This is a genomic window from Stenotrophomonas sp. 05L413 (genome assembly GCF_056397945.1).
The window spans coordinates 170,933-389,134 of record NZ_JBFTOL010000003.1 but is presented as its reverse complement, the minus strand read 5'-3'; the positions used below and the strand labels follow the sequence as shown (position 1 = coordinate 389,134).

226 protein-coding genes, 5 tRNA genes and 1 other RNA gene (2 of these 232 only partly in view) are annotated in these 218,202 nt (G+C 66.2%); 158 read left to right on the top strand and 74 right to left on the bottom strand.

From position 1 onward, the window contains the following. The 36 genes from AC1DIQ_RS08540 to AC1DIQ_RS08365 all read left to right on the top strand — a co-directional run. A protein-coding gene (locus tag AC1DIQ_RS08540) for a hypothetical protein (RefSeq protein ID WP_478049835.1) crosses the window boundary here: on the top strand, window positions 1–111 show its end. Its footprint begins 501 nt before the window's first position; the window shows 111 of its 612 coding nt (coding positions 502–612); its start codon lies beyond the left edge, outside the window; it ends in the stop codon at window positions 109–111. Window positions 112–208: 97 nt separating this feature from the next. After that, on the top strand, window positions 209–427 hold the full coding sequence (locus AC1DIQ_RS08535; RefSeq protein ID WP_478049834.1) for a hypothetical protein: 219 nt from the start codon (window positions 209–211) through the stop codon (window positions 425–427). 155 nt (window positions 428–582) lie between these two features. Then, window positions 583–1,062, top strand: coding sequence for an HNH endonuclease (locus tag AC1DIQ_RS08530; protein ID WP_478049833.1), 480 nt, complete (start codon window positions 583–585; stop codon window positions 1,060–1,062). Next, complete coding sequence (locus tag AC1DIQ_RS08525; protein WP_478049832.1) at window positions 1,059–1,805, top strand: ribonuclease H-like domain-containing protein; 747 nt, start codon at window positions 1,059–1,061, stop codon at window positions 1,803–1,805. The genes AC1DIQ_RS08530 and AC1DIQ_RS08525 overlap by 4 nt, the downstream gene beginning before the upstream one ends. A gap of 9 nt (window positions 1,806–1,814) precedes the next feature. Beyond that, complete coding sequence (locus tag AC1DIQ_RS08520) at window positions 1,815–2,225, top strand: hypothetical protein (protein ID WP_478049831.1); 411 nt, start codon at window positions 1,815–1,817, stop codon at window positions 2,223–2,225. After that, entirely contained in the window at window positions 2,222–2,653 is a 432-nt protein-coding gene (locus AC1DIQ_RS08515) for a hypothetical protein (RefSeq protein ID WP_478049830.1), read from the top strand. The genes AC1DIQ_RS08520 and AC1DIQ_RS08515 overlap by 4 nt, the downstream gene beginning before the upstream one ends. Window positions 2,654–2,772: 119 nt before the next feature. Further along, window positions 2,773–3,210 (top strand): lysozyme, encoded by a 438-nt coding sequence (locus tag AC1DIQ_RS08510; RefSeq protein ID WP_478049829.1) that lies wholly within the window; start codon window positions 2,773–2,775, stop codon window positions 3,208–3,210. Beyond that, entirely contained in the window at window positions 3,210–3,503 is a 294-nt protein-coding gene (locus AC1DIQ_RS08505; protein WP_478049828.1) for a hypothetical protein, read from the top strand. Before AC1DIQ_RS08510 ends, AC1DIQ_RS08505 begins: the two co-directional genes overlap by 1 nt. 154 nt (window positions 3,504–3,657) lie before the next feature. Beyond that, a complete protein-coding gene (locus AC1DIQ_RS08500) occupies window positions 3,658–4,212 on the top strand; it encodes a trypsin-like serine peptidase (RefSeq protein WP_478049827.1) in 555 nt (184 codons plus the stop codon). Beyond that, window positions 4,205–4,732 carry an HNH endonuclease signature motif containing protein gene (locus tag AC1DIQ_RS08495; RefSeq protein ID WP_478049826.1) on the top strand — a complete coding sequence of 176 codons (528 nt, stop codon included), beginning with the start codon at window positions 4,205–4,207 and terminating at the stop codon, window positions 4,730–4,732. Before AC1DIQ_RS08500 ends, AC1DIQ_RS08495 begins: the two co-directional genes overlap by 8 nt. After that, window positions 4,729–5,103 carry a hypothetical protein gene (locus tag AC1DIQ_RS08490; protein ID WP_478049825.1) on the top strand — a complete coding sequence of 125 codons (375 nt, stop codon included), beginning with the start codon at window positions 4,729–4,731 and terminating at the stop codon, window positions 5,101–5,103. The genes AC1DIQ_RS08495 and AC1DIQ_RS08490 overlap by 4 nt, the downstream gene beginning before the upstream one ends. A 157-nt stretch (window positions 5,104–5,260) precedes the next feature. Further along, window positions 5,261–5,515 carry a hypothetical protein gene (locus AC1DIQ_RS08485; RefSeq protein ID WP_478049824.1) on the top strand — a complete coding sequence of 85 codons (255 nt, stop codon included), beginning with the start codon at window positions 5,261–5,263 and terminating at the stop codon, window positions 5,513–5,515. Between the two features lie 52 nt (window positions 5,516–5,567). Beyond that, window positions 5,568–5,768, top strand: a complete 201-nt coding sequence (locus AC1DIQ_RS08480; RefSeq protein ID WP_478049823.1) for a hypothetical protein — start codon at window positions 5,568–5,570, stop codon at window positions 5,766–5,768. A gap of 9 nt (window positions 5,769–5,777) precedes the next feature. Beyond that, complete coding sequence (locus AC1DIQ_RS08475) at window positions 5,778–6,473, top strand: hypothetical protein (protein ID WP_478049822.1); 696 nt, start codon at window positions 5,778–5,780, stop codon at window positions 6,471–6,473. Window positions 6,474–6,496: 23 nt separating this feature from the next. Beyond that, window positions 6,497–6,661 carry a hypothetical protein gene (locus tag AC1DIQ_RS08470; protein ID WP_478049821.1) on the top strand — a complete coding sequence of 55 codons (165 nt, stop codon included), beginning with the start codon at window positions 6,497–6,499 and terminating at the stop codon, window positions 6,659–6,661. Between the two features lie 144 nt (window positions 6,662–6,805). After that, window positions 6,806–7,027, top strand: a complete 222-nt coding sequence (locus AC1DIQ_RS08465; protein WP_478049820.1) for a hypothetical protein — start codon at window positions 6,806–6,808, stop codon at window positions 7,025–7,027. After that, window positions 6,999–8,270, top strand: coding sequence for a PBSX family phage terminase large subunit (locus AC1DIQ_RS08460; protein WP_478049819.1), 1,272 nt, complete (start codon window positions 6,999–7,001; stop codon window positions 8,268–8,270). Before AC1DIQ_RS08465 ends, AC1DIQ_RS08460 begins: the two co-directional genes overlap by 29 nt. Further along, window positions 8,270–10,498 carry a portal protein gene (locus tag AC1DIQ_RS08455; RefSeq protein WP_478049818.1) on the top strand — a complete coding sequence of 743 codons (2,229 nt, stop codon included), beginning with the start codon at window positions 8,270–8,272 and terminating at the stop codon, window positions 10,496–10,498. The genes AC1DIQ_RS08460 and AC1DIQ_RS08455 overlap by 1 nt, the downstream gene beginning before the upstream one ends. After that, the gene (locus AC1DIQ_RS08450; RefSeq protein ID WP_478049817.1) at window positions 10,495–10,779 is read left to right on the top strand and encodes a hypothetical protein; all 285 of its coding nucleotides are present in this window, start codon (window positions 10,495–10,497) and stop codon (window positions 10,777–10,779) included. Before AC1DIQ_RS08455 ends, AC1DIQ_RS08450 begins: the two co-directional genes overlap by 4 nt. Window positions 10,780–10,949: 170 nt before the next feature. After that, a complete protein-coding gene (locus AC1DIQ_RS08445; protein WP_478049816.1) occupies window positions 10,950–11,909 on the top strand; it encodes a hypothetical protein in 960 nt (319 codons plus the stop codon). 15 nt (window positions 11,910–11,924) lie between these two features. Beyond that, entirely contained in the window at window positions 11,925–12,914 is a 990-nt protein-coding gene (locus AC1DIQ_RS08440) for an SU10 major capsid protein (protein WP_478049815.1), read from the top strand. Between the two features lie 61 nt (window positions 12,915–12,975). Next, the gene (locus AC1DIQ_RS08435) at window positions 12,976–13,287 is read left to right on the top strand and encodes a hypothetical protein (protein WP_478049814.1); all 312 of its coding nucleotides are present in this window, start codon (window positions 12,976–12,978) and stop codon (window positions 13,285–13,287) included. Window positions 13,288–13,296: 9 nt separating this feature from the next. Beyond that, on the top strand, window positions 13,297–13,917 hold the full coding sequence (locus AC1DIQ_RS08430) for a phage adaptor protein (protein WP_478049813.1): 621 nt from the start codon (window positions 13,297–13,299) through the stop codon (window positions 13,915–13,917). Next, the gene (locus tag AC1DIQ_RS08425) at window positions 13,917–15,383 is read left to right on the top strand and encodes a hypothetical protein (RefSeq protein ID WP_478049812.1); all 1,467 of its coding nucleotides are present in this window, start codon (window positions 13,917–13,919) and stop codon (window positions 15,381–15,383) included. The genes AC1DIQ_RS08430 and AC1DIQ_RS08425 overlap by 1 nt, the downstream gene beginning before the upstream one ends. A gap of 20 nt (window positions 15,384–15,403) precedes the next feature. After that, window positions 15,404–15,691 (top strand): hypothetical protein, encoded by a 288-nt coding sequence (locus tag AC1DIQ_RS08420; protein ID WP_478049811.1) that lies wholly within the window; start codon window positions 15,404–15,406, stop codon window positions 15,689–15,691. Further along, a complete protein-coding gene (locus AC1DIQ_RS08415) occupies window positions 15,691–16,098 on the top strand; it encodes a hypothetical protein (protein ID WP_478049810.1) in 408 nt (135 codons plus the stop codon). Before AC1DIQ_RS08420 ends, AC1DIQ_RS08415 begins: the two co-directional genes overlap by 1 nt. Then, window positions 16,095–16,988 carry a hypothetical protein gene (locus AC1DIQ_RS08410; RefSeq protein WP_478049809.1) on the top strand — a complete coding sequence of 298 codons (894 nt, stop codon included), beginning with the start codon at window positions 16,095–16,097 and terminating at the stop codon, window positions 16,986–16,988. Before AC1DIQ_RS08415 ends, AC1DIQ_RS08410 begins: the two co-directional genes overlap by 4 nt. Further along, window positions 16,988–18,421, top strand: coding sequence for a D-Ala-D-Ala carboxypeptidase family metallohydrolase (locus AC1DIQ_RS08405; protein WP_478049808.1), 1,434 nt, complete (start codon window positions 16,988–16,990; stop codon window positions 18,419–18,421). Before AC1DIQ_RS08410 ends, AC1DIQ_RS08405 begins: the two co-directional genes overlap by 1 nt. Then, the gene (locus AC1DIQ_RS08400) at window positions 18,421–20,172 is read left to right on the top strand and encodes a hypothetical protein (RefSeq protein WP_478049807.1); all 1,752 of its coding nucleotides are present in this window, start codon (window positions 18,421–18,423) and stop codon (window positions 20,170–20,172) included. The genes AC1DIQ_RS08405 and AC1DIQ_RS08400 overlap by 1 nt, the downstream gene beginning before the upstream one ends. A 205-nt stretch (window positions 20,173–20,377) precedes the next feature. Next, window positions 20,378–21,526, top strand: coding sequence for a tail fiber domain-containing protein (locus tag AC1DIQ_RS08395; protein ID WP_478049806.1), 1,149 nt, complete (start codon window positions 20,378–20,380; stop codon window positions 21,524–21,526). After that, window positions 21,526–22,047 (top strand): hypothetical protein, encoded by a 522-nt coding sequence (locus AC1DIQ_RS08390; RefSeq protein WP_478049805.1) that lies wholly within the window; start codon window positions 21,526–21,528, stop codon window positions 22,045–22,047. Before AC1DIQ_RS08395 ends, AC1DIQ_RS08390 begins: the two co-directional genes overlap by 1 nt. 525 nt (window positions 22,048–22,572) lie before the next feature. Continuing rightward, complete coding sequence (locus tag AC1DIQ_RS08385) at window positions 22,573–23,616, top strand: TraB/GumN family protein (protein WP_478049804.1); 1,044 nt, start codon at window positions 22,573–22,575, stop codon at window positions 23,614–23,616. 107 nt (window positions 23,617–23,723) lie between these two features. Then, window positions 23,724–24,179: a BLUF domain-containing protein gene (locus AC1DIQ_RS08380; protein ID WP_152151492.1), complete on the top strand. Its 456-nt coding sequence runs from the start codon at window positions 23,724–23,726 to the stop codon at window positions 24,177–24,179. 303 nt (window positions 24,180–24,482) lie between these two features. After that, window positions 24,483–25,769, top strand: coding sequence for a nucleotide sugar dehydrogenase (locus AC1DIQ_RS08375; RefSeq protein WP_478049803.1), 1,287 nt, complete (start codon window positions 24,483–24,485; stop codon window positions 25,767–25,769). 31 nt (window positions 25,770–25,800) lie between these two features. Continuing rightward, on the top strand, window positions 25,801–27,423 hold the full coding sequence (locus AC1DIQ_RS08370; protein WP_121041723.1) for an FMN-binding glutamate synthase family protein: 1,623 nt from the start codon (window positions 25,801–25,803) through the stop codon (window positions 27,421–27,423). Continuing rightward, entirely contained in the window at window positions 27,420–27,899 is a 480-nt protein-coding gene (locus tag AC1DIQ_RS08365) for a GNAT family N-acetyltransferase (protein WP_121041725.1), read from the top strand. Before AC1DIQ_RS08370 ends, AC1DIQ_RS08365 begins: the two co-directional genes overlap by 4 nt. Window positions 27,900–28,006: 107 nt before the next feature. On the opposite strand, the gene AC1DIQ_RS08360 is transcribed toward AC1DIQ_RS08365, so the two are convergent. Together AC1DIQ_RS08360 and AC1DIQ_RS08355 are read right to left on the bottom strand one after the other, a co-directional pair. Further along, the gene (locus AC1DIQ_RS08360; protein WP_121041727.1) at window positions 28,007–29,254 is read right to left on the bottom strand and encodes a TIGR03862 family flavoprotein; all 1,248 of its coding nucleotides are present in this window, start codon (window positions 29,252–29,254) and stop codon (window positions 28,007–28,009) included. Between the two features lie 10 nt (window positions 29,255–29,264). Then, window positions 29,265–29,705 (bottom strand): FKBP-type peptidyl-prolyl cis-trans isomerase, encoded by a 441-nt coding sequence (locus AC1DIQ_RS08355; protein WP_121041729.1) that lies wholly within the window; start codon window positions 29,703–29,705, stop codon window positions 29,265–29,267. A gap of 67 nt (window positions 29,706–29,772) precedes the next feature. Between AC1DIQ_RS08355 and AC1DIQ_RS08350 the strand changes: the two genes are divergently transcribed. From AC1DIQ_RS08350 to AC1DIQ_RS08335, 4 genes are all read left to right on the top strand, one after another. Further along, complete coding sequence (locus tag AC1DIQ_RS08350) at window positions 29,773–30,138, top strand: DUF6164 family protein (protein ID WP_121041731.1); 366 nt, start codon at window positions 29,773–29,775, stop codon at window positions 30,136–30,138. 49 nt (window positions 30,139–30,187) lie between these two features. Then, entirely contained in the window at window positions 30,188–30,940 is a 753-nt protein-coding gene (locus AC1DIQ_RS08345; protein WP_478049802.1) for a sulfurtransferase, read from the top strand. Window positions 30,941–31,078: 138 nt separating this feature from the next. Continuing rightward, window positions 31,079–32,071 carry an LLM class flavin-dependent oxidoreductase gene (locus tag AC1DIQ_RS08340; protein ID WP_121041735.1) on the top strand — a complete coding sequence of 331 codons (993 nt, stop codon included), beginning with the start codon at window positions 31,079–31,081 and terminating at the stop codon, window positions 32,069–32,071. A 97-nt stretch (window positions 32,072–32,168) separates the two neighbouring features. Further along, the gene (locus AC1DIQ_RS08335; RefSeq protein ID WP_121041737.1) at window positions 32,169–32,678 is read left to right on the top strand and encodes a pyridoxamine 5'-phosphate oxidase family protein; all 510 of its coding nucleotides are present in this window, start codon (window positions 32,169–32,171) and stop codon (window positions 32,676–32,678) included. 101 nt (window positions 32,679–32,779) lie between these two features. Here the strand turns inward: AC1DIQ_RS08335 and AC1DIQ_RS08330 are convergent, their stop codons facing one another. Both AC1DIQ_RS08330 and AC1DIQ_RS08325 read right to left on the bottom strand, forming a co-directional pair. After that, complete coding sequence (locus AC1DIQ_RS08330; RefSeq protein ID WP_121041739.1) at window positions 32,780–33,439, bottom strand: exopolysaccharide biosynthesis protein; 660 nt, start codon at window positions 33,437–33,439, stop codon at window positions 32,780–32,782. Continuing rightward, complete coding sequence (locus tag AC1DIQ_RS08325; protein ID WP_121041741.1) at window positions 33,423–34,733, bottom strand: hemolysin family protein; 1,311 nt, start codon at window positions 34,731–34,733, stop codon at window positions 33,423–33,425. The genes AC1DIQ_RS08330 and AC1DIQ_RS08325 overlap by 17 nt, the downstream gene beginning before the upstream one ends. 279 nt (window positions 34,734–35,012) lie before the next feature. Between AC1DIQ_RS08325 and AC1DIQ_RS08320 the strand changes: the two genes are divergently transcribed. Together AC1DIQ_RS08320 and AC1DIQ_RS08315 are read left to right on the top strand one after the other, a co-directional pair. Then, a complete protein-coding gene (locus AC1DIQ_RS08320) occupies window positions 35,013–35,639 on the top strand; it encodes a DUF47 domain-containing protein (RefSeq protein WP_121041743.1) in 627 nt (208 codons plus the stop codon). Between the two features lie 13 nt (window positions 35,640–35,652). Continuing rightward, the gene (locus AC1DIQ_RS08315; RefSeq protein ID WP_121041745.1) at window positions 35,653–36,774 is read left to right on the top strand and encodes an inorganic phosphate transporter; all 1,122 of its coding nucleotides are present in this window, start codon (window positions 35,653–35,655) and stop codon (window positions 36,772–36,774) included. A gap of 105 nt (window positions 36,775–36,879) precedes the next feature. On the opposite strand, the gene AC1DIQ_RS08310 is transcribed toward AC1DIQ_RS08315, so the two are convergent. Together AC1DIQ_RS08310 and parE are read right to left on the bottom strand one after the other, a co-directional pair. Then, window positions 36,880–37,452: a GNAT family N-acetyltransferase gene (locus AC1DIQ_RS08310; protein ID WP_478049801.1), complete on the bottom strand. Its 573-nt coding sequence runs from the start codon at window positions 37,450–37,452 to the stop codon at window positions 36,880–36,882. A gap of 124 nt (window positions 37,453–37,576) precedes the next feature. Further along, a complete protein-coding gene (gene parE / locus AC1DIQ_RS08305; RefSeq protein WP_121041749.1) occupies window positions 37,577–39,466 on the bottom strand; it encodes a DNA topoisomerase IV subunit B in 1,890 nt (629 codons plus the stop codon). A gap of 163 nt (window positions 39,467–39,629) precedes the next feature. Between parE and AC1DIQ_RS08300 the strand changes: the two genes are divergently transcribed. The 10 genes from AC1DIQ_RS08300 to truD all read left to right on the top strand — a co-directional run bounded on the left by AC1DIQ_RS08300 (window position 39,630) and on the right by truD (window position 47,383). Then, on the top strand, window positions 39,630–39,869 hold the full coding sequence (locus AC1DIQ_RS08300) for a hypothetical protein (protein WP_088433184.1): 240 nt from the start codon (window positions 39,630–39,632) through the stop codon (window positions 39,867–39,869). Window positions 39,870–40,130: 261 nt separating this feature from the next. Beyond that, window positions 40,131–40,391, top strand: a complete 261-nt coding sequence (locus AC1DIQ_RS08295; protein ID WP_121041751.1) for a hypothetical protein — start codon at window positions 40,131–40,133, stop codon at window positions 40,389–40,391. Continuing rightward, on the top strand, window positions 40,388–42,052 hold the full coding sequence (locus tag AC1DIQ_RS08290; protein WP_478049800.1) for a CTP synthase: 1,665 nt from the start codon (window positions 40,388–40,390) through the stop codon (window positions 42,050–42,052). Before AC1DIQ_RS08295 ends, AC1DIQ_RS08290 begins: the two co-directional genes overlap by 4 nt. A 105-nt stretch (window positions 42,053–42,157) precedes the next feature. Then, a complete protein-coding gene (gene kdsA, locus AC1DIQ_RS08285; protein ID WP_088433181.1) occupies window positions 42,158–42,988 on the top strand; it encodes a 3-deoxy-8-phosphooctulonate synthase in 831 nt (276 codons plus the stop codon). Beyond that, a complete protein-coding gene (locus AC1DIQ_RS08280) occupies window positions 42,985–43,401 on the top strand; it encodes a hypothetical protein (RefSeq protein ID WP_282260786.1) in 417 nt (138 codons plus the stop codon). The genes kdsA and AC1DIQ_RS08280 overlap by 4 nt, the downstream gene beginning before the upstream one ends. A 70-nt stretch (window positions 43,402–43,471) precedes the next feature. Continuing rightward, entirely contained in the window at window positions 43,472–44,758 is a 1,287-nt protein-coding gene (eno, locus tag AC1DIQ_RS08275) for a phosphopyruvate hydratase (RefSeq protein WP_121041757.1), read from the top strand. A gap of 4 nt (window positions 44,759–44,762) precedes the next feature. After that, window positions 44,763–45,113 carry a cell division protein FtsB gene (ftsB, locus tag AC1DIQ_RS08270; protein ID WP_121041759.1) on the top strand — a complete coding sequence of 117 codons (351 nt, stop codon included), beginning with the start codon at window positions 44,763–44,765 and terminating at the stop codon, window positions 45,111–45,113. Beyond that, window positions 45,110–45,808, top strand: coding sequence for a 2-C-methyl-D-erythritol 4-phosphate cytidylyltransferase (gene ispD, locus AC1DIQ_RS08265; RefSeq protein ID WP_121041761.1), 699 nt, complete (start codon window positions 45,110–45,112; stop codon window positions 45,806–45,808). The genes ftsB and ispD overlap by 4 nt, the downstream gene beginning before the upstream one ends. 37 nt (window positions 45,809–45,845) lie before the next feature. Continuing rightward, window positions 45,846–46,343 carry a 2-C-methyl-D-erythritol 2,4-cyclodiphosphate synthase gene (gene ispF / locus AC1DIQ_RS08260; protein ID WP_121041764.1) on the top strand — a complete coding sequence of 166 codons (498 nt, stop codon included), beginning with the start codon at window positions 45,846–45,848 and terminating at the stop codon, window positions 46,341–46,343. After that, a complete protein-coding gene (gene truD, locus AC1DIQ_RS08255) occupies window positions 46,340–47,383 on the top strand; it encodes a tRNA pseudouridine(13) synthase TruD (protein WP_121041766.1) in 1,044 nt (347 codons plus the stop codon). The genes ispF and truD overlap by 4 nt, the downstream gene beginning before the upstream one ends. Window positions 47,384–47,410: 27 nt before the next feature. Here the strand turns inward: truD and AC1DIQ_RS08250 are convergent, their stop codons facing one another. Beyond that, window positions 47,411–47,950, bottom strand: coding sequence for a Smr/MutS family protein (locus AC1DIQ_RS08250; protein ID WP_121041768.1), 540 nt, complete (start codon window positions 47,948–47,950; stop codon window positions 47,411–47,413). Between the two features lie 186 nt (window positions 47,951–48,136). On the opposite strand from AC1DIQ_RS08250, the gene surE reads away from it, so the two are divergent. From surE to AC1DIQ_RS08230, 4 genes are read left to right on the top strand one after another with little or no spacing between them, the layout of a single operon-like run. After that, on the top strand, window positions 48,137–48,916 hold the full coding sequence (gene surE / locus AC1DIQ_RS08245; protein WP_121041770.1) for a 5'/3'-nucleotidase SurE: 780 nt from the start codon (window positions 48,137–48,139) through the stop codon (window positions 48,914–48,916). Beyond that, on the top strand, window positions 48,913–49,590 hold the full coding sequence (locus AC1DIQ_RS08240) for a protein-L-isoaspartate(D-aspartate) O-methyltransferase (protein ID WP_121041772.1): 678 nt from the start codon (window positions 48,913–48,915) through the stop codon (window positions 49,588–49,590). Before surE ends, AC1DIQ_RS08240 begins: the two co-directional genes overlap by 4 nt. Window positions 49,591–49,609: 19 nt before the next feature. After that, complete coding sequence (locus AC1DIQ_RS08235) at window positions 49,610–50,224, top strand: YqaA family protein (RefSeq protein WP_121041774.1); 615 nt, start codon at window positions 49,610–49,612, stop codon at window positions 50,222–50,224. Further along, window positions 50,221–51,000 carry a peptidoglycan DD-metalloendopeptidase family protein gene (locus AC1DIQ_RS08230; RefSeq protein WP_121041776.1) on the top strand — a complete coding sequence of 260 codons (780 nt, stop codon included), beginning with the start codon at window positions 50,221–50,223 and terminating at the stop codon, window positions 50,998–51,000. Before AC1DIQ_RS08235 ends, AC1DIQ_RS08230 begins: the two co-directional genes overlap by 4 nt. A 52-nt stretch (window positions 51,001–51,052) precedes the next feature. Here AC1DIQ_RS08230 and AC1DIQ_RS08225 read toward each other — a convergent pair whose 3' ends face one another. Then, the gene (locus tag AC1DIQ_RS08225; protein ID WP_461770915.1) at window positions 51,053–51,427 is read right to left on the bottom strand and encodes an Mth938-like domain-containing protein; all 375 of its coding nucleotides are present in this window, start codon (window positions 51,425–51,427) and stop codon (window positions 51,053–51,055) included. 13 nt (window positions 51,428–51,440) lie between these two features. Then, window positions 51,441–51,746, bottom strand: coding sequence for a ribosome assembly RNA-binding protein YhbY (gene yhbY / locus AC1DIQ_RS08220; protein WP_019183325.1), 306 nt, complete (start codon window positions 51,744–51,746; stop codon window positions 51,441–51,443). Between the two features lie 65 nt (window positions 51,747–51,811). On the opposite strand from yhbY, the gene rlmE reads away from it, so the two are divergent. From rlmE to AC1DIQ_RS08140, 16 genes are all read left to right on the top strand, one after another. Continuing rightward, window positions 51,812–52,444, top strand: coding sequence for a 23S rRNA (uridine(2552)-2'-O)-methyltransferase RlmE (gene rlmE, locus AC1DIQ_RS08215; protein WP_121041780.1), 633 nt, complete (start codon window positions 51,812–51,814; stop codon window positions 52,442–52,444). A 53-nt stretch (window positions 52,445–52,497) separates the two neighbouring features. Then, window positions 52,498–54,444: an ATP-dependent zinc metalloprotease FtsH gene (gene ftsH / locus AC1DIQ_RS08210; protein WP_183073776.1), complete on the top strand. Its 1,947-nt coding sequence runs from the start codon at window positions 52,498–52,500 to the stop codon at window positions 54,442–54,444. Between the two features lie 100 nt (window positions 54,445–54,544). Continuing rightward, window positions 54,545–54,730, top strand: a complete 186-nt coding sequence (locus tag AC1DIQ_RS08205; RefSeq protein WP_019183322.1) for a hypothetical protein — start codon at window positions 54,545–54,547, stop codon at window positions 54,728–54,730. A gap of 107 nt (window positions 54,731–54,837) precedes the next feature. After that, a complete protein-coding gene (locus tag AC1DIQ_RS08200; RefSeq protein ID WP_478049799.1) occupies window positions 54,838–55,341 on the top strand; it encodes a hypothetical protein in 504 nt (167 codons plus the stop codon). Between the two features lie 57 nt (window positions 55,342–55,398). Then, window positions 55,399–56,298: a dihydropteroate synthase gene (gene folP, locus AC1DIQ_RS08195; RefSeq protein ID WP_282260815.1), complete on the top strand. Its 900-nt coding sequence runs from the start codon at window positions 55,399–55,401 to the stop codon at window positions 56,296–56,298. Then, a complete protein-coding gene (gene miaA / locus AC1DIQ_RS08190) occupies window positions 56,298–57,251 on the top strand; it encodes a tRNA (adenosine(37)-N6)-dimethylallyltransferase MiaA (protein WP_478049798.1) in 954 nt (317 codons plus the stop codon). Before folP ends, miaA begins: the two co-directional genes overlap by 1 nt. 107 nt (window positions 57,252–57,358) lie before the next feature. Further along, entirely contained in the window at window positions 57,359–57,640 is a 282-nt protein-coding gene (gene hfq, locus AC1DIQ_RS08185; protein ID WP_019183319.1) for an RNA chaperone Hfq, read from the top strand. Window positions 57,641–57,666: 26 nt separating this feature from the next. After that, a complete protein-coding gene (gene hflX / locus AC1DIQ_RS08180) occupies window positions 57,667–58,977 on the top strand; it encodes a ribosome rescue GTPase HflX (RefSeq protein ID WP_461770916.1) in 1,311 nt (436 codons plus the stop codon). An 85-nt stretch (window positions 58,978–59,062) separates the two neighbouring features. Next, window positions 59,063–59,557 (top strand): CinA family protein, encoded by a 495-nt coding sequence (locus AC1DIQ_RS08175; RefSeq protein WP_019183317.1) that lies wholly within the window; start codon window positions 59,063–59,065, stop codon window positions 59,555–59,557. 36 nt (window positions 59,558–59,593) lie between these two features. Next, window positions 59,594–61,273, top strand: coding sequence for a 2-polyprenylphenol 6-hydroxylase (gene ubiB / locus AC1DIQ_RS08170; RefSeq protein ID WP_121041793.1), 1,680 nt, complete (start codon window positions 59,594–59,596; stop codon window positions 61,271–61,273). 237 nt (window positions 61,274–61,510) lie between these two features. Next, complete coding sequence (lexA, locus tag AC1DIQ_RS08165) at window positions 61,511–62,161, top strand: transcriptional repressor LexA (protein WP_478049797.1); 651 nt, start codon at window positions 61,511–61,513, stop codon at window positions 62,159–62,161. A gap of 204 nt (window positions 62,162–62,365) precedes the next feature. Further along, window positions 62,366–63,406 carry a recombinase RecA gene (gene recA / locus AC1DIQ_RS08160; RefSeq protein ID WP_123728917.1) on the top strand — a complete coding sequence of 347 codons (1,041 nt, stop codon included), beginning with the start codon at window positions 62,366–62,368 and terminating at the stop codon, window positions 63,404–63,406. A gap of 110 nt (window positions 63,407–63,516) precedes the next feature. Beyond that, window positions 63,517–64,008: a recombination regulator RecX gene (gene recX, locus AC1DIQ_RS08155; protein WP_123728918.1), complete on the top strand. Its 492-nt coding sequence runs from the start codon at window positions 63,517–63,519 to the stop codon at window positions 64,006–64,008. A gap of 107 nt (window positions 64,009–64,115) precedes the next feature. After that, window positions 64,116–66,764 (top strand): alanine--tRNA ligase, encoded by a 2,649-nt coding sequence (gene alaS / locus AC1DIQ_RS08150; RefSeq protein ID WP_478049796.1) that lies wholly within the window; start codon window positions 64,116–64,118, stop codon window positions 66,762–66,764. 145 nt (window positions 66,765–66,909) lie between these two features. Then, window positions 66,910–67,113: a carbon storage regulator CsrA gene (gene csrA / locus AC1DIQ_RS08145; protein ID WP_019183311.1), complete on the top strand. Its 204-nt coding sequence runs from the start codon at window positions 66,910–66,912 to the stop codon at window positions 67,111–67,113. Window positions 67,114–67,194: 81 nt separating this feature from the next. After that, a tRNA-Ser gene (locus AC1DIQ_RS08140) sits at window positions 67,195–67,287 on the top strand. A 71-nt stretch (window positions 67,288–67,358) separates the two neighbouring features. Here AC1DIQ_RS08140 and AC1DIQ_RS08135 read toward each other — a convergent pair. Beyond that, entirely contained in the window at window positions 67,359–67,736 is a 378-nt protein-coding gene (locus AC1DIQ_RS08135) for a VOC family protein (RefSeq protein WP_478049795.1), read from the bottom strand. A gap of 187 nt (window positions 67,737–67,923) precedes the next feature. Here AC1DIQ_RS08135 and AC1DIQ_RS08130 point away from each other — a divergent pair, with 187 nt between their 5' ends. From AC1DIQ_RS08130 to AC1DIQ_RS08120, 3 genes are all read left to right on the top strand, one after another. After that, entirely contained in the window at window positions 67,924–68,604 is a 681-nt protein-coding gene (locus AC1DIQ_RS08130; RefSeq protein WP_478049794.1) for an ankyrin repeat domain-containing protein, read from the top strand. A gap of 115 nt (window positions 68,605–68,719) precedes the next feature. Continuing rightward, window positions 68,720–69,868, top strand: coding sequence for an aldo/keto reductase (locus AC1DIQ_RS08125; protein ID WP_478049793.1), 1,149 nt, complete (start codon window positions 68,720–68,722; stop codon window positions 69,866–69,868). A 295-nt stretch (window positions 69,869–70,163) separates the two neighbouring features. Next, window positions 70,164–72,302 carry a TonB-dependent siderophore receptor gene (locus AC1DIQ_RS08120; RefSeq protein WP_478049907.1) on the top strand — a complete coding sequence of 713 codons (2,139 nt, stop codon included), beginning with the start codon at window positions 70,164–70,166 and terminating at the stop codon, window positions 72,300–72,302. Between the two features lie 55 nt (window positions 72,303–72,357). On the opposite strand, the gene AC1DIQ_RS08115 is transcribed toward AC1DIQ_RS08120, so the two are convergent. Next, window positions 72,358–73,059, bottom strand: coding sequence for a pirin family protein (locus tag AC1DIQ_RS08115; protein WP_478049792.1), 702 nt, complete (start codon window positions 73,057–73,059; stop codon window positions 72,358–72,360). Between the two features lie 140 nt (window positions 73,060–73,199). On the opposite strand from AC1DIQ_RS08115, the gene AC1DIQ_RS08110 reads away from it, so the two are divergent. Together AC1DIQ_RS08110 and AC1DIQ_RS08105 are read left to right on the top strand one after the other, a co-directional pair. Beyond that, window positions 73,200–74,126, top strand: coding sequence for a LysR family transcriptional regulator (locus AC1DIQ_RS08110; RefSeq protein ID WP_152151528.1), 927 nt, complete (start codon window positions 73,200–73,202; stop codon window positions 74,124–74,126). A gap of 123 nt (window positions 74,127–74,249) precedes the next feature. Beyond that, entirely contained in the window at window positions 74,250–75,398 is a 1,149-nt protein-coding gene (locus tag AC1DIQ_RS08105; RefSeq protein ID WP_152151530.1) for an alpha/beta fold hydrolase, read from the top strand. A 145-nt stretch (window positions 75,399–75,543) separates the two neighbouring features. Here AC1DIQ_RS08105 and AC1DIQ_RS08100 read toward each other — a convergent pair. The 10 genes from AC1DIQ_RS08100 to AC1DIQ_RS08055 form a co-directional block, all read right to left on the bottom strand. Beyond that, window positions 75,544–75,620 (bottom strand) — tRNA-Arg (locus tag AC1DIQ_RS08100). 82 nt (window positions 75,621–75,702) lie between these two features. Then, window positions 75,703–75,779 (bottom strand) — tRNA-Arg (locus AC1DIQ_RS08095). Between the two features lie 54 nt (window positions 75,780–75,833). After that, window positions 75,834–75,910, bottom strand: a tRNA-Arg gene (locus AC1DIQ_RS08090). A 62-nt stretch (window positions 75,911–75,972) separates the two neighbouring features. Next, window positions 75,973–76,812 (bottom strand): alpha/beta hydrolase family protein, encoded by an 840-nt coding sequence (locus AC1DIQ_RS08085; protein WP_152151532.1) that lies wholly within the window; start codon window positions 76,810–76,812, stop codon window positions 75,973–75,975. After that, entirely contained in the window at window positions 76,809–77,618 is an 810-nt protein-coding gene (gene thiD / locus AC1DIQ_RS08080; protein WP_478049791.1) for a bifunctional hydroxymethylpyrimidine kinase/phosphomethylpyrimidine kinase, read from the bottom strand. Before thiD ends, AC1DIQ_RS08085 begins: the two co-directional genes overlap by 4 nt. Window positions 77,619–77,661: 43 nt before the next feature. Further along, a complete protein-coding gene (locus tag AC1DIQ_RS08075; RefSeq protein ID WP_478049790.1) occupies window positions 77,662–78,333 on the bottom strand; it encodes a YoaK family protein in 672 nt (223 codons plus the stop codon). A 30-nt stretch (window positions 78,334–78,363) separates the two neighbouring features. After that, window positions 78,364–78,870 (bottom strand): hypothetical protein, encoded by a 507-nt coding sequence (locus AC1DIQ_RS08070; protein WP_461770349.1) that lies wholly within the window; start codon window positions 78,868–78,870, stop codon window positions 78,364–78,366. Continuing rightward, complete coding sequence (locus AC1DIQ_RS08065) at window positions 78,867–80,264, bottom strand: PhoH family protein (RefSeq protein ID WP_152151538.1); 1,398 nt, start codon at window positions 80,262–80,264, stop codon at window positions 78,867–78,869. Before AC1DIQ_RS08065 ends, AC1DIQ_RS08070 begins: the two co-directional genes overlap by 4 nt. Window positions 80,265–80,345: 81 nt before the next feature. Beyond that, window positions 80,346–80,825: a peroxiredoxin gene (locus AC1DIQ_RS08060; protein WP_176989669.1), complete on the bottom strand. Its 480-nt coding sequence runs from the start codon at window positions 80,823–80,825 to the stop codon at window positions 80,346–80,348. Window positions 80,826–80,903: 78 nt separating this feature from the next. After that, complete coding sequence (locus tag AC1DIQ_RS08055; protein ID WP_019183297.1) at window positions 80,904–81,464, bottom strand: glycine cleavage system transcriptional repressor; 561 nt, start codon at window positions 81,462–81,464, stop codon at window positions 80,904–80,906. 163 nt (window positions 81,465–81,627) lie between these two features. Here AC1DIQ_RS08055 and dapA point away from each other — a divergent pair, with 163 nt between their 5' ends. Then, window positions 81,628–82,521 carry a 4-hydroxy-tetrahydrodipicolinate synthase gene (gene dapA, locus AC1DIQ_RS08050; protein WP_282262771.1) on the top strand — a complete coding sequence of 298 codons (894 nt, stop codon included), beginning with the start codon at window positions 81,628–81,630 and terminating at the stop codon, window positions 82,519–82,521. 26 nt (window positions 82,522–82,547) lie between these two features. After that, window positions 82,548–83,072: a hypothetical protein gene (locus AC1DIQ_RS08045; RefSeq protein WP_152151542.1), complete on the top strand. Its 525-nt coding sequence runs from the start codon at window positions 82,548–82,550 to the stop codon at window positions 83,070–83,072. A gap of 70 nt (window positions 83,073–83,142) precedes the next feature. On the opposite strand, the gene fdxA is transcribed toward AC1DIQ_RS08045, so the two are convergent. Together fdxA and AC1DIQ_RS08035 are read right to left on the bottom strand one after the other, a co-directional pair. After that, window positions 83,143–83,466, bottom strand: coding sequence for a ferredoxin FdxA (gene fdxA / locus AC1DIQ_RS08040; RefSeq protein WP_121041829.1), 324 nt, complete (start codon window positions 83,464–83,466; stop codon window positions 83,143–83,145). A 105-nt stretch (window positions 83,467–83,571) separates the two neighbouring features. Next, window positions 83,572–84,501 carry an SMP-30/gluconolactonase/LRE family protein gene (locus tag AC1DIQ_RS08035; protein WP_478049789.1) on the bottom strand — a complete coding sequence of 310 codons (930 nt, stop codon included), beginning with the start codon at window positions 84,499–84,501 and terminating at the stop codon, window positions 83,572–83,574. 247 nt (window positions 84,502–84,748) lie between these two features. Here AC1DIQ_RS08035 and AC1DIQ_RS08030 point away from each other — a divergent pair, with 247 nt between their 5' ends. After that, window positions 84,749–86,179 (top strand): sugar porter family MFS transporter, encoded by a 1,431-nt coding sequence (locus tag AC1DIQ_RS08030; RefSeq protein ID WP_478049788.1) that lies wholly within the window; start codon window positions 84,749–84,751, stop codon window positions 86,177–86,179. Between the two features lie 150 nt (window positions 86,180–86,329). On the opposite strand, the gene AC1DIQ_RS08025 is transcribed toward AC1DIQ_RS08030, so the two are convergent. Next, window positions 86,330–86,404, bottom strand: a tRNA-Glu gene (locus AC1DIQ_RS08025). A 50-nt stretch (window positions 86,405–86,454) separates the two neighbouring features. On the opposite strand from AC1DIQ_RS08025, the gene pcnB reads away from it, so the two are divergent. The 6 genes from pcnB to pgi all read left to right on the top strand — a co-directional run bounded on the left by pcnB (window position 86,455) and on the right by pgi (window position 92,075). Beyond that, complete coding sequence (pcnB, locus tag AC1DIQ_RS08020) at window positions 86,455–87,822, top strand: polynucleotide adenylyltransferase PcnB (RefSeq protein ID WP_152151658.1); 1,368 nt, start codon at window positions 86,455–86,457, stop codon at window positions 87,820–87,822. Window positions 87,823–87,825: 3 nt separating this feature from the next. Then, window positions 87,826–88,314 (top strand): 2-amino-4-hydroxy-6-hydroxymethyldihydropteridine diphosphokinase, encoded by a 489-nt coding sequence (gene folK / locus AC1DIQ_RS08015; RefSeq protein WP_478049787.1) that lies wholly within the window; start codon window positions 87,826–87,828, stop codon window positions 88,312–88,314. 31 nt (window positions 88,315–88,345) lie between these two features. Then, window positions 88,346–89,161: a 3-methyl-2-oxobutanoate hydroxymethyltransferase gene (panB, locus tag AC1DIQ_RS08010; RefSeq protein ID WP_121041839.1), complete on the top strand. Its 816-nt coding sequence runs from the start codon at window positions 88,346–88,348 to the stop codon at window positions 89,159–89,161. Continuing rightward, window positions 89,158–90,000 carry a pantoate--beta-alanine ligase gene (panC, locus tag AC1DIQ_RS08005; protein ID WP_478049786.1) on the top strand — a complete coding sequence of 281 codons (843 nt, stop codon included), beginning with the start codon at window positions 89,158–89,160 and terminating at the stop codon, window positions 89,998–90,000. The genes panB and panC overlap by 4 nt, the downstream gene beginning before the upstream one ends. Before the next feature lie 183 nt (window positions 90,001–90,183). Further along, window positions 90,184–90,564 carry an aspartate 1-decarboxylase gene (gene panD, locus AC1DIQ_RS08000; RefSeq protein ID WP_019183273.1) on the top strand — a complete coding sequence of 127 codons (381 nt, stop codon included), beginning with the start codon at window positions 90,184–90,186 and terminating at the stop codon, window positions 90,562–90,564. After that, window positions 90,561–92,075 (top strand): glucose-6-phosphate isomerase, encoded by a 1,515-nt coding sequence (gene pgi / locus AC1DIQ_RS07995; protein ID WP_152151547.1) that lies wholly within the window; start codon window positions 90,561–90,563, stop codon window positions 92,073–92,075. Before panD ends, pgi begins: the two co-directional genes overlap by 4 nt. A 65-nt stretch (window positions 92,076–92,140) precedes the next feature. Here pgi and AC1DIQ_RS07990 read toward each other — a convergent pair whose 3' ends face one another. Continuing rightward, on the bottom strand, window positions 92,141–92,725 hold the full coding sequence (locus tag AC1DIQ_RS07990) for a response regulator transcription factor (RefSeq protein ID WP_121041845.1): 585 nt from the start codon (window positions 92,723–92,725) through the stop codon (window positions 92,141–92,143). Then, the gene (locus tag AC1DIQ_RS07985) at window positions 92,722–93,948 is read right to left on the bottom strand and encodes an ATP-binding protein (RefSeq protein WP_478049785.1); all 1,227 of its coding nucleotides are present in this window, start codon (window positions 93,946–93,948) and stop codon (window positions 92,722–92,724) included. Before AC1DIQ_RS07985 ends, AC1DIQ_RS07990 begins: the two co-directional genes overlap by 4 nt. 144 nt (window positions 93,949–94,092) lie before the next feature. Here AC1DIQ_RS07985 and ispG point away from each other — a divergent pair, with 144 nt between their 5' ends. From ispG to AC1DIQ_RS07970, 3 genes are all read left to right on the top strand, one after another. Next, on the top strand, window positions 94,093–95,358 hold the full coding sequence (ispG, locus tag AC1DIQ_RS07980) for a flavodoxin-dependent (E)-4-hydroxy-3-methylbut-2-enyl-diphosphate synthase (RefSeq protein ID WP_478049784.1): 1,266 nt from the start codon (window positions 94,093–94,095) through the stop codon (window positions 95,356–95,358). Next, a complete protein-coding gene (locus AC1DIQ_RS07975; protein WP_478049783.1) occupies window positions 95,339–96,046 on the top strand; it encodes a phosphatase PAP2 family protein in 708 nt (235 codons plus the stop codon). The genes ispG and AC1DIQ_RS07975 overlap by 20 nt, the downstream gene beginning before the upstream one ends. Before the next feature lie 222 nt (window positions 96,047–96,268). After that, a complete protein-coding gene (locus AC1DIQ_RS07970; protein ID WP_019183265.1) occupies window positions 96,269–96,916 on the top strand; it encodes a response regulator in 648 nt (215 codons plus the stop codon). A 54-nt stretch (window positions 96,917–96,970) separates the two neighbouring features. On the opposite strand, the gene AC1DIQ_RS07965 is transcribed toward AC1DIQ_RS07970, so the two are convergent. The 5 genes from AC1DIQ_RS07965 to zwf form a co-directional block, all read right to left on the bottom strand. Beyond that, entirely contained in the window at window positions 96,971–97,630 is a 660-nt protein-coding gene (locus AC1DIQ_RS07965) for a bifunctional 4-hydroxy-2-oxoglutarate aldolase/2-dehydro-3-deoxy-phosphogluconate aldolase (RefSeq protein WP_121041854.1), read from the bottom strand. Window positions 97,631–97,836: 206 nt separating this feature from the next. Then, window positions 97,837–99,753, bottom strand: coding sequence for a phosphogluconate dehydratase (edd, locus tag AC1DIQ_RS07960; RefSeq protein WP_152151556.1), 1,917 nt, complete (start codon window positions 99,751–99,753; stop codon window positions 97,837–97,839). Between the two features lie 45 nt (window positions 99,754–99,798). Beyond that, on the bottom strand, window positions 99,799–100,521 hold the full coding sequence (pgl, locus tag AC1DIQ_RS07955) for a 6-phosphogluconolactonase (RefSeq protein ID WP_123728961.1): 723 nt from the start codon (window positions 100,519–100,521) through the stop codon (window positions 99,799–99,801). After that, window positions 100,518–101,525 (bottom strand): glucokinase, encoded by a 1,008-nt coding sequence (gene glk / locus AC1DIQ_RS07950; RefSeq protein WP_121041860.1) that lies wholly within the window; start codon window positions 101,523–101,525, stop codon window positions 100,518–100,520. Before glk ends, pgl begins: the two co-directional genes overlap by 4 nt. Further along, the gene (zwf, locus tag AC1DIQ_RS07945; protein ID WP_121041862.1) at window positions 101,522–102,961 is read right to left on the bottom strand and encodes a glucose-6-phosphate dehydrogenase; all 1,440 of its coding nucleotides are present in this window, start codon (window positions 102,959–102,961) and stop codon (window positions 101,522–101,524) included. The genes glk and zwf overlap by 4 nt, the downstream gene beginning before the upstream one ends. Before the next feature lie 354 nt (window positions 102,962–103,315). Here zwf and AC1DIQ_RS07940 point away from each other — a divergent pair, with 354 nt between their 5' ends. Next, window positions 103,316–104,407 (top strand): ABC transporter ATP-binding protein, encoded by a 1,092-nt coding sequence (locus AC1DIQ_RS07940; RefSeq protein ID WP_121041864.1) that lies wholly within the window; start codon window positions 103,316–103,318, stop codon window positions 104,405–104,407. Between the two features lie 129 nt (window positions 104,408–104,536). On the opposite strand, the gene ygfZ is transcribed toward AC1DIQ_RS07940, so the two are convergent. Further along, the gene (gene ygfZ, locus AC1DIQ_RS07935; protein ID WP_282262916.1) at window positions 104,537–105,406 is read right to left on the bottom strand and encodes a CAF17-like 4Fe-4S cluster assembly/insertion protein YgfZ; all 870 of its coding nucleotides are present in this window, start codon (window positions 105,404–105,406) and stop codon (window positions 104,537–104,539) included. Between the two features lie 39 nt (window positions 105,407–105,445). Between ygfZ and AC1DIQ_RS07930 the strand changes: the two genes are divergently transcribed. The 10 genes from AC1DIQ_RS07930 to AC1DIQ_RS07885 all read left to right on the top strand — a co-directional run bounded on the left by AC1DIQ_RS07930 (window position 105,446) and on the right by AC1DIQ_RS07885 (window position 112,517). Then, a complete protein-coding gene (locus AC1DIQ_RS07930; protein WP_102788321.1) occupies window positions 105,446–105,619 on the top strand; it encodes a DUF1674 domain-containing protein in 174 nt (57 codons plus the stop codon). Between the two features lie 56 nt (window positions 105,620–105,675). After that, complete coding sequence (gene sdhC, locus AC1DIQ_RS07925; RefSeq protein ID WP_282262913.1) at window positions 105,676–106,068, top strand: succinate dehydrogenase, cytochrome b556 subunit; 393 nt, start codon at window positions 105,676–105,678, stop codon at window positions 106,066–106,068. After that, window positions 106,065–106,451, top strand: a complete 387-nt coding sequence (gene sdhD, locus AC1DIQ_RS07920) for a succinate dehydrogenase, hydrophobic membrane anchor protein (protein WP_121041868.1) — start codon at window positions 106,065–106,067, stop codon at window positions 106,449–106,451. Before sdhC ends, sdhD begins: the two co-directional genes overlap by 4 nt. A gap of 31 nt (window positions 106,452–106,482) precedes the next feature. Beyond that, entirely contained in the window at window positions 106,483–108,273 is a 1,791-nt protein-coding gene (sdhA, locus tag AC1DIQ_RS07915) for a succinate dehydrogenase flavoprotein subunit (protein WP_478049782.1), read from the top strand. A gap of 163 nt (window positions 108,274–108,436) precedes the next feature. After that, window positions 108,437–109,222: a succinate dehydrogenase iron-sulfur subunit gene (locus AC1DIQ_RS07910; RefSeq protein ID WP_088432210.1), complete on the top strand. Its 786-nt coding sequence runs from the start codon at window positions 108,437–108,439 to the stop codon at window positions 109,220–109,222. A gap of 105 nt (window positions 109,223–109,327) precedes the next feature. After that, entirely contained in the window at window positions 109,328–109,576 is a 249-nt protein-coding gene (locus AC1DIQ_RS07905) for an FAD assembly factor SdhE (RefSeq protein ID WP_019183252.1), read from the top strand. Then, a complete protein-coding gene (locus AC1DIQ_RS07900) occupies window positions 109,527–109,976 on the top strand; it encodes a hypothetical protein (RefSeq protein ID WP_282262906.1) in 450 nt (149 codons plus the stop codon). The genes AC1DIQ_RS07905 and AC1DIQ_RS07900 overlap by 50 nt, the downstream gene beginning before the upstream one ends. A 23-nt stretch (window positions 109,977–109,999) precedes the next feature. Further along, a complete protein-coding gene (locus AC1DIQ_RS07895) occupies window positions 110,000–111,241 on the top strand; it encodes a lipoprotein-releasing ABC transporter permease subunit (RefSeq protein ID WP_088432207.1) in 1,242 nt (413 codons plus the stop codon). Next, complete coding sequence (gene lolD / locus AC1DIQ_RS07890) at window positions 111,234–111,947, top strand: lipoprotein-releasing ABC transporter ATP-binding protein LolD (RefSeq protein WP_121041874.1); 714 nt, start codon at window positions 111,234–111,236, stop codon at window positions 111,945–111,947. Before AC1DIQ_RS07895 ends, lolD begins: the two co-directional genes overlap by 8 nt. A 105-nt stretch (window positions 111,948–112,052) precedes the next feature. Next, complete coding sequence (locus tag AC1DIQ_RS07885) at window positions 112,053–112,517, top strand: DUF6491 family protein (protein WP_282262903.1); 465 nt, start codon at window positions 112,053–112,055, stop codon at window positions 112,515–112,517. A gap of 63 nt (window positions 112,518–112,580) precedes the next feature. On the opposite strand, the gene AC1DIQ_RS07880 is transcribed toward AC1DIQ_RS07885, so the two are convergent. From AC1DIQ_RS07880 to ftsY, 3 genes are read right to left on the bottom strand one after another with little or no spacing between them, the layout of a single operon-like run. After that, window positions 112,581–112,850 (bottom strand): oxidative damage protection protein, encoded by a 270-nt coding sequence (locus AC1DIQ_RS07880; protein ID WP_478049781.1) that lies wholly within the window; start codon window positions 112,848–112,850, stop codon window positions 112,581–112,583. Between the two features lie 4 nt (window positions 112,851–112,854). After that, window positions 112,855–113,994 (bottom strand): A/G-specific adenine glycosylase, encoded by a 1,140-nt coding sequence (mutY, locus tag AC1DIQ_RS07875; RefSeq protein ID WP_478049780.1) that lies wholly within the window; start codon window positions 113,992–113,994, stop codon window positions 112,855–112,857. A 55-nt stretch (window positions 113,995–114,049) separates the two neighbouring features. After that, window positions 114,050–115,486 carry a signal recognition particle-docking protein FtsY gene (gene ftsY, locus AC1DIQ_RS07870; RefSeq protein ID WP_478049779.1) on the bottom strand — a complete coding sequence of 479 codons (1,437 nt, stop codon included), beginning with the start codon at window positions 115,484–115,486 and terminating at the stop codon, window positions 114,050–114,052. A gap of 165 nt (window positions 115,487–115,651) precedes the next feature. On the opposite strand from ftsY, the gene AC1DIQ_RS07865 reads away from it, so the two are divergent. Next, on the top strand, window positions 115,652–115,948 hold the full coding sequence (locus AC1DIQ_RS07865) for a hypothetical protein (RefSeq protein WP_121041882.1): 297 nt from the start codon (window positions 115,652–115,654) through the stop codon (window positions 115,946–115,948). A gap of 87 nt (window positions 115,949–116,035) precedes the next feature. Here the strand turns inward: AC1DIQ_RS07865 and htpG are convergent, their stop codons facing one another. Further along, entirely contained in the window at window positions 116,036–117,934 is a 1,899-nt protein-coding gene (gene htpG, locus AC1DIQ_RS07860) for a molecular chaperone HtpG (protein WP_478049778.1), read from the bottom strand. Window positions 117,935–118,363: 429 nt separating this feature from the next. Here htpG and rsmD point away from each other — a divergent pair, with 429 nt between their 5' ends. From rsmD to AC1DIQ_RS07830, 6 genes are all read left to right on the top strand, one after another. Next, entirely contained in the window at window positions 118,364–118,966 is a 603-nt protein-coding gene (rsmD, locus tag AC1DIQ_RS07855) for a 16S rRNA (guanine(966)-N(2))-methyltransferase RsmD (RefSeq protein WP_121041886.1), read from the top strand. Window positions 118,967–118,973: 7 nt separating this feature from the next. Further along, a complete protein-coding gene (gene coaD, locus AC1DIQ_RS07850) occupies window positions 118,974–119,483 on the top strand; it encodes a pantetheine-phosphate adenylyltransferase (protein ID WP_121041888.1) in 510 nt (169 codons plus the stop codon). A gap of 47 nt (window positions 119,484–119,530) precedes the next feature. After that, entirely contained in the window at window positions 119,531–120,022 is a 492-nt protein-coding gene (locus AC1DIQ_RS07845; RefSeq protein WP_019183240.1) for a hypothetical protein, read from the top strand. 125 nt (window positions 120,023–120,147) lie between these two features. Continuing rightward, on the top strand, window positions 120,148–120,432 hold the full coding sequence (locus AC1DIQ_RS07840) for a YfhL family 4Fe-4S dicluster ferredoxin (RefSeq protein ID WP_070427136.1): 285 nt from the start codon (window positions 120,148–120,150) through the stop codon (window positions 120,430–120,432). Next, window positions 120,429–122,165, top strand: a complete 1,737-nt coding sequence (gene ggt / locus AC1DIQ_RS07835) for a gamma-glutamyltransferase (RefSeq protein ID WP_121041890.1) — start codon at window positions 120,429–120,431, stop codon at window positions 122,163–122,165. Before AC1DIQ_RS07840 ends, ggt begins: the two co-directional genes overlap by 4 nt. Before the next feature lie 96 nt (window positions 122,166–122,261). After that, a complete protein-coding gene (locus AC1DIQ_RS07830; protein ID WP_121041892.1) occupies window positions 122,262–123,149 on the top strand; it encodes an MBL fold metallo-hydrolase in 888 nt (295 codons plus the stop codon). A gap of 142 nt (window positions 123,150–123,291) precedes the next feature. Here AC1DIQ_RS07830 and AC1DIQ_RS07825 read toward each other — a convergent pair whose 3' ends face one another. Both AC1DIQ_RS07825 and upp read right to left on the bottom strand, forming a co-directional pair. Further along, window positions 123,292–123,576, bottom strand: coding sequence for a PsiF family protein (locus AC1DIQ_RS07825; protein WP_121041894.1), 285 nt, complete (start codon window positions 123,574–123,576; stop codon window positions 123,292–123,294). Between the two features lie 108 nt (window positions 123,577–123,684). Beyond that, on the bottom strand, window positions 123,685–124,320 hold the full coding sequence (gene upp / locus AC1DIQ_RS07820; protein ID WP_121041896.1) for a uracil phosphoribosyltransferase: 636 nt from the start codon (window positions 124,318–124,320) through the stop codon (window positions 123,685–123,687). A gap of 162 nt (window positions 124,321–124,482) precedes the next feature. Here upp and AC1DIQ_RS07815 point away from each other — a divergent pair, with 162 nt between their 5' ends. Genes AC1DIQ_RS07815 through AC1DIQ_RS07800 form a run of 4 tightly spaced genes read left to right on the top strand, consistent with a single transcriptional unit; the run spans window position 124,483 to window position 130,235 of the window. Continuing rightward, complete coding sequence (locus AC1DIQ_RS07815) at window positions 124,483–127,053, top strand: TonB-dependent receptor (RefSeq protein WP_478049777.1); 2,571 nt, start codon at window positions 124,483–124,485, stop codon at window positions 127,051–127,053. Next, window positions 127,053–128,168 (top strand): NHL repeat-containing protein, encoded by a 1,116-nt coding sequence (locus AC1DIQ_RS07810; RefSeq protein ID WP_152151580.1) that lies wholly within the window; start codon window positions 127,053–127,055, stop codon window positions 128,166–128,168. The genes AC1DIQ_RS07815 and AC1DIQ_RS07810 overlap by 1 nt, the downstream gene beginning before the upstream one ends. Before the next feature lie 32 nt (window positions 128,169–128,200). Continuing rightward, window positions 128,201–129,550, top strand: coding sequence for a purple acid phosphatase family protein (locus AC1DIQ_RS07805; protein ID WP_183073789.1), 1,350 nt, complete (start codon window positions 128,201–128,203; stop codon window positions 129,548–129,550). A 49-nt stretch (window positions 129,551–129,599) separates the two neighbouring features. Then, window positions 129,600–130,235: an inorganic diphosphatase gene (locus AC1DIQ_RS07800; protein WP_478049776.1), complete on the top strand. Its 636-nt coding sequence runs from the start codon at window positions 129,600–129,602 to the stop codon at window positions 130,233–130,235. Between the two features lie 24 nt (window positions 130,236–130,259). Here the strand turns inward: AC1DIQ_RS07800 and AC1DIQ_RS07795 are convergent, their stop codons facing one another. Both AC1DIQ_RS07795 and AC1DIQ_RS07790 read right to left on the bottom strand, forming a co-directional pair. Then, window positions 130,260–130,586, bottom strand: coding sequence for a tetratricopeptide repeat protein (locus AC1DIQ_RS07795; protein WP_478049775.1), 327 nt, complete (start codon window positions 130,584–130,586; stop codon window positions 130,260–130,262). A 31-nt stretch (window positions 130,587–130,617) separates the two neighbouring features. Then, on the bottom strand, window positions 130,618–131,247 hold the full coding sequence (locus tag AC1DIQ_RS07790; RefSeq protein ID WP_152151586.1) for a superoxide dismutase: 630 nt from the start codon (window positions 131,245–131,247) through the stop codon (window positions 130,618–130,620). Window positions 131,248–131,434: 187 nt separating this feature from the next. Here AC1DIQ_RS07790 and AC1DIQ_RS07785 point away from each other — a divergent pair, with 187 nt between their 5' ends. Together AC1DIQ_RS07785 and AC1DIQ_RS07780 are read left to right on the top strand one after the other, a co-directional pair. Next, window positions 131,435–132,850, top strand: a complete 1,416-nt coding sequence (locus AC1DIQ_RS07785; protein WP_478049774.1) for a cryptochrome/photolyase family protein — start codon at window positions 131,435–131,437, stop codon at window positions 132,848–132,850. A gap of 151 nt (window positions 132,851–133,001) precedes the next feature. After that, complete coding sequence (locus AC1DIQ_RS07780; RefSeq protein WP_088432184.1) at window positions 133,002–133,697, top strand: YiaD family glycine zipper/OmpA-like lipoprotein; 696 nt, start codon at window positions 133,002–133,004, stop codon at window positions 133,695–133,697. Between the two features lie 224 nt (window positions 133,698–133,921). Here AC1DIQ_RS07780 and AC1DIQ_RS07775 read toward each other — a convergent pair whose 3' ends face one another. After that, the gene (locus AC1DIQ_RS07775; RefSeq protein WP_121041912.1) at window positions 133,922–134,944 is read right to left on the bottom strand and encodes a LysR family transcriptional regulator; all 1,023 of its coding nucleotides are present in this window, start codon (window positions 134,942–134,944) and stop codon (window positions 133,922–133,924) included. A 366-nt stretch (window positions 134,945–135,310) separates the two neighbouring features. Here AC1DIQ_RS07775 and AC1DIQ_RS07770 point away from each other — a divergent pair, with 366 nt between their 5' ends. The 5 genes from AC1DIQ_RS07770 (at window position 135,311) to AC1DIQ_RS07750 (ending at window position 142,904) form a co-directional block, all read left to right on the top strand. Then, a complete protein-coding gene (locus AC1DIQ_RS07770; RefSeq protein WP_121041916.1) occupies window positions 135,311–136,084 on the top strand; it encodes an SDR family NAD(P)-dependent oxidoreductase in 774 nt (257 codons plus the stop codon). Between the two features lie 90 nt (window positions 136,085–136,174). Further along, window positions 136,175–137,386 carry an efflux RND transporter periplasmic adaptor subunit gene (locus tag AC1DIQ_RS07765; RefSeq protein ID WP_121041918.1) on the top strand — a complete coding sequence of 404 codons (1,212 nt, stop codon included), beginning with the start codon at window positions 136,175–136,177 and terminating at the stop codon, window positions 137,384–137,386. Window positions 137,387–137,546: 160 nt separating this feature from the next. Continuing rightward, complete coding sequence (locus AC1DIQ_RS07760) at window positions 137,547–140,717, top strand: efflux RND transporter permease subunit (protein ID WP_019183223.1); 3,171 nt, start codon at window positions 137,547–137,549, stop codon at window positions 140,715–140,717. 25 nt (window positions 140,718–140,742) lie between these two features. Next, window positions 140,743–141,480, top strand: a complete 738-nt coding sequence (locus tag AC1DIQ_RS07755; RefSeq protein ID WP_121041922.1) for an SDR family oxidoreductase — start codon at window positions 140,743–140,745, stop codon at window positions 141,478–141,480. Further along, window positions 141,474–142,904, top strand: coding sequence for an efflux transporter outer membrane subunit (locus AC1DIQ_RS07750; protein WP_282259571.1), 1,431 nt, complete (start codon window positions 141,474–141,476; stop codon window positions 142,902–142,904). Before AC1DIQ_RS07755 ends, AC1DIQ_RS07750 begins: the two co-directional genes overlap by 7 nt. A 141-nt stretch (window positions 142,905–143,045) precedes the next feature. Here the strand turns inward: AC1DIQ_RS07750 and AC1DIQ_RS07745 are convergent, their stop codons facing one another. The 3 genes from AC1DIQ_RS07745 to AC1DIQ_RS07735 form a co-directional block, all read right to left on the bottom strand. Next, window positions 143,046–143,918, bottom strand: coding sequence for an endonuclease/exonuclease/phosphatase family protein (locus AC1DIQ_RS07745; protein ID WP_121041926.1), 873 nt, complete (start codon window positions 143,916–143,918; stop codon window positions 143,046–143,048). A 97-nt stretch (window positions 143,919–144,015) separates the two neighbouring features. After that, a complete protein-coding gene (locus AC1DIQ_RS07740; RefSeq protein WP_152151596.1) occupies window positions 144,016–144,684 on the bottom strand; it encodes a hypothetical protein in 669 nt (222 codons plus the stop codon). A gap of 55 nt (window positions 144,685–144,739) precedes the next feature. Next, window positions 144,740–145,150 (bottom strand): g-type lysozyme inhibitor, encoded by a 411-nt coding sequence (locus tag AC1DIQ_RS07735; protein WP_121041930.1) that lies wholly within the window; start codon window positions 145,148–145,150, stop codon window positions 144,740–144,742. 270 nt (window positions 145,151–145,420) lie between these two features. On the opposite strand from AC1DIQ_RS07735, the gene AC1DIQ_RS07730 reads away from it, so the two are divergent. Both AC1DIQ_RS07730 and AC1DIQ_RS07725 read left to right on the top strand, forming a co-directional pair. After that, window positions 145,421–145,597: a hypothetical protein gene (locus tag AC1DIQ_RS07730; RefSeq protein WP_193222755.1), complete on the top strand. Its 177-nt coding sequence runs from the start codon at window positions 145,421–145,423 to the stop codon at window positions 145,595–145,597. Window positions 145,598–145,724: 127 nt separating this feature from the next. Then, a complete protein-coding gene (locus AC1DIQ_RS07725) occupies window positions 145,725–146,060 on the top strand; it encodes a hypothetical protein (RefSeq protein ID WP_226956590.1) in 336 nt (111 codons plus the stop codon). A 4-nt stretch (window positions 146,061–146,064) separates the two neighbouring features. Here the strand turns inward: AC1DIQ_RS07725 and AC1DIQ_RS07720 are convergent, their stop codons facing one another. Beyond that, complete coding sequence (locus AC1DIQ_RS07720) at window positions 146,065–146,334, bottom strand: hypothetical protein (RefSeq protein ID WP_478049773.1); 270 nt, start codon at window positions 146,332–146,334, stop codon at window positions 146,065–146,067. A 211-nt stretch (window positions 146,335–146,545) separates the two neighbouring features. Here AC1DIQ_RS07720 and AC1DIQ_RS07715 point away from each other — a divergent pair, with 211 nt between their 5' ends. From AC1DIQ_RS07715 to AC1DIQ_RS07705, 3 genes are read left to right on the top strand one after another with little or no spacing between them, the layout of a single operon-like run. Then, on the top strand, window positions 146,546–148,051 hold the full coding sequence (locus AC1DIQ_RS07715) for an MFS transporter (protein ID WP_478049772.1): 1,506 nt from the start codon (window positions 146,546–146,548) through the stop codon (window positions 148,049–148,051). Between the two features lie 4 nt (window positions 148,052–148,055). Further along, a complete protein-coding gene (locus tag AC1DIQ_RS07710; protein WP_478049771.1) occupies window positions 148,056–148,607 on the top strand; it encodes a TetR/AcrR family transcriptional regulator in 552 nt (183 codons plus the stop codon). Window positions 148,608–148,662: 55 nt separating this feature from the next. Beyond that, window positions 148,663–148,974: a hypothetical protein gene (locus tag AC1DIQ_RS07705; RefSeq protein WP_152151603.1), complete on the top strand. Its 312-nt coding sequence runs from the start codon at window positions 148,663–148,665 to the stop codon at window positions 148,972–148,974. Between the two features lie 139 nt (window positions 148,975–149,113). On the opposite strand, the gene AC1DIQ_RS07700 is transcribed toward AC1DIQ_RS07705, so the two are convergent. Next, window positions 149,114–149,359: a helix-turn-helix transcriptional regulator gene (locus AC1DIQ_RS07700; protein ID WP_461770374.1), complete on the bottom strand. Its 246-nt coding sequence runs from the start codon at window positions 149,357–149,359 to the stop codon at window positions 149,114–149,116. 1,068 nt (window positions 149,360–150,427) lie between these two features. On the opposite strand from AC1DIQ_RS07700, the gene AC1DIQ_RS07695 reads away from it, so the two are divergent. Next, complete coding sequence (locus AC1DIQ_RS07695) at window positions 150,428–150,640, top strand: hypothetical protein (RefSeq protein WP_152151607.1); 213 nt, start codon at window positions 150,428–150,430, stop codon at window positions 150,638–150,640. On the opposite strand, the gene AC1DIQ_RS07690 is transcribed toward AC1DIQ_RS07695, so the two are convergent. The 4 genes from AC1DIQ_RS07690 to AC1DIQ_RS07675 all read right to left on the bottom strand — a co-directional run bounded on the left by AC1DIQ_RS07690 (window position 150,628) and on the right by AC1DIQ_RS07675 (window position 152,868). Continuing rightward, on the bottom strand, window positions 150,628–151,503 hold the full coding sequence (locus AC1DIQ_RS07690; protein WP_478049770.1) for a tyrosine-type recombinase/integrase: 876 nt from the start codon (window positions 151,501–151,503) through the stop codon (window positions 150,628–150,630). The genes AC1DIQ_RS07695 and AC1DIQ_RS07690 overlap by 13 nt on opposite strands. Next, window positions 151,504–151,842 carry an Arm DNA-binding domain-containing protein gene (locus AC1DIQ_RS07685; protein ID WP_478049769.1) on the bottom strand — a complete coding sequence of 113 codons (339 nt, stop codon included), beginning with the start codon at window positions 151,840–151,842 and terminating at the stop codon, window positions 151,504–151,506. It abuts the gene before it with no gap. A 162-nt stretch (window positions 151,843–152,004) separates the two neighbouring features. After that, window positions 152,005–152,407: a transfer-messenger RNA gene (gene ssrA / locus AC1DIQ_RS07680) on the bottom strand. Between the two features lie 107 nt (window positions 152,408–152,514). After that, window positions 152,515–152,868 carry a hypothetical protein gene (locus AC1DIQ_RS07675; RefSeq protein ID WP_121042052.1) on the bottom strand — a complete coding sequence of 118 codons (354 nt, stop codon included), beginning with the start codon at window positions 152,866–152,868 and terminating at the stop codon, window positions 152,515–152,517. Window positions 152,869–153,059: 191 nt separating this feature from the next. On the opposite strand from AC1DIQ_RS07675, the gene AC1DIQ_RS07670 reads away from it, so the two are divergent. Then, window positions 153,060–153,785: a hypothetical protein gene (locus AC1DIQ_RS07670; protein ID WP_478049768.1), complete on the top strand. Its 726-nt coding sequence runs from the start codon at window positions 153,060–153,062 to the stop codon at window positions 153,783–153,785. 57 nt (window positions 153,786–153,842) lie between these two features. Here AC1DIQ_RS07670 and smpB read toward each other — a convergent pair whose 3' ends face one another. Beyond that, entirely contained in the window at window positions 153,843–154,346 is a 504-nt protein-coding gene (smpB, locus tag AC1DIQ_RS07665) for an SsrA-binding protein SmpB (protein ID WP_088433158.1), read from the bottom strand. Between the two features lie 57 nt (window positions 154,347–154,403). Here smpB and AC1DIQ_RS07660 point away from each other — a divergent pair, with 57 nt between their 5' ends. After that, window positions 154,404–154,832 carry a type II toxin-antitoxin system RatA family toxin gene (locus AC1DIQ_RS07660; RefSeq protein ID WP_026069778.1) on the top strand — a complete coding sequence of 143 codons (429 nt, stop codon included), beginning with the start codon at window positions 154,404–154,406 and terminating at the stop codon, window positions 154,830–154,832. A 3-nt stretch (window positions 154,833–154,835) separates the two neighbouring features. After that, window positions 154,836–155,096 carry an RnfH family protein gene (locus AC1DIQ_RS07655; RefSeq protein ID WP_121042054.1) on the top strand — a complete coding sequence of 87 codons (261 nt, stop codon included), beginning with the start codon at window positions 154,836–154,838 and terminating at the stop codon, window positions 155,094–155,096. A 16-nt stretch (window positions 155,097–155,112) separates the two neighbouring features. On the opposite strand, the gene AC1DIQ_RS07650 is transcribed toward AC1DIQ_RS07655, so the two are convergent. Next, the gene (locus AC1DIQ_RS07650; protein ID WP_121042056.1) at window positions 155,113–155,505 is read right to left on the bottom strand and encodes an outer membrane protein assembly factor BamE; all 393 of its coding nucleotides are present in this window, start codon (window positions 155,503–155,505) and stop codon (window positions 155,113–155,115) included. 104 nt (window positions 155,506–155,609) lie between these two features. On the opposite strand from AC1DIQ_RS07650, the gene fur reads away from it, so the two are divergent. Continuing rightward, complete coding sequence (fur, locus tag AC1DIQ_RS07645; RefSeq protein WP_070470227.1) at window positions 155,610–156,017, top strand: ferric iron uptake transcriptional regulator; 408 nt, start codon at window positions 155,610–155,612, stop codon at window positions 156,015–156,017. A 126-nt stretch (window positions 156,018–156,143) separates the two neighbouring features. On the opposite strand, the gene recN is transcribed toward fur, so the two are convergent. Beyond that, a complete protein-coding gene (gene recN / locus AC1DIQ_RS07640; RefSeq protein ID WP_478049767.1) occupies window positions 156,144–157,805 on the bottom strand; it encodes a DNA repair protein RecN in 1,662 nt (553 codons plus the stop codon). Between the two features lie 125 nt (window positions 157,806–157,930). Here recN and hrcA point away from each other — a divergent pair, with 125 nt between their 5' ends. The 6 genes from hrcA to AC1DIQ_RS07610 all read left to right on the top strand — a co-directional run bounded on the left by hrcA (window position 157,931) and on the right by AC1DIQ_RS07610 (window position 165,207). Further along, window positions 157,931–158,998, top strand: a complete 1,068-nt coding sequence (gene hrcA, locus AC1DIQ_RS07635; protein WP_088433152.1) for a heat-inducible transcriptional repressor HrcA — start codon at window positions 157,931–157,933, stop codon at window positions 158,996–158,998. Between the two features lie 82 nt (window positions 158,999–159,080). Beyond that, window positions 159,081–159,596, top strand: a complete 516-nt coding sequence (gene grpE / locus AC1DIQ_RS07630; protein ID WP_121042061.1) for a nucleotide exchange factor GrpE — start codon at window positions 159,081–159,083, stop codon at window positions 159,594–159,596. Window positions 159,597–159,771: 175 nt separating this feature from the next. Then, a complete protein-coding gene (gene dnaK / locus AC1DIQ_RS07625; protein WP_121042063.1) occupies window positions 159,772–161,700 on the top strand; it encodes a molecular chaperone DnaK in 1,929 nt (642 codons plus the stop codon). A 164-nt stretch (window positions 161,701–161,864) separates the two neighbouring features. Next, window positions 161,865–163,001, top strand: coding sequence for a molecular chaperone DnaJ (dnaJ, locus tag AC1DIQ_RS07620; protein ID WP_121042065.1), 1,137 nt, complete (start codon window positions 161,865–161,867; stop codon window positions 162,999–163,001). A gap of 188 nt (window positions 163,002–163,189) precedes the next feature. Then, window positions 163,190–164,098: a pyridoxal kinase gene (gene pdxY / locus AC1DIQ_RS07615; RefSeq protein ID WP_282259327.1), complete on the top strand. Its 909-nt coding sequence runs from the start codon at window positions 163,190–163,192 to the stop codon at window positions 164,096–164,098. Continuing rightward, entirely contained in the window at window positions 164,095–165,207 is a 1,113-nt protein-coding gene (locus AC1DIQ_RS07610) for a prephenate dehydrogenase (RefSeq protein ID WP_478049766.1), read from the top strand. The genes pdxY and AC1DIQ_RS07610 overlap by 4 nt, the downstream gene beginning before the upstream one ends. A 147-nt stretch (window positions 165,208–165,354) precedes the next feature. Here AC1DIQ_RS07610 and AC1DIQ_RS07605 read toward each other — a convergent pair whose 3' ends face one another. The 5 genes from AC1DIQ_RS07605 to AC1DIQ_RS07585 all read right to left on the bottom strand — a co-directional run bounded on the left by AC1DIQ_RS07605 (window position 165,355) and on the right by AC1DIQ_RS07585 (window position 169,560). After that, the gene (locus tag AC1DIQ_RS07605) at window positions 165,355–165,549 is read right to left on the bottom strand and encodes a hypothetical protein (RefSeq protein WP_121042071.1); all 195 of its coding nucleotides are present in this window, start codon (window positions 165,547–165,549) and stop codon (window positions 165,355–165,357) included. A 67-nt stretch (window positions 165,550–165,616) separates the two neighbouring features. Then, entirely contained in the window at window positions 165,617–167,383 is a 1,767-nt protein-coding gene (locus AC1DIQ_RS07600) for an ABC transporter transmembrane domain-containing protein (RefSeq protein WP_282259322.1), read from the bottom strand. Next, window positions 167,376–167,984, bottom strand: a complete 609-nt coding sequence (locus tag AC1DIQ_RS07595) for an IMPACT family protein (protein WP_478049765.1) — start codon at window positions 167,982–167,984, stop codon at window positions 167,376–167,378. The genes AC1DIQ_RS07600 and AC1DIQ_RS07595 overlap by 8 nt, the downstream gene beginning before the upstream one ends. 44 nt (window positions 167,985–168,028) lie before the next feature. Then, window positions 168,029–169,009 carry a hypothetical protein gene (locus AC1DIQ_RS07590; protein WP_461770380.1) on the bottom strand — a complete coding sequence of 327 codons (981 nt, stop codon included), beginning with the start codon at window positions 169,007–169,009 and terminating at the stop codon, window positions 168,029–168,031. After that, window positions 169,006–169,560: an RNA polymerase sigma factor gene (locus AC1DIQ_RS07585; protein WP_121042227.1), complete on the bottom strand. Its 555-nt coding sequence runs from the start codon at window positions 169,558–169,560 to the stop codon at window positions 169,006–169,008. Before AC1DIQ_RS07585 ends, AC1DIQ_RS07590 begins: the two co-directional genes overlap by 4 nt. Before the next feature lie 224 nt (window positions 169,561–169,784). On the opposite strand from AC1DIQ_RS07585, the gene AC1DIQ_RS07580 reads away from it, so the two are divergent. Further along, on the top strand, window positions 169,785–172,646 hold the full coding sequence (locus tag AC1DIQ_RS07580) for a bifunctional diguanylate cyclase/phosphodiesterase (protein WP_121042079.1): 2,862 nt from the start codon (window positions 169,785–169,787) through the stop codon (window positions 172,644–172,646). Between the two features lie 21 nt (window positions 172,647–172,667). Here AC1DIQ_RS07580 and AC1DIQ_RS07575 read toward each other — a convergent pair whose 3' ends face one another. Beyond that, window positions 172,668–173,261 (bottom strand): LOG family protein, encoded by a 594-nt coding sequence (locus AC1DIQ_RS07575; RefSeq protein ID WP_019183145.1) that lies wholly within the window; start codon window positions 173,259–173,261, stop codon window positions 172,668–172,670. 283 nt (window positions 173,262–173,544) lie between these two features. Then, window positions 173,545–175,041, bottom strand: a complete 1,497-nt coding sequence (locus AC1DIQ_RS07570) for an aminotransferase class III-fold pyridoxal phosphate-dependent enzyme (protein ID WP_478049764.1) — start codon at window positions 175,039–175,041, stop codon at window positions 173,545–173,547. Between the two features lie 247 nt (window positions 175,042–175,288). On the opposite strand from AC1DIQ_RS07570, the gene queA reads away from it, so the two are divergent. The 6 genes from queA (at window position 175,289) to fabV (ending at window position 182,848) form a co-directional block, all read left to right on the top strand. Beyond that, the gene (gene queA, locus AC1DIQ_RS07565) at window positions 175,289–176,320 is read left to right on the top strand and encodes a tRNA preQ1(34) S-adenosylmethionine ribosyltransferase-isomerase QueA (protein ID WP_478049763.1); all 1,032 of its coding nucleotides are present in this window, start codon (window positions 175,289–175,291) and stop codon (window positions 176,318–176,320) included. A 66-nt stretch (window positions 176,321–176,386) separates the two neighbouring features. After that, entirely contained in the window at window positions 176,387–177,517 is a 1,131-nt protein-coding gene (gene tgt, locus AC1DIQ_RS07560; RefSeq protein ID WP_121042085.1) for a tRNA guanosine(34) transglycosylase Tgt, read from the top strand. Window positions 177,518–177,671: 154 nt separating this feature from the next. Further along, window positions 177,672–178,016: a preprotein translocase subunit YajC gene (yajC, locus tag AC1DIQ_RS07555; RefSeq protein ID WP_121042087.1), complete on the top strand. Its 345-nt coding sequence runs from the start codon at window positions 177,672–177,674 to the stop codon at window positions 178,014–178,016. Window positions 178,017–178,074: 58 nt separating this feature from the next. Further along, entirely contained in the window at window positions 178,075–179,928 is a 1,854-nt protein-coding gene (gene secD, locus AC1DIQ_RS07550; protein WP_152151625.1) for a protein translocase subunit SecD, read from the top strand. A 19-nt stretch (window positions 179,929–179,947) separates the two neighbouring features. After that, complete coding sequence (gene secF, locus AC1DIQ_RS07545; protein WP_121042091.1) at window positions 179,948–180,922, top strand: protein translocase subunit SecF; 975 nt, start codon at window positions 179,948–179,950, stop codon at window positions 180,920–180,922. A gap of 666 nt (window positions 180,923–181,588) precedes the next feature. Next, window positions 181,589–182,848 (top strand): enoyl-ACP reductase FabV, encoded by a 1,260-nt coding sequence (fabV, locus tag AC1DIQ_RS07540; RefSeq protein WP_478049762.1) that lies wholly within the window; start codon window positions 181,589–181,591, stop codon window positions 182,846–182,848. A gap of 149 nt (window positions 182,849–182,997) precedes the next feature. Here fabV and AC1DIQ_RS07535 read toward each other — a convergent pair whose 3' ends face one another. The 3 genes from AC1DIQ_RS07535 to AC1DIQ_RS07525 form a co-directional block, all read right to left on the bottom strand. Continuing rightward, complete coding sequence (locus AC1DIQ_RS07535; RefSeq protein WP_152151631.1) at window positions 182,998–185,067, bottom strand: GGDEF/EAL domain-containing response regulator; 2,070 nt, start codon at window positions 185,065–185,067, stop codon at window positions 182,998–183,000. A gap of 92 nt (window positions 185,068–185,159) precedes the next feature. Further along, window positions 185,160–186,344, bottom strand: coding sequence for a BaiN/RdsA family NAD(P)/FAD-dependent oxidoreductase (locus tag AC1DIQ_RS07530; RefSeq protein ID WP_121042098.1), 1,185 nt, complete (start codon window positions 186,342–186,344; stop codon window positions 185,160–185,162). Beyond that, complete coding sequence (locus tag AC1DIQ_RS07525) at window positions 186,341–186,892, bottom strand: YaeQ family protein (RefSeq protein ID WP_121042100.1); 552 nt, start codon at window positions 186,890–186,892, stop codon at window positions 186,341–186,343. Before AC1DIQ_RS07525 ends, AC1DIQ_RS07530 begins: the two co-directional genes overlap by 4 nt. 41 nt (window positions 186,893–186,933) lie before the next feature. Here AC1DIQ_RS07525 and AC1DIQ_RS07520 point away from each other — a divergent pair, with 41 nt between their 5' ends. Beyond that, window positions 186,934–187,818 carry a pseudouridine synthase gene (locus AC1DIQ_RS07520; protein ID WP_121042102.1) on the top strand — a complete coding sequence of 295 codons (885 nt, stop codon included), beginning with the start codon at window positions 186,934–186,936 and terminating at the stop codon, window positions 187,816–187,818. Window positions 187,819–187,986: 168 nt separating this feature from the next. Here the strand turns inward: AC1DIQ_RS07520 and AC1DIQ_RS07515 are convergent, their stop codons facing one another. Further along, complete coding sequence (locus tag AC1DIQ_RS07515; RefSeq protein WP_121042104.1) at window positions 187,987–188,454, bottom strand: YaiI/YqxD family protein; 468 nt, start codon at window positions 188,452–188,454, stop codon at window positions 187,987–187,989. A gap of 301 nt (window positions 188,455–188,755) precedes the next feature. On the opposite strand from AC1DIQ_RS07515, the gene AC1DIQ_RS07510 reads away from it, so the two are divergent. From AC1DIQ_RS07510 to AC1DIQ_RS07495, 4 genes are all read left to right on the top strand, one after another. Further along, the gene (locus tag AC1DIQ_RS07510; protein ID WP_017356920.1) at window positions 188,756–188,965 is read left to right on the top strand and encodes a cold-shock protein; all 210 of its coding nucleotides are present in this window, start codon (window positions 188,756–188,758) and stop codon (window positions 188,963–188,965) included. A gap of 161 nt (window positions 188,966–189,126) precedes the next feature. Next, entirely contained in the window at window positions 189,127–189,819 is a 693-nt protein-coding gene (locus tag AC1DIQ_RS07505; protein ID WP_478049761.1) for a glutathione S-transferase family protein, read from the top strand. A gap of 37 nt (window positions 189,820–189,856) precedes the next feature. Continuing rightward, window positions 189,857–191,422, top strand: coding sequence for a protein adenylyltransferase SelO (locus tag AC1DIQ_RS07500; protein WP_478049760.1), 1,566 nt, complete (start codon window positions 189,857–189,859; stop codon window positions 191,420–191,422). A gap of 42 nt (window positions 191,423–191,464) precedes the next feature. Next, window positions 191,465–192,001 carry an adenine phosphoribosyltransferase gene (locus AC1DIQ_RS07495; RefSeq protein ID WP_121042110.1) on the top strand — a complete coding sequence of 179 codons (537 nt, stop codon included), beginning with the start codon at window positions 191,465–191,467 and terminating at the stop codon, window positions 191,999–192,001. 104 nt (window positions 192,002–192,105) lie between these two features. On the opposite strand, the gene dbpA is transcribed toward AC1DIQ_RS07495, so the two are convergent. Together dbpA and AC1DIQ_RS07485 are read right to left on the bottom strand one after the other, a co-directional pair. Continuing rightward, the gene (gene dbpA, locus AC1DIQ_RS07490) at window positions 192,106–193,488 is read right to left on the bottom strand and encodes an ATP-dependent RNA helicase DbpA (protein WP_121042113.1); all 1,383 of its coding nucleotides are present in this window, start codon (window positions 193,486–193,488) and stop codon (window positions 192,106–192,108) included. Between the two features lie 33 nt (window positions 193,489–193,521). Further along, window positions 193,522–194,598: a YeiH family protein gene (locus tag AC1DIQ_RS07485; protein WP_121042115.1), complete on the bottom strand. Its 1,077-nt coding sequence runs from the start codon at window positions 194,596–194,598 to the stop codon at window positions 193,522–193,524. A gap of 104 nt (window positions 194,599–194,702) precedes the next feature. Between AC1DIQ_RS07485 and AC1DIQ_RS07480 the strand changes: the two genes are divergently transcribed. Together AC1DIQ_RS07480 and AC1DIQ_RS07475 are read left to right on the top strand one after the other, a co-directional pair. Continuing rightward, window positions 194,703–195,599 carry a LysR family transcriptional regulator gene (locus tag AC1DIQ_RS07480; protein WP_121042116.1) on the top strand — a complete coding sequence of 299 codons (897 nt, stop codon included), beginning with the start codon at window positions 194,703–194,705 and terminating at the stop codon, window positions 195,597–195,599. Between the two features lie 35 nt (window positions 195,600–195,634). Beyond that, window positions 195,635–197,518, top strand: coding sequence for an ATP-binding cassette domain-containing protein (locus AC1DIQ_RS07475; RefSeq protein ID WP_121042118.1), 1,884 nt, complete (start codon window positions 195,635–195,637; stop codon window positions 197,516–197,518). A 45-nt stretch (window positions 197,519–197,563) separates the two neighbouring features. Here AC1DIQ_RS07475 and AC1DIQ_RS07470 read toward each other — a convergent pair whose 3' ends face one another. Both AC1DIQ_RS07470 and AC1DIQ_RS07465 read right to left on the bottom strand, forming a co-directional pair. Continuing rightward, window positions 197,564–198,025 (bottom strand): c-type cytochrome, encoded by a 462-nt coding sequence (locus AC1DIQ_RS07470; protein ID WP_019183110.1) that lies wholly within the window; start codon window positions 198,023–198,025, stop codon window positions 197,564–197,566. 8 nt (window positions 198,026–198,033) lie between these two features. Next, window positions 198,034–198,426 (bottom strand): c-type cytochrome, encoded by a 393-nt coding sequence (locus AC1DIQ_RS07465; RefSeq protein WP_461770389.1) that lies wholly within the window; start codon window positions 198,424–198,426, stop codon window positions 198,034–198,036. Window positions 198,427–198,630: 204 nt separating this feature from the next. Here AC1DIQ_RS07465 and AC1DIQ_RS07460 point away from each other — a divergent pair, with 204 nt between their 5' ends. Genes AC1DIQ_RS07460 through AC1DIQ_RS07450 form a run of 3 tightly spaced genes read left to right on the top strand, consistent with a single transcriptional unit; the run spans window position 198,631 to window position 206,377 of the window. Then, complete coding sequence (locus tag AC1DIQ_RS07460) at window positions 198,631–199,776, top strand: efflux RND transporter periplasmic adaptor subunit (RefSeq protein WP_461770390.1); 1,146 nt, start codon at window positions 198,631–198,633, stop codon at window positions 199,774–199,776. After that, entirely contained in the window at window positions 199,773–203,282 is a 3,510-nt protein-coding gene (locus tag AC1DIQ_RS07455; RefSeq protein WP_152151645.1) for an efflux RND transporter permease subunit, read from the top strand. Before AC1DIQ_RS07460 ends, AC1DIQ_RS07455 begins: the two co-directional genes overlap by 4 nt. Continuing rightward, a complete protein-coding gene (locus AC1DIQ_RS07450; protein ID WP_152151647.1) occupies window positions 203,279–206,377 on the top strand; it encodes an efflux RND transporter permease subunit in 3,099 nt (1,032 codons plus the stop codon). The genes AC1DIQ_RS07455 and AC1DIQ_RS07450 overlap by 4 nt, the downstream gene beginning before the upstream one ends. A gap of 138 nt (window positions 206,378–206,515) precedes the next feature. Here AC1DIQ_RS07450 and AC1DIQ_RS07445 read toward each other — a convergent pair whose 3' ends face one another. From AC1DIQ_RS07445 to ykgO, 6 genes are all read right to left on the bottom strand, one after another. After that, window positions 206,516–207,748, bottom strand: coding sequence for a TraB/GumN family protein (locus AC1DIQ_RS07445; protein ID WP_428999458.1), 1,233 nt, complete (start codon window positions 207,746–207,748; stop codon window positions 206,516–206,518). Beyond that, entirely contained in the window at window positions 207,741–208,271 is a 531-nt protein-coding gene (locus AC1DIQ_RS07440) for a GNAT family N-acetyltransferase (protein WP_121042128.1), read from the bottom strand. Before AC1DIQ_RS07440 ends, AC1DIQ_RS07445 begins: the two co-directional genes overlap by 8 nt. Before the next feature lie 19 nt (window positions 208,272–208,290). After that, window positions 208,291–209,178, bottom strand: a complete 888-nt coding sequence (locus AC1DIQ_RS07435) for a carbon-nitrogen hydrolase (protein ID WP_121042130.1) — start codon at window positions 209,176–209,178, stop codon at window positions 208,291–208,293. A 274-nt stretch (window positions 209,179–209,452) separates the two neighbouring features. Further along, the gene (locus tag AC1DIQ_RS07430) at window positions 209,453–210,487 is read right to left on the bottom strand and encodes an agmatine deiminase family protein (protein WP_152150559.1); all 1,035 of its coding nucleotides are present in this window, start codon (window positions 210,485–210,487) and stop codon (window positions 209,453–209,455) included. A gap of 46 nt (window positions 210,488–210,533) precedes the next feature. Further along, entirely contained in the window at window positions 210,534–210,860 is a 327-nt protein-coding gene (locus AC1DIQ_RS07425) for a hypothetical protein (protein ID WP_121042134.1), read from the bottom strand. 166 nt (window positions 210,861–211,026) lie between these two features. Further along, complete coding sequence (gene ykgO / locus AC1DIQ_RS07420; protein ID WP_057628212.1) at window positions 211,027–211,152, bottom strand: type B 50S ribosomal protein L36; 126 nt, start codon at window positions 211,150–211,152, stop codon at window positions 211,027–211,029. Window positions 211,153–211,346: 194 nt separating this feature from the next. On the opposite strand from ykgO, the gene cmk reads away from it, so the two are divergent. From cmk to AC1DIQ_RS07385, 7 genes are all read left to right on the top strand, one after another. Beyond that, complete coding sequence (gene cmk, locus AC1DIQ_RS07415; RefSeq protein WP_046273768.1) at window positions 211,347–212,027, top strand: (d)CMP kinase; 681 nt, start codon at window positions 211,347–211,349, stop codon at window positions 212,025–212,027. Window positions 212,028–212,221: 194 nt separating this feature from the next. Beyond that, complete coding sequence (rpsA, locus tag AC1DIQ_RS07410; RefSeq protein WP_121042136.1) at window positions 212,222–213,907, top strand: 30S ribosomal protein S1; 1,686 nt, start codon at window positions 212,222–212,224, stop codon at window positions 213,905–213,907. A gap of 87 nt (window positions 213,908–213,994) precedes the next feature. Then, entirely contained in the window at window positions 213,995–214,300 is a 306-nt protein-coding gene (locus tag AC1DIQ_RS07405; RefSeq protein ID WP_019183098.1) for an integration host factor subunit beta, read from the top strand. A gap of 102 nt (window positions 214,301–214,402) precedes the next feature. Further along, the gene (locus AC1DIQ_RS07400; protein WP_121042138.1) at window positions 214,403–214,687 is read left to right on the top strand and encodes a LapA family protein; all 285 of its coding nucleotides are present in this window, start codon (window positions 214,403–214,405) and stop codon (window positions 214,685–214,687) included. 6 nt (window positions 214,688–214,693) lie between these two features. After that, window positions 214,694–215,872, top strand: a complete 1,179-nt coding sequence (gene lapB / locus AC1DIQ_RS07395) for a lipopolysaccharide assembly protein LapB (RefSeq protein WP_121042140.1) — start codon at window positions 214,694–214,696, stop codon at window positions 215,870–215,872. 3 nt (window positions 215,873–215,875) lie between these two features. After that, on the top strand, window positions 215,876–216,850 hold the full coding sequence (locus tag AC1DIQ_RS07390) for an MraY family glycosyltransferase (RefSeq protein ID WP_282264199.1): 975 nt from the start codon (window positions 215,876–215,878) through the stop codon (window positions 216,848–216,850). Between the two features lie 16 nt (window positions 216,851–216,866). Further along, window positions 216,867–218,202: the 5' portion of a polysaccharide biosynthesis protein gene (locus AC1DIQ_RS07385; protein ID WP_183073785.1), read on the top strand. The gene runs 572 nt beyond the window's last position; 1,336 of the gene's 1,908 nt are visible here — the first part of the coding sequence; it begins with the start codon at window positions 216,867–216,869; its stop codon lies beyond the right edge, outside the window.

The following is a 218,202-nucleotide window of genomic DNA, read 5'->3' as shown; positions in this document are numbered from 1 at the left end:
TACCGCCAGACATGGGCGCCGGTCTACGAATGGATGCTCAGCCGGATGATCGATGAGGAGCAGGCGGCGGCTAGGGCGATGGAGCAGGCGCTGAGGATTGAGGCGGCATAAACGTGGTTGCCAGCCACGACGGAACTGTGGATTATTCGTATCATGACGCGAACCCCACGCCCCGGCACATGCTGGGGCGTTTTCATTGGAGCAACCCATGACCGCCTCCCTGCCGGATGACGCTGAGTCCCGGAATGGGATTCCGATGGCGGATGGGCTGCTGTACTACTTCCCGAATGCCTTGGCCGAGGTGGCGAAGGTCAGTCGGATCGGGAACGAGCAGCACAACCCCGGCGAGCCGATGCACTGGAACCGGGGTAAGTCCACGGACCACGAGAACAAGATTCTGCGCCACCTGGTTGATGCCGGGCGGTGAGACGGGTCCGGTGTTCGCCATAGCGCCTATCTGGCTTGGCGGGCGTTGGCCCTGCTGCAGGAAGAGATCGAGCGGGACGAGGGTGTGCCCCTTTCCCGCAATGCACGTGCGGCCAAATGCCAGTTAAACCGCCCACGAACCGATACGGGTGACTAATGCATCCTCTCGAAACCAGGGAGTTGGCTGGATTCCCCGGCTACTTTGCCACCCAGTGCGGCGTGGTTTACGGAAAGCGTGGCAATCCCCTGTCCCAGTGGCTGACCCCTTGCGGCTATCGCGATGTGAAGGTTGGCGCCAAGCACATGGGCGTCCACCGAGCCGTCGCCTTGGCATGGATTGGTAACCCGGATGGGCTCTCGGACGTAAATCACATGGACGGCAACAAGCTGAACAACAGCGCGGCCAACCTTGAGTGGTGCAGCCGGACGCAGAACATCCGTCATTCGCTAGATACCGGCCTGCACGCCATGCCCGAGACACCCGTCTACGGGTTCAGCGACGCGACTGGAGTTGCGGTTTGGGCTCGGTCACAGGCAGAGGTCAGGCACTTCGGATTTCTGCAGTCCTTGGTTAACAAGTGCTTGAGGGGCGAACGCAACCACCACCGCGGCTATAGCTGGAGCTATGCAGCATGAAGCTCTTAACCATCGATGTGGAAACGCGTCCAAACGAGGTCTACACGTGGGGGCTCTGGGACCAGAACATCGGCATCAACCAGATCAAGGTTCCCGGCACGCTGCTCTGTTTCGCGGCCAAGTTCCACGGCGAGCGCAAAACCCACTTCTATTCTGAATGGGAGCATGGCCGGAAGGGCATGGCGAAGGCGCTGCACCGGCTGTTTGACGAGGCTGACGCGGTGGTGGGCTGGAACAGCGACAAGTTCGACATCCGCTGGATTCAGACCCAGTTCCTCGAACACGGTATGGCAAAGCCCTCGCCGTTCGCCAAGGTTGACCTGCTGAAGTCGGTTCGCCGACAGGTGATGCTGCCCAGTTACAAACTGGACTACGTGGGCCAGTGGCTCGGCCTCGGCAAGAAGGTCAGTACCGGTGGCTTCGACCTCTGGCGCGACGTGATGAGTGGCTGTCCCAAGGCCCAGGGCCTGATGCGGCGCTACAACATCGGCGACGTCAAGCTGACGGAACAGGTGTTTGACCGCCTGAGCGAGAAGGGCTGGGTGCTTGGCCTGCCGAACGCCTCGGTTGAGGGTGGCATGTGCTGCACCAACCCGATGTGCCAGAGCGAGCGCCTGATCTGCCGGGGCTTCAACCAGAGCAAGACGCGGCGCTACCAGCGCTACCAATGTCGTGATTGCGGAACTTTCTGCTCCGACACACGGAGCCAACCCGGTGGCGCGCGGCTGAAGCCCGCCGCCTGAGGTAACCCAATGGCTGACCTTAACGAATTGCAGCGAGAGTATCGCCGCAGGACGGGCAACGCCTGCACGTTGCGCTATGAGCGCACCAAGGGCGGGAAGCTGATGCGGATTTACCGGAACATGCTTTCCCGCATTACGGGAGTTCAGGCCGCAAAGTTCCACCTGTATCGCGGAAAGTCGCTGCTGCCCAAGGCGCAGTTCATGGAGTGGGCGATGGCGTCCCCTCAGTTTCACGCGCTGTTTGAAGTGTGGGAGGCGTCCGGATACGACCGGAAGCTGGCCCCATCGGTTGACCGGATCAATTCTTCGTTCGGCTACGAGATCGAGAACATGGAGTGGGTTACCCATTCCGAGAATTCACGCCGAGGCTCTCTGAGCAAGGCCCGTGTTAACGCGGCGATGTTTGAGGAGGCGGCATGACCACAATCGCAGTTCGCGACGGGGTGATGGCCGCCGATACCCAGCTTTCGAGCGGGACGATTCATCGGGCACAGAAGATTTTCGAGCTTCCTGGTGGTGGCTGCGTTGGCGGCTGCGGCACATGGGCCAAGGCCTATGCGGCGATCAGCTGGCTCCTCGGTGGCCGACAGGGTGATGCACCGGAGTTTGAGGACGCCGAGCTGGTGATCCTCAAGCCAGACGGATCGGTATGGATCGCGTGTGAACGGTTCCCTGAGTTTCCGCTACTGGACGATGTGGCGGCGATTGGCTGCGGCGGTCCGGCTGCGATGGCGCTGATGCACGCGGGGTTCTCCGCGAAAGAAGCGGTCAAGGCTACGTGCAAGACCGACCCCGGATCCAGCTCTCCGATCCAGTGCTTCTCGCTTCCGAAGAAGCGAAAGAAGTAGAACCTTCAAATTCAACTCCGCGACTTGAAGTTTAGCGGAACAGCTTTCACGCCCAGCCGCAGCCTCCGCGCTGACGTTGCCTGCTTCGCGCAGCGCTGGGCACCTATCGAGGATGTGGCGTGACTGCACTCGCGCAAGCAATGGCGCTGATCAAGCGCTTCGAGGGCTGCAGGCTCGACGCCTATCTCTGCCCCGCAGGAGTCTGGACCATCGGCTGGGGCTCCACTGGCCCCGGTATTCGCAACGGTACGCGTTGGACCCAGGGTCAGGCCGACGAACGACTGGCTCAGGATGTGGACAAGTTCATGTCCGGCGTTCGCAGCCGGATCAAACGGCCGGTGACCGAGTCCGAGTTGGGGGCGATGACTTCGCTGGCTTACAACATCGGTCTGGACGCTTTCGGGAAGTCCACCCTTCTGCGCCTCTTCAACGAGGGTAAGAAGGAGCTGGCAGCCAAGCAGTTCGACGTGTGGCGTCGAGCTGGCGGCAGGGTGCTGCAGGGGCTGGTTGATCGCAGGGCCGTGGAACGCAGTGTCTTTGAAGGGAGGGGGTCCTAATGGACGATCCGACCGTTTGGGGCGTAGGTAGCGGCGTCGGCTTGCTGCTGCTGTTGGGGAAGCTGGCGTGGGACAAGTTCCTGTCGCCCGAGGCCAAGGCCAACGATGCCCTGGTGGAGCAGCTCTCAGAGCGCATCGCCGCACAAGAAAACCGACTGGTCCTGCTCGAGCAGGGGCTGGATGAGGAACGCAAGGCCCGCCGAGCCGCAGAGACAAAGGTCTACGAACTGACCATGCGGGTCATGCGGCTGGAGTTTGAGCTGAAGAAACACAACATCGAGGTTCCGCAATGAATCCGTACCTGCATCAAACAATCTTTGACTTCTGGATCGCGGTGTATCGCGAGAGATTCAGTGAAACACGGTCGCCCGACGACGCCGCCAAATGTGCAAATGCCGCTGTCGAGTCCCTCAGGAAGTTCACTTCCACCCTTTAATAGGTGCCGTCATGCGCTGCCTGTTCGTATTCCTGATGCTTTCGCTATCGGGGTGCGTACAAGCGCGCCCGTCTGTTGAGCAGTACACCTACCGGATTGGCACGCAGGATGGCGGCTTGTGCAGCGCCACGGCAGTAGGGCGAGACACCCTATTAACTGCCAAGCACTGCATCAAGGAATCCGACAGCTACCTGTATATCGGAGCTGAGCGGGTGGAAATCTCCCATATCGACGTCGATTCTCGGGACCATGCCCTGCTGCGGGTACAGAAGCGTTTCCCAGTGTGGGCTCAATTCGGCCCTTCTCCGAAAGTGGGGGATGAAATTGAGTTCTATGGGAACTCTGAGGGCTTGAACCAGGTGTATCGACGCGGCTACGTGGCCGCCTATCTGGGGCAATACATGTACTCAGATGCCATGGTTGGCCGTGGTGATTCTGGGGCAGGGATTTTCAATTCATCTGGTCAGCTGGTTGGCGTGGTGTCCGCAGTTCATATCGGCGAGATCGTCAGGTATGCCGTGTCATTCCCGCTTACCACTAAGATCAAGAGCATGCGCCATGAGTGAGTTGCCGACAGCTGAGCGTGTGAAACACCTGCTTGATTACAACCCCGAATCCGGGGTTTTTATTTGGGTGAAGCCTCAGAGCAACAGGGCTAAGGCCGGTGAAGTCGCAGGTAGCATCTATGGAAATGGGTATCGATACATTGGCATAGATGGGAAGTCATACAAGTGCAGCCGGCTGGCTTGGCTTGTAACCCACGGCAGTTGGCCGGACGACAAGATTGATCATGCTGATGGCAACCCAGCCAACGATAGGATTTGCAATCTTCGCCCCTGTAATCATGCGGAGAACATGCAGAACGTTAGAAAGGGCAAGACTAGGGCCGTGATCGCATCAAGGCACGTCGGTGTCTATTGGAATCAACAGGCTAGGCGCTGGTCCGCAGACATCATGTCAAACAGGCAGCGGCTAAGGCTGGGGCTCTTCGAGCGTGAGGACGATGCAGCCGCCGCATATGCATCCGCCAAGGCGCATATCCACAAATTTCAGCCGATCCTAAGGCCTGAAAGTGAGGCCGCATGATTCCGATCCCCTGGTATCTGAACTGGCGAGTCTGGCTGCTTGCGGCCCTTGTGGCCATTGCCGGGGTCTTGTACTGGCGGGGTGGCTCCAAGCCCCGAGAGGAAGTGCGGGAGCTGAAGACCGAAGCCAAGGCGACGGCCAAATCCAACGAGATCAGCCGTTCCACGCAGCAGCGAGTAGAGAGTGAAGGCTATGAGACTCAACGACGCGCCAAAGCGGATGACGAGGCTCTGCGCACTGGCGCTGATCCTGACGGTGACGGCGGGATGTCAGTGGTTAACAAGGCCTACGACGAAGCAGTACGTGCCTCCTGCCGGGTGCGCCGAGCGAGCCCCTGCACTGGAGCCGCCGCCGCCAGAGAACACGACTGACTGGCGCATCTGGCGCGCACTGTATGTGGGGGCGTTGTGGGCTTTCACCGATAGCCAGAACAAGCGCGCCGCCACGGCTGATTGCCTGGATGCGCATAGGAAATAACGCGGCCACGGCGCTCAGTGGCAAGTGATCCTGCGGGATCTGGAGATAGTAATGAAGACTGAGTACAACGAGACTAATGTTCCGCCTGCTGAGTATCGCGTTCGCACTGTCGTGCGCTATGTGGTGACGCGCTACTGCTACCCATACACGCATAGAGCCCCGCCTGTTGGCGATGTTTATCACACCGAAATCCCGGTTAGCGGTGGGAGCAAGGTGGTGTGTGAGGTTCCGGATGAGGAGCAGGCATGGGCAATCGCCAATGCCCTATCCGAATCTGATGGATCTAACGTCCAGCGCGACCTCTGACCATGGCGACCCCGCTGGCTCAGGGGGTCGCAAACTCCAAGCGGAGCAGCAAATGAACCACATGGACGAGCTGGCCGAGGCGTTCGTTGAGGAATGCCACGACGCATCGACCTTCGCGGTCGCCATTCGCGTGCTGGACGACAACAACGTTCGGATCATCTATCGGAAGGTGCCTATGGGTGCCCTGGCATCGCTGCTGCGTGAGGCGGCTGACATTTGCGACAAGCAGGCCGACACAGAGCGGCTCAACTGAGGGATTGAGATGGCTGAGCCGAGCAAAACCCGCAACTTCTTTGGGAAGTTTTGGGATCGAGCTACTCCAGGCGTGAGTAACTACAACCCAAGCACCGGACAGTTCTCGCACACCGGAAGTGGCATTGCGCAGGTTGGTGCACGGGTGCTGGGGCTGATTACCGGGAATCCGCTGATCGGAACCTTGGCCTCTCGTGGCATCGGTGCCTACGTGAACCATGGCGATAGGGCCCCGAGCGCCGTGCGGCCCGAAGGCATCCAAGCACAGTCCCCCGGTTACACCACTGGCTACCAAGGCTCAGTAATTACCCCGTCAATCAGCAACCTTGGCCTAGGCGCTCAGTCGCCGGGCAGCGGCTGGCAGGGATACATGCAGGGCCAGGGATCGGTTAACAACTTCGGCAACCAGCAGTTCGGCAGCGGCATGGCAACGCAGGCCGGGGGCTTCAGCCCTTACAGCCAGTGGGGCCAGCAGGTTGCAGCTGCGCCGGCATCTCAAGGCTCACTCGGTGGCTTCGGCAACAACGTCGGTGGATTCCTCGGTGGTGGTCGAGCTACAGGCGGCCAGATGGGCGGCACTGCAGGCCTGACCCGCAGCGGTGGCTCTGCATCTGGCTGGAAGTCAGCCGACATCGGGAGCGTCTACGGGGCATTCACTGACCCCAACGGCGGCGACTGGACGGCTAAGTACGAGCGCGCCATCTAATTTCCACCAGAAGAGAGCAAGACATGCCCACATGGCTGAGTCAGAAAGAGATCGCAATCATCAAGACGTTCAACGGCTGGGCTGTGGGTGCCGACAAGGGCGCTGACGCCCGAGACTGCGTGTCCTTCGAGACATGGGCTGCGCTGGTGTACTGGCTGGACACGAACTGGGCCAATCCGGCTCCGTGATTACGTAACGCTAAACCGGGCCAAATCCTTACAGGGCAATGGCCCGGTTGTTTGGATACGTCACTTAACTTTGAATCTGAACTAGAGGCAACAAGAATGGCTCGTCCAAAGGGGCTGCCTAAGACTGGTGGTCGCCAGAAGGGTGTGCCCAACAAGATCAATCGAGACCTCAAGGAGATGATCCTCGGGGCGCTCGCCAAGGCTGGCGGTGTTGACTACCTGGTCACACAGGCCGCAGAGAAGCCCGCAGCATTCCTCGCACTGGTTGGGCGCGTCCTGCCCATGACGGTTGCGGGTGATCCAGAAAACCCCCTCCTGACCGGCATCACGGTGACCCTTGTCCAGCCTGAGCATCCAGATACCTGAGAAGCTCGGGTTCTTGTTCGCGCCTGCGCGTTACAAGGTGGTCCATGGCGGTCGAGGGTCGGGTAAGAGTTGGGGTATTGCCAGGGCGCTGATCATCCTGGCCGCGAAGACCAAGATGCGCATCCTTTGCACCCGAGAGGTGCAGAAGTCGCTGAAGGACTCGGTCCACAAGCTGCTGTCTGATCAGATCGAAGGCATGGGCATGTCGGCCCTGTTCGATGTGCAAGCCAATGCGATCAAGGGTGTTAACGGCTCGGAGTTCATCTTCGCGGGCCTTAGCGACCAGACCGCTGAGTCGATCAAGTCCTACGAGGGCATCGACGTCGTGTGGGTGGAGGAGGCGGCCAACGTCTCCGACCGCAGCTGGACGATCCTGACGCCCACGATCCGCAAGCCCGGTTCCGAGATTTGGGTCAGCTTCAACCCCGGCTTGGACACGGACCCGACCTACCTGCGCTTCGTGGTGGAGCCGCCGTCTAGCGCGGTGGTCGTCCAGATGAACTACGCGGACAACCCGTGGTTCAAGGACACCGAGCTGGTTTCCGAGCGCGAGGACGACGCACTCAAGCTGCCCGAAGCCGACTACAACAACAAGTGGCTGGGCAAGTGCGTCCCGGCGGTGTCTGGCGCGATCTACGCCGATCAGGTGGCGTCCGCAGTCGAGGCCAACCGGATTGCACAGGTGCCCTACGACCCGCGCCTCAAGGTGCATGTGGTGTTCGACCTTGGCTGGAACGACGCCATGGTGCTGGGCTTCGTGCAGAAGCACATCAGTCAGGTGCGCCTGATCAAGTCGCTGGAGTACCGGGGCAAGACCCTGGAGTACATCTCCGCCGAGCTGAAGCTGCTCGGCTACAACTGGGGAACGATCTTCCTGCCCCATGACGGTGACCACGGCGACTACAAGACCGGCCTGACCGCTAAACAGCTGATGCAGGGCCTTGGCTGGTCCGTAGAGGTCATCCCGACCTATCCCGGTGCAGTAGAGGCCGGTATCCGCAAGGCCCGCTCCATGTTCCCCCGCGCCGTCTTCGACAAGGACGAGTGCAAGGGGCTGGTCGAGAACCTGCGCCGCTATCGCCGGGCCATCCCGCAATCCACGGGTGAGCCGGGCAAGCCAGTACACGACGAGCACTCACACGGCGCGGACATGTTCCGTTACGTCGCCGAGGCCGAGCAACAGATGACCAACGACACGTGGGGCGAAACCCCATCGCACCGCCCCAACATGAGGTTCGTTTGATGGCTGACGACTACGACGCAATCGCCGAGGCTGATGAGGAGTCTTTGGCTTCCCGGTCCGGCATGAGCGAGGACGAGCTGGCGGCCCTTATCGACCGCGAGAGTGCGATTGCGATTGGTGTTAACGACCAGTTCGCCTCCGACCGCGAGGAGATGCGCTACTTCTACATGGGCGAGGCGCGCGGCAAGCTGTCGCCGCCTGACGCTGACGGTCACTCGCAGATCGTGTCCAAGACGTTGATGGACACGGTGGAGTGGATCATGCCCACCCTGATGAAGATGTTCAATCAGGAGGGTGTGGTTGTCTTCGAGCCGGATGGCCGCCGCGAAGAGAAGGGGGCGGAGCAGGCATCGACCTACTGCGACTACCTGTTCTGGAAGGAGAACGAGGACGGCTTCACGACCCTCCACGACGCCATCAAGTCGTGCCTGATCTTCCGCATGGGCGTTACCAAGACGTGGTGCGAGAAGGCGTGGGACGAGCGCCAGGAGGTCTACCGTGGCCTGTCCATGGCTGAGGTCGAGGTTCTCTCGCAGGACGAGGGTGTCGAGATCGCCTCCATTGAGGAGGTGGGCCACCTGTCACCCGAGCTGATCCCGGAGGGTGCACCGCCTGAAGCGGCCGCCATCTACGACGCGACGCTCAAGATTCGCGAGCAGAAGAACAGGATCAAGGTCGAGGGCGTGCCGCCGGAGGAAATCCGGATTGCCCGCGATACCCGCAGCCTTGGCAACGTCCGTTACATCGCCCATGTGGTCGAGCGCACCCGCTCCGACCTGATCTCCGAGGGCTGGCCTGAGGACGAGGTTGACACCTACTGCGGCGACCAAGAGGCCGGGCAATGGGAGAAGAACGAGCGCCACGAGTACGACGGGTCCGAGGACTACGACGACAACGAGGGCGACGAGAGTCAGCGCAAGATTACGGTCACCGAGGCCTACATCAAGGTCGACTTCGATGGTGACGGCATCGCTGAGTACCGCCGGGTGGTCAAGGCTGGCCGCTACATCCATTCCAATGAGGTGACGGACGACCATCCGTTCTCGGTGTTCACGCCGATCCTCATGCCGTACAAGCTGATCGGGCTGAGCTTCTACGATCTGGTCGAAGACCTGCAGCGTATCCACACGGTGCTTACGCGCCAGATGATGGACAACGCCTATCTGGTCAACATGCCTCAGACCACGGTGGTTAACGGCCAGGTCAATCTGGACGACCTGCTCAATCCCCGTCCGGGTGGCTACCGTCGCGTTAACAGCCTCGAAGCACTGCGGGTGGATGTCACCCCGTTCATCGGCCCCCAGGTGCTGACCCTGCTGGACCACTTCGGTCAGGTGCGGGATACACGTACCGGTGTCACCGAGATGAACTCGGCGATCAATGCCGACAGTCTGGCAAAGGGAAACATCGGCTCCGAGGGTATCTCCGAGCTGATCACGCAGGGCGCTCAGCGGGTTGAGCTGGTGGCCCGTGTGCTGGCTGAGACGGGCATGCGTCGCCAGTGGCGGCTGCTGCTCAAGATGGCTACGCAGTACACGGACCGCGAGCGAGAGGTCAAGGTCAACGGTGAGTGGCTACAGATCGACCCGCGCCAGTGGAAGAACCAGTACCGCATGTCGGTATCGGTTGGCGTGGGCAATCAGGGCGAGGCCAAGAAGATGATGGGCCTGCAGATGATCGCCCAAACGCAGCAGAAGGCCTTTGAGCTTGGCATCGTGACGCCTGAGAACGCCATGAACCTGGCGATGGACATTGCCCGTGCTGCCGGTGAGAAGCAGCCTGAGCGCTACTTCAGCCCGGCACCGCTGCCGAACCCGAATCAGGGTCCGCCGCCGGAGGTATTGGCGGAGCAGGCCAAGCAACAGGGTCAGATGGCGGCTGTCCAGATGAAGGGGCAGGTTGCCATCCAGGTTGAGCAGATTCGCCAAGAGGCTCAAGCCCGGCAGTCCGCGCTCGAGACCAGAATGCAGGCTGAGAGAAACGAGCTGGATAGGCAGAATCAGGCGGCCATCCAGCGGCTTCAGGTTGAGAACAAGGCTCAACTCGAACATCTAAGCATGCAGTACGAGGAGGCCGAGCGCATCCGAGAACAGTCGTTCCAGCGCTGGAAGGCTGAGCTGGACGCCTCGGTGAGGATCGAGACGGCCAACATCAGTTCCAAGTCCAAGTTGGATAACGCGGCCACTGACACGGCCACCGCCGAGATCGCTCAGGAGGTGCAGCAGTGACGCCCGAAGAAGAAGTGCAACGCGGTCTAGACGCAGAACGGCTCCTTCGGGAGCCGTTGCTCGTTGAGGCCTTCGAAATCCTTGAAACGGAGTACACCCGAGCATGGCAGACCAGCCCGGTAAGAGACGTGGACGGCCGCGAAAAGTTGTTCCTGACCCAGTTGATGTTGACCAGAGTCAAGGATCACCTCCGGATCGCGATGCAGGACGGCCAGCTGGCACAGAAAAGGTCGCTGGCAGATCGAGCCCGACAGGTTGGGCGGAAGTTGTTGCGCGATTAAGCGCCATTGATGGCGTCGTAACCGGGATCACGGTGCCTTTTGCGCCATTCCCGGCGCTTTACGAAACCCCGCACTACGGCGCGCCCGTGTGCCGAGGCGAAACCTTCGAAATTCGACTGGCCGACGGAACCCGACTGGGTTAACCAAGCGCCGCAACCAAGGAATTAGATATGACGAGTCAACCCTCCGGGGAACTCGGCCCGAGCGAGCCGAGCCTGATGGATATTGCCGCTGACATGGACGATCAGCCGGGCGAGGTGGTCGATACCGACGAATCGGATGAGCTGGAAGAGTCTGCCGAGACTGAGGAAGAGGCTGAAGAAGAGGTTGCGGACGAGGAGTCCGAGGAAGAGGAGGAGGGCGAGCCGGAAGACCCGGAATTCGAGGTCGAGGGTGCCAAGGTCAAGTTGTCCGAGCTTCGTGCCGGATACATGAAGGATGCAGATTACCGACGCAAGACGAGCGAGGTAGCCGAAACCAAGCGCGCCGTGGAAGGACAGCGGCAGGAGGTGCAGCAGCAGCGGGAATATCTCGCCAAGCAGACTGCGCCCTTGCTGGGCCTTCTTCGCGAGCAGTTGATCGGTAGCCAACAGCGGCTTGCACAGCTGGCGAACGAAGACCCCGCAGCCTGGGTGTCGGAGAACCAGCAGTTCCAGCAGCGGGCGCAGATGTTGGATGCCCTGCTGGCTGAGAACGACCGGCTTGCCGGTCAGCGTAAGGCGGATCAGGAGCGAGCGGAGGCCGAGCACGCCGAGAGTGAGCGGGCGGTTCTCCACGAGAAGCTGAAGGAATGGAGCGACCCCAAGGTCGCCGCCGCCGAACAGCAGCAGATCGCGCAGTACCTGATTGACCTGGGCTACTCCCAAGAGGAGTTGCAGATGCTCACCGACCACCGGGCTTTGCTCGCGGTCCGTGACGCTGCCAAGTGGCGTGACCACCAGAGGAAGGTTGCAGGGGCCAAGGCCAAACAAGGTCAGCCCACGCCGCCTGAGCGTGTCGTCAAGCCCGGCGCAGCCCGTGTCCCGCCGACTCAACAGCAGCGACGTATCGCTGAGGCAAGTAAGCGCCTCAACAACAACCCCAATGATCTCCGTTCACTCGCAGCCCTGGCGCGCGAGGGCGGATTCTAATCCCAAGGACAAGAAATGCCCGCAAATACCCTGATCACCAACAACGTCGTACGCATCGCCGAAGACGTCGAGGACAAGGTCTACAACTTCCGCCCGAGTGACACCCCGCTGGTGTCCTCGATCAGCCGTGTCAGCGTGGACAACCGTTTCCACGAGTGGACCGCCGACACCTACCGCGCCCCGAACCCGGCCAATGCCGCGATTGAAGGCGCTGACGCCTCCTACGCGGCTATCACCCAGCCGGGCCAGTACAACAACCGCACGCAGATCATTCAGGACACCCTGTCGATCTCCGGCACCACCGAGGCGGTCAAGAAGTACGGTCGCAGCTCGGAAGTGTCCTATCAGCGCACCAAGAAGATGGTTGAGCTGAAGAAGGACATTGAGGCGGCTGCGATCTCCAACGGCACCGCTGTCACCGGCACCTCCGGTGTTGCGGGTCAGATGCGCGGCCTGTACGGCTTCGTGGCGACCAACAACAGCCTTGGCGTCGGCGGTGTGGCTCCGAACCCGCAGACCAATACCGCCCCGACTGCAGGCACCCTGCGCGCCTTCATCGAGCCCTTCCTGAAGGCCGTGATCGTCGGTGCCTACACCAACGGCGGCAACTGCGATGCGCTGCTGGTTTCCCCGTCGCACAAGCAGCTGGTGTCGGCCTTCACCGGCAACGTCACCCGCATGAACGAAGTGGCGGGCCAGACCGGCGTCAACACCAAGTCGGCTCCGAACCCGGTGATCCTGCAGACCTCCTTCACCTTCTACGGCCACGACTTCGGCGTCACCAAGGTGATCCCGAACCGCGTGATGTCCGGCTCGGGTGCTGGCCTGGTCAACACCGCCTATCTGGTGGACTTCGACAAGCTGAGCCTCGGCCAGCTGCGTCCGTTCCAGTCGAAGGAACTGGCGCAGGTCGGCGATGCGGTGAACTACCAGATTCTGACGGAAGTCACCTTGGTGGTCCCGCAGGAAGGTGTGCTGGGCGCTGTGCGCGATCTGTCCCCGTAACGGGGCGATGTGGAATTGAACTGGGGCGGCCTTCGGGTCGCCCCTTTTCTTTGGAGGATCGATGCAGGACGGAATCAAGCGGGTCATGACCCGAGATGGCGATAGCGCCATTGATCTGGTTTACGCGGATATGGATCAACTCAAGGGTCTGGAGCACCACTGTGCAGCCCTGAGCAAGGATCAGTCCCACACCTCCGGCGACGTTGTGATGCTCGCTGAGGTTCCAGCCGAGGTGCTGGAGAAATATTGCAATGAGCGTGGCGTGGCATGGACTGAGTTCATGCGGTCGCGCGATATGCAGACCGAATTCATCAACAGCGAGTACGCCCGCCCGTTTAGGGTGTGGGGCCGTACTGGCAACAAGAAATTCTGAGGAGGCGGCATGGCGGTTATCGTTGACTACTCGACACTGAAAGCTGCCGTCGCCGACGAGCTTGCACGCGCCGACCTGACCAATGCCATTCCTGGGTTCATCCAGCTGGCCGAGGCGGATCTGAACCGCCAACTTCGCGTCCGGCAGATGATGACCACCTCTACCGGCACCAGCGCGGGCAACACGATCCCACTGCCTGCCGACTATCGCGAGATGCAGGGCGTCTACGTGAGCTTCGGCGGACTGCGCCTGAGCCTCACCGCCATGACGCCCGATGCGCTGGCCACCAATGCCAACTATTTCGGCGGTCCACCCATCGGCTATGTGGAGCAGGGCAACGCCCTGACCCTTGTGGGTGGTCCGGGCAACATGGCCTACACGCTCACCTACTTCGCCACCATCCCCTCGCTGTCCGATGCCAGTCAGCAGAACTGGCTGATCACTCGCGAGCCGGGCTTGTACCTATACGCAGCCCTGACACACTCCGCCCCGTACATTCAGGATGACGAACGCATCCAAGTGTGGGCGGCCATCGCCAAAGCGACCCGTGACGGGATGAAGACCGAGGACGACGGTGCCCGTTACGGCTCCGGGGCCATGATTCGGCCCGCAAACCGGAACTTCCCCTGATGCGCGCCCAACTTGTGGGCTTCGCGCCCGATTTGGACCCTGAAACCCCGGGCGTCCTGACCGACTGCGACGCCATCATTCCGACTACTCAGGGACTGTCAGCGGCCAATTCGCTGGTCAGCACCAACTTCCCAGCCCTCGGCTCGGCAGCAAATAGCGCATTTGTTGCGCAGTTGCTGGACGGCACCCGCCGCGTGCTGGTCGCAGATGGGCCGCGCATCGACGAGGCGGTGTCTTCGGCATGGGTGGACCGCTCCCGCTCAGGCGGGTATTCGGGCACAAATCGCATGCGCTGGTCCGTCTTTGGCAACTACGTGCTGGCGACCAATCGTACCGAGATCATCGGCCAGGCACTGCCGGGCGCAGGCTTCATCGACATCGCGGGCGCGCCTACTGCAGCCATCATTGTGACCGCTGCCGGTTTCGTGATGGCACTGAACGTCAGCCACGCGCAGTACGGGGATGCCCCGGACGGCTGGCACTGCTCGGGTATCCGCAATCAGGCTACATGGACGGCATCTGCTGCCACCCAGTGCGCCTATGGACGCCTTCTGGACTCGCCCGGCGCCATCAAGGCTGGTGCGGCACTGGGCAGCAACGTGGTCGCCTACAAAGACACATCGATGTACCTCGGAATCTACGAGGGCGGCCAAGTGATTTGGCGCTGGGAACGGATCCCTGGCGATATTGGGTGTTCAGGGAATGAGTCTGTTGTGGTGGTGGGCACTCAGCAGTTTTTCGTCGGCCCTTCGGACTTCTATGTGTACGATGGAACGGTGCCTCGCCCCATTGGTGGCGCGACCTTCAACAGCACTGCTACGCCTGTCCGGGAATGGTTTTTCGCCAACCTCAACCAGCAGTACCGCGAGCGTATTTTTGGCGTGGCCGACATCCCGCGTGACTTGGTGTACTGGTACTACCCCAGCACTGCCAGTTCGGGCGAGCTGGACGCCTGCTTGGTCTACAACTTCCGCACCAACCAATGGGGCAAACAGGCCATCGGGGTGCAGGCCGCTCTGCTGTATTCCAGTAGTCAGATCACCTACGACAGCCTGGGAACGCTGTACTCGACTTACGACAGCCTCCCGGATATCGCCTATGACTCCAGCTTCTGGCTCGCCAGTGCACAGGCGCCTGCAGTGATTCAGGGTGGGGTACTGAAGACCATCACGGGTGAACCCGGGCCTTCCTGGCTTGTGACGGGTGACGTGGGCGACATGGACAACTACCTGTTCGCGGACAGGTTCAAGCCGCGATTCCGCCAAGCCCCGGCAACGGCAACGCTGACGAACTTCTACCGGGAGGACTTGGGCGATCCTCGGATTCAGGACGCGACAGTTCCGATGCAGCGTCGAAGGTTCGATTTCCGTCGCTCCTCGCATTGGCACAGCTTCCGGCTGAGCTTCCTGGGTCGAATGGCCATCAACGGGTTCTCGCTGGCAATTGATGGGGAGACGGCTGAATGAGGGTAAATCCTGAACTGCGGTTGCCCACGCAACTGGAGCAGTTGATCCGCCAACTTACCGGCGAATGGCGAAAGTCGGCGACTCAACTCAACCAGATCAGTGAGGGGCAGGTCGTTGCGGTGACAAATGCCGCAACGGCCGCCCCAACGGGCAGCGCCGTGAACTACAACCTGGGCGACTTCATCCTCAACAGCACTCCCGCAGAGCTGGGCACAGCGGGCAGCAAATACATCATCCACGGCTGGCGCTGCGTTGCTGCAGGCGCACCGGGCACGTGGGTTCAGGCACGATTCCTTACGGGGGCATGATGGACTTGGTTCTTGTTCGACCGGCTGAGCTGCGCGCTCATTGGCCGGTGATTTCTGTTGCCTTGGATTCGGTGATTGAGGCCACATCGCCGGACTGGATCAAGGAGGACGTGTATGCGCGCATCCTCTCCGGCAACGCAGGGGCGCACCTGATCTACAAGCTTGGGGTGTACCAGGCCATGTTCATTCTGACGCCGGAACGCGAGGAGTTCAGTGGCAAGCCCAGCCTGCACATCTGGATTGCCCACAACGGCGGGGATGGCGAGTCATTCGACTTTGGCATCGATTCCATCCGCCAGATTGCTAGGACCGGTGGCGCCACCCGCCTGACCCTTGAATCTCCCCGCCTTGGCTGGTCCAAGCGGTTCCCCTTGGTTTCAGCGACCTATGAGGTGCCGCTGGCATGAGTACCGGAAAGAAGAAGACCACAAATACCACTGTTAACAGCACCGATCCGCCCGCATGGTCGGTTCCTTACTTCCAGCAGAACCTTGCCGCTGCCAACCAGCTCTCCCAGCGCCCATACATGGGCTACGGCGGGCCGACCGTTGCCGGGTTCAGCGGGGATCAGGAAAACTCCTTCACGATGGCGCGTGCGCAGGCCGAGCAGAACGGTCAGCTCCAGGCCAATGCTGGCGACTACATCAACCGCACCATCGCCGGGCAATACGACAACCCGTACCGCGATCAGGCTAACGCCTACGCGGGCGAAAACCCGTACTTGGGCAACATGATCGACTCGGCAAGCCGGGATATTACCCAGCGCTACACCGATTCGACGCTACCCAATCAGCTTGCGCAGTTCAATGCCGGGGGCGCCTACGGTGGCTCGGCAATGCAGCAGGCGCTAAGCCAAGGACAGCAGAATCTTGCCCAGCAGCTGAGTGACACCAACTATCAGTACCGCAACGCGGATTACGACCGCCAGTCTGGCCTTGCCGAATCTGCCCTGAACCGCAACTCCTCGATCTGGAATCAGAACCAGCAGAACCGCCAGAGCGCCATGTCCTTCCTGCCGTCGCTGCAGCAGATGGGCCAGAGCGATGCGAACCAGTTGCTTCGTAACGGCTCGCTTCAGCAGTCGCTCCAGCAGCAGGCGATTAACGACGACCGCGACCAGTTCAATGAGTGGCGGGACTGGGAGCCCAATCAGCTTGGCCTGCTCAACAATGCACTGGGCACCATTCGCGGCGGAACATCTTCGGGTGCGGTTACCGGCGACAACCCGAACTACAAGAGTGCCGCCGAGAACGGGGCAGGGTATGCCGCGCTCATCGCTTCCATGTGGGGTAGCTAATGGCCAACACCTATAGCGGCTTGCTCGGCAAGCTGATTCCCGAGTCCTACGGGCTCACGGATCAGGACAAGAGCGCACTGGCGCGCCAAGGCCTGCTCTCGCTGGGGCTGGGGATTCTCGGCTCCAAGAGCGGTGGCAGCTTCGGCACATCGCTCAGTGACGGCATCCAGTCCGGCCTGCTGGCAATCAACAAGGGCGCAGACAACATCGGTGACCAGCGCGTCAAGCGTCAGCAGATGGCGGCCATGAACGGCGCACCGGCCCAGCAGCGTTACCTGGAGTGGCTGGCCGGAAAGCTGCCGGAGGGTGAGCAGCAGGAGGCCTACCGTGTCGCGGCGGGTACGCAGGGCCGGGCATCGTCCAGTGGCTACGGCTTCGGCGAATTCACCGATGCTGCAGGGCGTCCGCGCCCCCAGCGCAACAATCCGCGTACCGGCGAGTCAGAGATCTACGTGGACGAGCAGGGCGGCTGGATTCCGCTTGGCGGTGGACAGCCAGCCCCTCAGCGCCAGCAACTCCCGCCGCAGGCTCAGGCAGCACAGCTCGGCCAGCAGGCGGCACCGTTGCAGGGCGTTACGGCTGATCCGGGTGCGTTCAGTTCGCTGGCGATGGAGTTCCCCGGCATCAGCATGACCAGCGGCGTCCGCACTGCCCAGCGCAATGCGGAAGTTGGCGGCCAGCCGAACAGCCAGCATCTGCGAGGCACCGCGGCTGATTACGCCGTCCCGCCGCAGCTCAAGCCCGCCTTCGTGTCGCGTGCCAAGCAGCTCGGCTATCAGGCCATCGATGAGGGCGACCATATCCACCTGCAGCTCCCGCGCGGACAGTCGGTGGCGGGGCTGGGAATCGGTGTCGGCCGCTCGAAGGAACAGGAAGCGGCAGCGGTCAAGGCCGCAGAGCGCAACGTGGAACTGGGCACACTGGCTCCCGAGTTGGGGATGCGCACCCAGGCTGCACTCAATCAGGCGCAGGGCATCAAACAGATCGACACGGCAGCCGATTTCAGCAAGACGGCGGCCACCCGTCAGCGTGATGCTGGGAATGCTCTCGACCTGTTGTCTGAGGCTGAAAAGCTCCTGCAGCGGGCCACCGGTAGCCGTGGCGGGGCACTTGTCGACAGTGCGGCGGCCATGTTCGGCACGTCTACGCCGGGCGCTCAGGCCACCGCAGCCCTGCAGACCATCGCGGGCCAGCTCACCTCGAAGATGCCCCGCATGGAAGGCCCGCAGTCCGACAGGGACGTCCAGCTCTACAAGGAAATGGCGGGCGATCTGGCTAATCCAGCGATCCCGGTGGCCACGCGTCAGGCTGCGTTGCGGCAGATTCGCGCGCTTAACCAGAAATACGCGGGCCAGCAGTCGTCTACGGCCGCTCCCGCTGCCCCAACTGTCCGCCGCCTGAAGTTCAACCCCGCAACCGGGAAGATCGAATAATGCCCATCGAAGTCGAACTGCCGGACGGCAATATTGTCGAGTTCCCAGACGGTACGTCGTCGGGAACCATGGAGATGGCACTGGCAAAATACCGTCAGCGCACTCCCGTGGACTTCTCCGGCGTCACCTCGTCCGTCGATTCGACCGCGCAGGCCGCTCCGCAGCAGATGTTGCAGCGTGGCACCACGCATGGCGGGCAGGCGCTGCCGAACTTTGGCGAGCCGGAAGCCCCGAGCCTTGCCGAGTTGAACCATAGCCGTCAGGCGATGTTCGATCCGCGCGAGGCTGCGGCGGCGGACCTGTCCAACCGACAGCGGGCGTTCCAGGATGCCCCGCTGCTGGCTCAGGCGGCCGCTGGTGCCGGTTCCCGTGTGGCACTTAGTGGCATGGGCCTCGGCCAGCTTGTCGGCGCTACCGATCAGCAGGATGCGGCGCGTCAGCGTGAGCAGATGCAGTTCATGGATGGCAGCGGCGCGGCTACGGCCGGTGGCATCGCGGGCGATGTGGGCCTGCTGGCGGCTCCGGGTGGCGCAGTTGCTCGACTCCCGACCCTAGGGGCTCGGATCGGCGGCAATGCGCTGCTTGGCGGGGCATATGGGGCGCTTGCCCCGACCGTCGAGGGCGAAAGCCGGGCTGAGAATGCGGCCATTGGCGGCGCTGCCGGTGGGCTTGGTGGCGCGGCGCAGGGATTGCTGGGCGGAGCTGTTAACCGAGCCACTGCGGCCATCGATCCGATCAAGCAGGCGGCCATGCAGACGCTGCGTAACAGCGGCGTCCCGCTGCATCTGTCCCAAGTGTCCGATTCCATCCCTGCTAAGGCGATGGCGAGCATGGCGCGGTATCTGCCGTTCTCCGGCGCTGGCAGGGCTGCACGGAACCAGCAGCAGGCGTTCAATCAGGCTGTGGGCAAGACCTTCGGTGCTGAGGTGCCCAAGTTCACCGATGAGGCCATGACTGGCGCTCGCCGGGGCATGAGCAGCAAGTTCCAGGAAATCTACGACCGCAACACCATCCCGGTTGACGAAGCCGCCACGGCACGCCTCACCGCTCGCCAGACGGAGGTTTCCGAACCGCTGCTGCGGGAAGAGGCTAATGTCGTAGAGCGGTACGCTCAGAAAATCCGCGATGAGGTCGTGGACGGCAAGATCAGCGGCCCGATCTACCAGCGACTGCGTACCAACCTGCAGTCTGCCGAGCAAAAGGCCAATCCGGGCGTTGCCTCAGCGATCAAGGGTCTGCGCAACGAGCTGGACGACATCGCGGCTGAATCGGTGGGGGAGGGTGATGCAGCCGCGCTGAAGGCATTGCGGAGCCAGTGGGCCAACTTCCGGACGACCGAGGGTGTGCTGAAGCAGGTTGCCGGTGCCGGTGGAGACGTTCGTCCGGGTGCACTTTGGCCTGCGATCCGCAAGGGCAGCACCAAGGAGATGCGTGATCTGGCTCGCGCCGGTCAGGTAGTCCTGAAAGACCCGATCCCCGATAGCGGCACGGCTGGGCGAGGTATTGCCACGGGCCTGTTGGGCGGTGGCGGTATTGCGGGTGGCGTCAGCGCCCTGCCGATGCTGGGCGGCCTATTGGCCGGTGGCGCGACTGTTGGGCGGGTGCTGAATAGCGGACTGCTGGGCGACGCGGTTTCCCGCCTGCCTCCGGCCCTACTGCTGCGAGCCCTGTCCCGTGGCGCCCCTGGCGCTGCAATCCTCGCTGCTCCCCCGGTCACAGCCAAGGCGAAGCGGCGCAGAAACGACGACTGAGCGGGAATGGTAGTCCGCTAGCGCGGCTTCCTTCCTGTCTCGCCGACGCTCTAGGTATTCGACCAGCAGCTGCCAGAGCCCTACCGCGATGGGCATCAGGAAGATCGCAATTACTCGCTCTTTGTCCATATGCCGCTCGGTCTAGTCAGGCCCTTCCGATATTACCACTCCAAGGCCCCTCGGGGCCTTTTTTGCTGGAGAAGTTATGCCCGTCCCCAACAACATGGCCGACCTCTCGTCCATCGCCAGCTCCAACTCCCCATCTGGAACGGAGGCAATCGGCAACGGCCTAGACAACTACCTCCGCGCGGCTTTCGCGATCATAAAGAGCACCAATTCTGTAGCTTCTTCGACCATCGCGTCGGCCTCGACCACTGACATTTCCAGCGCAGACGGTCAATTCGTGCAGGTAACCGGCACGGCGAACATTAATAGTTTTGGCACCGGCTTCCCAGGCTGCATTCGGGAGGTGCGATTCACCGGAGCCTGCACGTTGACAAATTCAGGGTCCATTATCCTCCCTGATGCGGCCAATGTGACCACAGTCGCAGGGCAGGTAATCGCCTTCCGCTGTCTGTCTTCTGGTGTCTGGCAAGCAGTTTACGGGAGCAGGGACACGGGGGCGGTACGTAAAGCTGGCGATCTCATGAGCGGCCAGCTGTCCATTGCTACCGCATCAGATCAGATCGCACTATTCAGCGGGTCGTTCAGCCGAAACATCGGCGTCAATGCGTCAGGTGTTACCTCGATTGTAGACAATCAAAACGCTTCCTACGCATGGCAATATAGCCCTGGCGCGGGTGGAGTCCATCTGTTCCGTGGTTCTATTGCCGCAACAGGCAATGTGGCATCCGTTGGCTTCGACGCACGCGATGGTGGGGCATCGTGGATTTGGTACGCCACGGGCAACGCGACGCGCCTATTCCAGATCGGAAGCGGCGAGAAAATGTCAGTAGATGGGGCGGGCAGCATCATCCACCCAGGCAACCTGACCACGGGGGGCAGTTTCGCCCTCACCGGGAACATGACTGCGGGCGGAAACATCACCGCAACGGGCAACGTTACGGGCGGCTCTGACGAGCGCGTTAAGACCAACTGGCGCCCGCTGCCCAGTGATTTCCTGGAGCGTCTGGTCAGGGTCAAGCACGGCATCTACGACCGCACCGACATCCATCAGACGCAGGCGGGTGTCGGTGCCCAGTCGCTGCGCGGCGTGCTGGGCGAGTTGGTCGAGGAAGCCGAGGATGGCTTCCTGTCGGTCGTGTACGGCAATGCCGGACTGCTCGGGGCCATTGTTGCCGGTGAGCGTCTGCTCGCGCTGGAGTCGCGCGTGAAAGAGCTGGAGGGCGGCTAATGGCCCTTCCTGCCAGTGGTCCGATTACCCTTGAAATGCTCCGCCAGCAGTATGGCGGAGCAGCGCCTGACTCCATTTTCGAGTACTACAAGGGTGGCGCCTACGTCCCCAACACTGCCGCTAATGCGGGGGTGCCAACCTCCGGGCCAATCTCCCTGTTCAACTTCTACGGCCAGGGTGGAACGGGCGGTGGCGGCGGCCCGACCCTGACGGCTAGCAACTCCGGGGCCTATGGTAGCCAGTATCAGAACGAACCCGCCCCTGCGACTCGTAGCGTCTCGGCAAGTGGCACCGTATTTGCCACGGGCGGCACCGGCTCCTACACCTGCACATGGGCGCACGTCGGCGGCAGTACGGCAATCCCAACCCCTGCCTCGAACGTGTTCAGCCCATCGTTCACTGCGTCCGTTGCAAAGAACAGCATCCTGACCGCCGTGAAGCGCTGCACGGTCAGCGATGGTGTGAACACGCCCGTATCCACGGACATGTCAGTGGACCTGGAGTACTCCACCAACCTGTGAGGCAGGCGACCTATCAGGTTGCTGTAAAGTCGTTGAAGACTTGATAGGTCCGTCTCACCCTGTGAGCCGATTGGGGCGTATCTTTCGGCTCATGGACCGCCCCGACAAGCCCGAATCTGACCGCCCGGACCCCACAAAGCTGGCGCCGGGCTATGCTCACCTGCTGCTACACGACACCCGGACCCCGGAGGAAAAGCTTGCCGCCTCGTTGAAGGAGTCGGCGAGGCGAAAGGGCAGGCGGTCGAAGTGGTGGGAGAAGGGCGGGGAGTGACGCAAATTTCCTGTGCAGTTTTTGTGCAGTCGTTGCGTCAGAAGTGGTGATTTTGGTCCACCTGCGACCTATAAGAATCAATCAGTTGCGATGTTACATGTGACTTAAAATCCGCCGGGGGCAACCCCATGCCGGTTCGATTCCGGCCCCGGGCACCAACGGTCAGTTTCACGTGTTGCCCGCGCAACGCAAACTTTACGCAGCCGGCCGCGTGCCGCCGTACGCTGCGCAGCAACTCACCTCGGACACGCCACATGGCAATCGCAGTACGTGCAGGGAAAGCACTGGTGTGGGGCGTTGCGCTGCTGTTGGGCGGCGTGGCCCATGCGCAGGCCCAGACGCAGGTGCCGGCGCAGGTGCCGGCGCAGCCCGCAGGCGAGGTGATCGATCTCGCCCCGGTGGTGGTCTCGGGTGAGCAGCCCGGGCCAGGCATGTGGCAGGTCCGCAACGGCCAGGGCCACACACTGTGGATTCTCGGGACGGTTTCGCCGCTGCCGGCCAAGCTGGAGTGGCGCGCCGACGAGGTGCAGGCGGTGATCGCCAGTGCGCAGGAAGTGCTCGGCTCGCCGGGCTGGGCATTGGATGCCGACGTGGGCTTCTTCCGCGGCCTGACCTTGCTGCCCTCGGCGATGAAGGCTGCCCGTGATCCCGACGGACGCACCTTGCGCGAGGTGTTGCCGCCCGATCTCTACGCGCGCTGGGAAGTGCTCAAACAGCGGCACATCGGCCGCGACAAAGGCATCGAGAAAGACCGGCCGCTGGTGGCTGCGACGCAGTTGTATGCTGCCGCACTGAAGGATGTCGGCCTCGGCCGTTCCTCACCGGTGTCCAGGATCGTGCAGAAGGCCAGCAAGGCGCACGGTCTCACGCCGGTCTCGACCCAGGTCGCGATCAAGATCGTCGACCCGCGGCAGGCGTTGAAGGAAGTGCGCGGCACTGCCTTGCAGGATGTCGAGTGCTTCCGCCGCACCCTGGATGTGGTCGAACACGGCTTGCCGCTGCTGGCCGAGCGCGCCAATGCCTGGTCGGTCGGTGATATCGAGGCGCTGGAGCGGCTGGCGGTGAAAGGGCAGTACCTGGCCTGCGTGGATGCCGTGGCCAACAGCGATTTTGGGCAGCGGCGTGGCTTGACCGATGTCGATGCGCAGGCGCACCGCAAATGGATGACCATGGCCGGCGAGGCGTTGGCGCGCAATGCGGTCACCTTCGCGACTGTCCCGGTCACCTCGCTGCTGACGCCCGGAGGCTACGCCGATCAGCTGCGTGCCCGGGGCTATGAGGTCCAGGCGCCGGAATGAGGTGTGAGTCACCGGCGCTTCGTAACGCGACAGCGCGCACATTCGATGTCTACCCAGTGCGAAAACTTCATGGCATAGTCAGCTTCAGTTCATTCCGGAAATCCTTCATGCCGCTGCATGCGGTCGCTTATATCAGCGACGCTATCGATGGAATCGAAACGTCTGATATCGATCAGATCCTGCGAGCAGCGATGGGGTTCAACAAAGTGGCAGGCGTGACCGGCGTGCTGATGTTCGACGGCCGGTGTTTCCTGCAGTACTTCGAGGGCCCGGAGGACGGTGTCGATTCGGTGTTCCAGCGCGTGTTCAACGCGCGCATCCATACGAATCTGCGCGAACTCGCGCGCGGATCAGTGGAGACCCGCCATTTCCCCCAATGGACGATGGCGTCGGCAGCGGTCGAACCGGATGCGCTTGCGCGTATCGTCGAGGCGCCCTGGCAGGGGTTCCAACAGCGGTGTTCCGAGCAAGGCGACATGCCCGCCGGGTTTGGTCGTCTGCTGGAGGCATGGACAGGTGTTTCCGGCGAGTTGGAACCGGCGGCAGTGACATTGGGTTCGTAACGCAAAACAACGCTGGCCGTAACACAATGATCACGGTTGCACGCCTATCCTCTTTCTACCAGCTGTGACCAGTCTTGCGGGGTTTACCCTTGGAGGCTGTCTGAAAGGGTAGTAACCGCAGCTGGACCATTATTCCTTTGGCCGTCGTCCGTACTCTCCGCGGGCGGCGGCTTTGTTCTTTGTGGGGCAGGGTCGGGCGCGTTAGTCTTGCACCACCTGTCTCCCGGCTCCGTATCGCATGACGTATTCCCTGATGATGCCCCGCCTGATGGCTGGCCCGGTTCCGCGGTGCGGAGCCGCTCGATGACGTACGCCATTTCCGCCGCGGTGTCCGCGCGCATCGGGGTCATCGGCCTCGGCTACGTTGGGCTGCCGTTGACGGTGACCTTCGGCCGGCAGCAGGCCACGGTGGGCTACGACATCGATAACGCGCGGGTGGCCGAACTGCAGCGCGGCGTGGATCACACCCTGGAGCTGGAAGCCGACGAGCTCGCTGCCGCGGTGCATGCCCGCTACACCGCCGATCCTTCGCAGCTGGCCGGGTGCAATGTCTACATCGTGACCGTGCCCACCCCGATCGATGCGCACGAGCAGCCCGATCTGGGGCCGCTGCGCAGTGCCAGCACCCTGATCGCCGGTCTGCTCACGCCGGGTGACATCGTGATCTACGAATCCACCGTCTACCCGGGCACGACAGAAGAAGTCTGCGTGCCGCTGCTGGAGGCGGGATCCGGGCTGCGCTTCAACGTCGATTTCTATTGCGGCTACAGCCCGGAACGGATCAATCCGGGCGACCGCGAACGACGGTTGCCGGACATCCGCAAGATCACCTCCGGCTCGACGCCGGAAGTCGCCGCCGTGGTCGATGCCTTGTACAAGGGCATCATCACGGCTGGCACCTGGCCGGCGCCCTCGATCCGCGTGGCCGAAGCGGCCAAGGTGATCGAGAACATCCAGCGCGACGTCAACATCGCGCTGGTCAACGAGCTGGCGTTGATCTTCGATCGGCTCGGCATCGATACCCAGGACGTGCTGGATGCGGCCGGCAGCAAGTGGAACTTCCTCCCGTTCCGCCCCGGCCTGGTCGGCGGCCACTGCATCGGCGTGGACCCGTACTACCTGCTGCACAAGTCCGAGAGCATGGGGTATCACCCGGACCTGATCCACACCGCGCGCCAGGTCAACAACCGGGTCGGCGAGCATGTCGCACAACGCGTGCTGGCACTGCTGGCATCGCGCAGCATCGATGTCGCGCAGGCACGCGTGCTGGTGCTGGGGGTGACCTTCAAGGAGAACTGCCCGGACCTGCGCAACAGCCGCGCGTTGGAACTGGCGCAGCGCCTGCAGGCCTGTGGCGCCCGGGTGGACGTGCAGGACCCGTGGGTCGGGCCGGCCGCATTGGCCGATGCGGGCGTGCGCTGGGTCGACGCCCCGGATGCGGCCGGCTATGACGCCGTCGTGCTGGCGGTGGCGCATGATCGTTTCCGTGCCTTCGACGCCGCGCAGGTGCGCGCGCTGCTCACGCCGGGCGGTGTGGTGTACGACGTCAAATCCGTGTGGCCCCGGGAAGTGGTGGACGACCGCCTGTAGACTCGGGGGCAGCTATTGATTGAGGAAAGCCATGCATCGCTATCTCGCGTATCTGCTCGCCATCCTGTTGTTCCCGGTCTGCGTGTGGTTGGCCACGATCTGGCCCGCCTGGTACTGGGGCGTCGGCGTGACGGCGTTGCTGGTGCTGCTGGGCACCTGGGATCTGCTGCAGAAGCGCAGCACGCTGCGGCGCAACTATCCGGTGATGGCCCACTTCCGCTACGGGCTGGAATCGATCGGGCCGGAGATCCGCCAGTACTTCGTGCAGAGCGATCTGGAGGATGTGCCGTTCTCGCGCCAGCAGCGCGCGCTGATCTACCAGCGCTCCAAGAATGAAATGGACGTGGTGCCGTTCGGCACGCTGCGCAGCACCTATGCGGTGGACTACGAGTGGATCAACCATTCGCTGGCGCCGACCGAGATCGGCCACCACGATTTCCGCATCCAGATCGGCCCGAACTGCGCCAAGCCGTATTCGGCCAGTGTGTTCAACATCTCCGCGATGAGCTTCGGCTCGTTGTCGGCGAACGCGATCCGCGCCCTCAACGAAGGCGCGCGCCGTGGCAGCTTCTATCACGACACCGGCGAAGGCTCGATTTCGCCGTATCACCGCGAAATGGGCGGCGACCTGGTCTGGGAAATCGGCTCGGGTTACTTCGGGTGCCGTGACGATGCCGGTGGTTTCAGCGAAGAGAAGTTCGTCGCCAACGCCACCCATGATCAGGTCAAGATGATCGAGATCAAGCTCTCGCAGGGCGCCAAGCCCGGCCATGGCGGCGTGCTGCCGGCGGCGAAAGTGAGCGAAGAGATTTCGATCACCCGCGGCGTGCCGATGGGCGTGGATTGCGTATCGCCGTCCAAGCACAGCGCGTTCAATACGCCGGTGGAACTGCTGCAGTTCGTTGCGCGGCTGCGGGAGTTGTCCGGCGGCAAGCCGGTCGGGTTCAAGCTGGCCATCGGTCACCCCTGGGAGTGGTTCGGTATCGCCAAGGCGATGCAGGAAACCGGGCTGCTGCCGGATTTCATCGTGGTCGATGGCGCCGAGGGCGGTACCGGTGCGGCGCCGGCCGAGTTCATCGATCACGTGGGGGTGCCGATGCACGAAGCGCTGTTGCTGGTGCACAACACGCTGGTCGGGCTGGACCTGCGCGATCGCATCCGTGTGGGTGCGGCCGGCAAGGTCACCAGTGCCTTCGAGATCGCACGCACCATCGCGTTGGGCGCGGACTGGTGCAATGCCGGGCGTGGCTTCATGTTCGCGCTGGGCTGCATTCAGTCGCTGAGCTGCCACAGCGATAAATGCCCGACCGGCATCGCCACGCAGAACCCGCATCGCTGGCGTCACCTGGACGCGGCCGACAAGGCCACGCGCGTGCACAACTACCATGAGAACACCCTGCGCGCGCTGCGCGACCTGCTGTGCGCGGCCGGCTTGAACGATCCTTCCGAGCTGGGCCCGGAGCACATCCTGCGCCGCGTCTCGCCGGTGGAAATCCGCTCACTGGCCTCGCTGTACCGCTATCTGGCCCCGGGCGAGCTGCTGCGCAAAGTGCCCGACCATGCGGTCTTCCACGATTACTGGGCCGATGCGCGCAGCGATTCGTTCCAGCCGCCGGCGCGCATCCAGGCGCTGCGGACGAGCAAATCGCGATGACCGATGCGCGCGACGTGCGTTTGCGCGTTGGCCGTGCCGAGGAGGCGGACAGACTGTGGCTGCTGCGCACGCGCTGCGTACGTGAACTGTGCAGCGCGGCCTATCCGCCGGAGGTGATCGGGCCGTGGTCGGCCTCACCGCCGCCGGAACACTACCGCGCGCTGCTCGCCGCCGGCGGCGGCGTGATTGCCGAAGATGCCGATGGCGCACTGTTGGGCTACGGCGTGATCGATCTGGCCGGCAACGAGATCGATGCATTGTTCGTCGATCCCGACTGTGGCGGCCGTGGCATCGGCCTGACCTTGATGCAGGCCATGCAGGCGCTTGCGGATCCGGCGCGGCCGTTGGTGCTCTCGGCCTCGCTCAATGCGGTCCCGTTCTATCGTCGCTGTGGTTTTGAAGTGCTGCGCGAGGAGGACTACCCGCACCCCAGCGGCGTGTCGCTCGCCTCGGTGCGGATGCAGCGCGGGCGCTGATGCCGGCCAGCGGCCGGCACTACCGATTGCATGTCCTGACAGGCGGTCCGGCACGCCACGGTGCGCACTACCTCGGTAGTGCCGGCCGCTGGCCGGCACCTCTCGATTCACGCCTGCGCCAACCACGCCACCACGCCACGCCCGGCGCGCAGCCCGCTGGCAAAGCAGGCGGTCAGCAGATAGCCGCCGGTCGGCGCTTCCCAGTCCAGCATCTCGCCGGCACAGAAGGTGCCCGGGCGCCCGCGCAGCATCAGCTGCGTATCCAGCGCTTCCAGGCGCACGCCGCCGGCGGTGCTGATCACTTCATCGATCGGGCGCGGGTGCTGCAGGGCCAGCGGCAGGCGCTTGAGCGCATGCGCGATCTGGTCCAGCGGCAATTGCCCGGCCTCGCGACCCAGTACCTCGAACAGCAGCGCGGATTTGACCCCGCCCAGGCCCAGCTGGCGGCGCAGGACCTCGCCGAAACTTCGGCCCTGGCGTGGCTTGCCCAGTTTCTCCGCTACCTGCGCTTCGGTCTGGCCCGGCAGCAGGTCCAGCTGCAGGGTCACCTGGCCGTCGCGGGCCAGGCCGTCGCGCAGATCGGCCGACAGCGCGTAGATCAGGCTGCCTTCGATGCCGGTCGCGGTGATCACGCATTCGCCCTGCAGCGAGCGCGCTTCACCCTGCAGGTCGGTCCAGTGCGCCACCACCGGCTTGAGCGGGGCACCCGCCTGGCGCTCGCTGAAGTAGGGCGTCCAGCCGATGTCGAAGCCACAGTTGGCCGGCTTCAGCGGGGCGATGTCGATGCCGCTGGCGGTCATCGGCGCTACCCACGCACCATCCGAGCCGAGCTCCGGCCAACTGCCACCGCCGAGCGCGAACACCACCGCATCGGCCGTGATCGTGGTCGTGCCCTCGGGGGTCTCAAAGCGCGGTGCGCCCGCGTCATCCCAGCCAGTCCAGCGGTGCTGCACGTGGAAGCGCACCCCCTGTTCCTTCAGCCGGCGCACCCAGCCGCGCAACAGCGGGGCGGCCTTGCGGTCGACCGGGAACACACGTCCCGAACTACCCACATAGGTGTCCACGCCGAACGCCAGCGCCCAGGCACGCAGCGCCTCGCCATCGAAATCGGCCAACCAGCCGCCCACTGCCTCCGCGCGCTCGCGGTAGCGCGAGACGAACACCTCACGCGCATCGGAGTGGGTCAGGTTGAGGCCGCCTTTGCCGGCGATCAGGAACTTGCGGCCGGGCGACCCCTTGGCTTCGTACAGATCGACCATGTGGCCGGCAGCGCGCACGGTTTCCGCCGCCATCAGGCCGGCGGGGCCGCCGCCGATGATCGCGACCCGGCGTGGGGTGTTCACGGCAATGCTCATGCAGGCAGGATCAATGCGGCTTGACGTCGAGCAGTTCGACATCGAACACCAGCGAGGCGTTCGGCGCGATCGGGCCGGCACCCCGTGCGCCGTAGCCATACTCGGCCGGAATCATCAGGGTGCGCTTGCCGCCGACCTTCATGCCGGCAAAGCCTTCGTCCCAGCCCTTGATGACCTGGCCCTGGCCGAGGTTGAAGGTGAAGGGCTCGCCGCGGTCGACCGAGCTGTCGAACTTGTCGCCATGCTTGTCGGCGGTGCGCTCGTCGTAGATCCACCCGGTGTAATGCACGGTGACCTTGCTGCCGGGCGTAGCCTCGGCGCCGGTGCCCGGCTGGGTATCGATCTTCTCGAACTGCGCGATGCTGCCACCGGGCGGCGGGCCGGGCGGGGTGCAGGCAGCCAGCAGCGACAACATCAGGGGGGCGAGCAGGTAACGCGGCAGACGGCGCATGGGCGGGCTCCGGATCCAAAAAACGGGGACGCAAGGGTAGCGCATCGCCGGGCGCTATCATGGGCGCATGTCGAAACTGCTGCTCAACCTGCGCAATGTCGCGGACGATGAAATCCAGGATGTCACCGCCCTGCTGGACAAGGCGGGCATCGCCCACTACCGCACCGAGCCCAGCCCCTGGGGAATCTCCTTTGGCGGGATCTGGGTCCGCGATGACGCCGATCACCCCCGGGCCAAGGCGCTGATGGCCGAGTACCAGCAGGCACGCGGCGAGCGCGTCCGCGGTGAGCGTGAGGCCGCGCTGCGCGAAGGCACGGCCGAAACCTTCGGCAGCCTGATCCGGCGGCGCCCGGTGTTCGTGGTGGCGGTGCTGCTCGGCATGGCCGTCGCGACCGCGCTGGTGCTGCTGCCGTTCGTGCTGCTGCGCGGCTGATTCCCGGGCGGGTCAGGCGTAGCGCCTGCCCAGCGGCTAAAATGACGGGATGATCGCCAATACCGCCGCCTACCACTTCACCCCCGTCGCCGACCCGGACGCGCTGTGCGCGACCCTGCTGGAACGGGCGACCGCCGCGCAGCTGCGCGGCACGATCCTGGTGGCGGGCGAGGGCATCAACCTGTTCCTGGCCGGCGCCGAGCCGCAGATCGACGGCTTCTACGCCGCCCTGCGCGCCGATGCGCGGTTTGCCGGGCTGCGGGTGAAGACCAGCTACAGCCAGATGCAGCCGTTCGCCCTGCTCAAGGCCAAGGTCAAGCCGGAGATCATCAGTTTCCGCATCGACGACGGCCAGCCGCTGGCCTACCCGCGCGCGCCCTCGATCGATCCGGCCACGGTGCAGCGCTGGCTGCGCCAGGGGCACGACGACGCCGGCAAGCCGGTGGTGATGCTGGACACCCGCAATACCCAGGAAATCGAGTACGGCACCTTTCAGCACGCACTGGTGCTGCCGATCACCAAGTTCACCGATCTGCCCGAGGCCCTGGCCCCGCACCGCGAAGCGCTCAAGGACAGCACCGTGGTCAGCTTCTGCACCGGCGGCATCCGCTGCGAGAAGGCGGCGCTGTGGATGCGCAACGATGGCATGGACAACGTCCTGCAGCTGGACGGCGGCATCCTGGGCTATTTCGAGGCCGTAGGCGGTGAGGGGTATGACGGCCGCTGCTTCGTCTTCGACGAGCGCGTGGCGCTGGATGCGGCCCTGCAGCCCCTGGTCGACCAGGACGCCGGCGCCGCCTGAGCCCTCTTCACGGCGTTGATTGTCCTGAATCGTCGCGAGACGGAAATCAGCGTCTTGCCACCTGCGCCTTGTGGGCGGTGGCAAACCGGCCGGACAGCCCCATCTCAGTGGGATATCTCCTGGTTGGAACGAGCATTCATGATGCAGCTGTCGATTCTTGATCTGGCGCCGGTCTGCGAAGGCAGCGACACCACGCAGGCCTTCGCCAACATGCTGGACCTGGCCCAGCACGCCGAAGGTTGGGGCTTCCACCGCTATTGGCTGGCCGAGCACCACAACATGCCCGGCATCGCCAGCGCCGCCACCGCAGTGCTGATCGGTCATGTGGCCGGGGGCACCAAGCGCATCCGCGTCGGTGCCGGCGGCATCATGCTGCCCAATCACTCGCCGCTGCAGGTGGCCGAGCAGTTCGGCACGCTGGCCTCGCTGTACCCGGACCGCATCGACCTCGGCCTGGGCCGCGCGCCCGGCACCGACCAGCCGACCGCCCGCGCACTGCGCCGTTACTTCGACAGCGCCGACCAGTTCCCGCAGGACGTGCGTGAGCTGCTGCATTACTTCGAGCCGGCCCAGAAGGGCCAGGCCGTGCGCGCCGTGCCCGGTGCGGGCATCCCGGTGCCGGTGTGGCTGCTGGGCTCCAGTCTGTTCAGTGCGCGGCTGTCGGCGGCGATGGGCCTGCCGTTCGCGTTCGCCTCGCACTTCGCGCCGGACGCGATGGATGAAGCGCTGGCGGTCTACCGCCGCGAATTCCGTGCTTCGCAGTATCTGCAGGCGCCATACGCGGTGCTGGGCTTGAACGTGGTCGCCAGCGATTCCGAAGCCGAGGCCAAGCGCTTGTTCACCACCCAGCAGCAGAGCTTCGTCAATCTTCGCCGTGGCCTGCCCGGCTTGATCCCGCCGCCGATCGACGACATCGAAGCGTTCTGGCAGCCGCACGAAAAAGCCGGGGTGCAGAGCGCGTTGGCCTGTGCGGTGGTCGGTGACGTGCAGCAGGTGCAGGAAGGCCTCGCCGCGTTCGTGGCGCGACACAAGCCGGATGAAGTGCTGGTCACCGCCAATATCTACGACCACGCCGCGCGCAAGCGCTCGTTCGGGCTGGCGATGCAGGCATGGCGCGCACTGCAGATCTGAGGCTGGCGCGGCGTGCGAAGAAGGCGTGACCGCGCGGTTCACGTCGTCGTAGCTGCCGATCGGCTGTGATGGTGGCTCCCCTTACAGGAGCCACCCCATGGCCGAGCACGATCGTCAGCAACACATCAAACAACTGGCCGAGCTGATCCGCGGTGTGGACATCGCGATGTTCACCACGGTCGGTGCGGACGGACGCTTGTTCAGTCGTCCGCTGGGCACGCAGGAAGTCGAATTCGATGGCGACCTGTGGTTCGCCACCGGGGCCGACAGCCCGAAGATCGCGGAAATCACCGCCAACCCGCGCGTCAACGTGGCCTACGCGTCGCCGTCGGGCAATACCTATGTCTCGGTCTCGGGTACCGCGCGGGTGGTCAATGACCGCGCCAAGATCGACGAACTCTGGTCGCCGGCAATGAAGATCTTCTTCCCCGGCGGCAAGGACGACCCGAACCTGCGCCTGATCCATGTCAGCGCCGAATCGGCCGAGTACTGGGATGGCCCGGGCGGCCTGCTGGGCAAGGCGCTGTATTTCGTGCTGTCGGCGGTGACCGATGATCCGGGCGCGATGTCCGACACCGGCACGGTGGATCTCAAGCCCGGCGCGTAACCGGGTTCACAGGGCCGGCCTTGCGCCGGCCATTGTTGTGCTGAAGCCGGCCGCGGGGTCGGCTGTTTTCATGGCGCGTCGCGTGCCGGGGTGTGCCGGCGTCAGCCGAACCAGCGCTGGAACAGATCCACCGTATAGCCCACCAGCTGCCCCGAACTGACGCCGAAGAACAGCACGGCGGCGACCGCGCCGATCCAGTTGAGCAGCATCAGCACGCCATCGCGTTCCAGCAGTGCCAACGCGAACAGCAGCAGCTGGAAGCCGAACAGATAATTGGTGAGCGGGATCGGCAGCGACAGCAGCACGCCGATCAGGATCAGCAGCAGCCCGGTGAACGCATGCGCAGGCAGCGGTACCAGCAGGCCGGGCATCCGCGGCTTGAGCAGGCGGTCCAGCCGCCGCAGCGGACGGTCGATCCGCTCCAGGAACCGATGCATGGTGCCGCGCTTGGGTCCGCGGTTGCGGATGAAGCCGGGCAGCCAGGGGCGGCGCATGCCGCACAGCATCTGCGCGCCGATCAGCACCACCAGCGGTCCACTGACTGCACCGCCCAGCCCGGGGATCGGGATGAAGGCCGGCAGGATCGCCACGAACAGGAACACACCAAACGCGCTCTGCTGCAGATCCTGCAGGATCTGGCCGAGCAGCAGCCGTTGCTCCGGGTCACCGTGGTCGAACATCGCCAGCAGGGTACGGATACCCTCGTTGCGGTACTGCGGCCGCGTCGGGTCCGGCGGCGTCGGCTCAGCCGGTGATGTCATCGGTTTCGTCTTCGCTCAGGGTGCGCAGCAGCAGCTTGTCGACACGGGCACCGTCGAGATCGACGATCTCGATGCGCCAGCCGGCCCAATCGAAGTACTCGCCCGCATGCGGGATGCGGCCGAAATAGTGGATGCACATGCCGGCCAGCGTGTAGTAGTCGCCATCATCGGCATCGGGCAGCTCGGCGTTGCCCATCAGTTCGCGCAGGTCTTCGATGGAGAGCGAGCCATCGACCAGGAACGAGCCGTCCTCACGGGTCACGACCAACGCGTCCTCGTCCACGTTCTCCACCGACTGCAGGCGGCCGACCACCGCGCCCATCAGGTCGCTGATGGTGACCAGGCCCTGGATTTCGCCGTATTCGTCCACCACCAGCGCCATCGACTGCTGTTCCTCGCGGAAGATCTCCAGCAGCTTCATCGCATGGGTGGATTCGGAGACGTACAGTGGCTCGCGCAGGTTCTGGAACAGCGAATGGTCATCGCGCACCAGGCGCGTCACCAGGCTCTTGACCTCCAGCACACCGACGATGTCCTGATCGTTGCCGCGGAACACCGGGTAACGCGAGAATTCGTTCTCGCGCATGGTCCCGATGTTCTTCTCCGGCTCGGCCAGTGTGTCCAGCCAGGCGATCCGGTTGCGCGGGGTCATCAGGCTGTCGGCGGTGCGGTCGCCCAGGCGCATGACGCGGTTCATCATGTCGCGCTCATGGGCGTCGATCACGCCGGCCTCGTGGCTCTCGGCCACCAGCATGCGGATCTCCTCTTCCGTCACCGAAGCCGATTCGTCCTTGCCCAGGCCCAGCACGCGCAGCACCAGGCGGGTGGAGTGGGACAGCAGCCAGACGCCGGGCGCGGCAATCCTCGCCAGCCAGCTCATGGGCAGCGCCACCAGGCCCGCGATGTCCTCCGAACGGGTCAACGCCAGCCGCTTGGGCACCAGTTCGCCGAAGATCAGCGTCAGGAAGGTGATCAGGGCCACGGCCAGGGTCTTGCCGACCACGCCGGAATAGGCGAACGCCGGGAACATGCCCTGCAGCCACTCGGCGATGGTCAGGCCGATCGCCTCGCCACCGAACAGGCCGGTCAGGATGCCGATCAGGGTGATCCCGATCTGGACCGTGGACAGGAAGTTCTCGGGCTTCTCGGAGAGCGCCAGGGCACGCTCGGCGCGCTTGCTGGAACCAGCCATCTGCTTCAGCCGGCTCTTGCGCGAGGTCATGACCGACATCTCGGACATGGCGAAGAAACCGTTCAGCAGGATCAGGGCGAGGACAATAATCAGTTCAAACACGGGCGGCTTCCCCGGTTGGTGGCAGGGAGGGCGTGTTCAAGCGATGTCGGCTACCGGAGGGCGCGTAAGCGCGGCGGTGCGGCGGGTAAGGGTCGTCGTCCATAGAGTGCACCCGAAGGTGCCCGCGCATCTTAACAAAAGGCCGGGGCAGGGGTGCAAACAGAGTCGTTCAGACGGGGCCGTCCCGGCGTGAAGAAGGGGGGGAGTACCCGGAACAGACATCAAACCGTCATAATTCCGCCCGGTGCCGTCCTTCCTCGACGGCGAATAGGTTTCTCAATGTTCTCTCTGCAGACCATTTTTGGCTCCGGCAAACAGTTCTATACCCTGCTGGACGAGGCTGCCCAGGCCGCCCAGGACAGTTCCAAGGCGCTGCACTCCATGCTGCGCGAAGCGGACCGCCAGCCGGCGCTGGACGCCTTCAAGCTGGCCCGCCTGCGCGAGCGCGCGGCCTCGGACAAGATCAGCCAGGCGCTGGTCGACAGCTTCATGACCCCGATCGAGCGCGAAGACATCGAAGCGCTGGGCTCGGCGCTGTACAAGATTCCCAAGCAGATCGAGAAGTTCGCCGATCGCTACTCGCTGGCCACCCAGCATCTGGAACACATCGATTTCGCGCCGCGCGCGGCGATGCTGGAACAGGCTGCCAGCGTGGTGGTGGAGATGGTCAATGACCTGCGCCACATGAACCTGGACCGGATGACCGCGCTCAACGAGAAGCTGCGTTCGCTGGAAAACGAAGCCGACCGTCTGATGCTCGAGCTGTACCGCGACATCTACTCCGGCCGCCTGGACAGCCTGCAGATGTTCCTGCTCAAGGAATTCTTCGAGATCCTGGAAAAGGCCATCGATCGTTGCCGCGAGGCCGGCGTGGTGGCGTACCAGATCGTCTTGAAGAACAGCTGACGGACGCCACAGCATGCTGACCCTTGTCCTGGTGGTGATCCTGGCCGCGCTCGTTTTCGAGTTCATCAACGGCTTCCACGACACCGCCAACTCCATCGCCACCGTGGTGGCGACCAAAGTGCTCTCGCCCGGCTGGGCGGTGATGCTCGCCGCGTTCATGAACTTGATCGGCGCGCTGACCGGCACCGCCGTCGCGCTGACCATCGCTTCGGGCCTGCTCAACACCAACGTGGTCGATGTGACCCCGCAGGTGATCCTGTGTGCGCTGCTGGGCGGCATCATCTGGAACCTGATCACGTGGTGGAAGGGGCTGCCATCCTCGTCCTCGCACGCCCTGATCGGCGGCCTGTGCGGCGCCGGCCTGGCCGCTGCCCACAACAACTGGGATGCCCTGATCTGGTCCGAGCGGATCGGCACCTGGGCCCAGAACAAGGGCCTGCTGTGGAAGGTGTTCCTGCCGATGATCACCTCACCGATCGCCGGCTTCCTGCTCGGCATCGCGGTGATGCTGCTGCTGTGGGGCATGATCGCGGGCATGGCGAAGATCGGTGGCTTCCTGGGCCGTCTGGCCCGCCCGCGCATCGTCAACGCGTTCTTCGGCAAGGCCCAGATCGTGTCGGCGGCCTACATGGGCTTTGCCCACGGCCACAACGATGCGCAGAAGACCATGGGCATCATCGCCATGACCCTGATCGGTGCCGAGGCAACCGGTGCGCTGAACGACCTGCCGTCCTGGCTGGCCTTCATGCACCCGGACGCGACCGCCGGTGACGGCATCGCGATGTGGATCGTGCTGACCTGCGCCGTGGTGATGGCCGCCGGTACCGCATCGGGTGGCTGGAAGATCATCAAGACGCTGGGCCACAAGATGGTCAAGCTGCACCCGATCCACGGCTTCGCCGCGGAAACGAGCTCGGCCACGATCCTGACCGTGGCGGCGCACTTCGGCATGCCGGTCTCGACCACCCACAGCATCTCCACCGCGATCATGGGCGTGGGCTTCGCCAAGAACCCGCGTTCGCTGCGCTTCGGCGTGATCGAGCGCATCGTGTGGGCCTGGATCCTGACGATCCCGGCCGCCGGCGGCTGTGCGTACCTGATCCTGCGTCTGTTCGAACTGTTCGGCTGGGCCTGATCGGTCCACGCGGTTGAACATCGAAAAGCCCGCCGGAAGGCGGGCTTTTTCGTGGAGCAAGGCGGATGCCAGGGCCGGAATGGCCGGCGGTGTTTCCGGGCACGCTCACCCCGCCGCTGCGCTGCCTGGCCCCTGCCACTCCCGTGCCAGCAGCCCATACACGGCCGAATCGGATACCTCGCCGGCGACCCGCCAGCGCTCCCGCAGCAGCCCCTCGCGCTGGAAGCCGAGCCGCGCCAGCACCGTTGCCGAGGGGGCGTTGCGCGGGTCGATCTCCGCTTCCAGACGCCGCAGGCGCAGCACGTCGAACAGGTACGCCACGAACCGTGACAACGCCTCGTGCATGTAGCCCTTGCCCTGTGCCGACGGGGCAAGGTGATAGCCGATCTCCGCGCGCCTGGCGGTTTCGTCGATCGCGAACACCACTACGATGCCCAGCAGCGGCCCGTCCGCACGTTCACGGATCGCCAGTTTGAGCTGCGTGCCGGCATCGATCGCGGCCAGATCGTCGAGGATCTGCACGTAGGCCTGTTTGAGGTCGGTCCACGCCGGATGGTTCCAGTAGCGCATCACCGCACGGTCGGCCTGGATCGCGAACAGCGCCTGGGCGTCTGTCGCGCGGATCGGCGTCAGCACCAGGCGCGCGGTTTCCAGCGTCAGGGTCGGGTCGAACGGCATGCGGGTTCCTGCGGTGGCGGCACGCGCCACGGTAGCCGCTCCCGTGACGCATCGCCATGCCAAGTCGGTCAGGCAAGAAAAAACCCGCCGGGAGGCGGGTTTTTCCAGGATCACAAGCGGCCGATCAGACCTCCAGTGAAGCCAGGTCGCCCTTCTTTTCCAGCCAGCCCTTGCGGTCGCTGGCGCGCTTCTTGGCCAGCAGCATGTCCATCAGCGAATGGGTCTGCTCGCCGTCATCGATGGTCAGCTGCACCAGGCGGCGCGTGTCGGGATGGATGGTGGACTCACGCAGCTGCTGCGGGTTCATTTCACCCAGGCCCTTGAAGCGGGTCACGCTGATCTGGCCCTTGATCTTCTCGCGCTCGATCTTGTCCAGCATCGTGCGCTTCTCTTCCTCGTCCAGGGCGTAGAACACCTGCTTGCCCACGTCGACACGGAACAGCGGCGGCATCGCCACGAACACGTGGCCGGCATCCACCAGCGCCGGGAAATGCTTGAGGAACAGCGCGGTCAGCAGGGTCGCGATGTGCAGGCCGTCCGAGTCGGCGTCGGCCAGGATGACGACCTTGCCGTAACGCAGCCCGGCGATGTCGTCCTTGCCCGGGTCGCAGCCGATCGCGATGGCCAGGTTGTGGACTTCTTCGGAGGCCAGCACGCTGCCCGAGGACACTTCCCAGGTGTTGAGGATCTTGCCGCGCAGCGGCAGGATCGCCTGGAAGTCCTTGTCACGGGCCTGCTTGGCGCTGCCACCGGCGGAGTCGCCTTCGACCAGGAACAGCTCGGTGCGCGACAGGTCCTGGCTGATGCAGTCGGCCAGCTTGCCGGGCAGGGCAGGGCCCTGGGTGACCTTCTTGCGGGTCACCAGCTTCTCGGTCTTCAAACGCGCACTGGCGCGCTCGATCGCCAGCTGCGCGATCTGCTCGCCCAATGCGACGTTCTGGTTGAGCAGCAGGCTGAAGGCATCGTGCGCGGCGCCTTCGACGAACCCGGCGGCCTGGCGCGAGGACAGGCGTTCCTTGGTCTGGCCGCTGAACTGCGGGTCGGTCATCTTCAGCGACAGCACGAACGACACGCGGTCCCAGACATCTTCCGGGGCCAGCTTGACGCCGCGCGGCAGCAGGTTGCGGAAGTCGCAGAACTCGCGCAGCGCCTCGGTCAGGCCGGTGCGCAGGCCGTTGGCGTGGGTGCCGTGCTGGGCGGTCGGGATCAGGTTGACGTAGCTTTCCTGGACCAGCTCGCCTTCGGGAATCCAGGCCAGGGCCCAGTCCACGATCTCGTTTTCTTTCTTGAGGTGACCCACGAACAGGTCGGCCGGCAGCATCTCGCGCTCGCCGAGTTCGGCCTTGAGGTAATCGCTCAGGCCATCTTCGTAGTACCAGGTGTCCTGCTCGCCGGTGGCTTCATCGAGAAGCTTCACGGTCAGGCCCGGGCACAGCACGGCCTTGGCGCGCAGCAGGTGACGCAGCGCACGCAGGTTGTACTTGGGCGTATCGAAGTACTTCGGGTCGGCCCAGAAGCGCACGCGGGTACCGGTGTTCTTCTTGCCGACGCTGCCGACCACTTCCAGCGGGGTGGCGCGGTCGCCGTTGCGGAAGGTGATGCGGTGTTCGCTCCCCTCGCGCTTGATGTGCACTTCCACCAGGGTGGACAACGCGTTGACCACGCTGACGCCAACGCCATGCAGGCCGCCGGAGAAGGTGTAGTTCTTGTTGTTGAACTTGCCGCCCGCGTGCAGGCGGGTCAGGATCAGTTCGACGCCGGGGATCTTCTCCTCGGGGTGGATGTCCACGGGCATGCCGCGGCCGTCATCGCTGACTTCGCAGCTGCCGTCCTTGAACAGCGTGACTTCGACCGTGTGGGCGTGTCCGGCCAAGGCTTCGTCGACGGCATTGTCGATGACTTCCTGCGCCAGATGGTTCGGGCGCGCGGTGTCGGTGTACATGCCGGGGCGGCGCTTGACCGGGTCCAGGCCGGACAGGACTTCAATATCGGCGGCGTTATAGCGGGCGTTCATCTGTCTTCATAAAGCGCAATGCGACGGCGAAGTTTGCGGTCTGGACGGGTTTTTTGCACGCCACACGTTCAGGGGGCGGCCGACCGGGGCGCGATAGACTGTGCTGGATGGGAAACCGGAGCCTCCGGCGCCCCATTCCATGCCATACCGCGAGGAGCACCCCATGAAGAAGTTGCTGACCATCGTTGCCATCGCCGCCGCCGTGGTGGCCGTGCCCATGGCACTGGCCCAGAACGCCGGACAGGGCCAGCCCACGCCGCAGCAGGGCGAACAGGCCGACAAGGCCCAGGCGGAAGCGGACGCCAAGGCCAAGCGCCGCGCCGCCGCGACGGCCGAAATGAAGGCCAAGGGCGAGCAGGCCCCGCAGAAGGAAGAAGAGGAAGAGGCGCGGAAGAAGCGATAAGCGCTTCGCGCTGACGCTTCCCCACGGTTTGCGCGGCAAACCATGGGCCCCGCTCACCCTCTCCTCCACATCCCCGCGCCTGTCGGCGCGCCCCCTTGAACTCCAAGGGGGCTCTCCACCAGAGAGACCTGGGGAGCTGAAAAAGTATCCAACATGAGCCCCGGTATCGCGCCGGGGCTCTTCTTTTTATGTGAAGACCGTCATCCGCCCCTTGGGCTGGAGGCCGTCAATCTGTAAACTATGGCTTTCCGGGAGTAGTGCGTGTCATCCATCAGCGAATGGACTGGCCTGATCGTGCGCGATCGCCAGCAGGGTAGGCAGGAGGTGACGGTCCAGACAGTGGCCGGCACGGCTGACCCGACGTCGCTGACCCACTCCCGCACCGTATCCCCCCTGATCCCGGTCCTGGCGCGTGAAGACGCCGCCGCCAGCCGGATCGTTCCGATTTTCCCCTTTACGTCGTCCGTCGCCCCGCGCGCCGGCGCCGTTTCCCCCTTCCTGACAGGACACCCCCAGCCATGACTCCCTTGATCTTCGTAACCGGCGGCGTAGTGTCCTCGCTCGGCAAAGGCATTGCCGCCGCGTCGCTTGCCGCCATCCTCGAGGCCCGCGGCCTGCGGGTGACGATGATGAAGCTCGATCCGTACATCAACGTCGACCCGGGCACCATGAGCCCGTTCCAGCACGGTGAGGTCTACGTCACCGATGACGGCGCCGAGACCGATCTGGACCTGGGCCATTACGAGCGCTTCGTGCGTACCCGCCTGAGCCGCAAGAACTCGGTCACCACCGGCCGCATCTACGAGAACGTGATCCGCAAGGAGCGCCGCGGCGATTACCTGGGTGCCACCGTGCAGGTCATCCCGCACATCACCGATGAAATCCGCCGTTGCATGGACGAGGCCACCGAAGGCTTCGACGTGGCGCTGGTGGAGATCGGCGGCACCGTGGGCGATATCGAGTCGCTGCCGTTCCTGGAGGCGATCCGCCAGGTGCGCACCGAGCGCGGCCCGGAGAAGGCGCTGTTCATGCACCTGACCCTGGTGCCGTACATCGCCGCTGCCGGCGAGCTGAAGACCAAGCCGACCCAGCACTCGGTCAAGGAACTGCGCTCGATCGGCATCCAGCCGGACGTGCTGCTGTGCCGTTCCGAGCAGGTGGTGCCGGATTCGGAGCGCCGCAAGATCGCCCAGTTCACCAACGTCTCCGAGCGCGCCGTGATCAGCGTGCCGGACGTGGACGTGCTGTACCGCATTCCGATGGGCCTGCACGCGCAGGGCCTGGACGACATCGTCGTCAACCAGCTCAAGCTCGGCGACAAGGCCGGCCCGGTCGATCTGGCCGAGTGGGAAGCGGCGGTGGATGCCACGCTGCACCCGCTGGATGAGGTCACCATCGCGGTGGTCGGCAAGTATGTCGATCATCAGGACGCCTACAAGTCGGTTGGCGAGGCGCTCAAGCACGGTGGCCTGCGCCAGCGCACCAAGGTCAACCTGAAGTGGCTCGAAGCACAGGAGCTGGAAGACAGCGACCTGGCCGCACTCAAGGATGTCGACGGCATCCTGGTGCCGGGCGGCTTCGGCGACCGTGGCTTCGAAGGCAAGGTGTTGAGCTCGCAGTTCGCCCGCGAGCACAACGTGCCGTACTTCGGCATCTGCTACGGCATGCAGGCCGCGGTGGTCGATTTCGCCCGCCATGTGGCCGGCCTGGAAGGTGCCAACAGCACCGAGAACGACCGCCAGTCGCCGAACCCGGTGATCGGCCTGATCACCGAATGGCGCACCGCCACCGGCGATGTGGAAAAGCGCGACGACAAGAGCGATCTGGGCGGCACCATGCGCCTGGGCCTGCAGGAACAGCGCCTGAAGCCGGGCACGCTGGCCCGCGAGCTGTACGGCAAGGATGTGGTTTCCGAGCGTCATCGCCACCGTTACGAGTTCAACAACCGCTACCGCACCCAGCTGGAAGATGCGGGCCTGGTGATCGCCGGCAAGTCGATGGACGACACCCTGGTGGAAGTCATCGAGCTGCCGCGCGACCAGCACCCGTGGTTCCTGGCCTGCCAGGCGCACCCGGAGTTCCTGTCCACCCCGCGCGAAGGCCACCCGCTGTTCATCGGCTTCATCCGTGCCGCGCGCGAGCGCAAGGCCGGTGCCAAGCTGGCGCAGGACGCAGCCGCCTGATCGACACGCCGCACTTGCAGTGGGGGCCGCGTGCCCCCATTGCAGAGCGCTAATCACCCACGGCGGCTGGCCTGGCCAGTGTTCGCCGGACAACAAGGAAACGCCATGAAACTGTGTGGATTCGACGTCGGGCTCGACCAGCCCCTGTTCCTGATCGCCGGCCCGTGTGTGATCGAGTCGATGCAGCTGCAGCTGGACGTGGCTGGCAAGTTGAAGGAAATCACCGATCGCCTCGGCATCAACTTCATCTTCAAGTCGAGCTTCGACAAGGCCAACCGCACCTCGGGCACCGCCTTCCGCGGCCCGGGCATGGAAGAGGGCCTGAAGGTCCTGGCCGAAGTGAAGAAGCAGATCGGCGTGCCGGTGCTGACCGACGTGCACGAATACACCCCGATGGACGAAGTGGCCTCGGTGGTGGACGTGCTGCAGACCCCGGCCTTCCTGGTCCGCCAGACCGATTTCATCACCAAGGTGTGCGCGACCGGCAAGCCGGTCAACATCAAGAAGGGTCAGTTCCTGTCCCCGTGGGACATGAAACCTGTCGTGGAGAAGGCCAAGGCCACCGGCAACCAGGACATCATGGTCTGCGAGCGCGGTGCCAGCTTCGGCTACAACAACCTGGTCAGCGACATGCGTTCGCTGTCGGTGATGCGCGATACCGGGTGCCCGGTCGTGTTCGACGCCACCCATTCGGTGCAGCTGCCGGGCGGGCAGGGCAACAGCTCCGGTGGCCAGCGCGAGTTCGTGCCGGTGCTGGCGCGTGCGGCGGTCGCTGTCGGTGTGTCCGGCCTGTTCGCCGAGACCCACCCGGATCCGTCCAAGGCGCTGTCCGATGGCCCCAACGCGTGGCCGCTGGACCGCATGGAGGAGCTGCTTGAAACCCTGATGGAACTCGACGCGGTCACCAAGAAGCACGGGTTCTCGCGCTTCGCATGACAGGCGACGTTCCGGCGTCACCTGCGGTGCGCCGCGGCTGGCGTGGCTGGGCCTGGGGCTGGGTCGCGCTGGGTGCGGCGATCATGGCCTGGGGCGGTGTGTTCGTGCTGGTGCTGTTGGTGTTCGCCAGCGTCGGCTCGCCCGGTGACGGTGACAACGCGCTGCGCTCGGTGCGGCCGTTGCTGCTGGTCACGCTGTCACTGACCGGCACCGTTGCGCTGGCCTGCGTGACCGCCAGCGTGCTGGCGTTCCGGCTGCGCCGGCAACCGGCCGGCGGCGGCGTGGCGCTGGCCCTGTTGGCTTTGTTGCTGCTGGTGTTGTTGATCCCGTCGCTGACCTCGCGCCACACCAGCGTGGCCGGGGTGCTGCCTGCCGCTACGCCGATTTGGCAAGTGGCGGGTGTGCAGGGATAATCACGCGGCATGTTTTTTTTGGCGCTGCGTTGGCGGCGCCTCCCCCTCTCTGACTGGTAACCGGCCCGCTATGACCACGATCCGCAGCATCCACGCCCGTGAAATCCTCGACAGCCGTGGCAACCCCACGCTGGAAGCCGAAGTCATCCTCGAGGACGGCTCGTTCGGTCGTGCCGCGGTGCCGTCGGGCGCCTCGACCGGCACCAAGGAAGCCGTGGAACTGCGTGACGGCGACAAGACCCGTTACCTGGGCAAGGGCGTGCGCAACGCCGTGTCCAACGTCAACACCACGATTGCCACGGCGCTGAAGGGCTTCGATGCCGCCGACCAGGAAGGCCTCGACCGCCGCCTGATCGATCTGGACGGCACCGAGAACAAGGGCCGCCTGGGCGCGAACGCGCTGCTGGGGGTTTCGCTGGCCAACGCCCACGCCGTGGCCGCCTCGAAGAAGCAGGCGCTGTGGCAGCACCTGGCCAACGGCCGCGACGTCACCCTGCCGGTGCCGATGATGAACATCATCAACGGCGGCGCGCATGCCGACAACAACGTCGATTTCCAGGAATTCATGGTGCTGCCGGTCGGCTTCACCTCGTTCTCCGAGTCGCTGCGTGCCGGTACCGAAATCTTCCACTCGCTCAAGTCGGTGCTCAAGGGCCACGGCCTGAGCACGGCGGTGGGCGACGAAGGCGGCTTCGCACCGGACTTCCGCAGCAACGTCGAAGCGCTGGACACCATCCTGGAAGCCATCGGCAAGGCCGGCTACACCGCCGGTGAAGACGTGCTGCTGGGCCTGGACGTGGCCTCCAGCGAGTTCTACGAGAACGGCAAGTACAACCTGGTCGGCGAGAACAAGCGCCTGACCTCCGAGCAGTTCGTCGACTTCCTGGCCGACTGGGCCGCGCAGTACCCGATCGTGACCATCGAAGACGGCCTGGCCGAGAACGACTGGGCCGGCTGGAAGCTGCTGACCGACCGCATCGGCAACAAGGTGCAGCTGGTGGGCGACGATCTGTTCGTCACCAACCCGAAGATCTTCAAGGAAGGCATCGAGTCCGGCACCGCCAACGCGATCCTGATCAAGGTCAACCAGATCGGCACCCTGACCGAGACCCTGGAAGCGATCGCCATGGCGCACGCGGCCAACTACGCCTCGATCGTCTCGCACCGTTCGGGCGAAACCGAAGACACCACCATCGCCGACATCGCCGTGGCCACCACCGCCACCCAGATCAAGACCGGCTCGCTGTGCCGCAGTGATCGCGTGGCCAAGTACAACCAGCTGCTGCGTATCGAGGAAGCCCTCGGTGCCGGCGCGCGTTACGCCGGTCGTGACGCGTTCGTGTCGCTGAAGCGCTGATCCCATGCGCGACTGGCGCTGGCTGCTGCTGGTGCTCGCGCTGCTGCTCGGATGGCTGCAGTACCGCTTCTGGTTTGGGCCGGGCAACTCGGGCGAAGTGATGATGCTTGAGGCCCAGGTCGAGAACCAGAAGCGGGACAACGCCGGCCTGCAGCAGCGCAATGATGCGCTCGCTGCCGAGGTCAAGGACCTCAAGGAAGGCGAGGCCGCCATCGAAGAACGCGCGCGCAGCGAGCTGGGCATGATCAAGCCCGGCGAGAAGTTCTACCGCGTGGTCGAAGACGCGCCGGTGCCGCCACCGCGCGCGCCAACGGCCGTCACCGATCCGGATGCGCCGCACCAGGATGTGCCCTGATGGCGGGCATCTGGGCGGTGGTTCCCGCTGCTGGCCGTGGCACCCGCTTCGGCGGGCCCACGCCCAAGCAGTATCTGCTGGCCGGCGACCGCGTGTTGCTGGCCCACACCCTCGAGGCGCTGCTCTCGCACCCGGTCGTGGCCGGAGTGATGGTGGTGGTCGCCGAGAACGACGCCGACTGGCCGGGCTGGCAGTCGCTGGCGGACAAACCCATTCTGACCTGCATCGGCGGCGCCACCCGCGCCGGCTCGGTGCTGGCCGGCCTGCATGCGTTGCCCGATGACGTGCGCGCGGACGATTTCGTGCTGGTGCACGACGCCGCACGCCCGAACCTGGCCGCTGCCGATCTCGGTCGCCTGCTGGAAGTCGGCCGTGCCGACCCGGTCGGCGCGATCCTGGCCGCGCCCGTGCGCGATACGCTCAAGCGTGCCGGCGATGACGGTGGTATCGATGCCACCGAGCCGCGTGAACGCCTGTGGCGTGCGCTGACCCCGCAGCTGTTCCGCCGCTACCAGTTGGCGCGCGCGCTGCAGGACGCGGCCGATGCCGGCGTGGCCGTCACTGACGAAGCCATGGCCATGGAGCGCCAGGGGCTGCGCCCGCTGCTGGTGGAAGGCAGCGAAGACAACTTCAAGGTCACCACGCCGGCTGACCTGTCCCGTTTCGAATTCGTGTTGTCGCGTCGCGAACCCTGACGTCCGCGCGCGCCACACCCAACCGCAGGTTCTTGCAATGACCACGCCCCAGTTTCCTCCCTTCCGCATCGGACAGGGCTACGACGTCCATGCCTTTGGCGAGGGCGATCACATCATGCTCGGCGGCATCCGCGTCGCGCACAGCTGCGGCGTGCTCGCGCACAGCGATGGCGACGTGATCCTGCACGCCCTGTGCGATGCCATGCTCGGTGCGCTGGCACTGGGCGACATCGGCGTGCATTTCCCGCCGACCGACATGCGCTGGAAAGGCGCGGACAGCGCGCACCTGCTGGATCATTGCAACGGGCTGCTGCGCGGGCGCGGCTGGCAGGTCGGCAACACCGATATCACCGTGATCTGCGAGCGGCCCAAGGTCGGTCCGCATGCGCTGGCCATGCGCGAGCGCATCGCCACGGTGCTGGGCATCGCGCTGGACTGCGTGAGCGTGAAGGCCACCACGTCGGAGAAGCTGGGCTTCACCGGCCGCAGCGAGGGCATCGCCGCCCAGGCCAGCGTGCTGTTGGTGGCGCTGTGATCCCGTTGCCGCTGGCGTTCGGCGCGCCGCTGCTCAGCGCGAAGATCCGCACCACGCCCGAGGATTTCCAGGTGGACGAACTGCCGGCGTTCGAGCCGAGCGGTGAGGGCGAGCACCTGTTGCTGACGATCCGCAAGCGCGGGGCGAACACCGTGCACGTGGCCAAGGTGCTGGCCAGGTGGGCTGGCCTGCCGGACATGGCGGTCAGCTACGCGGGCATGAAGGATCGCCACGCGGTCACCACGCAGCGCTTCAGCGTGCACCTGCCCAAGCGCGTGGCGCCGGATCCGGCGCTGCTGGCTTCGGACGAGATCGAGGTGGTCGAGTCGACCTGGCACAACCGCAAGCTGCAGCGCGGTGCGCTGGCTGGCAACCGCTTCAAGCTGGTGCTGCGCGATGTGCGCGGCGATGCCGCGGCCATTGAAGAGCGCCTGTCCCATATTGCCTCGCGCGGTCTGCCGAACTGGTTCGGTGAGCAGCGCTTCGGCCGCGACGGCGGCAACGTGCCGGCCGCGCTGGCCATGTTCGGCGGCCGCCGCATGCGGCCCGATCAGCGCTCGCTGCTGCTCTCGGCCGCGCGCTCGGCACTGTTCAACCAGGTGCTGGCGGCGCGCGTGGAGCAGGGCAACTGGGACACGCCGCTGGAGGGCGAAGTCTGGATGCTCGATGGCAGCCGCAGTGTGTTCGGCCCGGAGCCGTGGACGGATCTGCTGGCCGATCGCCTTGGCCGCTTCGACATCCACCCCAGCGGCCCGTTGTGGGGCGAAGGTGAGCTGCGCAGCACCGGCGCCGCCGCCGAACTGGAACTGGGCGCGGTCGCGGATGAGCAATCGCTCGCGCTGCGCGCCGGCCTGGAAAGCGCTCGCCTGAAGCAGGAGCGCCGTGCGCTGCGCCTGCGCCCGGCCATGCTGCAACACCAGTGGCTGGCCGCGGATGTGCTGGAACTGAGCTTCGCGCTGCCACCGGGCTGCTATGCCACCGCGGTGCTGCATGAGCTGGGACCGGTGGAAGATGCCAGCCAGGCCACACCGGAGGCGTAGAGCCACGCCATGCAGGTGTGCGGGTGGCTACCGGTTTGCCAGCAGCACCAGTACCGCGCCCGTCCCACCTTGGCCGGCGGGCGCGGAATGAAACGCCAGCACGTCGTTGCGCAGCCGCAGCAGGCGATCGACCAGATTCTTCAACACCGGCGCGCCGCCATCGGATTGCAGCCCCTTGCCGTGGATGATGCGCACGCAGCCGTACTCATGGGCATGCGCTTCCACCAGGAACTGCCGGACCAGCGCCTCGGCCTGGGCCACGGTTGCACCATGCAGGTCCAGTTCGTCCTGCACGGAGTACTGGCCGCGCTTGAGTCGCTGGAACATCCGCGGCGGCAGGTTCTCGCGCCGGTAGCTGGCCGTATCCCCAGCCTCCAGGGGGCTGCTGTCGCGCAGCAGCCGGGCGAATTCACCGCGGGCGTCCTGTTCATCCTGCTCGGCCATCCGCGCGCGCGGCTTCGGCCGTGGCGTGGCCGGCGGCGGCGTGACCACCTTGCGCAGCGGTTTGACCTCGCCGATGGCGGCGCGGAACAACGCGGCAGGATCTTCGTCTTCAGGATGTGACATGCGTACAGCCTAATGGGCGGGGAGGGCGATGCCTACCGTTATCGGGGTAGGACGATCTGTCCGCTTGCGGCACAATAGCGGACGCACTTGCGCGGTCGTCATGCTCCGGAAGGGGCACGGCCACCGCCGCCAACAGTGGGAAGTGATGGAATCGAAGTCTTGAAAAATCAAGCGGTTAAATCGCAGATGCGGATTCTGGTCAGCAACGACGACGGTGTCGATGCACCGGGCATCAAGATGCTCGCCACGGGTTTACGTGACGCCGGTCATGAAGTGACCGTGGTCGCCCCCGATCGTGATCGCTCCGGCGCCAGCAATTCGCTGACCCTGGACCTGCCGATCCGCATGAAGCGCATCGACCACTACACCTGCTCGGTGGCCGGCACCCCGACCGACTGCGTGCATCTGGCCTTGACCGGCATGCTCGAGTACGAACCGGACATGGTGGTATCGGGCATCAACAACGCCGCCAATCTCGGCGACGACGTCATCTACTCCGGTACCGTCTCGGCGGCGATGGAAGGGCGCTTCCTCGGCCTGCCCGCAGTGGCGATGTCGCTGGTCACGCACAACCACGAGCCGCGCAACTTCGATACCGCCGCCCGCGCCGCGGTCGAGATCGTGACCCGGCTCAAGGCCGACCCGCTGCCCGCCGACACCATCCTCAACGTCAACGTGCCGGATCTGCCGTGGAGCGAGGTCCGTGGGTTCGAAGTGACCCGCCTGGGCAACCGCCACCGCGCCGAAGGCTGCATTGCCCAGCGCGATCCGCGCGGCAATGAGGTGTTCTGGATCGGCCCGGCCGGGCGCGAGCAGGATTCCGGCCCCGGCACCGATTTCCACGCGGTCCGCAACGGCTACATCTCGATCACCCCGATCCAGGTCGATCTCACCCGTTACCAGGCATTGGAGAAAGTGGCCAGCTGGGTTGCCGGGTTGACCGACGCGCTGGACCGGCCGGCATGACCCCGCGCCTGCGCCTGCAGCCCGAAGCCGTCGGCATCGGCATGACCTCGCAGCGGGTCCGCGATCGCCTGGTGGATCGCCTGCGCGATGCCGGCATCGCCGACGAAGCCACCCTCAATGCCATCCGTGTGGTGCCGCGCCATCTGTTCATCGATGAGGCGCTGGCGTCGCGTGCCTACGAAGACACCGCGCTGCCGATCGGGCACGGGCAGACCATTTCCCAGCCCTGGGTGGTCGCGCGCATGACCGAAGCGGTGCTGCAGTCAGCGCCGAAGAAAGTGCTGGAAGTCGGCACCGGCTCGGGCTACCAGGCCGCCGTGCTGGGCGCGATCGGGCTGGAGGTGTACACGGTCGAGCGTATCGGCGATCTGCTGCGCCAGGCGCGCAAGCGCTTCCGTGCGCTGGGCATGAACATCCGCAGCAAACATGATGATGGCCGCATCGGCTGGGCCGAACACGGTCCTTACGATGCGATCGTGGTGACCGCGGCCGCACCGGCGCTGGTGGACGCACTGGTCGAACAGCTTGCCGTGGGTGGCCGCCTGGTCGCGCCGGTCGGCGGCCCGGGCGCGCAGTCGCTGATCCAGTTGACCCGTCGCGATGACGGCAGTGTTGAACAGCAGGTACTGGCACCGGTCACGTTCGTACCGCTGCTGTCTGGCATGCTGGACTGATTCCAAGGAGCGTTGCGTCATGAAGATTTTTGGTCCGCTGTACGAGCGGGCAATGAAGTGGGCCGCGCATGAGCGCGCCCCGACCTATCTGACGGTGTTGAGCTTCATCGAGGCGATCATCTTCCCGGTGATGCCCGAGGTGATGCTCGCCCCGATGTGCGTGGCCCAGCCCAAGCGCGGCTGGTGGTTCGCCACGCTCAGCCTGGCCGGTTCGATGGCCGGTGCGCTGGTCGGCTATGCGCTGGGCCACTTCGCCTTCGAAGCGCTCAAGCCGGTGTTCGCCGCGCTGGGCATGTTGACCAGCATCGAAGGTGGCATCGCCATCGTGCAGGCCAAGATGGCCGAGTCGCCCTGGGCGGTGTTCACCTTCCTGGTGCTGGGCGGCTTCATGCCGATCCCGATGAAGGTCTTCACATGGGCATCGGGTATCGTCGGCGTGCCGTTGCCGCAGTATTTCCTGAGCATGTTGATCGGCCGTGGCAAGCGCGTGTACGTGCTGGCGGCGGTCATTCGTATTGGCGGGCCGCGCGCGGAAGCTGCGCTGCGCCGTTGGATTGAACCGCTGGGCTGGATCGCGACCGCGTTGGTGGTCGTGCTGGTGGCCTGGCTTGTATGGAGAGCGAAGTTCGCATGAGTGCTGATCGTTTGAGCAAGGGAGTGCGCAGCGGCGCGCTGCTGCTGGTGGTGTCGGCGCTGAGCGCCTGTGGCACCGCCACCGTGGTGCGGCCCTCGGGCTCGGGCGGTGTGGCCCACAGCACGCCGCAGAGCTCGGTGGCCAAACCCGGCCAGACCGCCGTCGTCCGCCGTGGCGACACGCTGTATGCGCTGGCCCGCATCCACAACATCACCCCGCGCGATCTGGCCGCCTGGAACGGGTTGGCCGAGCCGTACACGATCTATCCGGGGCAGTCGCTGCGCCTGTACCCGGGCGGCAGCGGCGGCAGCCCGGGCCGCGCCCCGACCACCGTGGTGACCGCGCCGCGCCCGGGTGGCACAGCGCCGGCCGCTACGCCGGCGCCGACCACGGCGATCAAGAGCAACATCAGCTGGCGCTGGCCGGCCGATGGCGCGATCGTCGGGCGCTTCGTCGCCGGTGAAGCGACCAAGCAGGGCGTGGACATTGCCGGCACCAGTGGCCAGCCGGTCCGGGCGACGGCCGCCGGCGTGGTGGTGTACTCCGGTGCCGGCCTGGTCGGTTTCGGTGAGTTGATCATCATCAAGCACAGCGACCAGTGGTTGTCGGCGTATGGTCACAACCGCAAGCGCCTGGTCAATGAAGGCCAGAGCGTGAAGGCCGGCGAGCAGATCGCGGAGATGGGCCGCACCGGCGCTGCACGCGACATGCTGCACTTCGAGATCCGCTACAACGGCAAGCCGGTCGACCCGCTGCTGTACCTGCCGCCGAAGTAAGCACGAAAAAGGCCGCCTCAAGGGCGGCCTTTTCTGAACGGAAATCCCGGTCTCACCCCTTCAGGATGAACGCCGCGGCCACCTTGCGCCCCTCGCTGGCGAGGATGTTGAAGGTTCGCGCCGCCGCCGGGTTGTTCATCACTTCCAGGCCGATCCCACGGGTCAGGCAGGCGGCCATGACTGCCGCCGGCGGGAACACCTGGGTATCGCCCGTACCCAGTACCACCAGCGCGGGGTTCAGCGCCAGCACCGGCTGCAGGTCTTCCGGGGTCAGCAAGGCAATATCGGCTACCGGCCACGCTTCGATCAGCGTGTCCGGAGCCAGGATGAAACTGGCGGCCAGGGTCCGGTCATTCACTTTCGCACTGCGGCCATTGGCGGCGCGCAGGGCGTAGGCGTAGTCAGGGATTTCGTGGCTCAGCTGCATAAGCGTTCCGGGATCAGCCGCGCGGCAGGACGATCTGGCGCTGTTCCTTGCTCGGGCGGTACAGCACGGCCACGTGGCCGATACGCTGCACCAGCGCGCTTTCGCTGGCACTGACCAGCTCGGCGATGAGGGCGTCACGGGCCTCGCGGTCTTCGGCGGCAACCTTGACCTTGATCAGCTCGTGGCGCTCCAGCACCTCTTCCAGTTCAGCCAGGAAGGCCGGTGTCACCCCCTTGCCGCCGATCTGGAGCAGGGCTTTCAGATCATGCGCGTGGCCGCGGAGGAAACGGGTTTGGGAAGAAGTCAGGGCGATAGCCATTCAGGAACAAGCGGTTAACTGGGGCGATCAGGGTATCATGACCTCCCCATCCGACCCGCATCTCAATGGCAACCCGTAGCAAAAGCAGTCAACGCTGGTTGAAAGAGCACTTCGCCGACCCCTTCGTGAAGAAGGCCCAGGCCGAGGGCATGCGCTCGCGCGCGGCCTACAAGCTGGAGGAGTTGCTGCAGCGCGATCGGCTGCTGAAGCCGCACATGGTCGTGGTCGATCTGGGCGCCGCCCCGGGTGGCTGGTCCCAGCAGGTCCGCCGCCAGATCGGCGATACCGGCCGGGTGCTGGCCCTGGACATCCTGGAGATGCCGCCGCTGGCCGGCGTGGAGTTCCTTCACGGTGACTTCAGGGAACAAGCCGTCCTATCGGAGTTCGAAGCCATGCTGGGGGATCAGCCGGTAGACCTTGTGCTCTCGGATATGGCCCCCAATAAGAGTGGAATGGATGCGGTGGACCAACCGCGGATGATGCACCTGGCGGAGTTGGCGTTGGATTTTGCCGACAACCATCTCAAGCCCGGTGGCGCGTTCCTGATCAAGCTGTTCCAGGGCGTGGGCTTTGACGACTACGTGCGCGAAATGCGCCGCCGGTACGACAAAGTAGTGATCCGCAAGCCTGAAGCCTCCCGGAAGCGCTCGCCCGAGGTGTACGCCTTGGGGCAGGGAAAACGCGCGCAGATCAAGTAAGCTCAACCATACGAATCGCGTCAGGAATTAGAGGAACACCGGAGCCAATGAGGATGAACGACTTGACCAAGAACCTCCTGCTATGGGTGGTCGTCGCCGTCGTGCTGATGGTGGTCTTCCAGAGCTTCTCGCCGAAGAGCAGCGGAGCCGGCGCACAGGGCGCGACGTACTCGCAGTTCCTGGACCAGGTGGACAGCGGCAATGTCCAGAAGGTGACCTTCAGCGGGGACATGCGTGGCGGCACCAATCAGATTTCCTACACCACCCGTGGCGGCCAGTCGGCCACCATCACCGCCCCGTTCGATCGCGACCTGATCAACGTGCTGCGCGGCAAGAACGTGGAAATCGTCCAGGAGGAGCCCTCCAGCGGCATCTCGCTGGGCGCGATCCTGATGAACTTCCTCCCGGTGATCCTGATCATCGGCTTCTGGATCTTCATCATGCGCCAGATGCAGGGCGGTGGCGGCGGGGCCAAGGGCGCGATGTCCTTCGGCAAGTCGCGCGCCAAGCTGCAGGGCGAAGACCAGATCAAGGTCACCTTCGCCGACGTTGCCGGGTGCGACGAGGCCAAGGAAGAAGTCGGCGAACTGGTCGACTTCCTGCGCGACCCCACCAAGTTCACCAAGCTGGGCGGCAAGATTCCGCGCGGCGTGCTGATGGTGGGTCCGCCGGGTACCGGCAAGACGCTGCTGGCCCGCGCCATTGCTGGCGAGGCCAAGGTGCCGTTCTTCTCGATCTCCGGTTCGGATTTCGTGGAAATGTTCGTCGGCGTCGGCGCCAGCCGCGTGCGCGACATGTTCGAGCAGGCCAAGAAGCAGGCACCGTGCATCATCTTCATCGATGAAATCGACGCTGTCGGTCGTCACCGTGGTGCCGGTCTGGGCGGCGGTCACGACGAGCGCGAGCAGACCCTGAACCAGCTGCTGGTCGAAATGGACGGCTTCGAGGGAGGCGAGGGCGTGATCGTCATCGCCGCCACCAACCGTCCCGACGTGCTGGATCCGGCGCTGCTGCGCCCGGGCCGTTTCGACCGCCAGGTCGTGGTCGGCCTGCCGGACGTCAAGGGCCGCGAGCAGATCCTCAAGGTGCATATGCGCAAGCTGCCGCTGGCCGACGATGTCGAGCCGATGGTGATCGCGCGCGGCACCCCGGGCTTCTCCGGTGCGGACCTGGCCAACCTGGCCAACGAAGCAGCACTGTTCGCCGCGCGCGGCGGTGAGAAGGAAGTCCGCATGGACCACTTCGACCGTGCCCGCGACAAGATCCTGATGGGTGCCGAACGCCGTTCGATGGCGATGAGCGAAGAAGAAAAGACGCTCACCGCCTACCACGAAGCCGGCCACGCCATCGTCGGTCGCCTGGTGCCCGAGCACGATCCGGTCTACAAGGTCACCATCATTCCCCGCGGTCGCGCGCTGGGTGTGACGATGTACCTGCCCGAAGGCGACAAGTACTCGATGAACCGGGTGGCGATCGAATCGCAGCTGTGTTCGCTGTACGGCGGCCGCGTTGCCGAAGAACTGATCTTCGGCACCGACAAGGTCACCACCGGCGCCTCCAACGATATCGAGCGCGCCACCAAGATGGCCCGCAACATGGTCACCAAGTGGGGCCTGTCCGACGAACTCGGCCCGATCGCCTACGGTGAAGAGGACGATGAAGTGTTCCTCGGCCGTTCGGTGACGCAGCACAAGAGCGTGTCGGATGACACCGCGCGCCGCATCGACGAAGTCGTCCGCAGCATCCTGGACAAGGCGTACGCCCGTACCACCGAACTGCTGACCGCCAACCTCGACAAGCTGCACACGATGTCCCAACTGCTGCTGCAGTACGAGACCATCGATGCGCCGCAGATCAATGCCGTGATGGAAGGCCGTGATCCGCCGCCGCCGATGGGCTGGGACAAGTCTCCCAGCAACAAGGATGGCGGCAACAACAACGACAAGGGCGGCGATGCCCGTCCGGTCGCGCCGATCGCCGGTCCTGCCGAGCAGATCTGAGTGTTGCCCACGTAAGTGACGAAGGCCGGGGAAACCCGGCCTTCGTCGTTTCGGGCAGGTCATAATGACGGTCCGTTTTCGTTCCCGTTCTGGAGTCGCCATGTCCGCACCCCCGCCGCAGCCGATCTCGCACACCACTGAAATGGTGATCGCCACGATCATTGGCGTGGCCATCGGCCTGACCCGCGACAACTTCCTGCTCGGCGCTGGCATCGGCATCGCGGTCGGTGTGCTGATGAGCATCGCCAAGACCGTGTACGTGGAGCGCAAGCGCCGCCAGCGCTGAGTGCTTGCGCGCGCCGCCGGCAGTGGGCACGATGCGCGTGCCCGCGCCGCATGACGCGGTCGGGCATGGCCGGGGGATCGGCCGACACACTTTCCAGGGGGACTTTCATGCGTCATTCGATGCGCGCAGCCGTTGCTGCGCTGCTGTGCTGTGCCACGCCGCTCATGGCCGCCGAGATCCACGTGCAGGATCCGGTGCCGTTCAACGACGCGGCGATCATCGCCGAGAACATCAAGGCCGAGTGCCGGATGGGCGCGCAGCTGGCGACCGCGCTGGGCAAGAATGCGCCGGCGCATGGCAACACCATCGTCTTCGGCAGTGATCCGGTGAACACCGGCAGCGGACACGCGTTGAAGCTGGAACTGGTGGAGGCGCAGAGCGCCGGCAATGCGTTCACCGGCCACTTCAAGTCCGCTGCCGTGCGCGGCGTGCTGTTCGAGAACGGCCAGCAGGTGGCCACGGTCACCGCACGCCGCGTGTCGCGCGGTGGCGCGTTTGCCGGCTTCAAGGGCTCGTGCGATGTGCTCGAGCGCACGGTCAATGCGATCGGCAACGATCTGGCGATCTGGCTGGCCAAGCCGGTCGATGGGGCCCGCCTCGGCGACCTCTGACGGCCGGTCCGGTGCGCCAGCGTAAACTACGCGCTGGCGTACTTCGTGGATCTGCCCATGTTCGATATCTCCCCCCAGCTCGATTGCGGCGGCCGCCTGCTGCGGCTGGATCGCCCGCGGGTCATGGGCATCGTCAACGTCACCCCGGATTCGTTCTCCGACGGCGGTGACCACGACAGCGTGGAGGCCGCGGTCGCGCACGGCCTGCAGCTGGTGGCCGAGGGCGCCGACCTGCTCGACATCGGCGGCGAGTCGACCCGGCCCGGCAGTGCGCCGGTACCGCTGGATGAAGAACTGCGCCGGGTCATCCCGGTGATCGAGCGGCTGGCACGCGAAACCACCGTGCCGATCAGCATCGACACCTTCAAGCCCGAGGTGATGCGCGCCGCGGTCGCCGCCGGTGCCGGCCTGATCAATGACATCCATGCGTTGCGCCAGCCCGGTGCGCTGGACGCCGCCGCCGAACTCGGCGTGCCGGTGGTGCTGATGCACATGCAGGGCGAGCCCGGCAGCATGCAGGACACCCCGCACTACGATGACGTGGTCGCCGAGGTGCATCGCTTCCTGACCGAGCGCATGTTCCAGGCCGAGATGGCCGGCGTCGCCAAGAAGCACCTGATCATCGATCTGGGCTTCGGTTTCGGCAAGACCACCGAACACAACATGATCCTGCTCGCACGCTCGGGCCGTTTCCTCGAGCTGGGCGTGCCGATGCTGGCCGGCCTGTCGCGCAAGCGCAGCATCGGTGAACTGACCGGTCGTGAGCAGCCGCGTGACCGCGTGGCCGGTTCCGTCGCCGCGCACCTGATCGCGGCCCAGCGGGGTGCGATGCTGCTGCGCGTGCACGATGTCGCGGCCACCGTGGATGCGTTGAAGGTCTGGGCGGCGGTCGATGCCGTGCCGATGCCGCGGGTGTCGGCCGCACCGGCGATGCCGCGCTGGCCGGACGAGGACTGATGGCCGTCGATCAGCGCCCGCTGGCGATCGCGGTGATGGGCCCGACCGCCTCGGGCAAGACCGCCGCCGCGATCGCGCTGGCCCAGCAGTTGGACGGTGAGATCGTCAGCGTCGATTCGGCGCTGGTCTATCGCGGGCTGGATATCGGCTCGGCCAAACCCGATGCGGCCGAGCGCGCGCAGGCGCCGCACCATCTGCTGGATGTGCGCGACCCGTGGCAGACCTATTCGGCGGCGGAGTTCGCCAGCGACGCGGCGCGCGCCGTCCGCGACATCATCGCGCGCGGGCGCATGCCGATTCTGGCCGGTGGCACGGGGCTGTATTTCCGCGCCCTGCTGCAGGGCCTGTCGCCGATGCCTGAAGCCGATCCTGCGGTGCGCGCGCAGATCGCGGCCGAGGCGGCCGAGCAGGGCTGGGCGGCGATGCATGCCCAGCTCGCCGGCATCGATCCGGCAGCGGCAAAGCGCATTCACGCCACCGACCCGCAGCGTATCCAGCGGGCGCTGGAAGTCCATCGGCTGACCGGTACCCCGATCAGCGAGTGGCAGAAGCTGCCCGGTGTGGACCGGCTGCCGGTGCGGGCGCTCAAACTGATCCTCGCGCCGCGCGAGCGCACGGTGCTGCACCAGCGCATCGAAACCCGTTTCGACACGATGCTGGATCGCGGCTTCCTGGACGAAGTCCGCGCGCTGCGGGCCCTGCCGGCGATGGCCGAGGTGGCCGCGCCGCTGGATCTGCCGGCCGTGCGGGCGGTGGGCTACCGGCAGGCTTGGGAGTATCTGGACGGGCAGGGGACGGCCGAGGCGTTCCGTGAACGCGGCATCCAGGCCACCCGTCAGCTGGCCAAGCGCCAGCTGACCTGGTTGCGCGGGGAGCTTGATGCGCGCTGGTTCGATCCCCATCTAGACAGGGCTTCCCTGGCGGATGCGGTGTCGACCTTCGTCGCACGCTGAGTCCACGCCTTCACCCGCCCACCCCGTGTACCATCAAGGGTTCCGGCGGGCGGCGGGGGCCGTGGCAACTGCCGGAAGACCATAAAAACAATAATCAGGAGTGTGCAATGTCCAAGGGGCAATCGCTGCAGGATCCGTTTCTGAATGCACTTCGGCGCGAACGTGTGCCGGTGTCGGTGTATCTGGTCAATGGCATCAAGCTGCAGGGAACGATTGAATCGTTCGACCAGTTCGTGGTGCTGCTGCGTAATACGGTGAGCCAGATGGTGTACAAGCACGCCATCTCGACCGTGGTGCCGGCGCGCAACGTGAAGGTCGGGCCCGGAGGTGGTTATGTGCAATCCAATGATGGCGCCGAGGGCGTCCAAGGTGATGACGACGTTGAGTGACTGCGTGAAAAATTCTGGAGAACTGCGTGTTTGACCGTTCCAAGCGAGGCGAACACGCACTCCTGATCCAGCCGCACGCCGGCCGGCTCGAAGATGACGTGCTTGAAGAGTTCACCGATCTGGCCCGCTCTGCCGGGGCCAGCATCGCGGCCACGTTGACCGCGCGCATCGATCGGCCCAATCCGTCGATCCTGATTGGCAGCGGCAAGCTGGACGAGGTCAAGGCCGCGGCCGATGCCACCGGCGCCGACCTGATCCTGGTCAACCATGCGCTGTCGCCGGGGCAGGAGCGCAACCTGGAGCGGTTCCTGGAACGGCGCGTGATCGACCGCACCGGGCTGATCCTGGATATCTTCGCCCAGCGTGCGCGCAGCCACGAAGGCAAGCTGCAGGTCGAGCTGGCGCAGCTGCGCCACATGTCCACGCGGCTGATCCGCGGCTGGACCCATCTGGAGCGCCAGCGCGGCGGTTCCATCGGTCTGCGCGGCCCGGGTGAAACCCAGCTGGAAACCGATCGCCGCCTGCTGCAGAAGCGGGTGGAGCAGCTGCAGAAGAAGCTGGAAAAGGTGGAAGTGCAGCGCACCCAGATGCGTCGTGCCCGCCTGCGCAGCGAGCTGCCGCGGGTGGCCCTGGTGGGCTACACCAACGCCGGCAAGTCGACCCTGTTCAACGCATTGACCGGTGCCGAGGCGTATGCCGCGGACCAGTTGTTCGCGACGCTGGACCCGACCGTGCGCCGCATCGCGCTGCCGGGCGGCAGCGTGGTGCTTGCCGATACCGTCGGCTTCGTCCGCGACCTGCCGCACGATCTGGTGGCCGCGTTCCGGTCCACCTTGTCCGAAGCCCGCGAAGCGGACTTCCTGCTGCACCTCGTCGATGCGGCCGATCCGCACCGTGAGGAGCGCATCGCACAGGTGGATGAAGTGCTGACCGCCATCGGCGCGGGCGATCTGCCGCAGTTGCTGGTGTTCAACAAGATCGATCGGATCGACGGGGCCGACGTGCGTCACGATGGCCAGGACGGCATCCCCGACAACGCGCGCCGCGAGCGGGTCTGGATTTCCGCCCGCGACAACGTCGGCCTGCCGCTGCTGCAGGCCGTGCTGGGCAAGCGCCTGGGCCTGCAGCACGTCAGTGGCGAGCTGCGGCTGCCGCCCAGTGCCGGTCGCCTGCGTTCGCGCCTGCATCAGCTGGAAGTCGTGCGCAGCGAAACCACCGACGAAGACGGTTGGCTGCTGCAGGTCGAGATCCCCATCGCCGAGGCCGAGAAGCTGGCGGCCGGCGAGGGCGGCGAACCGATCCGCGCGATGCTCCCGGAGAAGCTTCCGGAGTGGTGAGGGGTGTGCCGGCAATACACGACATCAGCCACGATTTCGGCTAAAACAGGGGGGCGTTCGTCCCCCCGTTGATCCAGGATTCCCCATGACCGTTCCTTCCGACGCCGAGCTGGGCGCCCTTGCCAGTGACGTGGGCCAGCGCCTGCAGCAGGCCTCGCTGCAGCTGGTGACCGCCGAGAGCTGCAGTGGCGGCTGGATCGCCAAGGCGATGACGGATATCGCCGGCTCCTCGGCGTTCTTCGATTGCGGCATGGTGGTCTACAGCTACGAAGCCAAACAACGCCTGCTCGGCGTGCGTGCACAGACGCTGGAACAGTTCGGCGCGGTCAGCCGCGAGACCGTGCTGGAAATGGTCTCCGGTGCGCTGATCAATTCCGGCGCCGGCATCGCCGTGGCGGTGACCGGCATTGCCGGCCCGGGCGGAGGCAGCGAGGACAAGCCGGTCGGCAGCGTGTGGATCGGCTGGAAGGGCCGGGGCGGCTACGCGCGTGCGCAGTTGTTCCAGTTCGACGGCGACCGCGAAGCCATACGGCGGCAGACCGTGCAGCAGGCGCTGACGGGAATCTTCCCGCTGTTGTGACATCCTGACCGGGTGTGCTGACAGGAGAGTGGGCCGATGTGGGAAACGCTGGGTACCGTGCGTGACCTGGGGCGATTGCAGGAAATCGCGTCGGTCCTCATCCGCTATGGCTTCGGCGACCTCGTGCGCCGCATCGGCCTGGCCGATGTGCTCGAGCGCGCCGGCCGCCTGCTGCACTGGAACGACACCCAGCAGATGCTGCGGATGACCGCGCCGGTGCGCGTGCGCCGCGCGATGGAAGACCTCGGACCCACTTTCGTCAAACTCGGCCAGGTGCTGGCCACCCGCGTGGACCTGTTCCCGCCGGACTGGATCGCGGAATTTTCCGAACTGCAGAATGCCGTGCCCGCGCTGCCATATGCGCAGGTGCGTGAGCAGCTCGAACGCGATCTCGGCGCGCCGGCCACCGAGGTGTTCGCGTGGCTCGATGAAACGCCCATGGCCGCGGCCTCGCTGGCGCAGGCGCACCGCGCAACCCTGCATGACGGCACCGCCGTGGTGCTGAAGATCCGTCGTCCGGGCATCCGCGAGGTGATCGAAGCCGACCTGCGCCTGCTGGCGCGGCTGGCCGAGATCGTGGAAGCGCGCTTGCCCGACCTGCAGCGGTATCGCCCGGCCGAGGTGGTGCAGCAGTTCCAGGTGTCGCTGCGCCGCGAGCTGGATTTTGCCGCCGAATGCCGCAATGCCGAGCGCATCGCGCGCAACTTCCAGGGCCGCGACGACATCCTGATCCCCAACGTGCACTGGCAGTGGACGTGCGAGAGCCTCAACGTGCAGGACTTCGTGGACGGCATTCCCGGTCGCGATCTGGCCGGTGTCGATGCGGCCGGTCTGGACCGCGTGCTGCTGGCCCGCACCGGTGCGCGCATCGTGCTGAAGATGGTGCTGGAGGACGGCTGTTTCCACGCTGATCCGCACCCGGGCAACATCATCTACCTGCGCGACGGCCGCATCGGCGTGATCGATTTCGGCATGGTGGGCGCGATCTCCGAGCAGCGCCGTTTCCAGGTCGCCCAGCTGCTGCACGGCCTGGTCACCCAGGAGCCGGAGCAGGTGGCCGACGTGCTGCTGGACTGGGCCGGTGGCGTGGAGGTGGACGAGTCGCGGCTGCAGCAGGACATCAGCACCTTCGTGGACCAGTACCGCGGGGTGCCGTTGAAAGACCTGCACATGGGCCTGATGCTGGGCAACATCACCCAGTTGCTGCGCCAGTACGCGCTGACCCTGCCGGCCGATCTGGCGCTGATGATCAAGACCTTCCTCACCCTGGAAGGCATGGGCCGCCAGCTCGACCCGCAGTTCGACATGGCCAGCGCCGCGCGCCCGTATCTGGAGCGGGTGATGTGGCAGCGCTACTCGCCCGGCGCGATGCTCAAGCGCGGCAAGCGCAGCCTGGTCGGGGTGATGGACCTGGTCGGCGACCTGCCGCGCGACGTGCGCAGGCTGCTGCAGATGGCGCGCCGCGGCCGGCTCCAGCTCAAGATCGAAACCACTGCGCTGCAGGGCTTCGGCGACCAGGTCAACCGTGCCGCCAATCGGCTGGTCATGGGTATCGTGACCGCCGCGCTGATCATCGGCTCCTCGATCGTCATGCACAGCGTCGGCGGCATCTCCAGCCGCTGGTTGCTTGCGCTCGGCGTGGCCGGCTTCATCGGTGCCGGCTTCTGTGGCGTGTGGATCCTGTTCTCGATCTGGCGCAGCGGTAAGAACCCGTAGGGTTCTAACCGCTGGGATCCGAAGGATCCCCGGAATCTCCCGCGTAAGCGGGGGATTACGTGTAGGTCCGACCGTTGGTCGGACGCCATTGCCGCGCGTTCGCGCGGTCACCGACCAACGGTCGGTGGCTACAGGTGTTGCTGGCGGCTTCGGTTGGGCGTGGACCACCCTTCTTCTATCTGTTCTTCCTCTGCGGGCACTTGCGTGCCCGCATCGTTAGTAGTAATACTACTAACCATGGACCTGACCGATACCCAGCACGCGATCCTGCAGTTGATCGCCGAGCGTATAGAGACCGATGGCGCACCGCCGTCGCAGACGGAAATCGCCCGTGCGTTCGGCTTCAAGGGCGTCCGCGCAGCCCAATACCATCTGGAAGCGCTGGAGCAGGCCGGGGCGATCCGTCGCATCCCGGGCCAGGCCCGCGGCATCCGGCTGGTCCAGGCACCGGCGCTGCAGAACGGCCTGCCCGAATCGCTGCCCGCCTCGGCGTTGCCGGACCACGTCCTGCGCCTGCCGGTGCTGGGCCGGGTCGCGGCCGGTCTGCCGATCGGCGCGGATATCGGCTCGGACGACTTCGTGGTGCTCGACCGGGTGTTCTTCTCGCCCGCGCCGGACTACCTGCTGAAAGTGCAGGGCGACTCGATGATCGACGAAGGCATCTTCGACGGCGACCTGATCGGTGTGCACCGCACCCGCGACGCCCGCTCCGGCCAGATCGTGGTGGCCCGCATCGATGACGAGATCACGGTCAAGCTGCTGAAGATGGGCAAGGACCGGATCCGCCTGCTGCCGCGCAATCCCGATTACAAGCCGATCGAAGTGCTGCCCGACCAGGACTTCGCCATCGAAGGCCTCTATTGCGGGTTGCTGCGGCCCAACCGCTGACCCTGTTCCCCTTTGAATCACGCGCGGTCTTTTGTGGCACATCTCTGGTTTTGCTGAGGTTGGTACGGATGTCCGATAATTTTTTTCCGAACGCCGGGCAGAATCTCAGCCCGTGCGATACGCCAGCCTTAAAGTGAACCCATGGCCAAGAAGACTTCCAAAGACAGCACCTCCACCGATACGACCTCTGCAAGGACCACTCCGATGGACGAAAACAAAAAGCGCGCCCTCACCGCCGCGCTGAGCCAGATCGAAAAGCAGTTCGGCAAGGGCGCCGTGATGCGCATGGGCGACCGCGTCGTCGAAGCGGTCGAGGTCATCCCCACCGGGTCGCTGATGCTGGATATCGCGCTCGGTATCGGTGGCCTGCCCAAGGGGCGTGTCGTGGAGATCTACGGTCCGGAATCCTCGGGCAAGACCACCCTGACCCTGCAGGCGATCGCCGAATGCCAGAAGAAGGGCGGTACTGCGGCCTTCATCGATGCCGAGCACGCGCTGGATCCGATCTACGCCGCCAAGCTGGGCGTCAACGTGGACGACCTGCTGCTCTCGCAGCCCGATACCGGTGAGCAGGCGCTGGAAATCGCCGACATGCTGGTGCGCTCCAGCTCGGTGGACATCGTGGTGGTCGACTCGGTCGCCGCGCTGACCCCCAAGGCCGAAATCGAAGGCGAAATGGGCGACCAGCTGCCGGGCCTTCAGGCCCGTCTGATGAGCCAAGCGCTGCGCAAGCTGACCGGCAACATCAAGCGCTCCAACACCCTGGTGGTCTTCATCAACCAGCTGCGGCACAAGATCGGCGTCATGATGCCGGGCCAAAGCCCGGAAGTGACCACCGGCGGCAACGCGCTGAAGTTCTACGCCTCGGTCCGCTTGGACATCCGCCGTATCGGCGCGATCAAGAAGGGCGACGAGATCATCGGCAACCAGACCAAGATCAAGGTCGTCAAGAACAAGCTGGCGCCCCCGTTCAAGCAGGTCATCACCGAGATCCTGTACGGCGAAGGCATCAGCCGCGAAGGCGAACTGATCGACATGGGCGTGGAAGCCAAGCTGGTCGAGAAGGCAGGCGCCTGGTACAGCTACGGCGAAGAGCGGATCGGCCAGGGCAAGGACAACGCCCGCGGCTATCTGCGCGACAACCCGCAGATCGCCCAGCGTCTGGAAGCCGAGCTGCGCGAGAAGTTCCAGCCGGAAGAAGCCGTGCGTGAAGGCGGCGACGAGGCTGAAGACGACGCCGAGTGAGTTTCCTGCGGGGCAGGGCAGCGCCGTCAGTGACGCTCGCCCTGGCCTGCAGTTTCAAGAATCCCCGACGGGATGGCGCCAAGGACGGCGCACTGTAATGGACCGCTGCCATGCAAGACTCCGAAGCCCCCGCACCCCGGCGCAAGCGCCGTGTCCAGGAACAGACGCCGGTCCAGCGGGCGTTGGGGCTGCTGGTGCGCCGCGAACATTCGCGTAAAGAGCTGACCCGCAAACTGCAGGCCCGCGGCATCGAGAACGAAGCCGCCGAAGCTGCGGTAAGCAAGCTGGCCGAGGCCGGCTGGCAGGATGACACCCGCTTTGCCGAGAATCTGGTCCGGATCCGGGCCAATACCGGCTATGGACCGATCCACATCCGCGCCGAACTGGGCACGCATGGCCTGGACAGCGACCAGATCGCTGCGGCCATGGACACCTTCGAAGGCGATTGGACCGAGAATGCCCGCGACCTGGTCTGCCGCCGTTTTGGCGAGGCTGGCCCGCAGGAACTGCCTGCACGGCGCAAAGCCGCCGATCTTCTGGCCCGCCGGGGGTTCCCCGGCGACAGCATCCGCCAGGCCACCCGTTACGACCCTGAGGACTGAGCGGCCCGGGCCTGATACCCTTTGTGGTTTCGGCGGTCCTGCAGTTGACACCCGGCCATTGGGGCTGCGTGCCAGGGACTGACCGGCCCGCACAAAGCCAGCCCCCCATGAACGCATCCGTCAAATTCACTACCTCCCAGATCCGCAGCGATTTCCTTGAGTTCTTCAAGGGCAAAGGCCACACGATCGTGCCGTCGGCGCCCCTGGTGCCGGGCAATGATCCGACCCTGCTGTTCACCAACTCCGGCATGGTGCAGTTCAAGGACGTGTTCCTTGGCGCCGAGAAGCGCAGCTACGTGCGCGCGGCCGACGTCCAGCGCTGCCTGCGCGCCGGTGGCAAGCACAACGATCTGGACCAGGTCGGCTACACCGCGCGCCACCACACCTTCTTCGAGATGCTGGGCAACTGGTCGTTCGGCGATTACTTCAAGAAGGACGCCATCGCCTGGGCCTGGGAGCTGCTGACCCAGGTCTGGAAGCTGCCGGCCGAGCGCCTGCTGGTCACCGTGTACCAGACCGATGACGAGGCCTACGCGCTGTGGCGCGACATGGTCGGTATCCCGGAAGAGCGGATCGTGCGCATCGGCGACAACAAGGGTGCGCCGTTCGCGTCGGACAATTTCTGGCAGATGGCCGAAACCGGCCCGTGCGGCCCGTGTACCGAAATCTTCTATGACCATGGCGACCACATCGCCGGTGGCCCCCCGGGTTCGCCGGATGAAGACGGCGACCGCTTCATCGAGATCTGGAACCTGGTCTTCATGCAGTTCGACCGCCAGCCCGACGGCACCCTGGTGCCGCTGCCGGCCCCGTGCGTGGATACCGGCATGGGCCTGGAGCGTCTGGCGGCGATCCTGCAGCACGTCCACACCAATTACGAAATCGACCTGTTCCAGGCGCTGATCCGCAAGGCCAGCGAGCTGACCGGCATGGCTGATCTGGAGAACAAGTCGCTGCGCGTGATCGCCGATCACATCCGTGCCTGCTCGTTCCTGATCGTTGATGGCGTACTGCCGTCCAACGAAGGCCGCGGCTACGTGCTGCGCCGGATCATCCGCCGCGCCCTGCGCCATGGCTGGATGCTCGGTGTGCGCCAGCCGTTCTTCAGCAAGCTGGTGCCGACGCTGGTCGAGCAGATGGGCGTGGCCTATCCGGAACTGCCGGCGCAGGTCGACACGGTTGTGCGCGCCCTGCAGGCCGAAGAAGAGCGTTTCGCGGAAACGCTGGATTCGGGCATGAAGATTTTCGACGACGTCGCGGCCAAGGTCAGCGACGGCGTGATCCCGGGCGTTGATGCGTTCCGCCTGTACGACACCTACGGCTTCCCGGTCGATCTGACGGCCGATATCGCCCGCGAGCGCGATATGACGGTGGACATGGTCGCCTTCAACGCCGCGATGGACACCCAGCGCGAGACCGCGCGCGCGGCCGGCAAGTTCGGCGGCGGCGTGACCCTGTCGGCCGATCTGGTCGCCACGCTCAAGCCGACCGTGTTCCTGGGGTATGACCGCCTGCAGGCCGACGACCTCACCGTGGTCGCCATCCTGAAGGACGGCCGCCCGGTGGAGAGCGCGCAGGCTGGCGATGACGTCATCGTGCTGACCAACCAGACCCCGTTCTACGCCGAGTCCGGTGGCCAGGTCGGCGACAACGGCACCCTGACCGGCGCCGGCGTCCAGGTAGAGGTCAGCGACACCCAGAAGTTCGCGGGCCAGTTCCACGGCCACGTGGGCAAGCTCACCGCGGGCAGCCTGAAGGTCGGCGATGTGCTGTCCGGTCAGGTCGATGGCCAGCGCCGTGGCGCGACCATCCTCAACCACTCGGCCACCCACCTGCTGCATGCCGCCCTGCGCGAAGTGCTGGGCACCCATGTGCAGCAGAAGGGCTCGCTGGTCGCGCCTGATCGCCTGCGCTTCGATTTCTCGCACTTCGCGCCGATCAGCGCCGAAGACCTGGCGATCATCGAGCGCAAGGTCAACGAGCAGGTGCGCGCCAACAACGCCGCTGAAGTCCACAACATGGGCATGCAGGAAGCGCTCGACTTCGGCGCGATGGCGCTGTTCGGCGAGAAGTACGGCGAGCACGTGCGCGTGCTGAAGATGGGCGACTACTCCACCGAACTGTGTGGCGGTACGCATGTGTCGCGCACCGGCGACATCGGCCTGTTCAAGATCACTGCCGAAGGCGGTGTGTCTTCGGGCGTGCGTCGTATCGAAGCAGTCACCGGGCAGGGCGCGTTGGATTACGTGGCCCATGAAGAAGCCCAGCTGAGCGAAGCGGCGGCACTGCTTGGCGGCAATGCCGGCGACGTGGTCGACAAGATCCGCCAGCTCGGCGAGCGGCAGAAGAAGCTGGAGCGCGAGCTCGAGGCGCTCAAGGCCAAGCAGGCTGCCGGTGCGACCGCCGATCTCGGTGGCGCCGCGGTCGAGGTCAACGGCATCAAGATCCTGGCCGCGCGCCTGGAAGGCTTCGATGCCAAGGCGCTGCGCGATGCGATCGACCGACTCAAGCAGCAGCTTGGCGATGCGGTGATCGTGCTGGCCGGCACCCAGGACGGCAAGGCGGCCCTGGTCGCAGGCGTGAACGGCAGCGCAATGGGCAAGGTAAAGGCCGGGGAACTGTTGGCCCATATCGCCAGTCAGATCGGGGGCAAGGGCGGCGGCCGCCCGGACCTCGCCCAGGGTGGTGGTGAGGACGGGCCCGCCCTTGCTTCTGCACTGGCCGCCGTCGTCGACTGGGTCACCCCCCGTATCTGAACAGCCTGAAGCCTCCTGCTCCTTGATGGGTCGGGAGGCCTGACGGTACTATGGCGAATCTTTTCCCGTTGTCGTGGGGCGCTCTTGCCGGGGCGCCAAGCCGGTGGGGAAATGCCACCACCGGTTCCCCTGGAGACTTGAACAAATGTTGATCCTGACTCGCCGTGTAGGCGAAACCCTGATGATCGGTGACTCGGTCAGCGTGACCGTGCTCGGCGTCAAGGGCAACCAGGTGCGTATCGGTATCACCGCTCCGAAGGACGTGGCCGTGCACCGCGAAGAGATTTACCAGCGGATCCAGCGCGGCGATGAGCCGAATGCATCCGGAAGTGAAAATTCTTCGGATTAAGGCTTTACCTGAGGGCGCGGAAAACGTTATTATTCGCGCCCCCGCTGAGATGATTCATCGCAGCGGCGGACCAAGAACACTGGAGCGGTGCCCGAGTGGCTGAAGGGGCTCCCCTGCTAAGGGAGTATAGGGCTTAAAACTCTATCGAGGGTTCGAATCCCTCCCGCTCCGCCAGTTGTAGAAAAGGCCTTCGTACGCAAGTACGGAGGCCTTTTTCTTTGTGCGATCCGCTTGTGCGATCCGGGTCAAACGATCGACTTGCAGACCGCTTCGATCCGATGCCCATCCGGATCGATCAGGAAGGCGGCGTAGTAGTGATCGCCATAGTCCTCGCGCAGCCCCGGCGCCCCGTTGCAGGTGCCGCCAGCCGCCAGTGCATCGCGGTGGAACGCATCGACTGCCTCACGGGAAGGTGCGCCGAAGGCCAGGTGGAATCCCGCGCCAGGCGGCGAGGCGTCGGCCCGCAGTTTCAAGCACAGCAGATCCTCGTCGTCGGCATACCCATAGCCGATGGCCTCGTCGTCCTCGAAGACGCGGCGCATGCCCAGCGCGCCGAGCGCGGCGTCATGGAAGGCGGCGGCATGGGCGAGATCGCGCACCCCCAGGGAAATGTGATGCAGCATGGTGATGTGCGTCCGTGTCGAATGTCGCGCGCAGCGTCGCATGAAACAGGCGGACGGCGCGCGGGTCGGCACATTCGGATGGCGCATGCAGTCGATCCCCAATCTTCATTGGTGCCGACGCGGCGGCTCGGCTACGGTCTGGTGTAGCGGCGCCCCACCGGGCGCCCCCCGTGAAATGAGCAGGAGCATGTCGATGGGACGGAGGTCACTGCGTGGCTGGGTGGTGGTGAGCATGCTGATGGGCATGGTCATGCCGGTCGGTGCCGCATCGTTGGAGGAGCGCCTGCACCGGGCGGCGGAAAAGGGCGATGCCGCGGCGGTGCGTACGCTGCTGGGGCAGGGTGCACAGGTGGATGCGCGCGGCGCGGCGAAGGCGACCCCGTTGCTGGTCGCGACCCACCACAACCATGTTGAGGCCGCGCTTGCGCTGATCCAGGCCGGTGCCGACGTCAATGCCAAGGATGCGATCCAGGACAGCCCTTACCTGTACGCCGGGGCGCGAGGGCATCTTGAGATCCTGCGCGCGACACTGAGCGCTGGCGCCGACCTGAAGAGCACCAACCGCTACGGCGGCACCGCACTCATTCCAGCGGCCGAACGCGGGCACGTGGAGGCCGTGGCGACGCTCATCGCAGCAGGTGTCGATGTGGATCACGTCAACAACCTGCAGTGGACCGCGCTGCTGGAGGCGATCATCCTGGCCGATGGTGGCCCACGGCATGTCGAGATCGTCCGTCAGCTGATTGCCGCGAAGGCGGATGTGGACCTGGCCGACGGTGAAGGCATCACGCCGCTGCAGCATGCACGCCAGCGCGGCTACCGCGAGATCGAGACCCTGCTTCTTGCGGCAGGCGCGCGTCAGGGCTGAGGTCCCGCGTGCGCACCGGCATCGCAATGTTGCCGCTGCCTTGACGCCGCACAGGCATGCTCTGCACCGCCGCTCTGCCAGGGTGTGCGCTTCCCCCGCAGAAACAGGAGTCGCCGTGAACGCACGCCGCCACTTCCTTTCCGTTGCAGCCGCCGGCACCGCCGCGTTCGCCGCCGCCCCATTGATGGCGCAGTCGGCCGGCCCGGGCAGCGTCCTGCCCACCCGCGGCCAGGCCTCGGCGAAGCCCTTGCCGGGCAACCCCGCACAGCAGGGCAGGCGCTATCGTCCGCAGACCCGCCTGGGCTTGGGCGGTGTCGCGATCGGCAATGGGTTTGCGGCCGCGACCGATGCGCAGAGCGACGCCACCCTCGCCGCCGCCTTTGCAGCGGGCGTGCGCTATTTCGATACGTCTCCGTGGTACGGGCTTGGTCTGAGTGAGCGCCGTTACGGCCACCATCTGCACAACCATCCCGCGCGTGAGTACACGCTGTCGACCAAGGTCGGCCGCCTCCTGACGGCCACCGCCGGTGAGTTGCAGGACGTGATGTGGAAGGACCCCTCGCCGTTCCATTACCGCTACGACTACTCCGCCGACGGCACGCGGCGCTCGGTGGAGGACAGCCTCAACCGCCTGGGTGTGTCGCAGTTGGATGTGGTCTTCATCCATGACCTCTCGCCGGACAACGAGAAGGACCTTGGGATGCCGTGGGAGCAGCGCTTCGCCGAGGCTGCAAAAGGCGCGATGCCGGCGCTGACGCGCATGCGCGAAGAGGGGCTGATCAAGGCCTGGGGCTTCGGGGTGAACCGCCCTGAGCCCGCCCTGCGTGCGGTCGCCGAGGCGGACCCGGACATCTTCCTGCTCGCCTGCCAGTACTCGCTGCTGGATCACGACCAAGCGCTGCATGACACGTTCCCGAAGATCGCCGCGCACGGTGCGTCGGTGGTGGTGGGTTCGCCGCTGCTGGCCGGCTATCTGGCTGGGCGCGACCGGTATCTGTACGACGGCAAGGTGCCGTCGTGGGCGCCGGAAAAGCGCGCGAAGGTGCAGGCCATCTGCGATCGCCACGGTGTGGATATGCGCACGGCCGCCCTTCAGTTCGCCGATGCACCGGAGGTGGTCTCGGCCGTGATCCCGGGCGCGCGCACGCCGGAACAGGTGTTGGCCAACGTCGCCTCCCTGTCCGTGGCGGTGCCCGCGGCGTTCTGGGCCGAGCTGAAGCAGGAAAAGCTGATCGCTTCGGATGCGCCGGTGCCGCGCGGCTGAGCCGGCTCCGGGACCAGGGAATCGCTTGGGCTGATCGCCACCCCCTGAGGCTCTGATGGCGCCCCGCCTGTAGAGGGGGCGTCACCTGTCTTCAGGACGGCCCCGCTCGGTGTCATTTCCGCCATAGTCTTTCGCGATAGACCCGGATACGGCATCATGCGGCCCATTCGTTCCCTCCAGCCGCCGCCAGAGGAGTCCCTTCCTGCCTGGAGGCATTGCCGTGTCCGTCGTTCCGTTCCGTGTTGCCCCGATCCATTCGGGTCGCCGTCGTGCTGTTCCCGCGTTCTCCCCGTTGATGCAGGCGATGGCCTGCGTGCTGGGCCTGGCCCTGTCCGCCTCGGCCGTGCAGGCCGAAGAGGCGCCGGCGGGTGACGCACCGGCCAAGGACGGCGCACAGACCCTCCAGACCGTGCAGGTCACCGCCAACCAGCTCGGCACCGTGACCGAAGGCAGTGATTCCTATACGCCCGGCACGATCGCCACGGCCACCCGCCTGGTGCTCAGCCCGCGTCAGACGCCGCAGTCGATCAGCGTGATCACCCGGCAGGAAATGAACGACTTCGGCCTCAACGGCATCGATGACGTCATGAAGGTCACGCCGGGCGTGAGCATCGTCACCTATGACAGCGAGCGCACCGAGTACTACGCACGCGGCTTCGCGGTGCAGAACTTCCAGTACGACGGCATTCCGATGGCACGCGATTCGGCCTACTCGGCGGGCAACACGCTCAGTGATATGGCCATCTATGATCGTGTGGAAGTGCTCAAGGGCGCCACCGGCCTGCTGACCGGCATGGGCGACCCGGGCGCGACCATCAACCTGGTGCGCAAGAAGCCTACCCGGGAGCTGGCCGGCAGCGCCACGCTGGGCGTCGGTTCGTGGGACAGCTACCGCGCCGAAGTCGATGTCGGCGGGCCGTTGACTGAGAGTGGCCGCGTGCGCGGCCGCATCGTGGGCGCCTACCAGGACAAGCATTCCAATGTCGACCACTACCAGCGCAGCAATGAGGTGTTCTACGGCATCCTGGAAGCCGACCTCGGCGAGAGCACGCTGCTGACCGTCGGTGCCGATTACCAGGACAGCGATCCCAAGGGCTCCAGCTGGGGCGGCATTCCGTTGCTGGACAGTGCAGGCAACTTCAACGAAATGCCGCGCTCGTTCAACAACGGCGCGCGCTGGAGCCGCTGGGGCCAGTACGCCCGCACCGGCTTCGCCACGCTGGAGCACACCTTCGCCAATGACTGGGTCGCCAAGCTGCAGCTCAACCACCAGGTCAACGGCTATGACGCCTCGCTGGGCGCGGCGGCCGGTGGCAACCCGGATCCGGTCACCGGTGAGGGCGTGAGCATGTGGCTGGGCCAGTACATCGGCAAGACCACCAGCAACGCGGCCGATCTGTACGTCAGCGGAAAGTTCGAGTGGTTCGGCCGGCAGCATGAGCTGGTCGTCGGTGGCAGCGTGTCGCGCAAGCGCTGGGTCAACAACGGCTACTCGCCGCAGCCGGGCTACGTGAGCAGCGTCGCCGACTACTACGCCTGGACTGGCGATGTGCCCGAGCCGGACTGGCAGTGGGGCTACGGTGACAACCAGGTCACCCGCGAAAGCGGTGCCTATGTGGTGGGCCGCTTCGACCTGGCCGATCCGCTCAAGCTGATCGTCGGCAGCCGCATCGCCAACTATAAATCTCCGGATACCGACGAGAGCGGCGTGGTCGTGCCATACGCCGGCCTGGTGTACGACCTCAACCGCAACTTCTCCGTGTTCGCCAGCTACAGCACCATCTTCAAGCCGCAGGGCAACCAGGACGAACAGGGCCGGGTGCTGGATCCGTTGGAAGGGCGCAGCTACGAAGCGGGCCTGAAGGCGGAGTTCTACGACGGTCGCCTCAATGCCAGTGCGGCGGTGTTCCAGCTGGAGCAGGACAACTACGCGCAGCCGACCGGCGGCAGGACGCCGAGCGGCGGGATCGCCTATGAAGGCCTGATGGGGGTGCGCACCAAGGGCTATGAGCTGGAAGTGTCCGGTCAGCTCGCGCCGGGCTGGCAGATCCAGGGGGGCTACGCGCACAAGATCGCGCGCCAGCAGTCCACCAAGGTCTCCACGCTGGAGCCGGAAGATCAGTTCAGCGTGCACAGCAGCTATCGCCTCACCGGCGCGGCCGATGGCTGGAGCGTCGGTGGGGGTGCGCGCTGGCAGGGCAGCACGTTCGGCACCATCACCAACCCGGCCACCGGCGGTAGCCAGATCCACCGCACCGAGCCCTACTGGCTGCTCGATGCCATGGCGCGTTACCAGTTCAACGACCAGCTCTCGGCAACGCTCAACGTCAACAACCTGCTGGACAAGCACTACTACACGATCTTCAGCTGGTACAGCACCTACACCTGGGGCGAGCCGCGCAACGTGCGCCTGACCCTCAACTACAGGTTCTGATCCAAAACGAACGACACCCCGGGCAACCGGGGTGTCTGCGTTTGCGGCCGGATGTTTACAGCGCCAGCTCGAACACGATGACTTCCGCGTCGTTGGCGTTTTCCAGCGTCAGCTGCGCCTCGTCACTGACCTGCAGCGCATCGCCGGTCTCCAGTGTGATGCCGTTGACCTGCAGCTGCCCGCGGGCCACCTGTACATAGGCGCCGCGACGCGGGGCCGGCGGCAGGTGGACGCGGTCGTCACCGTCCAGGATGGTGGCGTAGATGTTGGCGTCCTGGTGGATCAGCAGCGAACCGTCACGGCCATCGCGCGAGGCGATCAGGCGCAGCTGGCCGCGCTTGGTTTCCGGCGCGAAATGCGTTTCCTGGTAGCTCGGGGTGATGTTCTCCTGATCGGGGAACAGCCAGATCTGCAGGAAGTGCACCGGCTCGTCGGCCGAGTGGTTGAACTCGCTGTGGCTGACGCCGCTGCCGGCGCTCATGCGCTGCACATCGCCGTAGCGCAGCACCGAGCCGGTGCCCATCGAGTCCTTGTGCTCCAGCGCGCCGCCGAGCACGTAGGAGATGATCTCCATGTTGCTGTGGCTGTGCGTGCCAAAGCCCTGGCCGCCCTGCACGCGGTCTTCGTTGATCACGCGCAGCGGTCCGAAGCTGGTATAGCGCGGGTCGTAGTAATTGGCGAAGGAGAAGGTGTGCATGGAGTTCAGCCAGCCATGGTCGGCCTTGCCACGGGTGTTGCTCTTGCGGATCTGCAGCATGGGAATCTCCTCGGTGTTCGATGGTTTCGATGGCGGTCCGGGGCGGCAGCTGCCGTTCCCTTTCCTGTTGCGGCCAGTATCCGCTTGCTCCGGCGCGTTGAAAAACGGATAGTTTCGCAAGCCATCATCGAAAAATTCGAATGCTCAAGCTCAGCCTCGACGCCCTGCAGATCCTGGATGCCATCGACCGCCGCGGCTCGTTCGCCGCGGCCGGCAAGGCCCTGCACAAGGTGCCTTCGACCATTTCCTACACGGTCTCCAAGCTGGAAGAGGACCTGGGCGTGCAGCTGTTCGATCGGGTGGGCCCGCGCGCGCACCTGACCCCGGCCGGGGAGGCGTTGCTGGAGGAGGGCCGCCATCTGCTGCGGGCGGCGCGGGAGCTGGAGATGCGGGTGCGGCGGGTAGCCTCCGGCTGGGAGGCCGAACTGACCGTGGCGGTCGACTCGATGTTCGTGCCGGCGCTGCTGGCCGAGGACGTGCGCGCGTTCACTGCGGTGGCCGAACAGACCCGGATGCGGCTGATCAGTGAATCGCTGTCAGGCACCTGGGAGGCACTGCTGGACCGGCGCGCGGACCTGCTGGTCGGCGCGGCGGGCGAGGGGCCCAGTGGCGGGGGCTATGTGGTCGAGCCGATGGGCGTGGTGCGTTTCGTGTTCGCGGTGGCGCCCTCGCATCCGCTGGCGGCCGCGTCCGAGCCGCTGGGCCGTGAGTCGTTGGCCGCCCACTGTGCGATCGCCGTGGCCGATTCGGCGCGGCGGCTGCTGCCGCGCACGGTCGGCCTGCTGATGGGGCAGGAGACCGTCACCGTGCCGGACATGGTCAGCAAGTTCCGCCTGCAATGTGCCGGGCTTGGTTTCGGTTTCCTGCCCGAGCCCTACGTGCAGCAGGCGGTGCGCGATGGCCGGCTGGTGATCAAGCAGGTCGAGGAGCCCAAGCCGGACGAGACGTTCTGGCTGGCCTGGCGCACCGGCGAGGAGGGAGCCGCGCTGAAGTGGTGGCGTGAGCGGATGCAGCGGCCGGCGGTGTTGGCGGGGTGGTGGCCGACGATGGAAGGCTGGCTGGGCTAGCCAGCCGCCGGGGCCAACCTGAATCCTGGCCTCGCTGTCATCGGATGGTCATACGGATGCGATAGAGCGGCGCGGAGCGGATCGGTAACCTGCCCGACTCGATTGGTTTTTACGACTCTGCCCATGAAGCGCTTGCTGCTGTTGCTGCTGGCCGGGGCTGGCCTGTGGCTGGCTGCCTGCTCCTCCTTGACCTCCACCGCCGCCTCGACCTCGTTGAGTGATCGGCTGATCGCGCCCGGTGGTGTGTCCACCCTGCTGGACACCGCGCGCATTGCCGACGCGGTGGACAGCGTCCCCAACCGGCATGGTCTCGTGACCGGCCGCGCCGGCGTGCCGATCTTCTGGCGGGCCTTCGACCCGGGCCAGTACGGGGTGCGCTACCACTACCTGCCCCAGCCGCACGACAACGGCGAGCCGCTGCGCACCGGCATGGCGCTGGACCTGCCGCATCCGTTCCAGCCGCAGGCGCCGCGCGGCACGGTGGTGCTGCTGCACGGCTGGATGATGAACGGTGACGCGATGCTGCCGTGGTCGCTGCAATTGGCGCAGTCGGGCTACCGCGTGGTCACCATCGACCTGCGCAATCACGGTCATTCCGGCGCCGGCCCGTCCGGTTACGGGACATTCGAATCGGATGATGTGGTCGATGTCATCGCTGCGCTGAGGGCACGCGGGGAGGTGGTCGGGCCGCTGTATCTTTTCGGCGTTTCCTACGGCGCCGCCACCGCGCTGTTCACCGCCGACAAGCTCGGCGACCAGGTCACCGGCGTGGTGGCGATGGAATCCTTCGCCAATGCCGGCGATGCGATCCGCAGCATGATCCCGCACCTGATGTCGCTGCAGCCGACGGCGTGGAAGGCGCAGGCCATGGCCGCCTATGGGCGCTGGCGCTACGGCGGGCAGGATATCGACCAGGTGATCGCCGCCGCCAGCCAGCGTCTGGATCTGGACCTGGATCGCGTCGACGTCACCCGCGCGCTGGCCGACAGCCGTACCTGCGTACTGCTGCTGCATGGCCAGGACGATCAGCATGTGCCGGTCGGGCAGGGCCGTCGTCTGGCTGCCGCCAGCCCGCGCGTGCACTACATCGAAATGCGTGGCGAAGACCACATCAGCCTGCCGCTGCGCGTGGATCTGCTGGCCGGCGTGGTGGATGACTGGCTGGCGCACGACGCCCATGCCGGTGGCGACTGCCCGGCGCCGGAACTGCCGGGCGAAGCGGATCTGATGGCGATGCAGGCAGCCCAGGCCCACGCCAAGCCGCGGGGATGACCTCCCGGTAGTGCCGGCCGCTGGCCGGCTCCACGCGATCGTCCAGCGTCCATGAGAGCCGGCCAGCGGCCGGCACTACCTGGTGACAGCTGGCACCCACGCAAAAAAAAACAGCAACCGATGGTTGCTGTCTTCGTCGATGCAATGGTGCGCCCGGAGAGATTCGAACTCCCGACCGCCTGGTTCGTAGCCAGGTACTCTATCCAACTGAGCTACGGGCGCATTTGCATTGTCTGGTTGTGTGTCCTGTCGCGCGTGTTGCCACGTTCGACGGGAAGGCAAGCACGCTTGCCGTTCGATGTAATGGTGCGCCCGGAGAGATTCGAACTCCCGACCGCCTGGTTCGTAGCCAGGTACTCTATCCAACTGAGCTACGGGCGCATTTACATCGAATTTTCATTGCTGATATCGACGGCGAAATCGATACCCTGTTGATGGTGCGCCCGGAGAGATTCGAACTCCCGACCGCCTGGTTCGTAGCCAGGTACTCTATCCAACTGAGCTACGGGCGCGTCAACAGGAGCGGAATTATGCGGATCGGCGTCGCATTCGTCAACGGTTTTTGTGAAGGTCTTCATTCAAATGAACGAAGAAGCTGCTCCACCACGGCTTCGGGCGTTTTCATCCAGGCGAAGTGATCGGCACGCGCACCCAGCATCTGCGCACTGACTACGCTGAGCTGCGCACGCATGCCCGGCATCTTGGCCAGCAGGCCCTGCATCGAGCCCGTCGGTGCCAACCAGTCATGGTCCATCACCACGGCGGTCGCCTGGCCGCGTAGTTCGCGCATCCCGGCCTCCAGATCGGTCGCCATGCCAGCGGCTGCGTAGTGGTTGTTGAGGCCCACGCGCGACCAGTCGCGGATCAACCCGCGCGCCTCGGTGCCACCGAAGCCAAGCTTCCTGCCGTGCAGGACCCCTTGGCGCTGGGCCAACCAGGGCAGGAAGCGATACACCAGCGGCAGGGTCCAGCCACGCGGGGCCGGGAAGGTGCGCCAGTACGGGGTGCCACTGGCGACCAGCCACACGCGGGCGAAGCGCTGCGGATGCAGCCCGGCGAAACAGCAGGCCAGCTGGCCGCCGAGGCTGTGGCCGCCGATGATCAAGGGTGTTTCAGCGTCTGCGGGCACGTTTGCCAGGCTCGCCGGCAGGTCCTGCTCAAGGATGTCGCGGTAGCCCCAGTCCTGCGTGCGCGACGGGCGCAGGCTGCTGCTGCCGTTGCCACGCCACTCGTGCAGGTACACCGCGATGCCACGCGCAGCGAGCGCCTCGGCGAACGGCAGGTAATGGCGCGCGGCCACGCCCAGCGCCGGCAGCCACAGCAGACGTGCGCGCGGCTGTGCCGGGACACGCGCCAGCAACTCGACGCGATGGCCATCGCCGGTCTGCACGGGCAGGGGCGAGGCGTCGATCATGCCGGACGTGCCGCGCCGAAGTGGTCGATCACCAGTACCTCGCTGCGGCCCGGGTAATAACCGCTCTGCAGGCCACGCGCGACGTAGTCGATGGCCGCTTCGCAGGCGTTGGGCAACGAGAGCCCCTGGCACAGCTGTGCGGCGATGGCCGAGGCCAGGGTGCAGCCGGTGCCGTGCGCATCCACCGGCAGGCGGGTATGGATGAATTCTTCGCGGGTCACACCGTCGAAGTAGCGATCGATCACGCGGCTGCCTTCGTCCAGATGGCCGCCCTTGAGCAGCACCGCGCCGGCGCCCAGATCCAGCAGTGCATCGGCGGCATCTTCGGCATCCTCGGCGGTGACGATGCGCCGGCCGAGCAGCAGCTCCGCTTCGGGGGTGTTGGGCGTCAGCAGCGTGGCCAGCGGGATCAGGCGCGTGCGCATCGCCGCCAGTGCGCTGTCTTCAAGCAGCTTGGCGCCGCTGGTGGCGACCATCACCGGATCGAGCACCACATGGGGCGGGCGGTGCTTTTCCAGTGCGTCGGCCACCAGTGCGATCACTTCGGCGTTGGCCAGCATGCCCAGCTTCACCGCATGGATATCGAAATCGGCGAAGCAGGCATCGATCTGCGCCTGCAGGAAGTCCAGCGGCGGCACGTGTACGGCGGTAACGCCGCGGGTGTTCTGTGCGGTCAGTGCGGCGATCGCGGACAGGCCATGCACGCGATGGGCGGCGAAGGCCTTCAGATCGGCCTGGATGCCGGCGCCACCGCCGGAATCGGAGCCGGCGATGGTCAGGGCGGAAACGGGGCTGGAAGGCGTCATGCCCCAATTGTGCAATGTTTGTCGCAGCAGTGCTGCCGCGCCCTCAGCGTGCCCGAAGCAGTGCCCACTGCCGGTACAGCATGTAGCCCAGCCCGGTGCCGCCGGTGAGCAGTGCGGGGGCGAGCAGGGCGTCGTAGCCGAAGCGCAGGAACAACAGGGCGCCCATCACGCCGCCGGCCAGGAAGCCGCTGACGATCAACCCGCTCAGGGTCAGCCGCCGGATCGGCAGTGGCAGGCCGCGCATCAGGTGGCCCAGCCCGATCCCGAGATCGGTGAACATGCCGCTGAGATGGGTGGTGCGCACCACCGCGCCACTGAAGGTGGTGGCCATCGCGTTCTGCAGGCCGCAGGCCATCGCCGCCGCCAGCGCCCCCCATATCTGCTGCTGTTTGAACAGCGGGATCGCGATCAGCAGCAACAGCGATTCCAGCGCCAGCACGACGCCATAGCGGCGGCCCAGCTGCAGGCCGCTGTCCTGGATGATCACCCCGCTGAGCGTCGCGCCCACGCAGAACGCGATCAACAGCCCCCACAGATGCCCGACCACGCGCCAGTCGCGTTGGGCCAGCGCCATGCCGAGCTGGCTGGTGGTGCCGGTCATGTGGCTGACGGCCTGGTGTTCGAACCCCAGGAAGCCGACCACGTTGACCATCCCGGCTACGCAGGACAGGGCGATCGCCCCGATCCAGACCCAGGTGGGCAGCCGGATGCTCATCCGGCGTGCGTGCGGGTGGTCACGGCACGATCAACGGCCCGCGGGCGGGCCGTTGAACTGCACATCCGAGAAGCTGCCGCTGGCCGGATCGAACAGCGCGCCCCAGAACTGTGCGCCGCCATCGCAGACCCGGATCGCATCGCGCGCCGGATCGATATCGGCGTCGTCGGGCAGATGGAAGGCGTTGAGATAGATCAGCTGGCGGCCGTCCATTTCGATGCCGACATATTGGCGGTCGAAATCGGCGGCCTTGGGCACCTGCGTCTCCAGCGACGGCAACCGGGCTTCCAGCTGCTCCACCTGTTGGCGGCTGGGGGCCCAGTAGCCGGTGATGCGCCCCGGGTCGCGGCCGGGGCTGGAGCGCGAGCAGGTATCCAATACCTGGGCGGCGACGACGGGACGGGTCACCACCCAGGACTGGCCGGTCTTGATCGCGGTCGGGACGCTGGCGCCCGGCCGGGTGTTGGCGGGCGTGCAGGCTGCCGCCAGCGCAGCAAGCGCCAGCGGCAGGACGGCACGGGACAGGGGACGGCTCACAACACCTCCGAGGCGTAATCGGCCAGGCGCGAACGCTCGCCACGGCGCAGCGTGACGTGCGCGCTGTGCGGCCAGTTCTTGAAACGGTCCACCGCGTAGGTCAGGCCCGAGGTGGTCTCGGTCAGGTAGGGGGTATCGATCTGTTCGACGTTGCCCAGGCAGACGATCTTGGTCCCGGGGCCGGCACGGGTGATCAGGGTCTTCATCTGCTTGGGGGTGAGGTTCTGCGCTTCATCCAGGATCAGATAGCGCGACAGGAACGTGCGCCCGCGCATGAAGTTCAGCGAGCGGATCTTGATCCGGCTGGCGATCAGGTCGTTGGTCGCCGCTCGGCCCCACGCGCCGCCTTCCTGGGTATGCGTGAGCACTTCCAGGTTGTCGGTCAGCGCGCCCATCCATGGCGTCATCTTCTCTTCCTCGGTACCGGGCAGGAAGCCGATGTCCTCGCCGACGCTGACCGTGGCGCGGGTCATGATGATCTCGCGGTAGCGCTGCTGGTCCATGGTCTGGGCCAGGCCGGCGGCCAGCGCGAGCAGCGTCTTGCCGGTACCGGCGGTGCCGAGCAGGGTGACGAAATCGATCTCCGGGTCCATCAACGCATTGAGCGCGAAGTTCTGCTCGCGGTTGCGCGCGCTGATGCCCCACACCGCATGGCTGCCGTGGCGGAAATCGTTGACCAGCGACAACGTGATCCTGTCGCCGTCCACCTTGGCCACGCGCAGTTCGACTTCATCGTCGCCCGGCAGGTAGGCGTACTGGTTCGGGTGCCAGCTCTCGTCTTCACTGGCGATGATTTCGTAACTGGTGCGGCCCTTGTCACTCCAGCTGCGCAGGTTGTCGGTGTGCTTCTTCCAGAAGTCTTCCGGCAGCTCGGTGGCGCCGGTATAGAGCAGGCTGAAATCGTCCAGCGCGCGGTCGTTCTCGTAATCCTCGGAGACGATGCCGGCAATCGCCGCCTTGATCCGCAGGTTGATGTCCTTGGACACGAACACCACCGGAATCTCGGGCACCTGTTCCTTCAGGGCCAGGATCGCCCCGAGGATCGCATTGTCCGGAATCACCGCGCCAAAGCTCTTGCCCGCATCGAAGTGACTGGTCTGGAAACGCAGCAGGCCCACGCTCTGCTTGCCACGCAGCTGCAGCCCGTTCGGGCGCTGCAGCGGGATGCCATCGGCCAGGTTGTCCAGGCCCGAGGCCTGCACCAGCTCATTGAGGAAACGGCTGACCTGGCGCGCATTGCGGCTCGCCTCGGTGGTGCCCTTCTTACCGTTGTCCAGCTCTTCGATCACCTGCATCGGCAGGTAGACATCATGCTCCTCGAACTTGAACAGCGCGGTCGGATCGTGCATCAGCACGTTGGTATCCAGTACGTAGATGCGCTTGCCTCGGGTCATCGTCAATTCCTGGTGGCAGAACAGGGACAAGCCATCACGACCTGCGGGGCAGGGTGATGGCCATTGGGGGTGCCGGGTTGATCACTGGGTTTTCGCGGCCTTCAGGGCTTCAAGGACGGTGTCTGCGTGGCCGGCCACTTTGACCTTGCGCCACACCTGCACGATACGACTGTCCGGCGAAATGAGGAAGGTGCTGCGCTCGATGCCACGCACCTGCTTGCCGTACATGTTCTTCAGCTTGATCACGTCGAACGCCGTGCACAGCGCTTCATCGCCATCGCTGATCAGCGGAAAGGCGAAGCCCTGCTTGGCGCAGAAATTGTCGTGGGATTTGACCGAATCGCGGGAGACGCCGAAGACGCGAGCGCCGGCCTTCGTGAACTGCGGGAGCAGCGCGTTGAAATCGATGCCCTCGGTGGTGCAGCCCGGGGTGCTGTCCTTGGGGTAGAAGTACAGCACCAGCCACTGGCCGGCCAGATCGCCGAGGGTGGTGGTCTCGCCGCCGGACAACGCCAGCGGCAGTGCGAGGGTGGTGCTGTCCAGGGTGTCGCCGTCGTTCATGGGTTCCTTTCCGGATCCTGGGGTAGATCTACTACAACTGCATGAAACCCCGCGCGCCCGTGACGAACGCGCGAAGCATCAGAACTTCATCGGGTCCATGATCGCATCGAGGTTGAGGTGATCGCAGAACTCGAGGAAATCATCGCGCAGCGCGGCAATGTGCATGTTCGCCGGCACCCCGATCGTCACCTGCGCGGAGAACATTTCCGCACCGGTCTGCATTGCGCGGTAACGCGTGCTCTGCAGGTTTTCGATGGTGATGCCCTGGCGGTCGAAGAAATCGGCCAGCTGGAACAGGATCCCCGGCTTGTCGGCGGCGATCACTTCCACGATGTAGGGCAGCAGGTTGGACTGCGCCTGCTTGGCACCGGTGCGGTACCAGACCAGCTTCAGGCCTTCCTCACGCTCCAGCCGGGTCAGCATCGCCTCCAGCTTGGCCACCGAGTCCCACGAGCCGGTGGCCAGGGCGGTCACGGACACGTCGCGCCCGACCGTGGCCAGGCGGGCATCGACCAGATTGCAGCCACTGTCGGCGATACGCCGGGTCACAGGCAGCAGGGGGGACTCCGGATGCGTCGTATAGGCGTTGATCAGGAGGTGGTTTTCGGTCGGCGCAGGCCGCGGCGTGGTGTCGGTCAAGATGGTTCCGGGTGATACAAGGTGAGTCTGAACGGCCGGCGACGGCACGTTCGCCGGAGTCCAGCATACTTGCCCGCGCTTTCGACCCGCAAGTAACATGCAACGTACATCTGGCCGGCGTTTACGCAGGCACGGTGCCCCCTTTCTTCCGAGCACGATGTCCTTGTCCCTTTCCGGTCTCATCACCGCGCTGGCGACGCCCTTCCAGGCGAACGGCGCATTGGATCCCGACGGTTGGCAGCGCCTGCTGCACCTGCAACTGGAGGGTGGTGTTCACGGGGTGGTGGTGGCCGGTTCGACCGGTGAAGCCGCTGCCCTGTCCGACGACGAATACGACCAGCTGCTGCGCAGTGCGGTCAAAACCGTCGCCGGGCGCATCCCGGTACTGGCCGGGACCGGCCTGTCGGGGACGGCCAAAACGATCGAGCAGACCCGTCGTGCGGCCGCCAACGGCGCGACCCATGCGCTGGTGGTGACCCCGCCGTACGTGCGCCCGACCCAGGCCGGCCTGATCGCGCATTACCGCGCGGTGGCCGACCAGGGCGGCCTGCCGGTCATCCTGTACAACGTGCCCGGCCGCACCGGCTGCGACATGCTGCCCGAGACCGTCGCCGAGCTGGCCCGCCACCCGAACATCGTCGGCATCAAGGAAGCGGTCGGCGATGTGGGCCGCGTCAATGCCCTGCTGGCCCTGCGTACGCCGGACTTCGCCATCCTCAGCGGTGACGACGGTACGGCCGCGCGTTCCATCCTGTCCGGCGTGGATGGCTTGATCTCGGTGGGCTCCAACGCCCTGCCGGGCGCCTACCGCCGGATGTGCGACCTGGCGGCGGCCGGGGAACGCGAGGCGACCGAGTCGTGGGATGCCCGTCTCGAGCCGTTCCATGAATTCTGCGGCGTGGAGTCCAACCCGATCCCGGTGAAGGACCTGCTGCGCCGGATCGGCATTGGTGACGGCCTGCGCCTGCCGCTGCTGCCCTTGTCCGCGGCCCATCACGCCGCTGCCGAACACCTGGCCACCGATATCGGTGCGCTGGAAGCACTATCCAACCACTGATGTCAGTGGTCACCCAGGAGATTCCCATGCGTCAATCCGTTTCCGCCTTCCGCGTGCTGTCCTTCGCGATCCTGGCTACCGCCACCCTCGTCGGCACCACCGGTTGCTTCAAGCGCGGCGCCAAGGGCGACTACGCCCTGGCCCCGGAAGTGCGCCCGCTGGAAGTGCCGCCGGATCTGAACGTCCCGGCCGGCCAGGCCGCCGCTACCGCTGCGACCAGCTCCTCGCTGGCCTCGCAGGCGGCGCGTCCGGCCCCGGCCGCGAACCCGGCGGCCGCCAACAACGCCGGCTTCACCGTGCCGGGCACCAAGGAAGAGGTGTTCGCCAAGGTCGGCACCGCGCTGGAGGCCGTTGAAGGCGTGAAGATCGCCAGCAAGGCCCAGCTGCTGGGTTCCTACGACGTGGCCTTCGAAGGCAGCGACTTCCTGGTCCGCGTGGTCGCCGTCGATGCCGGTGCTTATGTGTCGGCCGTCGACCCGCGTGGCCTGCCGGCCACCGCGGCGGCCCCGACCAAGCTGCTGGGCGAGCTGAAGGCGAAGCTGGCTCCGTAACCGGAACCGGTCAGAGAAACGAAAAGGGCGCCGTCGGCGCCCTTTTTCGTTGCCGCCAGCGCCCGACGGCTCAGCGTTCCAGAAGCGTCAGCTTGTCCGGCTTGCCATCCCATTCGCCGGCATCGGCGGGCGGGTCCTTGCGCACGGTCAGCACCGGCCAGGCCTTGGCCAGCTCGGCGTTCAGGGCGACGAATGCTTCCTGCCCGGCGGGCACGTCGTCTTCGGGGAAGATCGCGTTGACCGGGCACTCCGGTTCGCACAGGGTGCAATCGATGCACTCATCCGGGTCGATCACCAGGAAGTTGGGGCCTTCGTGGAAGCAATCCACGGGGCACACTTCCACGCAATCGGTGTGTTTGCACTTGATGCAGTTTTCGGTGACGACAAAAGGCATGGCTGGATCTGAATCCGACAGTAAGCCGCACAATTCTAGAACAGGTTGGTCCGTGGCGCGGGATCGGATCGTGCCTGAAACCCCGAAATGCCGCTGGCGCAAGGCTCAGCCCCAGCGGAAGGGACTCTCGGGCAGGCCGGGGATGCCGGTCTCCAGCGCAAATACGCCGCCGGCGCGCGGGCTTGCCGCCAGTTGCTGGTCGGTGTGGTCCAGCCGGGAACTGGTGATCATCAGGTGCCGCAGCGAGGGCCCGCCGAGCGCGACGCAGGTCGGGTTGCGCACCGGCAGCAGGACCACCCGGTCAACCTGTCCGTCAGGGCGATAACGCACCACGCGGGAGGCGCGCCACTGCGCGTTCCAGACGCCGCCATCGGCATCCACAATGGCCCCATCGGGTTCCCAGTCCGGATCGGGCAGCGCAGCGAACAGGCGCGGCGCCCCGCAGTGCGCGCGCTCGGCGTCGTAATCGCAGCACCACAGCGCCGGCCGTACCGAATCGCAGAAGTACATCGTGGCGCCGTCCGCACTGAAACAGATCGCATTGGGAATGACGACGTCCGGCAGGTTCAGTTCGCGCAGGCCATGGCGCATCGAAAACTGGTAGTAACGGCCGAGCGGTGCACGCGCAGGATCCTCGCTCATGGTGCCGAACACCAGATTGCCGGCGCGATCGGTACGGCCGTCATTGCTGCGCGTGTCCACGACATCGGGCTGCACATCGGCCAGCCATTCCAGCGCGGGCGCCGGGGCATCGCCGTCGCGGTCGATATCCAGCCGCTGCAATGAGCCGGCCAGCGCGATCAGCAGGCGGCCGTCGTCCCCTTCGGCGAGGCAGCCGGGCCGGTCCGGCAGCAACCAGCTCCGGTGACTGCCGTCGGCACTGCGGTACTGCCACAAGCGGCGCTCACTGATATCCACCCAGAAAAGGCATTGCCGGCGGGCCGACCACAGGGCGCCTTCGCCATGGGTGCAGCGGCTGTCGACCAGCAGTGGAACATCGGCGACAGCGGAAGACGGGGCGGCGGCGTCGCGCATTCGGCAGGCTCACAACATCAGCGGGCGTTGCATTCTGCCACCGGGTCGATCCATCCCGTGTGCGCTGCGCCTCACTGCCGAGACAATGCCGCAGTGCACGATTGCAGAGCCGCCGATCCCCGGTCCAAGATGGAGGTGACTACCGGTAGACAGTCAGGCGCGGGGGTACGGCAGACGACGGTTCTGATCAACCACCATCTGCTGTGCTGATCCGCAGCATCCAGTGTCCCTTCAACCAGGGGTTCCCATGTCCAGTGCTTCGCTCAGCAGTACCCGCGCCGGTAGCGGCGAGAACACCGGTTTCATCGTCCTGATCAGCTGCGTGGCCACCATCGGTGGCTTCCTGTTCGGGTTTGACAGCGGCGTGATCAACGGCACCGTCGATGGCCTGAAGGACACCTTCCAGTCCAGTTCGGCCGGGATCGGCTTCGAGGTCGCCTCGATGCTGCTCGGCTGCGCGATCGGTGCATTCTTCGCCGGCCGCCTCGGCGACCGGCTCGGCCGCCGCGGCGTACTGATCATCGCCGCGGTGATGTTCCTGTTCTCCGCCTTGGGGGCAGGGGCGGCACACAGCTCCACGGTGTTCATCATCGCCCGGGTGATCGGTGGCTTCGCGGTGGGTGCGGCCAGCGTGATGTCGCCGGCCTACATCGCCGAGGTGGCCTCGGCCCGCTACCGCGGCCGGCTGGCGACGGTGCAGCAGATCGCGATCATCAGCGGCCTGTTCTGCGCCTTCCTCAGCAACTATCTATTGGCCAAGGCGGCCGGTGCCTCCACCCAGGCGCTGTGGCTGGGGCAGGCGGCATGGCGCTGGATGTTCTGGATGCAGGCCATTCCCTCGCTGCTGTTCCTGTGCCTGCTGCTGGTGATCCCAGAGAGCCCGCGCTTCCTGGTGGTCAAAGGGCGCCGTGACCAGGCCCTGGCGGTGCTGACCCGGCTGTACGGCCCGGTCGAGGCGCAGGCCAAGATCACCGAGATCGAAGGCTCGCTGTCCCAGGACCAGCACCGCCCGACCTTCTCGGATCTGATCAGCAAGACCACCGGCAAACTGCGCCCGATCGTCTGGATCGGCATCGGCCTGGCGGTGTTCCAGCAGCTGGTCGGCATCAACGTCGTCTTCTATTACGGCGCGGTGCTGTGGCAGGCGGTGGGCTTCTCGGAGAACGACGCGCTGCTGATCAACGTGCTCTCGGGTGCGCTGAGCATCGGTGCCTGCCTGATCACCGTGGTCCTGATCGACCGCATCGGCCGCAAGCCGCTGCTGTGGATCGGCTCGGTCGGCATGGCGATCTCGCTGGCGCTGGTCACCATTGCCTTCGCCAGTGGCTCGCTGGATACCGCCGGGAAGCTTCAGCTCACGGACAACATGGGCGTGCTGGCGCTGGTGGCGGCCAACGTCTACGTGATCTTCTTCAACATGTCCTGGGGCCCGGTGATGTGGGTGATGCTGGGCGAGATGTTCCCCAACCAGATCCGCGGTTCGGGGCTGGCGGTGGCCGGCGCGGCGCAGTGGACCTCCAACTTCGCCATCACCGTGTCCTTCCCGATCCTGCTGGGCAGCATCGGCCTGGCCGGTGCCTACGGCATCTATACGGTGGCGGCGGTGATCTCGGTGTTCTTCGTGCTGCGCTTCGTCAAGGAGACCAAGGGCAAGGAACTGGAGCAGATGGAGGGCTGAGCCGCTCCCGACGGCCCTGCGCGCAGGGTAGGGGCCGGGTCGGGGAGTGCGCTCCCCGGTCCGGGCCTGGCAGGGCAGGCGCCGCAGGCCCTGGGCCCTGAACGCAAAAAACCCCGCCGTGGCGGGGTTTTTGGCTTTCTGCACCGCGACTGGTGCTCCCTAGGGGACTCGAACCCCTGTTTTAGCCTTGAGAGGGCCACGTCCTAACCATTAGACGAAGGGAGCAGACTTTGTCGCGAACTGCGCAGCGCGCTAGTATATGGACCTAGATGCCATTGGGCAATCCCGAAAACTCAACCGGAAGCGCCAACATCAATTCCTCTGCTACATCACCGTTCAGCCTGCGCGTGATCCCGCGCGATCAGCACAACATCTCCCGCAAGGACATCAGCCCCAACGCCCTGCGCGTTCTGTACCGGCTGCGTGATTCCGGGTTTGCCGGTTACCTGGTCGGCGGCGCCGTCCGCGATCTGCTGGTGAACGGCCACCCCAAGGATTTCGACGTCGCCACCGACGCGACGCCCGAGCAGGTCAAGCAGTTGTTCCGCAACTGCCGGCTCATCGGCCGCCGCTTCCGCCTGGCGCACGTGGTGTTCGGCCGCGAGATCATCGAGGTCGCCACCTTCCGCGCCAACATCGACGATGGCAGCGGCGACCGTGAGATGGAAAACGGCATGCTCGTGCGCGACAACGTGTACGGCAGCATCGAAGACGACGCGATCCGCCGCGACTTCACCTGCAACGCCCTGTACTACGCGATCGAGGATTTCTCGGTCCGCGATTACACCGGCGGCTTTGAAGACGTGCAGGCCCGCCTGATGAAGCTGATCGGCGATCCCGAGCAGCGCTACCAGGAAGACCCGGTGCGCATGCTGCGCGCGGTGCGCCTGGCCGCCAAGCTGGGCTTCCAGATCGAAGAGGCCACTGCCGAACCGCTGCCGCGCCTGGCCAACCTGTTGGCCGAGGCCGCCCCGGCACGCCTGTTCGAGGAAGTGCTCAAGCTGTTCCTGTCCGGGCACGGCGTGGCCAGCTTCGAAGGCCTGGAGCGGTACGGCCTGCTCGATGTCATGTTCCCGGAAAGCGCCGCTGCGCTGCGCAGCAACCGCAGTGGCGCGCTGCGCCGGATGGTCATCGAAGGTCTGCACAACACCGATCTGCGTGTGGCCAATGATGAGCCGGTGTCGCCGTCGTTCCTGTTCGCGCTGCTGCTGTGGCCGGCGTTCTGCCGCGCCCTGGCCAGCCTGCAGAAGCAGGGCGTCGCGCTGGAAGAAGCGCAGCGCCGTGCGGCGGACCGCGTGACCCTGCACCAGCTGACCACGATCGCCCTGCCGCGCCGCTTCTCGCTGCCGATGCAGGAAATCTGGCTGCTGCAGGGCCGCTTCGGCTCGCGTCAGCGCAAGCGCGTGATCCGAACCCTGACCCATCCGCGCTTCCGCGCCGCCTACGACTTCCTGGTCCTGCGCCAGGTCGCCTCCAGCGAGCACGAAGCCGATGTGGCGTTCTGGCGCGAAGCCCAGCTGCAGTCCGGCACCGAGCTGGATTCGGCACTGGATGCCGCCCAGGCCGACGGCGAGGGCGAAGACGGTGCGCCGCGCAAGCGTCGTCGCCGCCGCCGTCGTCCCGGTGGAGTGGCAGGCGAGTAAGCCGTGACCCTGGCCTGTATCGGATTGGGCGCCAATCTCGGGGACGCCGCGCAGACCCTGCGCGATGCGTTCCCGGCGCTGGCGGCCCTGCCGCAGACCACACTGCGCGCGCGCTCGCAGCTGTACAGCACGCCGGCCTGGGGCAACCAAGACCAGCCGGCGTTCGTCAATGCCGCCGCCGTGCTGGAGACCGCGTTGCCCGCACCGGATCTGCTGGCTGCCCTGCTGGAGATCGAGCGCCGCTTCGGCCGCGTCCGTGATCCTGCCGTGCACTGGGGGCCGCGTGCACTGGATCTGGACGTGCTGCTGTACGGCGAACAGATCATCGCTCTGCCGCAGCTGCAGGTACCGCACCCCTATCTGCATGAGCGCGCGTTCGCGCTGCTGCCGCTGGCCGAGATCGCGCCGGACGCCATCATTGCCGGGCACGGCCGCGTGCGGGATGCTGTGATGCGGGTCCAGGCCTGCGGGATCGCTTCAATAGGAGGATAATGCGGGGCTTATCGCCACCGGTTATCAGCTCATGAGTACCCACGCAGACAGCAAGCCCTGGACCGTGCCCGCGTTGGCCGAGGCCAAGCGCAACGGACAGAAGCTGGTGATGTTGACCGCCTACGATGCCGGGTTCGCCCGCAGCTTCGACGCCAACGGCGTGGACCTGATCCTGATCGGCGACTCGCTGGGCATGGTGGTGCAGGGGCATGACTCGACCCTGCCGGTGACCACCGACGACATGGTCTATCACACCCGCGCCGTGGCCCGCGTACTGCAACGCGCGCTGCTGGTGGCGGATCTGCCGTTCGGCGCCGACGCCACCCCCGAGCGCGCGCTGGATGCCTCGCTGCGCCTGCTGCAGGCCGGTGCGGAGATGGTCAAGATCGAAGGTGCCGGCTTCAAGCTGGATATCATCCGTTACCTGGTCGAGCGCGAGATTCCGGTCTGTTCGCACCTGGGCCTGACCCCGCAGTCGGTGCTGCGGCTGGGCGGCTATCGCGTGCAGGGCCGTGGCGATGCCGCCCAGCAGCTGCGCGATGACGCCAAGGCCGCGGTAGCCGCCGGCGCCAGCCTGGTCGTGCTCGAATGCGTGCCCACGCCGGTTGCTGCCCAGGTCACCGCGGACATCAGCGTGCCCACCATCGGCATCGGTGCCGGCCCGCAGTGCGATGGCCAGGTGCTGGTGCTGCATGATTTCCTCGGTCTGGACAGCGGCCATCGCCGTCCCAAGTTCGTCAAGGATTTCCTTGCCGAAGGCGGGTCGGTTGCCGGTGCGGTCCGTGCCTACGCCGACGCCGTGCGCGACGGCTCCTTCCCCGACGCAGAACACGCCTACGCCTCATGATCGAAACCGTCACCGAACTGTCCCGCCTGCGCGCCGTCGTCAACGGCTGGAAGCGCGAGGGCCTGCGCGTCGCGCTGGTCCCGACCATGGGCAACCTGCACGCAGGGCATTATTCACTGGTCACGCTGGCCCGGCAGTACGCCGATCGCGTGGTCTCCAGCGTCTTCGTCAATCCGACCCAGTTCGGCCCGAACGAGGACTTCACCCGCTACCCGCGCACGCCCGAAGCCGACACCACCGGCCTGGAGCAGGCCGGGTGCGATGTGCTGTGGCTGCCCACGGTTGAGTCGATGTACCCGTTCGGTGTGGAACTGGCGGCCAGCGTCAATGTGCCCGGCATCAGTGGGCTGCTCGAAGGCGCGCATCGCCCGGGCCATTTCGATGGCGTCTGCACCGTGGTCTCGCGCCTGTTCAACCAGGTGCAGCCGGATGTGGCAGCCTTCGGCAAGAAGGACTACCAGCAGCTGGCGGTGATCCGCCAGATGGTGGAAGACCTGGCCTTCCCGATCCAGATCGTCGGGGGCGACATCGTGCGCGAAGACGACGGCCTGGCGATGAGCTCGCGCAACCAGTACCTCAACGCCCAGCAACGCCCGGTCTCGACCACCATCCACCACGTGCTGCTGGGCATGCGCGAAGGCTTCATCGCCGGCAAGAGCCGCAGCCTGATCGAGGCCGAAGCCGCGGCAGCGCTGCAGGCGGCCGGGTTCCAGGTCGACTACGCCGTGGTCCGCCTGCCGGACCTGTCCGAGCCGGCCGATGCCAATGACGGCACCCGCGTGGCCCTGATCGCCGCGCGGATCGGCAATACCCGGTTGATCGACAACCTGGAGTTCTGAGCCGGCCAACGCGGTGCCGCCACAGGGCCACCTTCGGGTGGCCCTGTGCGTTTGCGCAGGGCAGAGCCTTCCGGCCGCCTGCCTGAACGGCCGGCAGCGCCGGAGGGTCGGGGTCGGGCTACCCCCTGCCGCCGGGCCCCCGGGTGCTAGAATTTCCCTTTCCTTTACCGTTTCCCCGTTGCCATGCATCTGTCCCTGCTGAAGACCAAGATCCACCGCGCCACCGTCACTCACTCCGAGCTGAACTACGAAGGTTCCATCGCCATCGATGACAACCTGCTGGCTGCGACCGGCATCCGTGAGTTCGAGCAGGTGCACATCTGGGATGTGACCAACGGTGCGCGTTTCTCCACCTATGCCATCCGCGCCGAAGCCGGCAGCGGCGTGGTGTCGCTCAACGGTGGCGCCGCGCGCCACGTGCAGGTGGGCGACATCATCATCATCGCCGCCTTCGCCAGCATGAGCGAAGAAGAAGCTGACAGCTTCAAGCCGAAGTTGGTATATGTGGACGGCAAGAACCAGATCTCCCACACCAACGACACGATCCCGACACAGGCCGCATGACACAGCACAACGGATTCGACCCGCTTCATTCCCATGCCCAGCGCCTGCGAGGCGCGAGCATCCCTTCGTTGATCGCCGCCGAACCGGGCCGCGCACAATCGCTGGGGTTGCGGGTCGGTCCGTTGTACGTCAATTTCGCGCGGCAGAAGTACGACCGCGCGGCGTTGGACGCACTGCTGCAGCTGGCTGCCGAGCGCGATGTCGCCGGCGGCTTCCAGCGCCTGTTCCGCGGTGAAACGGTCAATGTCACCGAAGGCCGCGCCGCGCTGCATACCGCGCTGCGTGGTGATGCCAGCGGCGCGCCGGTGGCCGGTGAGGCCTTCGCCACGGCGGCCCAGGTGCGCCAGCAGATGGGCGAGCTGATCGCCGCACTGGAAGCGACCCACATCACCGATATCGTCAGCGTCGGCATCGGCGGCTCGGACCTTGGGCCACGGCTGGTGGCCGATGCGCTGCGCCCGGTCACCGGCGCACGTTTCCGCGTGCATTTCGTGTCGAACGTGGACGGCGCTGCGATGCAGCGCACGCTCGCCACGCTGGATCCGGCCACCACGGCCGGCATCCTGATTTCCAAGACCTTCGGCACCCAGGAAACCCTGCTCAACGGGCAGATCCTGCATGACTGGCTGGGCGGCAGCGAGCGGCTGTATGCGGTCAGCGCCAATCCGGAGCGTGCCGCCAAGGCCTTCTCGATCGCCGCCGGCCGCGTCCTGCCGATGTGGGATTGGGTGGGCGGGCGCTATTCGCTGTGGTCGGCGGTCGGTTTCCCGATCGCACTGGCCATCGGCTTTGCGCGTTTCGAGCAGTTGCTCGAGGGTGCGGCGCAGATGGACGAACACGCACTGACCGCTCCGCTGGCGCAGAACCTGCCGGTGCTGCATGCGCTGACCGATATCTGGAACCGCAACCTGCTCGGCCATGCCACGCATGCGGTGATGACCTACGACCAGCGCCTGGCGCTGCTGCCGGCCTACCTGCAGCAGCTGGTGATGGAGAGCCTGGGCAAGCGGGTGCAGCTTGATGGCAGCCCGGTCGCCAGCGACACCGTACCGGTGTGGTGGGGCGGGGCCGGCACCGATGTGCAGCACAGCTTCTTCCAGGCGCTGCACCAGGGCACCAGCGTGATCCCGGCCGATTTCATCGGCTGCGTGCACAACGATGATCCCTACGTGGTCAACCACCAGGCGCTGATGGCCAACCTGCTGGCGCAGACCGAGGCGCTGGCCAATGGCCAGGGCAGCGAGGATCCGCACCGCGAGTACCCCGGTGGCCGTCCGAGCACCCTGATCCTGCTCGATGCGTTGACCCCGCAGTCGCTGGGTGCCCTGATCGCCATGTACGAACACGCCGTGTACGTGCAGTCGCTGATCTGGAACATCAACGCGTTCGACCAGTTCGGCGTGGAGCTGGGCAAGCAGCTGGCCAGCCAGTTGCTGCCCGCGCTGCAGGGCCAGGCGCATGCGATCACCGATCCGGTGACGCTGGAGCTGCTGGGGCGCTTGACCGCCTGACCGCCACGTAGAGCCGGCCGCTGGTCGGCGCTACCGATTCTTGCGCGGGCGACCCACGGTCGGCATTACCGGCTTGGGTCGCGCTCCGGGCTCGGCCGCTTGGCCAACTTGCGTTGCAGCGAGCGCCGGTGCATGCCCAGCAGGCGCGCCGCGGCAGACACGTTGCCGCCGGTCTCATGCATCGCCTGCTGGATGTGCTCCCACTGCAGCCGGCTGATCGGGGTCATCGCATCCGGCGGTTCCATGTCGCCATCGTCGGCCGGACCATCGTCTTCCTCGCCGAGTGCGCGCAGGATCATCGGCACCGTGGCCGGCTTGGGCAGGTAGTCGTCCGCGCCGAGCTTGATCGCTTCCACCGCGGTGGCGATGCTGGCATAGCCGGTGACCAGCAGGATCCGCATGTCTTCGCGCAGGGCGCGCAGGGGCTGGATCAGCGCCAGGCCGGATTCGGTACCGAGCTTGAGGTCGATCAGCGCATAGGCGGGCGGTTGTTGCCGGGCCAGCAGCAGGGCCGAGGCGGTGTCGCTGGCGGTGACGGTGTCCAGCCCTTTACGGGCCAGGCTGCGCTGCAGCGTGCGCAGATAGAGTTCGTCGTCGTCGACCAGCAGGCCATGGCTGGCCTGGCCGGGCGCGGGGGTGAAGGCGGTCATGCGGAAGTCTCCCGTGGGGACAGGGGCAGGCGGAAGCCGACGCGCGTGCCGGCACCGTTGGCCGGGCGCATCCACAGCTCGCCATCCAGGCGTTCGATGGTGGCGTGGGACAGGGCCAGGCCGACGCCCATGCCGTCGGTCTTGCCGCTGTTGAACAAGGTGCCGGGCAGCACGGCCTGGCGGGCATCGAAGCCATGGCCATAGTCGCGTACTTCGCCGATCAGGTCATCGCCTTCGATGCGCAGCGACAGATCCACCTGCGGTCGGTCGGCCTTCTCACCCGCGTCGGCGGCATTGTTGAGCAGCACCATCAGCAGGTGCCCGATACCCGGGTCCAGCGGCAGGGTGAGCGGGGCATCCTCGTTGCGCCTCAGCGCGATGGTCGGGCGCACCAGCCGCCACTGTTCCAGCACCTGCGGCAACGTCACCGCATCGCGGCCGGGCGCATCGCCGGCGGCCGGGCGGGCCAGCGCCAGCACGCGCTCCCGGCACTGCACCAGCAACTCGCGCAGGGTTTCCACGTCATCGCGGACCTCGCTGCTTTCGGTCTGGTCGGCGATATCGTCGGCGAGCAGGGTCATGGTCGCCAGCGGGGTATTGAGCTCATGCGCGACCGAGGCGGCGTGGGTGGCCAGCGCGACGATGCCCTCGTTGCGCACGAAGCGTTCGCGCAGCATGGCCAGCTCGTGTTCGCGCTGGCGCAGGGCGATCGCCAGCCGGGTCGCGAACACCAGCACCACCGTGGCCGACAGCAGGAAGTTGCAGACCACGCCCCACTGCTGCATCTGCGCACCAGTGAAATAGCCGCTCGGCAGCGGCAGCCCGAACACGCCGCTCGCCGCATAGCCGATCAGGCAGGCCGCGGCCACGGCGAGGGTCCAGCGCAGGGGCAGGGCGAGCGCAGCCAGCGCGATCAGGATCAGGAACAGCGAGCCGAAGGGATTGGCGATGCCACCGCTCCAGCCCACCATCCAGGTCAACACGGTGACATCCACCAGGATGTGGCAGAACGCGGTCAGCGGTGCCGTGTCGGCATCGTGTACGCGCAGTTGCGCATACAGATTGAACAGCGCCAGTGCAGCCACGCCGGCCCACAGTGGCAGCTGCTGCAGTTCCAGGCCCAGTACCCAGGTAGCGACCAGGATCGTGGCGGCCTGGCCGGCCACGGCCAGCCAGCGCAGGCTGCACAGGGTGCGGAGGAAGGGGGCGTCGGGACCGGTCATGTGCGCACATCGTATGCGCTCCGGCCAGGAGCTGCCTGCGACAATAGGCCGCATCCGGGGTAGGCGGCGCACGACGGGCGCTGAACATGAGTGCCAACCAACGCTGGGCACCTACCTGTGCGCTGGGCGCGCTAAAATAGGCGGATGCATGACGCCGTGACCCGACCGACCCAACCCGCCGACTCCGCCGTGTGGGCCCGCCGCCAGACCAATCCCGTTCATATCGGCGGCGTGGTCGTGGGCGGGGGCCATCCCGTGGTGGTGCAGTCGATGACCAATACCGACACCGCCGATGTCGCCTCCAGCGTGAAGCAGGTGGCCGAACTGTGGCGCGCGGGCTCGGAGATGGTGCGGTTGACCGTCAACAATCCCGAGTCGGCCGCGGCCATCCCGCGGATCGTGGAGAAGCTGCAGATGATGGGGATCGATGTCCCGCTCATCGGCGACTTCCATTACAACGGCCATCAGCTGCTGACCCAGGAGCCGGCCTGCGCCGAAGCGCTGGCCAAGTACCGGATCAATCCGGGCAACGTGGGTTTCGGCAAGAAGAAAGACACCCAGTTCGCGCAGCTGATCGAGTTTGCGATCCGCTACAACAAGCCGGTCCGCATCGGTGCCAACTGGGGCTCGCTGGACCAGTCTCTGGCCGCGCGCCTGATGGACGAGAACAGCCAGCGCGCGCAGCCCTGGGATGCCGGCCGGGTGCTGCGTGAAGCGCTGATCCGCTCGGCGCTGGATTCGGCGCAGACCGCCGTGGAACTGGGCCTGCCACGCGATCGCATCGTGCTGTCGGCCAAGGTCAGCGGCGTGCAGGAGCTGATTGCGGTGTACCGCGACCTGGCCCAGCGCTCGGACTTCGCCCTGCACCTGGGCCTGACCGAAGCCGGCATCGGCAGCAAGGGCATCGTCGCCTCTTCGGCGGCGCTGGCGGTGCTGCTGCAGGAAGGCATCGGCGACACCATCCGTATCTCGCTGACCCCCGAACCGGGCCAGTCGCGCACGGCCGAAGTGATCGTGGCGCAGGAACTGCTGCAGACCACCGGGCAGCGCGCCTTCACCCCGCTGGTCACGGCCTGCCCCGGCTGCGGCCGGACCACCTCGGAATTCTTCCAGGAACTGGCCAAGGTCGTGCAGAACCATGTGCGCGAGAAAATGCCGATCTGGAAAGTGAGCCACCCGGGTGCGGAGAGCATGACCCTGGCGGTCATGGGCTGCATCGTCAACGGCCCGGGCGAATCGCGCCACGCCAACATCGGCATCTCGCTGCCGGGCACGGGTGAAACGCCGGCCGCGCCGGTGTTCGTGGATGGCGAAAAGACGGTCACCCTGCGCGGCGAGAACATCGCCCAGGACTTCGTCACGCTGATCGATGAGTACGTCGAACGAACCTATGTCCGACGCGTTGGATAAGCCGGCGGTGCTGGCCGCGCCGGAGCCGGCCGCCGGCGTCCGCCACTGGATGAGCCGCAACGCCTGGCGCTTCGTGCTGCTGTTCGTGGGCGTGCTGCTGCCGTTGGCGGGCTTCGTGGCCCTGGCCGATGAAGTGCACGCCCTGGAGGCGATCTACTTCGACGACCTGCTGTTGTGGAAGCTGCACGCCCTGCATTCGCCGGGCCTGGACCGCTTCTTCGTGCTGCTGTCCAAGCTGGGCTACGAGTGGTTCCTGATTCCGGCCGACGTGCTGATCGTGGGCCTGCTGGCGTGGCGCAAACGCTGGCGCGAGGCCAGTTTTGTCGCGATCTGCTTCGCCGGCTCGGCGCTGTTGAACCTGGGCAGCAAGCGCTTTTTCCAGCGCGACCGGCCCAGCCTGTGGGAGTCCATTGCCCCGGAGAGCACCTTCAGCTTCCCCAGCGGCCACGCCATGGGCTCGATGACCTTGGCCGTCACGCTGGTGCTGCTGGCCTGGAACACCCGCTGGCGCTGGCCGGTGGCCCTTGCCGCACTTGCATTTGCGGTCCTGGTGAGCATCTCGCGCATGTACCTGGGGGTGCATTACCCCTCCGACATCCTGGCCGGCTGGTGTGCCGCCCTGGTGTGGGTGGTCGGCTGCTTCCTGGTCATGTTCCGCCGCCGGCATCCGTGGCGGCACCGCCACTGAGGGCATTACGGCGGTAAAATGGCCGAAAACGGCATGAAGGTGGGCCTCATCGATAGGCTGTCCCTTTGGAACAGGCTAGGATGAGAGGCGCAGGGGGAGGGGTAGGACAGCACGTCTGTGATGCGCGGACCAGAACGCGATGATGGGGAACCCGGTTCCTTGTGATCGCCACATAGCGCAGCTAGGCTTGCCCCCGTTCACAGTGTTTGACGAGGTTGGCGGATGACAATTCGAGTGTATCTGGTGGACGATCATGCTCTGGTGCGTACGGGCATGAAGATGATCCTCTCCAACGAGACCGACATCGAGGTGGTCGGTGAGGCGGAGAGCGGTGAAGATGCGCTGCCGGATATCCGCCGCCTGCGGCCCGACGTCGTGCTGTGCGATCTGCACCTGCCGGGCGTGAGCGGCATGGAGGTCACCGAGCGCGTGGTCCGTGGCGATCACGGCACCCGCGTGGTGATCGTCTCCGTCCTTGAAGATGGCCCGATGCCCAAGCGCCTGCTCGAAGCGGGTGCCTCCGGCTACATCGGCAAGGCCTGCGATGCACAGGAACTGCTGCGCGCGGTGCGTGATGCCGCACTCGGCCGCCGCTACCTGGGCAACAGCATCGCGCAGAACCTGGCGCTGTCGAACGTGGAAGGCAACCATTCGCCGTTCGACACCCTGTCCCCGCGCGAACTGGAAGTGGCGCTGCTGCTCACCCAAGGCCTGCGCCAGGAAGACATCGCCAAGCGCCTGAGCCTGAGCGCGAAGACCGTCAACACGCACAAGGCGCGCCTGTTCGAGAAGATGGGCATCAACGACAACATCGCGCTCGCGCGCATGGCCAGCCAGTACGGCCTGGTGGATCCGGCACGCCCGATGTAATCCGCGTTCTGGTAGCGGATGAAAAAACGCCCGGGCATGCCCGGGCGTTTTCGTTCAGTGCGCGCGGACCCGCGCCACGATCTTCGCGGCCTGGGCCGCACTCTCGCGCACCTTGTCCCACTCGCCGCGCTCGATCCAACCGCCCGGCACCATCCACGAACCGCCGATGCAGACCACGTTCTTCTGCTCCAGGTACTCGGCCGCCGTGTCTTCGGTGATGCCACCGGTCGGGCACAGCTTCAGATCCGGAATCGGACCGGCCAGGCCCTTGATCATCGCCAGCCCGCCCACGGCCGAGGCCGGGAACAACTTGCAGACCCGGAACCCGCGCGCATACAGCGCCAGCATTTCCGTCGGCGACGCCGCACCCGGCACCACCGGCAACGGCGCCTGCGCCAACGCATCGGCCATATGCGCCGGCGTACCCGGCGTGACCAGGAAATCGGCACCGGCATCGATCGACTGCTGCATCTGCTCCACGGTCAACACCGTGCCCGCACCCACCACCACATCCGGCAGCTCGCGCTTGAGCATGGCAAGCGCGTCCATCGCCACCGGCGTACGCAGCGTCAGCTCGATCGCCGGCAGCCCGCCCTCCAACAACGCCGCACTGACCGCACGGGCCTGATCCAGCGTATGCACGGTCACGACCGGCAGAATGCCGGCAGCCTTCAACAGGGTTTCAGCGCGCTTCTGATGTTCGGCGATGCTCATGCGTTTCCAATCCTTCTTTTCATCAATGTCTGCAGCGCGAACGACGCGCCGGAATGTGTCGGGAGGCAGCGGGATGGCCCCAACCAGGACCGTTACAGCGCCATGGATGGCGCTGACGAGCCCCCATGGATGGGTTCACGGCGCGTCCTGGTTGGGGCCATCCCGCTGCCTCAACCAGAACACCCGGCCGCCGCTTTTGCGTCAGCTCACGCGTCCTTACCCTCATGCGGCGCATCCGCCGCCGCGGCATCATGCCCAAGCTCGTATTCCGCATCGTAATTCCAGATGCTGCCGTCATCGGCCGCCGGGCCACACGAAATCGACATCGCGCCCTGATCGGCCGGGCCCACCAGACGGCGGCTCATCGCGAACAGATTGCGGCCCAGATCATGCGCCGCCGGTGCGGTGTTCGGCGCCGGCTCACGTGCCGCGAATTCCGCCGCATCCACCAACAGCTCCAGCGTGCCGGCTTCACCATCCAGACGGATGATGTCGCCCTCGCGCACCCGTGCCAGCGGACCGCCACGCGAGGCTTCCGGCGTCATGTGGATCGCCGCCGGGAACTTGCCCGAGGCACCGGACAGACGACCATCGGTGACCAGCGCCACGCGACGGCCCTGGTTCTGCAGCAGGCCCAGCAGCGGCGCCAGCGAATGCAGCTCCGGCATGCCATTGGAGCGCGGGCCCTGGTAACGGACCACCGCCACGAAATCGTGCGGCAGCACACCGGCCGCGTGCAGCTTGTTCAGCACCTGCGGCGCATCGACCACCACCGCCGGTGCTTCGATCGTGCGGAACTCCGGCTTCACCGCCGACAGCTTGATCAGCGAACGGCCGAGGTTGCCGCGCAGCAGGCGCAGGCCGCCCTGCGACTCGAACGGATTGGCCACGCCACGCACCACATCCGGATCGGCGCTCTCGCGCACGCCATCGATGTAGGTCAGCTTTCCGTCGCGCAGCGCCGGCTCCTGGCCGTACTGGTGCATGCCGCCTTCGGCCACGGTCTGCAGGTCGGCATGCATCAGGCCGGCCTCCATCAGCTCGCGGAACACGAACGCGGTGCCGCCGGCCGCGGCGAAGCGGTTCACGTCGGCTTCGCCGTTCGGATAGACGCGGGCCAGCAACGGAATCAGCTGCGAGAGCTGGTCCATGTCGTCCCAGGTCAGCACGATGCCGGCCGCACGCGCCACGGCGATCCAGTGGATGGTGTGGTTGGTCGAGCCGCCGGTGGCCATCAGGGTGACCACCGCGTTGACGATCGCGCGTTCGTCGATCAAGCGGCCGAGCGGCCGGAAGTCGTCGCCCAGGGCGCTGATTTCCAGTGCGCGCACCGCCGCGTGGCGAGTCAGTGCGTCGCGCAGGGGTGTATCCGGATTGACGAACGAGGCGCCCGGCATCTGCACGCCCATCGCTTCGAGCAGGGTCTGGTTGGAATTGGCGGTGCCGTAGAAGGTGCAGGTGCCGGCGCCATGGTACGAAGCGGCTTCGGCTTCCAGCAGTTCCTCGCGGGTCGCCTGGCCGGCCGCGTAGCGCTCGCGCACTTCAGCCTTCTGCTTGTTCGGGATGCCCGGGGTCATCGGGCCGGCCGGCAGGAAGATCGCCGGCAGGTGACCGAAGGCCAGCGCGCCGATCAGCAGGCCGGGCACGATCTTGTCGCAGACGCCGAGGTAGACGCTGGCGTCGAACATGTCATGGCTCAGGCCGATCGCGGTCGACTGGGCGATCACATCGCGCGAGAACAGCGACAGTTCCATGCCGCCGCGGCCTTGGGTGACGCCGTCGCACATCGCCGGCACGCCACCGGCGACCTGTGCGGTCGCACCGAGTTCGCGCGCGGTCTCGCGCAGGATCTCCGGGTAATGCTCGAACGGCTGGTGTGCCGAAAGCATGTCGTTGTACGCGGTGATGATGCCCAGGTTGGGCGTCACGCCGCCGCGCAGGCGCGACTTGTCGGTCGGGCCGCACGCGGCGAACCCGTGGGCGAGGTTGCCGCAGCTCAGGCGCGAACGAAACGGACCGTCGCGCAGCGCCGCGTCGACACCGGCCAGGTAGGCGGCGCGCGAGGCGACGCTGCGCTGGACGATGCGCTCGGTGATGGCATGGAGTTTGGGATGCAGGCTCATTGGCTACCGGCTATGAGAAGGCGAACGGAACAACACCGGGGCAACTCAGTCACACCAGTGGACGCGCAGTTTCGCGCCGTCGAGATCGATCGCGTTGAGGATGGGATACAGCTGCGGATTGTTGCTTTCCAGCGCGTGCTTGAGCACTTCCAGCTTCTGCTTGCCACGCAGCAGCAACAGGCGCTGGCGGCTCTGCTTCAAGCCATGCGGGGTGAGGGTGATGCGCAGCGGCCACTGATTGGCACCGGGGCAGCCGGTGGCATCCAGCGCCGCGTAGGGCAGGGTGCTTTCCAGGGCGCGGGTCAGATCCTTCGAACCCGGGAACAGTGAGGCGGTGTGGCCGTCGTTGCCCATGCCGATCACGCTCAGGCACGGCCGCTGGCTGTGCTGGGCCTGCAGGTTGGCGCTGTAGACGCATTCGGGCAGCGGTTTGCCGACCCGCACCAGCGGATCGAAATGCGCGCCTTCGGCACGGGTGAGGAAACTCTCGCGTACCAGCCAAGCATTGCTGTCGCGATCCTGCGGTGACAGCCAGCGCTCATCGACCAGGCTCACTTCCACCCGGTCCCATTGAACGTCCAGCTCGGCCAGTGCCTGGTAGATCGGCGCCGGCGTGGTGCCGCCGGAGAGCAGCATGCGCGCCCGGCCGAATTCGGCGATGTCGCGGTTGAGTTCGGCGGCCATTTCAGCGGCCACGGCCTCGATCCAGCCATCGGCATCGCCATGGCGGATCAGGGTGAAACGGTCGGACGTATCCAGGGTATTCATGCGGTGCCTCCCGGCAGATCGCGTTCCACATCCGCCGCATACGCGGCCGCGCCGAGCAGGCCCGGGCTGGGGTGCATCACGGCCAGCGACGGCACCTTGGACATGATCGAAGAGAAGCGGCCCTTGTGTTCAAAGCGCTGGCGGAAGCCGGAATGCTGCAGCGAATCGAGCATCTTCGGCACCAGGCCGCCGGTCAGGAACACGCCATCCCAGGCGCCCTGCATCAGCACCAGGTCACCGGCGATCGCGCCGAACACCGCGCAGAACACATCCACGGTCCGCATCGCCTGCGGGTCGCCATGCAGCGCACGCGCGGTGACGTCCACCGGCTGCAGTTGGCCCGGGTCGATGTCGGCCATCTCGCACACAGCGCGATGGATGTTGACCAGACCCGGGCCGCAGATCAGGCGTTCGTTGGAGACACGGCCGAACTGCTCGGAGAGGATCTCCAGGATGCGGATCTCTTCCGGCGTCCCGGGCGGGAAGCTGACGTGGCCACCCTCGGTTTCCAGCGGATAGCAGCGGCCGTGGCGCAGGATCAACCCGCCCACGCCCAGCCCGGTGCCGGGGCCGATCACCGCATAGTTGCGCGGCTGGCCCGGCTTGCCCGGCACCCACGCCGCGCCGCCGACCTGGATCACATCCTGCGGCTGCAGCAGCGAGATGGCCATCGCCTGGGCGGCGAAGTCGTTGATCAGGTGCAACTCATCGAAGCCGAGCATGTGCGCGGTGCGCATGCGCGAGATCACCCACGGGTGATTGGTGATGCGCGCTTCGTCACCGTCCACGCGGCCGGCCACGGCGAACACGCCGCGCTTGGCTTCTGCGCCGATCTGCTCGAGATAGTGCCGTGCCGCTTCGCCCAGCGAAGGGAAATCAGCGACGGCGAATTCGCGGATGCTGTCCTGCTGCAGCGGCGCGGCCAGCGAGGTGTCGGCGAGCGCGAAGCGAGCGTTGGTACCGCCGATATCCGCGACGAGGACCGGCTGGGACAACACCGTCATGCCTGGCCACCACGGGCAGCGTCGGCGTCGGCATCGGCGGGCAGGAAGCCGGCAGCTTGTTCCGGACCCCATTCGCCGGCCGGGTAGGGCTGCAGCGGCAGCTTGGCTTCCTTCCATGCGTCGCTGACGCTGTCGATCCAGGCCCAGGCCGCGCGCACTTCGTCATCACGCACGAACAGCGCGTGGTTGCCGTTGAAGGCATCCAGGAACAGGCGCTCGTAGGCGATGCGGCGGTGCAGGCCGGTGGGTACGGACAGCTCCAGTTCCAGCGGGTGCAGTTCCAGCGCCCCCCATTCCGGGCCGGCCAGCGAGCTCATCAGGCCCAGCTCGATGTTTTCCTGCGGCTGCAGCTGGAAGGTGATCCGGTTCGGGGTGGCGTTACCGCGGTGCGGGCGCTCGAACAGCCAATGCGTGACCGGCTTGAGCGTGACCACCACGCGGGTGGTCCGCTCGGCCAGGCGCTTGCCGGTGACCAGATGGAACGGCACGCCTGACCAGCGCCAGTTGTCGATATGCGCGGTGACGCCGGCGAAGGTTTCCACATCGCTGCCTTCCGGCGGCTGGTAGGCCTGCGCGGGCTGGCCGTTGATGGTGCCGGCCGTGTAGCGGCCACGCACGCTGTCACGCGCGGCATGCTTGGCATCCAGCGGGCGCAGGGCGCGCAGGACTTTGACCTTCTCATCGCGGATGCGATCGGCCTCCAGCGAGGCCGGCGGCTCCATCGCGACCAGGCACAGCAGCTGCAGGATGTGGCTCTGGACCATGTCGCGCAGCGCACCGGAGCGGGCGTAATACGCATCGCGGCCGTCCACGCCCTCGCTCTCGGCGACCAGGATGTGCACCGATTCGATGTAGTTGCGGTTCCAGACGGCCTCGAGCAGCGTGTTGCCGAAGCGCAGCGCGATCAGGTTCTGCACCGCGGCCTTGCCCAGGTAGTGATCCAGGCGGAACACGCGGTCTTCGTCGATCCACTGGCCGATGGTGGAGATGATCTCCTCGGCGCTGGCGCTGTCGCTGCCGATCGGCTTTTCCAGCATCAGCCGGTGCGGTGCGGCCAGTGCGCCGCCCTTGGCCAGGCCTTCGCAGGTGGAGATGTACAGGCCCGGCGGGATCGCCAGGTAGCTCACGCAGTGGCGGTCGACCAGGTCATGGACCGATTCGGCCACCGACTCGGGATTGCGCAGATCCACCGAACGGTAGTCGATGCGCTGCAGCAGCGAGTGGATGTCGTCCTGGCTGGCCATGGGCATGGCCTGCTGCAGGCGCGGGCGCAGGATCTCGCGGAAGGCCTCGGTATCGTGCGGCGACAGCGCCAGCGCACGGACCTTGAAGTCTTCGGGGAGCAGGCCGTCGCCCAGCAATCGCAGCAGCGAGGGGAACAGATAGCGCTGGGCCAGGTCACCTGTGGCGCCAAACAGGAAGAGGGTGTCGTGCATCGCTCGAGTTTCAGATCCGGGTGACATCGTTGTCAATCGCTTCTCGTCTATGTTCTCGGGGGTCGGGCGGGGTCCGTTGTCTGCTTGTTGCGGGTGCAGCACGCCCCATGGATTCCGCCCGGCATGATGGCCTGCCGACCGGGTGTCGTGGGAGATATCGCATCCTCCCCGGCATCCCGATCACGGCCGACCATCGGATAGTGCCACGTGAAAACGTTTACATGGCAGAATGCGCAGACTGTATTCGATTGCAGTGGTCGCCGTCATGCGGCACCACGCCATCGACCTGCCATCGGGAGGGCCGAAGGCAGTTCCGCATAACAGCCCGGAGACCGGGCGGACTGGAATGGTGATATGGCAAAAGTGCAGTTGCAGGGCGTTCGCAAGGTCTACGACAACGGTCAGGTGGCCGTGCAGGGCGCGACCTTCGAAGTGGCCGATGGTGAATTGATGGTGCTGGTGGGGCCGTCCGGGTGTGGCAAGTCCACACTGCTGCGCATGGTGGCCGGGCTGGAAGAGATCAGTGGCGGCACGCTGACGATCGGCGACCGCGTGGTCAACGACGTGGCGCCCAAGGATCGCGACATCGCGATGGTGTTCCAGAGCTACGCGCTGTACCCGCACATGACCGTGGCCGAGAACCTGGCCTTCGGCCTGAAGCTGCGCGGCCACGACAAGGCGACGATCAGCAAGCGGGTCAGCGAGGCGGCCGAAACGCTCGGCCTGACCGACATGCTCGACAAGCTGCCCAAGGCGATGTCCGGTGGCCAGCGTCAGCGCGTCGCGCTGGGCCGTGCGCTGGTGCGCGAGCCGGCAGTGTTCCTGCTGGATGAACCGCTCTCCAACCTGGACGCCAAGCTGCGCCACAGCGTGCGCACGGAAATCGCGCAGCTGCACCGCAAGCTGGGCACCACCATGATCTACGTGACTCACGATCAGGTGGAAGCGATGACCCTGGGCCAGCGCATCGTGGTGCTCAAGGATGGCGTGATCCAGCAGATCGATACCCCGATGGCGCTGTACGACCGGCCGGCCAACCTGTTCGTGGCCGGTTTCCTCGGCAGCCCGGCGATGAACGTGCTGCGCGGCACTCTGCAGCGCACCGACAGCGGATTCGCCGTGCAGGACACCGGGCTGACCGCACCGTTGGGCCAGGCCCGGGTCGATCAGGCGTGGGTCGGCAAGGCGATCGCCGTGGGCGTGCGCCCGGAGCATCTGCAGCCGGCCGCCGCCGGTGAGGCAACGGCCTTCGAGGCGATGATCGATGGCATCGAGCCGGTCGGCAACGAGATCTTCGTCAACATGACCAGTGGCGGCCAGCCGTTGGTGATGCGCGTGGCGCCGCAGGCGTTGCCGTCCGTCGGTGAGCCGATCCGGGTGGCGATCCAGCCGCAGGGCCTGCACTTCTTCGACGCAGAGACCGGCGAGCGCTTGAACGACGCGTAAGGCGCGGACGGGTTATCGGGTTACGGGTTGCCGGCCAGCGGCCGGCACTACCGCGCGGCAGGTTACACGCGTTGGTCGTGACCGCGGCCGGGGCGGGGGGCGGACGCATCGACCACCGGTCGATGTCTATTACCGCGCCAGACCGTCCAGCAACGGCAGGTGGGCGGCTTCAACCCCGCCGACCGACAGCGGCTCCGGCGCGATCTCCAGCGGCAGCACGGCCAGGGCCAGCTCACCGGCCACCGAGGCCACTGTGCCGATCGCCGCCGCGTTCTGGTGCACCTGCGTGCCGCTGGTCGTGCCCTCCACGACCCGCAGCAGCTGCAGGGCGCGCTTGGCCTTGCCGAGGAAATGGGTGCGGGCCACGATTTCCTGGCCCGGGTAGCAGCCCTTCTTGACGCTGTACCCGTTCAGGCGGTCCAGCCCGAGCTGCTGCGGCGTCCACTGTTCACGCTGATCGGCATCCAGCCGCGGCAGCCCATAGCGCAGGTCGGACTGGCGCCAGGCCAGCGCGATATCCGCACTGTCGGCCGCAGCGGCCACGGCATCGGCCGCACCGATCCGCAGGCTGCGCGGAAGTGCGTCGCTGCCAAGGTCCAGTTCGAGGTTTTCGCCGGCAAGTTGCGCAATCGCGGCCCCGGAGGCCGCTTCGGGCGCGGTGAAGCTCGCCACCACCGCCAGATCGTTTCGCAGCTCGATCCGCACCTTGCGGCGGAATACAAAACGCTGCAACTGCGACGCAATCGCATCGGCATCGCCGTCGGCGAGCAGCAGCACGATGCGCTCCTCGTCCAGCCGCAACAGCTGGAACACAGCAATGGTGCGGCCCTTGGCCGTCAGCCAGGCGCTCCACTGCCAATGCCGCAGGGGCAGGGCGGTGACGTCGCTGGAGAATTGGGCATGGGCGAAGGCGGCCGCATCGGCACCGCTGAGACTGAGCAGCTGGTGACCGGGGAGGCGCGAAAAGCCGGCGAAATCGGAGGGCAGGTTGTCAGGCACGTGAACGGGGTCTAAAATTTGTGCGTTGCGAGAACACCCATGATAGGCCAAACAACCCCCACTCCAGATTCTGAAGCTGAAGGCACGCTGGTACCGGAGGAGCAACCGCTCCCCGCGACGCCGGCAGTGCCTTTGGAAATCGGCGGCCGCGGCGGACTTGATCCGGTGCGGTACGGAGATTGGGAAAAAAACGGACGCTGCATCGATTTTTGATCAGCATTGAGCCAACGCGGCATTGCGCCGCCCAGCCGAGATAACGAGCCCAGCGAATGGCCGCCAGAGAACGTCCCCTTTCCCCGCACCTTCAGGTGTATCGCTGGCAGATTCAGATGGCCACCTCGATCCTGCATCGAGCGACCGGCATCTTTCTGTCTGTTGGAGCCCTGATCATTGCCGGCGGCCTGCTCGCCCTGATGATGGGTCCTGAATCCTGGAACTGCTTCACCGGCCACGCCGGTAGCTGGTACGGCAAGCTCTTCCTGTTCGCCTGGACCTGGTCCTTCGCCTACCACCTGTGCAATGGCATCCGCCATATCGTGCAGGACTTCGCGATCGGCTTCTCCATTCCCGCCTTCGTGCGCAGCAGCTGGGTCTCGGTCTTCGCCAGCCTGGTGATCACCGCCCTGATCTGGGCCTATGTCTTGATGGGAGCGGCCGCATGAACAAGTACCGTACCCCGCTGAAGAACGTGCGTGGCCTGGGCGCTGCCAAGACCGGCACCGAGCACTTCGTGATGCAGCGCCTGACCGCCACCGCGCTGGTCGGCCTGACCATCTGGTTCCTGGTGTTCGTACTGAGCCTGATCGGCGCCGATTACGTGACCGCCACCGACGCGGTATCCAAGCCGTGGAACGCGGTGCTGCTGGTCGGCTTCCTGGTCGCGATGTTCTGGCATGCCCAGCTCGGCCTGCAGGTCGTGCTGGAAGACTACATCCACAATTCGCTGCTGGCCCTGGCGCTGCAGACCACGGTGAAGTTCATCGCCGTGCTCGGCGGGATCGTCAGTGTTTTCGCGGTCGCCCGCATTACGCTCGGCGTCGCCTGAGTCCAGGCACCAAGACAGGAATCCAGATTAGATGTCCGCTTACAAGATTACGGAACACAAGTACGACATGGTCGTGGTCGGCGCCGGCGGTGCTGGCCTGCGCGCCACGTTCGGTCTTGCCGCCAAGGGCCTGCAGACGGTCTGCCTGACCAAGGTCTTCCCGACCCGTTCGCACACCGTGGCCGCGCAGGGCGGTATTTCCGCCGCGCTGGGCAACATGGGTGAAGACGACTGGCGCTACCACTTCTTCGACACCATCAAGGGCTCGGATTGGCTGGGTGACCAGGACGCCATCGAGTACATGTGTCGCGAAGCGATCCCGGCCATCATCGAACTGGAACACTACGGTGTGCCGTTCAGCCGTACCGAAGAAGGCAAGATCTACCAGCGCCCGTTCGGTGGCATGACCACCAAGTACGGCGAAGGCCCGTCCGCGCAGCGCACCTGCGCCGCCGCCGACCGTACCGGCCACGCCATGCTGCACACGCTGTACCAGCAGTCGCTGGCGCACAACGCACGCTTCATGATCGAGTACTTCGCCCTCGACCTGATCTTCGATGATGAAGGCGTCTGCCGCGGCGTGCTCGCGCTGGACATGGCCGACGGCTCGCTGCACCTGTTCCGCGCCCATGGCGTGGTGCTGGCCACCGGCGGCTACGGCCGCGCCTACTTCAGCGCCACCTCGGCCCACACCTGCACCGGCGACGGCGGCGGTCTGGTCATGCGTGCCGGCCTGCCGATGCAGGACATGGAGTTCGTGCAGTTCCATCCGACCGGTATCTACGGCGCGGGCTGCCTGATCACCGAAGGCGTGCGTGGCGAAGGCGGCATCCTGCGCAACAGCARCGGCGAGCGCTTCATGGARCGCTAYGCACCGCACTATAAGGAYCTGGCCTCGCGCGACGTGGTGTSSCGTTCGATGACCATCGAGATCCGCGAAGGCCGCGGCGTCGGCGAGCACAAGGATCACATCCTGCTCGACCTGACCCACCTCGGCCCGGGCGTCATCGACGACAAGCTGCCGGGTATCGCCGAAAGCGCGCGCATCTTCGCCGGCGTGGACGTGCACAAGCAGCCGATCCCGGTCATCCCGACCGTGCACTACAACATGGGCGGCATCCCGACCAACTACCACGGCGAAGTCGTGCGCAAGGTCGGCGACAACCCCGATGCGGTCGTGCCGGGCCTGTACGCCATCGGCGAAGCGGCCTGCGTGTCCGTGCACGGCGCCAACCGCCTGGGCTCGAACTCGCTGCTGGATCTGGTCGTGTTCGGCCGTGCGGTGGCCAACCGCTGCGCCGACACCATCAAGTCCGGCGCACCGCACAAGACCCTGCCGTCCGATGCCTGCGACAAGGCCCTGGGCCTGCTCGACAAGCTGCGTTACGCCAACGGCGACACCCCGACCTCGGTCATCCGTGATCGCATGCAGCGCACCATGCAGAACGACGCGGCGGTGTTCCGTACCAGCAAGACGCTGGAAGAGGGCTGCACCAAGATGGCCGAGATCTTCGACTCCTTCCAGGACGTCAAGGTCTCCGACCGTTCGCTGGTGTGGAACTCGGACCTGATCGAAACCTACGAGCTGAACAACCTGCTGCTCAACGCGGTGGCGACGATCAACTCGGCCGAACAGCGCAAGGAAAGCCGCGGCGCGCATGCGCATGAGGACTTCCCGGACCGCGACGACGTCAACTGGCAGAAGCACACGCTGGTCAACGTCGACGAGAACGGCAAGTGCGAGTTCGACTACCGTCCGGTCCACATGTACACGCTGAGCAAGGACGTGGACGTCGTCCCGCCCAAGCCGCGCGTTTACTAAGAGACCTGCGGCATGACCTCCGTCCACGCAGCGCTCGCCACCGCCACCTCCCGCACGGGTGGGGTGGTGCGTGCGCCGCGGGCCGGTGGTGTCGACTTCCTCATCTTCCGTGCTACCCGCGCCTGCTCTGCAGCGCGAGCCGCCTGAGCCAACGAGAACAGCCATGGCCGAGTTTTCCCTCCCCAAGAATTCCAAGATCGGAAAGGGCAAGCACTTCCCCGCCCAGACCGGTGCGAAGAACACCCGCACCTTCAAGATCTACCGCTGGAGTCCCGACGACGACAGCAATCCGCGCACCGATACGTATGAGATCGATCTGGACGCCTGCGGCCCGATGGTCCTGGACGCGCTGATCAAGATCAAGAACGAGATCGATCCGACCCTGACCTTCCGCCGTTCGTGCCGCGAGGGCATCTGCGGTTCGTGCGCGATGAACATCGACGGCACCAACACGCTGGCCTGCACCCGCGCGATCGCCGATTGCGGCAAGGCCGAAGTGCCGATCTACCCGCTGCCGCACATGAGCGTGGTCAAGGATCTGGTGCCGGACCTGACCCATTTTTACGCGCAGTACGCCTCGATCAAGCCGTGGATCCGTACCCAGACCCCGCCGCCGCCGGATCGTGAGCGCCTGCAGTCGCCGGAAGACCGCAAGAAGCTCGATGGCCTGTACGAATGCATCCTGTGCGCCTGCTGCTCGACCAGCTGCCCGAGCTACTGGTGGAACGGCGAGCGTTACCTGGGCCCGGCCATCCTGCTGCAGGCCTACCGCTGGATCATCGACTCGCGCGATGAAGACACCGGTGCGCGCCTGGACGAGCTGGAAGACCCCTTCAAGCTGTACCGCTGCCACACCATCATGAACTGCTCGCGGACCTGCCCGAAGGGCCTGAACCCGGCGCTGGCCATTGCCGAGATCAAGAAGCTGATGATGGCGCGTCGCGCCTGATCCAGGTGTGTCCTGTAGCGCCACGCCATGCGTGGCTTCGCAGAAAATGATCGAAACGGTCGAGCCACGCCATGCGTGGCTTTGCCTTATCTGGAAACGCAGAAAATGGACGAAGCCACTGAACTGAAAAAGCTGCGCTGGCGTTGCCGCCGCGGCATGCGCGAGCTGGACCAGCTGTTCGGCCGTTACCTGGACCGTTGCTGGCTGCAGGCACCGACAGACGAGCGCGAGGTTTTCCTGTTCCTGCTCGAGAGCGAGGACGATAAGTTGTGGCGCTGGTTCATGGGTTACGAGGAGTGCCCGCATGCCGCGCCCGCCGCCCTCATCGCCCGGATCCGCGCCCTTCCAGCGTGAGTGGCATCCCTCGCGCTGGCAGTGCCGCGCGCTGATCGCCATGGGCGCGGTGATGCCCTGGGCGTTGTGGGCGACCGATCTGCCCGCGCCGTGGGGCCTGGCGCTGGGCATGGTGGCGCTGGCCGGCACCTGGTGGGAGGCGTGGCGATATGCGCGCCGCCCGGGCTGCGTCTTCGTGATTCCGGCGGACGAAGACCCGGCGCAGGTGGATGGCGAGCCGGTCGAGGCGCTGCAGATGCGGCGCCGCGGCCCGCTGGTGCAGCTGGCCTGGCGGCACGACGGGCGCCGCCACTGGCGTTTGTTCTGGCCCGATACGCTCCCGCAGGGGCAGGCACGTGAACTGCGACTAGCCGTCCGGGCACACTGCATTTCCCGTTCACCCCCTGCAGTGGCACCATAGCCTGAATTGTCCGGCGTACCTGCATGTTCAAACCCATACCTGTCTCGATTGGCCTGCGCTACCTGCGCGCCAAACGCCGCAACGGCTTCATCTCCTTCATCTCCATGGCCTCGATCCTCGGCATTGCCTTGGGCGTGACCGTGCTGATCACCACGCTGGCGGTCATGAGCGGTTTCCAGAAGGAAATCCGCGATCGGCTGCTGCAGATGACCGCGCATACCACCATCACCACCGACGGTGCCCCCATGGCCGATTGGGCGCATGCGGTGGAGGTGGCCAAGAAGGATCCGCGGGTTGCCGGCGCGGCGCCGTACATCGAAATCCAGGCCATGCTCAGCGGGCCGCGGGTGCAGGGCGCCATCGTGCAGGGCATCGATCCGGCGCTGGAGCCCAACGTCTCGGTGATCAACCAGAAGGTCAAGAAAGGCAGCTTCGACAGCCTGACCGCAGGCAGCTACAACCTGCTGGTCGGCCAGGAGCTGGCGATCTACCTCGGTGTCGGCGTGGGCGATACCGTGCTGGTCACGTTGGCCGAAGTGCAGGGCACGCCGATCGGCGCGATCCCGCGCATGAAACGCTTCACCGTGAGCGGCATCTTCGAAGCCGGTTACAACGAGGTCGACCGCGGCGTGGCCTACGCCAACATGGCCGATCTGGAAAAAGTACTGCGCATCGATGGCGTCACCGGCGTGCGCCTGAAGCTGCATGACATGGACAAGGCGCTGGATGTCGGCGTCGATCTGGCCCACAACCTGACCGGTGCCTACCGGGTCAGCGACTGGACCCAGCAGAACGCCAACCTCTACCACTCGCTGCGGATGGAGAAGGTGGTGATGGGCATCCTGCTCTCGCTGATCATCGCCATGGGCGCGTTCAATCTGGTCTCCTCGCAGGTGATGCTGGTCACCGACAAGCAGGCCGACATCGCGATCCTGCGCACCCTGGGCCTGACCCCGGGCGGCGTCATGCAGGTGTTCATGGTGCAGGGCTCGCTGATCGGCATCTTCGGCACGGTGCTCGGCGTGATCGGTGGCATCACCCTGACCTTGAACCTGGAGCGCATCCTCGGCGCGATCGAGACCCTGTTCAACGTCAAGCTGCTGCCGGAGGACGTGTACTACATCACCGGCCTGCCGACCGACATGCAGACCCCGGACATCATCGTGATCACCGCCGTGGCGCTGGTCATGAGCTTCCTTGCCACCCTGTATCCCGCCTGGCGCGCGGCACGTACCCAGCCGGCGGAGGCCCTGCGTTATGAATGAAGCACTCACCCTGGGCCAGGAAGTCATCCGCGCCGAAGCGCTGGCCAAGACCTATGCCGAAGGCCGCATGCAGACCCCGGTGTTCAACGGGCTGGACCTGCGCGTGGCCGCCGGCGAGACCGTGGCCATCATCGGTGCTTCCGGCGCCGGCAAGAGCACCCTGCTGCATCTGCTGGGGGGGCTGGATACGCCGACGGCGGGCGAGGTCTACGTGGCCGGCCAGCGCATGTCCGGCCTGTCCGACAGCCAGCGCGGGCAGCTGCGCAACCGCGCGCTCGGCTTCGTGTACCAGTTCCATCATCTGCTGCCCGAATTCACCGCGCTGGAAAACGTGATGATGCCGGTGCTGCTCGGTGGCGAAGAAGTGGTCGACGCGCGCACCCGTGCGCAGGCGCTGCTGGAATCGGTCGGCCTGGGCCATCGCCTGGACCACAAGCCGGGCGAGCTCTCCGGCGGCGAGCGTCAGCGTGCGGCCGTAGCCCGCGCCTTGGTCAACCGTCCGGCCTGCGTGCTGGGCGATGAGCCGACCGGCAACCTCGACGACAAGACCGCCGCGACCGTGTTCGAGCTGATGCTCGAGCTCAACCGCGCGCACCACACCAGCCTGGTCCTGGTGACCCACGACCGCTCCCTGGCACGCAAGCTGGACCGCGTGCTGGAGCTGCGCGAAGGGCGGCTGCACAGCCTGGCCCACAGCGAGGTCTGAGCAGGCAACCGTGCCTGCCTGAGCGCTGAACACCCGGCGGGTTCCTCTCGCCGGGAGCACGCCGGGCGGCGCATGATCGGCGCACATTCCCCAGCAGGAGGCGTCATGAAGCTGACCCTTGCCATCGCGGCCCTGTGCCTTGGGCTGGCCGCGTGCGCCAGTACCGGCCGCCTGTCCACCGCGCAGAAGCTCGATCTCTACCGCGCCCACGCCGGGCCGCCGCAGCAGGACATGCCGCTGTACGGCTCGCTGTCGGGCTGGACGGCTCTCGGCGACAGTGCGCTGGCGGTATGGACGCGCCCGAGCGAGGGCTACCTGCTGGATCTGACCGGGCCGTGCCAAGGGTTGGACTATGCCTCGGCGATCGGTCTGACCAGCAGGATCGGCCGCGTTTCGTCACGCTTTGACAAGGTGCTGGTGCGCGATCCGACGGCCGGCCCGGTCAATCTGCCGTGCTTCATCAGCAGCATCCGCAAGCTGGATACCAAGGCGTTGCGCGCGTCCGAGCAGGAGCTGCGCCAGGCACAGGTGCAGGAGCGCGAAGAAGGCCAGCAGGCGCCAACCCGGTAGTGCCGGCCGCTGGCCGGCAACCGGATCCCGACCATACCGACCGTTGGTCGGTATCAGAGCCGATCAGGCCTCCGGTACGAACCCGGCCGGCTTCTCGGCGCCACCGCTGAAGAGGTACTTCACCAGTTCCTCTTCGAGGAACACACGGTGCTTGGGATCCCGCGGCGACAGCCGGTTTTCGTTGATCAGCATGGTCTGGTGCGCCAGCCACGCGGACCACGCCGGCTTGCCGATGTGGTTGAAGATGCGCTGGCCCAGCTCGCCGGGGTAGGGCACGAAGTCCAGGCCTTCGGCGTCGCGTTGTTCGTACTGGCAGAAAACGGTGCGGGGCATAGCGTTACTCGATGTCTTGGGATGTTGCTGCGCGCCGCATTGTACGGCGCTTGGGCTGAGCGGGCGGTGCACCGGTCTGGAGCAGCTTGCGGATCGGGGCGGGCAGGCCCAGCGTGGCCAGCTCCTCGGCAGCGACCCAGCGCACGCCGGCATCCTTACCGCGCGAGCCCTGTACCGTTGCCACCAGTACCTGCAGATGCAGCCGGTAGTGGCTGAAGGTGTGCTCCAGCACCGGCAACGGCTCGGCATCGTCCAGCGAGCCGTCGATGTGCGCGTCGAACCAGTCCTGCAACGCGATCCCGCTGTCGGCCTGGGGCAGGGTCCACAGCTGCGCCCAGATGCCGGTGTCCGGCCGCTTCTGCAGCAGCACCCGGCCGCGTGCATCGCGCAGCAGCAGCGCCACCGCCTCGCGCTCGGGCAGGGTCTTGCCGGGCTTGGGCGTCGGCAGCTGATCGGTACGCCCCTCGCGACGGGCGACGCAGGTGGTCTGCAGCGGACAGATCACGCAGGCCGGCTTGCTGCGGCTGCAGACACTGGCGCCGAGGTCCATCTGCGCCTGGGTGTAATCGACCATGCGCGTGCCAGGCACCTGCGCAGCGTGCGCCTCGGCGACCGCCCACAGCTGCTTTTCGATCACGGGCAGGCCGGGGAAGCCCTCGATGCCGTGATAGCGGGTCAGCACGCGCTTCACGTTGCCATCGAGAATCGCGAACCGATCATTCCAGGCCTGGCTGAGAATCGCGCCCGCAGTGCTGCGGCCGATGCCCGGCAGCGCATGCAAGGCATCGAAATCACGCGGCAGCTCGCCGCCGTGCAGCTCGACGCAGCGCTGCGCGGCGGCATGCAGGTTGCGGGCACGGGCGTAATAGCCAAGGCCTGCCCACTGCGCCATCACCGCATCATTGCTCGCCGCGGCGAGGCCGGGCAGGGTCGGGAACGCCTCGAGGAACTTCAGGAAGTACGGAATGACCGTGCTGACCTGGGTCTGCTGCAGCATGATTTCCGACAGCCATACGCGGTACGGCGAGCGCGGGTGCTGCCACGGCAGGTCATGCCGGCCGTGGTCATCGAACCAGTGCAACAGCCGCGAGACGAAGACATCGTCGGTCGGCAACGGGGCACTGGCGGTAGGCTGGCGGGTCATGCAGGTTCCGGAGAAGGGCTGGAGCCACGCCATGCGTGGCTGCATCGGCATCGGCTCAGGTGCCCAGCGCTTCCGGCAGCAATGCGTCGACGAAGGCTTCCGGATCGAACACGCGCAGGTCTTCCGGACGCTCGCCGATGCCGCAGAAGCGGATCGGAATGCCGAACTCACGCGCCAGCGCGAACACCACGCCGCCCTTGGCGGTGCCATCCAGCTTGGTCACCACCAGGCCGGTCACGTTGACCGCGGCATGGAACTGACGCAGCTGCGAGAGCGCGTTCTGGCCGGTGGTGCCATCGATGACCATCAGCACTTCATGCGGCGCATGGGGGTCGATCTTGCCGAGCACGCGGCGGATCTTGCCGAGCTCGTTCATCAGGCCGGCCTGGGTATGCAGGCGGCCGGCGGTATCGGCGATCAGCACCTCGGTGCCGCGTGCCTTGCCGGCCTGCAGAGCATCAAAGGCGACCGAGGCCGCGTCGGCGTTCTGGCCCTGCGCGACCACGGCCACGCCGTTGCGATCACCCCAGGCCTGCAGCTGCGCGACGGCAGCGGCACGGAAGGTATCGCCGGCGGCCAGCATCAGGCTGTGGCCATCGTCCTTGAAGCGCTTGGCCAGCTTGCCGATGGTGGTGGTCTTGCCGACGCCGTTGACGCCGACGGTGAGCACCACGAAGGGCTTGGCGGTGCGGTCGATCACCAGCGGCTTGGCCACCGGCTGCAGGATCGCGATCAGCTCGGCGCGCAGCGCGGTGAGCAGTGCATTGGCATCGGTGAACTCGCGCGCCTTCATGCGCTTGCGCAGGCCTTCGACCAGCGCCGTGGTCGCGCCGACGCCGACATCGGCGGTGATCAGCGCGGTTTCCAGTTCGTCGAGCAGGTCGTCATCGAGCTTGGGATTGCGCGAGAACAGGCCGCCGAAGCTGCGGGCGATCACGCTGTTGCGCAGGCGCTCGCGCCAGCCGCTCTTGCCGGCGGCGGCGGGGGCGATGTCCTGGGAGGACGGGCGCTCGGCCACGGTGGTCGGCGCAGCCGGAGCAACCAGCGTAACGGGCGTTGCCGGAGTAACCGGGGCGGGCGCTGCCGGAGCGGCGACCGGCGTCGCGACGACAGCCGGCGCAGGCGTGCTCACCGGCGCAGCCGGAGTCGGAGTCGGGATAACCGGTGCGGTCACCACCGGTGCGGGGGCGACCGGTGCCGGGGCAACAGGCGGTGCGACCACAGGCGCCGGTACAACGGGCGCAGGCACAACCGGGGTGGCAAGGACAGGCGCAGTCTCAACCGGCTTCGGCGCGGTCTCGCGCTCGACCGGCTCGGCAGCAGGTGCCGCGGCTTCCACCACGGGCGGCAGCGGCGCAGGCGCAGGCGCTGCCGCAGGCTCGGGCGTGGTCTGCGGGAACGCGGCAGCCAGCTCCTCGGTGGAGTAATGCTGGGTCTTGGCCGCCTCTTGCGGGGCGTCCTGGGGCTTTTTGCGACGGAAGAAGCTGAGCATTGGCAAAAGACGCTGAAATCAGAGGGCTATGCTACCACTGCGCCCCGAATGCCAATGGGCGTGCAGGTGCGGTGGGGCGGGACTCAAGTAATGGCCGATGCGGCCGTTACCGGTTGTGAAGGGCTGCGCCATGCGGGCGCGGCCGGGACAGCAAAACGGTGAACGATGCGTGTGATGTCCATTGCCAGCGCCGGTATGCGTGCCGCTTCGCTGGGCGTACAGGCGGCCGCCGCCAACGTGGCGCGATTGCCGGTGGCTGATGCCACGCGCCTGGGTGTCGCGCAGGCCACAGCGGCAGGGGGCGGTGTCACCGCCACCGTGGTCGCCGCACCCGACGATGCCAACGCGCCGATCGCGGATCTGCTCACGGCCAAGCAGGCTGCGCTGGCGTTTGCCGCCAACGCAACCGTGATCCGGCGTCAGGACGAGATGCTGGGCACCTTGCTCGACCGCTGGGCCTGACCCGCGTGCGCTGACTGCCGCGCGGCGCCATGCACCATCAACCGCAGCGGGCGCCGACCCGTGGCCGGCACCCACCTGCAGCACGACTTACGCCGACAACTCCAGCAACAGCTTGTTGAGCCGGCGCACATACGCTGCCGGGTCCTTCAGCGTGTCGCCCGCGGCCAGCGCGGCCTGATCGAACAGGACGCGGCTCAGGTCGTCGAAGCGCGCGGCATCGCCTTCCTGGTCCAGCTTGCCGATGAGCGGATGGGCCGGGTTGAACTCGAACACCGGCTTGCTGTCCGGCACCTGCTGCCCACTGGCTTCCAGGATCTGGCGCATCTGCAGGCCCAGATCCTGCTCGCCGATCGCCAGGATCGCCGGGGAATCGGTCAGGCGGTGCGAGACGCGGACGTCGGCAACGTCCTCACCCAGTGCGGACTTGATGCGGTCCACCAGCGCCTGCTTGTCCTTGGCGACGGCTTCCTGGGCCTGCTTGTCTTCGGCGCTTTCCAGCGCGCCCAGGTCCAGATCGCCACGTGCGACATCGACGAACGACTTGCCGTCGAACTCGGGCAGGTACCCCATCAGCCATTCGTCGATGCGGTCGGTGAGCAGCAGCACTTCCACGCCTTTCTTGCGGAAGACTTCCAGGTGCGGGCTGTCCTTGACCTGGGTGTGGCTGTCGCCGGTCAGGAAGTAGATCTTGTCCTGGCCCTCGATCATGCGGCCCACGTAGTCGGCCAGCGAGACGCTGGGCTCGCCGCTGTCGTCCTGGGTGGAGGCGAAGCGCAGCAGGCCGGCGATCTTCTCGCGGTTGCCATAGTCTTCGGCCGGACCTTCCTTGAGCACCTGGCCGAACTGCTTCCAGAAGCCGGCATAGACCTCCGGCTTGTCCTTGGCCAGCTTCTCCAGCATGTCCAGCGAACGCTTGGTCAGCGCCGACTTCATCGAATCGATGACCGGGCCGGACTGCAGGATCTCGCGCGAGACGTTCAAGGAGAGATCGTTGGAATCCACCACGCCCTTGATGAAGCGCAGGTACAGCGGCAGGAACTGCTCGGCCTGGTCCATCACGAACACGCGCTGCACGTAGAGCTTCAGGCCCTTGGGCGCATCGCGGTGGTACAGGTCGAACGGCGCATGGCCGGGCACGTACAGCAGCGAGGTGTACTCGAGCTTGCCTTCGACCTTGTTGTGGCTCCACGCCAGCGGATCCTGGTGGTCGTGCGCGGCGTGCTTGTAGAACTCCTGGTACTCGGCGTCGCTGATCTCGGTGCGCGGGCGCGTCCACAGGGCGCTGGCACGGTTCACGGTTTCCCACTCGATCTCGGCCGGGGCGTCCTCGCCGTGGTGTTCCTTGACCATCTGGATCGGCAGGCCGATGTGGTCGGAGTACTTCTTGATGATGCCGCGCAGGCGCCAGCCGTCGGCGAAGTCGCGCTGGTCGTCCTTCAGGTGCAGCACGATGCGGGTGCCGCGCTCGGTCTTGTCGATGCCTTCCACGTCGAACTCGCCTTCGCCGCGCGAGGACCAGTGCACGCCCTCGCTGGCGGGCAGGCCGGCGCGACGGGAGTAGACGTCGACCTGGTCGGCGACGATGAAGGCGCTGTAGAAGCCGACGCCGAACTGGCCGATCAGCTGGGAATCCTTCTTCTGGTCGCCGGAGAGCTGGCGCAGGAAGTCGCCGGTGCCCGACTTGGCGATGGTGCCCAGGTGGGCGATCGCCTCATCCCGGCTCATGCCGATGCCGTTGTCGTCGATGGTCAGGGTGTTGGCGGTGGCGTCGAAGCTGACGCGGATGCGCAGGTCGCCGTCGTTTTCGAGCAGGGCCGGCTGGGTCAGCGCTTCGAAGCGCAGTTTGTCCGAGGCGTCGGCGGCGTTGGAGATGAGCTCGCGAAGGAAGATTTCCTTGTTGGAGTACAGCGAGTGGATCATCAGCTGCAGCAGCTGTTTGACTTCGGTCTGGAAGCCCAGGGTTTCTTTTTGGGTCTGCACGGTCATGGGTCGTGTTGCTCCTTGGGGCATTGCCGCGCCCGGCGCGGCGGCTGGCTCAAGGGGTAGGGGTGGATTGTCCCGAATTCAAGGCCGCCACCTCCAGCACGGCGCCTGTCTGTCTGCGTGGGGAGGGCGGCGGGTACGGGGTGCCGGGACGCGGCGTGAACCCCTCCATGGGGCCTCGTGGGCAGCATCCATGCTGCCCAACGGTCCCGGCCCCCCGTACCCGCCACCCTCCTGTCAGGGGGCGCGTGTGGTGCGGTTGGATCCGTGCGGTACATGGACGTCGTCGCCCCGGCACATGATTTGGTCCGAGGACGAGGCGGCTCTTACCGCTACAACCTAGAATGTCGTCCTGAACCGCCTGCCATCCGTGCCCATGACTCTCTTCCGCCCGTTCGCCCATCCCGTTGCCACCTGTCTGCGGAGCCACGCATGACGCCGCGGCAGCCGGTGGCCGCCGTGGGTCAGGTGCGGATCATCGGGGGCAAATGGCGCAATACGAAGCTGCCGGTGCCGCTGTCACCGGGGCTGCGGCCCAGCAGTGACCGGGTGCGCGAGACGCTGTTCAATTGGCTGATGCCGCGGCTGGGTGGGGCGCGGGTGCTGGATCTGTTCGCCGGCAGCGGGGCGCTGGGGCTGGAGGCGGTGTCGCGGGGGGCGGCGCAGGCGACGCTGGTGGAGCGGGATGTGGCGTTGTCCCGGCAATTGCGCGAGTCGGTCGCCAAGCTGGGGGCGCAGGAGCAGATCGCGGTGGTGCAGGCCGATGCGCTGCAGTGGCTGCGGCAGCCGGCCGGGGCGCTGGCGGATATCGTGTTCATCGATCCGCCGTTCGCCGATGGGCTGTGGGAGGCGGTGATCGCCGGGCTGCCCTCGCATCTGGCCGCCGATGCCTGGCTGTACGTGGAGTCCCCGGCCGATCAGGCGCCGAAGATGCCCGCGCCGTGGCTGCTGCACCGTGAGGGGGGCACCCGGGAGGTCCGTTTTGCCCTGTATCGGCGCGCCACTGCTACACTTTCACCAGACCAACACGCGTAGCTGACGTATGACCGTGGCCAACCGCCGCATTGCTGTCTACCCGGGCACCTTCGATCCGATCACCAACGGTCACATCGATCTGGTGAACCGCGCCGCACCCTTGTTCGAGAAGGTGGTAGTGGGCGTGGCGCAGAGTCCGTCCAAGGGGCCGACCCTGCCGCTGGAGCAGCGCGTGCAGCTGGCCCGCGATGCGCTGGGCCACAACCGCAACGTGGAAGTGCGTGGTTTCGATACCCTGCTGGCGCATTTCGTGCGCTCGGTGCAGGGCGGGGTGCTGCTGCGCGGCCTGCGCGCGGTGTCCGATTTCGAATATGAATTCCAGATGGCGAGCATGAACCGCCATCTGATCCCGGAGGTCGAGACCCTGTTCCTGACCCCGGCCGAGCAACACAGTTTCATTTCGTCTTCGCTGGTCCGCGAGATCGCCCGTCTGGGTGGCGACGTGTCCGGCTTTGTGCCGTCCGCCGTGCTTGAGGCGCTGCGCAAAGTCCGTGAAGCGAAGTCGGCCCAAGCGTAGTACCTGTCAGACCCATACATACCAAGAATCACCAAGGGAGGAATTCCATGAACAACACCATGCGTGCCATGTTGATCGCGTCGTTCGCGCTGGCCTTCACCGCCTGCAAGAAGGAAGAGGCCGCGCCGGTCGTCGAAGCCCAGCAGGCGCTGGTCGCCCCGGCTGCCGATGACGATGCCGGCTGGAAGAAGTACCTGCAGGCTGTGGCCGTGCAGAACATGGGTAACATCAGCAACAGCCCGTACCTGTACTACCTCGCCCCGGAATCGGACCCGGAATTCGCGGCCAAGTATGAGCGTCAGGTCGAAAGCGCGACCCAGGCCGTGGGCCGTGGCGTGCAGCCGGGCAACATGCTGGCCTTCGGTTCCTCGGCCTCGGCCAAGATGGCCGACATGATCCAGGCCGTGTTCAAGGACGTCTCGCCGGATTCGATGAAGGGTGTGCGCGTGGTGTTCATCGGCAAGGCCGCCGACAACGCCCGCGTCCAGTCGATCATCCAGCCGACCGGCGCCGAGTACATCTTCGTCGAAGCCAAGTAACCCGTGCAGTGGCGGCTGCGCCGTGTGCGCGGCCCGGGTGGCGCCCGCAGGGGCGTCACCGATGACCGGCCCGCGCGCCCGCGTGGGCCGGTTCTCATCCGCCGGCGCGGGCGTGGAGTAACGCCATGTCGCTGAAAATCAATGAGCTCTGCGTCAATTGCGACGTCTGTGAGCCGGCCTGTCCCAATCAGGCCATTTCGATGGGTGAAACCATCTACGTGATCGATCCGGCCCGCTGCACCGAGTGCGTGGGGCATTTCGACGAACCCCAGTGCGTGGTCGTCTGCCCGGTCGAATGCATCGATCCCGATCCGGACATTCCGGAAACCCAGGACGCCCTGCTGGCCAAGCTGCACGGGCTGCAGCGCGATCATCCCGAATTGTATGTCACGGAGTTTCTGCCCAAATGAGAACGCTGTCGCGTCGTTGGTTGCTGCTCGTCCTGTTGGTCAGCCCGAGCGTCTGGGCGGCGGAATCCCCGCAGGCGGCGCTGGCCAAACATCCTGACGGCGTGGCCGTCGCCAGTGGCCATCACCTGGCCACCGAAGCCGGCATGGAAATCCTGGCCAAGGGCGGCAACGCATTCGATGCGGCCGTGGCCGTGTCCGCCACGCTGGCGGTGGTCGAGCCGATCAGTTCCGGCCTTGGCGGCGGCGGCTTCTTCCTGCTGCACGATGCGGCCACCGGCAAGGACGTGATGCTGGACGCGCGCGAAACCGCGCCGCAGTCCGCCACGCCCGAAGCGTTCCTGGACAAGAAGGGCGATCTGGACCGCGACCGTTCGGTCAACGGTGCCTGGTCGGCCGGTATCCCGGGCCTGCCGGCAGCGTTGGTGGAACTGTCCTCCAAGCACGGCAAGCTGCCGCTGAAGACCTCGCTGGAACCGGCCATGCGCATCGCGCGCGATGGCTTCCCGGTGTATGCGCGCATGTCCAAGGGCTACCAATCGCGGCGCGCGGTGATGCAGCGCTATCCCGGCACGCGCGAGGTCTATGAGCGCAACGGCAAGCCGATCGCCGAGGGCGATGTGTTCCGCCAGCCGGAACTGGCCAGGACCATGGAGCGTCTGGCCGACCAGGGCTTCGATGGCTTCTACCGGGGCGAGACCGGCAAGCTGCTGCTCAAGGGCGTGAAGCAGGCCGGCGGCCAGTGGACTGCGGAGGAATTGGCCGGCTACCGGGTCAAGCTGCGCGAGCCGATCGCCTTCAAGTACCGCGACTGGACCATCACCACCGCCTCGCCCCCGTCTTCCGGCGGCATCGCGCTGGCGGCCATGCTGCAGATCCTGGAAGGCTGGGACCTGAAATCGCTGGACCAGGCCCATCGCACCCACCTGGTGGTGGAAGCCATGCGCCGCGCCTACCGCGACCGCACCTTCTTCCTGGGCGACCCGGATTTCGTGGACATCCCGCAGAAAGTGCTGACCAGCAAGGACTACGCGCAGGGCCTGCGTGCCACCATCCACCCGGAGAAGGCGACCCCGAGCGATCTGCTGTCGGGCAACCCGACCCCGCTTGAAGATGACGAGACCACGCATTTCTCGATCATCGACCGCGAAGGCAACCGCGTCGGCGCGACCCAGACCGTGAACCTGCTGTACGGCTCGGGCCTGATTCCGTCGGGTACCGGCGTGCTGCTGAACAACGAAATGGACGATTTCGCGCTCAAGCCGGGCACGCCCAATGCCTTCGGCGTGATGGGCTACGCGGCCAATGCGCCCAAGCCGGGCAAGCGCATGCTCAGCTCGATGACCCCGACCTTCATGGAGTCCGCCGACAAGGTCGTGGTGCTCGGCACGCCCGGTGGCAGCCGCATCATCACCATGGTGCTGCTGGGGATCCTCGGCTACGACGATGGCCTGACTGCCCAGCAGGTCGCCGCGTTGCCGCGCTACCACCACCAGTGGCTGCCGGATCTGATCGAGGCCGAGAGCGGCACTTTCGATGCGGGCACCATCAAACAGCTGCAGGCAATGGGCCACAAGATCGATCTGCCCGGCGACACCGCCGCGGGTGGCCGCGGCTCCAGCCACGTCTGGGGCAACCTGCAGACCGTGGAATGGGACCGCCGCAGCAATGTCCTCAGCGGTGGCAGCGACCCGCGCAATCCGGTCGGCAGCGCCGCGGTCAGCCAAGCACACTGATTGACCGCACAAACGAGAAACCCCGTCCCAGTGGCGGGGTTTTTTCATGGGCGATGGCTAGCGAATATTTAACGGGGCCACGACGATAATTTGCCAATGAAACTATGGTCCATCCGCGGTAACTCCCAGAAACTCGACGGTGGCGCGATGTTCGGCAATGCGCCGCGCGCGGTCTGGGAAAAGTGGGCAGTGCCGGACGATCTCAACCGGATCGAACTGGCCTGCCGTGCACTGCTCGCCAGCCCGCTGGCCGGCAAGACGGTGCTGTTTGAAACCGGCATCGGCGCTTTCTTCGAGCCGAAACTGCGGGACCGCTACGGTGTGCAGGAACCCAGCCATGTGCTGATCGAATCCCTGCGCGAGGCCGGGTTCGAGCACGAAGACATCGACGTGGTGGTGCTGAGCCATCTGCACTTCGATCATGCCGGCGGCCTGCTGGCACCGTGGAGCGAAGGTCGCGCGCCGGAACTGTTGTTCCCGAATGCGACCTTCCTGGTCGGGGCCGAGCACTGGGCGCGCGCGCTGCATCCGCATCCGCGCGATCGGGCCAGTTTCATCCCGGAACTGCCCGGTCTGCTGCAGGCCAGTGGCCGCCTGGAAATCGTCGACGGTCCGTATTCCACCGCCCTGGGCGACAGCGTACGTTTCAGCTTCAGCGACGGGCATACCCCGGGGCTGATGCTGGCCGAGATCATCGGGCCGGAGACGGTGGATGGGCAGGCGCGGGGCGGCGTGGTGTTCTGCGCGGACCTGATCCCAGGCCGCTCGTGGGTGCATGTGCCGATCACGATGGGTTACGACCGCAACGCCGAACTGCTGATCGACGAGAAGCGCAGCTTCCTGGAAGACAAACTGGCCCGCAACGTCCATCTGTTCTTCACCCACGACCCGCAGTGCGCGTTGGCGCAGGTGTCACGCGATGAGAAGGGCCGCTTCGGCACCGTGCACGAACAGGGCGAACTGAAGGCCCGCGCGCTAGCCTGACGCCTGCGGCAGGTCCGGCCGCGCACCGGCCGGTATTACCGCGCCGTGCCCGGCATTACCGGCTGGGCAACCACACCGGTAGATGCCGACCGTTGGTCGGCACGGCACCTCACGGCACCGGGCATGAATCCGGCCCGATGCGTCAATGCGCCTTTAAACAGCCGCTCATGAACGTCTTGCGCGCATCGCCGGCCAGCTTCTTCGCAGCCGCATCGGCGTTGCAGGTCTTCATGCGCTCCTGCGGCGTGCTCGCCGCCGGCGCCGGAGCGCTCAGGCAGGCCTTCTGCGCGGTCTTGTAGTCCTCGCCGGTCTTGCCTTTGTTCTTGGCCGAGCAATCGGCCATGCGCTGTTGCTGCGGCGTCGCCGCACTGACAACGGCCGGGCCACCCAGAAGCAGCAGACAGGCCAGCAGGGACAAGGTCTTCATGACGCAGCTCCACGCACGGGTTGAGGATGCGCGCAGCTTCTGCCCGGGCATGGCTAGGCCGTGTGAAGCACCGGCGGCTGGTGGTGACCGCCGGTCGGAACGAGGGAATCAACCGACCACGCGGGTCCCGAAAATCCGATCGCCGGCATCGCCCAGGCCCGGCAGGATGTAGCCCTTCTCGTTGAGCTGGGCATCGATGGCGGCGGTATAGATCTCCACGTCCGGATGCACGGCCTGCACGGCGGCGATGCCTTCCGGCGCGGCCACCAGGAAGATCCCCTTGATGCGGCGTGCGCCGGCACGCTTGAGCATGTCGATGGTGGCGATCAGGGTGCCGCCGGTGGCCAGCATCGGGTCCAGGATCAGCGCATCGCGCTCTTCCAGGCGGCCGGTCAGGCGCTCGAAGTAGGGCACCGGTTGCAGGGTTTCCTCATCGCGCTGCAGGCCGACCACGCTCACGCGCGCGGCGGGGATCAGCGAGAGCACGCCACTGAGCATGCCCAGGCCGGCGCGCAGGATCGGCACGACGGTGATCTTGGCCCCGGCGATGCGCTGCACCGTCACCGGGCCTGCCCAGCCGGCCATGGTGTGGGCTTCGGTATCCAGATCGGCGGTGGCCTCGTAGGCCAGCAGCCCACCAAGCTCATTGGCCAGCTCGCGGAAGTCCTTCGTGCTCAGGGACGCATCGCGCATCAGGCCGATCTTGTGCTGCACCAGCGGATGGCGCACTTCGACGATTTTCATGGGGGAATGACTGGCAAAGGAGAGGCCGATAGTGTGCCGCAACACCCCACCGAAGCCAAAAGCCGACGCCGCCACCGACCGTTCGATGTCCCCGGTGTCATCCCCATGAAACCTCCCGGACATACCGTGCTGACCCATTCTTTACACAGATTGGGGAAGGCAGTGCAGAAGAAGCGTCCGTTGGTCCTGGCGATCAGCCTCTCGTTGCTGGCGGTGATCACCCCGTCGGCCCATGCCGCCGAAACGCCCGATGGCGGCACGGTGGCCGGCAGCGCCGCCGCCGCTGCCGCCGCCATCGATCTGGACCGGGTCGAAGTCCGCCCGCAGCTGGAGTCGCAGACCCGCGCGGTCGACCTCAAGCGCAGCAGCGATGCGATCGAAGACGCGGTCTCCTCCGATGCCATGGGCGTCTACCCCGACAAAAACGTGGCCGAATCGCTGCAGCGCCTGCCCGGCGTCAGCGTCACCCGTGACCAGGGCGAGGGGCGCTTCGTGGTCATCCGTGGCCTGGATGCCAACCTCAACAGCGTCAGCGTGGATGGCATCGCCATCGGCACCCCGGAAGACTCCAGCCGCGCTGCACCGCTGGACGTGATCCCCTCCGACTCGACCGAGCGCCTGCGCGTGGTCAAGTCGCCCACCCCGGACATGCCGGGCGATGCCATCGGTGGCGCGATCCTGGTCGAGTCGGCCTCGGCGTTCGACCGCGAGGGCCGCAACCTGCGCGGCAAGATCGAGGCCAGCCACCAGCAGCTCTCCGGCAATACCAGCCCGAAGGCCGCGATCAACTACAGCGAAGTGTTCGCCGATACCTTCGGCGTTGCGCTGGGCGTGAATTACCAGAACCGCAAGTTCGAATCGGACAACACCGAAGTGGAGTACGGCGAGTTCGACGGCGGTGCCGAAGACGACCTGTTCGCCACCAGCCTGCAGCAGCGCAAGTACGAGATCGAGCGCAAGCGTATCGGCGCGAACCTCAATCTGGATTGGCACCCGGATGAAGACAATCGTTATTACCTGCGCACGCTGTACAGCCAGTTCGACGATGCCGAAACCCGCCAGCGCACACTCTTCAACTTCGGCGATGGCGAGGTCACCGCGCTGGGCAACAACCAGTACCGGGTGGACGACCTGCCGGCCGATGCGATCCAGAAGCGCATGCGCTATCGCACCAAGAAGGAAAACACCTTCACCACCAGCGCCGGCGGCGAGAACCGCCTCACCAATGCGGTGGTCGATTACAAGCTGGGCTACACGCGTACCGAAGAGCGCGTCAACGATGAGATGGAGGCGCGCTTCGAGTACAACGGCGATGACCTCGGCGCCAGCGTCGATCAGAACAGCGGCATCCCGCGTTACACCCTGACCAGCGCGCAGTGGATGGACAACGGCAACTACGATTTCGATCGCTTCGTGGTGTCGCCCAAACAGGTCAACGACAGCGAGCGCAGCGCGCAGATCAACGTGCGCTTCGATGGGGATTCCTCCAGCATCAAGCTTGGCCTGCTGGGGCGTTGGCGCGATCGCGACGTCAATGTCGACGAGCGCGAACTTCGCGTCGGCCCGGACGTGGCGCTGTCGGACTGGACCACCGCTACCCCCGATCACCGCGGCGGCAGCCTCGGCCAGGGCATGAGCTCGGATGCCATGCGCCGCTACTGGGCCCAGCATGGCGGCCAGTACAGTGCCCGCCCTCAGGATACCGGCGGCAATGCGCTAACCTCGCTGGAAGAGGACTACACCGCCAGCGAAGACATCTTCGCCAGCTACGCGATGGGCACCTGGGATGTCGGCGCGCTGCGCATCATCGGTGGTGTCCGCGTGGAGAACACCCAGTTCAGCGCCACTGGCAACAGCGTGGACGTGGTACCCAATGGCCGCAGCTTCACGGTCACCCCGTTGAGCGTGAGCCGCAGCTACACCAACGTGCTGCCCGGCCTGCACCTGCGCTACGACGCCGGCGATGACTGGGTGCTGCGTGCGGCCGCCAACAAGACCGTCTCGCGCCCGTCGTTCGGCGATGTGGCACCGCGCGTCGGCCTGAGCCGGGGGGATGAGGAAGTCCGGATCGGCAATCCGCAGCTGGATCCCTATGAATCCAGGAACATCGACCTGTCGCTCGAGAAATATATCGGCAGCACCGGCATCGTCTCGCTGGGCGTATTCCACAAGTCGATCGACGGCTACATCGTCAACACGGTGAGCAACACCGATCCGGCGTACCCGGGGTACGAGGTCACCCGGGTGATCAATGGCAACAAGGCCACGGTCAAGGGCGCCGAGTTCAACTGGCAGCAGCAGCTCGCCTTCCTGCCGGCCGGCTGGGATGGCCTGCTGGTGGGTGCCAGTGGTACCTGGCTGGATACCGATTTCGACCCCGGCGTGGCCGGCCGCGAGCGCGATGACTTCATGCTGCCGCGTGCCTCCAAGCACGTGTACAGCGCGCACCTCGGCTATGAGAAGGCCGGCTTCAGCACGCGCGTGGCAGCTGTCTACCGCAGCGAGTATCTGGATTCACTTGGAGACAGCCGCGCCTATGACATCTATGTGGCGCCCAACACCCAGCTCGATTTCAGCATGGACTACAAGATCACCTCGAACGTGAGCGTCTACTTTGAAGCGCAGAACCTGCTCGACAAGCCGCTGGAGCTCTACCAGGGCGTGCGTTCGCGCACCCTGCAGAACGAGGAATATGGCCGCACCTACGCCCTTGGCCTGAAGGTGGCCCTGTGATGCGCGCGTCCCATGGTCTGAGCCTGCTCGCACTGGCGCTGTTGACTGCCTGCCGGCCGGCGGCTACGCCGCAGGCTGCTGCACCCGCTGCGTCCCCGACGGCCGCCGACGCCTCCGCACGCGATGTCGCCACGGTCGCCGAGGCGTTCCTGACCCCGATGACCCCCGAAGACAACATCGACTCGCCGGCCAGCTGGACCACGCCCGAGGGCCAGGTCTGGTTGATCGCAACCGCCAAGGCCACCGACAAGCTGGTGGTCTATGACGGGCAGACCGGCGCGAAGCTGCGTGACGTTGGCAGCCTTGGCACCGCCCCGGGCCAGTTCGACCGCCCCAACGGCATCGCCGTGGTCGATGACCTCGTGCTGATCGTGGAGCGTGACAATCACCGCGTGCAGGTCCTGCAGCTGCCAGACTTCAGCCCGCTGGGCGTGTTCGGCGCCGACGATCTGCGCAAGCCGTACGGGCTGTGGGTGAACAAGCAAGGTAACGGCTACGACGTGTACGTCACCGATTCCTACGACGCGGGCGAAGACGCGCAGGGCAACGACGTGCTGCCGCCGCTGGCCGAACTGGACAAGCGCGTGCGTCGTTACGCGCTCACCCTGGAGGGCGGCAAGGCGCAGGCCACGCTCACCGCCAGCATCGGTGATACCACCGAGGCCGGCGCGCTGCGGGTGGTCGAATCGATCTGGGGCGACCCGGCCAACGACCGCCTGCTGATCGCTGAAGAAGACGAAACCTACGCCAGCGAGTTCAAGGTCTACACGCTGGAAGGCCGCTTCAGCGGCGCCACGTTCGGCCGCGATGCCTTCCAGGCCCAGGCCGAAGGCGTGATGCTGCGCACCTGTGGCAAGGACGGCTGGTGGATCACCACCGAGCAGGGCAAGCAGCGCAGCGTGTTCCATCTGTTCGACCGGCACAGCCTGAAACATGTCGGTGCATTCCAGGGTAATACGGTGGCCAACACCGACGGCATCTGGTCGATGCAGGCACCGTCCGCGCGCTTCCCGCATGGCGCGCTGTATGCCGTGCACGATGATCAGGGCGTGGTGGCCTTCGACTGGGCGAGCATCGCCAAGCAGGTGTCGCTGCCGCTGGAGTGCGGCGCGTGAGCCGCGTTCCTGCCGCCTTGACCGCGCTGACGATGGCGCTGCTGCTGTGCAGTGGCAGCGCCGTGGCAAAGAAGGACGCCGAGACCGGGGCCGAGCCCAACACCCAGGTGCCGGCCGGCAACCGGCACTACGCAGCGACCGGCTTCCCCGACCGCCTGGTCGCCTCGCCGGCACAGGACGCGGCGCGCGGCTTCTCGGTGGCGTGGCGGACCGATACCTCGGTCAAGGCGCCGGTGCTGGAATGGGTGCTGGCCGGTGATTCGCCGGATGTGGGGACGCCCACCCGCATCTCCGCCAGCACGCAGGCGCTGACCACCGAACTGGGCACGTCCCATCATCACCGTGCCGACATCACCGGCCTGCAGCCGGACACGCTGTACCTGTGGCGCGTGCAGGGTCAGAACACCTGGAGTGCCTGGAACCAGCTGCGCACTGCCGGCCGTGCCGACCAGCCGCTCACGCTGTTGTACTTCGGTGACACCCAGAACAAGAACCTCAGCCACGTTTCGCGCGTCATGCGGGCCGGCATCAAGGCCGCCCCGGATGCACGCCTGAGCCTGTTCGCCGGTGATCTGGTCAGCGGTGGCGACGGGCAGGATGACAGCGAGTGGGGCGAGTGGTTCGCCGCCGCCGGCTGGCTGCCGCAGGAAACCGCGGTCGCCCCGGCAATCGGCAACCATGAGTACGTCGAGGAATTCGAAGACACGCCGCAGGAGCGCCGCGTGCTCGGCCGTCACTGGCCGGTGACGTTCGCATTGCCACGCAACGGCGTGGACGCCGCCGACACCAGTACCTACTGGTTCGATTACCAGGGCGTGCGCATCGCCGTACTCGACGGCACCTCCGCGCTCGATCTGGGCACCGCCAAGGCGCAGGCCGCCTGGCTGGACACGGTGCTGGCCGACAATCCGCACCCGTGGAGCATCGTGCTGCTGCATCAGCCGTTCTATTCCCCGCGCGAAGGCCGCGAGAACGCCGAACTGCGCGATGTGCTGCTGCCCGTGGTGCGGCGCCACCAGGTCGATCTGGTCCTGCAGGGCCACGACCACACCTACGGCCGCCGTGGCGAAGGGAAGGGTGCGACGCCGCAGTTCGTGGTCACCGTGGCCGGGCCGAAGCAGTACCGGCTCTCGGACGAAGCCCGTGCCACCATGGCGCCGGTGGGTGAGGACACGCAGCTGTTCCAGGTCTTGAAGATTGATCCGAGCCACCTGCGCTACGAGGCACGCACCGTCACCGGCCGCCTGTACGACGGCTTCGAGTTGACACGTGGCGCCGATGGCCGCAAACAGAAGGCCGAACTGACGCAGGGACGCATCGCCCCCCGTGACTGCACGCGCGCCCAGACCCTGAAGGGCCGCGCCGACCGTTGCTGGGAATGACCGACCGGCCGGGCCGCTGCGGCGTGCCCGGCCTTCCGTGGAGATCGAGATGATCCATCGCCGTTCCATCGCGCGGGCCGCCTTGGCCACCTCGCTGCTGCTGCTCGCCGGTGCCAGCGTGGCCGGCAACGCGGTGCTGCACCCGTTCCTTGCCGCGCAGCCGAAGAATGCTCCGGAGGAGGTGAATCTGGCCGTGGAGATCCCGGCCGGCAGCTTCACCAAGTACGAGATCAAGGACGACGGTCTGGTGCATGTGGATCGCTTCCAGTCGATGCCGGTGGCGTACCCGGCCAACTACGGCTCGATGCCGCGCACCCTGGCCGGCGACAACGACCCGCTGGATGCGCTGGTGCTGACCCGTGAGCCGCTGCATCCCGGCGTGATCGTGCGGTTCCGTCCGATCGGTTTCCTGAAGATGGTCGATGACGGCGAGCAGGACGAAAAGGTCATCGGCGTGCCGACCGACAAGATCGACCCGACCTACGCCAGCATCCGCGATCTGGACGATCTGCCGCTGATCGAGCGGCAGCGCATCGAAGCTTTCTTCCGGGTCTACAAAGACCTGCCGGCCGGCCGCACTCCGGTCCAGCTCAATGGCTGGGGCACTGCTGCCGAGGCCAAGGCGCTGATTCGTGCCTCCATGCAGCGCTTCGATGCGCAGCAGCGGCGCGCGAAGGGCGATTGATCAGCCACGTGCGATGCCGGGCGATCACGCCCGGCCCGCAGTCGCCTTGTGCAGCCGCCGCAGGAACACGGCCATCTCCTTGACCGCCTGTTTGTCGCCGTTGGTCCCGGCCACAGCACTGCCTTCCTGCCACGCCTGTGCCGCCGCGTCGGTATCGCCGGCAGCCAGATGCGCCTTGCCCAACCATTTCCAGCCCGCCGAGTAGCGCGGGTCCTGAGCGACACAGCGCTGCAGATGGATGACCGCCTCCGCGGTGTCGCCCGCATCGAGCAGGGCCTTGCCCAGGCCGAAGCGGAGCAGGGCGCTGTCGCGACCACGTTCGAGCAGACGTTGCAGTGCGGGGATATCCATCGATGTCTCTACCGTGCAATACCGGCGCCCATCAACGCCCGCCGGCGGCCTGGTAACGGCGCGCGACCTCAGTCCAGTCGATCAGCTCGAAGAAGGCGGCGATGTAGTCCGGGCGCCGGTTCTGGTAGTTGAGGTAGTACGCGTGTTCCCATACATCCAGCCCCAGGATCGGCGTGCCACCGGAGAGGCCGGCGAACTCGCCCATCAACGGGTTGTCCTGGTTCGGGCTGCTCTCCACCGCAAGCTTGCCGTCCCGGTTCAACGTCAACCACGCCCAGCCACTGCCGAAGCGGGTCTGCGCGGCCTTGGTGAAGGCCTCCTTGAACGCGCCGTGGCCGCCGAGGTCACGCTCGATGGCGGCGGCAACCACATTGTCCGGTTGGCCGCTGTCCGGCGTCAGGACGGTCCAGAACAGGCTGTGGTTGGCATGTCCGCCGCCGTTGTTGCGGACGGCGTTGCGCACCCCCTCGGGCAGGGACCCGATATCGGCGATCAGTGCATCGATGTCGGTGCTTTCGATGCCGGCATCGGCGAGTGCCGCATTGAGATTGGTGATGTAGGTCTGGTGGTGCTTGGCATGATGGATTTCCATCGTGCGTGCATCGAAGTGCGGTTCGAGTGCGTCGTAGGCGTAGGGCAGGGCGGGGAGGGTGTAGGCCATGGATATCTCCGGAAGAGCAGGTGGGGGCGGTGCCGGCACGCAGCACGGGGATGCCACGATAGAACCTCAAGCGTGATTGAGGTCAAGCGCGGCGATGTGGAACAGTGCGGGCCATCCACGCGCGATCGCTGCCTCTCCTTCACCTGCACTGGCTATCATTGCCTGTCGAATCTTCCGGGGTAGTCTCGTGTCGGTAGCGTTGGTGTGGTTTCGCCGTGACCTGCGGTTGCAGGACAACCCGGCCCTGCAGGCCGCTCTGGATGCCGGCCATGTGCCGGTACCGGTCTACATCCATGCGCCACACGAAGAAGGCGACTGGGCGCCCGGTGGCGCGTCGAACACCTGGTTGCACCGCTCGTTGGCCGCGCTCGACGCGGACCTGCGTGCGCGCGGCTCGTCGCTGGTACTGCGCCAAGGCGACAGTCAGGCACAGCTGCAGCAGCTGATCGAGCAGACCGGTGCGGGCGCGGTGTACTGGAACCGCAAGTACGAGCCGGCCACGCAGCCGCGCGATGCGAAGATCAAACGGGAACTGCGCGAGCAGGGCATCGAGGCCGAAAGCCATAACGGCAGCCTGATGTTCGAGCCGTGGGATGTGGCGACCCAGCAGGGCGGCCCGTACAAGGTGTTCACCCCGTTCTGGCGCAATGCGCTGACCCGTCTGCAGTTGCCGGCCCCGACCCGCTTGCCCGAGCGGCTGCCCGCGCACAGCGCCAGCGGCGAGAGTGTCGACGCGCTCGACCTTGCGCCCTCCATTGCGTGGGACCGGCAGTTCTGGACGCATTGGCAGCCCGGCGAGGCGGGCGCGCACGAGGCGCTGACCGTTTTCATCGATGGTGCCCTCAACGGCTATCGCCAGCAGCGTGATCTGCCGGACCGGGTCGGCACCTCGCTGTTGTCGCCGCACCTGCATTTCGGCGAGATCGCGCCGTGGCAGATCGCGCGTCGCCTGCAGGGCGAGCGCAGCGCCAGCCGCGATGCGGATATCGATGGCTACATCCGCGAGCTGGGCTGGCGTGAGTTCTCCTACCACCTGCTGCATCACTTTCCGCAGACCCCGGACCACAACCTCAACCCGCGCTTCGATCAGTTCCAGTGGGCCACGCCGGACCCGGCGGCATTGCAGGCTTGGCAGCAGGGGCGCACCGGCATCCCGATCGTCGATGCCGGCCTGCGTGAGCTGTGGGCGACCGGTTACATGCACAACCGCGTGCGCATGATCGTCGCCAGCTATCTGTGCAAGCACATGCGCCAGCATTGGCGCGCAGGTGCGCGCTGGTTCTGGGACACACTGGTCGATGCAGACCTGGCCAACAACACCATGGGCTGGCAATGGGTCGCCGGCACCGGTGCGGATGCCGCGCCGTACTTCCGGATTTTCAACCCGGTCACACAGTCGCAGAAGTTCGACCCGCAGGCACGTTACATCACTCGTTGGGTGCCGGAACTGGAAGCGCTTCCGTTGAAGGCCCGCTTCGCACCGTGGCAATCGCCGCAGCTGCTGGCCGAGCTCGCGCCGGGCTACCCGGCATTGCCACTGGTGGATCTGAGCGAGGGTCGGGATGCCGCGTTGGCAGCGTATCGGCATACCGGCGGGGCGTGACCGGCGTCCCGGAAAGGTCGCTTTCGCCGTAACCGTTTACCTGAACAGGGAGCTGCCGGGCGTGCCATTCATCATGCCGGCATCGCGTTGGGCTGTTTATGCTCTTCACGGCCCGCACGCCGGCGCCGTCCGGTAACCAAGGAGAAACCTCATGATTCGACCCGCAACCCGCAACGTGGCCCTGGCCCTGATGACTGCTGCCGCCCTGACGGCCTGCGCCACCGGTGGCTCCTACGTGCAGAGTGACCAGTACGGCAACCCCGTTGAACAGCAGAACCGCACCGGCCGCAACGCGTTGATCGGCACCGCGGTCGGCGTCGCCGCCGGCCTGCTCAGCGGCAACAGCGCCACCGAGCGCCGCCAGCACGCCATGATCGGTGCCGGTATCGGCGCACTCAGCGGCGCGGCCGTCGGCCAGTACCAGGACCGTCAGGAACGCGCGCTGCGCGAACGTACCGCCAACACCGGTATCGACGTCTCCCGTAATGGCGACAACCTGGTCCTGAACCTGCCGGACGGCATCACCTTCGATTTCGGCAAGTCCACGCTGAAGCCGCAGTTCTACAGCTCGCTCAACGGCGTGGCCAGCACGCTGGCCGAGTACAACCAGACCATGATCGAAGTGGTCGGCCACACCGACAGCATCGGCAGCGACGCAGTCAACAACCGCCTCTCCAAGGAACGCGCCGACTCGGTCGCCGCCTATCTGGCCGGCCAGGGTGTGCAGCGTGCCCGCATCGAAACCCTCGGTGCCGGCAAGGCCTACCCGATTGCCGACAACAACACCGATGCCGGCCGCGCGCAGAACCGCCGCGTCGAGATCCGTGTGATTCCCTTGCAGCAGTAACAGCGCGCCAGCGCGCTGTTATTGCGTGTTGCGAGCCCAGGTTCGCAACACGAAAATGCCGCCCTTACAGGCGGCATTTTTTGTAGGTACCGGCCGCTGGCCGGTACGCCCGGAACAACTCCGTCCGCTCGCACACCCACACGACCGCACCGCCCAAACGACAACGCCGCCCAAGGGCGGCGTTGTCGTTCAAACGGCACTGCGCCGATGAAGCATCGCCAGCATCACCCTGCGGTCACCGTCTCCAGAATCCGCTTCCCGGCCGCCTGCAGCTCGGTTTCCACCTGCGTCTGCTGCTGCTTGGCCAGCTTCGCGGCCGGGCACTGGGCCAGCATGTAGTTTGCGTCGAAGTTCATCTTCTCGACCAGGAAATCGACGAACGCGCGCACCTTCGGCGAGACCAGCCGGCCGCCGGCGAACACCGCGTTGAAGTCCACTTCCGGCCCGGTCCAGCCGGCCAGCACGCGGCGCACCATCCCCGATTCGACGAACGGCTTGGCCATCACGTCACCGGTCAACAGCAACCCTTCGCCGCACACCAGTGCGCCGTTCAATGCGGACGGATCATTGGCCACCAGCAGCGGATTCACCGGGAAATCCAGCAGTTCGCCGCCGTTCTCGCCCAACTGCCAGAAGAAGCGGTTGTTGTTGAGGTTGCGGGCCTTGCGCATCGCCAGGATGCGGTGGAACTGCAGTTCATCCGGGTGCAGCGGCTCGCCATAGCGTTCGATGTAGGCCGGGCTGGCAAACACCTGCGTGCGCAGGCTGCCAAGCTTGCGCGCCACCAGGTTGGAGTCGGGCAGGGTGCCCACGCGCAGCGCCAGATCCGCTTCACCGGCAATCAGGTCGAGCTTCTCGTTGCCCAGATGCATGTCCAGCTGGATTTCCGGGTACTGCGCATGGAACTGGCCGAGCAGCGGCGCGATCCAGGTGATGCCGATCGAGTAGGGCACGGTGAAGCGCAGCCAGCCGCGCGGGCCGGACTGCAGCTGGTTGACCGCGCCTTCGGCTTCTTCCAGCTCGCGTGCGATGCGCTGGCAGTGCTCGTGATAGACCGAGCCCGCTTCAGTGAGGCCGAGGCGGCGGGTGGTCCGGTGCAGCAGACGCGCGCCGAGGCGCGTTTCCAGTTCCTGCACCTTGCGGCTGACCGTCGTCTTGGGTAACCCCAGTGCAGTGGCGGCGGCGATGAAACTGCCTTGCTCGACCACTTTGACGAAGATCAGCGTGTCGTTGAGATCGTGGGCCATGACGGGATCCAAAGTCGGGGAGGGAGAGAGTGCCGCAAATGATTGTGCCGGGCACGGGATGATTATTCCCCTAAATCCGGACTAATCAAGGGGGAGTTTGAGGACTAATCTGGCGCCATTCCAGATATGAAGGACGACAACCATGTGGTTGCGGAACATTCTTGGCCGCCTGCGTAGCGGCCCCAACGCCCCGCTGGACCTCGCGATGACCGTGGAAGCCCGTCCGGGTTCCTTGTCCCGTAAGGCTTTTCGGGAGTTCACCCCGCCTGCCAACATGCAGCGCGGCGGCAGCTTCCGGCTGGGCGCCCGCAACGGCGACCGACTGGGCCGAATTGGGATTATCCCGGCGACGGGAGTGAAAGTCCCATGAATGGGACATTGGCCCCCGAGGTGCTGGTGCTCGGTGGCACCGGCAGCGTGGGCCAGGGGATCGTGGCGGCCTTGCTGGAGGCCGGCAGCCCCGTGTTGGTGGTCGGCCGCGACCCCGGCCGGCTGGCCGCGCTGCAGGAGCAGTTCGCCGATGAGCCGGGGCTGGAGGTCCTGCTCGGTTCGCTGGGCGACGACGGCTCGGCGCGGACCGTGGCCGAGCGCGTCGGCGGACGTGCCCGCGCGCTCGCCGCGGTGGTGGATGCGATGGGCGGGCCGTACAACCGTGGGCGGGTGACCGACCGCAGCGGCGATGCGCTGTTGCAGGCGCTGCAGGCCGACGTGATGCCGCACGTGCATGCCGGCCGCCATCTGCTGCCGCTGGTGCGCGGTGGCGCCCAGGTACGGCGCTACGTGCTGGTTGGCGGGCCGGCCGGCTTCAAACCGTGGGCCGGGCACGGTGAGTCCTCCATCACCATGTCCGCCACCCGCATGTACGCGCAGGTGCTGCACCAGGAAGCCCAGGCACTGGGCGTGCGCGCGCAGATGCTGGAAGTGTGCGATCCGGTGTGCACCCCGGCCAATGCCGCCAAGGCCTGCATCGAATGGCCGAGCGCGCTGCTGGTTGGCCGGCGTGTGGTCTCGCTGCTCGACAACTGCACCGACAACCGCGCCATCGTGCGCTGCGATGCACGCGATGCCGAACTGCCGCGCGGGCTGCTGCATCTGGACCGCCCTCCGCCGATGTCGCGCAACACGGCCGGCACTGCTTGACCTCTACCAAGGTTCAGGTCCCAGGCTACGCCCCCCACGTCGCCCACGTTTTCGATTCTGTATCACCACCCCTACGTACGGATGCATGACATGACTTCCAACTCCTCCCCGCATCGTTTCACCCGACGGCTGGCCATGGCCGGCGTTTCCATCCTTGCCGCCGCGGTGCTGACCGCCTGCAGTGGCAGCCACGCTGAGGAAGCCGGCATGCCGCCGCCGCCCTCGGTCAGTGCCGCCCCGGTGCTGGTCAAGCAGGTCAGCCAGTGGGACGACTTCAGCGGCCGCGTCGAAGCGGTCGAAAGCGTTGAACTGCGCCCGCGCGTCTCCGGCTACATCGACAAGGTCAACTATGTCGAAGGCCAGGAGGTCAAGAAGGGCGATGTGCTGTTCACCATCGACGCACGCAGCTACCGCGCCGAGCTGGACCGCGCCACCGCCGAGCTCAACCGCGCGCGCACCCAGGCCCAGGTGAGCCGCAGCGAAGCCGACCGTGCCCGCCGCCTGTCCGACCAGCAGGCGATTTCCACGGAGACCTGGGAACAGCGCCGTGCCGTGTCCGAGCAGGCCCTGGCGCAGGTGCAGGCCGCGCAGGCGGCGGTTGATGCAGCGCGCTTGAACATGGAATTCACCCAGGTGCGCGCCCCGATCAACGGCCGTGCCGGCCGCGCGATGGTGACCGCCGGCAACCTGGTCACCGCCGGCGACAGCGCCAGCGTGCTGACCACGCTGGTCTCGCTGGACAAGGTGCATGTGTACTTCGATGCCGATGAAGGCACCTTCCTGCGCTACGCCCAGATGGCCCGCAAGGGGGAACGCCCGAGCGAGCGCGACAGCGAACTGCCGGTGAAGGTCGGCCTGTCCGGTGAGGACGGCTACCCGCATGAAGGCAAGGTCGATTTCCTGGACAACCAGGTCACCCGCAGCACCGGCACCATCCGGGTCCGCGCGCTGCTGGACAACGCCGACCGCGCCTTCACCCCGGGCCTGTTCGCCCGCGTGCAGTTGCTGGGCAGCGGCCAGTTCCAGGCCATGCTGATCGATGACAAGGCCGTGCTGACCGACCAGGACCGCAAGTTCGTCTACGTGGTCGACAAGGACAACAAGGCACAGCGCCGTGATATCCAGCTCGGCCGCAACGCCGACGGCCTGCGGATCGTCGAGCAGGGCCTGAAGGCCGGTGACCGCGTGATCATCGACGGCGTGCAGAAAGTCTTCATGCCCGGCATGCCGGTTCAGGCCAAGGCCGTTGCGATGCAGCCGGTTGCCGCACCGGTAGCCGCGCCGGCTGTTGCAAAGAATTGAAGGGCAGCCGACTGACCGTCGGTTCTACATAGCAGCCGACCAACGGTCGGCTCTACCGTGACTGCCATCGCCCCGTGCAGGGGAACCCGCCACCGCTGTCGCCTGCGACAGCGGCCGGGGTCGTGCACGCCGGCGCTGGTGAAACCCCAGGAATCCACCCATGGACTTTTCCCGTTTTTTCATTGACAGGCCGATCTTCGCGGCGGTGCTGTCGATCGTGATCTTCGCCGCTGGCCTGATCGCGATCCCGATGCTGCCGATCAGCGAGTACCCCGAAGTGGTGCCGCCCTCGGTGGTGGTGCGCACGGTGTACCCGGGCGCCAACCCCAAGGTGATCGCTGAAACCGTGGCCACGCCACTGGAAGAAGCGATCAACGGCGTGGAGGACATGATGTATATCAAGTCCGTCGCCGGCTCTGACGGCGTGCTGCAGATGACCGTGACCTTCCGCCCGGGTACCGATCCGGACGAAGCCGCGGTCAAGGTGCAGAACCGTGTCGCCCAGGCGCAGGCGCGCCTGCCGGAAGACGTGCGCCGCCAGGGTGTCTCCACCCAGAAGCAGTCGCCGACCTTCCTGATGGTGGTCCACCTGACGTCCCCGGACGGCAAGTACGACTCGCTGTACCTACGCAACTACGCCCGCCTGCACGTCAAGGACGCCTTGGCTCGCCTGCAGGGCGTGGGTGATGCGCAGATGTTCGGTGGCGGTGACTACGCGATGCGTGCATGGCTGGACCCGGACAAGATCGCCGCCCGTGGCCTGACCGCCAGCGATGTGGTGCGTGCGATGCGCGAGCAGAACGTCCAAGTCTCGGCCGGCCAGCTCGGTGCCGAGCCGATGCCGAGCAGCGACTTCCTGACCCTGATCAACGCCCAGGGCCGCCTGCGTACCGAACAGGAATTCCGCGACATCGTGCTCAAGGCCGGTGACGACGGTGAAGTGGTGCGCCTGTCCGATGTCGCCCGCCTGGAACTGGGTGCCGGTGACTACACGCTGCGCTCGCAGCTGGACGGCAAGAACGCAGTCGGTATCGGTATCTTCCAGGCCCCGGGCGCCAACGCGCTGGAGATCCGTGACTCGGTCATCCACACCATGGATGAGCTGACCAAGCAGTTCCCGCCGGGTGTGAAATACGAAGCGGTGTATGACACCACGATCTTCGTGCGCGATTCGGTCAAGGCCGTGGTCTCCACGCTGCTGGAAGCGATCGCGCTGGTGGTGCTGGTGGTGATCCTGTTCCTGCAGACCTGGCGCGCCTCGATCATTCCGCTGATCGCCGTGCCGGTGTCCATCGTGGGTACGTTTGCGGCGCTGTACGTGCTGGGCTTCTCGATCAACACCTTGACCCTGTTCGGGCTGGTGCTGGCGATCGGCATCGTGGTCGATGACGCGATCGTGGTGGTGGAGAACGTCGAGCGCAACATCGAAGAAGGCCTGACCCCGCTGGCCGCGGCACACCAGGCGATGCGTGAAGTCTCCGGGCCGATCGTGGCGATCGCGCTGGTGCTGTGTGCCGTATTCGTGCCGATGGCGTTCCTGTCGGGCGTGACCGGTGCGTTCTACAAGCAGTTCGCCGTCACCATCGCCATCTCGACCGTGATCTCGGCGATCAACTCGCTGACCCTGTCGCCAGCCCTGGCCGCGCGCCTGCTCAAGCCGCACGGTGCACCGAAGGATGGCCTGACCCGCCTGATCGACCGTCTGTTCGGCTGGATCTTCCGTCCGTTCAACCGCTTCTTCAAGACCAGCTCGGAGAAGTACCACGGTTCGGTCGGCCGCCTGCTGGGCCGCCGTGGCCTGGTGTTCGTGGTGTATGCCGGCCTGCTGCTGGCCACCGGCCTGATGTTCAAGGCGGTGCCGGCCGGCTTCATTCCGACCCAGGACAAGCTGTACCTGATCGCCGGTGTGAAGCTGCCGGAAGGCTCCTCGATCGCACGTACCGACGCCATGCTGGCCAAGGTCGCCGAGATCGCGCGCAACACCGATGGCGTGGCGCACACGATCCAGTTCCCGGGTCTGAACGCGCTGCAGTTCACCAACACGCCCAACACCGGTGTGGCCTTCGTTCCGCTCAAGCCGTTCAGTGAGCGCAAGGGACGCACCGCCGCGCAGATCAATGCCGAGATCAACGCCAAGATCGCCGGGCTGCAGGAGGGCTTCGCGTTCTCCATGATGCCGCCGCCGATCCTCGGCCTGGGTAACGGCAACGGCTACCAGATGTTCATCCAGGACCGCGGCAACCTCGGCTACGGCGCACTGCAGACTGCAGTGAGCACGATGCAGGGCGCCGTCGCGCAGACCCCGGGCATGGCGTTCCCGATCACCAGCTACCAGGCCAACGTGCCGCAGCTGGATGCCGAAGTGGACCGCGTCAAGGCCAAGGCCCAGGGCGTGGAGTTGACCGAGTTGTTCGACACGCTGCAGACCTACCTGGGCTCGGCGTACGTGAACGACTTCAACCAGTTCGGTCGCACCTGGCAGGTGATCGCCCAGGCCGACGGCCAGTTCCGTGACAGCGTGGAAGACATCGGTCGCCTGCGCACCCGCAACAACCGCGGCGAGATGGTGCCGATCGGCTCCATGGTCACCGTGAAGCAGACCTACGGCCCGGACCCGGTGCTGCGCTTCAACGGTTACCCGGCGGCCGATCTGGCCGGCGAAGCCGACCCGCGGATGCTGTCCTCGGCCGAGGCCATGACCAAGCTGACCGAAATCGCCGGCAAGGTGCTGCCGGTGGGCATGCAGACCGAGTGGACCGACCTGAGCTACCAGCAGGCCACCCAGGGCAAGGCCGCCTTCATCGTGTTCCCGGTGGCGATCCTGCTGGCGTTCCTGGTGCTGGCCGCGCTGTATGAAAGCTGGTCGCTGCCGCTGGCGGTGATCCTGATTGTCCCCATGACCCTGCTGTCTGCGTTGTTCGGCGTATGGATGACGGGCGGTGACAACAACGTGTTCGTGCAGGTCGGCCTGGTGGTGCTGATGGGCCTGGCATGCAAGAACGCCATCCTGATCGTCGAGTTCGCCCGAGAACTGGAAATGGGCGGCAAGGGCATCGTGGAGGCTGCACTGGAAGCGTGCCGCCTGCGTCTGCGCCCGATCGTGATGACCTCCATCGCGTTCATCGCCGGCACCATCCCGCTGGTGATCTCGCATGGCGCCGGTGCGGAAGTCCGCTCGGTGACCGGTATCACGGTGTTCGCCGGCATGTTGGGCGTCACCCTGTTCGGCCTGTTCCTGACCCCGGTGTTCTACGTGGCCCTGCGCAAGTTCGTCAGCCGTAATGGCGGCGGGCAGCTGGTGACCCACGGCGAACCGACCATCCACCACTGATTCCTTCCCCCGCGAGGTTTTTCCTATGAATACCGCTACCCAAAAGATCGCCCTGGTCACCGGTGCCACCCGCGGCATCGGCCTGGAAACCGTCCGTCAGCTGGCCCAGGCCGGCGTGCATACGCTGCTGGCCGGGCGCAAGCGCGACGTCGCCGTGGCCGAGGCGCTGAAGCTGCAGGCCGAGGGCCTGCCGGTGGAAGCGATCCAGCTCGACGTCGGTGATGCCGCCAGCATCGCCGCCGCCGTGCAGACCGTGACCGAGCGCCACGGCCGCCTGGACATCCTGGTCAACAACGCCGGCATCCTGCTCGACGACATCAAGCTGGCCCCCTCGGCGCAGACCCTGCAGACCTGGCGCGATACCTTCGACACCAACGTGTTCGCGGTGATCGCCGTCACCCAGGCCTTCCTGCCGCTGCTCAATGCCTCGCCGGCCGGCCGCATCGTCAACGTCTCCAGCATCCTGGGCTCGCTGACCCTGCACAGCCAGCCGGGTTCGCCGATCTATGGCTTCGCGGTGCCGGCCTACAACGCCTCCAAGAGCGCGGTGAATGCCTGGACCGTGCAGCTGGCCTATGAGCTGCGCGAGAGCACCACCAAGGTCAACACGGTGCATCCGGGCTACGTCAAAACCGACATGAACGGTGGCGAGGGTGAGATCGAAATCAGTGAAGGCGCGCGTTCCAGCGTCGGCATGGCGCTGATCGATGCCGATGGCCCGAACGGCAGCTTCACCTACCTCGGCGAGGTGCTGCCATGGTGATCCGCCTGTTGACCGTGGCCGTGACCAGCGCGCTGCTGGCCGGCTGCGTCAGCGTCGGCCCCAACTACCAGGCGCCGCCGGCCGAGCCGGTGACCCTGCAGGGCGCCGCCGCGCCGGTGTTCACCACCACCTCGCCGGTGGCGAGCTGGTGGGCCCAGTTCGATGACCCGGTGCTGGAGCAGCTGGTGCATGAAGCACTGGGTACCAACCTGGACCTGCGCATCGCGATGTCGCGCGTGCGTGAGGCCCGCGCGGTGTTCGTCGAGCAGCGCCTGGACCAGTTGCCGCATGTCACCAGTGGTGGCAGCTACGACCGCCGCAAGCAGCCGGATGCAACCGTCGGTGGCGAGCGCGTCTTCAGCGAAAGCTACCAGCTCGGCTTCGATGCCGGCTGGGAGCTGGATCTGTTCGGCCGCCAGCGCCGTGCCGCCGAAGCGGCGCGCGCGGACCTGGGCGCCGAGCAGGACAACCTCGCCGATGCACAGGTCACCGTCGCCGCCGAAGTGGCCCGCAACTACTTCGAGCTGCGCGGTACCCAGAAGCGCATCGCAGTGGCAAAACGCACGCTGGTCAACCTGCGCGATACCCAGAAGCTCACCGAAACCCGGTGGGAACTCGGTGCCGGCAGCGAACTGGATGTGCAGAGCAGCCGTGCGCGCCTGAAGGCCATTGAGGCCGACATCCCGCTGCTGGAAGTGGCCGAGGTGCAGTCACGTCATCGTCTTGCAGTGCTGCTGGGCCAGCGCCCGGATGCGCTGGACAGCCTGCTGCAGCCGCGCGAGATGCAGCCGTACGCCAAGGCGTTGCCGTTGGGCGACACCACCGATCTGCTGCGTCAGCGCGCCGATGTGCGCGTGGCCGAGCGTCGGCTGGCCGCGGCGACCGCACGCGTTGGCGTGGCCACGGCCGACCTGTTCCCGAGGATCAGCCTGAGCGGGTTTGTCGGGTTCCTGTCCGGCGACGCCAGTGGCCTGGTCAACGGCAACAACAAGGCGTGGTCGGTGACCCCGTCGATCAGCTGGGCCGCGTTCGATTTCGGCACGGTGAAGGCACGTCTGCGCGCGAGCAAGGCACAGGCCGACGGTGCCGCGGCCGAGTACGAAAAGGCCGTGCTGCTGGCACTGGAAGACACCGAGAACGCACTGACGCGTTACGCCAAGCAGCAGGCCCGCCTGGCGATCGTCGCCGAGCAGGCCCAGGCGGCAGGGCGCGCCGAGGAGCTGGCGCAGATCCGCTTCCGCGAGGGTTCGGAAGACTTCCTGACCCTGCTGGATGCGCAGCGTACGCAGCTCGCTGCGGATGATGCGCTGGCCGAGGCCGAATCCACGGTCAACGTCAGCGTGGTGGGTGTGTACAAGGCGTTGGGTGGCTGGGGCCAGCAACAGGATGCGGCCAACACCCCGGTGGCAGTCACGCAGCGCTGACCGCACCATTGGGAACGGGACGGCGAGGGCGCCGTCCCGATGGAAGGCTGAGCAACAGCCGTCAATTGCTGTAAGCGCAGGGCCGCTGCGCGGCCGGGGCAAGCCGATGGACGGTGCAGTGACCGCCCATCGCGCGTGTCCTTACTTGCCCGTCGGTGTGGGCACGGGGAACCGCAGTTCCGCCTGCACCGGGTAGTGATCCGACGGCAGCACGCCACCGGGTTTCTGGTCCAGCGTGCTGAAGTGGTCCACGCTGAAACCGCGCACCAGGATCCAGTCCAGTTCCACCGTCGGCTTGCCGGTGAAATCATGGAAGGTCAGGCGCGGGCCGTCGACCTTGGCGGCGAGTTTTCGCGCATCGCCCAACGCAGCGGTAAACGCCTTGTAGGTCTCACTACCGGGCTCACTGTTGAAATCGCCGGTGACCACCACCGGGATGTCCTTGGGCAGTGTGGCCAGCCGCGAGACGATCAGCTTCGCGCCGAGTACGCGGCGCGGCTCATCTTCATCACGGTAGGGCAGGTGGGTGTTGAACAGATAGAAGCGCTGGCCATCGGCATGACGCTGGAACAGTGCCCAGGTCACCATGCGCGGGAACAGGTTGCCCCAGGTGATGCTGCCCGGCACGTCCGGTGTATCGGAGAGCCAGAAGTCCCCCGATTCCAGCACTTTCAGGCGCGCCGTGTCGTACAGCACGCCCATGTGTTCGTCGCCGTTGCCGCCGCGGCGGTCCCTGCCGAACAGGGTGTAGCCCGGCAGGTGGGCAACCAGATACTCGCCCTGTTTCTGCACCAGCTCCTGGGTGCCGATCACCTCGGGCTTCTGCTCACGGATCAGCGTGACCATCGCATCGCGGCGGTCTTCCCAGCGCTTGCCCGGATCGGTGTCGGCCGGTGTGCGTACGTTGAAAGACATCACCTTCAATGCGTCCGGTGCCTGCGCCCAGGCGCTGCCCAGCGGGGCGGCGAACATCATCAGGGCCAGCAGCGCGGGCCGATGGAAACGAGACAGCATGTGGAATCCCTCCATTCCATGAAATCGTTCCCAAAGGGTCGCATGGATGGGCAGGGAAAGGATATGCGGGACATGGCGGTTGGTCGGGGTGGCGCCCTCAGCTCGAAAGCAGGATCACGCCGATCGTCATATTGATCGCTGCCCCCAACACCAGCACCCACACCGTGGACAGGATCGTGTTCAACCAGGAGCGCTGCAGCGCGATCTTCAGCCACCCGGCCTGCACCACCGCATACCAGAGCGCGGCGAGCACGCCGACCGCGATGCCCAGCGTGGTCGACAACTGGCCCGGAAGCCGCACGAACACCATGCTGGTGGACAGCGCCACCGCGAACGGTGCGGTCAGGTAGCACTGCATGAAGAACGGGCGTCGCAGCGACTCGCGGGTCATCGGCACGTGCTTGCGACGCAGCAAGTGCGTGGTGGTCACCAGCGGCCAGATCGCGAACGTGATCGAGCGGTACAGCAGCAGGCTCTCCTCATTGCCAAAGATCGAGCGCGACAACGCCCCGGTGCCGACCACCTGCTGGTGCAGCATCAGCTCCACCCCGTGCGCGACCAGCACCGCCAGCATCAGGAACATGGGCGGGCTGATCGCATCGTCGAACTGGCGCTCCAGCTTTTCCTTCAGCTCGGTATCCACGTACTGGGCCATCCGCCGCGGATACACGATCACGCGGTACAGCGTGCGTGGGAAAAACAGGAACCAGGTGCACAGCTCGTAGAGGAACTCTTCCAGCGACCGCAGCAGTTTGAGGAAGTCCATCCCGGGGTCCTTGCGAGGGGGAAGCCAGCACCGCCGAGGATACCCGGGACAGGGCTCAGCGGATCGCGACTGTCAGGCTGTGCGGTGCCTTTTCATTGCGACGCGCCTGGGCACGCATCTGGTAGACCTGCACGACATAGGTGCCGGTGGTCGGCAGGGTGCCGCTCCAGCGTCGCTTCTCGTTGTTGCTGCCCAGTGCCTCCCCCTGGCCGGGCGTCACGCCGGGCGCAAACACATTGAAATTGGCATTGGGACTGCCGTCGATCGTCACCGCCATGGTCTGGCCGGCGCGCGCGGCGATCGTGTAGCGGACGGTGTCATAGCCGGACAACGTGCCGCGCACGGTGGCACTGCTGGCGCCCTTGGTGAAGTGCACGGGGGTGGTGGTGACCTTGTCCGCCGCGGTGGCCAGCATCGGCGTCAGGGCGAGCAGAGTGGTCAACAGCAGCGAGCGGAGCGGCGTCATGGCATGTCCTTGGTGGCCCCGACAGGGGTGTTTCGTCTCGAGCATGAGCGCGACCCGATCAAGGGATTGTCGAGGCGCTGTGGTTCACCGCCGACGGGTCATGAACGCAATGTGCTCTATCGGTGTCGCTTTCCAGTGCGTTCTGAATTGTTTACGCAGGTGCCCGGCGCGTGCATGCACAAGCGCCCATCACGCACACATGGGTAACGCCGGCAGGCCTAGCGTCGATTCACCGGCACCACTTCGATGCCGAACACCGGAGATACGGCAATGGCCAACACCCCGAACCCGCAGCAGGGTCAGAATGATCCGCAGCGCAACGCCCCGCAGCAGGGTCAGCAGGAGCAGCAGGATCAGCGCGATCGCGATGCCCAGAAGCAGCAGCAACAGCAGGACCAGGATCAGCAGGGTCAGCGCTCGGGCCAGCAGAACGATCAGGAAGAATAAAACGGGTCCGTACGCACCGTGGCCCGGCCGGGTTGGCCGGGCCGTTTGTGTTGCGGCCAGCGAGAAAGCATCGCGTGTTCCTGAACGTCTTCGGGCACCCGCCCGGCTGACCGGCTACCATGCCCGCATGAGCATCCCCGTACCGGACAGCAGCGTGCCGCGCCTGCTGGGTTTCGACGTCCCGACATTGCAGACCATTGTCGATCACGGCGCGGATGAGGCCATTGTGGCCATGCTTGATGTTGTGCCCGATGCCCACTGGCTGGCGCTGTTCGACGAACGCGTGGCCGCGCTCAAGGGCGAACTTGGCCTGGCTGGGGTCGAACTGGACGGCACCTCGATTCTGTTCTTCGGCTCCATCGCCGACAGCCGCCGCCTGGCGACCGCCGTGTCGGCCCTGATCAATGCCATCAACATGGAAGTGGCCGGCCATACCGATCCGTTCCAGCCGACGGCGCCGTAGCCCCTCACGAATCGATACGGCACGCGCGCAGCAGCGCACTGTCACTCAGGCCCGCATCTGCCGTGCGATACGGAGCCGGGCAGGTGCCGCGGATCTCGGTCACCCACATCACCATCATGCCGACGATGCGATGGGCCTCGTTGGGCCACTGTGCGACCAGCCGATCATGGATGGCGTCATACACCGCCCAGCGCTCGGCGGCTGACATCCCGCCTGCCCAGCACTGCGCCAACTCGGCATGCGCCAGCCGAAAAGCCTCTTTCTGTCCGTCCATAGCGTTCCCCCGACCCAGTCCATACCGGGCAGGCGCCTGCCTGCCCGGGTGAGCCCCCTGCAATGAGGTAAACGCAGTTGGGCCGGCACACCGGCCAGCGCGCAGTGCGCACACGGTGTGTCGCCGCAGGCTGAACGCGTCGGCGGTACACGGGTCAAACCAAACAGGACGCCCTGTATAGTTACGATCCCATTGCCCCCTCTGACGCCCCATGACCCCGACCAAGACCCAGCGCTGGAGTCTGCTGCTCACCGTTGCCGCCGGCCTGTTGCTGATCACGCTCGACAACTCGGTGCTCTACACCGCCTTGCCCACGCTGACCAAGGAACTGGGCGCGACCCCGCTGCAGGGCCTGTGGATCATCAACGCCTACCCGCTGGTGATGGCGGGCCTGCTGCTGGGGGCGGGCACCCTGGGGGACCGCCTGGGTCATCGCCGGATGTTCCTGATCGGCCTGGTGGTCTTCGGCATCGCCTCGCTGCTCGCCGCGTTCGCCCCGGATGCCAACCTGCTGATCGGGGCCCGCGCGCTGCTCGCGGTGGGTGCCGCGGCGATGATGCCGGCCACCCTGGCGCTGATCAGCCTGACCTTCGAAGACGAGCGCGAGCGCAACCTGGCGATCGCGGTCTGGGGCTGCATCTCCATCATCGGCGCGGCACTCGGCCCGATCGTCGGCGGCGTGCTGTTGGCGCATTTCTGGTGGGGCTCGGTGTTCCTGATCAACGTGCCGATCGTGCTGCTGGCCCTGGTCGGTGCGGTGCTGTTCGCGCCGCACGGCACGCCCGATGCGAGCAGGCCGTGGGATATGTTCTCCTCGCTGCTCAGCCTGGTGGCCTTGTCCGGCCTGGTGGTGGCGATCAAGGAGATCGCGCATGCACCGCCGAACTGGCCGCTGGCCGGTGGGGCCGCGCTGACCTTCGTTGTCGGCCTGGTGCTGTTCCTGCGTCGCCAGCGTCGCCTGCCGTACCCGATGCTCGACGTGGCCATCTTCCGCAACGCGCCGTTCCTGGCCGGCGTGCTCTCGGCCGCGTTCGCGATGTTCGCCATCGCGGGCCTGCAGCTGCTGACCACCCAGCGTTTCCAGCTGGTGGCGGTTTACACGCCGCTGCAGGCGGGTCTGCTGGTCTCGGTGGTTGCGCTCGGCTGCCTGCCCAGCGCGATCTTCGGCGGTGCGTTCCTGCACCGCGTCGGGCTGCTGCCCTTGATCACCGGTGGCCTCGGCGTCGGCACCGCGGGCGTGCTGCTGGTGGCGACGACCTTCGGTGGCGACCTGGGATGGACCGTTGCCGGGCTGCTGCTCACCGGGCTGGGCATGGGCGCGACGATTTCGGTCGCCTCCACCGCGATCATCGGCAACGTGCCGCCGCACCGCGCCGGCATGGCGTCGTCGGTGGAGGAGGTCTCCTATGAGTTCGGCAGCCTGTTCGCGGTTTCGCTGCTGGGCAGCCTGATCGCCGCGCTGTACTCGGCCACCGTGTCGCTGCCGGACGGCGTGGATGCCGGTGCCGGTGAGAGCATCCAGCAGGCGTTCGCCTTGGCGGCCCGGCCGGGCGCTGACGCGGGATGGCTCGCTGCCGCTGCCAGCGCCTACGACGCCAGCTATGTTTGGGTACTGTATGTAATTGCCGCCGTGCTGCTGGTCGGCACGGTCATCACCGGCGTGCTGCTGCGCCGCCATGGCCCCGGCACGGCCACCACCGTCTCCCACGCCCACTGAGCCCATGCGCCCGAGCAACCGAACCAACATCCTCGATGCCGCCGTTCGCGTGATCGAACGCGACGGCATCACCGCGCTGACCTTCGAAGCGGTCGCCACCGAATCCGGCATCGCCCGGGGCGGGTTGCTGTATCACTTCCCCTCGCGTGATGCGCTGCTGCAGGGCATCCACCAGCACCTGGCCAGCGTGTGGGAGGCGAGCATGATCGATGCCGCGGGCAAACCTGCCGACGAGGCGGAGACCACTGAGCGCTACCAAGCCTACGCGCTCACCTGCGCGCAGACGGCCACCCGGGCCGAACTGCAGCTGATGTTCGACGCGGCCGCCACCGACGAGAACATGCAGCCGTGGACCGATGTGGTCGAACGCTGGTCGCCGCCCACGCCGCAGGACCTGAGCGACCCGGCTGCGCTGGACCTGTTCATCGCCAAGCTCGCCGCCGACGGCATGTGGGTGTTCGAAGCGCTGTCGCGCTCGCGGCTGGCGCCGAAGGTGCGGCAGGCCATCGCCGACCGGCTGGCGCAGATGATTGCGGCCGCCTCAAAGACAGCGTGATGCCTGCCATGCGGGTACCCTTGGCGGTTCACTTCTTGAACGACGGGAACGCCTGATGGATTACCAGCTTGTGATCAAGTTCTGGCGAAAGTCGCTGGACGACGAGGCCTTTCTGGCCACGCTGGAGGCCGAGCTGACCAACGCGCTCGGCAAGGCCGCCACGCTGGACGGCTACGACGTCAGCGCGAAAGAGATCAACCTTTTCATGTTCACCGCGGATCCGCGCCCGACGTTCCGGAAGACCAAGGATGTGCTGGAGGCGATGGGCGTGCTGCACAGCGTGTCCGCGGCGTACCGGCTGGTGGGCGGTGCGCAGTTCACCTCGGTGTGGCCGCTGCGGATGGCGCGGAAGTTTACGTTGCCGTGAGGGGGTGAGCGTCTGCGTCGGATGCGGAAGACGGGCACAAAAAAGGCCGGGACCTTCGATTTCTCTAGGGTTCCAGCCTTTTATGCACCGTCGAAACGGCTAATTGGTGGAGGTGGGCTCTGCCTTCCACCGTCGAGCTTTATGCGGCAAGGGGCGGGACGCTGGAATCTTGGTCTGTACCCCCAGCCGTACCCCCAGTTTCGTTGGCATGATCCCGCTCCGAAACTCGCTCCGAAATCCACGCCTCAACTTCGGATTCCACCCACCGAACCGAGCTCCCCAAGGTGACCGGTTTCGGGAAGGATCCGACCGAAATGCGCGAATAGAGGGTCGAATTCGAGAGCCCGATCGGAGCGTGCACGTGCTGGACAAGGTGCGGGACCATGCCCCCCTCTGTTAGTGCCGGTGGCGGGACTGTTACTGTCGGTGGTGGGACTAGGCTGGCTTGCACTAGTGCCGGTGGTGGGTCGGTTATCTGTAAAATTGTTCAAATGTAGCTAGGGCTGGTGGCTCAGTCTGGTCGGCGTTCGTTTCACTTGCCGGCGCCAACTGTGGCATCGCGCGAACTTGCGAATTGATTCTTGAGTTTTGGAGGGTGATTATGAATGTTTGGCCGCGCCGGCTTCCCCCGTCTCGACTCTTAGGCTATGCGATCGTTGCGCTGCTTGGCCTGGGATTCGTTATTGTTTTCGCGTCGGCACTTGACCAATGGCATTGGTTGGTTCCGTACCTATTTGGGCTATCTGTTGCGTTGGGAATTCTGGCAATCATTTGTGTTCCGTATGCTACGGGTTCAAAACGTCGACGCGCCGATAGCGATATTAATCTCTAGTTCTCGCGCGTTCCTCTGCGTTGCGCTCCGCGGAGCGCTCGCAGCATGTGGCGAACCACGCCATCACATCATGGGGCTGCCGGGCGCTTCCGGCGGTCCTGTAGTCCGGTTGAAGGCGCGCTGCGTCAGCGCCGGGTGGAAGGTGTCCAATTCTGCGTAGAACCACAGACCGGAAGCGATCGGCCTCGAGAGCGCAGCTTTTGGCACTCCGCGCGCGAAGATCGCGAGTGCTTGAATCGCGGTTTCGTAGTCTCGCACCTGGTCGGCGATGAGCGGCTCGCCATAATCTGCTGTCGATCGGGCTCCACGTCTTCCAAGGGACATGCACGGGAGGCCTTAGAACTGGCTCTGCGTGCGCGCCAATGTGACTCCAGACTCTTGGGAGGGCGTCGTCCGCCGGCGCGTCCCGGCTAGCACCGTGGACGCCGCACTTGCGACAGCTACGATCTTGGCGTAATCGGGTCGGGGCTGTGGGAGGGCAGGCATTAATAGCGGATTCGCCTGGATATCGATCAGCGCGAAGTGGCCCGCGCTGCCCGCGAAAGAACCGGACCTGGCAGGCAATCAGCCGGCGTTGCCTCCGTATCGGCGCGTGCGACCGCCGGCGGCGACAGTAGCTGCATGGATCAGAAGAGCATCGGCAAGGCGCGCTGGGCGCGCGCGCGGGCGGCTTCGCTATGGCAGCAGGCCGACGACTTGGACAGCAACCACAGTGGGGATTGGCGGGCGAGGGCGACTCGCCGCCGCGGGGCTGACCGCCTCCGCGCCGAGGCCGCGCGGTTCAATGGCATCGCCAACCGGCTGCAGCCCTTCGACGAGGATCAGGCGGCCTGATCCGGCCGCAAGGCGACGACGTTGCCGGTGCGCAGGCGGTCCAGGTAGTCCGCCCATTCCTGCATCATCCGGGTTCGCTCCACCAGGTGCGTGGTCCGGTTGTAGGCTCTGCCGTTCGGGTCCTTCACCGCGTGCGCCAACTGGTGCTCGATGATGTCAGGCCGGTAGCCCAGAACCTCGTCCAGCAGCGTGCGTGCGGTCGCCCGGAAGCCGTGGCCGGTGACCGTGTCCTTGTCAAATCCCATGACACGCAGAGCCGCCAGCACGGCCATCTCCGACATAGGCCGTTTGTCGGTGCGCCCGCCGCCGAAGACGTACAGGCCGTGGCCGGTGATCTTCTGCAGCTCGTTCAGCACCTCTACCGCCTGCCGGGCCAGCGGAAGGATGTGCGCCTGGCGCATCTTCATGCGCGCGGCCGGGATGCTCCATACAGCGGCGTCCAGATCGATCTCGGTCCATTCCGCCTGCCGCAGCTCGCCCGGCCTGACGAATACCATCGGCGCCAGCTTCAGCGCGGCCTGGACCACCGGTGTGCCGTGAAAGGCGTGCAGGGCACGCAGTAGGCCGCCCAGCTGGACGGGGTCGACGATGGCTGCGTGGTTTTTCTCCGGCGCGGGCACCAGCGCTCCGCGCAGGTCAGCTACCGGGTTGCGTTCGGCGCGATCGGTGGCCACGGCGTAGCGCATGACCTGCCCGCAGTGCTGCATCACCCGGTGGGCTGATTCGAAAGCAGCCCGAGCCTCCATCCGCCGGGCTACCTGCAGGAAGTCCGAGGCCTTCAGGTCGCCGGCGCGCCGAGCGCCGATGTACGGGAAGACGTCCTTCTCGAACCAGGCGATCACCTTCTTGCGGTAGGCCGGCACCTACGGGCGTCCAGCGAGCCACTCCCGGGCGATGACCTCGAAGCTCTCGCCGTCCGCCACGGCACGGGAGGCGGTCGCGGCCTTGCGGTGTTCGCTCGGGTCCACGCCGCTGGCCAGCAGGCGCCGCGCGTCCTCTCGTGCCTCTCTGGCCTTGGCCAGGCCGACCTCGGGGTAGATCCCCATGCCCAGCAGCTTCTCCTTGCCGTTGACGCGGTACTTCCAGCGCCAATAGGGGGAGCCATTCGGGTGGACCAGCAGGAACAGACCACCACCGTCAGACGGCTTCTGCTGCTTCTCGGTGGCCTTTACGCGACGGATCGCGGCATCGGACAGGGGCATGGGGGTACAAGGTTTTCAGGGCAGGCTTGTACCCCTAGATATACCCCCAGCGTCTCATGGGCTGCAACGGAACAGGCCGGACAACGCCGGACAACAAAAAAGCCGGAACCCCTTGTTTGACGGGAGGTTCCGGCTTTCTGTGGTCCTTGTGGGACCGTCTAATGGTGGAGGTGGGCGGAATTGAACCGCCGTCCGAAGGCACTCCATCCCCGGTACTACATGCTTAGCTCACCGTTGAATCTCATCCTGTGGCAGCACGGTGTGCAAAGCGCACCCCAGGACCAGCCTGCTTTAGTTAAGTCGTGACTGACAGGCAGCCATCACAACCGGTTCCGTGATAATGACCCTACATCTACGAGCACGGGCACAAGTAGGTTCGGGGGTTCGCCTAAGGCGGCTGTAGAACTAAACGCTAAAGCTGTTTTTAGGCAGCGATTGCGAAGTCGTTCGAACCGTAGTTGTCGTCGTTGGCAACTAAAAGTTTGCTGCTGGATTAACGAGGAAAGCTGCCCCCTCGGCATGCACCAAGTAACTTCACAACCCCCGTCGAAACCAATGCACCCCCGGTTTCTTCAAGAACCGTACTTCATCCGGAAAACAGCACCGGAGCTCTACTTGACGGGTTGGATGCTACTCCAATCCAGCTGAACAGTCACCTTGCCCGCCAAGGGCTTACTTCTGCAGCTGGCGGCGGCTGTCGGCCTTGTGGCGGGCCTTTTCCTTCTTCAGGCGGTTGTGCTCGTTACGCACGGTCATCGCCTGCTTCTTGGCCTGCGGTTCGACCCGGGCCATCAGCGATTCCACCTGTGCCACCAGGCGGCGGTGCTCCAGGCTGTCGTAGCTCTGGGTTTCCGAGGCAACGCGCTTGGCGTTGCGGATCAGGTAGGTCAGCACCTTGAGCAGCGCGGCCGGGTCCATGGCGCGGGCGAGTTCGTCAAAGATGAACTCCAGCGCCGCCACGTCGGCGCGCAGGGTGGTCAGTTCGTCCGCCGCCAGTGCGGGTGCCGGGGTAGTTTCGAGAGTCACGCGCGGATCCTTTCCGTATCAATGCGGGGATTCTGACAGTTGTGCGGGGTTGGCGGGGAAAGATCGTTGTCCCGCTGGCGTCCGCGGGTCAGGTGGGGCAGGCGCCCTAGGGCACGTGCGGACTACAATCCGGCCCCGGAAGAGCGGTTGCAGACAGGGATGGCGTGTTGAAAAAGCAGGTGTGGATCGCAGTGGCGGTGTTGGTGGCGGCGATGCTCGGGGCAGCCAGCGTGTGGCTGTCGATGTCGGGGGCACAGGCGCCAGGCGGGGCAGGGCAGGCGTCAAAACCGATAGGACAGGTGGCCAGCCCTTCAGTTGACGCGGCGGCGACCCCGTCGGCCAAGCCGCCGCATCCCTTCCCCGATCTCCGCCGCTCGCGGGAGGGCCTGGAAATCGCCCAAGACCCCTTCAGTAGTGGTCACCCGGAGGAGCGGCGCTGGCTCGACCAGCACGGCTTCCCCAATGGCGCGCAGTGGACCCGCTATCAACGGGCGTCCGATGCCGAGCTTGACCAGGCGGCACGGGCAGGCGACACGGTGGCGGCCACGATGCGCGATGCGCGGCGGCTGGGCGCCGATCCGACGGCTGAAAGCCGTCTGCTGGCCGCAGGCGCGGAAGGCGATCTGTTCGCGCTGAGCCTGCTGTCGTCCTGGAAGGCGGGCGCCCATGCGGCCGGGATTCCCGAGGCCTACGCGATATCCCGCGTGGCCGAAATGCGCGGCGACCTCACCACGGCGCTGCACCGGGAAATGATGCTGGGTGGGCGGCTGACCAGCGAGCAGCGCCTGTTGGCCGAGGCCGAGGCGCTGCACCTGAATCTGCATCTCAATGCGCTGTATCGCCAGAAGCACGGTGTGGACCCGCCGCCGGTGGAGATGCGACCGTATCAGGTGGATCCGGACGATACCCAGCGCTGACCGCGCGGGCAGGGCATTACCGCCGCTTGCGCAGATACAGGCCCGCCACGCGTTCCATCACGCGTCGCGGTTGTGCCGGCGCATCGTGCGCGACTTCTCGCGCGCCCAGTCGCGGTCCTTCTCGGCATCGCGCTTGTCGTGGGTCTGCTTGCCCTTGGCCAGCGCGATCTCGAGCTTGATCTTGTTCTTGCTCCAGTACATCGCGGTGGGCACGATCGTGTAGCCATCGCGCTGCACCTTGCCGATCAGCTTGTCGATCTCGCTGCGATGCAGAAGCAGCTTCCGCTCGCGACGGTCGTTGGCCACCATGTGTGAAGAGGCCTGGATCAACGGGGTGATCTGCGCACCGATCAGGTAGATCTCGCCATCACGCACATAGGCGTAGGCATCGATGATGTTGCCGCGCCCGGCGCGGATCGACTTCACCTCCCAGCCCTGCAGGGCCAGGCCGGCTTCGAAGCGATCTTCGATGTGGTACTCGTGACGGGCACGCTTGTTGAGCGCGATGGTTTTGTTGGCCGTCGCGTCCTTTGCTTTATCCTTGCCGCTGTTCTTGCTCATTTCCCTATTGTCTCCGATTCGGGCACGCCCGGTCGATTCATCAGACATCTGTATCGCATGCCAACTATCCGACGTAGTGCCCTGGTCGAACATTCGGCTGCCCGCATGTTCGACCTGGTCAATGATATTGACGCCTATCCGCGCCGCTTCCGCTGGTGTTCGGCCTCGCAGATCCTGGAGTCCGGCCCGGACCGCCTGGTTGCGCGCCTGGATCTGGGCTTTGGGTCGTTCTCGACCTGGTTCATGACCGAGAACACGCTGCAGCGCCCGCACAGCATCGATATGCAGCTCAAGGACGGGCCGTTCAAGCGCCTGCACGGGCGCTGGGAATTCCATGCGCTGGCCGAGGACGCCTGCAAGGTCACGCTGACGCTGGAGTTCGAGCCGACCTCACGCCTGCTCGGTCCGGCCCTGGCGCTGGGCTTCCAGGGCCTGGCCGACCGCATGGTGAATGATTTCGTCCGCGTCGCCGACGCCCAGGACTGAGCCGTGATCACCGTCGAGGTGGTGCTGGCCTGGCCCGATCGGGCCGCGTCGCGGGTGCTGTCGCTGCCCGAAGGCACTACGATCGCCCAGGCCATCGCCGTGGCCGCCATTGACGGCAGCGCGCAATGCCCGGCAGTGGCCGTGCACGGCCTGCTGGCCAAGCCGGATCAGGTGCTGCGCGAGGGCGACCGGGTCGAGCTGCTGCGTCCGCTGCTGGCCGACCCGAAAGACAACCGCCGCCGGCGCGCACGCGCCGGCGGCTGAGTGAAGAAGTCAGGCCTCAGCGGCCGCGCTTCTTCTTGTCCTTGGGCAGGTTGCGGCCGAACTGGCGCACCGTGCTGCGGGCCAGCTGGGCATCATCGCTGGCGAAGTACTCGCCGTCCCAGCGGGTGACCGCGTCGTTCTCGAAGTAGACGGTGAAGTTCTTCACGTCCGTCTTGCCCACGCGGTTCACGCGCTGGCTGGCGGTGTAGTCCCAGCGCTGGGCATGGAACGGGTCCGCGACGGAGGGCGTGCCGAGCAGGGCACTGACCTGCTGCTTGCTCTGGCCCACCTGCAGCTGACCGACGGCCTGCTCCCGGATCAGGTTGCCCTGATAGATGGGTTGCTTGTAAATGATGCCGCAGCCCGTGGTGGACAGGGCAACGGCGGCGACCAGCAGGAGATTGCGCATCGGGGAATGGCGTTTGGGGAAATCGAGTCGATGATACACTCCTGACGTGTCGCCGCGACCCAATCCGAGGCAGCTGGCGCTAAATCGCCAATGAACGGAGAAGTATGGAAACCCACGACCTGCGCAAAGTCGGCCTGAAGGTGACCCATCCGCGTATGCGGATCCTGGCGCTGCTCGAGCAGCGCAATGCCAGTCACCACATGACCGCCGAAGACATCTACCGCCAGCTCCTGGAGCACGGGGATGAGATCGGCCTGGCCACGGTGTACCGGGTGCTGACCCAGTTCGAGGCCGCCGGCCTGGTGCTGAAGCACAATTTCGAAGGTGGCCAGGCCGTCTACGAGCTGGACCGCGGTGGCCACCACGACCACATGGTCGATGTCGACAGTGGCAAGATCATCGAGTTCGAAAGCCATGAGATCGAGGAGCTGCAGCGCAAGATCGCGGCCGACCATGGCTACGAGCTGGAAGAGCACTCGCTGGTGCTCTACGTCCGCAAGAAGCGTCGGTAACGGCCTGCAGGCCGCCCGGATGCGATCAAAAAACCCCGGGCATGCCCGGGGTTTTCGTTTTCAGGGGGAGGCGCCGGTTCCGGCGGGGCGCCGGCCAGCGGCCGGCACTAGCCGATCACGGGGGCCTCAGGCCTGCAGCAGCTTGCGCGCCGCCGCCCGGGCTTCCTTGCTGACTTCCACGCCGCCCAGCATCCGGGCCAGCTCTTCTTCGCGGGCCTTGGTATCGAGCTTTTCGACCGCGCTCTGGGTCATGCCGTCCACCGGCGCCTTGCTGACCCGGTAGTGGGCGTGGCCCTTGGAGGCGACCTGGGGCAGATGGGTGACGCACAGCACCTGACGCTTCTCGCCCAAAGCGCGCAGCTTCTGCCCGACGATGTCGGCCACGGCGCCGCCGATGCCCGAATCGACCTCGTCGAAGACCATGGTCGGCACCGCGTCCAGGCCCAGCGCGGCGACTTCGATCGCCAGCGAGATACGGGACAGCTCACCACCCGAGGCGACCTTGCGCAGGGCGCGCGGTGGCTGGCCGGCGTTGGCGGCGACCAGGAACTCGACCCGCTCGGCGCCGTTCGGGTCCGGCTTGGCCACGGTCTGCGGCTCGATATCGATCAGGAACTGACCGCCGCCCATGCCCAGCTCGCCGATCAGGGTGGTGGTGGTGTCCGACAGGGCCTTGGCGGCTTTCCGGCGGCTGGCGCTGAGCACCTCGGCCACGGTCTTCCACTGGCCGGCGGCACGGTCGATCTCGCCGGCCAGTGTCTGCAGGCGCTCGTCGGCACCGCGCAGCTGCTCGACTTCAGCCTCCATTGCGTCGCGGTGCTCGCCGAGCGCTTCCATCGGTACGCGGTGCTTGCGGGCGAGGTCGTGCAGGCGGCCGAGACGGCGCTCGATATCCTCGAACTGCTCCGGGTCGGCATCCAGGTCGTCATGCACGCGATCGAGCAGGGACAGCGCTTCGTCCAGCTGGATGGCGGCGCTGTCGAGCAGGGCATCGACCTCGCCGAGTCGGCTGTCGTGTTCGGCCACGCGGGCCAGGTCATGGCGGGTCTGCTGCAGCAGCTGCAGGACCGAGACCTCGTCATCCCCATTGAGGCGGCTGACGGCCACGTCGCAGGCGCCGATCAGCGCGCTGGCATGGGCCTGGCGGCGGTGGCTGCTGCCCAGGGTGGCGATCGAGGCCGGGTCCAGATCCTCACGCTTGAGCTCGCTGAGCTGGTGCTCCAGGTAGCCGATCCGGTCGCTCACGTCGCCCTGGCGCGAGAGCGCCTCGGCTTCATCGACCAGCGTCTGCCAGCGTGCCGCGGTCTGGCGGACCTGGGCGCGCTCGGCGTCGTTGCGGGCGAAGGCATCCAGCAGCGAGAGCTGCGAGGGGCGCGAGAGCAGGGCCTGCTGTTCGTGCTGGCCGTGGATTTCGACCAGCATGCTGGCCAGCTCGCTCAGCTGGGTCAGCGTCACCGGGCGGCCGTTGATGAAAGCGCGCGAGCCACCGTCGGCGCGGATAACCCGTCGCAACTGGCACTGTTCTTCGTCGTCCAGCTCGTTGTCGCGCAGCCACTGGCGGGCCGGCGCGTCGGCCAGCGGCGCGAATTCGGCCGAGAGCTCGGCGCGCGCGGCACCGTGGCGGACCACGCCGCTGTCGGCGCGCAGCCCGGACAAAAAGCCCAGCGCGTCCACCATCAGCGACTTGCCCGCGCCGGTTTCACCTGAGACCACGGTCATGCCGGCGCCGAATTCCAGCTCGGTGGCGCGGACGACCGCGAAATCCTTGATCGATAGATGTCTAAGCATGGTCTACGTTGTACACGAGGGGTGTCTCCAAGCCGCGCACGCTAGCATGGGCCGAGGGCGTCTCCAATGACTTGCCAACGCGCCGTGCAGCCATTATCTAAGTGGGCGTCTCACAGGCTGATTCCATGCATCCTTCCGCGTCCCATCTCGCCCCGCGCGCCCGCCATCTGCTGCGGACGCTGATCGCGCGCCACATCCAGGATGGGGAGCCGGTCGGCTCGCAGACCCTTGCCCGGCATGCCGGCCTGGACGTCAGCCCGGCCACGATCCGCAACATCCTGGGCGACCTGGAAGACCTCGGCCTGCTCAGCTCGCCGCACACCTCGGCCGGCCGGGTGCCGACCGCGCACGGCTACCGGGTGTTCGTGGACAGCCTGGTCAAGATGCAGCCGCCGGGCGAGGGCGAGCTCAGCCGCCTGCGCACCGAGCTGGCCACCGGCACCGGCACCCAGGCTCTGCTCGGCAGTGCCTCGGAGCTGCTCTCGGCGATGAGCCATTTCGTCGGGGTGGTCAGCGCCCCGCGCCGGGAGCAGTTCGCCTTCCGGCATATCGATTTCGTGGCGCTGGACGCGCGCCGGGTGCTGGCGATCCTGGTGTTCGCCGACAACGAGGTGCAGAACCGGGTGATCGAGCCGCGCCGCGGCTTCAATCCCGGGGAGCTGGAGCAGGTCGCCAACTACCTCAATGCCAACTGCGCCGGTCGGCCGCTGGCCGAGATCCGGGCCCGCCTGCTGCTGGAGCTGCGCGATGCGCAGTCGGAAATGGAGCAGTTGCTGGCGCACAGCATCGAACTGGCCGAGCAGGCGATGGTGCCGCCGGCCGATGACATGGTGCTGGCCGGGCAGACCCGCCTGATGGGCGTGCAGGACCTGTCCGATCTGGAGCGCCTGCGCGAGCTGTTCGATGTGTTCGCCAGCAAGCGCGAGATCCTGCAGCTGCTCGAGCGCACCATCCAGGCCCCGGGCGTGCGCATCTTCATCGGCGAAGAGACCGGGGTGATGCCGCTGGAGAGCGTCTCGCTGGTCACCGCCCCGTACTCGGCCGATGGCCAGGTGCTGGGGGTGCTGGGGGTGATCGGCCCGAAGCGGATGGCCTACGACCGCATGATCCCGCTGGTGGAAGCCACCGCCCAGGTGCTGGGGGCCGCGCTGGGCTCGCCCGCTGGCGGCGGATTGTCCCGCGATCGCGCATAAAGCGGCCCTGGACTCTTGAATCCCGTAGCCGCGCCCACATAGGGGTGGGTGGAGGCGGAGAGTCACCGCCAAGGATCCGGAAATGAACCAAGATCAGTCAGATATCGCATCCCAGAATCCCGCCGGCGAGCCCGGCGCTGAGCCGTCCCTGCAGCAGCAGCTGGACAGCCTGCACAACGAGCTGGCCCTGCTGCGTTCGGAGTCGCTGCGCGAACGCGCCGACCTGGACAACCAGCGCAAGCGCGTTGCCCGCGACGTGGAACAGGCGCGCCGCTTCGCCAACGAAAAGCTGCTTGGCGAGCTGCTGCCGGTGTTCGACAGCCTCGATGCCGGCCTCAATGCCGCCGGCAGCGAGCCGAGCCCGCTGCGCGAAGGTCTCGAACTGACCTACAAGCAGCTGCTCAAGGTCGCCGCCGACAATGGCCTGACCCTGCTCGACCCGACCGGCCAGACCTTCAACCCGGACCACCACCAGGCCATCAGCCAGGTCGACGCGCCCGGCGCGGCGCCGGGCAGCGTGGTGCAGGTGTTCCAGAAGGGCTACCTGCTCAACGACCGCCTGCTGCGGCCGGCGCTGGTCGTGGTGGCCCGCGACTGACCCACGGGTCGGTCCGCCGGGCCAGGCCCGGCGGTTCGACCGGACGCTGAACGCGTTGGGTCGCCATCGGACACTGTGTTTGATGGACGGCTTGAAAGTGTCCGCAGCGTCCCACACATCCCATTCATAACCCGGCAGCTGCCGGATGTACCCAGAACTTTCAGGAGTCTCCCTCATGGGCAAGATCATTGGTATCGACCTCGGCACCACCAACTCGTGTGTGGCGATCATGGACGGCGGCAAGGCCCGCGTCATCGAAAATTCGGAAGGCGATCGCACCACGCCCTCCATCGTCGCCTACACCAAGGACGGCGAAGTCCTGGTCGGCGCCTCGGCCAAGCGCCAGGCGGTGACCAACCCGAAGAACACCTTCTACGCTGTCAAGCGCCTGATCGGCCGCAAGTTCACCGACGCTGAAGTCCAGAAGGACATCGCGCACGTGCCCTACGGCATCCTGGCCCATGACAACGGCGACGCCTGGGTCCAGACCAGCGACGGCAAGAAGATGGCCCCGCAGGAAATCTCCGCCCGCGTGCTGGAGAAGATGAAGAAGACCGCCGAAGCGTTCCTGGGTGAGACCGTCACCGAGGCCGTGATCACCGTGCCGGCTTACTTCAATGACAGCCAGCGCCAGGCCACCAAGGACGCCGGCCGCATCGCCGGTCTGGAAGTCAAGCGCATCATCAACGAGCCGACCGCTGCTGCCCTGGCCTATGGCCTGGACAAGGGTGACGGCCGTGACCGCAAGATCGTTGTGTACGATCTGGGCGGCGGCACCTTCGACGTGTCGATCATCGAGATCGCCAACGTCGACGGTGAGAAGCAGTTCGAAGTGCTGGCCACCAACGGTGACACCTTCCTGGGCGGCGAAGATTTCGATAACCGCGTCATCGAATACCTCGTCGACGAGTTCAACAAGGACCAGGGCATCGACCTGCGCAAGGATCCGCTTGCCCTGCAGCGCCTGAAGGACGCCGCCGAGCGCGCCAAGATCGAGCTGTCCACCAGCCAGCAGACCGAAGTGAACCTGCCGTACGTCACCGCTGACGCGTCGGGTCCGAAGCACCTGAACATCAAGCTGACCCGCGCCAAGCTGGAAGCGCTGGTGGAAGACCTGATCAAGAAGTCGATCGAGCCGTGCCGCATCGCGCTGAACGATGCCGGCCTGCGTTCGAGCGACATCGGTGAAGTGATCCTGGTCGGCGGTCAGACCCGCATGCCGAAGGTGCAGCAGGCCGTGACCGAGTTCTTCGGCAAGGAACCGCGCAAGGACGTCAACCCGGACGAAGCCGTGGCACTGGGTGCTGCGATCCAGGGCGGCGTGCTGGGCGGCGACGTCAAGGACGTGCTGCTGCTGGACGTGACCCCGCTGTCGCTGGGCATCGAGACCCTGGGTGGCGTGTTCACCAAGATCATCGAGAAGAACACCACCATCCCGACCAAGGCCTCGCAGGTGTTCTCCACCGCCGAGGACAACCAGTCGGCCGTGACCGTGCACGTGCTGCAGGGTGAGCGTGAGCAGGCCCGCTTCAACAAGTCGCTGGCCAAGTTCGATCTCTCCGGCATCGAGCCGTCGCCGCGCGGCCTGCCGCAGGTGGAAGTGTCCTTCGACATCGACGCCAACGGCATCCTGCACGTGTCGGCCAAGGACAAGAAGACCAACAAGGAACAGAAGGTCGAGATCAAGGCCGGTTCGGGTCTGTCCGAGGACGAGATCGCACGCATGGTCGCCGACGCGGAAGCCAACCGCGAAGAAGACAAGAAGTTCCATGAGCTGGTCCAGGCCCGCAACCAGGCTGACGCGCTGATCCACGGTACCCGTACCGCGATCACCGAGCACGGCAGCAAGGTCGGTGGCGACGTGATCGGCAAGGTGGAGTCGGCCCTGGCCGATCTGGAAATCGCGATGAAGAGCGATGACAAGGCACAGATCGAAGCCAAGTCGAAGGTGCTGGAAGAAGCCGGCCAGGCCCTGTTCGCGGCCTCCGCGGCGGCCGAGCAGGGTGGCGCGGCACCGGGCCCGGATGCCGGTGGCAACAGCGGCGCGCACGACGATGTGGTCGACGCCGAGTTCACCGAAGTCAAGGACGACAAGAAGTCCTGATCCGGACACGACACGGGACGTTGCGCAGGCAGCGTCCCGTTGTCATATCCCCCTTCTGGTCCTGACAGCCGTATCCCGGCCTGTCGGGGCGCCCGGCGAAAGAGCGGACCTGGTGCCGCTCTTCCGCTTTGACGAATCCCGACTTCCGGAACCCGATTCAAGTTATGAGCAAGCGCGATTACTACGAAGTGCTGAGCGTGTCCCGCACCGCCAGCGATGAAGAACTGAAGAAGGCCTATCGCCGTTGCGCGATGAAGTTCCATCCGGACCGCAATCCGGGTGACAACGAGGCCGAGGCTGCCTTCAAGGAGTGCAAGGAAGCCTACGAAACCCTGTCCGACGGCAACAAGCGCCGGATGTACGATGCCCACGGCCACGCGGCGTTCGAGCACGGCATGGGCGGCGGTGGCGGTGGTCCGGGTGGCCCGGACATGGGCGATATTTTCGGTGACATCTTCGGCAACATCTTCGGCGGTGGCGCCGGTGGTGGTGGTCCGCGCCAGGCCCGTCGTGGCGCCGATATCGGCTACGTGATGGAGCTGGACCTGGAAGAAGCGGTGATGGGCGTGGAGCGCCGCATCGAGATTCCGAGTCTGGTCGAGTGTGATGACTGCAACGCCAGCGGCTCGGAAGATGGCAAGGTCGAGACCTGCTCGGTCTGCCGTGGCCAGGGCCAGGTGCGCATCCAGCGCGGCATCTTCGCGATGCAGCAGGCCTGCCACCACTGCAACGGCCGTGGCCAGATCATCCAGAACCCCTGCAAGACCTGTCACGGCAATGGCCGTGTCGAGGAAGACAAGGTGTTGTCGGTCAAGGTGCCCGCGGGCGTCGACACCGGCGACCGCATCCGCCTGTCCGGTGAAGGCGAGGCCGGTCCGGCCGGCACCCCGGCGGGCGATCTGTACGTGGAAGTGCGGGTGCGCGAGCACGCCATCTTCCAGCGCGACGGCGACGACCTGCACTGCGAAGTGCCGATCCGCATCTCGCAGGCCGCCCTGGGCGATACCGTCCGTGTGGCCACGCTGGGGGGTTATGCCGAGATCCGCATCCCGGCCGAGACCCAGACCGGCAAACTGTTCCGCATGCGTGGCAAGGGCGTGCGTTCGGTGCGCAGCCGCAGCGAAGGCGACCTGTACTGCCGCGTGGTGGTGGAGACCCCGGTCAACCTCACCCCGGAGCAGCGCAAGCTGCTGGAACAGTTCGAAACCACCTTCACCGGTGAGGAAGCGCGCAAGCATTCGCCGAAGTCGGCGACCTTTATCGATGGCGTGAAGGGCTTCTGGGACCGGATGACGTCGTAAGCGTCACGGGTTCCTGTGAACTACCGAAGGCCCCCTGGAAACAGGGGGCTTTTTTGTGCGCGGACGGCGGTGTGTGGTCCGCGCGCGGAAAAGCGGGCCTCTCCGGGCCGCCGGTGCTCTCGACACGGTCCACCGCTCGACCCACCTTCCGCCGCGCCTGGAGAGACTCGCAGGCGTAAAATGTCGGCATGAACGAATCCCTCGAAAGCCACCTGGTCCACGGCCGCCGCCAGCGCCCGGACGGTCCGTCGCCGGTCGACGTCATCTCGGTCCAGTCCCAGCTGGTGTACGGCTATGCCGGCAACAGCGCGGCTGTGCCACCGCTGCGCGCGCTGGGCGTGCGCGTGGCCGAAATCCCCACCACGCTGCTCAGCAACGCGCCGTTCTATGAAACCACGCGCGGCCGTGTGCTGCCCTCGGACTGGTTCGCCGACCTGCTGCTCGGCGCCGGTGAGCGTGGCCTGCCGCAGCGGGCGAAGATGCTGGTCTCCGGCTACTTCGGCAGCGTCGGCAACGGTGCGGCCTTCGCCGACTGGCTCGATGCGGTGCTGCCGTCCTCGCCGCAGCTGCGCTACTGCCTGGACCCGGTCATTGGCGACACCCACACCGGCCCTTATGTCGAGCCGGGCCTGGAAATCGTCTTCGCCGAGCGTCTGTTGCCGCATGCCTGGCTGGTCACGCCCAATGCCTTTGAACTGGGCCGCCTGACCGGCATGCCGAGCCTGGCCCAGGACGATGCGATCGCCGCCTCGCAGGCACTGCTGGCGCGTGGCCCGGAGTGGGTGCTGGCGCACAGCGTCGGCGGCGATCCGGGCCAGCTGGTCACGCTCGCGGTGAGCCGCGACGCGATCTGGCGCTGGTCCTCCCCGCATCTACCGGTGGACGTGGCGGGTACCGGCGACGTGCTGATGTCGCTGTTGGTGGCGTTCCTGCTGCGGGGAGAAACCTTCGAACAGGCGATCTCGCGCGCCATCGCCGGCGTGCATGTCGCGCTGGAGACCACGCTGGCCAACGGCCACGAAGAGTTCGATGTTCTGGCCGCGGCGCCGGCGGCGCTGGCACTGCCGGATCGCTTCGTTCCCGAGCGCCTGGCGTGAGTCTGACGCCGGTGGTGGGCATCGTCGGCAGCGACGGTGCCTACGGGCGCTGGCTGCGCCGGTTCCTGGAGCAGCGCCTGGGGCTGGAGGTGATCGGCCACGATCCAGCCGATCCGCAATCGGAGAGCCCGGAGACGCTGCTTGATCGCGCCGAGGTGTTGATCTTCTCCGCACCGATACGGCACACGCCCGCGCTGATCGCCGACTACGTGGCCCGCTCGGCCGGTCGTGAAGCCGGTCGCCTGTGGCTGGATGTCACCTCGGTCAAATCGGCGCCGGTGGAGGCGATGCTCGCCTCGCAGGCCGAGGTGGTGGGCCTGCATCCGATGACGGCCCCGCCCAAGGCGCCGACGCTGAAGGGCAGGGTGATGGTGGTCTGCGAGGCGCGCCTGTCGCGGTGGCAGCCGTTCGTGCAGCAGCTGTGCGAGGCACTGGAAGCGGAGTGCGTACGCGCCACGCCCGAGCACCATGACCAGGTCATGGCGCTGGTGCAGGCGATGGTGCATGCCACGCATCTGGCCCAGGCCGGTGTGCTGCGCGAATACGCGCCGATCCTCGGTGCCTTGCCGGCGTTGATGCCGTATCGTTCGGCCTCGTTCGAGCTGGATACCGCGATCATCGCGCGCATCCTCTCGCTCAATCCGGCGATCTACGAAGACATCCAGTTCGGCAATCCGCACGTGGCACCGATGCTGGACCGGCTGCTGGCCCAGTTGCAGCAGTTGCGGGCGCAGCTGGAGAAGGGCGATGACGCGGCGCGCGCAGCGTTCCGCCAGCAGTTGCTGCTGGACAACCGCGACAGCCTGGGCGCGGAGGTGCTGGCCGATGGCAATTACACCTTTGAGCGGGTCGGCTACCTGCTGGCCGATCTCACCGAACGCAACGCGATCAGTGTGCACCTGCCCGAAGACCGGCCCGGCTCGTTGCGCGAGTTGCTGCACGTGTTCGAGCGGCACCGGGTCAGCCTGGCTTCGATCCATTCATCGCGTACGCCGGCCGGTGAGGTGCACTTCCGGGTGGGCTTCGTGGCAGGCAGCGATGCCCTCGCACTGCAGGCGGCGGCCATCGAGATCGATGCCTCCGGTATCGGCCGCGTGCTGGTTCGTTGACACGGTGCGCTGCAGCATTCATCCACAGGGGGTGTGGATGATCTGCGCACAAACGTGTGGATAAGTGCGTACGCGCCTTGCAGTAAAAGGCTGTCAAGATGCTTGGTCAAAAATTGACCAACATCCGCGTAACTTTTTTTCAACGCCTCAGGTGACGAGCGTGAGCTCGCCGCCCGCCGTGCGGAACTCGCGGCCGTCGCGGATCAGATGGCGGCCATCGGCCAGCTCGTAACGCGCACTCTGGCCGCTGCCTGCAGCGGCATCGGCCTGCTCATCCTTGAACTCGATTATGACGTAATCGTCGCCGTTGGCATCCGTGGCGGGGAACTGTCGGAACGACATGAAACACCTCCTGCAGCGCATCCAGTGAGGGCTGCAGGATGCGATGGCCGGTGTTACCGGCCCGTCATCAATCGATGAATTGCAGGCGCGCCAGTTCGGCGTAGAGACCGCCCTCGGCAAGCAGCTCGGCATGCGTGCCCTGGGCGACGATGCGGCCGTGGTCCATGACCACGATGCGGTCAGCCTTGAGCACGGTGGCCAGGCGGTGCGCGATCACCAGCGTGGTGCGGCCGGCCATCAACCGCTCCAGCGCCTGCTGCACCGCGCGTTCGCTTTGCGCATCCAGCGCGCTGGTGGCTTCATCGAGCAGCAGGATCGGGGCGTCCTTGAGCAGGGCGCGCGCGATGGCGATGCGCTGCTGCTGGCCGCCGGACAGGCGCGCACCGCGCTCGCCCAGCTCGCTGGCATAGCCTTCGGGCAGGGCCTGCAGGAATTCATCGGCCTCGGCGGCTTCGGCCGCGCGCTGCACCTCCTCATCGGTCGCCTCCAGGCGCCCGTAGCGGATGTTCTCGAACGCACTGCTGGCAAACAGGGTCGGCTGCTGCGGCACCAGCGCCAGCTGTTCGCGCAGCTGCGCCGGATCGACCTCGCGCAGGTCCACGCCATCGACCAGGATGCGACCGGCCGCGGGATCGTGGAAGCGCAGCAGCATCGACAGGATGGTGCTCTTGCCGGCGCCGGACGGGCCGACCAGCGCGACCGTTTCGCCCGGGCGCACGTGCAGATCCACATGGTCCAGCGCAGCGGTATCCGGGCGCTGCGGGTAGTGGAACACCACATCCTCGAAACGGATCTCGCCGCGAAGTGGCTGCGGCAACGGGGTGGGGTGGGCCGGGGCCGTGATCTCCACGTCTTCCTGCAGCAGCTCGGCAATGCGGCCCATGCCGCCCGACGCACGCTGCAGCTCGTTCCAGACCTCGGCCAGCGCACCGACCGAACCGCCGCCGATCAGCGCATACAGCACGAACTGGCCCAGCGTACCGGCGCTCATGTTGCCGTCGATCACCTCGTGCGCGCCCAGCCACAGCACGCCGACGATGGCACCGAACACCAGCACGATGGCGCTGGCGGTGACGATCGACTGGGCGCGGATGCGACGGCGGGCGGCACCGATCGCATCGCCCAGCGCCGCATTGAAGCGGCCGCGTTCATACGGCTCGCGCGCATGGGCCTGCACGGTACGTACCGCGCCCAGCGTTTCCGAGGCCAGGCTGTTGGCATCGGCGATGCGGTCCTGGCTGGCGCGCGCGATGTTGCGCAGGCGGCGGGCGCCGATGATGATCGGCAACACCGCCAGCGGAATGCCGACCAGCGACCACGCCGCCAAGTGCGGGCTGGTGACGAACAGCATCACCAGACTGCCGACCACGGTCACGCTGCTGCGCAGGGCCACCGACATGGTCGAGCCGATCACGCTGCGCAGCAGTTCGCTGTCGGCAGTCAGGCGCGAGACCAGCTCGCCGCTGCGGCTGCGGTCGTGGAAGCCGGCGCCGAGCGTGATCAGGTGGGCATACAGGCGGCTGCGCAGATCGGCGACCACCTTTTCGCCCAGCAGCGAGACGAAGAAGAAGCGCGCGGCGGTGGCCAGCGCCAGCACCACCGCCACCAGGAAGAGCAGCGCGAACGCCTTGTTGATCTGGCCGCCGCTGGTGAAGCCGTGGTCGATCATCTGGCGCACCGCGACCGGCAGGCTCAGGGTGGCCACCGAGGACACCGCCAAGGCCACCAGCCAGGCACTGAACAGCCCGACGTGCCGGCGCACGAACGGCCACAAGGTGTTCAAGCTGCCCAATCGGCGCATCGGCGTGTCGTTCGGAACGGGTGCGTCAGTCATTCGATGGGCCTGGTTCGATGCGGGATTCAATACGGACACGATCACGAGTGGCGTCGCGGAGGCGGTTTTTCAACGGTTCGACCTGATCGGCCGGCAAGCGCAGGTGCAGGTTCACGCCGTCGGCGCTGAACGCTTCGTCCACTTTCTCGGCCAGATGGGCGCCCAGGGCGGCATGCAGCGGGCCCAGATCCTCGAAGCCGGCCTGCACGTCCAGCTCGGCCATGGCGATCAGGGGCACCCGCGGGGCCACCCGCAGGCACTCGGCGGCGGTCCCGCCATACGCGCGGACCAGGCCACCGGCACCGAGCTTGATGCCCCCGTACCAGCGTGTCACCACCACCATCACCCGGTCGAAGCCCTGGCCATCGATGGCGGCCAGGATCGGGCGCCCGGCGGTGCCGGATGGCTCGCCATCGTCGCTGGAGCGGTAGTCGTTGCCGTAGCGGTAGGCCCAGCAGTTGTGGGTGGCATCGGCGACGGCGACCTGCTGCAGGAACTCCAGCGCGGCCGCCGCATTCTGGATCGGCGCGGCATGGGCGATGAAGCGGCTGTGCTTGATCTCCAGGCTGTGGCTGACGGGGGTGGCGAGCGTATCGGGCATTCCCATCATTCTAGTGGGGATGCCTGATCACCGTACGCGCCGCGTCAGTTCTCGAGCAGCTGGCGGAGGTCGCGCGGGATGCGCACTTCCGGGTACTGCTGCAGATAACGCTCCAGGCTGGCACGTGCGGTATCCACATCGCCGGCATCGCGTCGCTCGCGGATGCGCTTGAGCCATTGCTTGCGCGGCAGTCCGGCATCGGCAGCGACGGCCTGGTGAAGGGCACGTACCGCCTCGTCTGCCGAGGCGGGCGCCGCCATCGGCCCGGCGGCGCGGCGCATCACGCCGGGAGCGCTGGGCGCGGGTTTGGCTGGCGCTGCGCTTTTTAGCGCCGCACGCGGTGCTTCGCGGTCCATCGTGGAGCCGGTCACCACGACGCTGTCCAGCGCCGGTTCGCTTGTGTCCATGGCATACGCCGATGCCGCCTCCGGTGCCGGTGCCGGCATCATTGGCGCCGGGGCCGGGGCCGGCGCTGGTGCGGAAACAGGCGGCGCGGGTGCCGTGATCACTTCCGGGCGGGGCGGGGCGGCCGTCCGCGCATGCTCGGGCGCAGGCGCCGCGGTTGGCGCGGTGGCGGCCGCTGTGTCTTTCGCCATGCGCGCTTGCTGGACCACGGGCGGTGCAGCGACCGGGGCCGGTGGCGGTGCGGCGTCCAGCGCCGGCGCAGCCTCCGTCCTTGCCGTGCTCGATGCGGCGGCGCCCGGTACGGGTGCGGCAACCGGTTCGGCCAGCGGTGGCGCGGGTGGTTCTTCAGGCTTGAGCTGCCAGGCGATGCCGACCGCGAAGATCACCGAGGCGGCGAGGCCGAACACCGCCGGCAGGCGCGAACGCGGGCGCGTTGCCCGCACCGGCGCAGCCGGCGGCAGCTTCCAGGTAGCAGCGTCCGCAGCCGGTGCTTCCACGGCGGTACGCGCGGCCGCGAGTACGGCCTCGTCGATCGCCGGTGCGGGACCGGTCGCGCTCGGCCGACCCAGCAGCCGGGCCAGTTCGCGTTCTTCCGGGGTCAGCGAATCCGGGCGGTTCATCCGCTCAACCCCGCGCGTAGTTTGTCCATGGCATAACGCAGTCGCGATTTGACTGTCTCACGGCCGACGCCGGTAATCTCGGCGATCTCTTCCAGGCTCAATTCCTGTTCCAGACGCAGTTGCAGGACCTCGCGCTGCTCCGGCGGCAGCTGCTCCATTGCCAGCTGCAGCTGGCGGCGTTGTTCGAACTCTGAAAGCTGCGTTTCCGGGGTGCGCGCATCGGCGATCGCCGCGACCCGCTCATCGGCGTCGATCGGGGCCGCAGGCCGGTGCCTGGCCGCACGCCAGTGGTCGTTGAGGCGGTTGTGGGCGATCCGGAACAGCCAGGTGGTGAAGGCGGCGTCCGGCTGCCAGCCGGCGCGCGCGGCGATCACGCGCTGCCAGACATCCTGGAACATCTCATCGGCCAGCGCGCCATCGCGCAGCTGGCGCAGCAGGAAGCTGTACAGACGGCTGCGATGACGGCCATACAGCGCCTCGAACGCACGCAGGTCGCCGCCGGCCCAGGCCAGCATCAGCGCTTCATCGGTCGGCAGGGCAAGGGCGTCCACGCCGCACAGAGTAAGCGCTGCGGGGGTGTTCGCATAGTCGACGGCGCGCGCGGCGGCGGAGCGGGATGGCATGGCGATGACCTGGGGCACGGCAGTAACAACGTCCAGCAGCGCCGGATGGGGTTGAAGCGCTTCCATTGCCCCCCGGTCTGCGCGTTATGCTCGCAGGACAGGGGAGGTGCCGGGCAGCCGGCGCCCGAGAGACGAGCGACGTGTCCAGCCAGATGGTGACCTCTTCAGTGCAACGGGACGGTGATGCGGTGATCCCTGCCGCGGTCGCCACGGCGTTGTGCGCCCTGTTGCCGGCCGGGGCGGCGATCACGCTGGCCTGGTCGGATCCGGTGCTGGGCGAGGGCGCTCTGGACCACCCTCAGGGCCGCACCCCGCCGGCGGACGCTGTTCCCGCGCGGCGTCAGGCGGCCTCGGCCGGCATGGCGTTTCAGCAGCGCTGGAGCCACAGCGGCGCCGACCTGACGCTGGAGGTGACCCTGGCCGCCGGGACGACACCGCCGGACACGTGGTGGGCGTTGGCGCGCTCCCTGTTCCAGAGCACCCTGCTGCTGGCGAGGCAGCGCCGCGAGATCGCCTCCCTGGAGGAGTCCAAACGCCTGCAGCAGGCGCTCTATGAAATCGCCGATCTGGCCGGTGCGGATCTGGAAATGGCCGAGATGCTGCGCCACTTCCATCGCGTGCTCAATTCGCTGATGTACGCGCAGAACTGTTTCATCGTCGAATACGACGACATCCGCCACCGGGTCCGCTTCCTGTATTTCGCCGACCAGAAAGATGATTTCGTTGCTGACCCGGATCGCAGCTACGAAGAACACGAAATGCCGCGCAGCCTCACCTTCGCGCTGCTGCGGCATGGCGAGCCATTGAGCGGGCCCTCGCGGGAGCTGCTGGCCGTCCTTGATGACGAGCACGACCCCGAGCGTGGGCCGGAAAGCCTGGACTGGCTGGGCGTGCCGATGCTGCGCGATGGGCGGGTCTGTGGTGCCATCGTGGTGCAGAGCTACGAGCACCGGGCGCGTTATGGCGAGGCCGACCGCACCCTGCTGGGTTATGTCGCCCAGCACATCCTGACCGCGATGGACCGGCGCCAGGCGCAGGTGCAGCTGGAGCGCCAGGTCGAGCGCCGCACGGTCGAACTGCAGCGCGCCAACCGCAACCTGCAGGAGGAGGTGGTCGAGCGCCGCCGTGCCGAAAAACTGCAGCTGGCGCTGTTCAACATCGCCGAGCTGGCGATGAGCGCTGAATCGCTGTCGCAGTACTACGGCCAGGTGCATGGGGTCGTGGGCACGCTGCTGGATGCGCGCAACTTCTATATCGCGCTGGTCAATGAAAGGGGGGATGGGCTGGAGTTCGTGTACTCGGTGGATGAGTACAACCCCTCGCGCGCACCGCGCCCCTTCAGTGAAGGCCTGACCGAGTTCATCGTGCGCAACCGGCAACCGCTGCTGGCCACGCGCGAGCGCATCGATGCGCTGCGCGACAGTGGCGTGGTGCGCGAGTTCGGCGCGCGCTCGAACTGCTGGCTGGGTGTGCCGTTGTTGAGCGATGACGATGTGGTCGGTGTGATCGTGGTGCAGAGTTATTCGCCGGAGGTGGTGTTCACCGTGCACGACCAGCGGCTGCTCACCTTCGTGGCACAGAACATCGGCAACGGGCTGTCCCGCCAGCGCGACCAGGAGCGGCTGCGCAATGCGCATGCCGATCTGGAACAGCGCGTGGACGAGCGCACCCGCGAGCTGGCCGACGTCAACGACAGACTGCTGGGCCAGATCGGCGAGCGCCTGCGTGCCGAACAGCGCCTCACCCACCAGGCCATGCACGACGCGCTGACCGGGCTGCCCAACCGCCTGCATCTGCTGGATCGGCTGGAAGACGCGATCGTGCGTGCGCGCGCCAACGAGAGCCAGGGCTTTGCCGTGCTGTTTCTGGACCTGGATCGCTTCAAGCTGGTCAACGACAGCATCGGCCATGCTGCCGGTGACCAGATGCTGGTGGAGGTGGCCAAGCGCATCGTCTCGATGATCTCCGCGCAGGACGTGGTCGCGCGGCTGGGCGGCGATGAGTTCGCGATCCTGCTCCAGTGCGGTGATGGCCTGGCCTCGGCGCTGGAGTTTTCCCAGCGGATGCTGGTGGCGCTGGAAGAGTCGATGTGGGTGAAGGGGCGCGAGCTGTTCCCCTCGGGCAGCCTGGGTATCGCCATGTGGAACCCGCGCTACCGCAACGGCGAGGAACTGGTGCGCGATGCGGATGCGGCGATGTACCGCGCCAAGGCGCAGGGCAATGATCGCTGCGCCGTATTCGATGAGGCGATGCGCGAGCAGGCCCTGCGCAGCCTGGATCTGGAGGCGGACCTGCGGCGGGCCATCATCAACCGGGATTTCATGCCGTTCTATCAGCCGATCGTGCGGCTCAGCGACGGCGAACTGGTCGGCCACGAGGCGCTGCTGCGCTGGCAGCATGAGCGCCGCGGGCTGCTGCTGCCGAGTGCGTTCCTGGATCTGGGCGAAGAGAGCGGCCTGATCGAACAGGTGGACTGGCTGCTGTACGAACAGGTGATCACCCAGCTCGCGCGCGGTGGCCGTGGCTATCTCTCGGTGAACGTATCGCCGCGCCACTTCCGCTCGGCCGATTTCAGCACGCGCCTGTTCGGCCTGATCGAAGCGGCCGGTGCCGATCCGCACCGGTTGCGGCTGGAGATCACCGAGGTGGCGCTGCTCGATGACGGCCCGCGGACACTGCGTATCCTGCAGACCCTGCGTGAGCGTGGGGTGCTGGTGCAGCTGGATGATTTCGGCACCGGCTTCTCGGCGCTGTCCTACCTGCACCGGTTCCCGATCTCGACGCTGAAGATCGACCAGTCCTTCATCGCCGGCCTGCACGGGCAGGACATGCAGAGCACGCATGCGCTGGTGCAGGGCGTGCTGTCACTGGCGCGCACGCTGGGCATCGAAACGGTGGGTGAGGGCATCGAAACCCAGGCCCAGCACGACACGTTGCTGCAGCTCGGCTGCGATTACGGCCAGGGCTATCTGCTCGGCAGGCCGGCCCCGATGGCAACCACCGCGACGGCCTGAACCGTCGCGGCGCCGCAGGGATCAACGCAGCGCGTTGGCCCGCTTTTCGTCGATCCACTTGGAGGCCTGCGCCGGCTCGTAGGCACGCATCCAGGCCAGCATTTCATCGATGTCCGAGCCATACCACAGATCCGCGCGCTGGGCCGGGTGCAGGAAGCGCTCTTCGACCATGCGATCGATCATGCCGATCAGCGGGGCATAGAAGCCGTCCACATCCAGGAACGCGCAGGGCTTGTTGCCGATGCCCAGCTGGCGCCAGGTCAGCATCTCGAAGATTTCTTCCATGGTGCCGAAACCGCCGGGCAGGGCGACGAAGGCATCGGAGAGGTCGAACATGCGCGACTTGCGCTCGTGCATCGAACCGACGATTTCCAGCTCGGTCAGGCCGCGGTGAGCCACTTCCCAATCGGCCAGCTGCTGCGGGATCACGCCGGTGACTTCACCGCCGCCGGCGAGCACGGCGTTGGCCACGGTGCCCATCAGGCCGACGTTGCCGCCGCCGTAGACCAGGCGCAGGCCGTCGCGGGCGATGCGGTCACCCAGCGCGATGGCGCGCTCGGTGTAGACCGGCTTGCTGCCGGGGTTGGAACCACAGTAAACGCAAATCGACTTCATTGGATCTTCCTGTTGTCCGAATCTGTAGCGACCGGAAACGAAAAAGCCCCGCCGATGACCGGTGCGCTGGTCTCGTGACGGGGTGTCGTTCCGCAGGTGCGGTGGCGGATTATCGCGCGTTTCGGGCGCGGGGGCCAATCGGCCATCGGTGACGACGGCCGAGCAACGGTCGGCTCCACCGGGATGGCGCACCGGGGCAGACCCGGCCGTTGGTCAGCTGCCGTCGTTCGTGCCGACGGTCGGCGACCCTCCGTGCGGGTTCATACCCGCACGGACGCCGGCCTCAGGCCGCCTGTGACTGCTCCCGGCGCGGACCTTCCTTCAACGCGCGGCCGACCAGGCCGACCAGAAGGTCCAGCTCCTCGCCGTCCATCCCGAAATGCGGGGTGAAGCGCAGCGAGTTCTCACCGCCATGGATCACATTGATGCCGTGGTTGCGCAGCCACTCTTCGGTGGAGCCGGTGCCGTAGCACTTGAACTGCGGGGCCAGCTCGCAGGAGAACAGCAGGCCGGTGCCCTGGACCTTGGTGATCAGCCCGCCCAGCTCGGTCTTGAGCTGTTCCAGCTTGCGCACGGCTTCCTCACCGCGCACGCGGATGTTCTCGCGCACCTGCGGGGTCAGCAGCGACAGTGTGGCGCAGGCCACGTCCAGCGCCCGCGGGTTGGAGGTCATGGTGTTGCCGTAGATGCCCTTGCGATACAGCTGCGCGGCGTGCTCGGTCACGGCCAGCACGGAGAGCGGGAACTGCGCCGCATTGAGCGCCTTGGAGTAGGTTTCCATGTCCGGCACGTCCAGGCCTTCAAAGCCCGGGTAATCCACGATCGACAGCACGCCGTGCGCGCGCAGGCCGGCCTGGATCGAGTCCAGCAGCAGCAGGCTGCCGTGCTGGCGGGTCAGTTCGCGGGCCAGCGCATAGAACGCGGGCGGCACCGAGCGGCCGGGGTCGCCTTCGCCCATCACCGGCTCCAGGAACACCGCTTCGATGAACCAGTGGTTCTGTTCGGCCTCGGCGAACACGCGCTTGAGCGCCTCTTCGTCATAGGGCGCGATCGCGATGACCGTGTCCTCGCCGCGGTAGCTGGCCAGGTGCTGCATGTAGGTCTTGCGACTGGAATCGGAATACAGGCCCGGGCGGTCGGTGCGGCCGTGGAAACTGCCCTTGACCACCACGCGCTTGATTTTCGCACCGGCGTGGCGGGCACCCGGGTCGGTCTGCAGCTTCGCGTTGACATCGGCGATGCGGGCAGCCAGCCCGACCGCTTCGGAGCCGGAATTCAGGCACATGAAGTGGCTGTACGGGCAGCCGCCGCGGCGGTGGCCGATCTCCTTGCGCAGGGCCTGGATGAAACGCTGCTGGGACAGGCTGGGCGTCATCACATTGGCCATGACCTGCGGCGCCGCCATGGCCTCCATCACCGCCTCGGGGGTATGGCCGAAGCCGAGCATGCCGTAGCCGCCGGCGTCGTACAGCACCGCGCCCTTCAGGGTGACCACCCATGCGCCACGGGCGGCGAGGGCAACGTACGGGGTGACCGCATCATCGGCATAGAAATTGACGAAGCCCTCCTGCATCGCATCGATCTGGGCGCGCTCGTCCAGTGCCAGCAGGCCGCCAAGATCGGCGCGCACGCGCTCGAATTCAGCGGCGGCGGCGTCGATGGCGGCGACCAGGGCAGGGTGGCCGGCGGCCAGGCGTTCGAGGGTGGCGTCATCCAGGCCGGTGGTGAGGCGGGTGCCGGGCTGGGCGCGGAGCGGGGCGAGACGTTCGATGAAGCTCATTGCAGATCTCCTGAAACGATGGCGGCACGGCGGAAAAGCAAAACGCGCGTCTATTCGCGCGCGCTTCGGGCATTCCTGCTCGTGCATCAGACTTCCGGCTCGATGCTAGCACGCGGTTTTTCGCGCGATAACCCCGTCAAAAACTGTTGCAAAGCAGCATTTTGCGCGACGTTTGGCGAATCCTTCGTTGCCATCGAGGGCCAGTCGTACAATGGCCGACATTGCCTACACGTTGCCGTGCGCTCCCTTGAAGAAGTCCGATTTCAACTACGACCTGCCGCCTGAACTGATTGCCCAGGCGCCCCTTGCCGAACGCTCGGCCAGCCGCCTGATGGTGGTGCCGCCGGCCCCGGCCGCCTTCGAGCACCGCCAGGTGCGCGATCTGCCCGACCTGCTGCAGCCCGGCGACCTGCTGGTCTTCAACGACACCCGGGTGATCCCGGCGCGTCTGTTCGGCCAGAAGGCCAGCGGCGGCCGTGTCGAGATCCTGATCGAGCGCCTGCTCGGTGGCCAGCAGGCCCGCGCGCAGGTTGGCGCCAGCAAGTCGCCCAAGCCGGGCAGCCGCATCGCGCTCGACGCCGGTGGCGAGGCCGAGGTGCTGGGCCGCGATGGCGAGTTCTACGTGCTGCAGTTCCACGTGCCCGAGGCGCTGGAGCAATGGCTGCTGCACGCGGGTCGGCTGCCGCTGCCGCCCTACATCCAGCGCGAGCCGGGTATGGACGACCGCGAGCGCTACCAGACTGTGTTCGCGCGCGAGATCGGCGCAGTGGCCGCCCCGACCGCCGGCCTGCACTTCGATGAGGCCCTGCTGGCCACGTTGAAGGACAAGGGCGTGGATTTCGGCCACGTGACCCTGCACGTGGGCGCGGGCACCTTCCAGCCGGTCCGCGTGGACGATCTGAAAGAACACGTGATGCACCGTGAGTGGCTGAACGTCGGCGCCGAGCTGGTCCAGCAGGTGCGCCGCACCCGGGCTGCGGGCGGCCGGGTGATCGGCGTCGGGACCACCGTGGTGCGTGCGCTGGAAAGCGCCATGCGCGACGGCGAACTGCTGCCCTACGCCGGGGAAACCCAGATCTTCATCACCCCGGGCTACCGGATCCGCAGCGTGGACGCGATGGTGACCAACTTCCATCTGCCGGAAAGCACGCTGCTGATGATGATCTCGGCGTTTGCCGGCCAGGCCCGGGTGATCGAGGCCTACCAGGCCGCGATCGCGGAAAAGTACCGCTTCTTCAGCTATGGCGATGCGATGCTGCTGTTCCCCCAGGGGGACTGACGGCCGCAGGGCAGGCGCGGCCGTTTTCGGCGACAATGGCAGACTATCTGCCCGAATGACCGCTCCATGTCCCGACTCCAGTTCCAGCTCCAGACCACCGACGGTCGCGCCCGCCGCGGCCGCCTGACCTTCCCGCGCGGGACCGTGGAAACCCCGGCCTTCATGCCGGTGGGCACCTATGGCTCGGTGAAGGGCATCCTGCCGGAGCAGATCCGCGCGCTGGGTGCGGAAATCATCCTGGGCAACACCTTCCATCTCTACCTGCGCCCGGGCCTGGACGTGATCGCCGACCACGGCGGCCTGCATGGCTTCGCGCGCTGGAACGGCCCGATCCTGACCGACTCCGGCGGCTTCCAGGTGTTCTCGCTGGCCCACCGCCGCAAGATCACCGAGCAGGGCGTGACCTTTTCCTCGCCGACCGACGGCGCCCGCGTGTTCCTGGGCCCTGAAGAGAGCATGCGCATCCAGAAGGTGCTCGATTCGGACGTGGTGATGATCTTCGACGAGTGCACCCCGTACCCGGCCACCGAGCCGGTCGCACGCACCTCGATGGAGCTGAGCCTGCGCTGGGCGCAGCGCAGCCGCAACGCGCACGATGAACTGGGCAATGACGCGGCGCTGTTCGGCATCGTCCAGGGCGGCGTCCATCACGACCTGCGCAGCCGCTCGGCCGAGGGCCTGCAGCAGATTGGCTTCGACGGCTACGCCATCGGCGGCCTGGCCGTGGGCGAGCCCGAGCACGAACGCAACGCCATGCTCGACCATATGCACCCGATCCTGCCGGCCGACCGGCCGCGCTACCTGATGGGCGTCGGCCGCCCGGAGGACCTGGTCGAAGGCGTCGCCCGCGGCGTGGACATGTTCGATTGCGTGATGCCGACCCGCAATGCCCGCAATGGCCACTATTTCACCTCGTTCGGCACGGTGCGCATCCGCAACGCCCGCTACGAGCGCGACATGGACACCATCGAGCCGGGCTGCGGCTGCCATGCCTGCACCAGCGGCTACACGCGCTCCTACCTGCGCCATCTGGACCGCTGCAACGAGATGCTGGCACCGATGCTGGGCACCATCCACAACCTCTATTACTACGAGACGTTGATGGCCGACATGCGTGCCGCGATCGCGGCGGGAACCTTTACCGCCTTCCGCGAGTCTTTCTACGCGGCTCGTGGAGCGGTCACGCCTGCGCTGTAAAGTGACCCCCGCCGGCCGATCCGGCGCGCCGACCCTGCCAAACGGCCCAAGGACGAACTCCCGGGGCCATGGCATACTTCGAGGCTGACCCCCGTTTCGCGGCGACTCCCTRACCCTGCAAGGGGCAGGGCGCCTCCCAACCCAAGGACACACTATGAACCTGCTCGCCTTCCTCATTCCCACCGCCAACGCCCAGGCCGCCGGTGGCCAGTCGCAGGGCATGGGCCTGACCACCCTGCTGTTCCCGATCATCCTGATCGCGATCATGTACTTCCTGATGATCCGCCCGCAGATGAAGCGCCAGAAGGAACACAAGGCCATGCTGGAGAAGGTCAAGCGCGGTGATGAAGTGCTGACCAACGGCGGCATCGCCGGCGTGGTCACCGACATCGGCGACAACTTCATCACCATCGAAGTGGCCGAGAACGTGCGCATCCGCGTGCAGAAGGGCGCCGTGGGCAATGTGCTGCCGACCGGCACGCTGAAGTCGGCCAACTGATCCACCTCCTTTCCGTTCAACCGCGGTGCCGGGACGGGCACCGCGCGGGACCCAAGCAATGCTCGAATTTCCACGCTGGAAGTATTTCCTCATCCTGATCGTGCTGGCGGTCAGTGCGTTGTACGCACTGCCCAACATCTACCAGAAGGACCCTGCCGTGCAGATCACCGCCAATCGTGGCGGGCAGATCGACGACGCCCTGCGCGACCGCGTGCTGGGTGACCTCAAGCAGGCCGGCGTGGAGCCGTTGTCGGTGGCCAAGGAAGGCGACAGCCTGATCGTGCGCCTGCCGACGCTGCAGGCGCAGACCGCCGCCAACGACGCCCTGCGCGACGAGATGGGCGAGGACTACGTGGTCGCCCTGAACCTGGCCTCCACCGTGCCGGAGTGGCTGAGCGACCTCGGCGCCAAGCCGATGGTGCTGGGCCTGGATCTGCAGGGCGGCGTGCACTTCGTGCTGCAGGTCGACCAGAAGGCGGCCCTGGACAAGCGTCTGGATGCCTACGCCGAAGACGTGCGCACCAGCCTGCGCGATGCCCGCATCGCCTACCAGTCGGTCGAGCGTCGTGGCGACAACACCATCGTGGCAAGCATCAGCCCGTCCGCCGGTGCCGATGCCGCCGCGCGTGCCCGCGAAGTGATGGTCAAGGCGCAGCCGACGCTGGGCTACGAGGTGGCGGGCAACCGCATCACCGTGAGCATGCCGGAGGCCGAACTGACCGCGATCGCCAACGGCGCCATCGAGCAGAACGTCAACACGCTGCGCAACCGCGTCAACCAGCTTGGCGTGGCCGAGCCGATCATCCAGCGCCAGGGTGCCGACCGTGTGGTCGTGCAGCTGCCGGGCGTGCAGGACACCGCCGAAGCCAAGCGCATGATCGGTGCCACCGCGACGCTGGAATACCGCGCCGTGGTGGAGGGCAATGCCCAGGACGCGATCACCAGCGGCCGTATCCCGCCGGAGGCCAAGGTCTACCAGCAGCGTGACAACCGTGGCCCGATCCTGCTCAACAAGCGCGTGATCGTGACCGGTGACCAGATGGTCGCCGCCCAGGCTACCACCGACCAGAATGGCGCCGCCGCTGTGAGCGTGACGCTGAACAACGTCGGCGGCCAGCGCATGTTCGATTTCACCAGCGCCAACGTCAACAAGCCGATGGCGGTGGTCTACACCGAACGCATCCCGACCGTGAACGTGGTCGATGGCAAGGAAGTGCGCAGCTTCCGCGTCAAGGAAGAAGTGATCTCGGTCGCCAACATCAACGGCGTGTTCGGCAAGAACTTCCAGACCACCGGCCTTGAGAAGACCGAGGCGGAAAACCTGGCCAAGCTGCTGAAATCCGGTTCGCTGGCCGCGCCGATGGACTTCGTTGAAGAACGCATCGTCGGCCCGAGCCTGGGTGCGGAGAACGTCGAGCGCGGCGTGACCGCGGTCGGCTTCGCGTTCCTGTTCACCCTGATCTTCTTCACCGTGTACTACCGCATGTTCGGCGTGATCACCTCGGTGGCCATGCTGTTCAACCTGCTGATCGTGGTGGCGGTGATGTCGCTGTTCGGCGCGACGATGACGCTGCCCGGCTTCGCCGGTCTGGCGCTGTCGATCGGCCTGTCGGTCGACGCCAACGTGCTTATCAACGAACGTATCCGTGAAGAGCTGCGGGCCGGCATGCCGCCCAAGACGGCCATCGTGGCCGGTTACGAGAAGGCTTCCGGGACCATCCTGGACGCCAACCTCACCGGCATCCTGGCGGGTGTGGCGTTGTATGCGTTCGGTACCGGTCCGTTGAAGGGCTTCGCCGTGACCATGATCGTCGGCATCCTGGCCTCCATGTTCACTGCAATTACCGTCTCGCGTGCCCTTGCCGTGCTGGTCTACAGCCGCCGCAAGAAGCTCAAGACCCTGGCCATCTGACGGGAAGCGAATAGAAACCATGAAACTTTTCCCGTTGCATCTGATCCCGAACGACACCAAGTTCGACTTCATGCGCACCCGCTGGGTGGCCATCGGTCTGGCGGCGCTGGTGTTCATTGCCGCCATCGGCTGCATTGCCTTCAAGGGCTTCAACTACGCGCTGGATTTCACCGGCGGCACCGTGGTCGAAGTCCGCTTCGACAAGCCCGCTGACGTCGATGCCGTACGCGAGCACCTGGAAGGCGCCGGTTATGCCGGTGCCCAGGTGCAGAGCTTCGGCAGCGGCAGCAACCTGCTGATCCGTCTGCAGCCGCAGGAGATGGCCGAAGGCGAGAACGCCGGTGAGGCCAACAACCGCACCGCCGAAGCCGTGCAGAAGGCGATCTCGATGGAGGGCAACCAGGCCGCCATCGTGGGTGCCGAGTTCGTCGGCCCGCAGGTCGGTAAGGAGCTGGCGCTGAACGGCCTGTATGCGGCGCTGTTCGTGCTGATCGGCTTCCTGATCTACATCGGTTTCCGCTTCGAGTGGAAGTTCGCGATGGTGGCGATCATCACCACGCTGTTCGACGTGCTGGTGGTGGCGGGTTACTTCTCGCTGAGTGGCCGTGAGTTCGATCTGACCGTGCTGGCCGGCCTGCTGTCGGTGATGGGCTTCTCGATCAACGACACCATCGTGGTGTTCGACCGTGTGCGTGAGAACTTCCGCAGCCTGCGTGTGGAGCCGCTGGAAGTGATGAACCGGTCGATCAACCAGACGCTGTCGCGCACGATCATCACCTCGCTGGTGTTCTTCCTGTCGGTGCTGGCGCTGTATCTGTACGGTGGTGGTTCGCTGGAAGGGCTGGCGCTGAGCCAGATGATCGGTGCGGTGATTGGTACGCTGTCGTCGATCTTCATTGCCTGCCCGCTGCTGACCATGGGCGCGCTGGCGGTGACCAAGCAGGATCTGCTGCCGAAGGCCAAGGACGTGGAAGCGTTGGAGCGTCGTCCGTAAGGTTTCTGGTGGTTTGAAACATCTGAAAGGCCGCGCACTGCGCGGCCTTTCTTTTTGTTCAGGGCCAGAGCCAGAGCCGCAGCCGAAGCGAGAGCCAGAGCCACAGCGGCGCCTTGGATGCTCACTGTTGGAGGGTGACGGGTAGCGCTGTGCTGGACCCGCCGTAAACCCATCCCTGGGGGCTCGTGAGCGCCATCCATGGCGCTCCAACGGTCCTGCACATCGCTACCCGTCACCCTCCAGACAGGGGGCTGGAGGGCGGTTGGTAGGGCAGAGCGAAGCAAGGCAACGCAAGGCACAGCAAAGCACCGGCACCCGCGCTGGCGTGCAAGGCACTTGACGCCCCATCAGGTGTGGTGCGTAGAGCCACGCCATGCGTGGCTGCTCTCCCGTCCGCAGCGACCCTGTGTCGGGCAGGGGCCGGTGAGGGCAGGGCGGGACCGTCACCCGCAGGGATGCGGGTGTCAAGCCTCCAGGGACGGATTCACGGCGCGTCCCGCTCTGCCCTCACCGGTCCCAGGCCACAAGGAACATACACCCCCGTCGGTTGTACTCCGCAGCGCTGCGCACTACGATCCCTTGCGTTCCGCGCAGCCGCTCCGGTGGCGCGCGACCTCCCTTTTCATCGCGCCGGTCCGCCCTGCGCCAGTCCCCCTCGAGGTTTACATGGTCATCAAACCGCGTGTGCGCGGCTTCATCTGCGTCACCACCCATCCCGTCGGCTGCGATGCGGCCGTCAAGCAGCAGATCGATTACATCCAGTCCAAGCCGAAGATCACCAACGGCCCGAAGAAGGTGCTGGTGCTCGGTGCCTCCACCGGCTACGGGCTGGCTGCGCGCATCACCGCTGCCTTCGGCAGCGATGCCGCCACGTTGGGTGTGTTCTTCGAGCGCCCGGGCACCGAGACCAAGCCCGGCACCGCTGGCTGGTACAACACCGCCGCGTTCCATAAGTACGCCGATCAGGCCGGTCTGTACGCCAAGAGCGTCAATGGCGATGCGTTCTCCGATGAGGTCAAGGCCAAGGTCATCGAGCTGATCAAGCAGGACCTCGGCCAGGTCGACCAGGTGGTGTACAGCCTGGCCGCGCCGCGCCGCAAGCATCCCAAGACCGGTGAAGTGATCAGCTCCACGCTCAAGCCGATCGGTGCGCCGATCACGCTGCGTGGCCTGGATACGGACAAGGAAGTGATCACCGAGACCACGATCGAGCCGGCCACGCCGGAAGAGATCGCCGGCACCGTCGCCGTCATGGGCGGCGAAGACTGGCAGATGTGGATTGATGCGCTGCTCCAGGCCGGTGTGCTGGCCGAGGGCGCGACCACCACGGCCTTCACCTACGTCGGTGAGGAGATCACCCAGGCGATCTACTGGAACGGCTCCATCGGTGCGGCGAAGAAGGATCTGGACGAGAAGGTCGTCGGCCTGCGCCAGAAGCTGGCCCCGATCGGTGGCGATGCGCGCGTGTCGGTGCTCAAGGCGGTGGTCACCCAGGCCAGCTCGGCGATCCCGACCATGCCGCTGTACCTGTCGCTGCTGTTCAAGGTGATGAAGGCCAAGGGCACGCACGAAGGCTGCATCGAGCAGCTCGATACCCTGTACGACATCCTCTACGGCGGCAAGGACGCGGGCACCGCATCCGAGCGCCTGCGCCACGATCTGGTCACCGATGGCGGGCGCAAGGTCGCGCTGATCGATGACGCCGGCCGCCTGCGCGCGGATTACAAGGAAATGGCACCGGAGGTGCAGGGCGAGGTGGTCGCGCTGTGGCCGCAGGTGACCAACGAGAACCTGTACGAGATCAGCGATCTGGCCGGCTACAAGGCCGACTTCCTGCGTCTGTTCGGGTTCGGCGTGGAGGGCGTGGATTACGACGCCGATGTCGCCACCGATGTGAAGATTCCGAACCTGGTCGAGATGGCCTGATCGGAAGGAGGGATGCCGACCAACGGTCGGCATCCACCGGTGCGGTGCGTGCCCGGATGGCCGCGCGGCGCGTCCGTTGATGCCCGGGCGGTGCGCCCCCTGATGCGCGGGAGACGGCAGGTCACGACCGTGGGTCGTGACGCATCCCGTCAACTGAAATCGAAATTCATCACCGGGCCGGCCGGGCCGACGAACTCACCCTGCACGTAGTCCACCCCGGCACTGAAGAGCAGGCTCATTGAGTTTGCATCGGCGACGAATTCGGCGATGGTCCGGATGTTGGCGGCCTGCGCACGCGCGGTGATCTCGCTGATCTTCTCGCTGTGCTCGCGCGTACGGGCGAAGTCGGAGGTGAAGTCGCGGTCCAGCTTGAGGAACTGCGGCTGGAAGTGCGCCAGCAGCTGGAACGAATCCAGTCCTGAGCCGAACTGCTCCAGGCCGATCCGGCAGCCCAACGGGGCGACCGCGGCCAGGAACTGCTGGGCATTGCGCAGGTGGGTGAACACCTTGGCCTCTGGCGCGTGCAGCCACAGTTGTTCGCCCGGCACGCCTTGCGCCTCCAGTTCGCGCCGGAGCGTGGCGATCATCTGCGGGTCGTTGAACGACTCCGGGGTGATCTTCACCATCAGGTGGGTCACATGGCCCTCGCGCTTGCGCGCCGCGAGCATGCCGATCGCGTGGGTGACCACCCAGCGGTTGATGTCGGCCAGCAGGCCATGGTCCTCGGCGATGCCCAGGAACGCGTTCGGGCTGAGCAGCTCGCCGTTGTGGTCCAGGCGCAGGTAGGCCTCGTACAACTCCAGTGCCTCGCCCTGCAGGCTGAGCACCGGCTGGTAATGCAGCTGGAAGCCATCGCCGGCCAAGGCCTGGCGGATGCGTGCCACCCAGTGCTGGATGCGCTCTTCTTCCACGCGATCCACCGCGGCCGGATCGAACACGCGGGTGGTGTTGCCCAGCTCCAGTGCCGCCTGGGTGCACTCGGTGGCGCGCGCAAGCACCTGGCCAATGCTGGCGATCTTCTCGCCGACCTGCACACCGCCTACGCTGACCGTGACCGTGGCCGAGCGCTCGCCGATGCTGAACACCTGCGAGGCGAAGGCCTCGCGGATCTGGTCGGCCAGGGCGACGGTCTGCGCGTAGGGTGCTTCGGTCAGCACGGCAAAGCTGTGCTCGCCGAAGCGGGCCACCTGGGCGGTGTCGCCAACCGATTGGGCCAGCACACGGGCGAGGGCGCCAATCAGCGTGTCGGCCGAGTCCAGGCCGATCTCCGGCAGCAGGCGCGCGTAATGGTCCGGTTCGATCAGCAGCAGGCCGAACCGGCCCTCGCTGCGACCGGCCTGGGCCACCGCATGCTCGACGTGCAACATGAAGGTCGGGCGGTTGAGCAGGCCGGTGACCTGGTCGCGCTGGCGCAGGTCCTCCACCTCGCGCGCCAGCTCCGGATCGAACTCCATGCGCCGGCGGAACACCACCTGCAGGCAGGATTCGCCCTCATAGCTGGCCTGGGTGAACTCCATCGTGGCCGGGAACACCGCGCCGTCCTGGTTGCGCGCATCCACCTGGTACTGCGGCGGTGGCGCATCGCCCTTGCTCATGGATTTGAGCAGCTGCTTGAAGCCGTCCACGTGCTGCGGGGCGACCATGTCCAGCAGCGAGATGCCTTCCACATCGTCGAAGGTTTCGTAGCCGAACATCTCCAGATAGGCCTCGTTGGCCCGGATGTGCATGCCTTCATGGATGTAGGCGATCGGGTCGCGCGAGGACGAGATCAGCGCGTCGCAGCGGCGCTCGGTCTCGCGCATCTGCGCCTCGATCCGGCGCAGCCCGCGGCGCGCATGCAGATCGGTCCATTCGTTGCGCACTACCGCCAGCAGGTGCTCGGGGCGGTGGCGCAGGGCGATGGCGCGGATGCCATTGGCCCCGGCCTCGACCCACTCGGTTTCGTTGATCGATTCGGCCAGCAGGATCATCGGGATGTCCTTGCCGCTGGCCGCGATCTGCTGGGTCACCTGCAGCAGCGGGATGCTCTGCGCTGCGGCGACCAGCACCAGGTCGATCGGCTGGGTACCCAGTGCCTGGGCCAGCTCCTCACTGTGCTGCGGGCGCGTCGGGCGCACCGCGATGCCGCTGTTGCGCAGCGTGCTGACGATGGTCTCGGCGTTCTCGCCGCTGTCGTCCACGATCAGCAGGCGGACCGTCATGTCATTCGCGTTCTGCATTCACTACTCCCCGGACTGCAAACTTGATACACGATGCGTGTGACTACGTCCATGCGGCAAACGGTAGCCGATCATGGCACGCTGGTTCCGGCTCAGGCCACGCTGCCCGCGGCATGGCCACAGGCCCAGGCCCACTGGAAGTTGTAGCCCCCCAGCCAGCCGGTCACGTCCAGCACCTCCCCAATGAAGTGCAGGCCGGGAACCACGTGCGATTCAAACGTACTGGAGGACACCTTGCGGGTGTCGACCCCGCCCAGCGTCACTTCGGCGGTACGGTACCCCTCGGTGCCACTGGCCACCAGCGGGAAATTCTGCAGCAGCTCGGCCGCCTCGCGCAGCTGTGGCTCGTCGATCTGGCGCACCAGCCGGTCCGGCAGCCAGTGCTCGCACAGGCGCAGCGCCAGCCGGCGCGGCAACACCTCCGAGAGCACCGTACGCAGTTCGGCGGCACCGCGTTCGGCCTTCATCCGGCGCAGCCACTCCAGCGCGTCCTGGCCCGGCAGCAGGTCCAGCCGCAGCTCGTCGCCCGGCTGCCAGTACGAGGAGATCTGCAGGATCGCCGGGCCGCTGATGCCGCGGTGGGTGATCAGCATGGAGTTGCGGAACTCGGTGCCGTTGCAGCGCGCTTCGATCGGCAGGGCCACGCCGGAGAGGTCGTTGAAGCGCTCCTGATGCTTGCCACTCAGGGTCAGCGGCACCAGCCCGGCGCGGGTCGGCAGGACCTCGTGGCCGAACTGGCGGGCCAGCTCATAGCCGACGCCGGTCGCGCCCATGCTCGGGATCGACAGGCCACCCGTGGCCACCACCAGCGAGGCGGCATGGAAATGCCCTTGCGTGGTGTGCACGTGGAAGCCGTCCGCGCCGCGCTCCACCTTCTGCACGCCGCAGTCGGTGCGGATCTGCACGCCGGCGGCCAGGCATTCGTCCACCAGCATCTTCACGATCTGCTTGGAGGAGATATCGCAGAACAGCTGGCCCAGCTCTTTTTCGTGATACGCGATGCCGTGCCGCTCCACCATCTCGATGAAATGGTATGGCGTGTAACGGGCCAGCGCGGATTTGCAGAAGTGCGGATTGGCCGACAGGAAATTGGCCGCCGTGGTGCCGGTGTTGGTGAAGTTGCAGCGCCCGCCGCCGGACATCAGGATCTTCTTGCCAACCTTGTTGGCATGGTCGATCACCTGCACCAGGCGCCCGCGTTTGCCTGCGGTCATCGCACACATCAGCCCGGCAGCACCGGCCCCGATGACCAGCACATCACAGCGGATCACACTCACGCCTGCGGCTTCTGCTTGCGCCAGGTGGGGATGACGCTGAGCTGCGCCTTGTCGGACGTCAACTGCACTTCGCCGTCCTGGATCTGCACGTCCCACTGCATCGTGCGTTCGATCTGCGCGCCCCATTCGGTGACGAACTCGCCCGGCAGGTCCATGACCTCCAGCGTGGACAGCTTCTTCAGCGCGGAGGCGTTGCGGTCCCACCAGATGTCGGCGGCGCGGCCGCCGTAAGTGACCAGCTGCACCGCACGCGCGCGGCCGGCGGCCTTGCGCAGGCGCGAATCGTCGGGCTGGCCCAGTTCGATCCACAGCTCGATGTCGCCGGTGTAATCGCGGCGCCACAGGTCCGGCTCGTCGTCCACGCTCAGGCCGCGGCCGAACTCCAGCCGGTCATCGGCGTTCAGCGCGAAGGTGAGCAGGCGCACCATCAGGCGGTCATCGGTCTCGGACGGGTGCTGGGCCAGCGTCAGCGTATGGCTGGCGTAATAGCCGCGATCCATGTCGCTGATCTGCAGTTCGGCCTTGCGGATGGTGGCGGTGAGGGCCATGGGGATACCTGAAACAAAGAGCGCCATGATAATGGTTCGCCATGAGCCCGTCCGATCCGATCCTCGTTGCCCCCGCACCCAGCCGCCTGCAGTTGCCCCCCGGCGACTGGCCGAGCCTGCTGGACGGGCTGTGCGCGCGCTTTCCGCGCATCGACCGCGCGCAGTGGGCAGACCGCTTCGCCCGGGGGCGGGTGCAGGACGCGCAGGGCAGGGCGCTCGCGCCGGATCAGGCCTGGCAGGTGGGGCTGGAGATCGTGTATTTCCGCGAGGTGGCTGATGAGCCGGCGATTCCTTTCGCCGAGGCCGTCGTCCACCAGGACGCGCACCTGCTGGTGGCCGACAAGCCGCACTTCCTTCCGGTCACCCCTGCCGGCGGCTACGTGCGCGAGACGCTGCTGGCCCGGCTGGTGGCGCGCACCGGCAACCGGGATCTGGTGCCGCTGCACCGCCTGGACCGCCTGACCGCCGGGCTGGTGCTGTTCTCCACCCGGCCAGACAGCCGCGATGCCTACCAGCGCCTGTTCCGCGAGCGGCGCATCGAGAAGGTGTACGAAGCGCTGGCGCCGGGACTGCCCGAACTGCCGTTCCCATTGGAGCGGCAGACCCGCTTGGTCCCGGGAGAGCCGTTCTTCCGCATGGCCGAGGAGCCCGGCGAGCCCAATGCGCGGACCCGCATCGAGGTGATCGACGGCACCGGACCGGTCTGGCGCTACCGACTGCACCCGGTGACCGGCCGCAAGCACCAGCTGCGCGTGCACATGGCCGCGCTGGGCGCCCCGATCCTGGGGGACGACCTGTACCCGGAGCTGCACGCGGATGCGCCGGCGGACGCGCCGCTGCAGCTGCTGGCCAAGGAATTGGCGTTCGATGACCCGTTGACCGGGGAGCGGCGCACGTTCGCCAGCGGGTTGTCGCTTCACCTGTAGGGCCGGCCGCTGGCCGGCTGCCGGGATCTGTGGTGGTCACCAGATGCGACGGAGGAGCCGGCCAGCGGCCGGCTCTACCGACACCGGCCCCTCAGCCATGCCGGACCCTTTCCACACCGAACCCTCAGCCGGCCAGCGGTTCATCAGGGTGCTGACGGTTCATCAGCCTTAACGTTTGGCCAGCCAACGGTCCAGTTGCGCGGCAAAGGCCTGCTTGTCGCGCGCATGCAGCGGCGGAGGGCCGCCTGTCTGAACGCCCGAGCCGCGCAGTTCCTCCATGAAATTGCGCATCGACAGCCGCTCGGCCATGTTGTTGGGGGTGTACAGGTCGCCGCGCGGGTTCAATGCGACGGCCTTTTTGTCCAACACCAGGGCCGCCAGCGGGATGTCCTGCGTGACGACCAGATCGCCCGGCTGGACCCGTTCCACGATCACGCTGTCGGCCACATCCAGGCCCGGCGGAACCTGGATGGAGCGGATGAAACGGGACGGAGGGGTCCGCAGCCAGTGGTTGGCGATCAGGGTCATCTCGATCCCGGCACGCTCTGCGGCACGGAACAGGATCTCCTTGATGACGGCCGGACAAGCGTCGGCGTCCACCCAGATGTGAACTTTAGGGGTCGGGGCATCAGTCATTTGGCTGATCTTAAGGTAGGAAAAATCTGAATAGGGGGTGCGATTTCGTGTAGGATCGCCCGACCCCTTGTCCTGTCAGGCGGGAGGGGGAGGATGGCTGAATCAACCAGCTATCGCTTTTTCGGTAAAACACGAGTATCGTCACCCACACTGTGTTTGCTAGGGTCACCGTGAATCGTGGCCTGGTGCAGTTGATCTCACGATCTGCTCATCGATCCGCTTTACCAACGCCTGCAACTCAGTCTCGGCTCCGATACGCGGCGGCCGCGATTATTTCAACTATTGTTTCAGGAGTTAGTACATGTCTGATCGTCAGCAGGGCACCGTGAAGTGGTTCAACGACGCCAAGGGCTTCGGCTTCATCACCCCGGAAAGCGGCCCGGACCTCTTCGTGCATTTCCGCGCGATCCAGGGCACCGGCTTCAAGTCGCTGCAGGAAGGCCAGAAGGTGACTTTCGTCGCCGTGCAGGGCCAGAAGGGTATGCAGGCTGACCAGGTGCAGGCGGTCTAATCGACCCCCCGCAACCGTAAGGTCGCCTAAAACGCCGGAAGCGAAAGCTTCCGGCGTTTTTTATTGGGCGGCATTCGGCCATCGTCGACGCAGATCCCGTTGAAGACGTCATCGTTCCCGTCGCCCGGTTACGATGCCGCTTTGACCCTGCGGAACCCTCGATGATCAAGGTGCACCATCTGGACCATTCGCGCTCGCTGCGCGTGCTGTGGATGCTCGAAGAGCTGGGCCTGCCGTACCAGGTCGTCAACTACCAGCGCGATCCCAAGACCTGGCTCGCGCCGCAGGCGCTGCGCGACGTGCACCCGCTGGGCAAGTCGCCGGTGCTGCAGGACGACGCGCTGGTGCTGGCCGAATCCGGCGCGATCCTGGAATACCTCGCCGACCGCTACGACAGCGGCCGCCAGCTCTCCCCCGAGCCGATGCCGGCCCAGGCCCCCGAGCGCGTGCGTTACCGCTACTGGATGCACTACGCCGAAGGCTCGGCGATGCCGCCGCTGGTGATGACGCTGGTGTTTTCGCGGCTGCGCAATGCGCCGATGCCGTTCTTCGCCAAGCCGATCGCGCGCTCCATCGCCGACAAGGCGCTCAACGGCTTCGTGCGTCCGCAGGTGAAGCTGCACATGGACTGGATGGAACGCGAGCTCGGCCAGTCGCCGTGGTTCGCCGGTGAGCGCTTCACCGCCGCCGATATCCAGATGAGCTTCCCGATCCAGGCCGCCGCCGCGCGCGGTGGCGACATGGCCACCTACCCACGGCTGCAGGCATACCTGGCCCGGATCGAGCAGCGCCCGGCCTACCAACGTGCGGTGGAGCGCGGCGGTCCGTTGAACCTCGGCGGCGGTTCGCGCTGAACTTGCGGGGCAGCCGGTCTGCCCCCATTTCATACCGATGAGCACCCGGCCCCTGCGTTTCGACAACCGTTTCATCCGTGACCTGCCCGGCGACCCGGAAACCGGCCCGCGCGTGCGCGAGGTGCGCGAGGCTGTGTGGTCGTCGGTCATGCCGACGCCGGTCGCCGCGCCACAGCTGCTGGCGTACTCGCCGGAGGTGGCCACGCTGCTGGGCATGGGCGAGGACCTGATCGAGAGCGAGGATTTCGCACGGGTGTTCGGCGGCAATGCGCTGTATGCCGGGATGGCACCGTGGGCGGCCAACTATGGTGGCCATCAGTTCGGCCATTGGGCGGGGCAGCTCGGCGATGGCCGTGCGATCTCGCTGGGCGAGCTGCTCACCCCGGACGGTGCGCACTGGGAGCTGCAGTTGAAGGGCGCCGGGCGCACACCGTACTCGCGGGGCGCCGACGGGCGTGCGGTGCTGCGCTCGTCCATCCGCGAGTTCCTGTGCAGTGAAGCGATGCATCACCTCGGCGTGCCGACCACGCGCGCGCTGAGTCTGGTCGGCACCGGCGATGCCGTCGTGCGCGACATGTTCTACGACGGTCACCCTGAAGCCGAACCCGGCGCGATCGTGTGTCGCGTCGCGCCGTCGTTCATCCGCTTCGGCAGCTTCGAACTGCCGGCCTCGCGCGGTGACACGACGTTGCTGCGGCAGTTGGCCGATGTCTGCATCGCGCGCGATTTTCCTGCGCTGGCAGAGGCGGGCGAGGCGCGCCATGCGCGCTGGTTTGCCGACATCTGCGAGCGCACCGCGGTGCTTGTCGCGCATTGGATGCGCGTGGGTTTCGTGCACGGCGTGATGAACACCGACAACCTCTCCATCCTCGGGCTCACCATCGATTACGGCCCGTATGGCTGGGTCGAGGATTACGATCCCGAGTGGACCCCCAACACCACCGACGCGCAGGGCCGACGCTATCGTTTCGGCACGCAGCCGCAGGTGGCGTACTGGAATCTCACCCGGCTGGCGCAGGCGTTGGCACCGCTGTTCGAGGATGTCACCCCGCTGCATGACGGGCTGGCGCGTTTCCAGCAGGTGCACGCGGCCTGCGAGCGCGCCGACATCGCCGCGAAGCTGGGCCTGGATAGCTGCCGCGATGAGGATGTGGCGTTGATGGCCGCCTGGCTGGAGATCCTGCACGAGGGCGAGATGGACATGACCCTGGCCTTCCGTGGGCTGATGGCGCTCGATCCTGCATCGCCTTCCGTGGTGGTGCTGGAGGAGGCGTTCTACAGCCCGGCCCGTCGCGACGCGGTGCTGCCGTCGCTGCAGGCATGGCTGCAGCAGTACGCGACGCGCCTGCGCGGCGATGGCCTGAGTGCACAGGCGCGTCAGCAGCAGATGGGCCGCGCCAACCCGCGCTACGTGCTGCGCAACTGGCTGGCCCAGGAGGCGATCGAGCAGGCGGAGCAGGGCGACCTCAGCGGCGTGCATACGCTGCTGGAGGTGCTGCGGCGGCCGTATGAAACGCAGCCGGGGCGCGAACACTTCGCGGCCAAGCGGCCCGAGTGGGCGCGCGTGAAGGCCGGCTGCTCGATGCTGTCCTGCAGCTCGTAAGCGCCTCGGTTACCCTATGCCACCCCGTTCGTTCCCAGACCCATGACCGAGTCTTCCGCCACGCCCGCCTGGGCCGGCCGCCTGCGCGACATCGCCGATTTCCCCAAGCCGGGCATCCTGTTCAAGGACATCATGCCGCTGCTCGCCGACGGCCCGGATTTCGCGGCCGCCATCGATGCGATGGTTGCGCCCTGGCGCGATGCCAACCTGCAGGCAGTGATGGGGATCGAGTCGCGCGGCTTCATCCTCGGCGCGGCCATGGCGCGGGTGCTGGGCGTGGGCTTCGTGCCGGTGCGCAAGCCGGGCAAGCTGCCGGGCAAGGTGCTGCGCCAGGATTACACCCTGGAATACCGCACCGACAGCATCGAAGTGCACGCCGATGCCTTGCCGGCCGGCGCACGCGTGCTGGTGATCGATGATGTGCTCGCCACGGGCGGTACCCTGCTGGCGGCGTTGTCGCTGGCCCGCCAGCTGCAGGTCGAGGTGGTCGGTGCGGCCGTGCTGGTGGAACTGGCCGGCCTCGGTGGCCGCGACCGCTGGACGAGTGACGTCCCGCTGCTGGCCAATCTGGTCTATTGATCCGGGAATCCGCGCGGGCGTGCCGGCACCGGTAGTGCCGGCCGCTGGCCGGCACCTCGAACGCCTCGAGGAACGTGCAGCCGACCAACGGTCGGCTCTACCGCTCAGACATCCATCTTGCGGACGCGGAACCGGCGGCCCTTGATCTTGCCGGCCTCCAGCTGGCCGATCGCCCGGCCGGCATGTTCGCGCGCAATGGCCACGTACGAGCGCGTGGCGTAGATGTCGATCTTGCCGATGTACTTGGCCGCCAGCCCGGCATCGCCGGTCAGTGCGCCGAGGATGTCGCCCGGGCGCAGCTTGTCGGTCTTGCCGCCATCGATGCGCAGCGTGGTCATCGCGGCCTGCGGCAGCACCGGCGGGCGTGCGGTGGCCAGCGGCGTCTTCTGCCAGTCCAGCGGCTTGCCCTGTGCCATTTCCAGCGCATCGGCGCGGTTGCGCTCGCGGTGCGTCACCAGGCTGATCGCCAGGCCCGTGGCACCGGCGCGGCCGGTACGGCCAACGCGATGCTCATAGGTTTCGATATCGGTCGGCAGCTCGTAATTGATCACCGCGGCCAGATCCTGCACATCCAGGCCACGCGCGGCGACGTCGCTGGCAACCAGCACGTTGCAGCTGCGGTTGGCGAAGCGCACCAGCACTTCGTCGCGGTCGCGCTGTTCCATCTCGCCGTGCAGCGGCAGCGCAGAGAACCCGAACTGCTGCAGCGAAATGGCGACATCGTCGACATCGCGGCGGGTGTTGCAGAACACCACGGCCGATTCCGGCGTGTACTTGAGCAGCAGGCCGGCCAGCGCCTTCTGCTTCAGTGCCAGCTCGGTCTCGCAGAACAGGTGGCGGATCGCGGGCGCGTGATCGGCGCCTTCCACGGTCACTTCCACCGGGTCGCGCAGCAGCACGCGGGCGATCTCGCGGATCTCATCCGGGAAGGTCGCCGAGAACAGCAGCGTCTGGCGGTCCTTGCTGGTGCGTCCGGCGATCTCGCGGATCGGCTCTTCAAAGCCCATGTCGAGCATGCGGTCGGCTTCATCCAGCACCAGCGTGGTCACGCCGCCCAGATGCAGCACGCGCTTGCGGCCCAGTTCCTGGATGCGCCCGGGGGTGCCGACCACGACCTGCGGATCGTGCGCTTCCAGCGAGGCCAGCTGCGGGCCCAGCGGCATGCCGCCGGTCAGCACCAGCAGCTTCAGATTGGGAATGCCGGTGGCCAGCTTGCGGATCTGCTTGCCGACCTGATCGGCCAGCTCGCGGGTCGGGCACAGCACCAGCGCCTGGGCGCGTGTCACGGACGGGTCCAGCGCCTGCAGCAGGCCCAGGCCGAAGGCGGCGGTCTTGCCGCTGCCGGTCGGGGCCTGTGCGATGACATCGCGGCGCTCGAGGATGGCCGGCAGGCTCTGGGCCTGCACGGGGGTGAGCGAGGTATAGCCCATGGCATCGATGCCGGGCAGCAGCGCTGGTTTCAGCGGCAGGGAGGAGAATTCAGACATGCGGTAGTGTCGCAGAAGTCCGCCCGGCGTGCCTCAGCCCAGCAGCGCGTGCACGCCCAGGTTGATCCCCAACCCACCCGCCAACAGCCAGCCGAACAGCAGCAGCGCCAGCAGCAGTGGCTTCATCCCGGCCCTGCGCAGCGCAGAGGCATGCGTGGTCAGACCGAGCGCGGCCATCGCCATCGCCAGCAGCACGGTGTCCAGTTCGATCGCCGCGCTGACGATGGCCGCCGGCAGCACCTGCAGCGAGTTGAGCCCGGCCACCGCGACGAAGCCGAACGCGAACCAGGGCACCACGATCCTGGCGCGCTGGCCCGGCGCCCCCGGCGTACCACCGCGTGCCAGCAGCATCGACAGCCCGATCAGGAACGGTGCCAGCATCATCACCCGCACCATCTTGGCGATCACGGCGGTGTCGGCGGCAGCTGTGCTCACGGCGCGGCCGGCGGCGACCACCTGCGCAACTTCGTGCACGGTCGAGCCGGTGAACACGCCGTAGCCCTGCGCGGTCATCGGGATCCACCCGTGCGCGAGGTTGAGCTGGTACAGCAGCGGGTACAGGAACATCGCGAGCGTGCCGAACACCACCACGGTGGACACGGCCACGGTCACCTGTTCGGCGCGCCCGCGCACCACCGGCTCGGCCGCCATCACCGCCGCCGCCCCGCAGATCGAGCTGCCCGCGCCGATCAGCAGGGCACTTTCCTTCTCGAGCCCGAACCAGCGCGTGCCGGCCCACCAGGCCAGCGCGAACGTGCTGGTCAGCACCAGCGCATCGATCAGCACCCCGCTGATACCGACTTGGCCGATATCCTGGAAGGTCAGGCGCAGGCCGTACAGCACGATGCCTGCCCGCAGCAGCCAATGCTTGGAAAAGCCGACCCCGGCGCCGGCATGGGCCGCCAGCCGCGGGTAGGCAGTGTTGCCCACGGCGATGCCGAGCACGATGGCCAGGGTCAGCGCGCTGATGCCGTGCGCCTGCAGCCACGGCAGCGGCGCCAGGCCCATGGCCGTAGCCGCAACGGCGCCGGTCAGCAGCAGCCCGGGCAGGCGGCTGCGCCAGCGCTGCGCGGTGGTGGGTGAAGGCAGGGCGGCGGCAGAGGTGTTCACAAGGGTCTCCAGTCAAAGCACCGGCATAGCCTGCGCGTTGCTGATGAACCTGTAAAACGCATTGTTCCTGTAATTTCGACCTGTTTAGTGCGTTAATTGGCGTCATGCACCTCACCCTCCGTCAATGGCAGGTTTTCGTCTCCATTGCCGACGCCGGCACCACGGCTGCGGCGGGCGCGCAGCTGGCGTTATCGCAGTCGGCCACCAGCGCCGCGCTCAATGAACTGGAGAGCCAGCTGGCCAGCCCACTGTTCGACCGGATCGGGCGCCGGCTGGTGCTCAACCCGCAGGGACGGGCGCTGCTGGATCCGGCCCGCGCGCTGCTGGTCACCGCCGCCGATCTGGAGCGGCTGGCCGGCGCAGGGCAGTCCAATGCCGGCGTCTTGCCTCTGCTGCTGCGGCTCGGGGCCAGCACCACGATCGGCAACTACCTGCTGCCATCCCGCGTCGCCGCGCTGCTGGCCGATAACCCGCAGGCGCAGGTGGACCTGCGGATCGGCAACAGCGCAGATGTGGTCGCGGCCGTACAGCGCCTGGAGGTCGATCTGGGCCTGATTGAAGGCCCGTGCCATGAAAGCGGCCTGCAGGTGCTGCCGTGGCAGCGCGATGATCTGGTCATCGTGGCCGCGCCGGGCACGACGCCCACCTGCATGGATGTCGCGGCGCTGGCGCAGGCCCGCTGGCTGCTGCGCGAGCCGGGTTCGGGCACCCGCGAGGCGGTTGAGCAGGCGCTGCTGCCGCACCTGCACCACTTTGCCCGCGCCATGCAGCTGGGCAGCACCGAGGCGATCAAGCAGGCCGCTGCGGCCGGGCTTGGCCTGGCGTGCCTGTCGCGGCATGCGGTGGCCGATCTGCTCGCGCTGGGCAGCTTGAGCGTCGTGGAAACGCCGGTGCCGCCGATGTCGCGCCAGCTGTGGGTGGTACGTCATCCGGGCAAGCGGGTGCCCGCGGCGCTGCGGGCGCTGCTGGCGCTGCCCGCGGACGCGTTCGGTCAGGAGTAAGCGACGCGGTTGCCGCCAGACCGTACAATGGTCGGATGCCTCTGATTACTCTGCAAAACGTCGACTTCAGCGTCGGCGGCCCCCTGTTGCTGGAAAAAGCCGAATTGTCGATCGAGCCGGGCGAGCGTATCGCCCTGATCGGGCGCAACGGCGCCGGCAAATCGACCCTGCTCAAACTGCTGTCCGGCGATCACAAGCCCGATGACGGCGAAGTCCGCGTGCAGCAGGGGGTGCGCATCACCCGCCTGGAACAGGAGGTTCCGCACGGTGCCGCCGGCAGCGTGTTCGACGTGGTCGCCGATGGTCTGGGCGAACTGGGCCAGTGGCTGGCCGAGTTCCACCACCTGAGCATGGCCGAGGATTTCGACGGCGATGCGCTCTCGGCCGTGCAGGCCAAGATCGATGCCGCCAACGGCTGGGGCCTGGATCAGCGCGTCAGCGAGACCCTGACCAAGCTCGACCTGGACGGCGATGCCGAATTCGCGCGCCTGTCCGGCGGCATGAAGCGCCGTGTGCTGCTCGGCCGCGCGCTGGTGTCCTCGCCGGATCTGCTGCTGCTCGACGAACCGACCAACCACCTGGACATCGAAGCCATCGACTGGCTCGAAATGTTCCTCAAGAACTGGAACGGCAGCGTGGTGTTCGTCACCCATGACCGTCGCTTCCTGCGTGCACTGGCCACCCGCATCGTCGAGATCGACCGCGGCCAGGTCACCAGCTGGCCGGGCGACTGGGCCAACTACGAACGTCGCCGCGAAGAGCGCATGAACGCGCAGGCGCAGGAAAACGCGCGCTTCGACAAACTGCTCGCGCAGGAAGAAATCTGGATCCGCCAGGGCATCAAGGCCCGCCGCACCCGCGACGAAGGCCGTGTGCGCCGCCTCAAGGCGATGCGCAACGATCGCTCGCAGCGCCGCGAACTCGGCGGCAACGTGCGCATGGAAGCGGCGCAGGCGGAGAACTCCGGCAAGAAGGTCATCGACGTCAAGGACATCTCGTTCGCCTTCGGCGAGCGCGTGATGGTCAAGGATTTCAGTACCGTCATCCTTCGCGGCGACCGCATCGGCCTGATCGGGCCGAACGGCAGCGGCAAGACCACGCTGCTCAAGCTGCTGCTGGGCGACCTGCAGCCGCAGAGCGGCGAAGTGCGCGCCGGTACCAACCTGCAGATCGCGTATTTCGACCAGTACCGTGCGGTCCTGCGCGAAGACTGGACCGCGATCGAGAACGTGGCCGAGGGCCGCGACTTCATCGAGTTCAACGGCAAGCGCAAGCACGTGCATGCCTACCTGCAGGACTTCCTGTTCTCGCCCGAGCGTGCCCGCGCGCCGATCACCCGTTTGTCCGGTGGTGAGCGCAACCGCCTGCTGCTGGCCAAGCTGTTCGCGCAGCCGTCCAACCTGCTGGTGATGGATGAACCGACCAACGATCTGGACGTGGAAACCCTCGAGCTGCTCGAAGAGCTGCTGAGCGATTACACCGGCACGTTGCTGCTGGTCAGCCATGACCGTGACTTCCTGGACAACGTGGTGACCTCCACGATGGTGATGGAAGGCGACGGCGTGGTCGGCGAGTACGTTGGCGGCTATACCGATTGGCAGCGCCACGCCGCACGCGTGGCCGCCGCGGCTGCGTCCGCACCGGTGGTGGCGGCCAAGCCGGTTGCTGCGGCTGCTGCCGCTGCCGCGCCGGCCGAGCCCAAGCGCAAGCTGAGCTACAAGGACGCGCGCGAGCTGGAACAGCTGCCGCTGAAGATCGAAACGCTGGAGAAGGACGTCGAAGGCCTCACCGCCGCGATGAACGACCCGGCGTTCTATCAGCGCAGCGCGCCCGACATGGCCGCGCACAATGCGAAGCTCGCCAAGGTGCAGGCCGAGCTGGATGCCGCGTACGCGCGCTGGGAAGAGCTGGACGCCTGATCCAGCGATCGATGTAGAGCCGACCGTTGGTCGGCTCCACCGTCGTCACTTCAAGCCGTGCAGATCCCGCAGCTGGGTCGGTCGTGAGCCGAAATATGCAGCCAGATCGGCGATGTCCTGATCGCTCAGGTCGGTCGCCTGCGGGGTCATCAGCGCGTGCTGGCGATCCCCCGCGCGGTAGGCCTGCAGGCTGTGCGCCAGGTAATCCCCGTACTGCCCACCCAGTTTCGGATAGGTCGGGTCGATCGGCTTGTTGCCGTCCGCCCCGTGGCAGTCGATGCAGCTCTGGCCGGTGGCTTTGCCCTTGACCTGGGCACGCGCCTCACCGGCGGCGATGCGGCCGGCCGGCAGGCCGGCGGAGGAGCCGGACCCGTGTTCACCACTGGCGTGGCCCGGATCGGCGGCGGAATCTGCGCTGTTCTCCACCTGTGACTGCGAACACGCAGTCATCAGCAGGGCAACGGACAGGGCGATGGCATAACGCTGGAGTGGCGTGGCTTTCGACATGAGCGCGCTTATTTGACGGTGGACAGGTAAACAGCGAGATCGGCGATCTCCTGTTCGCTGAAACTCATCGACTGCGCCTGCATCGTCGGATGCTTGCGCTTGCCGTGGCGGTACTCGGTCAGCGCCTGGCTGAGGTACTCACGGGTCTGCCCGCCGATCTTGGGCACCTTGTAGCTGGGGTAGGCGTTCTTGTACCCGGTGATGCCGTGGCACCCCTGGCACGTGTAGGCCAGGACCCGGCCATTGTCGAACCGGCCGGTGACGGCGGCAGGCGCCGGCGCAGTGGCGGCCGGAGCGGGGGGGGCGGGTACTGCAGGAGCGGGTGTTGCGGCCTGTGCGGCGGCCCCGAGGGGCAGGAGGACGGCCAGAACGAGACAAGCGGCGAGCGGCTGCGGGCGCATGATGTCCTTTTCCGATAAACGGGTCTGGTCGTTCCGGCGTGGGGTACGGAACTGGGCCGAGTATAGCCTGCCATTTCATCTAGCTGAAACCGGGCCCGGGAAGCCATCGCCGCAGGTCACCATGACCTTTGGGATATGGTGTGGTCGTGACGTGGTGCATTACTTTGCTACCACACCTGCCCACGCATCCTTAGGGACACGACGATGTCGCGACACACTTTCCTGCTCGGCCGCACCGGACGCTGTGCCGCTGCACTGCTGATCACCTCCACCCTGCTGCTCAGCGGCTGCGGTGGCGCCGGCCCCGCCGAAGCCAACGCTGCTGAAAAGGACGGCAAGGCCGAGAAGAAGGTCGATGCGGTACCGGTCGAAGCGGTCGCCGCCAGCCGCCGCGCCGTCGCGGCCAGTTACACCGGCACGGCCGCACTGGAGCCGCGGGGCGAGTCGCAGGTGGTCGCCAAGACCTCCGGCGTCGCGCTGGTCGTTCTGGTCGAAGAAGGGCAGCAGGTACGTGCCGGGCAGCCGCTGGTGCGGCTGGATCCGGACCGTGCGCGCCTGGCCGTTGCCCAGAGCGAAGCGCAGATGCGCAAGCTGGAGAACAATTACCAGCGGGCCCACAAGCTGGTCGGCCAGCAGATGGTCAGCGCCGCCGATGTCGATCAGATCAAGTACGACCTCGACAACGCCCGCGCGCAGTATCGGCTGGCCACGCTGGAACTGTCCTACACCACGGTGATCGCGCCGATCTCGGGCGTGATCGCCTCGCGCTCGATCAAGACCGGCAACTTCGTACAGATCAACACGCCAATCTTCCGCATCGTCGACACCTCGCGCCTGGAAGCCACGCTCAATGTGCCCGAGCGCGAGCTGGCCACGCTGCGCCCGGGCCAGCCGGTGACGCTGATCGCCGATGCGCTGCCGGGCAAGACCTTCCCGGGCACGGTGGACCGCACCTCGCCGGTGGTCGATGCAGGCAGTGGTACGTTCCGCGTGGTCAGCGGCTTCGGCGAAGATGCTGAAGGCCTGCAGCCGGGCATGTTCGGCCGCATCCGGATCGACTACGACCAGCGCGCCGATGCGTTGGTGGTGCCGCGCCTGGCGCTGCTTGATGACGGTGAACCGGCGGTGTTCCGCGTGCGCGAGGGCAAGGCGGCGCGCGTGCCGGTCAAGCTCGGCTATGCCGAAGGGCCGTGGGTGGAAATCCGCGAAGGCCTGGCCGCCGGTGATCAGGTGGTCACCGCCGGCAAGGTGGCGCTGCGTGATGGCACCGCGGTGCAGGTGATCGGCACCAAGCCGGCCGCCACCGCTGCGGCCACGCCGGCGCCGGCCAAGGCGGAGAGCCGTCAATGACAGCGGCCGGCAACGACCACGGCAACGATCCGCACCAGGGCGATCGCCCCGGTGCCCACGGCGGCGGCCTGGTGGAGTTCGCCACCCGCCGCCGCGTCACCATCGCGATGTTCACCGTCACGCTGATGCTGTTCGGCTTCATCGCGCTGGGCAATCTCAAGGTCAACCTGCTGCCCGACCTGAGCTACCCGACCCTGACCGTGCGCACCGAATACACCGGTGCAGCGCCGGCGGAAATCGAAACGCTGATCACCGAGCCGGTCGAAGAGGCCGTCGGCGTGGTCAAGAACCTGCGCAAACTCAAATCGATCTCGCGTACCGGGCAGAGCGATGTCGTGCTCGAGTTCGCCTGGGGCACCAACATGGACCAGGCCAGCCTGGAGGTGCGCGACAAGATGGAAGCGCTGAACCTGCCGCTGGAGGCGAAGTCTCCGGTGCTGCTGCGCTTCAATCCGTCCACCGAACCGATCATGCGCCTGGTGATCTCGGCCAAAACCGATCCGTCCAGCGATGCCGAGGCCGTGCGCCAGCTCACCGAGCTGCGCCGCTATGCCGATGAAGACCTGAAGAAGAAGCTGGAGCCGGTTACCGGCGTGGCCGCAGTGAAGGTCGGCGGCGGTCTGGAGGATGAGATCCAGGTCGACATCGACCAGCAGAAGCTGGCCCAGCTCAACCTGCCGATCGACACCGTCATCAAGCGGCTCAAGGAAGAGAACATCAACATCTCCGGCGGTCGCCTGGAGGAAGGCTCGCAGCGTTACCTGGTGCGTACCGTCAACCAGTTCGCCGATCTGGAGGATATCCGCAACCTGCTGGTGACTACCCAGAGCAGCAACGGCAGCGCGGCCGACGCAGCGATGCAGCAGATGTTCGCCATCGCCGCCTCGACCGGCTCGGATGCCGCCGTGGCCGCCGCCTCGGCCGCGCAGAGCGCATCCAGCAGCAGCTCCACCAACATCGCCAACGGCGTGCCGGTGCGGCTGAAGGATGTCGCCACCGTGCGCCAGGGCTACAAGGAACGCGAAGCGATCATCCGTCTGGGCGGCAAGGAAGCGGTCGAGCTGGCGATCTACAAGGAGGGCGATGCCAACACGGTCTCGACCGCCGAGGCGCTGCGTGCGCGTCTGGAGCAGATCAAGGGCCAGGTACCCGGCGATGCCGAGCTGACCACGATCGAAGACCAGTCGCGCTTCATCGAACACGCCATCAGCGACGTCAAGAAAGACGCCGTGATCGGCGGCATCCTCGCCATCCTGATCATCTTCCTGTTCCTGCGCGATGGCTGGAGCACGTTCGTGATCAGCCTGTCCCTGCCGGTCTCGATCATCACCACGTTCTTCTTCATGGGCCAGCTCGGCCTGAGCTTGAACGTGATGTCGCTGGGCGGTCTGGCGCTGGCCACCGGCCTGGTGGTGGATGACTCGATCGTGGTGCTGGAGAGCATCGCCAAGGCGCGCGAGCGTGGCCTGAGCATCCTGCAGGCCGCCATCGTCGGCACCCGCGAAGTGAGCATGGCCGTGGTCGCCTCGACCCTGACGACCATTGCGGTGTTCCTGCCGCTGGTGTTCGTGGACGGTATCGCCGGCCAGTTGTTCCGCGACCAGGCGCTGACCGTGGCGATCGCGATCGCGATCTCGCTGCTGGTCTCGATGACCCTGATCCCGATGCTGAGCTCGCTCAAGGGCCGCCCACCGCTGGCCTTCCCGGAAGAACCCACGCATCAACCGTGGCAGCCGGACAGCCGCTGGCTGAAGCCGGTCGCCGGCAGCCGTCGTGGCGTGGGCACGCTGGTGCGCTGGATCTGCTTCGGGATGGCCTGGTCGGTGATCCGCGTCTGGCGCGGCCTGGTGGCCGTGGTCGGCCCGGTGATGCGCAAGGCCAGCGATGTGGCGATGAAGCCGTACGCCGGTGCCGAGCGCGGTTACCTGAAGCTGCTGCCGGGCGCGCTGCATCACCCGGGCAAGGTGCTCGGTCTGGCCGCGCTGGCCTTCGTCGGCACGATGGCGCTGGTGCCGATGCTGGGTGCGGATCTGATCCCGCAGCTGGCCCAGGACCGCTTCGAAATGACCGCCAAGCTGCCGGCCGGTACACCGCTGAAGCAGACCGATGCGCTGGTCCGCGAGATGCAGCTGGCCCATGCCAAGGATGACAGCATCGCCTCGCTGTATGGGGTCAGCGGGAGTGGCACCCGCCTGGATGCCAGCCCGACCGAGAGTGGCGAGAACATCGGCAAGTTGACGGTGGTCATGGCCGGCGGCGGCAACGCGCGCACCGAAGCGGCGATCACCGAGCGTCTGCGTGAATCGATGCAGCAGCACCCTGGCGTGCAGGTCGATTTCGCCCGCCCGGCGCTCTTCAGCTTCTCCACCCCGCTGGAAGTGGAACTGCGTGGCCAGGACATGGCCACGCTGGAGACGGCCGGCAAGGCGCTGGCCGCGATGCTGCGCAACAACCCGCACTATGCTGACGTCAAATCCACGGTGGAAGAGGGCTTCCCGGAGATCCAGATCCGCTTCGACCAGGAGCGCGCCGGTGCCTTGGGCCTGACCACGCGGCAGATTGCCGATGTGGTGGTCAAGAAGGTGCGCGGTGACGTGGCCACGCGCTACAGCTTCCGCGACCGCAAGATCGACGTGCTGGTGCGTGCCCAGGAAGGTGACCGGGCCAGCGTGGACAGCATCCGCCGGCTGATCGTCAATCCGGGCAGCAACCGGCCGGTGACGCTGGATTCGGTGGCCGAGGTGGTCGCCACCAACGGCCCCAGCGAGATCCATCGCGCCGACCAGACCCGCGTGGCGGTGGTCTCTGCCAACCTGCGCGACATCGACCTGGGCGGCGCCGTGCGCGAAGTGCAGGACATGGTCGCCAAGCAGCCGCTGGGTGCGGGTGTGGGCATGCACATCGGCGGCCAGGGTGAGGAGCTGGCCGACTCGGCACGCTCGTTGATCTTCGCCTTCGGCCTGGCGATCTTCCTGGTGTATCTGGTGATGGCCTCGCAGTTCGAGTCGCTGCTGCACCCGTTCGTCATCCTGTTCACCATCCCGCTGGCGCTGGTCGGCGCGATCCTGGCGCTGATGCTGACCGGCAAGCCGATCTCGGTGGTGGTGTTCATCGGCTTGATCCTGCTGGTGGGCCTGGTAACCAAGAACGCGATCATCCTGATCGACAAGGTCAACCAGCTGCGCGAGGCCGGTGTGCCCAAGCGCGAGGCACTGGTGGAGGGCGCGCGTTCCCGCCTGCGGCCGATCATCATGACCACGTTGTGCACGCTGTTCGGCTTCCTGCCGCTGGCGGTGGCGATGGGCGAGGGCGCGGAAGTGCGTGCGCCGATGGCGATCACCGTGATCGGTGGCCTGCTGGTCTCCACCCTGCTGACCCTGGTGGTGATCCCGGTGGTGTACGACCTGCTGGATCGTCGTGGCGACGCCTACTACCGCGAGCGTGGCCGCCACCTCAAGACGCCGCTGGCCGATGCCGGCCATGACACCGCACAGGAGCCGGCATGAGCATTGCCGAGTTCTCCATCCGCCGGCCCATCACCACGATCATGTGTTTCGTGTCGCTGGCGGTGGTGGGCCTGATCGCCTCGTTCCGGCTGCCGCTGGAAGCGCTGCCGGACATCTCCGCGCCGTTCCTGTTCGTGCAGGTGCCGTATACCGGTTCCACCCCGGAGGAGGTCGAGCGCAACATCATCCGGCCGACCGAAGAAGCGCTGGCAACGATGACCGGGATCAAGCGCATGCGCTCCTCGGCCACCTCCGAAGGCGCCAGCATCTTCATCGAGTTCACCGACTGGGACCGCGACATCGCCATCGCGGCTTCGGACGCCCGCGAGCGCATCGATGCGATCCGCAGCGATCTGCCCGACGACCTGCAGCGCTACAACGTGTTCAAGTGGTCCAGCAGCGACGACCCGGTGCTGAAGGTGCGCCTGGCCAGTGCCACCGACCTGACCGGCGCCTACGACATGCTCGACCGCGAGTTCAAGCGGCGGATCGAGCGCATCCCGGGCGTGGCGCGGGTCAACATCTCCGGTGCCCCGCCGAACGAGGTCGAGATCGCGATCAGCCCGGACCGGTTGACCGCGCACAACCTGAGCATCAACGAGCTCAGCGACCGACTGCGCACCCTGAACTTCTCGATCTCGGCCGGGCAGATCGACGACAACGGCCAGCGCGTACGCATCCAGCCGGTAGGCGAGATCACCGACCTGCAGGAACTGCGCGATCTGGTGATCGACAACAAGGGCCTGCGCCTGGGCGACATCGCCGAGATCCGGCTCAAGCCCACCCGCATGAACTACGGGCGGCGCCTGGACGGCAACCCGGCCGTCGGCCTGGATATCTACAAGGAGCGCAGCGCCAACCTGGTGGAGGTGTCGCGTGCCGCGCTGGCCGAAGTGGAGGCGATCCGCACGCAGCCCTCGATGCGCGATGTGCAGATCAAGGTGATCGACAACCAGGGCAAGATGGTGACGTCTTCGCTGCTGGAGCTGGCCGAGGCGGGTGCGGTCGGCCTGCTGCTGTCGATCACGGTGCTGTTCTTCTTCCTGCGCCATTGGCCGTCCACGCTGATGGTGACCCTGGCGATCCCGATCTGTTTCGTGATCACGCTGGGCTTCATGTATTTCGCCGGCGTCACCCTCAACATCCTGACCATGATGGGCCTGCTGCTGGCGGTCGGCATGCTGGTGGACAACGCCGTGGTGGTGGTGGAGAGCATCTACCAGGAACGCGAGCGCATGCCTGACCAGCCACGGCTGGCCTCGATCATCGGCACCCGCAACGTGGCCATCGCGCTGAGCGCCGGCACGCTCTGCCACTGCATCGTGTTCGTGCCGAACCTGTTCGGCGAGACCAACAACATCAGCATCTTCATGTCGCAGATCGCCATCACGATCTCGGTCTCGCTGCTGGCCTCCTGGCTGGTCGCGGTGAGTCTGATCCCGATGCTGTCCGCGCGCATGCAGACGCCCAAACTGGTGCATTCGGACAGCGGCGTGATCGCACGCCTGCAGCGCCGCTACGCCACACTGCTGCAGTGGACCCTGGAGCACCGCGGTTGGAGCGTGTTCGGCATCGCGATGGTGATCCTGATCAGTCTGGTGCCGATGAAGCTGACCAAGATCGACATGTTCGGTGGCGAGGGGGGCCATGAGGTGTTCATCGGGTACAACTGGAAGGGCGCCTATACCTTCGGGCAGATGTCCGAGGAAGTGGCGCGCGTCGAACGCTACCTGGACGACAACCGGCAGGCGCTGCACATCACCCAGGTGTATTCCTGGTACAGCGAGCAGGAAGGCAGCAGCACGATCGTGACGTTCGACACCGCGCACGCCAAGAACATGCCGGCCGTGCAGGAAGCACTGCGAAAGGGGCTGCCTCGCTCGGCGCGTGCCGATTACGTGGTCGGTAATTCGGGCGAGGGCAATGGCGGAAGCGGCAACAACCAGGTGCAGGTGCAGCTGGTCGGCGACTCGACCAAGATGCTGCAGGAGATCGGCGAGGAAGTGGTGCCGCTGCTGGCCCAGCGCAAGGAGCTGCGCGACGTGCGCATCGACAACGGCGAAAAGGGCAGCGAGTTGTCCATCCATGTGGACCGCGAGCGCGCCGCAGCCTTCGGCTTCAACGCCGAGCAGGTCGCCAGTTTCGTCGGCCTGGCCCTGCGTGGCGCGCCGCTGCGCGAGTTCCGCCGCGGTGACAGCGAAGTGCCGGTATGGGTGCGCTTCGCCGGTGCCGAGCAGAGCAGCCCGGAGGACCTGGCCAGCTACACGGTGCGCACTGGCGACGGCCGCTCGGTGCCCTTGCTGAGCCTGGTCGATGTGGCAATCAAGCCGTCGGCCACCCAGATCGGCCGCACCAACCGTCAGACCACGCTGACCATCAAGGCCAACCTGGCCGAGAAGGTGACGGTGCCGGACGGCCGCAAGGCGATGGAAGAAACGCTCAAGCCGATGAGCTTCCCGGCCGGCTACACCTTCAGCTTCGACGGGGGGGATTACGGCGACGACGACCAGGCGATGTCGCAGATGATGTTCAATCTGGTGATCGCGCTGGTGATGATCTACGTGGTGATGGCCGCCGTGTTCGAGTCGCTGCTGTTCCCGGCGGCGATCATGAGCGGCGTGCTGTTCTCGATCTTCGGCGTGTTCTGGCTGTTCTGGATCACCGGCACCTCCTTCGGGATCATGTCCTTCATCGGCATCCTGGTGTTGATGGGGGTGGTGGTGAACAACGGCATCGTGATGATCGAGCACATCAACAACCTGCGCCGCCGTGGCATGGGCCGGACCCAGGCGCTGGTGGAAGGCTCACGCGAGCGCCTGCGCCCGATCATGATGACGATGGGCACCGCGATCCTGGCGATGATCCCGATCTCCATGACCGACACCCAGCTGCTCGGCAATGGCCCGCCGTACTACCCGATGGCCCGCGCCATCGCCGGCGGCCTGGCGTTCTCCACGGTGGTGAGCCTGCTGTTCCTGCCGACCATCTACGCGATGCTCGATGACATGAGCACCGCGGTGTCGCGGATCATCCGGCGCGCGCGTGGCCGCGGCGTGGATGCTCCGGTGGTCGAACCGGGCGCAGAATCGGTTTGAGGGTGCATGGAGGCCCGTTGGGCGGGCCTCCTTTTTTTCGCAGACCGCATCCACGCATGCACTACCCGCGACTCCCACATTCGCGCACAAAAAAGGCCACGCATTGCGTGGCCTTTCGATTCACAGCCGGCGCGGGAATCACCCCGCGACCTTGCCCCACACCTGGAACCCGGTCAGCCACAACCCGAGCATGCTGCCCAGGTTGGTCAGCATGAAGGTCAGCACCACGCGGGTCACCCGGTTGCGGTACCAGCCCTTGACGCTCTGCGCATCGTCGCGCAGCTTCAGGAAATCCTCGTAGGCCGGCTTGCGCAGGCGCGCTTCCACCAGGGCCGAGAACGCTCCGGTCGGGATGCTCAGCCGGAACGGCTTGAACGGGGCCACCACGATCGCGGTCAGGATGCTCAGCGGGTGGCTGCCGGCCAACAGGCAGCCCAGGCCGGCCAGGCCGCCGGTGTACATCGCCCAGACCGCCAGCAGTTCGCTGCCGACACCCAGGCCACCGCGATAGAAGCCCACGCCGATACCGGTCAGCACGATGGCCAGGATCGCCAGCGTGATCCACGGAATGTTGCGCTTCTTCGGCACGTCTTCCAACGACTCGCGCAGCGGGCCCGGCGCGTCGGTGTCGGTTTCCAGGTACTTGGCCAGGCCGGCCAGATGACCGGCACCGACCACGGCCAGCACTTCGCGCTGGGCCGGATCATGCACTTCGCGCAGGCGCGTGGCCATGTAGCGGTCGCGCTCGCCGATGATGGTTTCGTACAGGGCAGGGCTCTCGCTGGCGAACTCGCCGAAGCTGGCTTCGAGCATGTCGCCCTGCTTGAGCTTCTCGATCTCGTCTTCGCCGACTTCCTCGGACGCGAACAGGCCAGCGCCCAGGCCCATCACCAGCTTGATCTTGCCGAAGAAGCCCAGGCGCTGCGAGGCACGCCGGAAGGTCAGCCCGACCTCGCGGTCGATCAGATGCACGGGCAGGTTGCGCTCGTTGGCCAGGGTGACCGCGCGCTTGAGCTCGGCACCCGGCTCGATCTCGAGCTGTTCGGCCAGGCGGCGCTGGTAGGCGGCCAAGGCCAGGTTGGCCGCGAACAGGGCGACGCGGCCCTTGCGGATCACCTCGACCAGGTCGAGCTTGGCCAGCGCATCAGGGTCGGTCAGTGCCTGCAGGCGCTGCGCGTCCAGTTCGACCGCGACCGCATCGAAGCGGCCACTTTCGATCGCACGTTCCACCGCTTCCACGCTGGCCTGCGAGACGTGCGCGGTGCCCAGCAGGGTGTAGCGCACGCCATCGCGTTCGACGATGCGGACGGGCTGGCCGGCGAACAACGTGTCGCCGGCGTCAATCAGGGTATCGGTCATTGCATCATTCATTCGAAGGGGCACTGTCGGCACCATCGCCGAGCGCGCGCTGCATCTGGACGGTATCCAGCCAGCGGCCATGCTTGCGGCCGAGGCCGCGGAAAACGCCGACGGTATGGAAACCGAAACGCTCGTGCAGTTTGATGGAGGCGGTGTTGGTGGGCTCGCCGATCACGGCCACCATCTGCCGGTAACCGCGCGCGACGCAGGCATCGATCAGCCCCTGCATCAGTGCGGTGCCGACACCACGGCCCTGGAACGCCGCATCCACATAGACCGAGTTCTCCACGGTCCACTGATAGGCGATCCGGCCGCGGTAGGTATTGGCGTAGGCATAGCCGGCCACCTGGCCGTCGACCTCGGCCACGATGTATGGAAAGCCGCGGCCGACGATGTCCTGCATGCGGCGGCGCATTTCCGCCGCCTCCGGGATCTCGTACTCGTAGGTGTTGACGAAGTCGGTCACTTCCACCGCATAGATCGCGGTGATGGCCGCGATATCGGCATCGGTGGCGTCGCGCAGGTGCACGGTCACGGTGGGGTGTCCTGGTCGGTCAGTCGATGTAGCGCTTGAGCAGATCGCCGTACGCATCGATGCGGCGATCACGCAGGAACGGCCAGATGCGGCGGACGTGTTCGCTGCGCTGCAGGTCCACATCGCAGACCAGCACGGTCGGCTCGCCACCGGCTTCGGCGATGAACTCGCCCTGCGGGCCCAGCACGTGGCTGTTGCCCCAGAACTGGATGCCCGAGGCACCCATCGGCGAGGCTTCATGGCCGACGCGGTTGCAGCTCAACACCGGCACGCCGTTGGCCACGGCATGGCCGCGGTGACTGAGCACCCACGCATCGCGCTGGCGGCCCTGTTCGTCGCGCTGGTCGTCCGGGTCCCAGCCGATCGCGGTGGGGTAGAGCAGCAGCTCCGCGCCGGCCAGCGCCATCAGGCGCGCCGCTTCCGGATACCACTGGTCCCAGCACACGAGCACGCCGAGGCGACCCACCGAGGTGTCGATCGGGGTGAAGCCCAGATCGCCCGGGGTGAAGTAGAACTTCTCATAGAAGCCCGGATCATCCGGGATGTGCATCTTGCGGTACTTGCCGAGCAGGGTGCCGTCTTTCTCGAAGACGACCGCGGTGTTGTGGTACAGCCCGGCAGCGCGACGCTCGAACAGCGAGCCGACGATCACCACGCCATGCTTCTTGGCCAGCGCGCCCAGGCGCTCCGTGCTCGGGCCCGGGATCGGCTCGGCCAGATCGAATTCATCCACCGACTCGTGCTGGCAGAAGTACGCACCGTTGTGCAGTTCCTGCAGCAGGATCAGCTTGGCACCCTGCGCGGCCGCTTCRGCCACGCGCGCTTCGATGACGGCCAGATTGGCCTCGGCATCGCCGTGGTTGCGCTCCTGGATCAGGGCGACGGAAAGGGTGTGGCGTGAGCTCATCCGGAGACGGTCCTGCAAGGGGAAAAACGCAGTTTATCGCGGATGGGTGCACGCAGCGTGCTGGCTGCTAAATGGGCAGCCGCGTGGTTTGCGGGCTGCGGCGGCTGGGCTGGCGGGTGCGGAGGGGCGGGACGCGCCGTAAACCCATCCCTGGGGGCTCGTGGGCGCCATCCATGGCGCCCTGACGGTCCCGCCCCTCCACACCCGCCATCCCTTCGACAGTGCGTCGGTGGCCTGCCAAACAGCGGTAGCCCACGACCGTTGGTCGTGGCGCTTAAGCGAGCAACCCCGCCGGCAGCTGCATCGTGATGCAGTGCAGGCTGCCGTTCTGCCAGATCAGCGAACGGCACGGCACCGGCACGATCTCGCGGTCCGGATAAGCCTGGACCAACACCGCACGCGCCGCTTCGTCGGCCGCATCGCCGTAGGCCGGCATCAGCACCGCGCCGTTGAGGATCAGGTAATTCGCGTAGGAAGCCGCCAGGCGGCGGCCTTCGTCGATCACCGGCTGCGCCCACGGCAGCGGGAACAGCCGGTACGGCTGGCCGTCGGTCGTACGCAGCGCCGCCAGCTCGGCACCCATCGCCTGCAGTTCGGCGTAGTGCGAATCGCCGGCGTCATCGCAGGCCTGGTAGACGATGCTGTCGGTCGAGGCGAAGCGGGCCAGGGTATCGATGTGAGCGTCGGTGTCGTCGCCTTCCAGATAGCCATGGTCCAGCCACAGCACACGGTCCTGGGCCAGCCAGGTAGCCAGGTCGGCGCTGAGCGATTCGCGGCTGCGGTCCGGATGACGCTCGTGCAGGCACTGCCAGGTGGTCAGCAGGGTGCCGGCGCCGTCGGTCTCGATGCCGCCGCCTTCCAGCGCGAACGGAATGCTCTGCAGTTCGGCGTTTGCGAAGGTGCCGGCCGCGTGCAGCACACCCACCAGCTGGTCATCCAGGCTGGCGTCGAACTTGCCGCCCCAGCCGGTGAAGCGGAAGTCCAGCAGGCGGAAGCCGCCATCGGCACGCTTGAGCGTGATCGGGCCGGAGTCGCGCAGCCAGGTGTCATCGTACTGGGCGGTCACGAACCGCACGCGATCCGTGTCGATCCGGTTCGAACGCAGGCGCGCATCGGCGTACGCCTCCAGGTCGTCGTCGGCGACGATGATCACCACCGGCTGGAAGCGGGTGATGGCCGCGACGAGCGCGATGTAGGTGTCCTCGACGTCACCCAGGCGGTCGGCCCAGTCGGTGTCGGCGTGGGGCCAGGCGATCAGGATGGCGGACTGGGATTCCCATTCGGCCGGAAAGCGGAGCGTGTCGTTCATGATCTCAGTGCGATGGCCCGCCGGCTGGCGGGCAAAGGGAAAGGGGTCAGCGGATCGGCGGTTTCGGCCCGATCTCGTTGGCGTCGGCGCGGTTGGCGACCACGTCGATCACCTTCTGCTTTTCGAAGTAGACGGTGAACTGCGGGTAGACCCAGCGGTTGATCGTGGGCCACTGGCGCTTCTGCCCGCCGCGCGGATCCAGGCGCTCGCCCGGCTCGCCGAACTGGGCCTGGACCTGCTGCATGCTCTGGCCGCGGACGGGCAGGGCGACGGCGGGCTTTTCACGGCTGCGGTCGATCAGCAGGGTGTCGGCGTGGGCATTGGAAACGGCCAGCACGGCCAGCAACGGCAAAGTGGTCAGGTAACGCTTCATCTCGATCTACTCCCCAGTGGTCAAGAATGCGGAAGGTCCCACGGCCAACGGTCGTGAGCTACCCGGCGATTACACCAAAAATGGCAGCAAAAAGCCGCCCGGAGGCGGCTTTTTGTTCATCACCCGGTCCGGCGAGGGACCGATGGCGGCCGTGAGGCCAGCCGGCTCAGCGCTGGCGAGCCTTGAAGCGCGGGTTCGACTTGCAGATCACGAAGATCTTGCCGCGGCGACGGACGACCTTGCAGTCGCGGTGACGGGTCTTGGCCGACTTCAGGGAAGACAGGACTTTCATTGCATACCTCGGCGTAAACGTTGGATTCGGTTGGAGCGCGGCCGCGATATGCAGATGACAATCGGCAGGTGACGCCCGTTCAAGCCCGCCATTCTACCGGGCTTTTTCCCATCCTTTCAAGTGGTTGGGCCAAAAAAGTCTCAAGCCGCCCCGGGCAGGGGCTAGAATGGGCGGTCACATCTACCGGGAAACCCATGAATCAGCTTCCATCCGTGCTCACCATCGACGGTCCTTCCGGGGCCGGCAAAGGCACTGTCAGCCGCATTGTCGCACGCCGCCTGGGCTGGCATTACCTGGATTCGGGCGCCCTGTACCGGGCGGTGGGCGTGGCCGCCAGCTGGGCTGATATCGATACCTCCGACGCCTCGGCGCTGGTGCGCTGCACCTTCGACACCCACGTGCGCTTCGTGGAATCGGCCGATGGCGGGCTGCGAGTGCTGGTCAACGAGACCGATGCCACCGACGAGCTGCGCCTGGAGACCACCGGGGCGCTGGCCTCGGCCATTGCCGCCATCCCGGAGGTCCGGGCGGCGCTGAAAGAGCGCCAACGCGCATTCAGGATGGAGCCGGGCCTGGTCGCCGACGGACGGGACATGGGCACGGTCATCTTCCCGGACGCCCCATTCAAGGTGTTTTTGACCGCCAGCGCCGAGGAACGGGCCGAGCGGCGGCATAAGCAGTTGAAAGACAAGGGTGTTTCGGTTAACTTTGACGACCTCCTGCGCGAGATCATGGCCCGCGACGCCCGTGATGCACAGCGCACAGTGGCGCCCCTGAAGCCGGCAGACGATGCCGTCGTCATCGACACCAGTGGTATTGGCATCGACGCTGTCGTTGCCAAGGTATTGGATCTGCTTCCGGTTTCGGGTGCCTGATCCGTTGTAAAGGAGGGCCGTCAATCCATCGACGGTGTCGCACCATCGCAAGGCAACAGAAGCTCCGTCCCGCAATGATGCGTGGCGGTTTTCCTAATTAACACACGACCTGCGTTACCGGGGTCGACCAACAGGCGGGCAGTAAGCGGTTCCCTTCGGGGGCCAATGCCCATGTGTCCAACAGAGTAAATCTAATGACCGAATCATTTGCAGAGCTGTTCGAAGCCAGTCAGGCCAATCTGGCCAAGCTGAAGCCGGGCTCGATCGTCAGCGGTGTCGTTGTTGAAGTCCGCGGCGATGTCGTGGTGATCAACGCCGGCCTGAAGTCCGAAGGCATCGTGCCGATCGAACAGTTCCGTAACGACGCTGGCGAGATCGATGTCGCTGAAGGCGACGTCGTCAAGGTTGCCCTCGATTCCATCGAGAACGGCTTCGGTGAAACCGTTCTGTCGCGTGAGAAAGCCAAGCGCGCGATGGTGTGGGACGAGCTGGAAGAAGCGTTGGAAAAGAACGAAACCATCACCGGCCGCATCAGCGGCAAGGTCAAGGGTGGTTTCACCGTGGACATCAAGGATGTCCGCGCGTTCCTGCCCGGTTCGCTGGTGGATGTGCGCCCCGTGCGCGACCCGGCCTACCTGGAAGGCAAGGAGCTGGAATTCAAGCTCATCAAGCTGGACCGCAAGCGTAACAACGTCGTTGTGTCCCGTCGTGCAGTCGTCGAAAGCGAGCATTCGGAAGAGCGCGAGCAGCTGATGGACAAGCTGCAGGAAGGCGCGATCCTGAAGGGTGTCGTCAAGAACCTGACCGATTACGGCGCATTCGTGGACCTGGGCGGTATCGACGGCCTGCTGCACATCACCGACATGGCCTGGAAGCGCGTGCGCCATCCGTCCGAAGTCGTGAACGTCGGCGACGAGCTGGACGTGCGCGTGCTGAAGTTCGACCGCGAGCGCAACCGCGTTTCGCTGGGTCTGAAGCAGCTGGGCGAGGATCCGTGGGACAACATCGCCCGTCGTTACCCGGCCAACAGCCGCGTCTTCGGCAAGGTCTCCAACGTCACCGATTACGGCGCATTCGTCGAGATCGAGCCGGGCGTCGAAGGTCTGGTGCACGTGTCGGAAATGGATTGGACCAACAAGAACGTCAACCCGTCCAAGGTTGTGCAGGTCGGTGACGAAGTTGAAGTCATGGTCCTGGACGTCGACGAGGAGCGTCGCCGCATCTCGCTGGGCATGAAGCAGGTTGCCGCCAATCCGTGGGAAACCTTCGCTGCCATCCACAAGAAGGGCGACAAGGTGTCGGGCCAGATCAAGTCGATCACCGACTTCGGCATCTTCATCGGCCTGGACGGCGGTATCGATGGCCTGGTGCACCTGTCCGACATCAGCTGGAACACCACCGGCGAAGACGTGGTCCGCAACTACAAGAAGGGCGACAACCTGGACGCAGTGGTCCTGGCCGTCGATCCGGAGCGCGAGCGCATCAGCCTGGGCGTCAAGCAGCTGGAGCAGGATCCGTTCGGTCAGTACATGGCGGCCAACCCGAAGGGTTCCAAGGTCGAAGGCGTGGTCAAGGAAGTGGACGCCAAGGGCGCTACCATCGAACTGGCTGACGGCATCGAAGGCTACGTGGCCGCTCGCGACGTTGCGAACGAGCGCGTGGACGACGCGACCCAGTTCCTGAAGGTCGGCGACAAGGTGGAAGCCAAGTTCGTGGGCATGGATCGCAAGGGTCGTACCCTGCAGCTGTCGATCAAGGCCAAGGACGACGCGGAAATGCGCGAAGTGCTGGAGGAATACCAGTCCTCTTCGGCCTCGAGCGGCACCACCCAGCTCGGCGCGCTGCTGCGTGCACAGCTGAACGGCAACAAGTCCGAGTAATCGGTCTGTCGCTGTCGTAGTTTCCTGGGCGGCCCGGACATCAGTCCGGGCCGTTTCAGGGTCTGAGTTCCTCCCCAAGAGCCCGTAATGACCAAATCCGAGCTGATCGAAATCCTGGCGCGCCGACAGGCGCATTTGAAGTCGGACGATGTCGATCTGGCCGTGAAGTCGTTGCTGGAAATGATGGGTGGGGCGCTGGCCGGCGGGGATCGCATCGAGATCCGCGGGTTCGGCAGTTTTTCGTTGCACTACCGGCCGGCACGGCTGGGGCGCAATCCCAAGACCGGGGAATCGGTCGCGTTGCCGGGCAAGCATGTCCCGCACTTCAAGCCGGGCAAGGAACTGCGCGAGCGCGTCAGCGCCGTGGTACCGCTGGAAAGCGATCCTGCCTGAGTGTCATCCGCCAAGGGGCGGATGCGTGATTTCCACGGAGTCGGCTGGTAGAGCGGAGTGTTAGTCCGCTACTCTTGAGCCCTACGGAACTGGAGCTGCTGCATGAACATCGTACGTCTGCTGATCCTGCTGGCGGTTCTGGTCGTGGGTCTCATCATCGGCGCCCTCAACTCGCAGCCGATCATCATCAGCCTGGGCTTTACCCAGATCAATTCCACCACCGGCGTGGCGATCATCATCGCCTTGTTGTCCGGTGCGCTCATCGGCGGCGGCCTGGTGCTCGCCAGCGTGGTGATCCCGCTGTACGCCAAACTGCGCCGTGCGCAGAAAGCCGCGCCTGCCGTGGTCGTGGCACCCCCTTCTTCTTCTACATTCGACGGACGCTGAGCGCCGATGGAATTTGTCTCCGAGTGGTTCTGGTTCTTCCTGTTCCTGCCCCTGGCCGCGTTGTCGGGCTGGGTGATCGGGCGTCGCGGCGGTCAACGCCATGGCGACAACCAGGTCAGCCATCTGTCCAGCACGTACTTCCGCGGCCTGAACTATCTGCTCAACGAGCAGCCGGACAAGGCGATCGAGCTGTTCCTGCACATCGCCGAGCTGGACAAGGAAACCTTCGAGACCCAGGTCGCGCTGGGCCATCTGTTCCGCCGCCGCGGTGAGGTTGATCGTGCGATCCGCCTGCACCAGGGCCTGGTCAACCGCGCGGACCTGAGCGATCAGCAGCGTGTCCAGGCGCTGCTGGCGCTGGGCGAGGACTACATGAAGTCCGGCCTGCTTGATCGCGCCGAAACCGTGTTCACCGAGCTCGCCCAGATCGACCAGCGCGCACCGCAGGCGCTCAAGCACCTGATCGGCATCTACCAGGCCGAGCGCGACTGGGAAAAGGCGATCGACAACGCCAGCCGCTTCGAAGAGGTCACCGGCGAGCCGATGGGCAAGCTGATCGGGCAGTTCGAATGCGAGCTGGCCGAGCGTTACCGTGGCGCCGGGAAGATCGAAGAGGCCCGCGCGGCCATCGCGCGCGCCTACCAGGCCGATGCGATGTCGGTGCGTGCCGGCATCATTGAAGGGCGCCTGGAGAACGACGCCGGCAATGCCGAAGCCGCCGTGCGTGCCTTCGAACGTGCCGCCCGCAATGATCCGGAGTACCTGCCGGAAGTGCTGCAGGCGCTGATGCAGAACTACCGCAAGGTCGGCGACCTCGGTGGCGCGCGCGCGTTTCTCTCTGAGATGACCGAACATTACCGCGGCATCGCCCCGGTGCTGGCGCTGACCCAGCTGATGGAGGAGCAGGAGGGTGTGGCTCCGGCGCGCGCCTACCTCGGCCGCCAGCTCAAGGATCGTCCTTCCGTGCGTGGCGAGTCGGCCCTGATCGACCTGACCCTGGCCGAGGGCGCCGATTCCACCGCGACGCTGCACGACCTCAAGCACATCACCGACCAGTTGCTGGTGCGCAATCCGGCGTACCGCTGCACCCGCTGTGGCTTCGGCGCGCGCACGCATCACTGGCAGTGCCCGAGCTGCAAGGAATGGGGCACCGTCAAGCCGCTGCTCAACTACGCGGTGCTCTGAACCATGATGGTCGCCTGGATGGCGGGGCTGCTGGCGGTGCTGGCGGTATCGGCGGGCCTGACCTGGGGCGCACGCGCCTATGCGCTGCGCCGCAATCTATTGGATGAGCCCGGCGAGCGCCGCAGCCACGGGGTGGCGACGCCACGCGGCGGCGGCATCGCGATCGTGCTGACCCTGCTGCTGGCCTGCGCGGTCGCTGTGGTGATCTGGCCCAAGGCCGGCCTCACCCTGGCGGTATTCGCACTGGGGCTGGTGCTGGTCGCGGGGATTGGTTGGTGGGACGACCACCGGCCCCTGCCGGCGGTTCGTCGCCTGTTGGTCCATGCCATCGCCGCCGCGCTTCTGGCGGGGTTGGTCTGGCATGCCAGTGGCAACCCTTGGCAGGCGCTGCTGGCGCTGTTGTTTGCCACCTCATTGATCAACATCTGGAACTTCATGGATGGGATCAACGGCATCGCGACCACACAGGCCATCCTGGCCGGTCTCGCCTTCGCCCTGGTCCTGCCGCCGCCTTACGGGCTGGCCGGCGTGGTGTTGGGGCTGGCCTGTCTGGGCTTCCTGCCGTTCAACTACCCGAAGGCGCGCATCTTCATGGGGGACGTCGGCAGCGGGGCGCTGGGCTACGCGATCGCGGCCCTGGTCTGCTTGGTCAGCGTGCGTACCGATATCCACTGGTTGCTGTTGCTGGTGCCGCTTTCGGCCTTTCTTGTGGACGCAGGCTTCACATTGCTTTCGCGCATCCTGTCCGGACAGCGCTGGATGGAACCCCACACGCAGCATCTCTATCAGCGCGCGGTGAAAAGTGGTGCAAGCCACACTTTCGTCACCGGGATGTATCTTGTTTTTGGAATATTCAGTGCGGCAGTGTTTAATGCATGCACGAATCTGCAGCCGAGGTGGGAGGCTGCCGTGGCCATCGCGTGGTTGATCCTCGCGACCGGCCTTTGGCTGCTCCTGCGCAAGGGAATGCGCAACTAGAAGGACTACGTTGTTTATGACGCCTTGGCAGGACCGATTTACCGGCTTGGTGCCCCGTGCCGCCATCGTCGCCCACGATCTCTTCATGGTCTGGGCGTGCTGGCAGCTGCTGCATGCGGGACGCTACTCGATGCTGGCCGATGCGCCGGCGTTGCCGCTCTGGAACATCGATACCTCGCTGGTGCTGGTCATCCAGGCCGTGGTGTTCTGGCGGGTCGGCCTGTATCGCGGCCTCTGGCGCTTTGCCAGCGTCGCCGATCTGCTCAACATCTTCAAAGCCAGCTTCATCGGCCTGCTCGCCATCGTGGTGGCCTTGGCGTACAAGCGCTTCGAAGGCGTGCCGATGTCGGTGCTGGTCATCTATCCCTTCGCACTGTCGGCGCTGCTGGGCGCCCCGCGTCTGCTGTATCGCGCGTGGAAGGACTACCAGGCGCTGCAGTCGGACGTCACCGCCCGCCGTGTGCTGATCCTCGGTGCCGGCCAGGCAGCGGAAGCCCTGGTGCGTGACCTGCGCCGCTCCGGCGATTTCGAGCCGGTCGGCCTGCTTGACGATGCCCCGCATCTGCAGGGCGCCAAGCTGCAGGGCCTGCCGATCCTCGGCACGCTGGAAGACGCGCCCGCCGTGGTCCGCGAGACCGCCGCCAAGCTGCTGGTGATCGCCATCCCGTCGCTGGATGCCGTCGGCATGCAGCGGGTGGTGGCCATCTGCGAGAGCACCGGCATTCCGTTCCGCATGGTGCCCAAGCTCAACGATATTCTGTTGGGTCACTCGTTGCCGGGTGAGCTCAAGGAAGTGGCGATCGAGGATCTGCTCGGCCGCAAGCCCATCCTGCCGGATTGGGCGCTGATCCGCGGCTGGCTGGGTGGCCGCACCGTGCTGGTCACGGGCGCAGGTGGGTCGATCGGCTCTGAACTGTGCCGCCAGTGTGCCCGCCATGGGGCAGGGCGGATTGTCCTGGTCGAAATGAGTGAGCTGCTGCTGCTGACCATCGAGGCCGAGCTGCAGCGCAGCTTCCCGGATCTGGTCGTGGAGGCGGTGCTGGGTGACTGCGGGGACCCCGCAGTGATCCGCCATGCGCTGTCGCTGTCGCGGGTGGACTCGGTGTTCCACGCCGCCGCCTACAAGCAGGTGCCGGTACTGGAGCGCCAGCTGCGCGAAGCGGTGCGCAACAACATTCTGTCCACCGAAACGGTGGCCCGCGCCTGCGTCGAAGCGCGGATCGAGCATTTCGTTTTCATCTCCACCGACAAGGCGGTCGATCCGGTCAACGCGCTGGGCGCCAGCAAGCGCTACGCGGAGATGATCTGCCAGAGCCTGGACCAGAAGACCAGCCACACCCGTTTCGTGACCG

Bases quoted from the DNA above. Each gene is read 5' to 3' on its own strand.
- kdsA (WP_088433181.1), top strand. From the start codon at position 42,158: ATGAAACTGTGTGGATTCGACGTCGGGCTCGACCAGCCCCTGTTCCTG.
- recX (WP_123728918.1), top strand. From the start codon at position 63,517: ATGCAAGACTCCGAAGCCCCCGCACCCCGGCGCAAGCGCCGTGTCCAG.
- AC1DIQ_RS07800 (WP_478049776.1), top strand. From the start codon at position 129,600: ATGATCCATCGCCGTTCCATCGCGCGGGCCGCCTTGGCCACCTCGCTG.
- rpsA (WP_121042136.1), top strand. From the start codon at position 212,222: ATGACCGAATCATTTGCAGAGCTGTTCGAAGCCAGTCAGGCCAATCTG.
- recN (WP_478049767.1), bottom strand. From the start codon at position 157,805: ATGCTTAGACATCTATCGATCAAGGATTTCGCGGTCGTCCGCGCCACC.
- panB (WP_121041839.1), top strand. From the start codon at position 88,346: ATGAGTACCCACGCAGACAGCAAGCCCTGGACCGTGCCCGCGTTGGCC.
- csrA (WP_019183311.1), top strand. From the start codon at position 66,910: ATGTTGATCCTGACTCGCCGTGTAGGCGAAACCCTGATGATCGGTGAC.
- AC1DIQ_RS07965 (WP_121041854.1), bottom strand. From the start codon at position 97,630: ATGAGCATCGCCGAACATCAGAAGCGCGCTGAAACCCTGTTGAAGGCT.
- AC1DIQ_RS07695 (WP_152151607.1), top strand. From the start codon at position 150,428: ATGGATCAGAAGAGCATCGGCAAGGCGCGCTGGGCGCGCGCGCGGGCG.
- AC1DIQ_RS08435 (WP_478049814.1), top strand. From the start codon at position 12,976: ATGCAGGACGGAATCAAGCGGGTCATGACCCGAGATGGCGATAGCGCC.
- AC1DIQ_RS07450 (WP_152151647.1), top strand. From the start codon at position 203,279: ATGAGCATTGCCGAGTTCTCCATCCGCCGGCCCATCACCACGATCATG.
- AC1DIQ_RS08340 (WP_121041735.1), top strand. From the start codon at position 31,079: ATGATGCAGCTGTCGATTCTTGATCTGGCGCCGGTCTGCGAAGGCAGC.
- AC1DIQ_RS08470 (WP_478049821.1), top strand. From the start codon at position 6,497: ATGCCCACATGGCTGAGTCAGAAAGAGATCGCAATCATCAAGACGTTC.
- AC1DIQ_RS07535 (WP_152151631.1), bottom strand. From the start codon at position 185,067: ATGCAGAACGCGAATGACATGACGGTCCGCCTGCTGATCGTGGACGAC.
- AC1DIQ_RS07780 (WP_088432184.1), top strand. From the start codon at position 133,002: ATGATTCGACCCGCAACCCGCAACGTGGCCCTGGCCCTGATGACTGCT.
- pgl (WP_123728961.1), bottom strand. From the start codon at position 100,521: ATGAATACCCTGGATACGTCCGACCGTTTCACCCTGATCCGCCATGGC.
- AC1DIQ_RS07830 (WP_121041892.1), top strand. From the start codon at position 122,262: ATGAAACTATGGTCCATCCGCGGTAACTCCCAGAAACTCGACGGTGGC.
- AC1DIQ_RS07425 (WP_121042134.1), bottom strand. From the start codon at position 210,860: ATGAAGCGTTACCTGACCACTTTGCCGTTGCTGGCCGTGCTGGCCGTT.
- AC1DIQ_RS08115 (WP_478049792.1), bottom strand. From the start codon at position 73,059: ATGCTGCAGATCCGCAAGAGCAACACCCGTGGCAAGGCCGACCATGGC.
- AC1DIQ_RS07885 (WP_282262903.1), top strand. From the start codon at position 112,053: ATGAAGCTGACCCTTGCCATCGCGGCCCTGTGCCTTGGGCTGGCCGCG.
- AC1DIQ_RS08410 (WP_478049809.1), top strand. From the start codon at position 16,095: ATGAGTACCGGAAAGAAGAAGACCACAAATACCACTGTTAACAGCACC.
- AC1DIQ_RS07650 (WP_121042056.1), bottom strand. From the start codon at position 155,505: ATGCGCAATCTCCTGCTGGTCGCCGCCGTTGCCCTGTCCACCACGGGC.
- AC1DIQ_RS07940 (WP_121041864.1), top strand. From the start codon at position 103,316: ATGGCAAAAGTGCAGTTGCAGGGCGTTCGCAAGGTCTACGACAACGGT.
- sdhC (WP_282262913.1), top strand. From the start codon at position 105,676: ATGGCCGCCAGAGAACGTCCCCTTTCCCCGCACCTTCAGGTGTATCGC.
- AC1DIQ_RS07865 (WP_121041882.1), top strand. From the start codon at position 115,652: ATGCGTGTGATGTCCATTGCCAGCGCCGGTATGCGTGCCGCTTCGCTG.
- AC1DIQ_RS08480 (WP_478049823.1), top strand. From the start codon at position 5,568: ATGAACCACATGGACGAGCTGGCCGAGGCGTTCGTTGAGGAATGCCAC.
- lapB (WP_121042140.1), top strand. From the start codon at position 214,694: ATGGAATTTGTCTCCGAGTGGTTCTGGTTCTTCCTGTTCCTGCCCCTG.
- AC1DIQ_RS08385 (WP_478049804.1), top strand. From the start codon at position 22,573: ATGGCAATCGCAGTACGTGCAGGGAAAGCACTGGTGTGGGGCGTTGCG.
- AC1DIQ_RS08525 (WP_478049832.1), top strand. From the start codon at position 1,059: ATGAAGCTCTTAACCATCGATGTGGAAACGCGTCCAAACGAGGTCTAC.
- AC1DIQ_RS08515 (WP_478049830.1), top strand. From the start codon at position 2,222: ATGACCACAATCGCAGTTCGCGACGGGGTGATGGCCGCCGATACCCAG.
- AC1DIQ_RS07760 (WP_019183223.1), top strand. From the start codon at position 137,547: ATGGACTTTTCCCGTTTTTTCATTGACAGGCCGATCTTCGCGGCGGTG.
- surE (WP_121041770.1), top strand. From the start codon at position 48,137: ATGCGGATTCTGGTCAGCAACGACGACGGTGTCGATGCACCGGGCATC.
- AC1DIQ_RS08060 (WP_176989669.1), bottom strand. From the start codon at position 80,825: ATGAACGACGGCGACACCCTGGACAGCACCACCCTCGCACTGCCGCTG.
- AC1DIQ_RS08130 (WP_478049794.1), top strand. From the start codon at position 67,924: ATGTCGATGGGACGGAGGTCACTGCGTGGCTGGGTGGTGGTGAGCATG.
- AC1DIQ_RS08240 (WP_121041772.1), top strand. From the start codon at position 48,913: ATGACCCCGCGCCTGCGCCTGCAGCCCGAAGCCGTCGGCATCGGCATG.
- AC1DIQ_RS07515 (WP_121042104.1), bottom strand. From the start codon at position 188,454: ATGACTGATGCCCCGACCCCTAAAGTTCACATCTGGGTGGACGCCGAC.
- dnaJ (WP_121042065.1), top strand. From the start codon at position 161,865: ATGAGCAAGCGCGATTACTACGAAGTGCTGAGCGTGTCCCGCACCGCC.
- AC1DIQ_RS07715 (WP_478049772.1), top strand. From the start codon at position 146,546: ATGACCCCGACCAAGACCCAGCGCTGGAGTCTGCTGCTCACCGTTGCC.
- AC1DIQ_RS08360 (WP_121041727.1), bottom strand. From the start codon at position 29,254: ATGAGCATTGCCGTGAACACCCCACGCCGGGTCGCGATCATCGGCGGC.
- AC1DIQ_RS07570 (WP_478049764.1), bottom strand. From the start codon at position 175,041: ATGAGCTTCATCGAACGTCTCGCCCCGCTCCGCGCCCAGCCCGGCACC.
- recA (WP_123728917.1), top strand. From the start codon at position 62,366: ATGGACGAAAACAAAAAGCGCGCCCTCACCGCCGCGCTGAGCCAGATC.
- AC1DIQ_RS07390 (WP_282264199.1), top strand. From the start codon at position 215,876: ATGATGGTCGCCTGGATGGCGGGGCTGCTGGCGGTGCTGGCGGTATCG.
- AC1DIQ_RS08280 (WP_282260786.1), top strand. From the start codon at position 42,985: ATGACAGGCGACGTTCCGGCGTCACCTGCGGTGCGCCGCGGCTGGCGT.
- eno (WP_121041757.1), top strand. From the start codon at position 43,472: ATGACCACGATCCGCAGCATCCACGCCCGTGAAATCCTCGACAGCCGT.
- coaD (WP_121041888.1), top strand. From the start codon at position 118,974: ATGACCGTGGCCAACCGCCGCATTGCTGTCTACCCGGGCACCTTCGAT.
- glk (WP_121041860.1), bottom strand. From the start codon at position 101,525: ATGACGGTGTTGTCCCAGCCGGTCCTCGTCGCGGATATCGGCGGTACC.
- AC1DIQ_RS07740 (WP_152151596.1), bottom strand. From the start codon at position 144,684: ATGGACTTCCTCAAACTGCTGCGGTCGCTGGAAGAGTTCCTCTACGAG.
- AC1DIQ_RS08230 (WP_121041776.1), top strand. From the start codon at position 50,221: ATGAGTGCTGATCGTTTGAGCAAGGGAGTGCGCAGCGGCGCGCTGCTG.
- AC1DIQ_RS08440 (WP_478049815.1), top strand. From the start codon at position 11,925: ATGCCCGCAAATACCCTGATCACCAACAACGTCGTACGCATCGCCGAA.
- ftsY (WP_478049779.1), bottom strand. From the start codon at position 115,486: ATGCTCAGCTTCTTCCGTCGCAAAAAGCCCCAGGACGCCCCGCAAGAG.
- sdhD (WP_121041868.1), top strand. From the start codon at position 106,065: ATGAACAAGTACCGTACCCCGCTGAAGAACGTGCGTGGCCTGGGCGCT.
- tgt (WP_121042085.1), top strand. From the start codon at position 176,387: ATGTCCCGACTCCAGTTCCAGCTCCAGACCACCGACGGTCGCGCCCGC.
- AC1DIQ_RS07775 (WP_121041912.1), bottom strand. From the start codon at position 134,944: ATGGCCCACGATCTCAACGACACGCTGATCTTCGTCAAAGTGGTCGAG.
- ftsH (WP_183073776.1), top strand. From the start codon at position 52,498: ATGAACGACTTGACCAAGAACCTCCTGCTATGGGTGGTCGTCGCCGTC.
- hfq (WP_019183319.1), top strand. From the start codon at position 57,359: ATGTCCAAGGGGCAATCGCTGCAGGATCCGTTTCTGAATGCACTTCGG.
- secD (WP_152151625.1), top strand. From the start codon at position 178,075: ATGCTCGAATTTCCACGCTGGAAGTATTTCCTCATCCTGATCGTGCTG.
- hrcA (WP_088433152.1), top strand. From the start codon at position 157,931: ATGCATCCTTCCGCGTCCCATCTCGCCCCGCGCGCCCGCCATCTGCTG.
- AC1DIQ_RS08030 (WP_478049788.1), top strand. From the start codon at position 84,749: ATGTCCAGTGCTTCGCTCAGCAGTACCCGCGCCGGTAGCGGCGAGAAC.
- AC1DIQ_RS07880 (WP_478049781.1), bottom strand. From the start codon at position 112,850: ATGCCCCGCACCGTTTTCTGCCAGTACGAACAACGCGACGCCGAAGGC.
- miaA (WP_478049798.1), top strand. From the start codon at position 56,298: ATGGCCGTCGATCAGCGCCCGCTGGCGATCGCGGTGATGGGCCCGACC.
- AC1DIQ_RS07525 (WP_121042100.1), bottom strand. From the start codon at position 186,892: ATGGCCCTCACCGCCACCATCCGCAAGGCCGAACTGCAGATCAGCGAC.
- AC1DIQ_RS07895 (WP_088432207.1), top strand. From the start codon at position 110,000: ATGTTCAAACCCATACCTGTCTCGATTGGCCTGCGCTACCTGCGCGCC.
- AC1DIQ_RS08300 (WP_088433184.1), top strand. From the start codon at position 39,630: ATGAAGAAGTTGCTGACCATCGTTGCCATCGCCGCCGCCGTGGTGGCC.
- AC1DIQ_RS08120 (WP_478049907.1), top strand. From the start codon at position 70,164: ATGCAGGCGATGGCCTGCGTGCTGGGCCTGGCCCTGTCCGCCTCGGCC.
- AC1DIQ_RS07750 (WP_282259571.1), top strand. From the start codon at position 141,474: ATGGTGATCCGCCTGTTGACCGTGGCCGTGACCAGCGCGCTGCTGGCC.
- AC1DIQ_RS08520 (WP_478049831.1), top strand. From the start codon at position 1,815: ATGGCTGACCTTAACGAATTGCAGCGAGAGTATCGCCGCAGGACGGGC.
- AC1DIQ_RS07720 (WP_478049773.1), bottom strand. From the start codon at position 146,334: ATGGACGGACAGAAAGAGGCTTTTCGGCTGGCGCATGCCGAGTTGGCG.
- parE (WP_121041749.1), bottom strand. From the start codon at position 39,466: ATGAACGCCCGCTATAACGCCGCCGATATTGAAGTCCTGTCCGGCCTG.
- AC1DIQ_RS07445 (WP_428999458.1), bottom strand. From the start codon at position 207,748: ATGAATGATGCAATGACCGATACCCTGATTGACGCCGGCGACACGTTG.
- AC1DIQ_RS07810 (WP_152151580.1), top strand. From the start codon at position 127,053: ATGCGCGCGTCCCATGGTCTGAGCCTGCTCGCACTGGCGCTGTTGACT.
- AC1DIQ_RS07460 (WP_461770390.1), top strand. From the start codon at position 198,631: ATGTCGCGACACACTTTCCTGCTCGGCCGCACCGGACGCTGTGCCGCT.
- AC1DIQ_RS08495 (WP_478049826.1), top strand. From the start codon at position 4,205: ATGAGTGAGTTGCCGACAGCTGAGCGTGTGAAACACCTGCTTGATTAC.
- AC1DIQ_RS08505 (WP_478049828.1), top strand. From the start codon at position 3,210: ATGGACGATCCGACCGTTTGGGGCGTAGGTAGCGGCGTCGGCTTGCTG.
- AC1DIQ_RS07840 (WP_070427136.1), top strand. From the start codon at position 120,148: ATGTCGCTGAAAATCAATGAGCTCTGCGTCAATTGCGACGTCTGTGAG.
- AC1DIQ_RS07975 (WP_478049783.1), top strand. From the start codon at position 95,339: ATGTCCGACGCGTTGGATAAGCCGGCGGTGCTGGCCGCGCCGGAGCCG.
- secF (WP_121042091.1), top strand. From the start codon at position 179,948: ATGAAACTTTTCCCGTTGCATCTGATCCCGAACGACACCAAGTTCGAC.
- AC1DIQ_RS08235 (WP_121041774.1), top strand. From the start codon at position 49,610: ATGAAGATTTTTGGTCCGCTGTACGAGCGGGCAATGAAGTGGGCCGCG.
- AC1DIQ_RS07970 (WP_019183265.1), top strand. From the start codon at position 96,269: ATGACAATTCGAGTGTATCTGGTGGACGATCATGCTCTGGTGCGTACG.
- AC1DIQ_RS08315 (WP_121041745.1), top strand. From the start codon at position 35,653: ATGCTGACCCTTGTCCTGGTGGTGATCCTGGCCGCGCTCGTTTTCGAG.
- AC1DIQ_RS07795 (WP_478049775.1), bottom strand. From the start codon at position 130,586: ATGGATATCCCCGCACTGCAACGTCTGCTCGAACGTGGTCGCGACAGC.
- AC1DIQ_RS07770 (WP_121041916.1), top strand. From the start codon at position 135,311: ATGAATGGGACATTGGCCCCCGAGGTGCTGGTGCTCGGTGGCACCGGC.
- AC1DIQ_RS07475 (WP_121042118.1), top strand. From the start codon at position 195,635: ATGCCTCTGATTACTCTGCAAAACGTCGACTTCAGCGTCGGCGGCCCC.
- smpB (WP_088433158.1), bottom strand. From the start codon at position 154,346: ATGAGCAAGAACAGCGGCAAGGATAAAGCAAAGGACGCGACGGCCAAC.
- fur (WP_070470227.1), top strand. From the start codon at position 155,610: ATGGAAACCCACGACCTGCGCAAAGTCGGCCTGAAGGTGACCCATCCG.
- grpE (WP_121042061.1), top strand. From the start codon at position 159,081: ATGAACCAAGATCAGTCAGATATCGCATCCCAGAATCCCGCCGGCGAG.
- AC1DIQ_RS08105 (WP_152151530.1), top strand. From the start codon at position 74,250: ATGAAGCGCTTGCTGCTGTTGCTGCTGGCCGGGGCTGGCCTGTGGCTG.
- AC1DIQ_RS08085 (WP_152151532.1), bottom strand. From the start codon at position 76,812: ATGATCGACGCCTCGCCCCTGCCCGTGCAGACCGGCGATGGCCATCGC.
- AC1DIQ_RS08530 (WP_478049833.1), top strand. From the start codon at position 583: ATGCATCCTCTCGAAACCAGGGAGTTGGCTGGATTCCCCGGCTACTTT.
- AC1DIQ_RS07470 (WP_019183110.1), bottom strand. From the start codon at position 198,025: ATGTCGAAAGCCACGCCACTCCAGCGTTATGCCATCGCCCTGTCCGTT.
- AC1DIQ_RS08365 (WP_121041725.1), top strand. From the start codon at position 27,420: ATGACCGATGCGCGCGACGTGCGTTTGCGCGTTGGCCGTGCCGAGGAG.
- AC1DIQ_RS08390 (WP_478049805.1), top strand. From the start codon at position 21,526: ATGGCCCTTCCTGCCAGTGGTCCGATTACCCTTGAAATGCTCCGCCAG.
- AC1DIQ_RS07605 (WP_121042071.1), bottom strand. From the start codon at position 165,549: ATGTCGTTCCGACAGTTCCCCGCCACGGATGCCAACGGCGACGATTAC.
- AC1DIQ_RS07580 (WP_121042079.1), top strand. From the start codon at position 169,785: ATGGTGACCTCTTCAGTGCAACGGGACGGTGATGCGGTGATCCCTGCC.
- AC1DIQ_RS08310 (WP_478049801.1), bottom strand. From the start codon at position 37,452: ATGCCGTTCGACCCGACCCTGACGCTGGAAACCGCGCGCCTGGTGCTG.
- AC1DIQ_RS08075 (WP_478049790.1), bottom strand. From the start codon at position 78,333: ATGAGCATCCGGCTGCCCACCTGGGTCTGGATCGGGGCGATCGCCCTG.
- AC1DIQ_RS07500 (WP_478049760.1), top strand. From the start codon at position 189,857: ATGAGCACCCGGCCCCTGCGTTTCGACAACCGTTTCATCCGTGACCTG.
- AC1DIQ_RS08485 (WP_478049824.1), top strand. From the start codon at position 5,261: ATGAAGACTGAGTACAACGAGACTAATGTTCCGCCTGCTGAGTATCGC.
- AC1DIQ_RS07730 (WP_193222755.1), top strand. From the start codon at position 145,421: ATGGCCAACACCCCGAACCCGCAGCAGGGTCAGAATGATCCGCAGCGC.
- AC1DIQ_RS08405 (WP_478049808.1), top strand. From the start codon at position 16,988: ATGGCCAACACCTATAGCGGCTTGCTCGGCAAGCTGATTCCCGAGTCC.
- AC1DIQ_RS07600 (WP_282259322.1), bottom strand. From the start codon at position 167,383: ATGACTGACGCACCCGTTCCGAACGACACGCCGATGCGCCGATTGGGC.
- AC1DIQ_RS07590 (WP_461770380.1), bottom strand. From the start codon at position 169,009: ATGAACCGCCCGGATTCGCTGACCCCGGAAGAACGCGAACTGGCCCGG.
- lexA (WP_478049797.1), top strand. From the start codon at position 61,511: ATGGACCTGACCGATACCCAGCACGCGATCCTGCAGTTGATCGCCGAG.
- AC1DIQ_RS08135 (WP_478049795.1), bottom strand. From the start codon at position 67,736: ATGCTGCATCACATTTCCCTGGGGGTGCGCGATCTCGCCCATGCCGCC.
- rlmE (WP_121041780.1), top strand. From the start codon at position 51,812: ATGGCAACCCGTAGCAAAAGCAGTCAACGCTGGTTGAAAGAGCACTTC.
- AC1DIQ_RS07685 (WP_478049769.1), bottom strand. From the start codon at position 151,842: ATGCCCCTGTCCGATGCCGCGATCCGTCGCGTAAAGGCCACCGAGAAG.
- AC1DIQ_RS07455 (WP_152151645.1), top strand. From the start codon at position 199,773: ATGACAGCGGCCGGCAACGACCACGGCAACGATCCGCACCAGGGCGAT.
- alaS (WP_478049796.1), top strand. From the start codon at position 64,116: ATGAACGCATCCGTCAAATTCACTACCTCCCAGATCCGCAGCGATTTC.
- AC1DIQ_RS07405 (WP_019183098.1), top strand. From the start codon at position 213,995: ATGACCAAATCCGAGCTGATCGAAATCCTGGCGCGCCGACAGGCGCAT.
- AC1DIQ_RS08355 (WP_121041729.1), bottom strand. From the start codon at position 29,705: ATGCGCCGTCTGCCGCGTTACCTGCTCGCCCCCCTGATGTTGTCGCTG.
- AC1DIQ_RS08065 (WP_152151538.1), bottom strand. From the start codon at position 80,264: ATGACCCGAGGCAAGCGCATCTACGTACTGGATACCAACGTGCTGATG.
- AC1DIQ_RS08205 (WP_019183322.1), top strand. From the start codon at position 54,545: ATGTCCGCACCCCCGCCGCAGCCGATCTCGCACACCACTGAAATGGTG.
- AC1DIQ_RS07930 (WP_102788321.1), top strand. From the start codon at position 105,446: ATGATAGGCCAAACAACCCCCACTCCAGATTCTGAAGCTGAAGGCACG.
- AC1DIQ_RS08045 (WP_152151542.1), top strand. From the start codon at position 82,548: ATGCGTCAATCCGTTTCCGCCTTCCGCGTGCTGTCCTTCGCGATCCTG.
- AC1DIQ_RS07745 (WP_121041926.1), bottom strand. From the start codon at position 143,918: ATGCTGTCTCGTTTCCATCGGCCCGCGCTGCTGGCCCTGATGATGTTC.
- AC1DIQ_RS08330 (WP_121041739.1), bottom strand. From the start codon at position 33,439: ATGACATCACCGGCTGAGCCGACGCCGCCGGACCCGACGCGGCCGCAG.
- htpG (WP_478049778.1), bottom strand. From the start codon at position 117,934: ATGACCGTGCAGACCCAAAAAGAAACCCTGGGCTTCCAGACCGAAGTC.
- rsmD (WP_121041886.1), top strand. From the start codon at position 118,364: ATGACGCCGCGGCAGCCGGTGGCCGCCGTGGGTCAGGTGCGGATCATC.
- AC1DIQ_RS08225 (WP_461770915.1), bottom strand. From the start codon at position 51,427: ATGCAGCTGAGCCACGAAATCCCTGACTACGCCTACGCCCTGCGCGCC.
- ykgO (WP_057628212.1), bottom strand. From the start codon at position 211,152: ATGAAAGTCCTGTCTTCCCTGAAGTCGGCCAAGACCCGTCACCGCGAC.
- AC1DIQ_RS07660 (WP_026069778.1), top strand. From the start codon at position 154,404: ATGCCAACTATCCGACGTAGTGCCCTGGTCGAACATTCGGCTGCCCGC.
- AC1DIQ_RS07495 (WP_121042110.1), top strand. From the start codon at position 191,465: ATGACCGAGTCTTCCGCCACGCCCGCCTGGGCCGGCCGCCTGCGCGAC.
- fdxA (WP_121041829.1), bottom strand. From the start codon at position 83,466: ATGCCTTTTGTCGTCACCGAAAACTGCATCAAGTGCAAACACACCGAT.
- AC1DIQ_RS08490 (WP_478049825.1), top strand. From the start codon at position 4,729: ATGATTCCGATCCCCTGGTATCTGAACTGGCGAGTCTGGCTGCTTGCG.
- AC1DIQ_RS08110 (WP_152151528.1), top strand. From the start codon at position 73,200: ATGCTCAAGCTCAGCCTCGACGCCCTGCAGATCCTGGATGCCATCGAC.
- ftsB (WP_121041759.1), top strand. From the start codon at position 44,763: ATGCGCGACTGGCGCTGGCTGCTGCTGGTGCTCGCGCTGCTGCTCGGA.
- AC1DIQ_RS08250 (WP_121041768.1), bottom strand. From the start codon at position 47,950: ATGTCACATCCTGAAGACGAAGATCCTGCCGCGTTGTTCCGCGCCGCC.
- AC1DIQ_RS08395 (WP_478049806.1), top strand. From the start codon at position 20,378: ATGCCCGTCCCCAACAACATGGCCGACCTCTCGTCCATCGCCAGCTCC.
- AC1DIQ_RS08335 (WP_121041737.1), top strand. From the start codon at position 32,169: ATGGCCGAGCACGATCGTCAGCAACACATCAAACAACTGGCCGAGCTG.
- AC1DIQ_RS08375 (WP_478049803.1), top strand. From the start codon at position 24,483: ATGACGTACGCCATTTCCGCCGCGGTGTCCGCGCGCATCGGGGTCATC.
- yajC (WP_121042087.1), top strand. From the start codon at position 177,672: ATGAACCTGCTCGCCTTCCTCATTCCCACCGCCAACGCCCAGGCCGCC.
- cmk (WP_046273768.1), top strand. From the start codon at position 211,347: ATGAATCAGCTTCCATCCGTGCTCACCATCGACGGTCCTTCCGGGGCC.
- AC1DIQ_RS07790 (WP_152151586.1), bottom strand. From the start codon at position 131,247: ATGGCCTACACCCTCCCCGCCCTGCCCTACGCCTACGACGCACTCGAA.
- dnaK (WP_121042063.1), top strand. From the start codon at position 159,772: ATGGGCAAGATCATTGGTATCGACCTCGGCACCACCAACTCGTGTGTG.
- AC1DIQ_RS07825 (WP_121041894.1), bottom strand. From the start codon at position 123,576: ATGAAGACCTTGTCCCTGCTGGCCTGTCTGCTGCTTCTGGGTGGCCCG.
- AC1DIQ_RS08370 (WP_121041723.1), top strand. From the start codon at position 25,801: ATGCATCGCTATCTCGCGTATCTGCTCGCCATCCTGTTGTTCCCGGTC.
- AC1DIQ_RS08535 (WP_478049834.1), top strand. From the start codon at position 209: ATGACCGCCTCCCTGCCGGATGACGCTGAGTCCCGGAATGGGATTCCG.
- AC1DIQ_RS07755 (WP_121041922.1), top strand. From the start codon at position 140,743: ATGAATACCGCTACCCAAAAGATCGCCCTGGTCACCGGTGCCACCCGC.
- ggt (WP_121041890.1), top strand. From the start codon at position 120,429: ATGAGAACGCTGTCGCGTCGTTGGTTGCTGCTCGTCCTGTTGGTCAGC.
- upp (WP_121041896.1), bottom strand. From the start codon at position 124,320: ATGAAAATCGTCGAAGTGCGCCATCCGCTGGTGCAGCACAAGATCGGC.
- yhbY (WP_019183325.1), bottom strand. From the start codon at position 51,746: ATGGCTATCGCCCTGACTTCTTCCCAAACCCGTTTCCTCCGCGGCCAC.
- AC1DIQ_RS08175 (WP_019183317.1), top strand. From the start codon at position 59,063: ATGACCGTTCCTTCCGACGCCGAGCTGGGCGCCCTTGCCAGTGACGTG.
- AC1DIQ_RS08430 (WP_478049813.1), top strand. From the start codon at position 13,297: ATGGCGGTTATCGTTGACTACTCGACACTGAAAGCTGCCGTCGCCGAC.
- AC1DIQ_RS08415 (WP_478049810.1), top strand. From the start codon at position 15,691: ATGGACTTGGTTCTTGTTCGACCGGCTGAGCTGCGCGCTCATTGGCCG.
- AC1DIQ_RS08290 (WP_478049800.1), top strand. From the start codon at position 40,388: ATGACTCCCTTGATCTTCGTAACCGGCGGCGTAGTGTCCTCGCTCGGC.
- AC1DIQ_RS08455 (WP_478049818.1), top strand. From the start codon at position 8,270: ATGGCTGACGACTACGACGCAATCGCCGAGGCTGATGAGGAGTCTTTG.
- AC1DIQ_RS07905 (WP_019183252.1), top strand. From the start codon at position 109,328: ATGGACGAAGCCACTGAACTGAAAAAGCTGCGCTGGCGTTGCCGCCGC.
- panD (WP_019183273.1), top strand. From the start codon at position 90,184: ATGCATCTGTCCCTGCTGAAGACCAAGATCCACCGCGCCACCGTCACT.
- AC1DIQ_RS07705 (WP_152151603.1), top strand. From the start codon at position 148,663: ATGGATTACCAGCTTGTGATCAAGTTCTGGCGAAAGTCGCTGGACGAC.
- dbpA (WP_121042113.1), bottom strand. From the start codon at position 193,488: ATGTCTGAATTCTCCTCCCTGCCGCTGAAACCAGCGCTGCTGCCCGGC.
- mutY (WP_478049780.1), bottom strand. From the start codon at position 113,994: ATGACCCGCCAGCCTACCGCCAGTGCCCCGTTGCCGACCGACGATGTC.
- ubiB (WP_121041793.1), top strand. From the start codon at position 59,594: ATGTGGGAAACGCTGGGTACCGTGCGTGACCTGGGGCGATTGCAGGAA.
- AC1DIQ_RS07990 (WP_121041845.1), bottom strand. From the start codon at position 92,725: ATGACCGCCTTCACCCCCGCGCCCGGCCAGGCCAGCCATGGCCTGCTG.
- AC1DIQ_RS07400 (WP_121042138.1), top strand. From the start codon at position 214,403: ATGAACATCGTACGTCTGCTGATCCTGCTGGCGGTTCTGGTCGTGGGT.
- AC1DIQ_RS08400 (WP_478049807.1), top strand. From the start codon at position 18,421: ATGCCCATCGAAGTCGAACTGCCGGACGGCAATATTGTCGAGTTCCCA.
- AC1DIQ_RS08035 (WP_478049789.1), bottom strand. From the start codon at position 84,501: ATGCGCGACGCCGCCGCCCCGTCTTCCGCTGTCGCCGATGTTCCACTG.
- edd (WP_152151556.1), bottom strand. From the start codon at position 99,753: ATGAGCCTGCATCCCAAACTCCATGCCATCACCGAGCGCATCGTCCAG.
- AC1DIQ_RS07710 (WP_478049771.1), top strand. From the start codon at position 148,056: ATGCGCCCGAGCAACCGAACCAACATCCTCGATGCCGCCGTTCGCGTG.
- AC1DIQ_RS07900 (WP_282262906.1), top strand. From the start codon at position 109,527: ATGCCGCGCCCGCCGCCCTCATCGCCCGGATCCGCGCCCTTCCAGCGT.
- AC1DIQ_RS08350 (WP_121041731.1), top strand. From the start codon at position 29,773: ATGTCGAAACTGCTGCTCAACCTGCGCAATGTCGCGGACGATGAAATC.
- lolD (WP_121041874.1), top strand. From the start codon at position 111,234: ATGAATGAAGCACTCACCCTGGGCCAGGAAGTCATCCGCGCCGAAGCG.
- AC1DIQ_RS08500 (WP_478049827.1), top strand. From the start codon at position 3,658: ATGCGCTGCCTGTTCGTATTCCTGATGCTTTCGCTATCGGGGTGCGTA.
- AC1DIQ_RS08320 (WP_121041743.1), top strand. From the start codon at position 35,013: ATGTTCTCTCTGCAGACCATTTTTGGCTCCGGCAAACAGTTCTATACC.
- AC1DIQ_RS07505 (WP_478049761.1), top strand. From the start codon at position 189,127: ATGATCAAGGTGCACCATCTGGACCATTCGCGCTCGCTGCGCGTGCTG.
- AC1DIQ_RS08445 (WP_478049816.1), top strand. From the start codon at position 10,950: ATGACGAGTCAACCCTCCGGGGAACTCGGCCCGAGCGAGCCGAGCCTG.
- fabV (WP_478049762.1), top strand. From the start codon at position 181,589: ATGGTCATCAAACCGCGTGTGCGCGGCTTCATCTGCGTCACCACCCAT.
- panC (WP_478049786.1), top strand. From the start codon at position 89,158: ATGATCGAAACCGTCACCGAACTGTCCCGCCTGCGCGCCGTCGTCAAC.
- AC1DIQ_RS07725 (WP_226956590.1), top strand. From the start codon at position 145,725: ATGAGCATCCCCGTACCGGACAGCAGCGTGCCGCGCCTGCTGGGTTTC.
- AC1DIQ_RS08200 (WP_478049799.1), top strand. From the start codon at position 54,838: ATGCGTCATTCGATGCGCGCAGCCGTTGCTGCGCTGCTGTGCTGTGCC.
- AC1DIQ_RS07595 (WP_478049765.1), bottom strand. From the start codon at position 167,984: ATGCCCGATACGCTCGCCACCCCCGTCAGCCACAGCCTGGAGATCAAG.
- AC1DIQ_RS07735 (WP_121041930.1), bottom strand. From the start codon at position 145,150: ATGACGCCGCTCCGCTCGCTGCTGTTGACCACTCTGCTCGCCCTGACG.
- folP (WP_282260815.1), top strand. From the start codon at position 55,399: ATGTTCGATATCTCCCCCCAGCTCGATTGCGGCGGCCGCCTGCTGCGG.
- AC1DIQ_RS07845 (WP_019183240.1), top strand. From the start codon at position 119,531: ATGAACAACACCATGCGTGCCATGTTGATCGCGTCGTTCGCGCTGGCC.
- ispG (WP_478049784.1), top strand. From the start codon at position 94,093: ATGCATGACGCCGTGACCCGACCGACCCAACCCGCCGACTCCGCCGTG.
- pgi (WP_152151547.1), top strand. From the start codon at position 90,561: ATGACACAGCACAACGGATTCGACCCGCTTCATTCCCATGCCCAGCGC.
- AC1DIQ_RS07575 (WP_019183145.1), bottom strand. From the start codon at position 173,261: ATGAAGTCGATTTGCGTTTACTGTGGTTCCAACCCCGGCAGCAAGCCG.
- AC1DIQ_RS07510 (WP_017356920.1), top strand. From the start codon at position 188,756: ATGTCTGATCGTCAGCAGGGCACCGTGAAGTGGTTCAACGACGCCAAG.
- AC1DIQ_RS08475 (WP_478049822.1), top strand. From the start codon at position 5,778: ATGGCTGAGCCGAGCAAAACCCGCAACTTCTTTGGGAAGTTTTGGGAT.
- AC1DIQ_RS08425 (WP_478049812.1), top strand. From the start codon at position 13,917: ATGCGCGCCCAACTTGTGGGCTTCGCGCCCGATTTGGACCCTGAAACC.
- AC1DIQ_RS07910 (WP_088432210.1), top strand. From the start codon at position 108,437: ATGGCCGAGTTTTCCCTCCCCAAGAATTCCAAGATCGGAAAGGGCAAG.
- AC1DIQ_RS07765 (WP_121041918.1), top strand. From the start codon at position 136,175: ATGACTTCCAACTCCTCCCCGCATCGTTTCACCCGACGGCTGGCCATG.
- AC1DIQ_RS07700 (WP_461770374.1), bottom strand. From the start codon at position 149,359: ATGGTCCCGCACCTTGTCCAGCACGTGCACGCTCCGATCGGGCTCTCG.
- pdxY (WP_282259327.1), top strand. From the start codon at position 163,190: ATGAACGAATCCCTCGAAAGCCACCTGGTCCACGGCCGCCGCCAGCGC.
- ispF (WP_121041764.1), top strand. From the start codon at position 45,846: ATGACCACGCCCCAGTTTCCTCCCTTCCGCATCGGACAGGGCTACGAC.
- AC1DIQ_RS07480 (WP_121042116.1), top strand. From the start codon at position 194,703: ATGCACCTCACCCTCCGTCAATGGCAGGTTTTCGTCTCCATTGCCGAC.
- AC1DIQ_RS07465 (WP_461770389.1), bottom strand. From the start codon at position 198,426: ATGCGCCCGCAGCCGCTCGCCGCTTGTCTCGTTCTGGCCGTCCTCCTG.
- AC1DIQ_RS07520 (WP_121042102.1), top strand. From the start codon at position 186,934: ATGAGCCCGTCCGATCCGATCCTCGTTGCCCCCGCACCCAGCCGCCTG.
- zwf (WP_121041862.1), bottom strand. From the start codon at position 102,961: ATGCACGACACCCTCTTCCTGTTTGGCGCCACAGGTGACCTGGCCCAG.
- AC1DIQ_RS08380 (WP_152151492.1), top strand. From the start codon at position 23,724: ATGCCGCTGCATGCGGTCGCTTATATCAGCGACGCTATCGATGGAATC.
- AC1DIQ_RS07430 (WP_152150559.1), bottom strand. From the start codon at position 210,487: ATGAACGACACGCTCCGCTTTCCGGCCGAATGGGAATCCCAGTCCGCC.
- AC1DIQ_RS07985 (WP_478049785.1), bottom strand. From the start codon at position 93,948: ATGACCGGTCCCGACGCCCCCTTCCTCCGCACCCTGTGCAGCCTGCGC.
- AC1DIQ_RS07805 (WP_183073789.1), top strand. From the start codon at position 128,201: ATGGCGCTGCTGCTGTGCAGTGGCAGCGCCGTGGCAAAGAAGGACGCC.
- AC1DIQ_RS08345 (WP_478049802.1), top strand. From the start codon at position 30,188: ATGATCGCCAATACCGCCGCCTACCACTTCACCCCCGTCGCCGACCCG.
- thiD (WP_478049791.1), bottom strand. From the start codon at position 77,618: ATGACGCCTTCCAGCCCCGTTTCCGCCCTGACCATCGCCGGCTCCGAT.